Annotated in this window: 195 protein-coding genes, 3 pseudogenes and 1 riboswitch (2 of these 199 running past the window's edge); of the genes and pseudogenes, 107 read left to right on the forward strand and 91 right to left on the reverse strand. The window is 74.0% G+C overall.

What is annotated here, in order from left to right; translation table 11 throughout:
* The 12 genes from AC5WAM_RS36060 to AC5WAM_RS36115 all read left to right on the forward strand — a co-directional run.
* On the forward strand, positions 1-1,824 hold the 3' portion of the coding sequence (locus tag AC5WAM_RS36060) for an amino acid adenylation domain-containing protein (RefSeq protein ID WP_495520081.1). It extends 11,889 nt beyond the left edge of the window; 1,824 of the gene's 13,713 nt are visible here — the last part of the coding sequence; the start codon falls outside the window, past its left edge; the stop codon is at positions 1,822-1,824.
* A gap of 35 nt (positions 1,825-1,859) precedes the next feature.
* Complete coding sequence (locus tag AC5WAM_RS36065) at positions 1,860-8,384, forward strand: amino acid adenylation domain-containing protein (RefSeq protein ID WP_495520082.1); 6,525 nt, start codon at positions 1,860-1,862, stop codon at positions 8,382-8,384.
* 3 nt (positions 8,385-8,387) lie between these two features.
* The gene (locus tag AC5WAM_RS36070; protein WP_495520083.1) at positions 8,388-8,609 is read left to right on the forward strand and encodes an MbtH family protein; all 222 of its coding nucleotides are present in this window, start codon (positions 8,388-8,390) and stop codon (positions 8,607-8,609) included.
* 11 nt (positions 8,610-8,620) lie between these two features.
* Positions 8,621-9,976 (forward strand): cation:proton antiporter, encoded by a 1,356-nt coding sequence (locus tag AC5WAM_RS36075; protein ID WP_495520084.1) that lies wholly within the window; start codon positions 8,621-8,623, stop codon positions 9,974-9,976.
* A 108-nt stretch (positions 9,977-10,084) separates the two neighbouring features.
* A complete protein-coding gene (locus AC5WAM_RS36080; protein ID WP_495520085.1) occupies positions 10,085-11,635 on the forward strand; it encodes a tryptophan 7-halogenase in 1,551 nt (516 codons plus the stop codon).
* A gap of 12 nt (positions 11,636-11,647) precedes the next feature.
* Complete coding sequence (locus AC5WAM_RS36085) at positions 11,648-12,826, forward strand: cytochrome P450 (protein ID WP_495520086.1); 1,179 nt, start codon at positions 11,648-11,650, stop codon at positions 12,824-12,826.
* A 25-nt stretch (positions 12,827-12,851) separates the two neighbouring features.
* The gene (locus AC5WAM_RS36090) at positions 12,852-14,096 is read left to right on the forward strand and encodes a cytochrome P450 (RefSeq protein ID WP_366794068.1); all 1,245 of its coding nucleotides are present in this window, start codon (positions 12,852-12,854) and stop codon (positions 14,094-14,096) included.
* Complete coding sequence (locus AC5WAM_RS36095; RefSeq protein WP_495520087.1) at positions 14,093-14,425, forward strand: ferredoxin; 333 nt, start codon at positions 14,093-14,095, stop codon at positions 14,423-14,425. The genes AC5WAM_RS36090 and AC5WAM_RS36095 overlap by 4 nt, the downstream gene beginning before the upstream one ends.
* Positions 14,425-14,682: an acyl carrier protein gene (locus AC5WAM_RS36100; protein ID WP_495520088.1), complete on the forward strand. Its 258-nt coding sequence runs from the start codon at positions 14,425-14,427 to the stop codon at positions 14,680-14,682. Before AC5WAM_RS36095 ends, AC5WAM_RS36100 begins: the two co-directional genes overlap by 1 nt.
* Before the next feature lie 9 nt (positions 14,683-14,691).
* Positions 14,692-16,050 carry an AMP-binding protein gene (locus tag AC5WAM_RS36105; protein ID WP_495520089.1) on the forward strand — a complete coding sequence of 453 codons (1,359 nt, stop codon included), beginning with the start codon at positions 14,692-14,694 and terminating at the stop codon, positions 16,048-16,050.
* A gap of 7 nt (positions 16,051-16,057) precedes the next feature.
* The gene (locus AC5WAM_RS36110; RefSeq protein WP_495520090.1) at positions 16,058-17,005 is read left to right on the forward strand and encodes a phosphosulfolactate synthase; all 948 of its coding nucleotides are present in this window, start codon (positions 16,058-16,060) and stop codon (positions 17,003-17,005) included.
* On the forward strand, positions 17,002-17,406 hold the full coding sequence (locus AC5WAM_RS36115; protein ID WP_366794073.1) for a VOC family protein: 405 nt from the start codon (positions 17,002-17,004) through the stop codon (positions 17,404-17,406). Before AC5WAM_RS36110 ends, AC5WAM_RS36115 begins: the two co-directional genes overlap by 4 nt.
* Before the next feature lie 15 nt (positions 17,407-17,421).
* Here the strand turns inward: AC5WAM_RS36115 and AC5WAM_RS36120 are convergent, their stop codons facing one another.
* On the reverse strand, positions 17,422-18,486 hold the full coding sequence (locus AC5WAM_RS36120; protein WP_495523719.1) for an alpha-hydroxy acid oxidase: 1,065 nt from the start codon (positions 18,484-18,486) through the stop codon (positions 17,422-17,424).
* A 73-nt stretch (positions 18,487-18,559) separates the two neighbouring features.
* The gene (hppD, locus tag AC5WAM_RS36125) at positions 18,560-19,675 is read right to left on the reverse strand and encodes a 4-hydroxyphenylpyruvate dioxygenase (RefSeq protein WP_495520091.1); all 1,116 of its coding nucleotides are present in this window, start codon (positions 19,673-19,675) and stop codon (positions 18,560-18,562) included.
* A gap of 191 nt (positions 19,676-19,866) precedes the next feature.
* On the opposite strand from hppD, the gene AC5WAM_RS36130 reads away from it, so the two are divergent.
* The 7 genes from AC5WAM_RS36130 (at position 19,867) to AC5WAM_RS36160 (ending at position 27,032) form a co-directional block, all read left to right on the forward strand.
* Positions 19,867-21,213, forward strand: coding sequence for an aminotransferase-like domain-containing protein (locus AC5WAM_RS36130; RefSeq protein WP_495520092.1), 1,347 nt, complete (start codon positions 19,867-19,869; stop codon positions 21,211-21,213).
* Positions 21,210-22,091 (forward strand): prephenate dehydrogenase, encoded by an 882-nt coding sequence (locus AC5WAM_RS36135; RefSeq protein ID WP_366794076.1) that lies wholly within the window; start codon positions 21,210-21,212, stop codon positions 22,089-22,091. The genes AC5WAM_RS36130 and AC5WAM_RS36135 overlap by 4 nt, the downstream gene beginning before the upstream one ends.
* Positions 22,092-22,225: 134 nt before the next feature.
* Positions 22,226-22,834, forward strand: a complete 609-nt coding sequence (locus AC5WAM_RS36140; protein ID WP_366794077.1) for a hypothetical protein — start codon at positions 22,226-22,228, stop codon at positions 22,832-22,834.
* Positions 22,831-24,417, forward strand: a complete 1,587-nt coding sequence (locus AC5WAM_RS36145; protein ID WP_495520093.1) for a peptidoglycan-binding protein — start codon at positions 22,831-22,833, stop codon at positions 24,415-24,417. The genes AC5WAM_RS36140 and AC5WAM_RS36145 overlap by 4 nt, the downstream gene beginning before the upstream one ends.
* A complete protein-coding gene (locus tag AC5WAM_RS36150) occupies positions 24,414-25,169 on the forward strand; it encodes an ABC transporter ATP-binding protein (protein WP_495520094.1) in 756 nt (251 codons plus the stop codon). The genes AC5WAM_RS36145 and AC5WAM_RS36150 overlap by 4 nt, the downstream gene beginning before the upstream one ends.
* Entirely contained in the window at positions 25,166-26,434 is a 1,269-nt protein-coding gene (locus AC5WAM_RS36155) for an ABC transporter permease (RefSeq protein ID WP_495520095.1), read from the forward strand. The genes AC5WAM_RS36150 and AC5WAM_RS36155 overlap by 4 nt, the downstream gene beginning before the upstream one ends.
* A 103-nt stretch (positions 26,435-26,537) precedes the next feature.
* Positions 26,538-27,032, forward strand: coding sequence for a PPOX class F420-dependent oxidoreductase (locus AC5WAM_RS36160; RefSeq protein WP_495520096.1), 495 nt, complete (start codon positions 26,538-26,540; stop codon positions 27,030-27,032).
* A gap of 36 nt (positions 27,033-27,068) precedes the next feature.
* Here the strand turns inward: AC5WAM_RS36160 and AC5WAM_RS36165 are convergent, their stop codons facing one another.
* A complete protein-coding gene (locus tag AC5WAM_RS36165) occupies positions 27,069-28,094 on the reverse strand; it encodes a LacI family DNA-binding transcriptional regulator (RefSeq protein WP_495520097.1) in 1,026 nt (341 codons plus the stop codon).
* A gap of 342 nt (positions 28,095-28,436) precedes the next feature.
* Here AC5WAM_RS36165 and AC5WAM_RS36170 point away from each other — a divergent pair, with 342 nt between their 5' ends.
* The 7 genes and pseudogenes from AC5WAM_RS36170 to pulA all read left to right on the forward strand — a co-directional run bounded on the left by AC5WAM_RS36170 (position 28,437) and on the right by pulA (position 38,536).
* Positions 28,437-29,708, forward strand: a complete 1,272-nt coding sequence (locus AC5WAM_RS36170; RefSeq protein ID WP_495520098.1) for an extracellular solute-binding protein — start codon at positions 28,437-28,439, stop codon at positions 29,706-29,708.
* Positions 29,709-29,710: 2 nt separating this feature from the next.
* Positions 29,711-30,721 (forward strand): carbohydrate ABC transporter permease, encoded by a 1,011-nt coding sequence (locus tag AC5WAM_RS36175; protein ID WP_495520099.1) that lies wholly within the window; start codon positions 29,711-29,713, stop codon positions 30,719-30,721.
* Positions 30,722-30,723: 2 nt separating this feature from the next.
* Entirely contained in the window at positions 30,724-31,572 is an 849-nt protein-coding gene (locus tag AC5WAM_RS36180) for a sugar ABC transporter permease (RefSeq protein WP_495520100.1), read from the forward strand.
* A 35-nt stretch (positions 31,573-31,607) separates the two neighbouring features.
* Positions 31,608-33,263 carry a glycoside hydrolase family 13 protein gene (locus AC5WAM_RS36185; protein WP_495520101.1) on the forward strand — a complete coding sequence of 552 codons (1,656 nt, stop codon included), beginning with the start codon at positions 31,608-31,610 and terminating at the stop codon, positions 33,261-33,263.
* A complete protein-coding gene (locus AC5WAM_RS36190; protein WP_495520102.1) occupies positions 33,251-34,333 on the forward strand; it encodes a LacI family DNA-binding transcriptional regulator in 1,083 nt (360 codons plus the stop codon). Before AC5WAM_RS36185 ends, AC5WAM_RS36190 begins: the two co-directional genes overlap by 13 nt.
* A 127-nt stretch (positions 34,334-34,460) precedes the next feature.
* A pseudogene (locus AC5WAM_RS36195) lies at positions 34,461-35,861 on the forward strand (alpha-amylase); the annotation flags it as partial.
* Complete coding sequence (gene pulA / locus AC5WAM_RS36200; protein ID WP_495520103.1) at positions 35,858-38,536, forward strand: pullulanase-type alpha-1,6-glucosidase; 2,679 nt, start codon at positions 35,858-35,860, stop codon at positions 38,534-38,536. The pseudogene AC5WAM_RS36195 and the gene pulA, both read left to right, overlap by 4 nt.
* A gap of 28 nt (positions 38,537-38,564) precedes the next feature.
* Here pulA and AC5WAM_RS36205 read toward each other — a convergent pair whose 3' ends face one another.
* The 4 genes from AC5WAM_RS36205 to AC5WAM_RS36220 form a co-directional block, all read right to left on the reverse strand.
* Positions 38,565-39,476: a dihydrodipicolinate synthase family protein gene (locus AC5WAM_RS36205; RefSeq protein ID WP_495520104.1), complete on the reverse strand. Its 912-nt coding sequence runs from the start codon at positions 39,474-39,476 to the stop codon at positions 38,565-38,567.
* A gap of 61 nt (positions 39,477-39,537) precedes the next feature.
* Positions 39,538-40,857, reverse strand: a complete 1,320-nt coding sequence (locus AC5WAM_RS36210) for an aminotransferase class I/II-fold pyridoxal phosphate-dependent enzyme (protein WP_495520105.1) — start codon at positions 40,855-40,857, stop codon at positions 39,538-39,540.
* An 87-nt stretch (positions 40,858-40,944) separates the two neighbouring features.
* Complete coding sequence (locus AC5WAM_RS36215; protein WP_495520106.1) at positions 40,945-42,402, reverse strand: flavin-containing monooxygenase; 1,458 nt, start codon at positions 42,400-42,402, stop codon at positions 40,945-40,947.
* Positions 42,403-42,547: 145 nt separating this feature from the next.
* Positions 42,548-43,144: a TetR/AcrR family transcriptional regulator gene (locus AC5WAM_RS36220; protein WP_495520107.1), complete on the reverse strand. Its 597-nt coding sequence runs from the start codon at positions 43,142-43,144 to the stop codon at positions 42,548-42,550.
* Positions 43,145-43,648: 504 nt separating this feature from the next.
* On the opposite strand from AC5WAM_RS36220, the gene AC5WAM_RS36225 reads away from it, so the two are divergent.
* The 3 genes from AC5WAM_RS36225 to AC5WAM_RS36235 all read left to right on the forward strand — a co-directional run bounded on the left by AC5WAM_RS36225 (position 43,649) and on the right by AC5WAM_RS36235 (position 46,378).
* The gene (locus AC5WAM_RS36225; protein ID WP_366795476.1) at positions 43,649-44,068 is read left to right on the forward strand and encodes a nuclear transport factor 2 family protein; all 420 of its coding nucleotides are present in this window, start codon (positions 43,649-43,651) and stop codon (positions 44,066-44,068) included.
* A 117-nt stretch (positions 44,069-44,185) separates the two neighbouring features.
* On the forward strand, positions 44,186-45,559 hold the full coding sequence (locus AC5WAM_RS36230; protein ID WP_495520108.1) for a rhodanese-like domain-containing protein: 1,374 nt from the start codon (positions 44,186-44,188) through the stop codon (positions 45,557-45,559).
* 18 nt (positions 45,560-45,577) lie between these two features.
* Positions 45,578-46,378, forward strand: coding sequence for a sulfite exporter TauE/SafE family protein (locus AC5WAM_RS36235; protein WP_495520109.1), 801 nt, complete (start codon positions 45,578-45,580; stop codon positions 46,376-46,378).
* A gap of 43 nt (positions 46,379-46,421) precedes the next feature.
* On the opposite strand, the gene AC5WAM_RS36240 is transcribed toward AC5WAM_RS36235, so the two are convergent.
* From AC5WAM_RS36240 to AC5WAM_RS36255, 4 genes are all read right to left on the reverse strand, one after another.
* On the reverse strand, positions 46,422-46,703 hold the full coding sequence (locus AC5WAM_RS36240; RefSeq protein ID WP_138958199.1) for a metal-sensitive transcriptional regulator: 282 nt from the start codon (positions 46,701-46,703) through the stop codon (positions 46,422-46,424).
* Positions 46,704-46,791: 88 nt separating this feature from the next.
* The gene (locus AC5WAM_RS36245) at positions 46,792-47,241 is read right to left on the reverse strand and encodes a protein-tyrosine phosphatase family protein (protein ID WP_366795473.1); all 450 of its coding nucleotides are present in this window, start codon (positions 47,239-47,241) and stop codon (positions 46,792-46,794) included.
* A 450-nt stretch (positions 47,242-47,691) separates the two neighbouring features.
* The gene (locus tag AC5WAM_RS36250; protein ID WP_495520110.1) at positions 47,692-52,110 is read right to left on the reverse strand and encodes a hypothetical protein; all 4,419 of its coding nucleotides are present in this window, start codon (positions 52,108-52,110) and stop codon (positions 47,692-47,694) included.
* A gap of 34 nt (positions 52,111-52,144) precedes the next feature.
* Positions 52,145-52,483 (reverse strand): CU044_2847 family protein, encoded by a 339-nt coding sequence (locus tag AC5WAM_RS36255; RefSeq protein ID WP_366795471.1) that lies wholly within the window; start codon positions 52,481-52,483, stop codon positions 52,145-52,147.
* 150 nt (positions 52,484-52,633) lie between these two features.
* Between AC5WAM_RS36255 and AC5WAM_RS36260 the strand changes: the two genes are divergently transcribed.
* Positions 52,634-53,473, forward strand: coding sequence for a serine peptidase (locus AC5WAM_RS36260; RefSeq protein ID WP_495520111.1), 840 nt, complete (start codon positions 52,634-52,636; stop codon positions 53,471-53,473).
* 54 nt (positions 53,474-53,527) lie between these two features.
* Here AC5WAM_RS36260 and AC5WAM_RS36265 read toward each other — a convergent pair whose 3' ends face one another.
* Entirely contained in the window at positions 53,528-53,968 is a 441-nt protein-coding gene (locus tag AC5WAM_RS36265) for a MarR family winged helix-turn-helix transcriptional regulator (RefSeq protein ID WP_495520112.1), read from the reverse strand.
* 112 nt (positions 53,969-54,080) lie between these two features.
* Between AC5WAM_RS36265 and AC5WAM_RS36270 the strand changes: the two genes are divergently transcribed.
* A complete protein-coding gene (locus AC5WAM_RS36270) occupies positions 54,081-55,565 on the forward strand; it encodes an MFS transporter (RefSeq protein WP_495520113.1) in 1,485 nt (494 codons plus the stop codon).
* A gap of 35 nt (positions 55,566-55,600) precedes the next feature.
* On the opposite strand, the gene AC5WAM_RS36275 is transcribed toward AC5WAM_RS36270, so the two are convergent.
* Positions 55,601-56,404 (reverse strand): thioesterase II family protein, encoded by an 804-nt coding sequence (locus AC5WAM_RS36275; RefSeq protein ID WP_366795466.1) that lies wholly within the window; start codon positions 56,402-56,404, stop codon positions 55,601-55,603.
* Between the two features lie 238 nt (positions 56,405-56,642).
* The gene (locus tag AC5WAM_RS36280) at positions 56,643-57,170 is read right to left on the reverse strand and encodes a PadR family transcriptional regulator (protein WP_495520114.1); all 528 of its coding nucleotides are present in this window, start codon (positions 57,168-57,170) and stop codon (positions 56,643-56,645) included.
* A gap of 357 nt (positions 57,171-57,527) precedes the next feature.
* On the opposite strand from AC5WAM_RS36280, the gene AC5WAM_RS36285 reads away from it, so the two are divergent.
* Positions 57,528-58,331, forward strand: coding sequence for a hypothetical protein (locus AC5WAM_RS36285; RefSeq protein WP_495520115.1), 804 nt, complete (start codon positions 57,528-57,530; stop codon positions 58,329-58,331).
* On the opposite strand, the gene AC5WAM_RS36290 is transcribed toward AC5WAM_RS36285, so the two are convergent.
* From AC5WAM_RS36290 to AC5WAM_RS36320, 7 genes are all read right to left on the reverse strand, one after another.
* The gene (locus AC5WAM_RS36290; protein ID WP_366795464.1) at positions 58,319-59,335 is read right to left on the reverse strand and encodes a DUF5954 family protein; all 1,017 of its coding nucleotides are present in this window, start codon (positions 59,333-59,335) and stop codon (positions 58,319-58,321) included. The two genes, AC5WAM_RS36285 and AC5WAM_RS36290, sit on opposite strands and share 13 nt — an antisense overlap.
* A 211-nt stretch (positions 59,336-59,546) precedes the next feature.
* The gene (locus AC5WAM_RS36295) at positions 59,547-61,475 is read right to left on the reverse strand and encodes a protein-arginine deiminase family protein (protein WP_495520116.1); all 1,929 of its coding nucleotides are present in this window, start codon (positions 61,473-61,475) and stop codon (positions 59,547-59,549) included.
* A gap of 206 nt (positions 61,476-61,681) precedes the next feature.
* Complete coding sequence (locus AC5WAM_RS36300) at positions 61,682-62,446, reverse strand: class I SAM-dependent methyltransferase (protein WP_495520117.1); 765 nt, start codon at positions 62,444-62,446, stop codon at positions 61,682-61,684.
* Positions 62,447-62,616: 170 nt separating this feature from the next.
* Complete coding sequence (locus AC5WAM_RS36305) at positions 62,617-63,912, reverse strand: cation:proton antiporter (RefSeq protein WP_495520118.1); 1,296 nt, start codon at positions 63,910-63,912, stop codon at positions 62,617-62,619.
* 96 nt (positions 63,913-64,008) lie between these two features.
* The gene (locus AC5WAM_RS36310; RefSeq protein WP_495520119.1) at positions 64,009-65,427 is read right to left on the reverse strand and encodes a cytochrome P450; all 1,419 of its coding nucleotides are present in this window, start codon (positions 65,425-65,427) and stop codon (positions 64,009-64,011) included.
* Positions 65,424-66,533, reverse strand: a complete 1,110-nt coding sequence (locus tag AC5WAM_RS36315; protein WP_495520120.1) for an alpha-hydroxy acid oxidase — start codon at positions 66,531-66,533, stop codon at positions 65,424-65,426. The genes AC5WAM_RS36310 and AC5WAM_RS36315 overlap by 4 nt, the downstream gene beginning before the upstream one ends.
* Entirely contained in the window at positions 66,533-68,140 is a 1,608-nt protein-coding gene (locus AC5WAM_RS36320; protein ID WP_495520121.1) for an NAD(P)-binding domain-containing protein, read from the reverse strand. Before AC5WAM_RS36320 ends, AC5WAM_RS36315 begins: the two co-directional genes overlap by 1 nt.
* A gap of 277 nt (positions 68,141-68,417) precedes the next feature.
* On the opposite strand from AC5WAM_RS36320, the gene AC5WAM_RS36325 reads away from it, so the two are divergent.
* The gene (locus AC5WAM_RS36325) at positions 68,418-69,995 is read left to right on the forward strand and encodes a class I adenylate-forming enzyme family protein (RefSeq protein ID WP_495520122.1); all 1,578 of its coding nucleotides are present in this window, start codon (positions 68,418-68,420) and stop codon (positions 69,993-69,995) included.
* Here AC5WAM_RS36325 and AC5WAM_RS36330 read toward each other — a convergent pair.
* Positions 69,988-70,983 (reverse strand): GlxA family transcriptional regulator, encoded by a 996-nt coding sequence (locus AC5WAM_RS36330; protein WP_495523720.1) that lies wholly within the window; start codon positions 70,981-70,983, stop codon positions 69,988-69,990. The genes AC5WAM_RS36325 and AC5WAM_RS36330 overlap by 8 nt on opposite strands.
* A 200-nt stretch (positions 70,984-71,183) precedes the next feature.
* Between AC5WAM_RS36330 and AC5WAM_RS36335 the strand changes: the two genes are divergently transcribed.
* The 3 genes from AC5WAM_RS36335 to AC5WAM_RS36345 all read left to right on the forward strand — a co-directional run bounded on the left by AC5WAM_RS36335 (position 71,184) and on the right by AC5WAM_RS36345 (position 75,334).
* Entirely contained in the window at positions 71,184-72,062 is an 879-nt protein-coding gene (locus tag AC5WAM_RS36335) for an NAD(P)-dependent oxidoreductase (RefSeq protein WP_495520123.1), read from the forward strand.
* 516 nt (positions 72,063-72,578) lie between these two features.
* Positions 72,579-74,801 carry an MMPL family transporter gene (locus tag AC5WAM_RS36340; protein WP_366795454.1) on the forward strand — a complete coding sequence of 741 codons (2,223 nt, stop codon included), beginning with the start codon at positions 72,579-72,581 and terminating at the stop codon, positions 74,799-74,801.
* Between the two features lie 182 nt (positions 74,802-74,983).
* Positions 74,984-75,334, forward strand: coding sequence for a hypothetical protein (locus tag AC5WAM_RS36345; protein ID WP_495520124.1), 351 nt, complete (start codon positions 74,984-74,986; stop codon positions 75,332-75,334).
* Positions 75,335-75,350: 16 nt separating this feature from the next.
* Here AC5WAM_RS36345 and AC5WAM_RS36350 read toward each other — a convergent pair whose 3' ends face one another.
* The gene (locus tag AC5WAM_RS36350; protein WP_495520125.1) at positions 75,351-76,085 is read right to left on the reverse strand and encodes a class I SAM-dependent methyltransferase; all 735 of its coding nucleotides are present in this window, start codon (positions 76,083-76,085) and stop codon (positions 75,351-75,353) included.
* Positions 76,086-76,447: 362 nt separating this feature from the next.
* Between AC5WAM_RS36350 and AC5WAM_RS36355 the strand changes: the two genes are divergently transcribed.
* The 3 genes from AC5WAM_RS36355 to AC5WAM_RS36365 all read left to right on the forward strand — a co-directional run bounded on the left by AC5WAM_RS36355 (position 76,448) and on the right by AC5WAM_RS36365 (position 80,545).
* A complete protein-coding gene (locus tag AC5WAM_RS36355) occupies positions 76,448-78,673 on the forward strand; it encodes a PEP/pyruvate-binding domain-containing protein (protein ID WP_495520126.1) in 2,226 nt (741 codons plus the stop codon).
* Positions 78,670-79,578 (forward strand): hypothetical protein, encoded by a 909-nt coding sequence (locus AC5WAM_RS36360; RefSeq protein ID WP_495520127.1) that lies wholly within the window; start codon positions 78,670-78,672, stop codon positions 79,576-79,578. The genes AC5WAM_RS36355 and AC5WAM_RS36360 overlap by 4 nt, the downstream gene beginning before the upstream one ends.
* 205 nt (positions 79,579-79,783) lie before the next feature.
* Complete coding sequence (locus AC5WAM_RS36365) at positions 79,784-80,545, forward strand: fused DSP-PTPase phosphatase/NAD kinase-like protein (RefSeq protein WP_495520128.1); 762 nt, start codon at positions 79,784-79,786, stop codon at positions 80,543-80,545.
* A 7-nt stretch (positions 80,546-80,552) separates the two neighbouring features.
* Here the strand turns inward: AC5WAM_RS36365 and AC5WAM_RS36370 are convergent, their stop codons facing one another.
* Positions 80,553-81,791, reverse strand: a complete 1,239-nt coding sequence (locus tag AC5WAM_RS36370) for a tyrosine-protein phosphatase (protein WP_495520129.1) — start codon at positions 81,789-81,791, stop codon at positions 80,553-80,555.
* Between the two features lie 167 nt (positions 81,792-81,958).
* Complete coding sequence (locus AC5WAM_RS36375; RefSeq protein ID WP_495520130.1) at positions 81,959-82,756, reverse strand: arylamine N-acetyltransferase family protein; 798 nt, start codon at positions 82,754-82,756, stop codon at positions 81,959-81,961.
* 356 nt (positions 82,757-83,112) lie between these two features.
* Here AC5WAM_RS36375 and AC5WAM_RS36380 point away from each other — a divergent pair, with 356 nt between their 5' ends.
* Both AC5WAM_RS36380 and AC5WAM_RS36385 read left to right on the forward strand, forming a co-directional pair.
* Positions 83,113-84,285 (forward strand): epoxide hydrolase family protein, encoded by a 1,173-nt coding sequence (locus tag AC5WAM_RS36380; RefSeq protein ID WP_495520131.1) that lies wholly within the window; start codon positions 83,113-83,115, stop codon positions 84,283-84,285.
* 157 nt (positions 84,286-84,442) lie between these two features.
* Complete coding sequence (locus AC5WAM_RS36385) at positions 84,443-85,567, forward strand: hypothetical protein (protein ID WP_495523721.1); 1,125 nt, start codon at positions 84,443-84,445, stop codon at positions 85,565-85,567.
* Between the two features lie 40 nt (positions 85,568-85,607).
* Here the strand turns inward: AC5WAM_RS36385 and AC5WAM_RS36390 are convergent, their stop codons facing one another.
* A complete protein-coding gene (locus tag AC5WAM_RS36390; RefSeq protein WP_366796230.1) occupies positions 85,608-86,162 on the reverse strand; it encodes a TetR/AcrR family transcriptional regulator in 555 nt (184 codons plus the stop codon).
* Positions 86,163-86,263: 101 nt separating this feature from the next.
* Between AC5WAM_RS36390 and AC5WAM_RS36395 the strand changes: the two genes are divergently transcribed.
* The 3 genes from AC5WAM_RS36395 to AC5WAM_RS36405 all read left to right on the forward strand — a co-directional run bounded on the left by AC5WAM_RS36395 (position 86,264) and on the right by AC5WAM_RS36405 (position 88,520).
* On the forward strand, positions 86,264-86,722 hold the full coding sequence (locus tag AC5WAM_RS36395) for a nuclear transport factor 2 family protein (RefSeq protein WP_495520132.1): 459 nt from the start codon (positions 86,264-86,266) through the stop codon (positions 86,720-86,722).
* A gap of 263 nt (positions 86,723-86,985) precedes the next feature.
* Positions 86,986-87,906 (forward strand): ABC transporter substrate-binding protein, encoded by a 921-nt coding sequence (locus tag AC5WAM_RS36400; protein ID WP_495520133.1) that lies wholly within the window; start codon positions 86,986-86,988, stop codon positions 87,904-87,906.
* Positions 87,900-88,520: a LacI family DNA-binding transcriptional regulator gene (locus tag AC5WAM_RS36405; RefSeq protein ID WP_495520134.1), complete on the forward strand. Its 621-nt coding sequence runs from the start codon at positions 87,900-87,902 to the stop codon at positions 88,518-88,520. The genes AC5WAM_RS36400 and AC5WAM_RS36405 overlap by 7 nt, the downstream gene beginning before the upstream one ends.
* Here AC5WAM_RS36405 and AC5WAM_RS36410 read toward each other — a convergent pair.
* The 4 genes from AC5WAM_RS36410 to AC5WAM_RS36425 form a co-directional block, all read right to left on the reverse strand.
* The gene (locus AC5WAM_RS36410) at positions 88,430-89,419 is read right to left on the reverse strand and encodes an ABC transporter substrate-binding protein (RefSeq protein WP_495520135.1); all 990 of its coding nucleotides are present in this window, start codon (positions 89,417-89,419) and stop codon (positions 88,430-88,432) included. The two genes, AC5WAM_RS36405 and AC5WAM_RS36410, sit on opposite strands and share 91 nt — an antisense overlap.
* 86 nt (positions 89,420-89,505) lie before the next feature.
* Positions 89,506-90,276, reverse strand: coding sequence for an amino acid ABC transporter ATP-binding protein (locus AC5WAM_RS36415; RefSeq protein ID WP_275940268.1), 771 nt, complete (start codon positions 90,274-90,276; stop codon positions 89,506-89,508).
* The gene (locus tag AC5WAM_RS36420; protein ID WP_495520136.1) at positions 90,273-91,262 is read right to left on the reverse strand and encodes an amino acid ABC transporter permease; all 990 of its coding nucleotides are present in this window, start codon (positions 91,260-91,262) and stop codon (positions 90,273-90,275) included. The genes AC5WAM_RS36415 and AC5WAM_RS36420 overlap by 4 nt, the downstream gene beginning before the upstream one ends.
* Positions 91,259-92,410: an LLM class flavin-dependent oxidoreductase gene (locus AC5WAM_RS36425; RefSeq protein ID WP_495520137.1), complete on the reverse strand. Its 1,152-nt coding sequence runs from the start codon at positions 92,408-92,410 to the stop codon at positions 91,259-91,261. Before AC5WAM_RS36425 ends, AC5WAM_RS36420 begins: the two co-directional genes overlap by 4 nt.
* 432 nt (positions 92,411-92,842) lie before the next feature.
* On the opposite strand from AC5WAM_RS36425, the gene AC5WAM_RS36430 reads away from it, so the two are divergent.
* The 3 genes from AC5WAM_RS36430 to AC5WAM_RS36440 all read left to right on the forward strand — a co-directional run bounded on the left by AC5WAM_RS36430 (position 92,843) and on the right by AC5WAM_RS36440 (position 95,008).
* Positions 92,843-93,835 carry a GlxA family transcriptional regulator gene (locus AC5WAM_RS36430; protein ID WP_366796237.1) on the forward strand — a complete coding sequence of 331 codons (993 nt, stop codon included), beginning with the start codon at positions 92,843-92,845 and terminating at the stop codon, positions 93,833-93,835.
* A 97-nt stretch (positions 93,836-93,932) separates the two neighbouring features.
* Positions 93,933-94,556 carry a cysteine hydrolase family protein gene (locus tag AC5WAM_RS36435; protein WP_495520138.1) on the forward strand — a complete coding sequence of 208 codons (624 nt, stop codon included), beginning with the start codon at positions 93,933-93,935 and terminating at the stop codon, positions 94,554-94,556.
* A gap of 146 nt (positions 94,557-94,702) precedes the next feature.
* The gene (locus tag AC5WAM_RS36440; RefSeq protein ID WP_495520139.1) at positions 94,703-95,008 is read left to right on the forward strand and encodes a hypothetical protein; all 306 of its coding nucleotides are present in this window, start codon (positions 94,703-94,705) and stop codon (positions 95,006-95,008) included.
* Positions 95,009-95,028: 20 nt separating this feature from the next.
* Here the strand turns inward: AC5WAM_RS36440 and AC5WAM_RS36445 are convergent, their stop codons facing one another.
* On the reverse strand, positions 95,029-96,435 hold the full coding sequence (locus AC5WAM_RS36445) for an SLC13 family permease (RefSeq protein WP_495520140.1): 1,407 nt from the start codon (positions 96,433-96,435) through the stop codon (positions 95,029-95,031).
* Between the two features lie 299 nt (positions 96,436-96,734).
* Positions 96,735-97,493, reverse strand: a complete 759-nt coding sequence (locus AC5WAM_RS36450) for an IclR family transcriptional regulator (RefSeq protein WP_495520141.1) — start codon at positions 97,491-97,493, stop codon at positions 96,735-96,737.
* A 201-nt stretch (positions 97,494-97,694) separates the two neighbouring features.
* Here AC5WAM_RS36450 and AC5WAM_RS36455 point away from each other — a divergent pair, with 201 nt between their 5' ends.
* Together AC5WAM_RS36455 and AC5WAM_RS36460 are read left to right on the forward strand one after the other, a co-directional pair.
* The gene (locus AC5WAM_RS36455; protein WP_495520142.1) at positions 97,695-98,861 is read left to right on the forward strand and encodes a pyridoxal-phosphate-dependent aminotransferase family protein; all 1,167 of its coding nucleotides are present in this window, start codon (positions 97,695-97,697) and stop codon (positions 98,859-98,861) included.
* Positions 98,862-98,948: 87 nt separating this feature from the next.
* A complete protein-coding gene (locus tag AC5WAM_RS36460; RefSeq protein ID WP_495520143.1) occupies positions 98,949-101,870 on the forward strand; it encodes an FAD-binding and (Fe-S)-binding domain-containing protein in 2,922 nt (973 codons plus the stop codon).
* A gap of 18 nt (positions 101,871-101,888) precedes the next feature.
* On the opposite strand, the gene AC5WAM_RS36465 is transcribed toward AC5WAM_RS36460, so the two are convergent.
* From AC5WAM_RS36465 to AC5WAM_RS36480, 4 genes are all read right to left on the reverse strand, one after another.
* Positions 101,889-103,067, reverse strand: coding sequence for a trypsin-like serine protease (locus AC5WAM_RS36465; protein ID WP_495520144.1), 1,179 nt, complete (start codon positions 103,065-103,067; stop codon positions 101,889-101,891).
* Between the two features lie 134 nt (positions 103,068-103,201).
* Positions 103,202-104,080 carry a bifunctional 5,10-methylenetetrahydrofolate dehydrogenase/5,10-methenyltetrahydrofolate cyclohydrolase gene (locus tag AC5WAM_RS36470; protein ID WP_495520145.1) on the reverse strand — a complete coding sequence of 293 codons (879 nt, stop codon included), beginning with the start codon at positions 104,078-104,080 and terminating at the stop codon, positions 103,202-103,204.
* A 21-nt stretch (positions 104,081-104,101) separates the two neighbouring features.
* Positions 104,102-104,188: riboswitch (ZMP/ZTP riboswitch) on the reverse strand.
* A 76-nt stretch (positions 104,189-104,264) separates the two neighbouring features.
* On the reverse strand, positions 104,265-104,861 hold the full coding sequence (locus AC5WAM_RS36475; protein WP_495523722.1) for a TetR/AcrR family transcriptional regulator: 597 nt from the start codon (positions 104,859-104,861) through the stop codon (positions 104,265-104,267).
* 117 nt (positions 104,862-104,978) lie between these two features.
* On the reverse strand, positions 104,979-106,823 hold the full coding sequence (locus AC5WAM_RS36480) for a trypsin-like serine peptidase (RefSeq protein WP_495520146.1): 1,845 nt from the start codon (positions 106,821-106,823) through the stop codon (positions 104,979-104,981).
* 175 nt (positions 106,824-106,998) lie between these two features.
* On the opposite strand from AC5WAM_RS36480, the gene AC5WAM_RS36485 reads away from it, so the two are divergent.
* Positions 106,999-107,517 (forward strand): hypothetical protein, encoded by a 519-nt coding sequence (locus AC5WAM_RS36485; protein WP_495520147.1) that lies wholly within the window; start codon positions 106,999-107,001, stop codon positions 107,515-107,517.
* Between the two features lie 44 nt (positions 107,518-107,561).
* Here the strand turns inward: AC5WAM_RS36485 and AC5WAM_RS36490 are convergent, their stop codons facing one another.
* Positions 107,562-107,990, reverse strand: coding sequence for a nuclear transport factor 2 family protein (locus tag AC5WAM_RS36490; RefSeq protein WP_495520148.1), 429 nt, complete (start codon positions 107,988-107,990; stop codon positions 107,562-107,564).
* Positions 107,991-108,263: 273 nt separating this feature from the next.
* Here AC5WAM_RS36490 and AC5WAM_RS36495 point away from each other — a divergent pair, with 273 nt between their 5' ends.
* The 8 genes from AC5WAM_RS36495 to AC5WAM_RS36530 all read left to right on the forward strand — a co-directional run bounded on the left by AC5WAM_RS36495 (position 108,264) and on the right by AC5WAM_RS36530 (position 119,583).
* Positions 108,264-109,160, forward strand: a complete 897-nt coding sequence (locus AC5WAM_RS36495) for an alpha/beta hydrolase (RefSeq protein WP_495520149.1) — start codon at positions 108,264-108,266, stop codon at positions 109,158-109,160.
* A 150-nt stretch (positions 109,161-109,310) separates the two neighbouring features.
* The gene (locus AC5WAM_RS36500; protein ID WP_495520150.1) at positions 109,311-110,561 is read left to right on the forward strand and encodes an MFS transporter; all 1,251 of its coding nucleotides are present in this window, start codon (positions 109,311-109,313) and stop codon (positions 110,559-110,561) included.
* 1,158 nt (positions 110,562-111,719) lie between these two features.
* Entirely contained in the window at positions 111,720-111,986 is a 267-nt protein-coding gene (locus AC5WAM_RS36505; protein WP_495520151.1) for an acyl carrier protein, read from the forward strand.
* Positions 111,983-113,209 (forward strand): beta-ketoacyl-[acyl-carrier-protein] synthase family protein, encoded by a 1,227-nt coding sequence (locus tag AC5WAM_RS36510; protein ID WP_495520152.1) that lies wholly within the window; start codon positions 111,983-111,985, stop codon positions 113,207-113,209. The genes AC5WAM_RS36505 and AC5WAM_RS36510 overlap by 4 nt, the downstream gene beginning before the upstream one ends.
* On the forward strand, positions 113,206-115,320 hold the full coding sequence (locus AC5WAM_RS36515; protein ID WP_495520153.1) for an MMPL family transporter: 2,115 nt from the start codon (positions 113,206-113,208) through the stop codon (positions 115,318-115,320). Before AC5WAM_RS36510 ends, AC5WAM_RS36515 begins: the two co-directional genes overlap by 4 nt.
* Before the next feature lie 600 nt (positions 115,321-115,920).
* Positions 115,921-117,018 carry a polyprenyl synthetase family protein gene (locus AC5WAM_RS36520; RefSeq protein ID WP_495523723.1) on the forward strand — a complete coding sequence of 366 codons (1,098 nt, stop codon included), beginning with the start codon at positions 115,921-115,923 and terminating at the stop codon, positions 117,016-117,018.
* A 136-nt stretch (positions 117,019-117,154) separates the two neighbouring features.
* On the forward strand, positions 117,155-118,186 hold the full coding sequence (locus AC5WAM_RS36525; RefSeq protein WP_495520154.1) for a terpene synthase family protein: 1,032 nt from the start codon (positions 117,155-117,157) through the stop codon (positions 118,184-118,186).
* Positions 118,187-118,248: 62 nt separating this feature from the next.
* Positions 118,249-119,583, forward strand: a complete 1,335-nt coding sequence (locus AC5WAM_RS36530; protein WP_495520155.1) for a cytochrome P450 — start codon at positions 118,249-118,251, stop codon at positions 119,581-119,583.
* Between the two features lie 43 nt (positions 119,584-119,626).
* Here AC5WAM_RS36530 and AC5WAM_RS36535 read toward each other — a convergent pair whose 3' ends face one another.
* The 4 genes from AC5WAM_RS36535 to AC5WAM_RS36550 all read right to left on the reverse strand — a co-directional run bounded on the left by AC5WAM_RS36535 (position 119,627) and on the right by AC5WAM_RS36550 (position 124,194).
* Positions 119,627-120,322, reverse strand: coding sequence for a hypothetical protein (locus AC5WAM_RS36535; protein ID WP_495520156.1), 696 nt, complete (start codon positions 120,320-120,322; stop codon positions 119,627-119,629).
* A complete protein-coding gene (locus tag AC5WAM_RS36540; protein ID WP_495520157.1) occupies positions 120,220-120,891 on the reverse strand; it encodes a winged helix-turn-helix domain-containing protein in 672 nt (223 codons plus the stop codon). The genes AC5WAM_RS36535 and AC5WAM_RS36540 overlap by 103 nt, the downstream gene beginning before the upstream one ends.
* Before the next feature lie 711 nt (positions 120,892-121,602).
* The gene (locus AC5WAM_RS36545) at positions 121,603-122,487 is read right to left on the reverse strand and encodes a glycoside hydrolase family 16 protein (RefSeq protein ID WP_495520158.1); all 885 of its coding nucleotides are present in this window, start codon (positions 122,485-122,487) and stop codon (positions 121,603-121,605) included.
* 201 nt (positions 122,488-122,688) lie between these two features.
* Complete coding sequence (locus tag AC5WAM_RS36550) at positions 122,689-124,194, reverse strand: esterase (RefSeq protein WP_495520159.1); 1,506 nt, start codon at positions 124,192-124,194, stop codon at positions 122,689-122,691.
* A 279-nt stretch (positions 124,195-124,473) separates the two neighbouring features.
* On the opposite strand from AC5WAM_RS36550, the gene prcB reads away from it, so the two are divergent.
* A complete protein-coding gene (gene prcB, locus AC5WAM_RS36555; RefSeq protein WP_495520160.1) occupies positions 124,474-125,319 on the forward strand; it encodes a proteasome subunit beta in 846 nt (281 codons plus the stop codon).
* Between the two features lie 169 nt (positions 125,320-125,488).
* Positions 125,489-126,136 carry a dihydrofolate reductase family protein gene (locus AC5WAM_RS36560; RefSeq protein WP_366795803.1) on the forward strand — a complete coding sequence of 216 codons (648 nt, stop codon included), beginning with the start codon at positions 125,489-125,491 and terminating at the stop codon, positions 126,134-126,136.
* A gap of 96 nt (positions 126,137-126,232) precedes the next feature.
* Here the strand turns inward: AC5WAM_RS36560 and AC5WAM_RS36565 are convergent, their stop codons facing one another.
* A complete protein-coding gene (locus tag AC5WAM_RS36565; RefSeq protein ID WP_366795802.1) occupies positions 126,233-126,589 on the reverse strand; it encodes a MerR family transcriptional regulator in 357 nt (118 codons plus the stop codon).
* A 165-nt stretch (positions 126,590-126,754) separates the two neighbouring features.
* Between AC5WAM_RS36565 and AC5WAM_RS36570 the strand changes: the two genes are divergently transcribed.
* On the forward strand, positions 126,755-127,597 hold the full coding sequence (locus AC5WAM_RS36570) for a thioesterase II family protein (RefSeq protein WP_366795801.1): 843 nt from the start codon (positions 126,755-126,757) through the stop codon (positions 127,595-127,597).
* Between the two features lie 6 nt (positions 127,598-127,603).
* Here the strand turns inward: AC5WAM_RS36570 and AC5WAM_RS36575 are convergent, their stop codons facing one another.
* Positions 127,604-128,626 (reverse strand): proline racemase family protein, encoded by a 1,023-nt coding sequence (locus AC5WAM_RS36575; RefSeq protein WP_366795800.1) that lies wholly within the window; start codon positions 128,624-128,626, stop codon positions 127,604-127,606.
* A gap of 239 nt (positions 128,627-128,865) precedes the next feature.
* On the opposite strand from AC5WAM_RS36575, the gene AC5WAM_RS36580 reads away from it, so the two are divergent.
* The 4 genes from AC5WAM_RS36580 to AC5WAM_RS36595 all read left to right on the forward strand — a co-directional run bounded on the left by AC5WAM_RS36580 (position 128,866) and on the right by AC5WAM_RS36595 (position 137,759).
* A complete protein-coding gene (locus tag AC5WAM_RS36580; RefSeq protein ID WP_495520161.1) occupies positions 128,866-131,583 on the forward strand; it encodes a discoidin domain-containing protein in 2,718 nt (905 codons plus the stop codon).
* Positions 131,584-131,797: 214 nt separating this feature from the next.
* Complete coding sequence (locus AC5WAM_RS36585) at positions 131,798-133,474, forward strand: DUF11 domain-containing protein (protein WP_495520162.1); 1,677 nt, start codon at positions 131,798-131,800, stop codon at positions 133,472-133,474.
* Positions 133,471-135,555 carry a hypothetical protein gene (locus AC5WAM_RS36590; RefSeq protein ID WP_495520163.1) on the forward strand — a complete coding sequence of 695 codons (2,085 nt, stop codon included), beginning with the start codon at positions 133,471-133,473 and terminating at the stop codon, positions 135,553-135,555. The genes AC5WAM_RS36585 and AC5WAM_RS36590 overlap by 4 nt, the downstream gene beginning before the upstream one ends.
* Before the next feature lie 86 nt (positions 135,556-135,641).
* Positions 135,642-137,759 carry a COG1361 S-layer family protein gene (locus tag AC5WAM_RS36595; RefSeq protein ID WP_495520164.1) on the forward strand — a complete coding sequence of 706 codons (2,118 nt, stop codon included), beginning with the start codon at positions 135,642-135,644 and terminating at the stop codon, positions 137,757-137,759.
* Between the two features lie 83 nt (positions 137,760-137,842).
* Here AC5WAM_RS36595 and AC5WAM_RS36600 read toward each other — a convergent pair whose 3' ends face one another.
* Both AC5WAM_RS36600 and AC5WAM_RS36605 read right to left on the reverse strand, forming a co-directional pair.
* Positions 137,843-139,123, reverse strand: a complete 1,281-nt coding sequence (locus AC5WAM_RS36600; protein WP_495520165.1) for a CynX/NimT family MFS transporter — start codon at positions 139,121-139,123, stop codon at positions 137,843-137,845.
* Positions 139,124-139,146: 23 nt separating this feature from the next.
* Positions 139,147-139,896, reverse strand: coding sequence for a FadR/GntR family transcriptional regulator (locus AC5WAM_RS36605; RefSeq protein ID WP_495520166.1), 750 nt, complete (start codon positions 139,894-139,896; stop codon positions 139,147-139,149).
* Positions 139,897-140,215: 319 nt separating this feature from the next.
* On the opposite strand from AC5WAM_RS36605, the gene AC5WAM_RS36610 reads away from it, so the two are divergent.
* Positions 140,216-140,635 (forward strand): helix-turn-helix domain-containing protein, encoded by a 420-nt coding sequence (locus tag AC5WAM_RS36610; protein ID WP_495520167.1) that lies wholly within the window; start codon positions 140,216-140,218, stop codon positions 140,633-140,635.
* A complete protein-coding gene (locus AC5WAM_RS36615) occupies positions 140,550-140,747 on the forward strand; it encodes a hypothetical protein (protein ID WP_495523788.1) in 198 nt (65 codons plus the stop codon). Before AC5WAM_RS36610 ends, AC5WAM_RS36615 begins: the two co-directional genes overlap by 86 nt.
* Here the strand turns inward: AC5WAM_RS36615 and AC5WAM_RS36620 are convergent.
* Both AC5WAM_RS36620 and AC5WAM_RS36625 read right to left on the reverse strand, forming a co-directional pair.
* Positions 140,728-141,858, reverse strand: a complete 1,131-nt coding sequence (locus tag AC5WAM_RS36620) for an FAD-dependent oxidoreductase (protein ID WP_495520168.1) — start codon at positions 141,856-141,858, stop codon at positions 140,728-140,730. The genes AC5WAM_RS36615 and AC5WAM_RS36620 overlap by 20 nt on opposite strands.
* A gap of 131 nt (positions 141,859-141,989) precedes the next feature.
* Positions 141,990-143,384, reverse strand: coding sequence for an amino acid permease (locus tag AC5WAM_RS36625; RefSeq protein ID WP_495520169.1), 1,395 nt, complete (start codon positions 143,382-143,384; stop codon positions 141,990-141,992).
* Between the two features lie 121 nt (positions 143,385-143,505).
* On the opposite strand from AC5WAM_RS36625, the gene AC5WAM_RS36630 reads away from it, so the two are divergent.
* The 5 genes from AC5WAM_RS36630 (at position 143,506) to AC5WAM_RS36650 (ending at position 147,338) form a co-directional block, all read left to right on the forward strand.
* Positions 143,506-143,838, forward strand: a complete 333-nt coding sequence (locus AC5WAM_RS36630; RefSeq protein ID WP_495520170.1) for a hypothetical protein — start codon at positions 143,506-143,508, stop codon at positions 143,836-143,838.
* Between the two features lie 236 nt (positions 143,839-144,074).
* Entirely contained in the window at positions 144,075-144,737 is a 663-nt protein-coding gene (locus AC5WAM_RS36635) for a hypothetical protein (protein ID WP_495520171.1), read from the forward strand.
* Positions 144,738-144,942: 205 nt separating this feature from the next.
* The gene (locus AC5WAM_RS36640; protein ID WP_495520172.1) at positions 144,943-145,587 is read left to right on the forward strand and encodes a CatB-related O-acetyltransferase; all 645 of its coding nucleotides are present in this window, start codon (positions 144,943-144,945) and stop codon (positions 145,585-145,587) included.
* A 78-nt stretch (positions 145,588-145,665) separates the two neighbouring features.
* Positions 145,666-146,376, forward strand: coding sequence for a helix-turn-helix transcriptional regulator (locus tag AC5WAM_RS36645; RefSeq protein WP_495520173.1), 711 nt, complete (start codon positions 145,666-145,668; stop codon positions 146,374-146,376).
* Positions 146,373-147,338 (forward strand): threo-3-hydroxy-L-aspartate ammonia-lyase, encoded by a 966-nt coding sequence (locus tag AC5WAM_RS36650; protein ID WP_495520174.1) that lies wholly within the window; start codon positions 146,373-146,375, stop codon positions 147,336-147,338. Before AC5WAM_RS36645 ends, AC5WAM_RS36650 begins: the two co-directional genes overlap by 4 nt.
* On the opposite strand, the gene AC5WAM_RS36655 is transcribed toward AC5WAM_RS36650, so the two are convergent.
* Positions 147,335-148,336 carry an ArsR/SmtB family transcription factor gene (locus AC5WAM_RS36655; RefSeq protein ID WP_366794937.1) on the reverse strand — a complete coding sequence of 334 codons (1,002 nt, stop codon included), beginning with the start codon at positions 148,334-148,336 and terminating at the stop codon, positions 147,335-147,337. The genes AC5WAM_RS36650 and AC5WAM_RS36655 overlap by 4 nt on opposite strands.
* Positions 148,337-148,391: 55 nt before the next feature.
* Here AC5WAM_RS36655 and AC5WAM_RS36660 point away from each other — a divergent pair, with 55 nt between their 5' ends.
* Positions 148,392-149,690 (forward strand): MFS transporter, encoded by a 1,299-nt coding sequence (locus AC5WAM_RS36660; RefSeq protein WP_495520175.1) that lies wholly within the window; start codon positions 148,392-148,394, stop codon positions 149,688-149,690.
* A gap of 36 nt (positions 149,691-149,726) precedes the next feature.
* On the opposite strand, the gene AC5WAM_RS36665 is transcribed toward AC5WAM_RS36660, so the two are convergent.
* Together AC5WAM_RS36665 and AC5WAM_RS36670 are read right to left on the reverse strand one after the other, a co-directional pair.
* The gene (locus AC5WAM_RS36665) at positions 149,727-150,077 is read right to left on the reverse strand and encodes a hypothetical protein (protein WP_495520176.1); all 351 of its coding nucleotides are present in this window, start codon (positions 150,075-150,077) and stop codon (positions 149,727-149,729) included.
* A gap of 4 nt (positions 150,078-150,081) precedes the next feature.
* The gene (locus AC5WAM_RS36670) at positions 150,082-151,344 is read right to left on the reverse strand and encodes an MFS transporter (RefSeq protein ID WP_495520177.1); all 1,263 of its coding nucleotides are present in this window, start codon (positions 151,342-151,344) and stop codon (positions 150,082-150,084) included.
* Positions 151,345-151,447: 103 nt separating this feature from the next.
* On the opposite strand from AC5WAM_RS36670, the gene AC5WAM_RS36675 reads away from it, so the two are divergent.
* Positions 151,448-152,050 carry a CGNR zinc finger domain-containing protein gene (locus tag AC5WAM_RS36675; protein WP_495520178.1) on the forward strand — a complete coding sequence of 201 codons (603 nt, stop codon included), beginning with the start codon at positions 151,448-151,450 and terminating at the stop codon, positions 152,048-152,050.
* On the opposite strand, the gene AC5WAM_RS36680 is transcribed toward AC5WAM_RS36675, so the two are convergent.
* The 3 genes from AC5WAM_RS36680 to AC5WAM_RS36690 all read right to left on the reverse strand — a co-directional run bounded on the left by AC5WAM_RS36680 (position 152,025) and on the right by AC5WAM_RS36690 (position 153,978).
* On the reverse strand, positions 152,025-152,693 hold the full coding sequence (locus AC5WAM_RS36680; RefSeq protein ID WP_495520179.1) for a DsbA family protein: 669 nt from the start codon (positions 152,691-152,693) through the stop codon (positions 152,025-152,027). The two genes, AC5WAM_RS36675 and AC5WAM_RS36680, sit on opposite strands and share 26 nt — an antisense overlap.
* A 52-nt stretch (positions 152,694-152,745) precedes the next feature.
* The gene (locus AC5WAM_RS36685) at positions 152,746-153,393 is read right to left on the reverse strand and encodes a thioredoxin-like domain-containing protein (RefSeq protein WP_495520180.1); all 648 of its coding nucleotides are present in this window, start codon (positions 153,391-153,393) and stop codon (positions 152,746-152,748) included.
* A gap of 144 nt (positions 153,394-153,537) precedes the next feature.
* Positions 153,538-153,978, reverse strand: coding sequence for a hypothetical protein (locus AC5WAM_RS36690; protein WP_495520181.1), 441 nt, complete (start codon positions 153,976-153,978; stop codon positions 153,538-153,540).
* A 152-nt stretch (positions 153,979-154,130) separates the two neighbouring features.
* Here AC5WAM_RS36690 and AC5WAM_RS36695 point away from each other — a divergent pair, with 152 nt between their 5' ends.
* The 5 genes from AC5WAM_RS36695 to AC5WAM_RS36715 all read left to right on the forward strand — a co-directional run bounded on the left by AC5WAM_RS36695 (position 154,131) and on the right by AC5WAM_RS36715 (position 159,632).
* On the forward strand, positions 154,131-154,616 hold the full coding sequence (locus AC5WAM_RS36695) for a flavodoxin family protein (RefSeq protein WP_495523724.1): 486 nt from the start codon (positions 154,131-154,133) through the stop codon (positions 154,614-154,616).
* A 187-nt stretch (positions 154,617-154,803) separates the two neighbouring features.
* Positions 154,804-156,132 carry a hemolysin family protein gene (locus tag AC5WAM_RS36700; RefSeq protein ID WP_495520182.1) on the forward strand — a complete coding sequence of 443 codons (1,329 nt, stop codon included), beginning with the start codon at positions 154,804-154,806 and terminating at the stop codon, positions 156,130-156,132.
* On the forward strand, positions 156,129-157,160 hold the full coding sequence (locus tag AC5WAM_RS36705) for a hemolysin family protein (protein WP_495520183.1): 1,032 nt from the start codon (positions 156,129-156,131) through the stop codon (positions 157,158-157,160). The genes AC5WAM_RS36700 and AC5WAM_RS36705 overlap by 4 nt, the downstream gene beginning before the upstream one ends.
* A gap of 136 nt (positions 157,161-157,296) precedes the next feature.
* On the forward strand, positions 157,297-158,442 hold the full coding sequence (locus tag AC5WAM_RS36710; protein ID WP_495520184.1) for an acyltransferase family protein: 1,146 nt from the start codon (positions 157,297-157,299) through the stop codon (positions 158,440-158,442).
* 77 nt (positions 158,443-158,519) lie between these two features.
* On the forward strand, positions 158,520-159,632 hold the full coding sequence (locus AC5WAM_RS36715) for an ABC transporter substrate-binding protein (RefSeq protein ID WP_495520185.1): 1,113 nt from the start codon (positions 158,520-158,522) through the stop codon (positions 159,630-159,632).
* Between the two features lie 45 nt (positions 159,633-159,677).
* On the opposite strand, the gene AC5WAM_RS36720 is transcribed toward AC5WAM_RS36715, so the two are convergent.
* The 3 genes from AC5WAM_RS36720 to AC5WAM_RS36730 form a co-directional block, all read right to left on the reverse strand.
* Positions 159,678-160,181: a dihydrofolate reductase gene (locus AC5WAM_RS36720; protein WP_495523725.1), complete on the reverse strand. Its 504-nt coding sequence runs from the start codon at positions 160,179-160,181 to the stop codon at positions 159,678-159,680.
* Between the two features lie 17 nt (positions 160,182-160,198).
* Entirely contained in the window at positions 160,199-160,996 is a 798-nt protein-coding gene (locus tag AC5WAM_RS36725) for a thymidylate synthase (protein WP_366794949.1), read from the reverse strand.
* 192 nt (positions 160,997-161,188) lie between these two features.
* Entirely contained in the window at positions 161,189-162,640 is a 1,452-nt protein-coding gene (locus tag AC5WAM_RS36730; RefSeq protein WP_495520186.1) for a glycoside hydrolase family 16 protein, read from the reverse strand.
* A 307-nt stretch (positions 162,641-162,947) separates the two neighbouring features.
* Here AC5WAM_RS36730 and AC5WAM_RS36735 point away from each other — a divergent pair, with 307 nt between their 5' ends.
* Positions 162,948-163,229, forward strand: a complete 282-nt coding sequence (locus tag AC5WAM_RS36735) for a peptidylprolyl isomerase (RefSeq protein WP_242714899.1) — start codon at positions 162,948-162,950, stop codon at positions 163,227-163,229.
* A gap of 158 nt (positions 163,230-163,387) precedes the next feature.
* Here the strand turns inward: AC5WAM_RS36735 and AC5WAM_RS36740 are convergent, their stop codons facing one another.
* Positions 163,388-164,482 (reverse strand): sensor histidine kinase, encoded by a 1,095-nt coding sequence (locus AC5WAM_RS36740; RefSeq protein ID WP_366794977.1) that lies wholly within the window; start codon positions 164,480-164,482, stop codon positions 163,388-163,390.
* A gap of 10 nt (positions 164,483-164,492) precedes the next feature.
* Positions 164,493-165,188, reverse strand: coding sequence for a response regulator transcription factor (locus tag AC5WAM_RS36745; RefSeq protein ID WP_366794951.1), 696 nt, complete (start codon positions 165,186-165,188; stop codon positions 164,493-164,495).
* A gap of 86 nt (positions 165,189-165,274) precedes the next feature.
* On the opposite strand from AC5WAM_RS36745, the gene AC5WAM_RS36750 reads away from it, so the two are divergent.
* Together AC5WAM_RS36750 and AC5WAM_RS36755 are read left to right on the forward strand one after the other, a co-directional pair.
* A complete protein-coding gene (locus AC5WAM_RS36750) occupies positions 165,275-165,907 on the forward strand; it encodes a M15 family metallopeptidase (RefSeq protein WP_495520187.1) in 633 nt (210 codons plus the stop codon).
* A 23-nt stretch (positions 165,908-165,930) separates the two neighbouring features.
* A complete protein-coding gene (locus AC5WAM_RS36755; protein ID WP_495520188.1) occupies positions 165,931-167,097 on the forward strand; it encodes an endonuclease/exonuclease/phosphatase family protein in 1,167 nt (388 codons plus the stop codon).
* A gap of 65 nt (positions 167,098-167,162) precedes the next feature.
* Here the strand turns inward: AC5WAM_RS36755 and AC5WAM_RS36760 are convergent, their stop codons facing one another.
* The gene (locus AC5WAM_RS36760; RefSeq protein WP_366794954.1) at positions 167,163-167,567 is read right to left on the reverse strand and encodes an FKBP-type peptidyl-prolyl cis-trans isomerase; all 405 of its coding nucleotides are present in this window, start codon (positions 167,565-167,567) and stop codon (positions 167,163-167,165) included.
* Positions 167,568-167,839: 272 nt separating this feature from the next.
* On the opposite strand from AC5WAM_RS36760, the gene AC5WAM_RS36765 reads away from it, so the two are divergent.
* Positions 167,840-168,874, forward strand: a complete 1,035-nt coding sequence (locus AC5WAM_RS36765; RefSeq protein WP_495520189.1) for a WD40 repeat domain-containing protein — start codon at positions 167,840-167,842, stop codon at positions 168,872-168,874.
* Positions 168,875-168,953: 79 nt separating this feature from the next.
* Here the strand turns inward: AC5WAM_RS36765 and AC5WAM_RS36770 are convergent, their stop codons facing one another.
* On the reverse strand, positions 168,954-169,823 hold the full coding sequence (locus AC5WAM_RS36770; RefSeq protein WP_495523726.1) for a class I SAM-dependent methyltransferase: 870 nt from the start codon (positions 169,821-169,823) through the stop codon (positions 168,954-168,956).
* Between the two features lie 93 nt (positions 169,824-169,916).
* A pseudogene (gene sigJ, locus AC5WAM_RS36775) lies at positions 169,917-170,855 on the reverse strand (RNA polymerase sigma factor SigJ); the annotation flags it as partial.
* Positions 170,856-171,010: 155 nt separating this feature from the next.
* On the opposite strand from sigJ, the gene AC5WAM_RS36780 reads away from it, so the two are divergent.
* Complete coding sequence (locus AC5WAM_RS36780) at positions 171,011-171,640, forward strand: LUD domain-containing protein (protein WP_495520190.1); 630 nt, start codon at positions 171,011-171,013, stop codon at positions 171,638-171,640.
* Between the two features lie 160 nt (positions 171,641-171,800).
* Positions 171,801-172,961: an FAD-dependent oxidoreductase gene (locus AC5WAM_RS36785; protein WP_495520191.1), complete on the forward strand. Its 1,161-nt coding sequence runs from the start codon at positions 171,801-171,803 to the stop codon at positions 172,959-172,961.
* Between the two features lie 338 nt (positions 172,962-173,299).
* Here AC5WAM_RS36785 and AC5WAM_RS36790 read toward each other — a convergent pair whose 3' ends face one another.
* The 8 genes from AC5WAM_RS36790 to AC5WAM_RS36825 all read right to left on the reverse strand — a co-directional run bounded on the left by AC5WAM_RS36790 (position 173,300) and on the right by AC5WAM_RS36825 (position 181,087).
* Entirely contained in the window at positions 173,300-173,653 is a 354-nt protein-coding gene (locus AC5WAM_RS36790) for a VOC family protein (RefSeq protein WP_366794959.1), read from the reverse strand.
* Positions 173,654-173,745: 92 nt separating this feature from the next.
* A complete protein-coding gene (locus AC5WAM_RS36795; RefSeq protein ID WP_366794960.1) occupies positions 173,746-174,468 on the reverse strand; it encodes a GntR family transcriptional regulator in 723 nt (240 codons plus the stop codon).
* Between the two features lie 143 nt (positions 174,469-174,611).
* On the reverse strand, positions 174,612-175,994 hold the full coding sequence (locus tag AC5WAM_RS36800) for an aldehyde dehydrogenase family protein (protein ID WP_495520192.1): 1,383 nt from the start codon (positions 175,992-175,994) through the stop codon (positions 174,612-174,614).
* Complete coding sequence (locus AC5WAM_RS36805) at positions 175,991-176,995, reverse strand: proline racemase family protein (RefSeq protein WP_495520193.1); 1,005 nt, start codon at positions 176,993-176,995, stop codon at positions 175,991-175,993. The genes AC5WAM_RS36800 and AC5WAM_RS36805 overlap by 4 nt, the downstream gene beginning before the upstream one ends.
* 18 nt (positions 176,996-177,013) lie before the next feature.
* Positions 177,014-177,937, reverse strand: coding sequence for a dihydrodipicolinate synthase family protein (locus AC5WAM_RS36810; protein WP_366794963.1), 924 nt, complete (start codon positions 177,935-177,937; stop codon positions 177,014-177,016).
* A gap of 151 nt (positions 177,938-178,088) precedes the next feature.
* Entirely contained in the window at positions 178,089-179,612 is a 1,524-nt protein-coding gene (locus AC5WAM_RS36815) for an FAD-dependent oxidoreductase (RefSeq protein WP_495520194.1), read from the reverse strand.
* On the reverse strand, positions 179,593-179,913 hold the full coding sequence (locus AC5WAM_RS36820) for a (2Fe-2S)-binding protein (RefSeq protein WP_495520195.1): 321 nt from the start codon (positions 179,911-179,913) through the stop codon (positions 179,593-179,595). Before AC5WAM_RS36820 ends, AC5WAM_RS36815 begins: the two co-directional genes overlap by 20 nt.
* Positions 179,903-181,087: an NAD(P)/FAD-dependent oxidoreductase gene (locus AC5WAM_RS36825; RefSeq protein ID WP_495520196.1), complete on the reverse strand. Its 1,185-nt coding sequence runs from the start codon at positions 181,085-181,087 to the stop codon at positions 179,903-179,905. The genes AC5WAM_RS36820 and AC5WAM_RS36825 overlap by 11 nt, the downstream gene beginning before the upstream one ends.
* A gap of 172 nt (positions 181,088-181,259) precedes the next feature.
* On the opposite strand from AC5WAM_RS36825, the gene AC5WAM_RS36830 reads away from it, so the two are divergent.
* Both AC5WAM_RS36830 and AC5WAM_RS36835 read left to right on the forward strand, forming a co-directional pair.
* Positions 181,260-181,661, forward strand: a complete 402-nt coding sequence (locus AC5WAM_RS36830; RefSeq protein WP_495520197.1) for a VOC family protein — start codon at positions 181,260-181,262, stop codon at positions 181,659-181,661.
* Positions 181,662-181,702: 41 nt separating this feature from the next.
* Complete coding sequence (locus AC5WAM_RS36835; protein ID WP_495520198.1) at positions 181,703-182,362, forward strand: class I SAM-dependent methyltransferase; 660 nt, start codon at positions 181,703-181,705, stop codon at positions 182,360-182,362.
* Between the two features lie 17 nt (positions 182,363-182,379).
* Here AC5WAM_RS36835 and AC5WAM_RS36840 read toward each other — a convergent pair whose 3' ends face one another.
* Positions 182,380-183,783, reverse strand: a complete 1,404-nt coding sequence (locus AC5WAM_RS36840; RefSeq protein WP_495520199.1) for an aminopeptidase P family protein — start codon at positions 183,781-183,783, stop codon at positions 182,380-182,382.
* Positions 183,784-184,139: 356 nt separating this feature from the next.
* Here AC5WAM_RS36840 and AC5WAM_RS36845 point away from each other — a divergent pair, with 356 nt between their 5' ends.
* A complete protein-coding gene (locus AC5WAM_RS36845; RefSeq protein WP_495520200.1) occupies positions 184,140-186,464 on the forward strand; it encodes a collagenase in 2,325 nt (774 codons plus the stop codon).
* Here the strand turns inward: AC5WAM_RS36845 and AC5WAM_RS36850 are convergent.
* The gene (locus tag AC5WAM_RS36850; protein ID WP_495523727.1) at positions 186,434-187,051 is read right to left on the reverse strand and encodes a histone deacetylase; all 618 of its coding nucleotides are present in this window, start codon (positions 187,049-187,051) and stop codon (positions 186,434-186,436) included. The genes AC5WAM_RS36845 and AC5WAM_RS36850 overlap by 31 nt on opposite strands.
* Before the next feature lie 232 nt (positions 187,052-187,283).
* Between AC5WAM_RS36850 and AC5WAM_RS36855 the strand changes: the two genes are divergently transcribed.
* Entirely contained in the window at positions 187,284-187,832 is a 549-nt protein-coding gene (locus tag AC5WAM_RS36855) for a hypothetical protein (RefSeq protein WP_495520201.1), read from the forward strand.
* On the opposite strand, the gene AC5WAM_RS36860 is transcribed toward AC5WAM_RS36855, so the two are convergent.
* On the reverse strand, positions 187,829-190,342 hold the full coding sequence (locus tag AC5WAM_RS36860) for a hypothetical protein (protein ID WP_495520202.1): 2,514 nt from the start codon (positions 190,340-190,342) through the stop codon (positions 187,829-187,831). The genes AC5WAM_RS36855 and AC5WAM_RS36860 overlap by 4 nt on opposite strands.
* Before the next feature lie 328 nt (positions 190,343-190,670).
* On the opposite strand from AC5WAM_RS36860, the gene AC5WAM_RS36865 reads away from it, so the two are divergent.
* Both AC5WAM_RS36865 and AC5WAM_RS36870 read left to right on the forward strand, forming a co-directional pair.
* A complete protein-coding gene (locus AC5WAM_RS36865) occupies positions 190,671-192,596 on the forward strand; it encodes a sensor histidine kinase (RefSeq protein WP_495520203.1) in 1,926 nt (641 codons plus the stop codon).
* A 206-nt stretch (positions 192,597-192,802) separates the two neighbouring features.
* Complete coding sequence (locus AC5WAM_RS36870) at positions 192,803-193,327, forward strand: VOC family protein (RefSeq protein WP_495520204.1); 525 nt, start codon at positions 192,803-192,805, stop codon at positions 193,325-193,327.
* 36 nt (positions 193,328-193,363) lie between these two features.
* Here AC5WAM_RS36870 and AC5WAM_RS36875 read toward each other — a convergent pair whose 3' ends face one another.
* Positions 193,364-193,948 carry a TetR/AcrR family transcriptional regulator gene (locus tag AC5WAM_RS36875; RefSeq protein ID WP_366792761.1) on the reverse strand — a complete coding sequence of 195 codons (585 nt, stop codon included), beginning with the start codon at positions 193,946-193,948 and terminating at the stop codon, positions 193,364-193,366.
* Positions 193,949-194,056: 108 nt separating this feature from the next.
* Between AC5WAM_RS36875 and AC5WAM_RS36880 the strand changes: the two genes are divergently transcribed.
* On the forward strand, positions 194,057-194,902 hold the full coding sequence (locus AC5WAM_RS36880; protein ID WP_495520205.1) for a class I SAM-dependent methyltransferase: 846 nt from the start codon (positions 194,057-194,059) through the stop codon (positions 194,900-194,902).
* On the opposite strand, the gene AC5WAM_RS36885 is transcribed toward AC5WAM_RS36880, so the two are convergent.
* The 5 genes from AC5WAM_RS36885 to AC5WAM_RS36905 all read right to left on the reverse strand — a co-directional run bounded on the left by AC5WAM_RS36885 (position 194,893) and on the right by AC5WAM_RS36905 (position 199,190).
* Complete coding sequence (locus AC5WAM_RS36885) at positions 194,893-195,924, reverse strand: aldo/keto reductase (protein ID WP_495520206.1); 1,032 nt, start codon at positions 195,922-195,924, stop codon at positions 194,893-194,895. The two genes, AC5WAM_RS36880 and AC5WAM_RS36885, sit on opposite strands and share 10 nt — an antisense overlap.
* 8 nt (positions 195,925-195,932) lie before the next feature.
* Positions 195,933-196,409: a MerR family transcriptional regulator gene (locus AC5WAM_RS36890; protein ID WP_495520207.1), complete on the reverse strand. Its 477-nt coding sequence runs from the start codon at positions 196,407-196,409 to the stop codon at positions 195,933-195,935.
* 66 nt (positions 196,410-196,475) lie between these two features.
* A complete protein-coding gene (locus AC5WAM_RS36895) occupies positions 196,476-197,147 on the reverse strand; it encodes a response regulator (RefSeq protein WP_495520208.1) in 672 nt (223 codons plus the stop codon).
* Positions 197,144-198,442 carry a sensor histidine kinase gene (locus AC5WAM_RS36900; protein ID WP_495520209.1) on the reverse strand — a complete coding sequence of 433 codons (1,299 nt, stop codon included), beginning with the start codon at positions 198,440-198,442 and terminating at the stop codon, positions 197,144-197,146. Before AC5WAM_RS36900 ends, AC5WAM_RS36895 begins: the two co-directional genes overlap by 4 nt.
* Positions 198,443-198,599: 157 nt before the next feature.
* Complete coding sequence (locus tag AC5WAM_RS36905) at positions 198,600-199,190, reverse strand: TetR/AcrR family transcriptional regulator (protein ID WP_495520210.1); 591 nt, start codon at positions 199,188-199,190, stop codon at positions 198,600-198,602.
* A gap of 50 nt (positions 199,191-199,240) precedes the next feature.
* On the opposite strand from AC5WAM_RS36905, the gene AC5WAM_RS36910 reads away from it, so the two are divergent.
* The 5 genes and pseudogenes from AC5WAM_RS36910 (at position 199,241) to AC5WAM_RS36930 (ending at position 202,855) form a co-directional block, all read left to right on the forward strand.
* Positions 199,241-199,792 carry a GNAT family N-acetyltransferase gene (locus tag AC5WAM_RS36910; protein WP_366792768.1) on the forward strand — a complete coding sequence of 184 codons (552 nt, stop codon included), beginning with the start codon at positions 199,241-199,243 and terminating at the stop codon, positions 199,790-199,792.
* 274 nt (positions 199,793-200,066) lie between these two features.
* Positions 200,067-200,234, forward strand: a pseudogene (locus AC5WAM_RS36915) (STAS domain-containing protein); the annotation flags it as partial.
* Between the two features lie 82 nt (positions 200,235-200,316).
* The gene (locus tag AC5WAM_RS36920; protein WP_495520211.1) at positions 200,317-200,790 is read left to right on the forward strand and encodes a GAF domain-containing protein; all 474 of its coding nucleotides are present in this window, start codon (positions 200,317-200,319) and stop codon (positions 200,788-200,790) included.
* A gap of 162 nt (positions 200,791-200,952) precedes the next feature.
* Positions 200,953-202,056 carry a methyltransferase gene (locus tag AC5WAM_RS36925; protein WP_495520212.1) on the forward strand — a complete coding sequence of 368 codons (1,104 nt, stop codon included), beginning with the start codon at positions 200,953-200,955 and terminating at the stop codon, positions 202,054-202,056.
* Positions 202,057-202,171: 115 nt separating this feature from the next.
* Positions 202,172-202,855, forward strand: a complete 684-nt coding sequence (locus AC5WAM_RS36930) for a response regulator (RefSeq protein ID WP_495520213.1) — start codon at positions 202,172-202,174, stop codon at positions 202,853-202,855.
* Position 202,856: 1 nt separating this feature from the next.
* On the opposite strand, the gene AC5WAM_RS36935 is transcribed toward AC5WAM_RS36930, so the two are convergent.
* Positions 202,857-204,005 carry an alkaline phosphatase PhoX gene (locus AC5WAM_RS36935; protein ID WP_495520214.1) on the reverse strand — a complete coding sequence of 383 codons (1,149 nt, stop codon included), beginning with the start codon at positions 204,003-204,005 and terminating at the stop codon, positions 202,857-202,859.
* A gap of 155 nt (positions 204,006-204,160) precedes the next feature.
* On the opposite strand from AC5WAM_RS36935, the gene AC5WAM_RS36940 reads away from it, so the two are divergent.
* The gene (locus AC5WAM_RS36940; RefSeq protein WP_495520215.1) at positions 204,161-204,511 is read left to right on the forward strand and encodes an MmcQ/YjbR family DNA-binding protein; all 351 of its coding nucleotides are present in this window, start codon (positions 204,161-204,163) and stop codon (positions 204,509-204,511) included.
* Positions 204,512-204,622: 111 nt separating this feature from the next.
* The gene (locus tag AC5WAM_RS36945) at positions 204,623-205,327 is read left to right on the forward strand and encodes a DUF1326 domain-containing protein (RefSeq protein ID WP_495520216.1); all 705 of its coding nucleotides are present in this window, start codon (positions 204,623-204,625) and stop codon (positions 205,325-205,327) included.
* A 64-nt stretch (positions 205,328-205,391) separates the two neighbouring features.
* Here the strand turns inward: AC5WAM_RS36945 and AC5WAM_RS36950 are convergent, their stop codons facing one another.
* Both AC5WAM_RS36950 and AC5WAM_RS36955 read right to left on the reverse strand, forming a co-directional pair.
* Positions 205,392-205,985, reverse strand: coding sequence for a YbhB/YbcL family Raf kinase inhibitor-like protein (locus AC5WAM_RS36950; protein WP_366792775.1), 594 nt, complete (start codon positions 205,983-205,985; stop codon positions 205,392-205,394).
* Positions 205,986-206,217: 232 nt separating this feature from the next.
* The gene (locus AC5WAM_RS36955) at positions 206,218-207,177 is read right to left on the reverse strand and encodes a hypothetical protein (RefSeq protein WP_366792776.1); all 960 of its coding nucleotides are present in this window, start codon (positions 207,175-207,177) and stop codon (positions 206,218-206,220) included.
* A gap of 307 nt (positions 207,178-207,484) precedes the next feature.
* On the opposite strand from AC5WAM_RS36955, the gene AC5WAM_RS36960 reads away from it, so the two are divergent.
* A complete protein-coding gene (locus AC5WAM_RS36960) occupies positions 207,485-208,030 on the forward strand; it encodes a DUF2637 domain-containing protein (RefSeq protein WP_495520217.1) in 546 nt (181 codons plus the stop codon).
* A gap of 209 nt (positions 208,031-208,239) precedes the next feature.
* On the opposite strand, the gene AC5WAM_RS36965 is transcribed toward AC5WAM_RS36960, so the two are convergent.
* From AC5WAM_RS36965 to AC5WAM_RS36980, 4 genes are read right to left on the reverse strand one after another with little or no spacing between them, the layout of a single operon-like run.
* Positions 208,240-210,618: a glycoside hydrolase family 65 protein gene (locus tag AC5WAM_RS36965; RefSeq protein ID WP_495520218.1), complete on the reverse strand. Its 2,379-nt coding sequence runs from the start codon at positions 210,616-210,618 to the stop codon at positions 208,240-208,242.
* A 2-nt stretch (positions 210,619-210,620) separates the two neighbouring features.
* The gene (locus tag AC5WAM_RS36970; RefSeq protein ID WP_495520219.1) at positions 210,621-211,355 is read right to left on the reverse strand and encodes an HAD family hydrolase; all 735 of its coding nucleotides are present in this window, start codon (positions 211,353-211,355) and stop codon (positions 210,621-210,623) included.
* Positions 211,352-212,368 (reverse strand): type I glyceraldehyde-3-phosphate dehydrogenase, encoded by a 1,017-nt coding sequence (gene gap / locus AC5WAM_RS36975; protein ID WP_495520220.1) that lies wholly within the window; start codon positions 212,366-212,368, stop codon positions 211,352-211,354. Before gap ends, AC5WAM_RS36970 begins: the two co-directional genes overlap by 4 nt.
* Positions 212,369-212,405: 37 nt before the next feature.
* Positions 212,406-214,790, reverse strand: coding sequence for a phosphoketolase family protein (locus AC5WAM_RS36980; RefSeq protein ID WP_495520221.1), 2,385 nt, complete (start codon positions 214,788-214,790; stop codon positions 212,406-212,408).
* Between the two features lie 35 nt (positions 214,791-214,825).
* Between AC5WAM_RS36980 and ppk2 the strand changes: the two genes are divergently transcribed.
* On the forward strand, positions 214,826-215,626 hold the full coding sequence (gene ppk2, locus AC5WAM_RS36985) for a polyphosphate kinase 2 (RefSeq protein WP_495520222.1): 801 nt from the start codon (positions 214,826-214,828) through the stop codon (positions 215,624-215,626).
* A 14-nt stretch (positions 215,627-215,640) separates the two neighbouring features.
* Here the strand turns inward: ppk2 and AC5WAM_RS36990 are convergent, their stop codons facing one another.
* The 3 genes from AC5WAM_RS36990 to AC5WAM_RS37000 all read right to left on the reverse strand — a co-directional run bounded on the left by AC5WAM_RS36990 (position 215,641) and on the right by AC5WAM_RS37000 (position 218,156).
* On the reverse strand, positions 215,641-216,522 hold the full coding sequence (locus AC5WAM_RS36990) for a universal stress protein (RefSeq protein ID WP_495520223.1): 882 nt from the start codon (positions 216,520-216,522) through the stop codon (positions 215,641-215,643).
* Positions 216,523-216,552: 30 nt separating this feature from the next.
* A complete protein-coding gene (locus tag AC5WAM_RS36995; RefSeq protein ID WP_495520224.1) occupies positions 216,553-217,404 on the reverse strand; it encodes a universal stress protein in 852 nt (283 codons plus the stop codon).
* A gap of 134 nt (positions 217,405-217,538) precedes the next feature.
* Positions 217,539-218,156 carry a hypothetical protein gene (locus AC5WAM_RS37000; RefSeq protein ID WP_495520225.1) on the reverse strand — a complete coding sequence of 206 codons (618 nt, stop codon included), beginning with the start codon at positions 218,154-218,156 and terminating at the stop codon, positions 217,539-217,541.
* 228 nt (positions 218,157-218,384) lie between these two features.
* On the opposite strand from AC5WAM_RS37000, the gene AC5WAM_RS37005 reads away from it, so the two are divergent.
* Together AC5WAM_RS37005 and AC5WAM_RS37010 are read left to right on the forward strand one after the other, a co-directional pair.
* Positions 218,385-218,513, forward strand: a complete 129-nt coding sequence (locus AC5WAM_RS37005; RefSeq protein WP_495520226.1) for a hypothetical protein — start codon at positions 218,385-218,387, stop codon at positions 218,511-218,513.
* A 5-nt stretch (positions 218,514-218,518) separates the two neighbouring features.
* The gene (locus AC5WAM_RS37010) at positions 218,519-218,956 is read left to right on the forward strand and encodes a hypothetical protein (RefSeq protein WP_495520227.1); all 438 of its coding nucleotides are present in this window, start codon (positions 218,519-218,521) and stop codon (positions 218,954-218,956) included.
* On the opposite strand, the gene AC5WAM_RS37015 is transcribed toward AC5WAM_RS37010, so the two are convergent.
* Positions 218,898-219,788, reverse strand: a complete 891-nt coding sequence (locus tag AC5WAM_RS37015; RefSeq protein ID WP_495520228.1) for a universal stress protein — start codon at positions 219,786-219,788, stop codon at positions 218,898-218,900. The two genes, AC5WAM_RS37010 and AC5WAM_RS37015, sit on opposite strands and share 59 nt — an antisense overlap.
* Before the next feature lie 267 nt (positions 219,789-220,055).
* Between AC5WAM_RS37015 and AC5WAM_RS37020 the strand changes: the two genes are divergently transcribed.
* The 3 genes from AC5WAM_RS37020 to AC5WAM_RS37030 all read left to right on the forward strand — a co-directional run bounded on the left by AC5WAM_RS37020 (position 220,056) and on the right by AC5WAM_RS37030 (position 222,471).
* Positions 220,056-220,520 (forward strand): Crp/Fnr family transcriptional regulator, encoded by a 465-nt coding sequence (locus AC5WAM_RS37020; protein WP_495520229.1) that lies wholly within the window; start codon positions 220,056-220,058, stop codon positions 220,518-220,520.
* Between the two features lie 101 nt (positions 220,521-220,621).
* A complete protein-coding gene (locus AC5WAM_RS37025) occupies positions 220,622-221,323 on the forward strand; it encodes a response regulator (RefSeq protein WP_495520230.1) in 702 nt (233 codons plus the stop codon).
* A 155-nt stretch (positions 221,324-221,478) separates the two neighbouring features.
* Positions 221,479-222,471, forward strand: a complete 993-nt coding sequence (locus tag AC5WAM_RS37030; protein ID WP_495520231.1) for an Acg family FMN-binding oxidoreductase — start codon at positions 221,479-221,481, stop codon at positions 222,469-222,471.
* Here the strand turns inward: AC5WAM_RS37030 and AC5WAM_RS37035 are convergent.
* Positions 222,457-224,199: a sensor histidine kinase gene (locus tag AC5WAM_RS37035; RefSeq protein ID WP_495520232.1), complete on the reverse strand. Its 1,743-nt coding sequence runs from the start codon at positions 224,197-224,199 to the stop codon at positions 222,457-222,459. The genes AC5WAM_RS37030 and AC5WAM_RS37035 overlap by 15 nt on opposite strands.
* A 291-nt stretch (positions 224,200-224,490) precedes the next feature.
* Here AC5WAM_RS37035 and AC5WAM_RS37040 point away from each other — a divergent pair, with 291 nt between their 5' ends.
* On the forward strand, positions 224,491-225,372 hold the full coding sequence (locus AC5WAM_RS37040) for a universal stress protein (RefSeq protein WP_495520233.1): 882 nt from the start codon (positions 224,491-224,493) through the stop codon (positions 225,370-225,372).
* A 131-nt stretch (positions 225,373-225,503) separates the two neighbouring features.
* On the opposite strand, the gene AC5WAM_RS37045 is transcribed toward AC5WAM_RS37040, so the two are convergent.
* Positions 225,504-225,773, reverse strand: partial view of a LysM peptidoglycan-binding domain-containing protein gene (locus AC5WAM_RS37045; protein ID WP_495520234.1) — the 3' portion only. Its footprint extends 222 nt past the window's final position; 270 of the gene's 492 nt are visible here — the last part of the coding sequence; its start codon lies beyond the right edge, outside the window — the gene reads right to left on this strand; it ends in the stop codon at positions 225,504-225,506.

The following is a 225,773-nucleotide window of genomic DNA, read 5'->3' on the forward strand; positions in this document are numbered from 1 at the left end:
ATGCTGCCTGCCGCCTACGTGCCGCTCGCCGAACTGCCGCTCACCGCGAACGGCAAGCTCGACCGGGCCGCGCTGCCCGCCCCCGACCTCGCGGGCCCGGCCACGGGACGCGCGCCCCGCACCCCCGCCGAGACCGTCCTGTGCGCCCTGTACGCCGACGTCCTCGGCCTGCAACGGGTCGGCGCGGACGACAGCTTCTTCGCCCTCGGCGGCGACTCGATCTCCTCGATGCAGCTGGCGTCCCGCGCCCGGCGCGCCGGACTCGTGCTCACCCCGCGCCAGGTCTTCGAGGAGAAGACGCCCGAACGCCTCGCCGCCGTGGCCGGGACCACCGCGCCCGAAGGGCCCGACGCCGAGGACGTCGCCGTCGGCGAGGTGCCCTGGACACCGGTGGCACGGGAGCTGGGGGAGCACGCCCTGCGCCCGGGGTTCGCACAGTGGGCCGCCGTCGCCGCCCCGCCGGGGCTCGGCGGGGACGTCCTGGCCGCCGGGGTCGCCGCGCTCCTGCGCACCCACCACATGCTGCGGGCCCGCGTGGCCGAAGGGCCCCGGCTCGTCGTCGGCGCCGCCGACACGGTGACCGCCGACGACCTGGTACGCCGTGTCGACGCGCGGGCCGCCGCCACCGGTGACCTCGACGAACTCGCCGGACGCGCCGCACGCGACGCCGTCGGGCGCCTCGACCCGGCGGCGGGCACCCTGCTCCAGGCGGTGTGGCTGGACGCCGGGCCCGAACGGACCGGCCGGGTCGTCCTCGCAGTGCACCACCTCGCTGTGGACGGCGTGTCCTGGCGGATCCTCCTGCCGGACCTCGCCCAGGCCTGCCGGGCCGCGGCGGCCGGAGCCGAACCCGCGCTCGACCCGCCCGGCACCTCCTTCCGGCGCTGGGCGCACCTCCTCGCCGAACGCGCCGCCGCACCGGACCGCGTCGCCGAACTGGCCGGGTGGGCCGCGCTCCTGGACACCGACGAGCCGCTCCTGGGAGAGCGCGCCCTGGACCCGGCCCGGGACACCGCCGCGACCGTGCGCCGCACCACGTGGACCGTGCCCGCCGCGCAGGCGGCCACTCTCGCGGGCACCACGCCCGCGCTGTTCCACTGCGGGGTGCACGAGGTGCTGCTCGCCACCCTCGCGGGCGCCGTCGCCCGGACCCGGCCGCACGCCGCCGCCCTCCTTCTCGACGTCGAGGGCCACGGCCGCGAGCCCCTCGACGGCGTCGACCTGTCCCGCACCGTCGGCTGGTTCACCAGCGCCCATCCCGTACGCCTCGACGTGCGCGGCGTCGACCTGGACGACGCGCGGGCCGGAGGCCCGGCGAGCGGCGCCCTCCTGAAAGAGGTCAAGGAGCAGGCGCGGGCCGTCCCCGGCGACGGCCTCGGCCACGGACTGCTGCGCCACCTCAACCCCGCGACGGCGGACGCCCTCGCCGCCCTGCCGCGCCCGCAGATCGGCTTCAACTACCTCGGGCGCTTCCCGGCAGGGCCCCACAAGGGCCCGCCCGCGCCCTGGCAGCCGACCGGGAACATCGGCGGCGGCGCCGACCCGGACATGCCGTCCACCCACGCCCTGGAGGCGGGCGCGGTCATCGTGGACACTGCTGACGGACCCGAACTCACCCTGTCCCTCAGCTGGCCGCGCGGCGCGCTCGCCGAAGCCACCGGACAGCGGATCGGCCAGGCCTGGCTCGACCTGCTCGCGGGCCTCGCCACCCACACCACCGCCCCCGCCGCCGGGGGCCACACCCCGTCCGACTTCCCCCTCCTGGACCTCGCGCAGCACCAGATCGAGGAACTCGAAGCCGGGCTCACCGACGACCAGCCCTGACCCGCGCCGCCCACGCCGTGCCGAGGAGAGAAGCGATGACCCGATCCCCAGTCGAGGACGTGTGGCCGCTGTCGCCGCTGCAGGAAGGCCTGCTGTTCCACGCCGCCTTCGACGACCAGGGACCCGACGTCTACACCGTGCAGTCCGCGCTCGCGCTCGAAGGCCCCCTGGACGAGGCCCGGCTCAAGGCGACCTGGGCCGCGCTCCTCGACCGGCACGCCGCGCTGCGCGCCTGCTTCCGCCAGGTCAGCGGCGCCCGCAGGGTGCAGGTCATCGCCCGCCACGTCACCCTGCCCTGGCGCACGGAAGACCTGTCCCGCCTCCCCGGGGCCGAGGCCCGCGCCGCCCTGGAACGCCTCGCGGAACAGGAGCGCGCCGAGCGCTTCGACCTGGCCAAGGCCCCGCTGCTGCGCGTGCTCCTCGTCCGCCTCGCCGCGCACCGGCACCGCCTGGTGCTCACCAGCCACCACATCCTCATGGACGGCTGGTCCGCGCCCGTGCTCGTCGCGGAGCTCACCGCCGCCTACGCGCACGGCGGCGACACCGCGCGCCTGCCCCGCACCACCTCCTACCGCGACTACCTGCTGTGGCTCGGCAAACAGGACAAGGAGGCCGCCCGGGCCGCCTGGCGCGCGGAGTTCGACGGCGCCGCCGAGCCGACCCTGGTCGCCCCCGCCGTCCCGGAGCGCCCGCCCGCCTTCCCCGGCCACGTCGGCGGCGACCTGCCGCCCGCGCTCGGCCGGGGCCTCACCGAGCTGGCCCGCACCCACGGCCTGACCGTCAACACCGTGGCGCAGGGCGCCTGGGCCCTGGTCCTCGCCCGCCTCGCCGGGCGCACGGACGTGGTGTTCGGCGCGACCGTGGCGGGCCGCCCCGCCGAACTGCCCGGCGTGGAGTCGATGGTGGGCCTGCTCATCAACACCCTGCCGGTACGCGTGCCCCTGGACGGCGCGCAGCCCGCCGTCGAGATGCTGCGACGCCTCCAGGAGCGCCAGAGCGCCCTCCTGGCCCACCAGCACCTGGGCCTCCTCGACATCAAGGAACTCGCCGGCTCTGGCGCGGTGTTCGACACGCTCATGGTGTACGAGAGCTTCCCCCGGCCGCCCGCGGGACGGGCCCCGGACCCCGGCGCCCTGACGATCCGCCCGCACGGCTTCGCCCGGGAGGCCGCCCACTACCCGCTCACCCTCGTCGTCGCCCCCGGCGAACGCACCCACCTCAAGCTGGAGTACCGCACCGACCTGTTCGACCGCGCCACCGCCGAGGCCGCGCACGCGGGCCTGGTCCGCGCCCTGGAGCAGCTCGTCGCCACACCCGGCGCCCCCGTGGGGAGCCTGCGCGTCACCGCCCCCGGGCGGCCCGCCGGATGCGTGACGCCCGGCCCGGTCCCCGGCCGCCCGGTGCCCGCGCTGATCGCCGCGCGGGCCGCGGCGTCCCCGCGCGCCGTGGCCCTCCTGGACGGCGAACGCACCTGGTCGTACGGGGAGGTGCGGGACGCGGCGGGCCGCCTCGCGGCCCACCTCGCCACGGCGGGCGTGGCCCGCGGCGACCGCGTGGCCGTCGTGCTCGACCGGTCGGCGGACGTCGTCGTGGCCCTCCTCGCCGTCTGGCGCGCCGGAGCGGCCTACGTACCCGTCGATCCGGGGCACCCGGTGGAGCGGATCGCGACGGTCCTCGCCGACAGCGGCACCCGCGCGGTGGTGTGCGGCCGGGGCACGCGGGCTTCCGTGCCGCCCGGTTCCCGGCCCCTCGTGGTCCTCGACGACCCTGAGGTCGTCCAGCGCCTCGCCGCGTACGACGGCGGCCCCGCCGTGCCCGTGACAGCGGGCGAGACGGCGTACGTGATGTACACCTCCGGCTCCACCGGCGCCCCCAAAGGCGTCGCCGTCCCGCACGGCGCCGTGGCCGCCCTCGTCGGCGAGCCCGGCTGGCGCGTCGGCCCCGACGACACGGTGCTGCTGCACGCCCCGCACGCCTTCGACGCGTTCCTCTTCGAGGCGTGGGTCCCGCTGGCCGCGGGCGGACGCGTCCTCGTCGCCGGGCCCGGAGTCGTCGACGCCCAGGAGATCCGCCGGTACACCGCGCGCGGCGTGACGACGCTGCACCTGACCGCGGGCACGTTCCGGGTGCTCGCGAGCGAGACCCCCGCCTGCTTCACCGGCCTCAGGGAGGTCCTGACCGGCGGGGACGTGGTGCCCGCCGAGGCCGTGGCGCGGGTGCGCGCGGCCTGCCCGGACGTCGCCGTGCGGCACATGTACGGGCCGACGGAGACCACCCTGTGCTTCACCTGGCACCCCGTCGGGCCCGGCGACGAGCACCTCGCCGTGCTGCCCGTCGGCCGCCCCCTGCCCGGCCGGCAGGCGTACGTCCTGGACGCCTTCCTCCAGCCTGTGCCGCCCGGCGCGACCGGCGAGCTGTACCTGGCGGGCCCTTCGCTGGCCCACGGCTACTGGCGGGCGCAGGGCCCGACCGCCGAGCGCTTCGTGGCCTGCCCGTTCCCGCCCGGCGCCCCCGGCACGCGCATGTACCGCACCGGCGACCTGGCCCGCCTCACCGCCGACGGCGAGCTGGTGTTCGTGGGCCGCGCCGACGCACAGGTGAAGATCCGCGGGTTCCGCGTGGAGCTCGGCGAGGTCGAGGCGGCCCTCGCCGCGCACCCCGACGTCGCCCAGGCGGTGGCCGTCGCCCGCGACGACGGGCCCGGCGGGCGCCGCCTCGTCGGCTACGTCGTCCCGTCCGCCGCCGCGGGCGTCGACCCGCAGGACGTCCGCGAGCACGCCGCCAAGCGCCTGCCCCCGTACATGGTCCCGGCGGCCGTGCTCACCCTCGGCGCCCTGCCCGTGACCCGCAACGGCAAGGTCGACCACGCGGCCCTGCCCGCCCCCGACTTCGCCGAACGCGTCACCGGCGGCAGGCCCCGCACCGCAGCCGAGGAGACGCTGTGCCGCCTCTTCGCCGAGGTGCTCGACCTCGAACGGGTCGGCGCCGACAACAACTTCTTCGACCTCGGCGGGGACTCGGGCCTCGCCATGCGCCTCGCCGGGCGCATCCGCGAGGAGTTCGACGCGGAGCTGCCCATCCGCCAGTTCTTCGGCGCCCCCACCCCCGCCGAGGTCGCCCGGCTCCTGGCCACCAAGGCGCGCCCCGTGCTCGCGCCCGCCCCCGACCGGGGCGACGCCCCCGTCACCGCGGGCCAGTTGAGGACCTGGCTCCTCGCGCGCCTCGACGAAGAGTCGGGCCTCGACCGCGTCCCGGTGGCGCTGCGGCTCAGCGGCGACCTCGACCAGGAGGCGCTGCGCTCGGCCCTCGCGGACGTCGCGGCCCGCCACGACGTCCTGCGGACGCTCTTCCCGGGCGTCCAGGGCGGGGAGCTGCGCCAACAGGTCCAGCGGGCGGACGAGGAGCCCCGGCCCGGCACCGCCGAGCCGCCGTTCCTGACCGTCGCACCCGCCGACGAGGCCGGGCTGCCCGAGCTGATCGCCGAGCACGTCCGGCGACCGTTCGACCTGGCCCGGCAGACGCCGTGGACGCGGCACCTGTTCACGCTCTCCGCCACCGAGCACGTCCTGCTCCTCGTGCTGCACCGCATCGCGGCGGACGACGCGTCCGTGGAGGTGCTCCTGCGCGACCTCGCCACCGCCTACGGCGCGCGCCGCGAGGGCCGCGTCCCCGAACGCGCCCCGCTGCCCGTGCAGTTCACGGACTACGCCCGCTGGGAGCGGGAGCTGCTCGACGGCGAGAGCCGCCGCGACAGCCTCGTCAACGACCAGCTCGCCCACTGGCGGGCCGCCCTCGCGGGCACCGGCGCGGAACTGGTGCTGCCCGCCGACCGCCCCCGGCCCCCGGTCGCCTCCCACCGCGCGGGCACCGTCCCGCTCCGCCTGGACCCCGAGGCGCACGCCCGCGTCGCCGACGTGGCCGAGGAGGCCGGGACGACGGTGTTCACCGTGGTGCACGCGGCCCTCGCCCTGCTGTTGTCCCGGCTCGGCGCGGGCGACGACATCACCGTCGGCACGCTCGTGCCGCGCCGCGACGACCCGGGCCTCGAAGGCGTCGTGGGCCCCTTCGCGGGCCCCCTCGCCCTGCGCACCGACGTGTCCGGCGACCCCACCTTCGGCGAACTCGTGGGCCGGGCGCGGGAGACGTACCAGGAAGCGGCCGTACACCGCGACGTGCCCTTCGAGCGGCTCGTCGACGCCCTCGACACCCCGCCCTCCCTGGCCCGCCACCCGGTCTTCCAGGTCCTCCTCGACGTCCGCGACAGCATCGCCGACGCGTGGGACCTCTGGGAGCTGCCGGGCGTGCGCTCCACCCGCCTGGACACCGGGGCGCCGGCCACCGAGCTCGACCTGTCCGTCGAGCTCACCGAGCGGTATCTGTCCGACGGCGACTTCGGCGGCCTCGAAGGGCACCTCCGCTACGCCGCCGAGCTGTTCGACGAGGCCACCGCCGACGCGTTCGCCCGCCGCCTCGTCCGCGTCCTGCACCAGGCCGTCGCCGACCCCGAGGTGCGTCTCGGCGCGGTCGACGTCTTCGTGGACGAGGCCGAACGCGCGCGGGCGGACGCCCTCGCCGACGGCACCGGGGAAGCCCCGCGCGGCGGCACCGTCCCCCGCCTCTTCGCCGAGCGCGCGGCGTCCGACCCCGGCGCCGTCGCCGTCGTCGACCAGCGCGTCCCCGGCATGTACGAGGCGTCCATGACGTACGGGACGCTGGACGCGGCGGCCGGCGACCTCGCCCGGCGCCTCACCGCCCTCGGCGCCGGACCGGAGGCCGTGGTCGTCGTGGCGGTACCGCCCACGCTGATGCTGGTCGTCGCGCTGCTCGGCGTCCTGAAGGCGGGCGCCGCCTGCCGCTTCGCCGACCCGGCACGGCCCGTGGAAGGCGGCGGAGGCCCCCGCCCCGCCGCGCTCGTGCACGACGCGGCCGCCGCCGCGCCCGTGGTGGACGGGGTACCGCTCCTCGCCCTCGACGACCCGGCGGCGGGCGCGACGGAAGCAGGGGCCGGGCCAGGGCGAGCGGCGGCCTCCGGGCCCGGGGACGCGGTCGGGGACGGAGCGGCTGGCAGTGCCCCTGGGGACGCGGTCGGGGACGGGGCGGCTGGCTGCGCCCCTGGGGACGCGCCCGGAGACGCAGCGGCTGACAGCGCCCGCACGGCACCCCCCAACGCCCCTGGCCCCGCACGCCCCTTGCACCCTGACCACCCCTTGCACCCCGACCACCCCGCCCTCGAAGCCGGTGCCACCGTCCTCACCCACCGCGCCCTCACCGCCCGCGGGCCGCACCTCCCGGGCCCCGGCGACCCCGTACAGCTGGACAGCGCGGCCCCGCCCGCGGAGCTCGCGGTGGAGCTGCTCACCGCGCTCTGCGCGGGCGCCGAGGTGCGCCTCGGGGCGGCCCGGGCCCCCGCCGCCGACGGCCACGGCACGCCGGAGACCGGCGGCACCTGGCTGCGGCTCGCGAGCGCCGCCGACACCCAGGAGGCGACGGCCGCCACCGGCCACCCCGTCGCCCCCGCCCGCGCCCGGGTCCTGGACGACTTCCTGCGGCCCGTACCCCCGGGAGCCACCGGCGACCTGTACGTCGCCGGCCCCGTGCTCGCCCGCGGCTACGCGGACCGGCCCGGTGCCACCGGCGAGCGGTTCGTCGCCGACCCCCACGGTGCCCCGGGCACGCGGATGTTCCGCACCGGCGACCGCGCGCGGTGGACCGCCACCGGCGAACTGGCGCTGCGCCGCGCCGCCGAGACCGCCGGACGGCGCCGCCCGGGGCAGGGCCGCGGCGACCTCGACGTGCTGCTCCCGCTGCGCCCCGAAGGCAGCCGCCCGCCGCTGTTCTGCCTGCACCCCGGCATGGGCCTGAGCTGGGGCTACGCGGCGCTCCTGCCGTACCTCCCCGCCGACGTGCCGCTCTACGGGATCCAGGCCCGGGGCCTCGCCCGCCCCGAGCGGCTGCCCGGCAGCATCGAGGAGATGGCCGCCGACTACGCGGAGGAGATCCGCACGGTCCAGCCCACCGGCCCCTACCACCTCCTCGGCTGGTCCGTCGGCGGCACCCTCGCCCAGGCCGTCGCCACCCGCCTCGAAGAGCTCGGCGAAGAGGTCGCGCTGCTCGCCCTGCTCGACGCCTACCCCCACAGCTCCGCCCGGTCGCGGCTGCGCGGCGAGGACGACCGGGCCGACGACGCGGACTCCGACGGCTACGCCCTGCTCAAGCGGGACGAGGGCGGCATCGCCGACCTCTACCGCTCGACCGGCCTGGGCGCGCAGTCCCTCGCCAACCTGGAGAAGGTGCTGCGCAACATGGCCGCCTTCACCCCCACCCACACGCCCCGCCCCTTCGGCGGCGATCTGCTCCTCTTCGTCGCGACCGAGGACCGCCCGGACGACCTGCCGGCCGCCGCCGCGGCGGACAGCTGGCGGCCGTACGTCCACGGCGCCGTACGGCCGTACGACATTTCCGCCGGCCACTACGACATGCTCAAACCCGGTCCCCTGTCCCACGTGGGACGCGTCGTCACCGAAACACTCCGAACCCGCGGGAATTCCCGAAAGGACTGAACCATGACCAATCCCTTCGACAATGAGAACGGCAGCTTCCTCGTCCTGGTCAACGAAGAGGGCCAGCATTCGCTGTGGCCGGTATTCGCGGAGATTCCCGACGGCTGGACCACCGCGCACGGTGCGGCGGGCCGCGCGGAATGCCTCGCGTACATCGAGGAGAACTGGACGGACATGCGTCCCAAGAGCCTCGTGGCGGACATGGACGGGACCGCGGCACCCTAGCGGCCACGGCGATGAACACGGAATCCATCGCGACCGTCGCCATCGGTGACGTCGCCCTCATCGTCGTCGCGTCCCGGGTGCTCGGCGCGCTCGCCCGCCGCTGCGGCCAGCCCGCCGTGATCGGGCAGATCGCGGCGGGCATCGCGCTCGGGCCGACGCTCCTCGGACGGCTGCCGGGCGACCTGACGGGCCGTCTCTTCCCGTCGGAGGTCCTGCCGTTCCTCACCGTGCTCTCCCAGATCGCCATCGTGATCTTCATGTTCGTGGTGGGCTACGAGATGGACGCGCGGCAGCTGCGGCAGGGCGGCAGAGCCGCGGCGACCGTGGCCCTGTGCGCGTTCCTCGTGCCCGCGGGCATCGGCGCGGGCACCGCAGGGACGTTCCCCGAAGTGTTCGACGCGGTCCGCCCCGATGGCGTGGACGGCCGGTCGTTCTGGCTGTTCATGGCGGTCGCGCTGTCCGTCACCGCGTTGCCGGTGCTCGCCGCCGTCGTCCGCGAGCGCGGCCTCGCGGGCACCGCGCCGGGCACCGTCGCGACCACCGCGGCCGGGCTCATGGACGTCGTGGCCTGGCTGGTGCTCGCCGCCGCGCTCGCGGGCACCGGACACGCCGCCGCGCGCTCCTGGCAGCTGTCGCTCGCGCTGCTCTCGGTGTTCGTCGCGTTCCTGTTCCTGGTCGTACGGCCACTGCTCACGCGGTGGCTCCAACGATCGGGGGCGCTCCGCGCCCACCAGCTCACGCTCGCCCTCGGCCTGGCCCTCGGCAGCGCCTGGGTGACCGCCGAACTGGGCCTGCACGCCGTGTTCGGCGGCCTGCTCGCGGGCATCGCCATGCCCCGCCGGGACGGGGTGCCGGACGCCGACGTGCTGCGGCCGATGGAGGAGAGCGCGGGGCTGCTCCTGCCGCTGTTCTTCGTGACCACGGGCCTGTCCTTCGACATCGGCGCCCTCGGCGCGGACGGGGTCGTCCTGCTGCTCCTCGTCCTGGCGGTCGCCACCCTCGGCAAGCTCCTGCCCGGCTACGGCGCGGCCCGCCTCGCGGGCCTCGACCGGCACGACGCGGCGCTCGTCGCCGCCCTCGTGAACACCCGGGGCCTGACCGAGCTGATCGTCCTGAACGTCGCCCTCGACGCCGGGATCATCGGCGAGGAACTCTTCACCGTCCTCGTCCTCATGGCCCTGGTGACGACGTTCATGACCGGCCCGCTGATCTCGCTCATCAGCAGGGAGGGGCGCGTCGCGCGCCGGTTCCGGAAAACACCCCGGGCACCGCACCGGGCCGCCGGTGACATTTCCCGGGGCGCGGCTCCGGAGAATTCCCAAGTTGAAACAGACAGTGCCGACTTGAACGACCTTGGACGCGCTTGACGCGCACCCGCGGTCATTACCAGACTCGACCGAGCGCACAGGAATCCCGGGCCCGGGAAGGAATTCCGGCCACCGGGAAAACGTCGGAAAGCCCGAATGGGGAGGGAGATGACGTTGCCGGATTCCGAGGAATTCGACGTGGTGGTCGTCGGCGGGGGTCCCGCAGGATCGACCCTGGCCGCGCTGGTGGCGATGCGGGGGCACCGCGTCCTGGTCCTGGAGAAGGAGCACTTCCCCCGCCACCAGATCGGCGAGTCCCTGCTGCCCTCCACGGTGCACGGCGTGTGCCGCCTCACCGGCGTCGCCGACGAACTCGCCAGGGCGGGCTTCCCGCGCAAGCGCGGCGGCACCTTCCGCTGGGGCGCCAACCCCGACCCGTGGACCTTCTCCTTCGCGGTCTCGCCCCGCATGTCGGGCCCCACGTCGTACGCGTACCAGGTCGAGCGGTCCAAGTTCGACGACATCCTCCTCAAGAACGCCCGTCGCGTCGGCGCCGACGTCCGCGAGGGCTGCGCCGTCCTCGACGTCGTCGCCGACGACGAGCGGGTGCGCGGCGTGCGCTACACCGACGCCGACGGCCACGAACGCCGGGCGCTCGCCGCCTTCGTCGTCGACGCCTCCGGCAACAAGAGCCGGATCCACCAGCGCGTGGGCGGCACCCGCGCGTACTCGGAGTTCTTCCGCAGCCTCGCCCTGTACGGCTACTTCGAAGGCGGCAAGCGGCTGCCCGAACCCAACTCCGGCAACATCCTGTCCGTCGCCTTCGAGAGCGGCTGGTTCTGGTACATCCCGCTCAGCGACACCCTCACCAGCGTCGGCGCCGTCGTCCGCCGCGAGCTCGCCGACAAGATCCGCGGCGACCGGCACCAGGCGCTCCGGGCGCTCATCGCCGAGTGCCCGCTGATCAGCGAGTACCTGGCCGACGCCCACCGGGTGACGACCGGACCGTACGGCGAACTGCGCGTCCGCAAGGACTACTCGTACCACCACACGACGTTCTCGCGGCCCGGCATGGTCCTCGTCGGCGACGCCGCCTGCTTCGTCGACCCAGTGTTCTCCTCCGGCGTCCACCTCGCCACCTACAGCGCGCTGCTCGCCGCCCGCTCGATCAACAGCGTGCTCGCCGGGACCGTCGACGAGCCGCGCGCCCTCAGGGAGTTCGAGGTCCGCTACCGCCGCGAGTACGGCGTCTTCTACGAGTTCCTGCTCTCCTTCTACGAGATGCACCACGACGAGGACTCCTACTTCTGGCGGGCCAAGAAGGTCACCAAGGCCGACCGGCCCGAACTGCAGTCGTTCGTCGAGCTGATCGGCGGTGTGTCCTCCGGCGAGCAGGTCCTCACCGACGCCGACGTCGTCGCCAAGCGCTTCCGGGCCGGGTCCGCGGAGTTCTCCGACGCCGTGGACGAGGTCGCGGGCAGCGCCGACGGCAGCATGGTGCCGCTGTTCAAGTCCTCCGTGGTGCGCGAGGTGATGCAGGAGGGCGGCCAGGTCCAGATGCGCGCCCTGCTCGGCGAGGACGCCGAACCGGAGGCGCCGCTGTTCGGCGACGGCCTGGTGCCCTCGGCGGACGGCATGCTCTGGTGCGAGCCGCCCGGCGCGGGCACCGCGGGCAGGGCGACGGACGGCGCACCCGTGCCGGACCGCGCGGGCGAGTGAGGTGACCCCTCCATGGCACGCCCGACCGACCTCGCCCCGCACAACCGGCGCGACCGGCTCGACCCGCTGCCGGACCTGACCCGGCTCGCCGCCGAGGCCCCGCTGACCCGCGCCGACCTCACCGACGATCCGGCGGCGGGCCCCGGCTGGCTGGTCACCGGGTCCGACGAGGTGCGGTCCGTCCTCGGCGACACCGACCGGTTCAGCACCCGCGTCGCCGCCCCGGGCGGACCGCGCGGACGCCCCGCCCAGGTGGGCAACCTCGTCCAGTACGACCCGCCGGACCACACCCGGCTGCGCCGGCTGCTCGCCCCGGAGTTCACCGTCCGGCGCATGAGCGGCCTGGAGCCCGCCGTCGAACGCGTCGTCGCGGACAGCCTGGACGCCCTGGAGAAGACCGGGGCACCGGCCGACTTCATGCGGCACGTCGCCTGGACCGTGCCCGGTCTCGTCATGTGCGAGCTGTTCGGCGTGGAGCGCGACGACCGGGCCGAACTCGCGCGGCTGCTCAAGATCGGCCGCCCCGCGTTCCGGGGGCGCGGCGCCCAGGTCACCGCGGGCGGCGCGTACATGGCGTACATGGGGCGGCTCGTGGCCCGCAAGCGCCGCGAGCCCACCGACGACCTGCTCGGCCGGGTGGTGCGCGAACACGGCGACGACGTCAGCGACGAGGAGCTGGTGGGCCTCAGCGCGTTCGTCATGGGCTCCGGCGTGGAGAACGTGGCGGCCATGCTGGGCCTCGGCCTCCTGGCCCTCCTCGACCACCCCGACCAGCTCGAACTCCTGCGCGGGCGGCCGGAGTCGACCGACCGCGCGGTGGAGGAGCTCATCCGCTACCTCTCGGTCATCCCGACCGCGTCGCCGCGCACCGCGCGCGTGGACGTGCCCCTGGGCGGCCAGGTCATCAAGGCCGGTGACCGCGTGGCCTGTTCGCTGATCGCGGCCAACCGCGCCACGCCCGAGGGCACCCCGGACCGCCTCGACCTCACCCGTGAGCCGGGCCCCCACGTGGCCCTCGGCCACGGCGTCCACTACTGCGTCGGCGCGTCCCTGGTCCGCATGGAGCTGCGCGCCGCCTACCCGGCGGTCCTGCGCCGCTTCCCCGGCCTGCGACTCGCCGTCGACCCCGCCGAGATCCGCTTCCGGCGGCAGGCCCCGTACGGCGTGGAGACACTGCCGATCAGCTGGTAGACCGCCGAATTCCCGGGAGGGAGCCATGTCCGAGGCAGCCACGTCCAGCGGCGTCGCCACGGTCGTCCACACCCGCCGCGACCGCTTCGACCCGGCCGGCGAACTGCGCGCCCTCGCCGCGCGCACCCCCGTGAGCAGGATCGACGTCGGCCCCGGCACCGACGGGCGGCCCGTCTGGCTGGTCACAGGACACGCCGAGGTGCGCCAGGTCCTCGGCGACCACCTGCGGTTCTCCACCCGCCGCCGCTTCGGCTCCCGGACCGCGTCGGGCCGTGAACTCGGCGTCCGGCCCGACGCGATGATCGGCCAGCTCATGGACTACGACCCGCCGGAACACACCCGCCTGCGGCAGATCCTCACCCCGGAGTTCACCCTCCGCCGCATCCGCAGGCTCCGGCCCCGCATCGACGCCGTCATCGACGAGCGCCTGGCCGCGCTGCGCCGCGCCGGGCCGCCCGCCGACCTGGTCGACGGCTTCGCGCTGCCGGTGCCCGGCGCGGTCCTGTGCGAGCTGATCGGCGTACCGCGCGACGACCGCGCCGAGTTCCTGCGCCTGTGCCACGGCTTCCTCGCCGGTGGCGCGGCCCGCGGACGACGGGCCGCCACGGGCGAACTCCTGTCCCGCTACGTCGCCGCCATGGTGGACCGGCAGCGCCGCGCCCCCGACGACGGCTTCCTCGGCACGCTGGTGACCGACCACGGCGCCGACGTCACCGACAAGGAACTGCGGGGCGTGTGCGTCCTCCTCGTGCTGGCCAGCCTGGACAACCTGTCGGGCATGCTGGGCCTCGGCACCCTGCTGCTCCTGGAACACCCCGGACAGCTGGCCCGGCTCGCCGCCGCCCACGACGACCGCGACGCCGTCGGCCGCGCCGTCGACGAACTGCTCCGCTACCTCGCGGTGCCGCACGCCCCCACCCCGCGCGTCGCGCTGACCGACGTCACCGTCGGCGAGCAGCTCGTGCGGGCGGGGGAGTACGTCATCTGCTCCCTGCCGCTGGCCAACCGCGACCCCGCGCTGCTCGCCGAGCCCGACCGCTTCGACATCGCGCGGGAGCCCGCCGCGCACGTCACCTTCGGGCACGGCATCCACCACTGCCTGGGCGCCGCCCTCGCCCGGATGCTGCTCGGCGCCGCCTATCCTGCGCTGCCGCGCGGCCTGCCCGGGCTGCGGCTCGAAGGCGCCGGGGACGCCGTCCGGTTCCGCGTCCACGCGCTGGCCCACGGCCTCGACCACCTGCCGGTGACCTGGCAGGAGCCTGCCCGGTGACCGGGAAGGAGAGCGCGACGACCGGGGAGGGGAGCGGCATGACCCGGGAGGAGAGCGCGACGATCAGGGAAGGGAGTGGCGTGACCCGGAAGGAGAGCGTCGTGCGCGTCCGCGTCGACCGCGCCCGGTGCGCGTCGTCCGGCCTCTGCCTGGCCCAGGTGCCCGAGGTCTTCGACCAGTCGGACACCGACGGCCGGGTCCTGCTGCTCGACCCGGACCCCGGCCCCGGCCTCACTGCCCGGGTGCGGGCCGCGCTCGCCCGCTGCCCGTCCGGCGCGATCACCCTGCGCGGCCCCGGAGGGCCGGGCCACGACCTGGAGGAGACCTGATGGAAGCGACCCGCACGACGACCGCGACGGAAGTCCGGGACGTCATCGCCCCGCTGTGGTGCGAGGCCCTGAACGTGCCCGAAGTCGCCGACGGCGACGACTTCTTCGCGCTCGGCGGCCACTCGCTCGCCGCCCTGCACGTGATGGGCGCCGTCGAGCAGACCTACCAGGTGGAGCTGGACGGGATGCGCGACCTCTGGGAGAACCCGACGTTCGGCGCGTTCGTCGCGGTGGTCGCCGCGCTCGTCGCCGCCTAGGCCGTGGCCGTGGAGTCCGCTCCGGTCCTGCTGCCCGCACTCCAGGAGGGCCGCGCCCGCCTCGACGTGGCCGGGCGCGCCCTGGCCGGTGACGAACTCGCCGGGGCCGTCGGCGCGGTCGCCCGGTCGGTGGCCGGGGCCCGCCGCGTCGCCGTCGTCGCCCGCCCGAGCGTGGACACCCTCGTGGCCGTCGCCGGGGTCCTCGCCGCCGGGGGCGCGGCGGTCCCGCTGCACCCGGCGGCCGCCCCGCGCGAGCGCGCGCACGTGCTGCGCGACGCCGACGTCGACCTCGTCCTGGACGACGACCGGCTCGCCGCCCTCACCCCGCGCGCCGCGCACACCGCGCCCCCGCCCGGGCCGCCCCCGGACGAGACGCCCGCGCTGATCCTGTACACGTCCGGTTCCACCGGGCAGCCCAAGGGCGCCGTGATCCCGCGCCGCGCCCTCGCCGCGGGCCTGGACGCGCTCGCCGCGCTGTGGCGGTGGACCCCGGACGACGTCCTGGCGCACGCCCTGCCGCTGTCCCACGTCCACGGCCTCGTCTTCGGCGGGCTCGGACCGCTGCGGATCGGCTCGCCGCTCGTGCACACCGGCCCCTACCTCACGCCCGTGCCGGGCGCCTCCCTCTACTTCGGCGTCCCCGCCCTGTGGGGCTCCCTGGGCGCGGCCGACCTGCGGGCCCTCGGCGGCGCCCGGCTCCTGGTGTCCGGCGCGGACCGGCTGACCGGCGCGGTGGCCGAGCGCGTCCGGCGCCTCACCGGCCACCGCCTCCTCAACCGGTACGCGATGACGGAGACCCTCGTCGTCACCTCGCCGCGCCCGGCGGACCTCGGCGCGGACGTGGCGGCGGGCTCGGTGGGGCGCCCGGTGCCCGGCGCGCGGGTGCGGCTCGACCCCGCCGACGGCGAGGTCATGGTGCGCGGCACCGGCCTGTTCTCCGGCTACGTGGGGCGCGGCCCCGCCGTGGACGGCGACGGCTGGTTCCGCACCGGCGACCTCGGCGCGTGGCTGCCGGACGGGTCCCTCGGGCTGCTCGGCCGCAAGGACACCGACCTGATCAAGAGCGGTGGCTACCGCGTCGGCGCGGGCGAGGTCGAGGACGCGCTCCTCGCCCACCCGGACGTCACCGAGGCGGCCGTCGTGGGCCTGCCCGACGACCGGCTCGGGCAGCGCGTCGCGGCCTGGATCGTCGCCGCGGGGCCGGACCGCGCGGCCCTCGCGTCCTTCCTGGCCGCCCGCCTCGCCCCGTACAAGCTGCCGCAGGAGATCCACGTCGTCGACGCCCTGCCGCGCACCGCCCTCGGCAAGGTGCACAAGCGCGCACTCGTGACCGACCGCGCCAGAAGCCCGCAAGGACAAGGGAGTTGAGAAACCCGTGCCCCAGACCTCCGTGCCCCAGACCTCCGTGCCGCAGACCTCCGTGCCGCAGACCTCCGTGCCCCACACGTCCGCTCCCCGGAGCCGCGCTCCCCAGGATTCCGCCCCGCCCGGCGCGCCCCGCCCCCTGGACCTGCCCGTGCGCGAACCCAAGCCGCGCACCCGGGGGCAGACGATGGTCATCGACGGTGGCGCGCCCGTCCGCTGGTTCGAGGACGTCGTGGAGAGCTCGGGGGAGTTCATCGACCTGGTCAAGTTCGGCTGGGGCACCGCGCTCGTCACCTCCGGCATCAAGACCAAGACGGAGGTGCTGCGCCAGCACCGCATCCCGTACATGTTCGGCGGGACGCTCTTCGAGGCGTACGTGCGCAAGGGCCGCTTCGACGACTACCGGGCGCTGTGCCGGGAGCACGGCTGCGGGCGCGTGGAGGTGTCCAACGGCACCATCGACCTGGCCCCGCGGCGCAAGGCGCGCTACATCGCCCGGCTCGCCGCGGACTTCGAGGTCGTCTCCGAGGTCGGCTTCAAGGACCCGCGCCGCTCGGAGACGTATCCGCCGAGCCAGTGGATCGCCGACATCCGGCGCGATCTGGACGCCGGGGCGCGCGCGGTGATCCTGGAGGCGCGCGAGAGCGGCACCAGCGGCATCTGCCGGCCCGACGGCGAGGTGCGCTTCGGCCTCATCGAGGACGTCCTCGACGCCGGTCCGCACCCGGACCTGCTGATCTTCGAGGCGCCCACGAAGGGGCTCCAGACGTACTTCATCCAGCGCGTCGGCCGCCGGGTGAACCTCGGCAACGTGGCCCTCGACGACGTCATCGCCCTGGAGACGCTCCGCCTCGGCCTGCGCGCCGACACGCTCCTCGACGACCCCGCGGGCCCGGCGGAGCCCGAGCGTCCCACCGGCTCCGCCGAGCCCCTCGCCGACTCCCGGGAGAATCCGTGAGGAACTCCGCCGACGCCTTCCACATCGCCGTTCCGGCCCGCGACCTGGACGCCGCCGCGCACTTCTACAACAAGCTCCTGGGCTGCCCGCTGGCCCGCCGCTATCCGGACCGCGTCACGTTCGACTTCTTCGGCGACCAACTCGTCTGCCATTACGCGCCGGACGAGCCGGAGCGGTCCCGGCTCTCGCTCTATCCCCGGCATTTCGGCGTGACGTTCCGCTCCCGTACGGATTTCGACGCGCTGCTCAGAATCGTCGACCTGCGCAAGGTGCCGGTATTCCAGGAGCCGCGGTCGCGATTCGACGGAACGGTCGAGGAACACCGCACCTTCGTGCTCGTCGACCCGACCGGAAATCTCCTCGAATTCAAGCATTACGTTGATCCGCGGATGATGTACTGACCGCTGGGCGGCGGCTCAGGGCAGCCGCGTGACGTCCAGTTCCCGGGCCGCGTCCACCCCCGCGCAGCCCGCGAGGCCGAGGGCGTCGCCGAGCTCGGCCGCCAGCAGCTCCAGGACCCGCCCGACCCCGGCCTCCCCGGCCGCCGCGAGCCCCCACAGGGGCGGCCTGCCCACCAGGACCCCGGCGGCGCCCAGGGCGAGGGCCTTGACCACGTCCACGCCGCCGCGGACCCCGCCGTCGAGCAGCACCTCGCAGCCGCCGCCCGCCGCCGCGACGGCCGCGGCCACGCCGGGCAGCGCCGCGACGCCGGGCAGCGCGCCGTCGAGCTGGCGCCCGCCGTGGTTGGACACCACCACCGCGTCCACGCCGAGCTCCACCGCGCGCGCCGCGTCGGCCGGGGCGAGCACGCCCTTGAGGATCAGCGGAAGGTGCGTCGAGGACCGCAGTTCGGCCACGTCCGACCACGTCAGGGCCGCAGAGAACGCGGCGGCCGTGTGCGCGGCCACCGCCGAGCCGCGCCCCGGCGCCCGGTGCGCCGCCGAGCGGGCCCCCGCGTCCAGGTGCACGGCGCGCACGTGCCCGGGCAGCGCGAAGCCGCCCCGGGCGTCCCGCGCCCTGCGCCCCATCCACGGCACGTCCACGGTGAGCATCAGCGCCGCGCAGCCCGCGTCCCGGGCCCGGCGCGCGAGATCGAGGGTGCGCCCCGGCTCCCGCAGCCAGTACAGCTGGAACCACACGGTGCCGCCGACCGCCGTGACCTCCTCCACGGGCACGCTGCTGAGGGTCGCGACCGTGAACGGCACGCCCGCAGCCGCGGCCGCCCGCGCGGCGGCCAGCTCCCCCTCGGGGTGCAGCAGCCGCTGGTAGGCGACCGGCGCGACGGCCACGGGAAGCCGCGCCGGACGCCCGAGCAGCGTCGTGTCCGTCGTGCACGCCGAGACGTCCCGCAGCACCCGGGGCGTGACGTAGAGGCGGTCGAACGCCTCCCGGTTGGCCGCGAGCGACCGCTCGCGGCCGCTGCCGCCCGCGACGAAGTCCCGGACGCCGCGCGGCAGCACGGCCGCGGCGGCCCGCTCCATGTCGTCGAGGTCGTACGCGTCCCGCGGGTCGTAACCGGCCGCCGCGCCGCTCGACGCGTCCGCTCCCGTGTCGTCAGCCTTCGGCACGGCGCCCTGTCCGCTCCAGCTCCACGGCCTCGTACAGCGCCTTGATGTTGGCGCTGCCGAAGGTCCGCGCGCCCTGGCGCTCGATGACCTCGTAGAAGAGGGTGCCGCGCGGGTGCGCGGACGCGGTGAAGATCTGGAAGAGCTGGCCCCCGTGGTCCTCGTCCACGAGCAGGTGCGTGGAGCGCAGCTCGTCGAGGGCGTGCGTCCGCAGGCCGATCCGCTCGCCGAGCAGGTCGTAGTACGTGCCCGGGGTCTTGAGGAACGTCACGCCGCGCCCGCAGAGCGCGCGCACCGAGCGGACGGCGTCGGCGCTGGAGAACGCCAGGTGCTGCACGCCCGGCCCGTGGTGGCTCTTGAGGAACTCGTCGATCTGCCCCGGCTGCGCCCGCGGGTCGGGCTCGATGAGCGTCAGCGTGACCGCTCCGGTGACCGCGCTCTGCACCACCTTGGACTCCATCGCCTGGGCGCCGACGACGATGCGCTCCTGGAAGACCTCCCGGAACCCGAGGGCACGCCGGTAGAACAGCGCCGTCGCCTCCAGGTCGCCCGCCTCCAGGCACACCGCGATGTGGTCGACCTCCACGAGCCCGGCCCCGTCGGCGCGCCCGTCGCCGGCCCCGGGCACCGGCACGAACCCGGGCGGGAGGCCGGGGCCCGCGCCGGGCGTCCGCTCCACCAGCGTGTGCGTCACGTCGCCGAAGCCGCTGACGGCGGCCGTGAGCAGCGGCCCCCCGCCCGGGTGCCGCGTGGGCCTGCGCACCGGACGCGCCCCGCCCGCCACCGCCCGGGCGAACGCGGCGGACACGTCGGCGGTGCGCAGCGCGATGTCCGCGACGCCGTCGCCGTGCGTGCTGACGTACGCGGACGCGGGGTGCCGCCCGGACGTCGCCGACGTCAGGACGAGCGTCGTGCGGCCCTGGCGCAGGGCGACGCCGCGGTGGTCGGGGCCGCCTCCGGTGCCGACGACCGTGAAGGCGTAGCGGTCGACCCAGTCGCGCACCGCGGCGTCCAGGTCCTCGACGTACAACTCGACGTGGTCGACGGCCAGATCCGAGACCCCGGGGAGGTCACTTGCCGTGGCCTGTGCGGGTAAATCCGTCATGACGCTCCTCGCACTTCCTTTTTCGTGGTGTGTCTTTACCGCCGGGCGGCGAGGCCGAATACTTCTGATGCGGCCCCGATCGTACGGTCGTCCGCCGGATTGCCGCACCTGTCAAAGTGATACGGGCAGAAAGCGGGCCGCGCACCGCTCCGCCCTGTTGACCGCACCGTCGTCGTTTAAGGACTCAGGTGATGGAAATCCTGGAATCGGAAATCGTCCGCGCCGAGTTGGACGCGGCCACCCTGCACGCCTCGCTCGGCGATACGTCGATGGAATCCATGAACCTGCTGAACGAGATCGCGGGCACGTACCCGGACGCGATCTCCTTCGCGGCGGGCCGCCCCTACGAGGGCTTCTACGACGTGGCGCTGATCCACGAGTACCTGCGGGCGTTCTGCGCGCACCTGCGCGGCGACCTCGGCATGAGCGAGGCCGCCGTGGCCCGCGCCCTCTTCCAGTACGGCGACACCAAGGGCATCATCGCCGGCCTGGTCGCGCGCAGCCTCGCCGTGGACGAGGGCATCGACGCCGACCCGGAGTCGGTCGTCGTCACCGTCGGCTGCCAGGAGGCGATGTTCCTGGTCCTGCGCGTCCTGCGCGCCGGTGACCGGGACGCGCTCCTCGCGCCCAGCCCCACCTACGTCGGCCTGACCGGCGCCGCGCTCCTCGCCGACCTGCCGGTGCTTCCCGTGCGCACGGGGGAGCGGGGCATCGACCTCGACGACCTGGCGGACCAGCTGCACCGGGCGCGCGCCGCGGGCCGGCGCGTGCGCGCCTGCTACGTCACGCCCGACTTCGCCAACCCCGTGGGCGTCAGCATGCCGGTCGCCGAGCGGCGGCGGCTCCTCGACCTCGCCGCGGCCGAGGACCTGCTGCTCCTGGAGGACAACGCGTACGGAGTCCTGAACAGCGCCGCCGAGCGGCCGCCCACCCTGAAGGCCCTCGACACGCGGCAACGCGTCGTCTACCTGGGCTCGTTCGCCAAGACCGGCATGCCCGGCGCCCGCGTGGGCTACGCGGTCGCGGACCAGCGGGTGACCGGGGCGGGCGGCGCCGGCACCCTGCTCGCCGACGAACTCTCCAAGATCAAGAGCATGCTGACCGTCAACACCCCGCCGATCGTCCAGGCGGTCATCGGCGGCAAGCTGCTCACCCACGGCTGCAGCATGGCCGCCGCCAACCGCCGGGAGACGGAGGTCTACCGGCAGAACCTCCAGCAGGTGCTCGACGGCCTCGACCGGCGCCTGGGAGACCGCGCGGGCGTCAGCTGGAACACACCCACGGGCGGCTTCTTCATCGTCGTCACCGTGCCCTTCACCGTCGACGACGCCCTGCTCGCCCACGCGGCCCGCCGCCACGGAGTGCTCTTCACCCCCATGCACCACTTCTACGGCTCCACCGCGGGCCACCGCCAACTGCGGCTCTCCATCAGCACGCTCACGCCCGAACGGATCGAGCAGGGCCTGGACCGGCTCGCCGCGCTCGTCGACGAACGCCTCGCCGGGGCGGACCCCGCGGACGCCGGAGGCACCCCGTGAGGATCCGTACGCTCGCCGTCGTCGGCACCGGCCTCATCGGCACGTCCGTGGCGCTCGCCGCCAGCGGGCGGGGCGTGCGCGTCTACCTCGCGGACCGCGACGAGTCAGCCGTCCGCACCGCCGCCGTCCTCGGCGCGGGCCGTCCCGGACCGCCGCCGCACCCCGTGGACCTGGCGGTCCTCGCCGTACCGCCCAGCCAGATCGCCCCCGTCCTGGCCCGCGAGCAGGCGCGCGGCCTCGCCCTCAGCTACACGGACGTGGCGAGCGTCAAGGTCCGCCCGCAGCGCGAGATCCTGGACAGCGCCCCCGACCCCGCCGCGTACGTCGGCGGGCACCCCATGGCGGGCCGGGAGCGCTCGGGGCCGCTCGCCGCCCGGGCGGAGCTCTTCCACGGCCGCCCCTGGGTGCTCACCCCGACCCGGCTCACCACCAAGCCCGCCTTCGACCGGGCACTCGGCCTGATCACGCTGTGCGGGGCGGTGCCGCGCGTGATGCGGGCCCGCGCGCACGACGACGCGGTCGCCCTCACCTCGCACGCGCCGCACCTCCTCGCGAGCCTGATGGCGGCGCGGCTGAGCGAGGGCCCGGCGGCGGCCCGGCTCGCGGGCCAGGGCCTGCGCGACGTCACCCGCATCGCGCGCGGCGACTCCCGGCTGTGGGGCGACATCGTGGAGTCCAACGCGGCGGCGGTCGCCGGTGTCCTCACCCGCCTCCAGGAGGAGCTGGCCGCCGTGCTCGCCGCCCTCTCCGACCTCGCAGAGCCGAACGGCGGCCTGGCACCGGAGGCACGCGGCAAGAGCAGACACACCCTGGTGGACCTCCTGGAGCGGGGCATCGCCGGGGTGGGGGAGCTGGGGGACGAACGGGCGGTGCCCTAGGACGGCTCCACCGCGGCCCCGGCGCGGCTCCGGCGCGACCCCGGCCGTCGGTACGGCTCTCGTGCGCCCGAGTCTGTATGCGCGCGGGTGGTTGTGCCCGCCGTGTGACCGGCGCCCGCGTACACCTGGTCCGCATGTCCACCACACGCAAACGAACCGGCACGTCCACACTCCACGGGCGGACCCGCTCCACCGTGCTCGCGGTCGCGGCGCTGCTCGCCGGGGCCCTGCTCGCGGGCTGCTCCGACGACGGCGGCCCCTCGTCGGACGAGGCGAAGGGCTCCGCCACCCCCGACCCCTCGCCCACCAGCCCCTTCGACCGGGCCCTCGCCTTCTCCAAGTGCATGCGCGAGAACGGCGTGGCCAAGTTCCCCGACCCGCAACAGGGCGGCAGCGGCGGCCTCCAGCTCACGCCGGGCCAGGGCGTCGACCCCAACTCGGCGGAGTTCCAGAAGGCCATGGAGGCCTGCCGGGACAAGATGCCCCAGGGTGAACTCGGCGGGGGCGGCGGGGGCGGCGGCGGTGAGCCGCTGGACTCGGGCAAGGTCGCCGCCTGGGCCAAGTGCATGCGCAAGAACGGGCTGCCCAACCTGCCCGACCCCGAGATCAACGGCGGCTCGATGAGCATCGACTTCGCGTCCAGCGGCATCAACCCCGGGGGCGACGCGTTCCAGAAGGCCCGGGTGGCCTGCCAGGACAAGTGGCCCGGCGGCGGCCTCACCGGCACGGGCGGCGGCCAGTGACCGCACCCGACGAGACCCGCGAGCGGGCCCACGGCAGGGAGCTCGACGCCCGTGCCACGGAGCTCGATGCCCACGGCACGCAGGCCGATGCCCGTGCCCCGGAGCTCGATGCCCACGGCACGCAGGCCGATGCCCGCGCCACGGAGCTCGATGCCCGCGCCACGGAGGCCGACGCCCGTGCCCCGGAGGCCGACCTCCCCGACACGGAGGCCGACGCCCCCGACACCGCCGCGGCTCCGGCGGCCCCCGGCCCGGCCCGCGCCCTGGAACTGCGCAAGCCCGGCGAGGTGACCCCGCCCGGCACCAAGGACGTGGCGCCCCGCGCCGCCCGGGACCTCGACGCCCCGGCGCCCGAGGGGGCCACCGCCCCGGAAGCGGCCACCACCGAGCCGGACGGCCTCGCCGAGCGGGACGACGGCGACGGCGGCGGCGATGACGACGGCGGCCCCGGCGCGCCCGCGAGCCACCGCAGGCGCCGCCGCCCGCTGCGCACCGCCGTGCTCGTGGCCGTCGCGGTCGCCGTCGTCGGCGGCGCGGGGGCCGCCGCCACCGGCGTCCTCGGCGGCGACGGCGACGGCTCCGACACGGCCGCGCCCGACGCGCCCCCGCGGACCACCAAGGTGCAGCGCACCACCCTGACCCGCACCGAGACCGTGAACGGCAACCTGGGCTACGGCGACACGACAGCCGTGGCGGCCCCGGCGGGAGGGCGGGGCAGCGGCGGCGTCGTCACCTGGGTGCCCGAGGACGGCGACGTCCTCAAGCGCGGCGACACCGTGTACCGCGTCGCCGAGCGCGAAGTGCCGCTCCTGTACGGCTCGATCCCCTTCTACCGGACCCTGAACACCGGCAGCGAGGGCGCGGACGTCCGCATCCTGGAGCGCAACCTGGCCGCGCTCGGCTACACCGGCTTCACGGTCGACGACACGTACACCTCCGGCACCGCGGCGGCCGTCCGCGACTGGCAGGACGACCTGGGCCGCGAGGAGACCGGCGCCGTGCAGCCCGCGGACGCCGTGGTCGCCCCCGGGGCGCGCCGCGTCGCCGACGTCCGGGCCGCGCCCGGCGCGCCCCTCGGCGGCACCGTCCTGAGCTGGACCGGCACCGAACGGGCCGTCACCGTCGACCTGGACGCGCAGTTCGAGGACCTGGTGCGCAAGGGCACCAAGGCCACCGTCACGCTGCCCGACGACTCGACCGTCCGGGCCGAGGTCACCGACGTCGGCACCCCCACCACCGCGCGGGACGGCGGCGGTGGCGACGGCGGCGGTTCGGGCGGCGGCTCCGGCGACGACAAGGCCACGCTGCCCGTCGAGTTGAAGGTCCCCGCACAGCGCGGCCTCGGCCGCTACCAGGCCGCGTCCGTCGACGTCTCCCTGAAGGCGGAGACCCGCAAGAACGTCCTCGTCGTGCCCGTGAACGCCCTCGTGGCCCAGCGGGGCGGCGGCTACGCCGTGGACGTCGTGGAGCCCGGCGGCGACGTGCGGCGGGTACCGGTCAAGCCCGGCATGTTCGCCGACAGCATGGTGGAGGTCTCCGGCAAGGGCCTCACCGCGGGCACGGTCGTGGGGGTGCCGAAGTGAGCGCGCACGGCCGCCCGGTGCTCGAACTGACCGGGGTCTCCAAGACGTACGGGGACGTCCGCGCCCTCACCGGGGCCGACCTGGTGGTCCGGCGCGGCGAACTGCTCGCCGTCGTCGGCCCGTCCGGCTCCGGCAAGTCCACGATGCTCAACATCATGGGCACCCTCGACCGCCCCACCACCGGCACCGTCCGCGTCGACGGGCACGCCGTGGACCGGCTCAGCGACCGGGAGCTGTCCGCGCTCCGCGCCCAGGCGATCGGCTTCGTCTTCCAGCAGTTCCACCTCGCCCCCGGCGTGCCCGTCCTGGACTCCGTCGCCGACGGCCTGCTCTACGGCGGCCGCTCCCGCGCCGAGCGGCGCCGGCTCGCCGAGCGCGCGCTGCGCCGGGTCGGGCTCGGCCACCGCCTCCACCACGAGCCGCACCAGCTCTCCGGCGGCGAGAAACAACGCGTGGCGCTCGCTCGCGCGGTGCTCGGCGACCCGCCGCTGCTGCTCGCCGACGAGCCCACCGGCGCGCTCGACTCCCGCTCCGGCGCGGTGGTCATCGGCCTGCTGCACGAGCTGCACCGGGCCGGGACCACGGTCGTCGTCATCACCCACGACCGGGACATCGCGGGCTCCCTGCCGCGCGAGGTGCGCATCAAGGACGGCCGCATCGAGCACGACTCGGCCGCCGGGGCGGCGCCGGACCGCGCACCGGCCGCACCGGTCCTGGCCGGTGCGTCCCCGCGTGAGGGGGCCCCGCGATGAGCACGACGCACGCCGTCACCGGGGCCGCGCAGGAACGGCGGCCCGCTCCCCAGGAGCCGCACCCGGCGCCGCCCCGCCCCCGGCCCGCCCGGCTCCGCCCCGCCGACGTGCTGCGGGTCGGCGGCTCCGGCCTGCGCTCGCGGCCGCTCAGGGTGTTCCTCTCCGCGCTCGGCATCGCCATCGGCATCGCCGCCATGGTCAGCGTCGTCGGCATCTCCACGTCGAGCACCGAGGACCTCGACCGCCGCCTGGCCGCGCTCGGCACCAATCTGCTCACGGTCTCGCCGGGCCAGTCCTTCGCGGGCGGCGCCGCCCATCTGCCCGACGAGGCCGTGGGGATGATCGGGAACATCGACGGCGTCGCCTCGGTCTCGGCCGTGGGCAAGACCGACGCCAAGGTCTTCCGCAACGACCGCGTCCCCAAGGAGGAGACGGGCGGCCTCACCGTGTACGCGGCCCGCGCGGACCTGCCGGGCACCGCGGGCGCGAAGCTCGTCGACGGGCGCTGGCTGAACGCCGCCAACGCACGCTACCCGGCGGTGGTCCTCGGCCCCAAGGCCGCCGAACAGCTCGGCGTCTTCCGGGCCGGATCCGACACCAAGGTGTGGCTCGGGGGGCAGTGGTTCACCGTCGTCGGCCTGCTCGCTCCCAATGAGCTGGTGCCCGACCTGGACTCCGCAGCGCTCGTCGGCTGGCCGGTCGCCGAGCGGGAGCTGGACTTCGACGGGCATCCGACCACCGTCTACACCCGGGCCGAGGACGCGGCCGTCACCGACGTGCAGGCCCTCCTCGGCGCCACCGCCAACCCGGAGAACCCCAGCGAGACCAACGTCTCCCGGCCCTCCGACGCCCTGGAGGCCAAGCAGGCCACCGACGACGCGCTCAGCGGGCTGCTGCTCGGCCTCGGCGCGGTCGCGCTGCTCGTCGGCGGCGTCGGCGTCGCCAACACCATGGTCATCTCCGTCCTGGAGCGCCGCTCCGAGATCGGCCTGCGCCGCTCCCTGGGCGCGACCCGCGGCCAGGTCCGTACGCAGTTCCTCTGCGAGGCCCTGCTCCTGTCCGCCCTCGGCGGTCTCGGCGGCGTCCTCCTCGGCATCGCCGTCACCTCCGGGTACGCCGCCTACCAGGGCTGGCCGTCGGTGGTGCCGGTGTGGGCCATGGCAGGCGGCGTCGGCGCGACCCTCCTCATCGGCGGCCTCGCCGGGTTCTATCCCGCGGTGCGCGCCGCCCGGCTCCCGCCCACCGAGGCCCTCGCCACCACGTGAGCCCCCGGGCTGCGGTGCCCTCGCCCCGTCCACCTCCCCCGCGGGCGGCGAGGGCACCGCTCCGCGTCCCCTGGACAGCGGCCCGCTGCCCTACGCTCGCCGCATGGCAGAGCACTTGGCGACAACCGGCGACGACGCCCTGTACGAGCTGCTCGGGCGCGGGCGCATCGGCACGCTCGTGACCCTCAAGCGCGACGGCCGCCCCCAGCTGTCGAACGTCGGCTACGCCTACGACCCCGAGGCGCGGCTCATCCGCCTCATGGTCACCTACGACCGCGCCAAGACGCGCAACCTGCGCCGCGATCCGCGCGCGAGCTTCTTCGTGACCAGCCCCAACGGCTACGCGTACATGGTCGCCGAGGGCACGGCCGAGCTGACGCCCGTCACCACGGACCCGCACGACGCGGTGGCCGACGAACTCACCCTGGTCTTCCGGGGCTTCCAGGGCGAGCACCCCGACTGGGAGCGCTTCCGCTCGGTGATGGTCGCCGAACGCCGCCTGGTGGTCCGGCTGCCGGTCACGAAGGTGTACGGGGCGGCGGGCCGCCGTCTTGCCGGGCCGCCGCCGGACCAGCGCGCGGTCGGTGCCCGGCCGTGAGCGCGGGGCGTCCGAGGTCCGCCCCGGCCCCGCAGGTCAGGACCGGTCGCGCCCCGACGCCGTGGAGCCGCGCACCACGAGCTCCGGCATGAAGACGAACTCGCTGTGCGGCGCGGGCGTGCCGCCGACCTCCTCCAGGAGGGTGCGCACCGCCGCTTGGCCCATGGCCTGCACGGGCTGGCGGACCGTGGTCAGCGGCGGGTCGGTGAAGGCGATGAGCGGGGAGTCGTCGAAGCCGACCACCGAGATGTCGCGGGGCACGTCGAGGCCCTGCTGCCGGGCGGCGCGGATCGCGCCGAGCGCCATCATGTCGCTGGCGCAGACGATGCCCGTGCAGCCGCGCGCGATCAGCGCGGCCGCCGCGGCCTGACCGCCCTCCAGGGTGTAGAGGGAGTGCTCGACGAGGGCGTCGGACTGCTCGGCGGTGAGGCCGAAGCGCTCGTGCGTGCCGAGGCGGAAGCCTTCGATCTTGCGGACCACGGGCACGAACCGCCGGGGGCCGACCGCGAGGCCGACGCGGGTGTGGCCGAGCGAGGCCAGGTGCCGCACGGCGAGCTGCGCCGCCGCCCGGTCGTCCGTCGACACGAAGGGCGCGTCGACCTCGGGGGAGAAGCCGTTGACCAGGACGTGCGGGACGCCCTTGGCGGCCAGCGCCGCGTACCGCCGCGTGTCCGCGGTGGTGTCGGCGTGCAGCCCGGAGACGAAGATGATCCCGGCGACGCCGCGGTCCACCAGCATCTCGGTCAGCTCGTCCTCCGTGGAGCCGCCCGGGGTCTGGGTGGCGAGCACCGGTGTGTAGCCCTGGCGGGTCAGGGCCTGCCCGATGACCTGGGCGAGCGCGGGGAAGATCGGGTTGTCGAGCTCGGGCGTGATCAGGCCGACCAGGCCCGCGCTGCCGCGGCGGCGCAGCCGTACGGGCCGTTCGTAGCCGAGCACGTCGAGGGCGGCGAGGACGGCTTCGCGGGTGGCCGTGGCGACGCCGGGCTTGCCGTTGAGCACACGGCTGACGGTGGCTTCGCTGACCCCCGCCTGAGCTGCGATGTCGACGAGCCGCGCGGTCATGCACGGGACTGTACCCGCAGGGGCGCTCCTTGCCCACAGCTTGCGCAAGCTTGCGGAAGCCACAGAAACCACTGCAAGCGCGCCAAGTGGAGAAGCCGCAGGAGGCACTGGCGTGCCTCCGTGCCCGGACCGCAACCCGCAGGACACGCGGCGGTAACGATCGTCATCTCTTGCAGAAATTCCCCGCAAGGTCTTTCGGTGCGTTTTCAAGCCTGTTACGTTCCTGCCAACCCGGCGCCGCGTCGAGTGCGGCCAGCAGGAGGCTCCCCTTTCGCCTCCCCTCGTTCCGGGTCACCCCCGGGATCACCCCGGGTCATTCCGGGTCCAGTTGAAGGAGTTCACATGCGGCGTGGCATAGCGGCCACCGCGGTGGTCGCCGCCCTGACGATGACAGCGGCGGCGTGCGGCGGCGACGACGGCGACGGCGGGAAGAAGAGCGGCGGCAAGCTGTCCGGCACCGTCACGTTCTGGGACACCTCGAACGACGCCGAGAAGGCCACGTACGAGAAGCTCGCCAAGGGCTTCGAGGACCTGCACCCGGGCGTCGAGGTCAACTACGTGAACGTCCCGTTCGGCGAGGCCAACGCCAAGTTCAAGAACGCCGCGGGCGGCAACTCCGGCGCCCCCGACGTGATGCGCACCGAGGTCGCCTGGGTCGCCGACTTCGCCAACCTCGGCTACCTGGCCCCGCTGGAGGGCACCGCCGCGCTCGACAAGCCCGAGGACTACCTGCCGCAGGCCGCCGCGAGCACCAAGTTCAAGGGCAAGACCTACGCGGCCCCGCAGACCATCGACACCCTCGCGCTCTTCTACAACAAGAAGATGCTCAAGGCCGCGGGCGTCGAGGTCCCCAAGACCTTCGACGACGTGAAGTCCGCCGCCAAGAAGATCAAGTCGAAGTCCGGCAAGACCGGTCTCTACCTGCGCGGCGACGACCCGTACTTCTACCTGCCCTACCTGTACGGCGAGGGCGGTGACCTCCTGGACACCAAGAAGAAGGAGATCACCGTCGACGACGCCGAGGGCGCCAAGGCCTTCGAGGTCATGAAGGACCTGGTCGACTCCAAGGCCGCCGTGACCGACGCCAGCGACGGCTACAACAACCAGCTCAACGCCTTCAAGGACGGCGACGTCGCCATGGCCCTCGACGGCCCCTGGTCCATCGAGGGCGCCCTCCAGGGCAAGCAGTTCAAGGGCGACAAGACCAACCTCGGCGTCGCCCCCGTGCCCGGCGGCAGCGCGCGCCAGGCCTCGCCGCAGGGCGGCTGGAACCTCGCCGCCTACGCGGGCTCCAAGAACCTGGACGCCTCCTACGAGTTCATCAAGTACATGAGCTCCGCGAAGGTGCAGCAGCAGACCACCGAGAAGCTCAGCCTGCTGCCGACGCGCACCTCCGTGTACGACGTCAAGTCCGTCAAGGACAACCAGATGGTGCAGTTCTTCAAGCCCGCCGTCGACAAGTCCGTCCAGCGCCCCTGGATCCCCGAGGCCAACTCGCTGTTCGAGCCGATCCGCCTGCAGATGCAGAAGGTGCTCAGCGGCAAGACCTCGCCCGAAGACGGCGCCAAGGGCATCGGCGACGCCTACCGCAAGCTCCTCAAGGACTACAAGTAGCGATGGCTGTTGAGAGCGGCCCCCGGGCCGCCCCGGCCGCGGACGCCCGGCGCGTCCGCGGCCGGGGCCCCCGCGCGGGGAAGAGCCCCGGACGCCTGCGCAGGGCGCTGAGCACGTACTGGTACGCCTGGGCCATGGTCGCCCCCGTGGTGATCGTCATCGGCGTCATCGTCGGCTACCCCCTGGTGCGCGGCATCTACCTGTCGACGACGAACGCCAACGAGGCGAACGTCGAGCGCACCATCGGCGTCAACCACATCCCGGCGACCTACGAGTCCGTCGGCCTGGACAACTACAAGGCGATCCTGGACGACGGCGTCTTCTGGGACCGGCTGACCTGGACCGTGGTGTGGACGGTGTCCTGCGTCGCCCTGTCGTTCGCGATCGGCCTGGTCCTCGCGAACATGCTCAACCGCAAGCTCAAGGGCCGCTCCTTCTACCGGATGGCGCTGATCCTGCCCTGGGCGGTGCCGGCCTTCGTCTCCGTCTTCACCTGGCGGCTGCTCTTCAACGAGAAGAAGGGCCTGCTCAACGCGATCCTCAAGGGCGGCGGTCTCGACGCGGTCCCCTGGCTGAACGACCCCACCTGGGCGAAGCTCTCGGTGATCGCCGTGAACGTCTGGCTCGGCGTGCCGTTCATGCTCGTCGCCATGCTCGGCGGACTCCAGTCCATCCCCGGCGAGCTGTACGAGGCCGCCGAGATGGACGGCGCGAGCGCCTGGCAGCGCTTCCGCCACATCACCCTGCCCGGCCTGCGGTCCGTCGCCACCACCGTGGTCCTCATCAGCGCCATCTGGACCTTCAACATGTTCCCGGTGATCTTCCTGCTCACCCGGGGCGGACCGGGGGACGCCACCGAGATCCTGGTGACGTACGCCTACCGCCTGTCGTTCGTCGTCAGCCCGCGCGACTTCGCCGGGTCCGCGGCCTGGGGCGTGCTCATCCTGCTGCTCCTCTCGCTCTTCGCGGTGGTCTACCGCCGCGCGCTCCGCAAGCAAGGAGAGGTGTGGTGACCATGAGCAACAACAAGCCGCGGCCGCGCGGCGAACGCGGACCGCTCGCCTCCGTCGCCCTGCACGTCACCCTGCTGATCGCCAGCGCCATCGCGGTGCTCCCGCCGCTGTGGCTGCTCGTCACCTCGTTCAAACCGGAGAGCGAGGCGTTCTCGACCGCCCTGGTCAAGGACTTCACCTTCGGCAACTACGACCACGTCCTGAACGAGACCAAGTTCCTGGACTGGGTCGGCAACTCGCTGTTCGTCGTCGGCCTGACCACGGTCATCGGCGTGTTCATCGCCGCGACCACCGGGTACGCGGTCAGCCGGTTCAAGTTCCCCGGCATGCGGCCCCTGATGTGGCTGCTGCTCATCACCCAGATGTTCCCGGTCGCGGTGCTCATCGTGCCGCTGTACAACCTGCTCGCGCGCCTGGAGCTGCTCAACCAGCCCATGGGCCTGGTCCTCACGTACCTGACCATCGCGGTGCCGTTCAGCGCCTGGATGATGAAGGGGTACTTCGACACCATCCCGGTGGAGATCGACGAGGCGGGACGCGTCGACGGGCTCAACCCGTTCGGCACCTTCTGGCGGCTGATCCTGCCGCTCGCCAAGCCCGGCCTGGCCGTCACCGGCTTCTACAGCTTCATCACGGGGTGGGCCGAGGTCGCCTACGCCTCCGCGTTCATGACGGGCGAGGAGAACCTCACCCTCGCGGGCGGCCTGCAGACCTTCGTCAACCAGTACACCAGCGACTGGGGTTCGCTGACGGCCGCCGCCGTGATCGTGGCCGTGCCCGCCGCGGTGATCTTCGGCCTCGTCCAGCGGCACCTCGTCTCCGGGCTCACGGCCGGCGCGACGAAGTCCTGACACCCCAGCACCCGCCACCACTCCTCAGGGAAGACATGACCGAGCATCTCGCTGCCCCCGCCGCCGACCACACCTCCGGTACGCGTACGGACTGGTGGCGCGAAGCGGTGATCTACCAGGTCTATCCGCGCAGCTTCGCCGACGCCGACGGCGACGGCATGGGCGACCTCAGGGGCGTCCGCGGCCGCCTGCCGTATCTGAAGGACCTCGGTGTCGACGCCGTCTGGCTCAGCCCGTTCTACGCCTCGCCGCAGGCCGACGCGGGCTACGACGTCGCCGACTACCGGGCCGTCGACCCCATGTTCGGCACCCTGGACGACGCCGACGCCCTGATCCGCGAGGCGCACGACCTGGAGCTGCGCGTCATCGTCGACCTGGTGCCGAACCACTCCTCCGACCGGCACGACTGGTTCCGGCGCGCCCTCGCGGAGGGGCCCGGCTCCCCGCTCAGGGACCGCTACCACTTCCGGGAGGGCAAGGGCGCCGACGGCGAACTGCCGCCCAACGACTGGGAGTCCATCTTCGGCGGGCCCGCCTGGACCCGCACCGAGGACGGCGCGTGGTACCTCCACCTGTTCGCCCCCGAGCAGCCCGACTTCAACTGGGAGCACCCGGCCGTCCGCGACGAGTTCCGCTCCATCCTGCGCTTCTGGCTCGACAAGGGCGTCGACGGCTTCCGCGTCGACGTCGCCCACGGCCTGGTCAAGGCCGCGGGCCTGCCCGACATCGGCCACCACGACCAGCTCAAGCTCCTCGGCAACGACAGCATGCCGTTCTTCGACCAGGACGGCGTCCACGCGATCTACCGCAGCTGGCGGCAGGTCCTCGCCGAGTACGCGGACGACAAGGTCCTGGTCGCCGAGGCCTGGACCCCCACCGTCGAGCGCACCGCCCTGTACGTGCGGCCCGACGAGATGCACCAGGCCTTCAACTTCCAGTACCTGGGCACCCATTGGGACGCCGTCGAGCTGCGGGCGGTCATCGACTCCTCGCTCGCCGCGATGCGGCCCGTCGGCGCCCCGGCCACCTGGGTCCTGTCCAACCACGACGTCACCCGGCACGCCACGCGGTTCGCCAATCCGCCGGGCCTCGGCACCCAGCTGCGCACCCCCGGCGACCGCGCGCTCGGCCTGCGCCGGGCCCGTGCCGCCACCCTCCTGATGCTGGCCCTGCCCGGCTCCGCCTACCTCTACCAGGGCGAGGAGCTCGGCCTGCCCGACGTCACCGACCTGCCCGACGAGGCGCGCCAGGACCCGTCGTTCCACCGCGCCCAGGGCCAGGACGGCTTCCGCGACGGCTGCCGGGTGCCCCTGCCGTGGACCAAGGACGGCTCGTCGTACGGCTTCGGCGCGGGCGGCAGCTGGCTGCCGCAGCCCGCGGGCTGGGGCGAGCTGAGCGTCCAGGCGCAGACCGGCGACCCGGCGTCGACCCTGGAGCTGTACCGCGAGGCCCTGCGGGTGCGCCGCGCCCGTCCCGAACTCGGCGCGGGCGACGCCCTCCAGTGGCTGGACGCGCCCGCGGGCGTGCTCGCCTTCCGCCGCGAGGGGTTCGTGTGCACCGCCAACACCACGGGCACCGCCGTACGCCTGCCCGCGCCCGGCCGGGCGCTCCTGGCCAGCGCGGACGTGGAAGCGGCGGCCGACGACGTGGTCGAGCTGCCCGCCGACACCACCGTCTGGTGGGCGGTGTGACGACGTCGCCGCCGCGGGGCGCCGACCGGGGTCCACGGGACGTGGACCGCGGCGCCCCGCGGCTCGCGGACATCGCCGCGCAGGCCGAGGTCAGCGAGGCCACGGCGAGCCGCGTGCTCAACGGCAAGGCGGGCGTCGCCGCGGCGACCCGGCGGCGGGTGCTCGCCGCCCTCGACGTGCTCGGCTACGAGCGCCCGGTGCGCCTCAAGCGGCGCAGCGCGGGCCTGGTGGGCCTGGTCATCCCCGAGCTGACCAACCCGATCTTCCCGGCGTTCGCGCAGGTCGTCGAGCAGGTCCTCGCCGGGCACGGCTACACCCCCATGCTCTGCACCCAGCTGCCGGGCGGGGCCACCGAGGACGAGCTGGTCGAGCAGCTGGAGGCGCGGGGCGTCAGCGGCATCGTCTTCCTGTCCGGGCTGCACGCCGACACCACGGCCGACCCGGGGCGCTATCTGGAACTGGCGGGCCGGGGCGTGCCGTTCGTGCTCATCAACGGCTACAACCCGCACGTCCCCGTCTCCTTCGTCTCGCCCGACGACCGGGCCGCCGTACGGATGGCCGTGCGCCATCTGGCGGAGCTGGGCCACGAGCGCGTCGGCCTCGCCATCGGCCCGAGCCGCTACGTGCCCTCGCGCCGCAAGGCGGAGGGCTTCACCGCGGCCCTGCACGAGCACTTCGGCCTGGCGCAGGGGGAGGCCGAACTGCTCGTGCGGAACACCCTGTTCACCGTCGAGGGCGGCCACGCGGCGGCCAGCGCGCTCCTGGACGCGGGCTGCACGGCGGTGGTGTGCGGCAGCGACATGATGGCGCTCGGCGCGGTGCGGGCCGCCCGTCAGCGCGGCCTCGCGGTGCCCGGTGACGTGTCGGTGGTCGGCTTCGACGACTCGCCGCTCATCGCCTTCACGGATCCGCCGCTGACCACGGTGCGCCAGCCGGTGCAGGCGATGGCGTCGGCGGCCGTCGGCGCCCTCCTGGAGGAGATCGAGGGAAACCCCGTGCAGCGCACGGAGTTCGTCTTTCAGCCCGAGCTGGTCGTGCGCGGCTCCACGGCGGCCGCGCCCCGCGCCTGAGCTGTTTCCGCCCGGTGACGGGAGTGTGTCCGAAGGGTTGACCGGGGTTGTTGAGCGCCGTACGGTCACGGCGCAAACGGTGTTGCAAGTTTTCTGCAACAACCTTCAACCCCCCCCAGGAGGCCCCGTGACATCCCCGAGCAGCGGCGCGCGCCGCGGACGGCCACGCACCGCGACCCTGGCGCTCCTCGCGGCCCTCGGCGGCGTCGCGAGCGCCGCCCCGCAGGCGCAGGCCGCCCCGCCCGGCGGCAAGGACGTCACCGCGGTGCTCTTCGAGTGGAAGTTCGATGCGGTCGCCAGGGAGTGCACCGGCCGCCTGGGCCCCGACGGCTACGGCTTCGTCCAGGTGTCGCCGCCGCAGGAGCACATCCAGGGCCCGCAGTGGTGGACCTCCTACCAGCCCGTCAGCTACCGGATCGGCGGGCGCCTCGGCGACCGCGCCGCCTTCAAGAAGATGGTCGACACCTGTCACGGCGCTGGCGTCAAGGTCGTCGTGGACACCGTCATCAACCACATGGCGGCGGGGAACGGCACCGGCACCGGCGGCTCGTCGTACACGAAGTACGACTACCCGGGCGTCTACTCGCGCCCCGACTTCGACAACTGCACCGCGCAGATCACCAACTACCAGGACCGCTTCAACGTCCAGGAGTGCGAGCTCGTCGGCCTCGCCGACCTGGACACCGGCGAGGAGCACGTGCGCGGCCGCATCGCCGCGTACCTGAACGACCTGCTCTCCCTGGGCGTCGACGGCTTCCGCGTGGACGCGGCCAAGCACATGGCCGCCGCCGACCTGAAGGACATCAAGGCGCGGCTGAGCGACCCGAACGCGTACTGGAAGCAGGAGGCCATCCACGGCGCGGGCGAGGCCGTCGCGCCGGACGAGTACCTGGGCAACGGCGACGTCCAGGAGTTCCGCTACGCCCGTGACCTCAAGCGCGTGTTCCAGAACGAGAAGCTCGCCTACCTGAAGAACTACGGCGAGGGCTGGGCCTACCTGCCCTCCGGCAAGGCGGCCGTGTTCGTCGCCAACCACGACACCGAGCGCGGCGGCGACACGCTCACCTACAAGGACGGCGCCGACCACACCCTGGCGCACGTGTTCATGCTCGCGTGGCCCTACGGATCGCCGGACGTGCACTCCGGCTACGAGTTCACCGACCGCGACGCGGGTCCGCCGAACGGCGGCCGGGTGAGCGCCTGTTACCGCGACGGCTGGAAGTGCCAGCACGCCTGGCCCGAGGTCCGCAGCATGGTCAAGCTCCGCAACACCGCCCGGGGCGCGGGCGTGACGCACTGGTGGGACAACGGCAACGACGCCATCGCCTTCGGCCGCGGCGACAAGGCGTACGTCGTCGTCAACCACGAAGGGGCGGAGCTGAACCGCACCTTCCAGAGCTCGCTGCCCGCGGGCGGCTACTGCGACGTGCAGAGCGGCCGGTCCGTCACCGTCGACGGCTCGGGCCGGTTCACGGCCGCCGTCGCGCCGCACACCGCCCTCGCCCTGCACACGGGGGCGAGGAAGTGCTGACCTCCCGCTCCTCGCTGACGGCGGCCGTGGCCCTCGCCCTGCTCGCCGCCGCCGTGCCCCCGTCCTCCGGCGCGACGGCGGCGCCCGGCGGGACGGACCTCGACCTCACGACGTCGAAGGCACAGTGGATAGACCGTTCTACCCTCGCGTGGGACACAGTCGGCCGGGACGCCGAGGTCCGGTACGCCCGCGACGGCGGCCTGACCACGGACGGCGACGACGTGCGCGGCGAGGCCCGACGGATCCGCCTCGCCCGCGTCCCCGGCGGCCTCACCGCCGCCCAGCGGGCCGCGTACCCGCACCTGAGGGACTACGCGGCCTTCCGCGTCGACCCGCGTGACCGGGGCCGCGTGCGCACGGCCCTCACCGGGCAGCTCGCCGCCGTCGTGCGCGACGCCGACGGCACCGCGCGCGCCGCGACGGGCGTACAGATCCAGGGCGTCCTCGACGACCTCTACAGCCGCGCGGCCACCGGGGCCGACCTCGGCCCGGTCTTCAGGGGCGGCCGCCCCCGGCTGGCCGTGTGGGCGCCCACCGCCCAGGACGTCCGCCTCGACATCGGCGGCCGCAGCGTCCCGATGCGCCGCGACGCGGCCTCCGGCGTGTGGTCGGCCGCCGGTCCGAAGAGCTGGACGGGCAAGCCCTACCGGTACGCCGTGAAGGTCTGGGCGCCCAGCGTGCGCGCGGTGGTCACGAACAAGGTCACCGACCCGTACGCGACCGCCCTCACCGCCGACTCCCGGCAGTCCCTGGCCGTCGACCTGAACGACCCGAAGCTCGCCCCCGCGGGCTGGAAGACCTTGCGCAAGCCTGCCGCCGTCCCGCTGCGCTCCGCGCGCGTCCAGGAGCTGCACGTGCGGGACTTCTCCGTCGCCGACCGCACGGCCAAGTACCCCGGGCAGTACCGGGCGTTCACCGACACGCGCTCCGCCGGGATGCGGCACCTGCGGAAGCTGGCCCGCGCCGGGACGTCGTACGTGCATCTGCTGCCCGTCTTCGACTTCGGCACCGTCCCCGAGCGCCGCGGGGACCAGGCGGCCCCCGGCTGCGACCTGCCCGCCGCCGCGCCCGACTCCGGGACCCAGCAGGCCTGCGTCGCGCGGACCGCCGCCAAGGACGCCTACAACTGGGGCTACGACCCGCTGCACTACACGGTGCCCGAGGGGAGCTACGCGAGCGACCCCGACGGCACCCGGCGCACGGTCGAGTTCCGCGAGATGGTCCAGGGCCTCAACCGCGCGGGCCTGCGCACGGTGCTGGACGTGGTCTACAACCACACCGTGGCCAGCGGCCAGGCCGACCGGTCCGTGCTCGACAGGATCGTGCCCGGCTACTATCAGCGGCTGCTGGCCGACGGCTCCGTCGCCACGTCCACGTGCTGCGCCGACACCGCGCCCGAGAACGCCATGATGGGCAAGCTCGTCGTCGACTCCGTCGTCACCTGGGCCCGCGCGTACAAGGTCGACGGCTTCCGCTTCGACCTCATGGGCCACCACCCCAAGGCCAACATCCTCGCCGTCCGCAAGGCCCTGGACGCCCTGACACCGGCGAAGGACGGCGTCGACGGCAAGAAGGTCATCCTGTACGGGGAGGGCTGGAACTTCGGCGAGGTCGCCGACGACGCCCGCTTCGTGCAGGCCACGCAGAAGAACATGGCGGGCACGGGCGTCGCGACGTTCTCCGACCGGGCCCGCGACGCCGTCCGCGGCGGCGGTCCCTTCGACGCGGACCCGCGCGTGCAGGGCTTCGCGAGCGGCCTGTACACCGACCCGAACTCCTCGCCCGCGGGCGGCGACCGCGCCGCGCAGAAGGCCCGCCTCCTGCACTACCAGGACCTCATCAAGGTCGGCCTCACCGGCAATCTGGCGGCGTACTCCTTCACCGACTCCTCGGGCCGCCCGGTCAAGGGCGCGGACGTCGACTACAACGGCGCCCCCGCGGGCTACGCGGCCGCTCCCGGTGACGCCCTCGCCTACGCCGACGCCCACGACAACGAGACGCTGTACGACGCCCTCGCCTTCAAGCTCCCGCCGTCCACGCCCGCCGCAGCCCGGGCCCGCGCCCAGGTCCTCGCGATGGCCACGGCCACCCTGGCGCAGGGCCCGGAGCTGTCCCAGGCGGGCAGCGACCTGCTGCGGTCCAAGTCCCTCGACCGCAACTCCTACGACAGCGGCGACTGGTTCAACGCCATCCACTGGGACTGCCGCGACGGCAACGGCTTCGGCCGCGGCCTGCCCCAGGCCGCCGACAACAAGGACAAGTGGCCCCATGCGAAGCCGCTCCTCGCCGACCGGGCCCTGACACCCGGCTGCGCGGAGATCACCGGCGCCTCGGCCGCCTACCGCGACCTGCTGCGGCTGCGCGCCACGGAGCCCGTGTTCTCCCTCGCGACGAGCGAACAGGTCCAGTCCGAGCTGGCCTTCCCGCTGTCCGGCACGGCGGACGAGACACCCGGGGTGATCACCATGCGCCTCGGCGACCTGGTGGTGGTCTTCAACGCGACCCCGCAGGAGCAGACGCAGCGCCTCACCGGACTCACGGGCACGCCCTACGCCCTGCACCCCGTACAGGCGCGCGGCGCGGACGCGGTGGTCAAGTCGGCCTCGTACGCGCGGGATACGGGCACCTTCCGCGTACCGGCCCGCACGGTCGCCGTCTTCCGGCGCGGCTGAGGCGCGTCGGCCGCCCCGGAAGCCCGCGTCACACGCCCTGCCCGGCGGCGGAGGTGAGGCCCAGACCGTCGAGGACGGCGACCAGGCGGTCGCGGTCCTCGGCGGCGAGGCCGCGCAGCGGCCGGGGCAGGTTCGGCTCCGGCGCGAGACCCAGATGGGCGGCCGCGGCCGACATGACGCGCAGGCCGCCGTGGCGCCGGAACAGTTCCCACAGCGGTTCGAGGCGCTCGGAGCGGGCCGCGGCCCCGGCCGCGTCCCCGGTCCGGGCCGCCCGGGTGAGGGCGAGGGCGACGTCGGGGAAGAGCCCGCCGAGGACCGAGTACCACACGTCGCACCCCGCGGTCAGACCGGTGGCCGCCGACCAGTCGCCGCTCACCCCGAGCGACACGGAGTCCGGGACGAGTGCCCGCAGCGCGGCGACGCGCTCCCGGGCCGCGGCCGGATCGCCGGGCACCGGCGGGATCTTGATCGCGGCGACGTTCGGCAACCGCGCGACGCGGCCGTGGAGTTCGTCGCTGAAGTCCACGTGCGTGGTGCGCGGGTTGTCGTACACGCACAGTGGCACGGACAGCTCGCGCGTCACGTCCTCGTAGAGCCCGAACACCTCGTCGTCGCCGAGCGGCTGATACGTCATCGGGGCGAGCAGGACCGCCGCCGCGCCCGCCTTCTGCGCGTCCTCGGCGAGCGCCAGGACCTGCGTGGTGCGCAGGGCGCCGATCCCGACGAGGACCGGGGTGTCCCCGGCCGCATCGACGGCGACGCGCGCGGCGCGGGCGCGCTCCTCGCGGGACAGATAGGCGTAGCCGCCGGTGGAGCCGAGCGCGCCGATCGAATCCACGCCCGAGGCGGCGAGGCGCGCGACGAGCCGGGCGTAGGCCCGCTCGTCGATGCCCGACTCGTCGGTCGGGGTCAGGGGGAAGGCGCTGAGGCCGGTGAACATGACGGGACGTCCCTTCTGCGGAAGGTGGGCGCAAGCGGAGGGCGTGCGGGCCCGGGGCGGTTCACGCGGCGTGCGGACGGTCGAGGACGGCGGCCAGATCGGCGGCGAACCGCCGGGCGAGCGCCCTGGTGAGCGTGGCGGTCGTGACGCGCAGCGCCTGCCGGCCGGCGGGACCCGCGGCGAAGAGGTCGCCGGGGCGCACCGCCCAGCCGCGGCGCGCGAGGGCCTCGACGACGGGCCGGGCCCGCTGGTTCAGGTCCACCCAGACGTTCAGGCCGTCGGGCCGCTGGGAGCCGGGGACGCCGATGCCGTGCGCGGCCAGCTCCCCGACCAGGAGCGCCGAGCGCGCGGCGTAGGAGCGGCGCGCCCGGTCGTGCAGGGCCCGCACCTCCGGGTCGCGCAGGAGTTCGCGGGCGGTGTGCTGGAGCAGCAGGCTCACCCACATCGTGCCCGCGCTCAGCCGGGCCTCCAGGCGCCGGGCGGTCTCCCGGTCGGTGGCGACGAGGGCCAGGCGCAGGTCAGGGCCGAGGAACTTGGACACCGAGCGCACCAGCCCCCAGGTGGCGGTCCCCGTCGGCGTGACGCGGCGGTACGGCACGGCGGAGACGGCCGAGAAGTGGTCGTCCTCGACCACCAGGACCCCCGGGTGCGCGGCCAGGACGGCGCGCAGCTCGGCGGCCCGCCCCGTGGTCAGGCTCGCTCCGGTCGGGTTGTGGGCGCGCGGCGTGCACACCACCGCGCGCGCCCCCGACTCCAGGGCGGCGCGCAGCGCCTGCGGGCGCATCCCGGCGTGGTCGACCGCGACCGGGGCGGTGCGGTAGCCGTTCAGGCGCAGCGTGCCGATGCTCGCGAGGAAGCACGGGTCCTCGACGGCCACGGCGTCGCCGCGCGTGAGGTGGGCGGTGAGGAGGCGCTCCGTGGCGTCCGCCGCGCCGTTGGTCACCAGGACCCGGAACGGGCGGTCCGGCAGGTCCTCGGCGAAGTGCGCGGTCGCCCAGTCCAGGAGGCCGGGGTCGACGGCGGGCGCGCCGTACAGCTGCGGCCGGTAGCCGCCGCGCCCGGCCGCCGCGAGGGTGTCGGGCAGCAGCAGGGGATCGGGGTTGCCGCTGGCGAGGTCGGTGAGGCCGCCGCCGAACCCGGCTCCCTCGCGGGCGAGTTGGGGCGTCCCCGCGACCACGGTCCCGCCGCGCCCGTGGGTCTCGGCCACTCCGGCGACCACCAGCTGGCGGTACGCCGCCGCCACCGTGTTCCGGTTCACGCCGAGGTCGGCCGCCAGCGCCCGCACCGGCGGCAGCGGATCCGCGGGCGCCAGCTCTCCCGCGGTGATCAGGTCCCGCACGCTGTCCGCGATCTCCACGGCCGTCGCCCCGCGGATCGCCACGCCCACCACCTCCACGGCTCGGCCAGGATTCGTCCTGTGTCAAACATAGGATTGTCCTATGCCAAACGCAATGGGTGGTCGGGCCCGTCACTCCTTCGTCACCGGGCGTGCGGCTGCCCGTCCGGGGCGGCGGGTGAGGGCGCGGTAACGGGCGGCGCGGTACGGCCAGTTGTTGGTGATCCTCCCGGTCGCGGTCTTGTACCAGCTGTCGCAGCCCGCCTGCCACACGGTCTCGCCCAGGGCCTCCTGGACGCGGTCCTGGAAGGCGGCGAAGGCCTCCGGGGGCACCTCCCACGCGTTCCGGCCCTCGCGGTCGAGCGTGGCCAGGCAGTCGAGGACGTAGCGGACCTGGGCCTCGATCATGAGGACCACGGAGTTGTTGCCGAGGTTGGTGTTCGGTCCGTAGAGGAGGAAGAGGTTGGGGAAGCCGGGCACGGTCATGCCGAGGAAGGCGGCCGCCCCGTCCGCCCAGGCCTCCTCGCGAAGGAGCCGGCCGTCCCGCCCGGTGACGGTCACGGCGGCGAGGAACTCGGTGGCGGTGAACCCCGTGCCGTAGATGAGGGTGTCGAGGGCGTGCTCGGTGCCGTCGGCGGTCACGACGCCGCGCGGGGTGATCCGGGTGACCCTCTCGGTGATCAGCTCGACGTTGTCCCGCCCGAGCGCCGGAAGGTAGTCGTCCGAGATGAGGACGCGCTTGCAGCCGAGGGGGAAGTCCGGGGTGAGCTTGGCCCGCAGCACCGGATCCGGCACCTGGGTGCGCAGTTGGCGGCGGCAGAGGTACTCGACGGCCTTGCCGAGCCGCCCGCCGCGCACGGCCGAGTACAGCACGGTGTCGCAGAAGGCGAACCAGCCGCCGCGGAAGGCGAGACGGCCGGGCGCCGTGCGGAACAGGGCCCGGTGGACGGGCCCGTAGCGGTAGTCCCACTTGGGCATGACCCAGTTCGCCGAGCGCTGGAACACCCGCAGGGTGCGCGCCTGCCGCGCGACGCGCGGCACGAACTGCACCGCGCTCGGGCCGGTCCCGATCACCCCCACGGCCTGGCCGGTCAGGTCGTGCCGGTGGTTCCAGCGGGCCGAGTGGAACGCGGTGCCCGCGAAGTCCCCGCGGCCGGGAACGTCGGGGAACCGGGGCCTGTTCAGCTGGCCGACGGCCGTCACCAGGACCCGGGCGCGATGGACGCGGCCCGCGGCGGTGCGCAGCTCCCAGCACCGGTGTGTCTCGTCGTACGAGGCCGCGACGATCTCCGTGCCGAAGCGGATCCGCGGGCGCAGGCCGTGGGCGTCGGCGCAGTCGCGCAGATAGCGCAGCAGCTCCGGTTGCCGGGGGTAGGCGCGGCTCCAGTCCGCACGGGGCGCGAAGGAGTACGAGTACAGCTGTGAGGGGATGTCGCAGCCCGCGCCCGGGTAGGTGTTGTCCCGCCACACCCCGCCGAGGTCGTCGGCCTTCTCGTACACGGTGAACGGGGCGACACCGGCCCGGGTCAGGCGCATGGCCATGCACAGGCCGGCGAACCCGGCGCCGATGACGGCGACGTGATCTGTCATGCCCCTTCCTTAGCAGCCGAACGGGCGCCATGGCAGGGGGAGTTGGCATCCTCCGGCCCGGACGGGACCCGGACGGGACCCGGGCAGGCGCCGGACAGGCCCCGGCAGGCTCCGGGGACGGGCCTCGGCAGGCCTCGGACAGGTCCTAGGCGGGCTCCGTGGCGCCGAGGACCCGGAGAACCGTCGTGCGCAGCGCGGCCCCGGCGGCGGCGCCCGGCACGCGCCCGGCGGCGACCTCCTCACCGGCGGCGTGCCCGAGGGCGACCGTCATGGCCACCAGCCAGCGCGGCGCGAGGCCGGGGGTGAACTCGCCCGCCTGCTGGCCCCGTTCGACCAGCCGGACGAGCCGTTCGGTGACGGGCTCGTGGCGCGCGTCGTCGCGCTCCGCCGAACCGGCGGCCGACGGCGCCTGAAGCAGCCACGCGTTGTTCTCGAACGACGCCCAGGAGGCGTCGAGGAACCTCAACAGCGCCTGCACGGCGGGCCCTTCGTCGAGTGCGGCGGCGTCCAGGGCGGCGACCGCGTCCTCGGTGATCCGGTCGACAGCGGCCGCGAGGAGGTCGTCGCGGGAGGAGAAGTGGGCGTAGACGGTCTGCCGGGTCACGCCCGCCGCCTCGGCGACGGCCGCCATGCCCGCGTCCGGCCGCTGCCGCAGCAGCCGCACCGCCGCGTCCAGGACAGCGGCTCTGCTGCGCTCGGCGTCGGCGCGGCGGCGCCGGGGCGGTTCCGCGGAAGGCGTCATCTCTTACACCCTTGTCCAAGTTGTCGAGGAGTCATATCTTACAGAGGTGTCAGAAATCGTAGCCCGGCACCCCAGCCAACGGGCACCCGCCCAGCGGCCGTCCGGCATCCGCCGAGCGGCCGTCCGGCACCCGTCCAGCAGTCGCCGGGCATCCGTCCAGCAGTCGCCGGGTATCCGCCGAGCGGTCGTCCGGCATCCGTCCAGCGGTCGTCCGGCATCCGCCGAGCAGTCGTCCGGCACCCGCCCTGCGGTCGTCCGGCATCCGCCGAGCGGTCGTCCGGCATCCGTCCAGCGGTCGTCCGGCATCCGCCGAGCAGTCGCCCGGCACCCGCCCTGCGGTCGTCCGGCATCCGCCGAGCAGTCGTCCGGCACCCGTCCAGCAGTCGCCGGGCACCCGCCGAGCAGTCGTCCGGCACCCGTCCAGCAGTCGTCCGGCATCCACCCAGCGGCCGCCCGGCACCCGCCGAGCGGCCGCCCGGCATCCGTCCAGCGGACAGGAGCGTCATGAAGCCACTCACCGACACCACCCCCGAACGGTTCATCGCGGACTTCTTCACCTCCCTCACCGAGTCCACGGTCCGCGGCGACGCGCCGGAGTCCGTCATGGAGCGCCACTACACGCCGGACGTCGTGCAGATCAGCGACGGGGTGCCGATCGACCACGACCGCCTCCTCGCCCATCTGCGCCCCGTGCGCAAGAACGTGGTCGGCTGGCGGTTCGACGTGCACGAGGCCGTCGCGGACGGCGGCCGGATCGCCGCCCGCCTCACGATGCACGCCCGGACCCGCAAGGGCGGCCCCACCGTCACCGAGGTGCACCTCTTCGGCGAGTTCACCGAGGACGGCCGTTTACGCAGATCGCACCAGCTCACCCGGTCCCTGCCCGCGCCAGGGGCCGACGGGGCCCCGGCCGCGGGGGCGTGAGCGCGGGGCGCGCGCCCGCGCGGGGGTAAGAACCGCGCCAACCTGTGCGGCGGCCGGAATCGAAAATACCCCCCTGGGTACTCGCCCGGTACCGCCGCCGCATGGGGAGGAGCCGCCGTGTTCGCCGTCGACACCCTGGAGTTTCCGAGCCTGGGCAACCACAGCTATCTGGCGGCGGGCCCCCGCTCGGCCGTCGCGATCGACCCGCCGCGCGACGTCGATCAGGTCATCGCGGCGGCCGCCCGCCGGGGCGTGCGGATCGCGTACGTCGCGGAGACCCACGTTCACAACGACTACCTCAGCGGCGGCCTGGAGCTCGCCCGCCTCACCGGTGCCCGCTACCTGGTCCCGGCCGGGGCCGCCGTGTCCTTCCCGCACACCCCCGTCGCGGACGGCGACGCGGTCACCGTCGACGAGGACCTGGCGCTGCGGGCCCTCGCCACTCCCGGCCACACCCCGCACCACACGGCATACGTCCTGACCGAGGGCGGCCGCGCGGTCGCGGCGTTCACCGGCGGCTCGCTCCTGATCGGCGCGGTGGGGCGGCCCGACCTCGTCGAGCCACGGCTCACCGAGCGCCTGGCCCGCGCCCAGCACGCGTCCGCGCACCGGCTGGCGGACGCGCTCGACGACGCGGTGCGCCTCCTGCCCACCCACGGCTTCGGCAGCTTCTGCGCGTCCGGCCGAGCGCCGGGCCAGGAGACCACCGTCGGCGCCGAACGGGCGGGCAACGCCGCCCTGACCAAGGACGTGGACGCGTTCGTCGCCGAGCTGCTTGCCGGGCTCGACGACGTGCCCGCGTACTACGCGCACATGGGCCCGGTCAACGCCGCGGGGCCCGCCCCCGTCGACCTCACCCCGCCGGAACCCGCGACCGCCGAGAGCATCGCCGCGCGCCTCGCCGCGGGGGAGTGGGTGGTGGACCTGCGCCACCGCGTGGCCTACGCCGCCGGGCACGTGCCGGGGTCCGTCAACTTCGAGGCCGAAGGCAACCTCGCCACCTATCTGGCCTGGCTGCTGCCCTGGCGCAGACCCGTCACACTGCTCGCCGCCTCGGCCGGTCAACTCGCCCACGCCCAGCGGGAGCTGGTCCGCGTCGGCATCGACCGCCCGGCCGCCGCCGCTACCGGCGATCCCCGCTCCTGGGTGGGCCCCGGCGGCCGCCTCGCGGCGGGCGGCTGCGCCACTTTCGCCGACCTCGCCAGGGCCCGTGCCGGGCGCGGCGACGTCGTGGTGCTCGACGTGCGCCGCGCCACCGAGCGCCGCGCCGGCCGGGTCGAGGCCTCCGTGCACATCCCCGTCCACGAACTGCGCGACCGCGTCCGCGAGGTGCCGGACGGCGTGGTCTGGGTGCACTGCGCCAGCGGTACGCGCGCGACGATCGGGGCCTCGCTCCTCGACGCGGCCGGGCGGGACGTGGTCGTCGTCGACGACAGCTTCGCCGCCGCGGAGCAGGCGGGCCTCGTCCCCCTCCGGCCCTCCTCCCCCTGACCCGGCCCGGAACCGTCGATGAGTGCGCTCGTGCTCGCCCTGACCGCCGGAGCCGTGGTCGGCCTCGCGCTCGGCGCGCTGGGCGGCGGGGGCAGTGTCCTCGCGGTCCCCGCGCTGATCTATCCGCTCGGCTTCACCCCGGCCGCCGCGACCACCGCGAGCCTCCTGATCGTCGCCGTCACCTCGCTGAGCGCCCTGTACGCCCATGCCCGCGCGGGCCACGTCCGCTGGCGCGCGGGGGGCCTGTTCGCCGGAGCGGGCATCCCGCCCGCCGCCGCGGCGGGCGCGGCGGCGGGGCGGCTGCCGCAGCCGGTGCTCACCGGCGCGTTCGCCGCCGTGGCGGGTCTCGCCGCGCTGCGCATGCTGAGGCCGGGGCCGACGGGGCCGACGGGGCCGACGGGGCCGACGGGGCCGACGGGGCCGACGGGGGCGCGCGGGGCGGGCGCGGTGCGGCCCGGCCGGGCGGCGGGCACCGGGGCCGCGCTCGGCGCGCTGACCGGGCTCCTGGGGGTGGGCGGCGGGTTCCTCGTCGTGCCCGCCCTGGTCACCGTGCTCGCCTTCGAGATGCGGGCCGCGACCGGAACCAGCCTGCTCGTCATCGCGGCCAACTCCCTCGCCTCGCTGGCCATGCGGGGCAGCACCACGGCGGGCCTCGACTGGTCGGTGATCGCGCCGTTCACCGGTGCCGCCGTCCTCGGTGCCTGGGACGGCAAGCGCCTCGCGGCCCGCCTCTCCGGGCCCCGGCTGCGGCAGGCCTTCGCCTGCGTGCTGCTCGCGGTGGCGGCCGGGATGCTCGTCGACGTCGCCGTACGACGATGAGCGCCGCACGGAGCGCGCGGTGGCGCTGGGAACGCGCGCGCCCTCAGGCCAGGGACAGGAACAGCTTCTCCAGCCGGGCCCGCATCCGGTCCCTGTCGCCGCCCTCGGCGAGGTCCTCGTCAGCGAGGCAGTGCTGGAGCCCCGTCGCGATGATGGCGAACCCGGCCTTGTCCAACGCGCGCGAAGCGGCGGCGAGTTGGGTGACCACCTCCTCGCAGTCGCGCCCCTCCTCGATCATTCTGATCACTCCGGCGATCTGCCCCTGCGCCCGGCGCAGCCGGTTGACCACGGTCTTCAGCTCATCGGCCGCCAGCTCCAGATCCATGGGCCACTCCTTCGGCATACCCCTGCGGGAATCCTACGGAAGTGACGTACGGGCACGGCGAGTTCGCGGCGGCCCGCCCGCCGCACGCCTAGGCGGCGGTGCCGGACCCGGCGGCGAAGGCGCGGACGAAGCGGCGCTGCCAGGGGGTCTCGACCGCGCGGCGGTGATAGCCCGCGCGGACGTATCCGACGGCCTCGTCGCCGGGGACGCCGTCGAGCACGGCCAGGCACGCGAGCGCCGTGCCGGTCCGGCCGACACCTCCGCCGCACGCGACCTCGACGCGCTCCGTCGCGGCCCGCGCCCAGGCCTCGCCGAGCAGCCGCCGCGCCTCCGCGCGATCCGACGGCAGCCGGAAGTCAGGCCAGCGCAGCCAGCGTGCGTCCCACTCCACAGGGGGTGCGGGCCTGCCGAGGAGGTACACGGCGAACATCGGCCCGGGCCCCTCGGGCAGCGGCCTTCGCAGACCGCGCCCGCGCACCAGACGGCCCGAGGGCAGCTTCAGCACCCCCGGAGCCGTGTCGTCCCACCTCTCGATCACACGGCCACCGTATCCGCCCCGCGCGGAGCAAGTGTCCACTGTGAGCTAGCCGATAATCATCAGGTTCTAACGGAATCTTGACTTCAGGAGGGCATAGTGCAAGGCATGACATCCATGGTTCCAGTCTGTCCGTACTGCGGGCGGGTCGAGTGCATATGCCCGGCGGTGGGCGCGAGCCCCGCCTCGGCGCCCGCGGTGAGCGTGACCGCGTATCTCCCGGCGGCCGAGACGCCCGGCGCTGTGCGCGGGGGGAGGGCGACGGCCGCGCCGTCGTCATAGCGGGAGGCCCGAGGCGAGCCGGATGCCGTCGGCGCGCTCGCCTCGGTGCGGGACGAGCGGTGCCCGGGCACCGGGTTGACCACCTCTGCGGCCCGCGGGGCCCGGTGAGGACGGCGGCCGGCACGGAGAGGGGGCGAAGTCGTGCGCTCGCCGCGGGCGCGCCACGGGGGCTCAGCGGGGTGCCTCGCGGAGCAGGAGGACGTCCCGGCCCATGCCGATCAGCAGCCCCCTGCCCGGCGCCCAGGCCAACGCCTCGCCGGGCTCGGGAAGTTCGAGCAGGGCCAGGGGACGGCGGCCGTGCAGGTCCCAGGCACGCACGGTGGCGTCGGCCCCCAGGGTGAACGCGGCCGGGATCCCCTGGCAGCGCCCCACCGCGACGCCGATGACGGCGGCAGTGTGCCCTGCGAGGGGCGGGCCGAGCGGACTTCCGTCGGTGCTGTCCCAGAGGCGGATCGCGTGGTCGCTGCCGACGGTGACGGCGACAGGACCGGCCACGGAGGGGCGCAGCGCCACGGAGCGGACGGACCCCTCCTGGCGGATGACGCGCCGGGCGAAGAGCCCTTCGGAGGTCAGGCGCCAGAGCCTGACGGTCCTGTCGTCGCCGCAGGAGACCACGGTCGCGGAGCCGTCCGCGGCCGGGGCGACGGCGACGCCGGTGACCGGCGCGTCGTGCGCGGACACGTGTCGGCCGAGCAGGCTTTGGCCCCTCAAGTCCCAGACGGCGATGCTGCGGTCGACCCCGCCGGTGACGGCGACGGGCCCGCCGTCGACGCGGCCGACGGCCAGCGCGTCGACGCGGCCGGTGTGCCCGGTCAGCGGCGGCACGACCTCTTCCCCGCCCGCGTCCGTGACCCGTACGGCCCGGTCCGTGCCCACGCTGACGAGGACCGTACGCCGGGACGTCCGGGCGAACGCCACACCGGTGACGATGCCGTGGCCGGTGTCGAGTCGGCGCAGGACGCGGCCGCCGGTGAGGTCGCGCAGACAGATCTCGCTGTCGGCCGCGACGGCGGTCACGCGCAGACCGCCGACGGTGCCGCAGGCCAGGGCGGTGACCAGGCCGGGATGGCCGTGTTCGGGCGGTGACGTGGGGGAGTCCGGGTACCAGCGCCGGATGGTGGTGTCCTGACTGCCGGTCAGCACCACGCGCCGCCCGTCCACCACGCTCGTCGCCAGGGCGGTGACGGCCCGCGCATGGCCGCCGACGACGCGCTCCGCGCCGTCGGGCAGCGTCCGCAGGGCGAGGCTCTCCGCCCGGGGCGTGACGACCACGGCCGGGTCGCGGTGGGCGGCGGGCAGCAGGCCCACCGGCCCCGTGGTCGCGGGGAGCACGGTCGGCGGGCCCGCGGCGAGGACCGGGCCGTCCCCGGGGGCGGCCCCCGCGCTGTCGAGGGCGACGTCCCAGAGGCAGGCACGGCCGGGTCCCGCCGCGAGCACCAGCGCACGGCCCCGGCCGCACGGCGCGGCGGCCAGGTGCTCGATCCGCGCGGGGGCGTCCGGGAGCGGGGCGCCCAGCGCGGCGCGCCGCCGCAGGCTCCACAGCCGTACCGCCCCGTCGCCGTCGGCGGTGACGGCGAGCGGCCCGCCGGGATCGTCGAGCACCGCGAGGGCACGGACCGGCGAGGTGCCGGTGGTGACGACCGGGCCGACGGGCCGTCCGTGGCGGGGATCCCACAGCCGCAGGGTGCCGTCGGTGGCGGCGGACAGGACGAGCGCGGCCCCGTCGACCGCGACGAAGGCCACGCCGGTCACCGACCCCCGGTGTCCCCGCAGCGCGGGGCCGTGCGGGCGCTGCCCCTCCAGGTCCCACAGGCGGACGGTGGCGTCGCCCGCTCCGGTCAGGGCGTAGGTCCGGGGACCGAGCCGCCCCAGGGCGACTGCGCGCACCGGACGGGTGTGGCCCGTCAGGGCCGGGCCGAGGGACTGCCCCGTCCACAGGTCCCACAGCCGCAGTGCGGCGCCGTCCGTGCTGAGCGCCACCGGGCGCCCGGCGAACTCGCCGACGGCCAGCGCGGTGACGGTCCGCTGCGTGGTCACGACCGTGCCGGACACCGGGCGGCCCAGCCGTCCGGAGAACCAGGAGGGCGTCCACGCGGCGGGCGCGGCCCCGGGGGAGTGCGTGAGGCGCCGCACGAGCCCGGCGTTCTGCGAGCGGGCCGCGTCGACGGCCATGACGGAGCGCCGCGCCGCGGGGTCCGCGTGGCGGTGCCGGTCGGCCGACATGCCGTACACGCCCGCCAGTTCGCGTGCCTCCGCGCTCTCGGCGGCGTCGAGGTGCCGGACCAGGCCTGCCGGATCGGCGTGCGCGAGGAAGCCGGGGTCCGCGAGGAGCGTGTCGCGCAGCCCCGCGGCGGCGGCGTGCTCGATCAGGTGCCGCAGGTGGTAGGGCAGCGCGAGGGCCCAGTCCACGGCGTCGGACCCGGCGGGCCGCAGCGGCGCGAGCAGGGCAAGGTGGACGGCGCGGGCCGGCACCGGCGCCGCCTTGAGGTGGTCGACCAGCTCCTGGTGGAAGAGGCGGTACAGGGTCGTGCCGTCGGTGTCCACCGAACGCCTCAGGTAGAACGCGAGGTCGGTGAGGACCTGCGAGACGGTCGCCCGGTCCGTCCCGGCGGCGGGCGCGCCGTCCATCAGCGGCGCGAGCGCGAGGACCAGCTCGGCGGGCAGGCCCGGATGCCCGGCGTGGGACAGGGCCGTGAGCACGGGCCGGGCCCAGGCGTCGCCCAACTGCCGCAAGTGCAGGGCGAGTACGTCGGGCACGTCCCGCGGCACCTCCGCCACTACCCGGTCGACCGCGCCGGGGCCCACGGGCTCGCGGGCCGTGAGCAGATGCTGGAGGTACAGGCTCGCCAGGAGGTACGCCCCCGGCGCGCCGCCCCGCGCCGGGCCGGGGGCGCGGGCGTCGGGCACCAGGGCCCCGGCGATCCGCAGGCTGAGTTCGTCCCGGAGGCCCGCCTGGGCGGCGGTGTCGTACGCGGGATCCCGTTCCAGGTGGCGCAGGAGGTAGCGGGTCACGTCGGCGCGCAGCGCGGCGGGGGACACGGCGTCGAGGTCGAGGACTCCGCCGTGCCGGTGGGCCTCGGCGAGCAGCGGGGCCGCCTCGGACACGTCCCGGGTGCCCACCAGGAGGCGGCACACGGGCCGCCCGCCGCGCCGCCGCCCCCGGTCGACGCTGCGGGCCCGGGCCAGCGGCAGGAGCAACAGGGCCACGGTGTCCGGCACGTGGGCGGCCTCGTCGAGGGCGTCGACCACGATCACGGCGGGCGCCCCGCCCTGCGACACCCGCTGCCGCAGCGCGCCCACCACGTCGGACGCGGTCCACGCCCCGCCCCCGGCGCCGAGCCCCAACTGCCCCGCCAGGGAGGCGGCGAGCTCGGCGGGGCCCCGGCCGCGCGCGTGCACGGCGGCGAATGAGGTCGCGCGTCCGGGCAGCCGCAGGTCCGGCGGCAGCCGGTCGACGAGCAGCGGGCGCAGGTCCGGGTGGGCGGCGCACACCAGCATGCCGAGGAGGGCCGACTTCCCCGATCCGGGGCCGCCGGTGACCACGCGCAGGACGACGTCGTCGTCCGTGCCGCCGTCCACCCAGGGCGTGAGCAGCGCCAACTCGTCCTGGCGGCCGGTGAACAGACACACCGACCGCTCGGCCACCCGGTGCGCGCCGAAGGCGCGCCCCAGGTAGTGCTGGGCGTCGAGCACGGGGTCGAGCTCGGCGAGGAAGCCGCGCAGGGAGTCCTCGGTGTGCAGGCGGAGGCGGGCCAGCGGCGTCGAGCGGTAGCGGGGGTTGCGGAAGAGCCGCAGGGCGGGCTCCTCGCCCAGGGCGAGCGGCGTGGAGTCCAGGTGCTGCGGCCTGCCGTCCTCCGCGCGCCACAGGGCGTCGAGGGTCCTGCGTATCTCCCGCGCGATCAGCGAGACGGGGACGAACTCGACCCCGGGGTCGGCTCCCAGGCCGTCGGCCCGGATGCGCCGCAGGACCTCGGCGACGGCCTGGCTGAACCGGCCCTGGTAGGCCTTCTCGTCCGCCGCCGACGCGGCGAGCACCCAGGCCTTGCGGCGCTCGGCGCGCAGCCGCGTCCGCCACGCGACCCACTGCCAGTCCACGGCCGAACCGGCGTGGCAGACGTCGAGGAGCAGCAGGACGCAGGGCTGGTCGGGGCGGCGCTCGACCGCGCGCAGCCAGGCCTCGACGTCGAGTCCGTCGTACGGGCCGCTGTCGGTCATGGCGAGGTGGAGGCCGCCCTGGTCGTCGGTGTGGCCGTGGGTGAGCACGTGGACGACCAGGGCGCCTGCGACGGGCGTGGCGCGCAGGGCCTCGTCGAGGGCGCCCTGGGTCTCGGCGAGGGCCGGGTCGGTGAGGACGCCGTCGCCGTGCAGGCGGTGTCCGAGCGCGGACAGCGCGGCGGCGACGGCACCGCTGCGGCGGTGGGCGAAGCGCAGCGGGCGGAAGCCCGGCGGGGCCTCCTCGTCGGCGGGGGCGGCCGCCGGGGTCGTGAAGGCGCCCACGGAGATGACGAGGGAGCGCTCGGCGGGGCTTCCGTCGGCAGGGCCCGCGTCCGGTCCGTGCGGCGGCGGGGGCGGCTCGGTCGGGTCGGTCATGTCTCGCTCGGGTCGGCTGCCGGGCGGCCCGCGGTCAGACGAGGGGCTCGCCGGGCGGCTCGGTCCCCCAGGTGAGGGTGACCTGGAAGTGGCTCTCGCCCACGTTGCTGGAGATCAGGGCTCCCGCTTCCGCGTTGAGCCGGACGCCGAAGGCCACTTCGACGCCGTCCGGCCGGGGCCGGATGTCCCGCAGGGGGCGGACCATCGCGTTCGCGACCTCGCGGATCTGCTCCATGGCCTGGTCCAGACTGCCGGCGGCCTCGATGTAGCCGTGGTGGGAGCGGGCCACCGGGCGCGCGCCGTACTCCTGGTCCTCGACCTCCACGCTCGCGATCCCGCCGCTGGCCAGCGGGAACCGGACCACCTCGCGCATCGTTCTCCTTCTGGCCCAAGAGTCGGCTTCGGCCCCGGCGAATCGGGGTCGGCCACTATTGTGCAGGAAGCTCAACGGGCCGGTGGGCAAAGGGAGATCGCCCGCCCACGGCGCGGTGAGGGCCGGGGCGGGGGCGAGCAGGGGGGTGCCGTGCGGATCGTCGGCGTACACGGTGTGGGGAACTACCAGCCGGGACAGTCCGCGAAGGACGCGTCGGCGCGGCTGACCGGGATCTGGCGACGCCATCTGGCCCGCGGCCCGGGCGCCGCCCTCATGACGGCGGCGGACCTGACCGTCGCCTATTACGCGGACCACGTCCAGGACGAGGGCGCCCAGGGCGAGGACGTGGACCTGGACGACCTGCCGGACGACGCGGAGCCCCTGGTCCGGCTCTGGCTGGGGGAGCTGGGCCTCCCGGAGGAGGATGACCAGGGGCCGGGCACCTGGCCCCTGCGGCAGGCCCTCGGCTGGCTGGCTGCGCGGCGGCGGCTGTCGCCGGAGCTCGTCGAGCGGTTCGTGGCGCGCTTCTTCGGCGAGGTGGCCGCGTATCTGCGGAGCGGTTCCCCAGCCAGGGACGACGCGCGGAACGCGGTGGCGGAGGTGATCGCCCGCGAGCGCCCCCACGTGGTCATCGCGCACTCGCTCGGTTCCGTCGTCGCCTACGAAGCGCTGTGGGCGCGGCGCGAGCACGAGGTGGACCTCTTCCTCACGCTGGGCTCGCCCCTCGCCCTGCCGCACGCCGTCTTCCCGCGCCTCGCTCCCGCACCGGCCGACGACCTCGGCGCGCGCCCGCCGTCGGTGCGCCGCTGGGTCAACGTCGCCGATCTCGGCGACCTGGTCGCCCTGCCGGTCCGGGGCGTCTCCCGCTCCTTTCGCGGGGTGGACGCCGACACCCACGAGACCATCCACGCCTTCGACTTCCACCTGGCGGCGAACTACCTGGCCAGCGCGGCCGTGGCGGAGACGCTGACCCGGTGGGACGCCCCGTAGGGGCGCGGGGAGCGGCGTGACCGCTCACGCCGGGACCACGGCTGCCCGCAGGCCCTAGGACGCGTCGCCAGGACCGGCGACGAAGACGCGGCTCAGGAGGTCGTGCAGGGCGGTGCGCTCCCCGTCGTCGAGGGTGTCCAGGCCCGCGAGCGTGGTGCGCATGTTCGCGCGGATCGCGTCGATGACGCGCTCGCCCTCGGCGGTGAGGACGACGTTCTTGACGCGCCGGTCGCCGGGGCTGGGCTCGCGGCGCACCAGGTCGCGCTTCTCCAGGCGGTCGACGATCCCCGTCATGTTCGAGGCGTCGCAGGCCAGGGTCCCGGCGAGTACGCGCATCGCGGCCGGGCCGCGGCGCAGCACGCTCAGGGTCTTGCCCTGGCTGGCCGTGAGGTTCTCGCGGGCGGCCGCGGCCGTGAAGTCGCCGTAGTAGGCGCCGAGCGAGACCGAGAGCAGCTCCATCAGCTGGCCGGTGCCGACGCGTGGAGTTTCTGGCATGGGCCCATCTTACGCCCTAAAACTTGACCATCTCAAACAATGGCCCCTACAGTGATGCAGTTGCTTGAGGTTCTCAAGTTTCTAGGTTCTTAAGCAGTTGGGAAGAGATTCCGTGTCTCACGCACCTCACACGGGGACGTCACGCCCCTCGGGGCAGACCTCGATCGTCCTGGTCCTCGGGCTCGCCGCCATGGTCGTATCGATGATGCAGACCCTGGTCGTCCCGATCCTGTCGATCATCCAGAACGATCTCGGCGCCTCCACGGCCAACGTCAGCTGGGTGACCACGGCCACGCTTCTGTCCGCCGCCGTCTTCACCCCGCTCCTCGGCCGCTTCGGCGACCAGCACGGCAAGAAGCCCACGCTCGTCGGCGTGCTCCTCGTGATGATCGCGGGCTCGGTGCTCGCCGCCACCACGACCTCGCTGACCTGGCTGATCGTCGGCCGCGTCCTCCAGGGAGCGGCCACGGCGATCTTCCCGCTGGCCCTGTCCGTGCTGCGTGAGGAGATCAGGCCGGAGAAGCTGCACGGGGCGATGGCCCTGGTCAGCGGCACCCTCGCGTTCGGCAGCGGTCTCGCCCTCGTCGGCGCGGGGCTCCTCACCCAGGGGGACGACCCCGACTACCACCGGGTCTTCTGGCTCGCGGTCGTCCTCGCCGTGGTCGCCCTCGTCGGCGTGATCTTCGTCGTGCCCGCCTCCCGCGCCACGACGGGCGGCAGGACCGACTGGCTGGGCGCGCTCACCCTGGCGCTGCTCCTCGTCCTGCTGCTCCTGCCGATCTCGCAGGGCCACGAGTGGGGCTGGACGTCGGGCCGTACGCTCGGCTCCTTCGCCGGGGCGGCCGTGATGGCGGGAGTGTGGGTCCTCACCGAGAACCGGGTCAAGGAGCCGATGGTGGACATGAAGATGTTCACGCACCGCCCCGTGCTCTTCACCAACCTGGCGGGCCTGCTGCTCGGCTTCGCGATGTTCGCCCAGTTCATCGGCGTCTCGTACCTCGTGCAGATGCCCGAGGACGTGGCGGGTTACGGCTTCGGCGCCTCCGTGCTCGGCGCCTCCGTCGTCTATCTGCTGCCGACCACCCTCGTCTCCCTGGTCGGCGCCCAGTTCGGCGGCGTCCTGGTGCGCCGGATCGGGGCGCGCGTCACGCTCGCCGTCGGCGCGGCCTTCGGCGTGCTCGGCTTCGCCTGGCTGACCCTGGCCCACGACACCAGCGCCTCCGTGATCGGCGCGGGCATGGTCGTCGGCCTGGCGATCAGCTTCGGCTACGCCTCCATGCCCGCGCTCATCGTCGCGAGCGTTCCGGCCCACCAGACCGGCATCGCCAACGGCATCAACTCCATCTCCCGCTCGGTGGGCAGTGCCATCGCGAGCGCGATGATCACCACCCTCCTCGCGTCGAAGACCATCGAGCTGCCCGCCGGGATGCCCGCGCTGCCCGAGGAGAGCCAGTTCACCCTGAGCTTCGCCATCGCGGGCGGGGCGTTCCTCCTGGTGGTGGCGGTCGCCCTGATCGGCCTGCGGACGGCGCACGCGCCGCGTGGCCAGGCGGTCACGAAGGCGGCGGAGCCGGAGCCGGAGCGCGCCGCGGTCTGAACGGTCTCCCGCTCCTCGCCGTGTCCGGCGCCCGCTCAGCCCGCGCCGTGCCCGGCGCCCGAGCGGGCGCCGAACATCTCGGCGACGATGCGGGCGGCGTGGTCCGCGAGGTAGAAGTGGTCACCGGGGAACACCCGGGTGAAGAAGTCGCCGCCGAGGCTCGCCTCGCGCCACGCCTCCGCGTCCTGCGTGGTCACCTCCGCGTCCTGGTCGCCGGTGAACACCCCGATCGGGCAGCGGAGCCGGGCGCCGAGGTCCGGGCGGTAGGTCTCGATGAGGCGGTAGTCGGCGCGGACCGCGGGCAGCACCATCTCGCGCAGCTCCGGCTCGTCCAGGAGGCGGGGGTCGGTGCCGCCCAGCTCCTTCATCTTCCCGACGAACTGCTCCTCGGGCAGCAGGTGCACCGTGCCGCGGCGCTTGCGGCTCGGGCCCTCGTGCCCGGAGACGAAGAGCCGCCGCGGCACGGGCCCCGTCCCGGCCTCCAGGCGCAGCGCGGTCTCCCAGGCGAGCGCGGCGCCCATGCTGTGCCCGAAGAGGATCAGCTCGCGGTCGGCGCGTATGCCGGTGCGCAGCACCTCCGCGACGGCGTTGGCCAGGTCGGTCATCGTGGCTATCGGCCGCTCCCCGAGCCGGTCCTGACGGCCCGGGTACTGCAACGCGACCAACTCCACGTGCTGCGGCACCAACTGGGCCCAGGGCGTGAAGAAGGACGCGGTTCCGCCCGCGTGCGGGAAGCACACCAGAGTGGTCCGCGCGCCGGGGCGCGGCTGCGGGCGCCGCAGCCAGCGGGCCGCGGTGTCCTCGGCGCGGGTGGTCGTCGTCCTCGGTTCGATGGTCATCAGCACTCCGTCAGGGCGGGAAGTCGGTCGGGCCGCGGTTCTCGTGGTCGCCCGCGTGACGCAACCAGAACCGGGGCGGACGCCGCAACCTCGATGTGCGCCGCACGTCGGACCGGGTTCCCTACCCGGCCGGGCCGCCGGATATCCGCGGCGGTCTGTCCGGTTGCCCGGACGGCCCGCCGGGGCTGGTGGGTCCGGTGCGGCCGGTGACACGTCCGGGCCGCCAGGGCCGCCCGGGTCAGGCGTCGGGCTCGCCGTCCAGGACCGCCCGCAGCCAGGCGACCTCCGCGCGGTGGGCGGCCCGCGCGGTGCGGAGCATGCCGCGGCGGTAGGGGTCCTCGACCTCCTCGGCGCGCAGCGGGCGGTTGCCGTCGTAGAAGAAGCTCGCGGGGGTCTCCAGGAACTCCAGGCGCCGCAGCAGCACCGCGTGCTGCTGCGCGGTGTCGGGCAGCAGCGAGAGGAACGCCAGGACGGTGAAGAACCGCGTGGAGTCGGTGATCTCGTGCGGCGCGGGGTCGCGCAGCCACTCGAGGAGCCGCTCGCGCCCGGCCTCGTTGAGCGTCAGCACCTGCCGCCTGGTGGCCGCCGCGCCCGGCTCGCTGTGCCGCCCGAGCAGCCCGCGCCCGACCAGCCGGTTGATCGCCGGATACAGACTCCCGTCACTCACCGGCCGCGTGTACCCGGAGAGCTGCTCGACCCGCCGCCGCAGCTCATAACCGTGCAACGGACCTTCGGCGAGGCTTCCCAGGATGGCTAGCTCCAACACGGGGTCATGGTGGCACAGCGGCGGGGTGCACCTCGAATCGAGGGAGTGTGCCGGGGTGTGCGTAGCTCCTGGGAGAAAACCGGCATCTCGATGTCCAGGTCGTGCCACATTGGTGCCCTTCGCGCCGCTCGGCGACGGCGATGCGCAAAGTCGTCGCGCGCCAAGGGGAGACGCGGCCCTGGAGCGGCCTGTGTGCGGGGATGCGGCCGGAGCGGTGGGGCGGGAGCGGAGGATCAACAGTTCGACTTGGGAACTGGGAAGGTGATGAGGGACAGAAACGGCTCGCATCGTCCGCGAGGGCGCCCGGTACGCGCTTCGCACTCGCCCTTCCTGCGCCGCCATGCGTGGCACGTCCTCTTGGTTTCCCTGCTGATGTTGGTCCTGCCCGTCTCGCTTGTGTTCACCACGGCACCGCCCGACCCACGGGGAGGCCCTCTCCCGCGTCCGGGTACTTGGCAGAGCGCCTCGCCGGATCCGCAGCGCGACTACGTCTCGACGCTGAAGCGCGCCCGCACGTCTCTCTTCAAGGGGGACCTCGAACTCAAGGCGCGGGGACTGCGCGTGGGCGAGGCGGGGAAGCTCGTCGTGGTCGTTTCGGGCAGTTGGCGAGGGTCTCCGAACGCCAGGCCTGACCGCACGGTCGACGTCGGGGCACGGGTGGGGGTCAGGATCGACTGCCACGACCTCGGAGACTCCCGCGAGGCTCATTCGTCAACAGTCCAGAACGTGCTGACGACCGGTGACCGGGCCAGGTGGGAATGGTCGGTGAGGCCGGACGTGGCAGGCACGGCACGGGTCGCCTTTACCGCGACTGCGTACTACCTCGACTCGGACAACGCTCTCGCGGAGTCCGTGCGTCAGTTCCAGCTCGACGTCGCACCGGGGAAGGGTTCCAGTGACCTGCTCGCGGACATCTGGGGATGGGTGACGTTCTTCTGGGACTCGGCCGTCCACATCGCCGCCGGCCTGGGCACGATCGTCGCGCTGTTCGTGGGGCACTTGGCGTGGAAGGCCGCTCGGCGTGACCGTGCCGCCACCAGAGCCGCCGAGGACGGCACCGGTGGCTGCGAGGAGCCGCCCAGCCGTCGGCCGGACGGGGAGCCGGACGGCACGGGCACCCCGGCGACCGGTGCGTCCGCGGCCGCGCCTCACTCGTCGTAGTGGATGGCCCCGTTCTCGTCCATCGTCGGGTGCAGCTTCATCGGGTCCGTCGTTTCCACGTCGGAGGGGCGGGCGGGCTCGGGGCCGTCGGGGCCGACGCGGACCATGCGTTCCACGCGGCAGATGCGGAAGCACTGGTCGCGGACGACCACCTCGTTGGCGCGGCCCGCCGACTTGAAGCGTTCGGCGGCGTGGGCGAACGCGGCGCGGCCGGCGTCGTCGAGGTCGTACAGGAGCGGCCAGAACTCGGTGAGGCCGTGGACGAGCAGGCGGCGGGCGTCGTGCGGGGTCGGCATGAGGGCGCCGCGCGGTCGCCAGCGTTCGCCGCGGCGCTCCGCGACCCCGAAGCTGACGGGCAGGAGGACCACCTCCGGGTAGTCCCGTACGGCCCGCCGTGCCTCCTCGCGGATCGCCGGGGGACAGTCGTCGCCCGCGTACGTGAAGCCGCGCAGCGCGAGCCGCAGCGCGCCCGCCATGACGCCGCTGTCGCGGCCGGGGGCGAGGGCGAAGCCCGCGTCGTGGGAGGGCGGTGAGGGCCGCTGGTCCCAGGAGGGGACGGTGGGTTCCGGATCGGTGGGGCGCGGCGGTTCGAGGCCGTCGTCACCGGCGCGCGCGAACTCCTCGCCGCGCACGACGCGGTAGCGGGTGCCGAGGACGGTGACCTCGTTCACCCGCTCCCGCTCCAGGCGGGCCACGGCGGCGAGCAGGGCCCGGCGCTCGGCGCGGCCGTCCGCGTCGTCCTTGGCTCTGAACCACAGCAGGGAGTTGAGGCCGTCGCGGGCCTGCTGCGGCGTGCCGTCCATCACGTCGTTGAGGAGCCGCCAGTCCGTCTCGTCGCCCGGCTCGCGCGCGGCGAGCCCGAACACCGGGCCGCGCACCGCGAGATGGGGATAGAGGTACGAGGCGTCCAGGGCGTCGGCCTCGCTGACCCACGCGGCCGGGTCGTCGCGGCGTACCAACTCGGAGTGGAGCGCGTCGATCTGCCGCTTCCAGTCGTCAGACATGGCGGCCATTGTTCCGGGACGGGGCCCCTCGGGGCGGCGGTGTCACGCGAGAGCATGATGAATCCGTCGATCGCTTGGCAGCGGGGCGGCTGTGCCCTTATAGGGGCTCTGTCGGAGACCCGCAGGAGCGCCGTGAGGAGTCACGGAGGGGTGTCGTGGGGAGTCACGGAGGGGTGTCGTGGGCGGTCCGGGGGAGTCGGTGCGCGCCGTGTCAGGGCGCGATCTCGCGCAGCGCGTTGGTCGCGCAGTGCACCTCGCCCAGGCTCAGATGCGCCCAGGAGAAGTTCTCCACCCAGCGCACCCGCACGCCGTTGGCCGTCAGGGCGCGTGCGGCCGCGTCCCGGAACAGGTCGCGCCCGCGCACCCTCGGCCCGTGCGGGGCCGGAGCCGCGTAGTCGCGGGCGGTCAGGGACAGGCCGTTGGCGAGCGCGGGGGAGAAGGCGATGTGGCGGCGCGGCCCGCCGGGACCGGCGTCGACCCGGGCGTACAGCACGGGGAGGCGGACGAGTTCGTCCGCGCGCAGGCCGGTCTCGCGCAGGAGCGCCTTCAGCTGCCCTTCGATGTGCCGGGCCGCGTCCGCGTTGTCGCCCTCGGCGGCCTCGTACCGCAGGAACGCGTCGACGGTCGGCTTGTCCGGCGCGACCGTGTCCGCGAACAGGCGGTGCCCGCCCGCACCGGCACGCCGCGCCTCGCGCAGCAGCCCGAGCGCGAGGCGCGGGTCGGACACCGCGAGCGTCCAGCCGCGCGCGTTGTCGGCCCGGACGACGTGCACGGTCTCGTCGGCGTGCCCGGCGACCAGCCAGGACGTGTCGAGGACGACGGGTTCCTGCTGTCGCTGGGCGCGGAGCATGCGCGTGAACGACGGGTCGGGGTGGCGCCGCGCGGTCGCCCCGTACACGATCCGGCCCCGCGGGTGCCCCGGGTACGGCGGCAGGGCCTCGATGTTGCCGGTGAAGTTGAGGAGTTCGTCGACGCCGGGGCCGCGCCGGGTCGTGTACTGCTGCACGACCCCGACGCCCGGGCCGCGCAGGTCGCGGAAGAGCAGCCGCCCCGCCCGGCGCAGGCTCTCCCGGCGGCCGTCGGCGGACTTCCAGTGGTTGGGGGAGCGCAGCAGGACGCGCAGCGTGTGCGGGGCGCCGCCGGGCGTCGGTTTGCTGACGTAGCCGGGCTCGACGACGTCCTGGCGCCAGATGTCCCGCCACCACCGCGACGAGCCCGCCTGGAAGCGCAGTTCACGGTCGGGCAGGCCCGCGGCGCGGGTCGCCGCGCGCAGCGAGTCGGCGAACTCCCGCCACTGCCCCGGCGGCCGCGTGTGCACCGGCACCTCGGCGGGCTGCCCGCTGTCCGGGGCGCCGGGGCCGGGCGCGGCGGCGAAGACGTGCCGGGCGCGCTGGAGGTCGTGCTGGAGCAGCACCGGCGTCATGCGCAGGGTCAGCGTGGCGCGCCGGGGCGCCGCGCCCGCCGTGGCGAGGGTGAGATCGACGTCGCCGTCCCACCGCCGGGTGTCGCGCACGATGTCGCGCCCCTCCACGGCGAGCCGCGCCCCCTGCCGCAACTCCCCTGCCGTGAGGCGCCCTTCGCTGCCGAGCGGGACGTACCGGCCGCCCCGCGCCACGAAGATCCGTACGTACGGGTGCTGCGCCGCGGGCACGGTCACGCGGCCGCCCGCGTCCCCGTCGGCCCGGGTCGGCCGCACCCGCACGGGGGTCAAGTCCTTCAGGTCCTCGGGGCCGTTGACGACCTCGTCGGCCGCGTCGTGGCACGCGGCGAGCCGCCGGTCCACGGCCACGTCGAGGCGGTCGAGGTCGCCCGGGCGCAGTCGGCAGCGGCGCGTGTCGTCGTCGAGGTTGGGCAGCAGGGCCGTGCCCTCGGGCGCGTCGAGAGCCGGGCCGTGCGGGGTCGCGTCCTGCGTCGCGGCCCCCGCAGGCCCCGCGGCCCCCGTCGTGGCCCCCGCGGCGCCCGGGCTGAGCAGGGCCGCCACGAGCACCGTGCACCCCGCCGCGCCGAACGCCGCGCCGAACCCCGTCCGGCGGCGCGGGACGAGTGGACCGAGCGGGCCGTGCGGGTCGTGCCGCTCGGCCCCCGGCCCGGACGGCCGCGTACCGCCGCCCCGGGCACCCCCTGTCGCGCAGCCGTCCATCGCGGGCCCCTTCCGTCGCCCGCCGCCGAGCGGAGGCGGGATCGCGTCACTGGTCGCCCTCCACTCTTCCGGCCCGGTCGGCCCGGTGCGTCGTGCGCCCGGGTGACGTGGGCGTGCATCCTTCGGCGCAGCCCCGGGTGGAGTTCCTCCACCCACGGAAGCGGGGCCCCGCACCGAAGGGTGCAGGGCCCCGCGCGGCCGGGCCGTCAGGCGATCCGCCAGGCGTCCCTGCGGAACAGGCCCGCCCACAGGAAGGGCTCGCCGAAGTGCGGCGACCCGGGCGGCTCGTCGCGCATCCGGCGCAGCTCGACCTCCGTCAGGTCGGCGAAGATCCAGCGCAGCGACTCGGCCGAGTACGCGAGGCCGCCCTGCAGCCGCGCCTGGCGGTAGAAGTCGGCGTCGGACAGCTCCGAGCCCATGCCGCCCGCCGCGAAGCAGGTCAGGGCCAGATGGCCGCCGGGCGCGAGCACCCGGTCGAGCAGCGCGAGATAGCTGACGCGCCGGTGCGGCGGCAGATGGTGGAAGCAGCCCGAGTCGACGACCAGGTCGTACGGTCCGCGCAGGACGTCCGGGCCGAGCGCGAAGGCGTCGCCGTGGTGGAAGCGCACGTCGGCCCCGGCCTCGCGGGCCCGCTCCCCGGCCCAGGCGAGCGCGGCCGGTGACAGGTCGACGGCGTCCACCGTGAAGCCGCGCGCGGCCAGGTGCAGCGCGTTGCGCCCCGGGCCGCAGCCGAGGTCGAGGGCGCGGCCGGGCCGGATGAGCCCGGAGTCGAGGTGCGCGGCCAGGTGTGCGTCGGGCTTGTCCACGAAGAACGGCACCGGCTTGGACCGGTCGGTGTAGAACTCGTCCCACCAGTCGGCCGCGCCCGCCGTCCAGCGGTCGGCCTCCGGCGCGAACAGGCCGTCCATGAGCTCCAGTACGTCCTCGACACTGCGGAGGTGCCGCTCGGTTGCGCGTGCGTCCCGGTCCATCCGATCCCCTTTCGCGATGTCCCTGGACCGTACCGTCGGGCGCTACGAAATCCCAGGTCAGGCGGCATGTGGCGAACGCGCGTACGGGCCTGTGCGGGGCGTGGGCGGACCGGGTGACCGGGGCTGCGCGGTCCGCCCCGTACGCCCGGGGGAACCCCCGCACAGGGCCGTCACGGGCCTGTTTCGGCCGCCTTCGGAGCCAGTTCCTGAAGAGGTTCGCGGGTGTCGGCCGCGGAGGGCCGCGGCGTGCGGTCGCGGCGGTCCCAGAGGCTCAGGACGGGGGTGGCCATCAGCGTCGTGACGAGCGCGACGACCACGAGCATCGAGAACATCCGCTGCGTCACGATGCCCGCGGAGAGCCCGACGTTGATGGCGATGAGCTGCATCAGGCCGCGCGCGTTCATCAGCGTGCCCACGCGCAGCGCGACCCCGCGCTCCTCGCCGACGGCCCGCGCGGCCAGCCAGCACGCGCCGAACTTGCCAAGGACGGCGGCGGCCACGCACGCGGCCGTGACCAGCAGCAGAGCGGGCCCGGTGAGCAGGCCGAAGTCGGTGTTGAGGCCCGAGTACGTGAAGAACAGCGGCAGGAAGACGATCTGGCCCGCGGGCGCGAGGGAGCCGACCGCGCGGTCCACCGCGGCACAGCGCGGGAAGACCACGCCGAGGCTGAACGCCCCGAAGACGGCGTACAGACCGATGGTGTCCGTGTACCAGGCGGCGAGGAACAGCGTGAGGACGACGAGCAGCAGCGCCCGCTCGGGGGCGAGCCGCTCCAGGCGGCGCGCGATCGGCTCCCGGGCGCGCAACACCAGCGCGAGCATCAGGAACAGGCCGAGCGTCCCGGCCACCGCCTTGGCGAACGGCCCCGCGCTGCCCTGCGACAGGCTCAGGACACCGGCGAGCAGCACCCACGCGACGGCGTCGTCGACGGCGCCCGCGGCCAGCGAGATGGAGCCGAACCTGGAACCCGTCAGGCCGCGTTCGGTGATGATCCGGGCCAGCATCGGGAACGCCGTGATGGCCAGGGCGACGCCCACGAACAGACAGGAGACCGGCACCGGGGCGTCGCCGGGCAGGACGTCGACGGAGCGGTGCACGGCCCACGCCAGGCCGGAGCCGAGCGCGAGCGGTACGACCATGCCCGCGGCCGAGATCACCCCGGCCGCCCGGGCCACCGGCCGCAGCCGGTCGGCGCGCAGCTCGTACCCGGCCTGGAACATGAAGACGACCAGGCCGATCTGCCCGGCCACGAAGAGCACCGGGCGCAGCGCGTCGGGGAACAGCTCCTCCTCGACGCCGGGCGCGACGAGGCCGAGCAGGGACGGGCCGAGCAGCACCCCGGCGACCATCTCGCCGACGACGGGCGGCTGCCCCAGGCCGCGCAGCGCGAACGCGGTGATCCGGCAGGTCACGAGGATCACCACGACGGCGAGGAAGAAGGCGGGGCCGAGCTCGGTGGTGGACATGGTCCGCACCCTTCGCATCGGGACGGCTGGGGACGGTGGGCCCGTCCGGGCCTGGAGCGGGCCCCGGGCGGGCGCCAAGGGGGCTTCGGTCGGGCCTCAGTCGGACAGGTGGGGACACCCGGGAGAGTCCGTGCCGGGGTGCGCGGCCAGCGGCCGCCCCTCGGTGTCATGGGTCGCGAAGTACCGCGCGGCGAGCCGGTGGCGGCGGGCGTCGAGCACCATCCAGGTGCCGAGGACGAGCTGTGCCGGGGCCCGCCCCACGTCCTCGAAGCGGTCCCTGACCCGCAGGAACGCGCGGGTGCCGCGCGCCCACGGCCGGGGCAGCGGCCGCCCGCGCCGCACCAGGAGACAGGGTGCCCGGTGGGGGATGGACCGGGTGTGCGAGACCGCCGAGTCGAGCGCGTAGCGGCGCAGCACCTCGCGCGCGGCCGCGCGCATCACGACGGGCGCGAGCCGCCAGGCCGGGCACGGCCGGTTGGCGGCGACGCCGAAGGGGATGTGGTGGGCGTCCCTGGCCGTGCGCGTCTCCCAGCGGTGCGGCGCGAAGACCTCCGGGTCGGCGTACCCGGTGGCGTGGTAGGCGGGGTAGCTGAAGCAGAGCACCGATCCGGCGGGCAGCGTGGGGCCCGTGCCGAGCGTGATGTCGGCCGTGGTGATGCGGTGGGCGACCCCGAAGAGGGGATAGAGCCGGAACGTCTCGTCGATGACGTGGTCCAGATAGCGGTCGTCGTCCGGTGTGCGCGCCACGCGGTCCTGTACGTCGTGGTGTTCGGCGAGGGCGAGCAGCAGATGGGCCATCGCCTCGGAGAGCTGCACCACGGCCGTGTTGAAGAACGTGCCCTGGAGGTAGTACGCCCGCTCGCGCGTGGTCAGGGAGCGCGGCAGCGCGTGCGGCACGGCTCCCGCGGCGACGCGGCGCGCCAGGTACCGGGTGAGGCGGTGCCTGCGCCGCATGTGGCGCGGGCGGGTGCACTTGAGCGCGCTCACCACGTCGTCGGCGTGGTCGGTGATCAGGCGGCGCACCCCGGGCGGGCACGGCTCGTGGAAGACGCGCTCGTGGAAGAACTCCGCCCACACGGGCATCATCAGGTCGCGCAGCCGCACGAGGGTGGCCCGGCCCGTCCCCAGTTCGTCGAGGACGGCCGCGGTGCAGCGGGCCGCGGCGCGCGAGAGGTCGGCGGCGGGCCCGGCGAGGATCGCCAGGGTGGTGCGGGCCACCTCGTCGTAGCGCGGTCCGGCCTCCAGGTGCTCCTGGTGGACGTCGGCGCCGGGCGCGAGCCAGTACCAGAACAGGTCGGACAGGGCGGCTCCCCGGCTGCGGCCGCCCGCCGCCGGATGCCCGTACAGCTCCTCGAACCGGTCGGGCCCCACCTGCTCGCCCGGGACCGGGACGCCCTCGCCCCCGCCGAGCCGCGCGAAGATCCGCATCCGCAGCGCGACGACCGCGGACGGCAGCCAGTACGGCGACGACAGCGCGGCGAGCCCGGCGGCGGCCGCCCCGGCACGGAGCCTCATCGCCCCTGCCCCGCCCGCTCGTCGGGCCCCGCCGACGGCGGCCACGCCCTGGTGACGACCATGTCGGCGGTCAGGTCGGCAGGACCGCGCCCGCCGCACAGGGCGAGGACGTGGTCGAAGTCCGCGCGCAGCAGTTCGATGACGTCCCGCACGCCCGCCTCGCCGTCCGCCGCGAGGCCCCACAGCACGGGCCTGCCCACCCCGACCGCCGTGGCGCCGAGCGCGAGCGCGGCCGCGACGTCGGCTCCGCAGCGGACCCCGCCGTCGAGCAGCACGGGCACGTGCCCCGCGACCGCCGCGGCGACCCGAGGCAGCGCGCGGACGGCTCCCGGCGCCGCGTCGAGCTGGCGGCCGCCGTGGTTGGACACCCAGACCGCGTCCACGCCCTCGTCGACGGCGGTGCGCGCGTCCCACGGGTGCAGCACTCCCTTGAGGACCACGGGCAGGTGCGTGAGGTCGCGCAGCCGGCGCAGGTGCCGCCAGGTGAACTCCGGGGACATGGCGATGGGCAGGGTGCCGCCCGGCGGGGTGCCCGGCAGGTCGCGCAGGTTCTCGGGCGCGAGGTCCGGCGGCAGGTCGTGGAAGCCGTTGCGCTCGTCGCGGGTGCGGCGGCCGAAGACCGGGGTGTCCACGGTGACCACGAGGGCCGTGCAGCCCGCCTTCTCGGCGCGGCGCACGAGGGCGGTCGTGACGTCGTCGTCCGGGTGGAAGGAGACCTGGAACCACACGGCGGCGTCCGCGCGCACGGCCCGCGCCGCGGCCACCACGTCGGCGACGGCCACCGTGGCCGCCATGCTGGTCACCAGGACGGTTCCGGCCCGCGCGGCGGCGCGGGCGGTGGCGCGTTCGCCGTCGGGGTGGGCCAGGCGGTGGAAGGCGGTGGGGGAGACGAGGACCGGCAGCGAGGCCCGGTCGCCGAGCAGCGCGACCCCGGTGTCCCGCCGGTCGTTGCCGCGCAGGACCCGGGGCAGCAGGGCCAGTTCGGCGAAGGCGCGTTCGTTGTCGGCGAGGGCGGTCTCGGCGCCGCTGCCCCCGGCGTAGTAGTCGTAGTGGACGGGGTCGAGCGCGGCGCGGGCGCGGTCGTGGAGCTCTTCGATGCGGGACATCAGGCGCGGCCCGCGCTCTCCCGCGCGAGGTGTTCGCGCAGGAAGGCCAGGAGCGGGGCGCGGTGGACCTCCTCGCTGTCCCACTCGTTCTCCAGGTTCTCGGTGAGGTGGTGCTCGGCGCGGAGCTCACCGGCGTGGAAGGCACGGACGACGGGGTGCAGATAGCGGCCGTCGAGTCCGCTGGTGTCGCGCTGCCCGACCCGACCGGTCCCGATGTCGAACGGGTCGACGCGGTCGTGGTCGGCGCCGTATTCGAGGGTCACGGCGTAGTACTCCCGCACCTCGCCGAAGTGCCCCTGCGCGACCGCGCGGTGGAGGTGGTCGAGCGGTACTTCCTCGCAGTAGCGCACCCCGCCGTCGGCGCCGACGAGCAGCGCGTCGGCCAGGAAGCCGAACTGCTGCCACAGCGCGGAGGTGCGGTTGACGCGCGCGAGCACGGCGTCCGCGGCCGCCGCCGCGGTGGCCGGAAGCTCTCTGCCCGGCCAGGGGACGCCGTGGTAGCGGCGTTCCAGGATGCGGTGCAGCGCCCGGACGCCGTAGCGGAATCCGTGGATGAATCCGCTGGTCGATTTCTTGAAGTCCCGTACCTGGGTGAGCGTGCCCGCGAAGAACAGGTCCGGCACGTCGACGGATTCCCATGCGTCGGTCTGTGCCGGAAAGCGGTCGTTGACGGTAAGGCGCGGGCGGCATTCCGGGGCGAAGAGGGACGCGTCGAAGCGGAATCCGGTGGCGAGAATGACGCGGTCGTACGGTATCTCCTTGACCACTTCGTCGACCCGGGCGAAGCTCACCGCGGCCACATACGTGCCGTCGGGCTGCTTGCGCAGAGACAGGACCCGGCCGTCGAGGAGCGCGTTCTGCGATTTGAGCTGGTAGGTGTCCAGGAAATTGTTGTTCACCGCGCGCAGATGTCCCACGAAGTGCGTCTGCCACGCCATGCGCAGCGAACCGGGCCCGGCGAGATGGATGACCGCGGCCGTCTCGATCAGGTTGTCCGCCGTCTCGAAGCCGGAATTGCCGCGCCCGATGATCAGCACCCGCTTGCCCGTGAAGTCCTCCGGGTCGACCGACACCTCGTCGTACCGCTCGGCGGTCTCGACGCCCTCGATGTCCCGCGGGACGTAGGGCCGGCTCACGCCGGTGGCCACGATCAGGCGCCGGGCGCGCAGGACGCCGCCGTCGGCGGTGCGGACGGTGAAGTCGCCGGTCCCCGCGGGCGGTCCCGGCCTGCTGATCTCGGTGACGCGGGTGGAGTAGCGGACGTTCAGGCGGTGCGTCGCGGCGAAGTCGGCCAGGTAGCGGACCATGTCGTCGGCGGCCGGGAAGTAGCGCGGGGTGCACGCGGTGAACAGCGGGGCGCCCTCGTCCGTCAGGAGCGAGTTCCAGTCGGTGCGCAGGCGCAGCTCGGGGTCGTCCCAGCCGGTGTGCACCTTGTTGATCGAAATGAGTTTCCGGTGGCGCGGGAAACGCGTGAAGAACGTTCCCGGAGCCGTTCCGGACTCGACGATGAGATAGCTGTGGCCGGAGCGGTCAAGGAAATATCCGGCCTGGAGACCCGCGGGTCCCGCGCCGACTATCAAGTAGTCAATCAAGCCACCGTGAGTCACGCCTTGCTCCCGTCTCCGGTGAGCGTCGCCGACGTCTCCGGTGAGAGGCTTCAACGAGCGGATACATCACGGTAGTTGACACTTCAAGTGGGCCGCCAGATCGCCTCGGTGTGGCGTGCGTCACAGGGAATGGGGGCTTGTGGGGAGAGGGCCGAGCGATACCGTGAGCCTGGCCGGTCGGCCCCCGGGCGAAAATCGGCCAGAGATCGTACGCCGCTTTCCAGTTCTGTACCCTCATTCCCGCTGCCGCTGTTTCATCCTCCGAAACGGATGCCCCGTGGAAAACGGACGCAAAGCGAGCAATTCGCCGGAAGCCGCCTTCCCGCAGGCCCTGATCGACGCGTTCCGCCGCCATCCCGCCTCCGTGGCCTTCGAGCACCGCTCCCGCGCCGTCACGCGCGGCGAGGTGCTCGCGCTCGTCACGCGGTGCGCGGCCGGGCTGCGCGCGGCGGGACTCGGCCCGGGAAGCGCCGTCGCCCTCGCCACGGAGGTCACCCCCGAGGGCTTCGCCGTGCAGATCGCGGCCCATCTGCTGGGCTGTCGGGTGACCGGCCTGCGACCGGGCCTGACGCCGTCCCAGCTCGCCCACGTCCTCGCCGCCGACGTCGACGTGGTCGTCACCGACGCCGCCCCGCCGCCGCCCGAACTGCTCCGCGCCGCCGGTGACCTCCCCGTCCTGCGGCTCGACAGCGACCTGCTCGCGGCGCATCCGCACGCCGGCCCGCTGCCCGGCGACGGCCTTCTCGCGCGCGGCCGCCCGGACGACGCCGCGCTGGTGCACCTCACCAGCGGCAGCACGGGCCACCCCAAGGGCTGTGTCCTCGACTACCGCGCGCTCACCGCGTACTGGTCCTGGCAGTCCGCCCACGGGGACGAGCGGATCGCGCGCCTCGCGGCCGGATACCGGCGCTTCCTGCTGTTCGGCACCCTCACCAGCGCCGTCATGTTCGAGCACCTGGGCCTGTGCCTCCTCGGCGGCGGCACCGCCGTGATCCCCGCGCCCCCGCTGGACTTCCCCCGGCTCGTCGAGCGCCTGCGGATCACCGCCCTGCTGATGACCGTGCCCCGGCTGCACCACGTGCTCGACGCGCTGCGCACCGGGCCCGGCCGTGCCACCGACCTCAGCGGCCTGCGGGTCCTGATCGTGGCCGGTTCCCCGCTCGCCCCGCACACGCTCGCCGAGGCCGTGCGCCGCATCGGCCCCGCCGTGCACCAGGCGTACGGCCAGACCGAGACGGGCATGCTCACGCTCCTGACGCCCGACGACCTCGCGCACGGGCCCGAGGGGGCCGCCACCTCCGTCGGCCGCCCCTGGGCGCGCACCGAGCTGAGCGTGCGCGACGCCGAGGGCCTCCCGGTCCCGGCCGGGGCCACCGGCGAGATCTGGGCGCGCACGCCCTGCGCCATGACCGGCTACTGGCGCGACGAGGCGGAGAGCGCCCAGGCGCTGCGCGACGGCTGGGTGCGCACCCGCGACGTGGGGCGCCTGGACGCGCAGGGCTTCCTCCACCTCACGGGCCGCAGCCGTGACATCGTCATCGTCAACGCGGTCGTGCACTACTGCGGCGCCCTCGAACGGGCCGTCGCCGCCCACCCCGACGTCGACCGGGCCTACGTGGTGGCCGCTCCGGACCGGCACACGGGCGAGGCCGCCCACGCCTTCGTCGTCGCGGCGCCGGGCCGCACGCCCGTCCTCGACACCGTGCGGGAGCACGTGGAGGCAGAACTCGGCGTCGCGGGCCTTCCGTCCACGCTGACCGTCCTCACCGACGTGCCCGTGGCGCCGAGCGGCAAGCCGGACAAGGGGGCGCTGCTGGCCCGGGTCCGCGCGCGGGCCCCGGGAGCGGTCACCTAGCCAGCGGCTCCGGCGCCCGGCCCGTCTGCGAGAACGCGCGGCGGTAGTCGCCGGGCGGCACCCCCACGTGCTTGAGGAAGTGGTGGCGCAGGTTGTTCGCCGTGCCGAGGCCGCTGAGTTCGCCGACCTTCTCGACCGGCAGGTCCGTCGCCTCCAGGAGGCTCTGCGCCGGAGCCAGGCGCTGGTTCAGGAGCCACTGGAGCGGCGTCGTGCCGGTGGCCGCCTGGAGCCGCCGGTAGAACGTGCGCGGGCTCATCGCCGCGCGGCGCGCCAAGTCGTCGACGGTCAGCGGCTCGTCGAGGCGCCCGCGCGCCCACTCCAGGACGGGGCTCAGGCTCGCGTCGTCGGCCGCGGGCACCGACAGGTCGATGAACTGCGCCTGCCCGCCCGGCCGGTGCGCGGGCACCACCATGCGCCGCGCGAGCTGGTTGGCGACGTGCGCGCCCAGGTCGCGGCGGACCAGGTGCAGGCACAGGTCGAGCCCCGCCGTCAGGCCCGCGCTGGTGAGCACGTCCCCCTCGTCGACGTACAGGACCGAGTCGTCGACCTCGACCTTCGGGTAGCGCGCCGCCAGCTGGCCGGTGTGCTGCCAGTGCGCCGTGGCGCGGCGGCCGTCGAGCAGCCCCGCCTCGGCGAGCGCGAAGGCGCCGTTGCACAGCGACACCATCCGCGCGCCCGCCGCGTGGGCGCGGCGCAACGCGTCGACCAGGCCGTCCGGCAGGGGCGCGCCCTCCTCGACGCAGGCGTCCGGCACCGAAGGCACGATCACGGTGTCCGCGTCGACCAGGTCGTCGAGGCCGTACGGCGTGCGCACCGAGACGCCGAAGGGGTGCGCGGCGGCGTCCCGCGCGCCGGAGCCCGTGCCGCACAGCCTCAGGTCGTACCAGTGCTCGGAGAGGTCCGGCTGGGGCTTGCCGAACACCGTGCACGGGATGCTCAGTTCGTACAGGTCCCAGGAGGGGACCCCGATCTCCTCGGTCACGACCACCGCGACGGAACCAGCGCTCATGCGGCGAGCGTACGGCCGCTTCGCAGAGTGGCAGGAATTTGGTGACCGACGTCACCGCTGTCACTGTCCCGCTCCCCGGCCCGCTGCGAGTGTTCTCGTACCGGATCACCACGGACACCGCCGCGGGCGGTCGTCCGGACACGACCGCGTCCGGTGGACGCGCAAGGAGCAAGCACGCAATGAACGCTGAACGCCGCACCCCCGTCACCGTCATCGGCCTGGGCAACATGGGCGCCGCCCTCGCCGCCGCCCTCCTGGAGCGCGGCCACGAGACCACGGTGTGGAACCGCACGCCGGCGAAGGCGGAGGCGCTCGCCGGGCGCGGCGCCCGGGTCGCGGCGACCCCCACGGAGGCCGTGGCGGCGAGCGAGCTGGTGATCGCCTGCGTCCTCGACTACGACGCGCTGCACGCGGTTGTCGACCCGGCCGCGGCCACGCTCGCGGGCCGCACGCTCGTCAACCTCACCACCGGCTCGCCCGAGCAGGCCCGGGAGTTCGCCGCCTGGGCCGCCGAGCGCGGCGTCGCCTACCTGGACGGCGCGGTCATGACCACCCCGCCCGGCGTCGGCAGCCCCGAGATGATGTTCCTCTACAGCGGCCCGCGGACCGCCTTCGACGCCCACAGGCCCGCCCTCGAAGCGCTCGGCGACCCGCTGTTCCTCGGCGAGGACGCGGGCTTCGCCCCGCTGTACGACGTGGCGCTGCTCGGTCTGATGTGGGCGGCCTTCGGCGGCTGGCTGCACGGGACCGCGCTCGTGGGTGCCGACGGGGCGAGGGCGACGGAGTTCGCGCCGCTCGCGCTGCGCTGGCTCGGCGGTGCCGTGAGCGGCTTCATCACCCGGTACGCGGCCCAGGTGGAGGAGGGCGGCTACCCGGGTGACGACGCCACCGTCGACGTGCAGATCGCGGCGATCGACCACCTCGTCCACGCGGCGGCCGACCGCGGCGTCGACAGCTCCCTGCCCGAGCTCCTGAAGGCCTTCATGGAGCGGGCGCACGCCGCGGGGCACGGCGGGGACAGCTTCGCCAGCGTCATCGAGGTCCTGCGCAAGGCCTGACGGCGCCCCGGGGCCGACCCTTAGGGGGTCCTGAGGCTGGCGGGCGGTCCCGCCGCGGACCACCCGCCACCCCCGTGGAACACGCCAGCGCGCCGCGTCGTTGGAGGGGGTGGGAACGTGTCGCTGCGGCGCACGTCATGCGGCGCCGACCGGGCGCCCCCGGCGTGTCGGCGCAGGTGCCTCCTGGTGCCTGTGGTGTCCGAAACGGCACCTGTCGAAAAGATCGGGTATTGCCCATAAATGCCCGATATCGAGAGCGGGTTGTTGGCCAAGAGACGCAGGTCACACCCCTGGTACATGAGATCTACATGTAGTCGGCGCATCTCCTACCCGAGGATGAGTCGGCCGACTTCCGACTACGACGGACGTGGGCGCGGACTCCGGCCCGCAGTCTGACTTCCGCGCGCTCCGGTGCCGTCACGATGGAGAGGATCCTGCCGACCCACCCTGTCGCGCGGCGCCCCGCCGCCGACGGGTCGGTCCTGCCTGCCAATCCCGACGGGAGTCTCGTTCGCCGTGGCTACGTTCCTCTACAAACTGGGCCGTCTCGCCTTCAGACGGCGCTGGTGGATGGCGCTCATATGGGTGCTGCTCTTCATCGGCGCGGGCGTCGCAGCGTCCTCGGCTCCCAAGGCTCCTGCCGACGTCTTCTCCATGCCCGGCACGGAGTCGCAGAAGGCCTTCGACCTGCTCGACGAGAAGTTCCCCGAGACGAGCGCCGACGGCGCCACGGCCCGTGTGGTGCTCCGCGCCCCCAAGGGCGAGAAGATCACCGACGCCGCGAACAAGGCGAAGGTCAACAAGGCCGTCGACCGGCTGAGCAAGGGCGCGCAGGTCTCGAAGGTCGACGACCCGTTCAAGACGGGCGCGGTCAGCAAGGACTCGACCACCGTCTACGCGACCGTGTCGTACAAGGTCCCCGGGCCCGAGCTGACCGACAAGGTCAAGGACAAGCTCACCGACACGCTCAAGGACACCCGCAAGGACGGCCTGACCGTCGAGGCGGGCGGTGACGCGGTCCCGACCGAGCAGGAGCTGGGCGGCAGCGCCGAGCTCATCGGCATCGGCATCTCCGCGGTGGTGCTGCTCATCACCTTCGGCTCGCTGATCGCCGCGGGCATGCCCATCCTGACCGCGCTCATCGGCGTCGGCATCGGCATCTCCGGCATCACCGCGCTCGCCAGCACCCTTGAGCTGTCCAGCACCACCTCGACGCTCGCCACGATGATCGGCCTCGCGGTCGGCATCGACTACGCCCTGTTCATCGTCTCGCGCTACCGCGCCGAGCGGGCGGAGGGCCGCACCCCCGAGGACGCCGCGGGCCGCGCCGTCGGCACCGCGGGCTCCGCGGTGGTGTTCGCGGGCCTCACCGTCATCGTCGCCCTCTCCGGCCTCGCCGTGGTGAACATCCCGCTGCTCACCAAGATGGGCCTCGCCGCGGCCGGCACGGTCGTGATCGCCGTTCTGATCGCGCTGACCCTCATCCCGGCGCTGCTCGGCATCGCGCCCCGCAGGACGCTGCGCCGCAAGGACCGCAAGAAGCCCGTCGGCGTTCCCTTCACCGACCCCCACGCCAAGCCGAAGCTCGGCACGCGCTGGGCCCGGTTCGTGCTGCGCCGCCCGCTGATCGTCCTGCTCGTCGCCATCGCCGGTCTCGGCGCGGTGGCCGCCCCGGCCGCCAACCTGCAGCTCGGCCTGCCCGACGAGGGCACGTACGCGCCGGACACCACGCAGCGCAAGGCCTACGACATGCTGTCGGACTCCTTCGGCAAGGGCTTCAACGGCCCGCTGACGATCGTCGTCGACAAGGACAAGGGCGCCGGTGCCGCGGCGAAGGACGTCGGCGAGGAGCTCAAGAAGGTCAAGGGCATCGTGTCCGTCAGCCCGGCGTCGCCGAACAAGGCGGACGACCTGGCGATCCTGTCCGCGACGCCGAAGTCCGGCCCGAGTGACCACGACACCGAGACGCTGGTCAAGAAGATCCGCTCCGACATCGGCACGATCGAGGCCAAGACCGGCGCCGAGGTCCTGATCACCGGCCAGACGGCCTCGGTCATCGACTTCTCGCAGACCCTCGACGACGCACTGATCCCGTATCTGGCCCTGGTCGTCGGCCTGGCCTTCCTGCTCCTGATGCTGGTGTTCCGCTCGATCCTGGTTCCGCTGAAGGCGGCGCTCGGCTTCCTGCTCTCGGTGCTCGCGGCGCTCGGCGCGGTCGTGGCGGTCTTCCAGGAGGGCCACCTCGCGAACGTGTTCGGCGTCGACCAGCCCGGCCCGATCATGAGCATGATGCCGATCTTCATGATCGGTGTGGTGTTCGGTCTGGCGATGGACTACGAGGTGTTCCTCGTGACGCGCATGCGTGAGGCGTACGTCCACGGATCGCGTCCGGGCGAGGCCATCGTGACCGGCTTCACCCACGGCGGGCGCGTCGTCGCCGCGGCCGCGGTCATCATGATCAGCGTCTTCTCCGGCTTCATCCTGGAGGACGACGACATCATCAAGACCATGGGCTTCGGCCTCGCCGCCGCCGTCCTGTTCGACGCCTTCGTCGTCCGCATGGCGATCGTCCCGGCGGTGCTCGCCCTGCTCGGCAAGTCCGCCTGGTGGCTGCCGGGCTGGCTGAACAAGATCCTGCCGAACGTCGACGTGGAGGGCGAGAAGCTCTACAAGCAGCTCGGCGACAACGGCGGCGCCCCCTACTCCGACCCGGAGCGGGAACTGCAGCCGACGCGCTGACGCCCCACGTGCGGTCCGCGCGGACCGCACACAGTGCACGGCCCGGTGGCCCGGTGACCTCGACGGTCACCGGGCCACCGGCCTTTTCCCCGGCCGCGCCGCCCGACCGGCGCGTCCGAGTTGCCGGGCCGCGCGGGCCGTTGTCCGCTGGGATGCCGGGGGAGCGACGACGAGGAGTGCCCATGCCGCCCGAGCCCGACCCGGTCACCGAGACCTTCGCCTTCACCTGCGGGGACTGCGGGGAGACCTGGGAGTCCACCTTCCGGGTCGTGTTCCCCGACCCCGCCGCCTCCGCCGACCCCGCGGGGCCGGCCGTTCAGGAGTACGTCGACGAGGACGGCAACGCCCTGCGCTCGCCCCTGGCGGCGGCGGTGTGCCCCAAGTGCGGCGGGCGGACCGTGCACGTGATGGCGCCCGGGTTCGCCGACCGGGCGCACGCGGCCGAGCACCCGCCGCGCCCGCACCACGAGCACTCCCTGCACCTGCCGCACCGGCACCGCGCGGCCGGGCCGCCGCCCGACGGCGGGGCCTGAGCCGCCGGGCCCTGCCTCAGGCCTTGCGCGCGTCCAGGACCGCCGCGTGCGGGGTCGTGAGGTAGCGGGCCCAGAAGTCGTCCGAGGGGCCGGGCACGGCGTCCTCGGACACCTGGTGCGCACGCCACCGGGGCGCGCCGAAGCCCGCGTCGCGCAGCGCGCCCTCCAGGGCCGCGGCGGTCCAGTAGCGGGCGGTGAACCGCGCGCTGTGCTCGCCCACGGTGAACCCGAAGTCCACCGGGGCGCCGTCCTCGCGGGCGCTGACGTCAAGACGGAAGCCGTAGCGGGCGTAGTGGTCCGGGTCCGGGTGGACGTCCGGGTGGATGGGCAGCGTCACGAAGCGCCCGCCGGGCCGCAGCGCCGCCGCCACCGCCCGGCACATCGCGACGAGCCCGTCGTACGTCTCGGCGTGCGGCAGCACGTACACGCCGAGCACGGTGTCGAAGGCGCCGTGCAGCCGCTCGGGGAGTTCCCCCGCGACGTACTCGACGCCGAGGGGCTCGTCCTCCTCCCGGCGGCGGCAGTGCTCGACCATGCCCTCGGACGCGTCGAGACCGACGGTCCGCCGGGCGCCGCGGCGCGCGAGCAGCCGGGTGTAGACCCCGCTGCCGCAGCCGAAGTCGAGTATGTCCTGGCTCCCGACGTCGCCGAGGTGACCGAGCACGGTGGGGAACTCCAGGCCCTGTCTGAAGGCCATGCCCGAGGACTCCTCGTAGACCTGCCCGAGCTCGTCGAACTGACTGCCTGTCACGTCTTCGCCCCTCTGCGTCTGCTGACAGCGTGCGGCGGACGCGGGGCGAAGGGCCGTGCCCCTGCGCCGCACATCCCCGAGAAGAAGCCTTAGCACACGCCGTACGGCCGCCGGACCGCCGCCTTCCGCGCCACCTCCGCCGACGACGGGCCCGGCCGAATTCGGGTGGGCTTGTACTCAACTTCATGGCGCAGCCACGCGTCCGTGCTAAGGGCTGGATGATTTTCCGGCCCGGCTTCGTGGCCTGGCGTTTCGCCCGCGTGGCGCGGCGGGCGCGCAGGGCCTCACCTCGGAGGGAACGGCGCCGGGAACGGAATGTGCGGGCGGGACGGGGGCGCGCGGTCGGGCGAAGGAGGCAGGCCATGATCGGGGTGGAGACGGACCGGCTGGTGGTGGTGGGGCTGGAGGCGCGGCGCGCCCGCGACCCGCGCCTCGCGGGGGCGAAGGCGGCCCATCTGGCGCGGGCGGCGGCCGTGGGCCTTCCGGTGCTGCCGGGGTTCGTGCTGGTGCCCGCGGGCGCCGAGGACAGCGCGCGTGCCGCGCCCACCGCGGGCCCCGCTGACGCCGCGGGCGCCGTGACGTCCCCTGCGGGCATCGCCGATGCCGCGGGCGCCGGGGGAGCCGTATCCCGTCGCGAGCCTCCTCATGGTGAGCGGGAACTGCGGCGTGCCTGGCGGGAGTTGAGCGGTGACGGAGCGCGGCCCCTCGTCGTGCGCTCCTCCTCCGCGTGGGAGGACGCCGCCGACTCGTCGCTCGCGGGGCTCTTCGAGACCGTGCTCGACGTGCGCGGATGGAGCGACTTCACCACCGCCGTGCGGCGGGTGCTGCGCTCGGCGGCGCGCACGCCCACGGGCGCCGCACCCGGCGCCGCCACCTCGCACGGGGGGATGGCGGTGCTCGTGCAGCCGATGGTGCGCGCCACCGTGGGCGGCGTGATGTTCGGGGCCGACCCGATGGCGGGCCGCCGCGACCGGGTCGTCATCAGCGCCGTCGACGGCGGCCCCGACCGCCTGGTGAACGGCAGCGTCCAGGGCGTGCGCTACCACCTGACCCGGCACGGCCGCCAGGTCCACACCGAGCCCGGCGAACCCCGCGACGCGCGCCTGCTCACGCGCGGCCGGCAGCTGCGCCTGCTGCGTCTGGCCCGGGACGCGCAGCGGGAGTTCGGCGGCCCGCAGGACATCGAGTTCGCCTTCGACGCCGAGGACCGGCTGTGGCTGTTCCAGACCCGCCCCATCACCGCGATGCCCCCGCGCCCCGCCCGCCGCGCCCGGCTGCTCGGTCCTGGTCCGGTCGCCGAGACCTTCCCCGGGGTCCTGCAACCCCTGGAGGAGGACCTGTGGCTGGTGCCCATGGCGCACGGGCTCTCGGTCGCCCTGGACATCGCGGGCGCGGCGCCCCGCCGCCGGCTGCGCAGGCTGCCGCCCGTGACCACCGTCGAGGGCCGCGCGGCGGCCGACCTCCGGCTGCTCGGCGCCGCCCCGCCCACCCACCGCCTGCTCGGCTTCCTCAACCCGGCGCCCGCCGCCCGCCGGACCACCGCCGCCTGGCGGATGGGCCGGGTGCGCACGACGCTCCCCGCGCTCGCCCTCGACCTCACGGCCGACGTCGACCGGTACCTGAGCGAACTGCCCGCCCCCGCACAGATGTTGAGCGGGCGGCTGCTCGCGGCCGTCTCCTGGGGGCGTACGGTCCTCTCCGCGCTGCACGCCCAGGAGTCCCTGGCCGGGGCGGTGCTCGGGCAGGGTTCGGGCGCCACGGCCGTGGGCGAGGCGCTCGCCGTCCTCGCCGAGGCGCGCGCGGACGAACCCGACGACGCCCGGCTCATCGCCCGCCACCCGGTCCTCCTCTCCCTGCTGCCGCCCGCGCTCGGCCCGCGCCCGCCGCTGCCCGGGCGCCCCGCCCTGACCGGCGTGCCGCGCGGCACGGCCGTGCTGCCCACCCGCGAGGGGCTGCGGCTCCGCGTGCGCTGGGTGCAGGAGATGCAGACCAGCATGGTGCGCGAGCTGGCCCGCAGGCTGACCGCCGTGGAACTCCTCGACGACCCGGACCGCGTCGCCCTGCTGCGCTGGGCCGAACTGACCGCCGCGGGCGACGGCAAGGGCCTCCCCGCCGATCTGCGCGAGCGCCTGCCGAGGCCGCAGCGCTCGGAGCTGCCCGCCGCGTTCCGGCTCGCCGACGGCCTGCCGGTGGCCGAGCCGGGCAGGCGCCGCGCGGCCACCGACGGGCAGGGCGCGGGCGGCGGCTTCGGCTCCGGCACGGCCTGGCACGGCGGCGGCGAACGCCCCCGGTTCGCGGTCCTCGTCGTCCGCGCCCTCGACCCGGCGCTCGCCCCGCTCCTGCCCGGGCTCACCGGGCTCGTCGCGGAGACCGGCAGCGTGCTCTCCCACCTCGCCGTGCTCGCCCGCGAGTACCAGGTGCCGACGGCCGTCGGCGTCCCCGACGCCCTGGAACGCTTCCCCGACGGGACCCGGCTGACGGTGGACGGCGGCACGGGTGCCGTGGAAGTGGTGCGCATGTCCGCCGTCGGCGCACCCCCGGCCGTGCCCCCGGACGGCGCCGACCGCAGGAAGGGCATGGCGTCATGAAGTACGTGAGCTATCTCCTCGGCGGCCTCAGCGCCGCCGCGGCCGCCACCTACAGCGTCGTCTACCTGATCCGCTGGGAGTGGCAGCGCGCCCTCATCTGCGGGGTGCTCCTGCTGGTCATCGAGGGACTCCTGGTGGGCACGGTGCTCCTGAGCCGTCTGGGCCGCCTGGAGCGGCAGTTGGCCGACTCCGGGCGGCGCACCGACGAGGTGTGGCGGCGCCTTGAGGAGTCCCGGTCCGAGGACGGCGTCCGGTTCCGCTGGCTGGAGCAGGGCGCCGCGGACGGCACCCACCGCACGTACGTCTTCGTGCCGGTCCTGATGGCGGCCGGGGCGCTGCTCTCGGGCGTCGCCTGGGTCGTGCAGCGGATCTCGGCGGCCACCGTCCGGCCCGGCGCCGAGCGCAGGCTCGCCGGACGCCTCGCGCACCTGACCGCGCCCGGTGACGAACGCGGCGGCCGCATCCCGGAGTTGGAGGACCGCGAGGCCGTGCCCCGGCCGCGCGCCCTGCGCACCGCCGTGGTGAGCGGCGTCGCCGTGGCCGCCGTCCTGCTGCTCGCGCTGCTCGTGGACACCCTCTCCGACGCCACCCAGACCCGCCCCGGCAAGGCCACGGGCGCGGCCGCGACCACCGTGGTGTACGAGGTGCGGGTGCGCGGCAGCGACAGCGCGTCGGCCCGTGCGCTGGCCGCCCGGGAGCTCTGGGAGAGCTGTCGCAGGTCCACCGCCGCCCTGAACGTCCACGCGCCGCTGACCCGTCTGGACGGCGACGTGTGGGCCGGGGTGATCCGCCCCGCCCTCTCCGAGCACGACGTGCTGCGGCTGCGCGGCTGCCTCGACGACGCGACGGCCCACCGCACGAGCGCGCGGGTCCTGGGCGAGAGCCAGGTGCGGCAGGTCCACTGAGCCCCGGGGCAACTGAGTTGATGCGTGGGAGAGTTGAGGCATCCGAAGTGGCGCGTGGGGTGGGCGGACCGGGTCGCCGGGCCGCTCGGGCGCCGGTAGCCTGGACGAGGCTTGTGCCTCCCTCCCGTGCAGTCCGCTCCCGTGCAGTCCGCTCCCGTGCAGTCCGGTGTGCGCGACGCGTACGCCCTCTGGTGGTGACCGCTTGGTGTCCTGTACCTCCTCCGTCCGTGCCGCGTCCGCCCGTGCCGTCGCCCGCGTCGCCGCAGCCACCGCCACCGCGAGCGCCGCGTGCGCGCAGGCGGGCCGCAAGCTCAGGGCGAGACGGCCGACGCCCCGGCGCGCGCTGAAGCTGATCGGCCTGTGCGCGCTCGGCTACACGGTCTTCTGGGGCGCCACGTCGCTCGGCGTGCTCGCCGTCTCGGCCTGGGCGGGCGAACACGTCCGCGCCGACCGGGAGATGACCGGCGTCCGCCACTTCCAGCGGGTCGACGACCGGCTGTGGCGCGGCTCCGCGCCCACCGAGGCCGGGTACCGCGCGCTCGCGGCCCACGGCATCCGCACCGTCGTGGACCTGCGGGCCGAGGACCTGAGCGCGACGGAGCTCGCGCGCCCCGGGCGCGCGGGGCTGGCCGTCGTACGGCTGCCCGTGCGCGACGGGCAGACGCCCGACGGCGGGCAGGTCGACCGGTTCCTGCGCGTCGTCGCCGAGGCGAAGGGCCCGGTCTTCGTGCACTGCGGCGCGGGCGTCGGCCGCACCGGCTCGATGGCCGCCGCCTATCTGGTCCGCACGGGCCAGGCCACGCCCGGCCAGGCGGCCCTACGCACCGTCGCGGTCGGCCCGCCGTCCCTGGAGCAGATCTACTACGTGCTCAGCGCCGACCGGGACGCCAGCCGCCAGCCGCCGGAGGTGGTCTCCCTGATCAGCCGCCTGGCCGACGCGCCGCGCCGCATCAAGGCCTCGCTGTAGCCGCGGACTACAGCCGCCTCTCCATGAGCGTGACGGCGTACCGGCCCGCGACCCCGCCGTCCTTCGACGCCAGCTCGCCCACCTCCCGGTAGCCCGCCGCCGCGTAGTACTCCCGCAGCCGCGGGTTGTTGGAGCGGCAGTCGAGGCGGCTCAGACCGCGCCCGGCGGCGCGGATGCGCCGCTCGGCGTGCGCGAGCAGAAGGAGCCCGGTGCCCGGGGGCGCGGTGCGCCGGTCGGTCATCAGGCGGTGCACATAGCCCGCGGTCGGCGGCTGCGGGCCCCAGGGGGCGGGGTCGTCCCACCACAGTTCGAACGCCCCGGCGACGGGCCCCTCGGGCCCCAGGGTCGCGAGCCACACCTCGCTGTCCGCGAGGCGGGCGCGGAAGTGGTCCTCGCCCAGCTCCCCGGGCTTCCACTGGGCGATGCCCCGGCCGATCTGCCAGCGCGCGGCCTGGTCGCGCAGCCGCACGAGCTCGGCGAGGTCGGCCGGTCCGGCCTGCCGGAAGGTGAGCTCGGGCCCCTCCAGGAGGGCGGCGCGCAACGCGGCCGCCAACTCCTCGTCGACGTCCAGGAGCCGGGCGGCGTAGGCGCGCAGGGAGCCGTACCGCTCGGCGATCCGGGCGAGGAAGAGGCGCATCACCTCCGCGGGCGCCCGGCCGTAGTCGGGCCAGGTCAGCTCGCGGTCCGGGTGCGCGGCGCGCCAGTCGGCGACGAGCCGGTCGGTGGCGAGCCCGGTGAGGGTGAAGTCCTCGACCACGGCGGCCTCGGGCACGCCGAGGAGCGTCAGGACGAGGGCGGCGAGCAGCCCCGTGCGGTCCTTGCCGGACGCGCAGTGGAACACCAGGGGCCCCGAACCGTCCTCGGCGATCAGCTCCAGGGCCCGGCGCAGCTCCTTGACGCCGTCCTCGGCGACCTCCACGTACCGGTCGGCGAGATAGGGTGCGGCGGCCACGTCGGGGCCCAACGCGGCCTGGTCGTAGGGGCGGTGTTCGATGCTCAGGTTGTGGTAGGCGAAGGACGCGTGGTCCGGCACCCGGCCCTTCGCCTCGATCTCCCAGGGGTAGCGCAGATCGATGACCGTGCGGACACCCAGGCCGAGGAAGCGCTCCCAGTCGGCGTCCCGCAGCTTGCTCAGCGAGTCCGACCGGTACACCGTCCCCCACCGCACCGTACGGCCGTCCTCAGTGACGTAGCCCCCCAGGTCACGGAAGTTGTGCAGCCGGTCGAAAGGTATGTGTCTCTTCACAGTGCGGCAGCCTACGTCCGGGCGCGGCGCGCACGCCGCGACGAACGTCACCGCGCGCGGCGGGTGCCGCACGGGGCCGGGAAACCTGGACAAAGGAGCGCGCGTGCTGCATGGTGTCCGCCCCTGTCTGTCATGTCGCAAGGACACCGCCGCCCGCGGCGCGGAGGCTACCGGCCCCCGACCCGGACCGGCTCCGCGAGCCGGGGCACCTCGTCGAGCACGATGCCGAAGCGGGTGGCGTACGCCTCCAGGACCTCGGCGTCCGTGGAGAGTTCGGTGATCTGCGGCTCGCCGTCGAGCGGGGTGACGGTGAGCTTGCTGCCGCTGAGCGTGGTCCGGCCGGTGTCGGTGAGGATCGAGCACACCAGGGACCGGGTGAAGTGGGACTTCGGTGAGGTGCGGTGGTACCAGGCGCCGCCGGTGAAGTCGGCGAGCGCGCGCGGCCGCGGGTCGAGCAGGTACTGCGGCTCGCCGCCCATCAGGACGCGCAGGTCGCCCGCGGGCGTCTCGGCGACGCGGAAGGTGCCGGCGGGGTCGCTCTGGTCGCCGCGCTCGGCGGCGGCGAGCGGGTGGTGGCTGTGCTTGCCGAAGCCCACGTCGGCCAGCCAGTCGCCGCCGTCGGCGGTGCGCACGCGCAGCGCCATGTGGTCGTACGGGATGCCGAGGCGGTCCCCTTGGTAGACGCTGGCCTGGAGCATGTCGACCTCGAAGCCGAGGGCGGTGAGGAGGGCGGCGAAGGCCCCGTTGAGTTCGTAGCAGAACCCGCCGCGGCGGCCGTCGACGACCTTCGCGACGAGGTCCTCCTCGACGAGGTCGACCTCCACGCCCGCGTGGATGGCGAGGTTCTCGAAGGGCACGGTGCGCAGGTGCGCCAGGTGCAGGTCGCGCAGGGCCGCCGAGGTGGGGGCGGCGGGGCGCTCCGCGCCGATGCGGAGCAGATAGGCGTCGGTCCGTGAGGTGTCCATGGGCCAAGTCTCACGGGGCGTGACCGCCCGGGCCACCGGCCGCGGGACAGACCCGGGCCGTTCCTTTCGTCCTAGGTCTCCGGCGCCGCGAGTCCTAGGTCCGCGGACCCTGTGGCGATGATCGGTTCGTGGGTATAGTCGGCCGGGTCATGCGGCCCTCAGCACCGCGTGCGGACCGACGAAGGAGGTGAGCCCGTTGCGCGACCTGACCACTGACCGCACCGTCCGGGCCCTCCCGACCGCCGTCCGCGCCTGACCGTCAGACCGCCCGTTCCGTCTGACCGGTTCCCCGCACGGCCGCCGCGCAGGAGCGCCCGCTCGCCCGAGCACCCGCAGCACTCCTGAGCGAAGGAACCATGACCTCCACCGCACGCACCACCCCCACCCCCTTCCGCGTCGACGTGCCCGACGACGTCCTCGCCGACCTGCGCGCACGCCTGGCCCGCACCCGCTTCACCCCCGCGTCCGGCGCGACGCCCTGGGCGGCCGGAGCCGACCCGGCGCAGCTGCGTGACCTCGTCGCGTACTGGGCCGACGGCTTCGACTGGCGCGCGGCCGAAGCCGCGCTCAACGACTTCCCGCACTACACCGCCGAGGTCGCGGGCGCCCGCCTGCACTTCCTCCACGTGCGCGGGCGGCGCCCCGAGGGCGCGTCCGCGCCGCTGCCGCTGGTGCTGAGCCACGGCTGGCCGAGCAGTTTCGTGGAGATGCTCCGCGTCGCCCGGCGCCTCACCGACCCGGCCGCGTACGGCGGCGACCCCGCCGACGCCTTCGACGTCGTGATCCCCTCGCTGCCCGGCTTCCTGTACTCGGAGCCGCCCCGCGGGCCGTTCACGCGCCGGGGCGTCGCCGAGACGTGGCACTCCCTGATGACCGGGACGCTGGGCTACGAGCGGTACGGGGCCTTCGGCGGCGACATCGGCGGCGGCGTCACCCAGTGGCTCGGCGCGCTGTACCCGGACCACGTCGCCGGGGTGCACGTCACCTCCGCCGTGGTGAGCGCCGACTTCGAGAAGCACCCGCCGACCGCCGAGGAGCAGACGTACCTCGACGCGCTCGCCGCGTACGACCGCACCGACGGCGGCTACAGCGAGATCATGTGCACCCGGCCGGACACGGTCGCCGCCGCCCTGATCGACTCGCCCTCCGGGCTGCTCGCCTGGATCGTCGACAAGTACCGCGACTGGAGCGACTGCGACGGCGACGTCGCGCGGCGCTGGGACCGGGACACGCTCCTGACGGTGGCCACCCTGTACTGGGCGACGGCCAGCATCGGCACCTCGTTCCAGCAGTACTACGACTACCACCTGAACGAGATCCTGCCGCCCGTCACCGTGCCCGCGGCCGTCACGCTCAGCCACGAGCCGGCGTACGCGAACTATCCGCGGAGCCTCGCCGAGCGCGTCTTCGCCGACCTGCGGCACTGGCGCGAGCCACGGCGCGGCGGCCACTTCATGTCCCATGAGGAGCCGGACCAGGTGGCCTTGGAACTGCGCGCGTTCTTCGGCCCGCTGAGGCCGGGGGCCTGACGCGGCGGGCGCGGCCCGCCGGACCCCGGCGGGCCGCGCCGACGCGCCGCGGGGGCGGCACGGGCGGATGAGGAAAGCCGGAGCAACGGGGCGATATAGGCTGTACGTTCTGTTTCTTATCGCTCACGACGCACTCGGAGAGTTATCTGTGACCGCAGTGATCGCCCCGTCCGCCCCGGCTGACCCGTCGGCCGGTCCCGCCCCGGCCACCGACGCGCCCCTGGACGTACGCGATGACGTGCAGGAGACCGCGCCGACCGCACCGGAGGCCGGACAGGACGGCGCGTACGAGGCCGCACGCGAGCTCGTCGCGCGCGACGCCCGTGAGTTCGGTGTGTACGCGCGCACCGGAGGCTGGACGTTCGGCCTGAAGGTGGCGCGCAGCGTGCGGCCCGGCGGGCAGTCGGCGGCGGAGACGCCGAAGGCGTCCGCGAAGGAGTTCGGCGAGCTCGCCGGGTGCTCCGCCGAGCGCGTCATGCGCTTCTACAAGGCCTGGGACCGGGCCGCCGACGACGGGCTGGTGCCGCACTTCGAGGAGCTGGCGCCGGGCCAGGAGGTCGAGCTGCCGGACGCCGACGTCTGGCTCACCTACTACGTGCCGCGCTCCAGCGCGTCCTCCGCGCGCGGCACCGCGATCATGGCAGCCGCCGAGGCCGAGGGCATCCGCCCGACCAAGGCCCTGGAGGTCGCCGAGAACCCCACGGCGCTGCGCGCCGCGATCCTCGCCGACCCGTCCACCGCGCAGGCCGCCCGGCACGCGCTGCTGGACCGGATCAAGGAGGACCCGGTCCTCCAGGTCGACCTGGCCCGTGACATCGCCCGCACCGACGACCTGAAGAAGGCCGTCGCGGGCGAGGCCAGGGCCGCCGACCGCATCGAGTACGTCCGCAAGATCGCCGAGGAGGGCCAGGTCAGGACCCCCGCGGGACAGACCATCGACGCTCCGGCCGAGCTGCGCGAGGAAGCCGAGCGGCATCTGTCCCTGATCGACGAGCTGGAGCCCGAGGAGGCCGGGGAGTGGGCCTCGGAGGCCTACGACACGGTGAAGACCCTCGTGGCCGAGACCGTCGAGGCGGACCCGGAGCTGCGCGTCCAGGAGCGGCGGACGAAGTTCTACAGCAGCCTCCAGAAGGCGACGAAGGTCTTCGAGGAGCTGACCCTCGACGACGCCGCCGACTTCGGCGACATCTACGAGGACGACATGGTCCAGCGCCTCGAAGAGCTCCAGGAGGCCATCGGCACCTGCCTGACGGCGCTGCGCAAGGCCTCGCAGACGGGCTGACGCACCACCTGACGGGGCCCGGCGGGGCCGGGCCCCGTGCTCACCGCGCGGCCGCGATCAGCGCCTTCGTCGCGCGGGCCGCGTGCGCGGCGGGACCGGGGGCGCGGTCGATCCCCGCGCTCACCATCGCGCCCTCGGCCAGCAGGAACAGCTGCTCGGCCAGCTCGCCGGGCAGCCCCGCGGCCGCCACGAGCGCGGCCAGATACTCCTTGAACGCCCCCTTGTGCAGGCGCACTTGGCGGGCCACCGGCTCGGACGTCGCGCCGAGCTCCCCGTACGAGTTGATCCAGGCGCAGCCGCGGAAGCCGGGCTCGGCGAACCACTCGCCCAGCCAGTCGAACACCGCGAGCAGCCGCCGCTCGGGATCCTCGTGCCGCTCCACGTGCGCGGCGAGCTGCCGGCGCCAGCGCGCGTCCCGTCGCTCCAGATAGGCCTCGACGAGCCGCTCCTTCGAGGGGAAGAGCTGGTAGAGGCGCTTCAGCGAGACGCCCGAAGCGGAGCGGATGTCGTCCATGCCGACGGTCTGCACGCCGCGCCGATAGAAGAGTTCCTCGGCCGCGTCCAGCGCCTTTTCCCTGGCGACGGTGGTGTCCATTGGCCAAAGACTACCGCTGAGAACCATCGTTCTCTATGCTGGTGCGCGTCGCCGGAGAACGAGCGTTCTCCAAGGGGTGGCGACGACGAGAGGAGCCCGCCATGACGGCACGTCCGCCGTTCCCGCCGTTCGACGAGGCCACGGCCCGGCAGAAGGTCCAGGCCGCCGAGGACGCGTGGAACACCCGCGATCCCGAGCGCGTCGCGCTCGCCTACACCGAGGACTCGGTCTGGCGCAACCGCGACCGGTTCGTCACCGGCCGCGCCGAGATCGTGGAGTTCCTGCGCGACAAGTGGTCCAGGGAGCGGGAGTACGCGCTGCGCAAGGAGCTGTGGGACTTCCACGGCAACCGCATCGCGGTGCGCTTCCAGTACGAGTCCCAGGACGCGAGCGGACAGTGGTGGCGCGCCTACGGCAACGAGCTGTGGGAGTTCACCGAGGAAGGCCTCATGGCACGCCGCGAGGCCAGCATCAACGACGTGCCGATCACCGCGGCGGAGCGCCGCATCTTCGGCCCCCGGAGCGAGGCGGAGCGCGGCGCCCCGCTCCCCGTCCGGTAGTGCGGGAACCGGGCCGGGCGCCGGGCCCGGCGCTCACCCGGTGCCCGCGCCGAGCGGCCCGGCGCCCCGGCGCGGCGGCGGTACCGGAGAGGAGCGGAAGGGGGACGACCAGACTTCCTCCCCCGACGGCAATCGATTGCGGGCCACTTGGGGCTCTGCGCGCATCCGCCCCTTGTCGCGGGCGAGCCGGACTCCCCACAATCGGTTGCGCACGGCAGGCCCACGGCGTTTCCGTGAACTCTCCCGAGCCCAGGAGCGCGCCCATGCGCCACCGCTCACTGACCGTCGGCGTGTTCAGCCCGTCCGTCCTGCTGCGCGTGGCGCGGGCGTCCGGGCTGTTCGACCAGCACGGTCTGACCGTCACCGAAGTGCCGTGCGCCTCCTCGCCCGCGCAGTTCCGCGACCTGTTCGACGGCGCGGTCGACGCCGCGTTCACCAGCCCCGACAACGTCATCGCGTACCGCTTCGTGTCCGACAACCCGCTCGGGCACACCGGCGACGCCCGCATCCTCGCCGCCCTGGACCGGGGCCTCGGCCTCGGCGTGTACGCCGCGCCCGGCGTCAAGGGGCCCGACGAACTGCGCGGCGCCGCGGTCGGCGTGGACGTGCCGGACTCCGGATTCGCCTTCGGCCTGTACGCCGTCCTGGAGTCGCTCGGCCTCAAGGCGCCCAGCGGGGGCCCCGGCGACTACGAGGCCGTCCCCCTCGGCTCGACGCCCCGCCGCCTGGCCGCGCTGCTCGACGGCCGGTGCGCGGCCACCCTCCTCGGCGCGGGCAGCGACCTGCGCGCGGAGGCCGCGGGGGCGGTGCGCCTCGCCGGGCTCACCGAGGTGTGCGGGCCCTACCTGGGCACCGTGCTGACTGCCGTGGGGCCGCGCCGCGCGCAGGCCGCGCACGCGCTGAGCTCGGCGCTCGCGCAGACGTCCCGGCTCATCGTCTCCGGCGTGCTCGACCGCCTCGTCCTGGAGCAGACGCGCGCCGCCCTCGCCCTGCCCGACGACCTCGCCGCCCGGTACGCGGCGCGCCTGCGGGACCCCGCCGACGGACTCGTCCCCGACGGCGCCGCCGACCGCGCGGCCCTGGACACCGTGCTCGGCCTGCGCCTGCGCTACCGACCCGGCGACCCGGCCCCGGCCACCGCGCTCGACCCCGCCCGCGGCCTGCTCGACCCGCAGGCGTGCTGAGACCGCGCCCGGTCCGCCTGCGCGACGTGGCCGACACCGCGGGCGCGCACCCGGCCACCGCGTCCCGTGCCCTCAACCCCGCGACCCGCGCCCGGGCCACCGCGGCCACCGCCCGCCGCGTGCTGCGCGCCGCCGAGGACCTCGGCCACCGCCCCGACCCGATCGCCCGCAGCCTGAAGACCGCGCGCTCGCACACCGTGGGCCTGGTCGTCCCCGACCTCACCCACCCCTGCTGCCCGCCCCTCGTGCGCGGCATCGAGAGCGTCCTGGAACCGGCGGGCCACCACGCCTGGATCGTCGACACCCCCCACGACCCGCGGCGCGAACGCGCCCAGGTCGACTCGCTGCGCTCCCGGCAGGCCGACGGGCTCGTCGTCGCCACCGCGCCGCGCGAGCACCCGCGGCCGCGCGCCCTGCACGCCGTCCGCGACCTCGGGCTCGCCGAGGCCGCGCGCATGCTCCTCGACTGCGTGGCGGGCCCGCCGGTCCCTCCCCCCTCCAGGGACCGGCGGCGGCCCCGGCCTCACGCGCCCTTGGGCAGCCCCTGCGGATTGACCTCCGAGGTGCGCACGGCCTCGTCCGCGAGCCCCCAGTGGGCGAGGACCTTGCCGTAGGAGCCGTCCTCGATGAGGTGCTGGAGCGCCTTGTGGAGCGCCTCGACGAGGCCGTTGTCCTTCTTCGTGGTGGCGGCGATCTTGCCTTGGAGGTGGTCGCCCGCGCCCGAGAAGGTGCCGATGACCTCGGACTTGCCGGTGCTCGACGCGTGGTAGGCGGCGACCGGGTTGGGGCCGAGGTAGGCGTCGATGCGGCCGGAGCCGAGCGCCAGGTAGTAGTCGCTGGTGTTCTGGAAGTACTTGATCTCGGTGGCCTTCCGGCCCGCCTTCACGTTCTGCCTGCTCCAGTCGACGAGCAGCTTCTCCTGGTTGGTGCCGGACGAGACCCCGATGACGCGGCCCGCCACGTCCTTCGGCCCCTTGACCTTCCAGCCGCGCCCCTTCCTGGCCTCGAAGGCGATGGTGTCCAGGCGGTAGGTGGCGAAGTCGTACTTCTCCTTGCGCTCCTCGGTGACGGTGATGTTGCTGAAGCCGACGTCGTACTTGCCGCTGTCCAGGCCGACGAAGATGTTCGCCCAGTCGACCGCGTGCGAGCGCACCTTCAGGCCGAGCACGTCGGCGACCAGGTGGGCGATGTCGGTCTCCACGCCGATGACGGTCTTGTCGTCGGTGGCGTAGAACGTCAGCGGCGGTACGGAGCCCGCGGACGCGACCACGTCGAGCGTGCCGCGGGAGCGGACGCGGTCGGGCACGAGGCGGGCGATCGCGTCCACCTTCCGCGCTCTGAGGCGCTTCTGATCGGGACTCAGGTCGATCTTCGCGCCCTTGGCGCCGGGCCGTGCGCGGGCGGCCGGGCCCGTCTCGTCGTCGGCGGAGGCGCCGCAGGCGGCGGTGGTCAGGGCGAGGGCGGAGGCGAGCGCGAAGGCGAGCGTGGCGCGGCGGCTGACGGGCGCGGGCATGGTGGTGCTCCTCGGGGCGATGCGGGGAGGGGGCCAGGGGGACGGAGAGGACGGAGGGCCGGAGGCCGGGGCGGGGTGCGCGGGGGTCACAGGACCTTGGAGAGGAACGCCTTGGTGCGCTCGTGCCGCGGGTGGTCGAGGACGTCCCGGGGCGGGCCCTGCTCGACGACCACGCCGTCGTCCATGAAGACCACGGTGTCGGCGACCTCGCGGGCGAAGCCGATCTCGTGCGTGACGACGATCATCGTCGTACCGGCCCGGGCCACGTCCTTGATGACGTCCAGGACCTCCCCGACGAGCTCCGGGTCGAGCGCGGACGTCGGCTCGTCGAAGAGCAGCACCTGCGGGTCGAGGGCGAGCGCGCGGGCGATCGCCACGCGCTGCTGCTGACCGCCCGACAGCTGCCGGGGGTAGGCGTCGGCCCGGTCGCCGAGCCCCACCCGGTCGAGCAGCGCCCGCGCCCGGTCCTTCGCCTCCGCGCTCGGGCGGCGCAGCGCCGAGACGGGCGCCTCGGTGATGTTCTCCAGGACGGTCAGGTGCGGGAAGAGGTTGAAGTTCTGGAAGACGAAGCCGATCCGGGTGCGCTGGCGCAGGATCTCCCGCTCCTTGAGCTCGTACAGCTTGTCGCCGCGCCGCCGGTAGCCGATCAGCTCGCCGTCGATGCTGACCGAGCCCCGGCTGAGCTTCTCCAGGTGGTTGATGGCGCGCAGGAGCGTGGACTTGCCGGAGCCGGAGGGGCCGATGACCACGGTGACCTCACCGGCGCGCACCTGGAGGTCGATGCCGCGCAGCACCTCGTGCGCGCCGAAGCTCTTGTGGACGCCGCGGACGTCGACCATCACGGGGGCGGTGCTCATCGCTTCTCCCGAAGGGGGGTGAGGGGGTGAGAGGACGACGTGAGAGTGCGGGCGAAGGCGCGGGCGCGCTGGAGCGGCGTCGGCGGGGGAGTGCGGTCCGCGCCGCGCGCGAAGTGCCGCTCCACGTAGTACTGGACGATCGACAGGAGCGTGGTCAGGACGATGTACCAGACCGTGGCGACCATGAGCAGCGGCACCACCCGGCCGTTGCGGCCGTAGATCACCTGCACCTGGTAGAAGAGCTCGCCGATCGCCATCACCGAGACGATGGACGTGCCCTTGAACAGCGAGACGATCTCGTTGGCGGCGTTCGGCAGCACCGAGCGCATCGCCTGCGGAAGGACGATCCGGCGCAGCTGCCGCAGCCGGGGGATGCCGAGCGCGGCCGCCGCCTCCAACTGGCCCGGCTCGACGGCGAGGAAGCCGCCGCGCAGGATCTCGGCGGCGTACGCGGCCTGGTGCAGCGCGAGCCCGATGACGGCGGCGGACATCGCCCCGACCAGGTGCATCGTGCCGAAGCTCCACACGACGGGCCCGAAGGGGATGCCGATCCCCAACTCCTCGTACAGATACGCCAGGTTGAACCAGAACAGCAGCTGCACGATCAGCGGGATGGAGCGGAACGCCCAGACGTACAGCCAGGCCACGCCGGAGAGCAGCGGGCTGCTGGAGAGGCGCATCAGGGCGACGACCAGACCGAGCGCGAAGCCGAGCGCCGTGCCGTACACGGTCAGTTGCAGGGTCACCCAGACCGCGCGGAGCACGCTGTCGGCGGTCAGGTAGCGGAAGAAGACCTCCCACTCCCAGGCGGGGTTGGTGAGGAGCCCGTGGGCGAACTGGACGGCCAGGACCAGGACGGCGGCCCCGGCGGCCCAGCGCCAGTAGTGCCGGGCCGGGACGACCTTCGGCTCGGCGGGGGCCGGGGGTCCGGCGCCGTCGGCCGGGAGCGCGGGGGCCGCCGCCGAGGGCGGCGCGGCGGAGGTCATCCCGCCACCGCCAGGCGGCTCAGGGTGTGCTCCAGCGTCTGCGGCCCGCGCGCGGCGCCCTCGCGGTCGCGCTTGGCGACCTCCTCGCGGACGATCGGGATGACGTACCGGCCGAAGTCGACGGCGTCGTCGAGCAGGTCGTAGCCGCGCGCGGACAGGATGTCCACGCCGAGGTCGTAGTAGTCGAGCAGGGCCTGGGCGACGGTCTCCGGGGTGCCGACCAGGGCGTTGGAGTTACCCGCGCCCCCGGTGGCGGCCGCGGTCGGCGTCCACAGGGCGCGGTCGAAGCGCTCGCCCTGCTCGGCGATGGCGACGAGCCGCTGCGAGCCGGTGTTCTCCGGCGCGTCGAAGGAGCGGCGCCGCGTCAGGGTCTGCCCGCCCGCGCGGCGCTCCCGGATCGCGCCCACCGTGCGGTGCGCCTTCTCCCAGGCCAGTTCCTCGGTCGGCGCGATGATGGGCCGGAACGCCACCTGGATGCGCGGCACGTCGGCGCGCCCGGCCGCGCGTGCGGCCCGGGTGACCTCCTCGATCTGCTGGGCGGTCTCGGCCAGCGGCTCGCCCCAGAGGCAGTAGATGTCGGCCTCGGCCCCGCCCGCGGCGTACGCGGCGGGCGACGAACCGCCGAACGAGACGCCCGGGTGCGGCTGTTGCACCGGGAAGACGTCGCTGACGAAGTCCTGGAAGCGGTAGTGCGCGCCCTCGTGGTCGAAGGCCTCGTGCCGCGTCCACACCTTCTTGACGATCTCGATGTACTCGCGGGTGCGGGCGTAGCGCTCGTCCTTGCTCAGCGTGTCGCCCTCCCGGCGCTGCTCGTGGTCGTTGCCCCCGGTGATGAAGTGGACGGTCAGACGCCCGTCGCTGACCTGGTCGAGCGTCGCGAACGTCCGTGCCGCGTACGTCGGGTACGACACGTTCGGCCGGTGCGCGAGCAGGATCTGCAGCGACTCGACCTTCGCCGCGAGGTAACCGGCGGTGGCCGCGGGGATCGGCGATCCGGAGCCGTAGGCGAAGAGCACCCGGTCCCAGCCGTGGTCCTCGTGGGCCCGGGCGAGCCGCAGCGTGTACTGCTTGTCGAAGGCGGCACCGGAGCGGGGCCGGGTCTCCGAGCCGTCGTTGGTCGCGGCGATACCGAGGAACTCCACGGGCATGGCGAGCCTTTCGTACGTGGGATGAGCAGAAGGAGCCCGTCCGGCGCTTGAGGACAAGGCCCGAAGGGCCGGTCAACGCCCGACGAGGGTCAGGGGGAAACATGCGTCAGGCGACCGATGCAGCCCGTCCGGCGCTTGAGGACGAGGCCCGAAGGGCCGATTACCCGCGCAGGGCGCCCACGCCGGGACACGCGGTGGAACACACCCGACAGAGGTCGATGTGCTCGCGTGAGACCAGCGGCTGCGAGGACGGCATACGAACAGTTGAGCACCGGACTTTCGGCGTCGTCAACGGGCACCGGGACGCTGTCGGAGCGCCGCCACACGCTGTTCACACGGGCGTAGCGCCGGGACGGGCCCCCTCGGCCGGGTGTCCGGATGTGACAGGGAATCGTCATTGCGGTCATCGGGGGAGCGGGTGAGCATGGGGACATGCCCCTTCCCCACCGGGTCGTCATCGCGGTCTTCCCCGATGTCGACCTCCTCGACGTCACCGGCCCGGCCGAGGTGTTCGCGCTGGCCAACCGGGAGACGGCGGGCCGCGCCGGATACGAGGTCCGCCTCGCCGGACCGACCGCCGGAGCGGTCCGGACGTCGGCCGGGGTGCGGCTGCTCACCGACGTGGCCTTCGACGACGTCGGCGACCGGGTGGACACGCTGCTGGTGCCGGGCGCGGTCGACATGACCGACGACGGCCCCGTGGCCCGCATCGACACCACCGTCGTGGAGTGGGTGAGGACCACCGCTCCGCACGCCCGGCGGGTGGCGTCCGTCTGCGTGGGCGCCCATCTGCTGGCCGCCGCGGGGCTCCTGGACGGTCTGACGGCGACCACCCACTGGTCGACCGCCGCCCAGCTCGCGGCCGACCACCCGGACGTCACGGTCGACCCGGACCCCATCTTCGTCCGGGCCGACCGCGGCCGGCTGTGGACCGGGGCGGGCATCAGTGCCTGCCTGGACCTGGCGCTCGCCCTGGTCGCCGAGGACCAGGGCGAGCAGACCGCCCTCGCGGTGGCCCGCCAGCTCGTGGTCTACCTCAAACGGCAGGGCGGCCAGAGCCAGTTCTCCGTGCCGCTGCGCCGCTCCGGCACCAGCCGCAGGGACATCGACGAGCTGCGGCTGTGGATCGCCGACCACCTCGACGAGGACCTGTCAGCGGGGGCCCTGGCCGCTCGGATGTGCCTGAGCGAGCGGCACTTCGCCCGCGTCTTCGCCCAGGAGACGGGCACCAGCCCCGCCGCCTACGTCGAGGGCGTCCGCATCGAGGTCGCCCGGCGGCTCCTCGAAACGACGGACTGCCCGCTCGACCGGGTCGCGGCGGCCGCGGGGCTCGGCTCGGTCGAGACCCTGCACCGGGCCTTCCGGCGGCAGCTGGCCACCACCCCGGCGGCCTACCGCCGCCGCTTCCGTACCAGGACCGCCTGACCCCTTCCTTCCCTCCTCTCCATCGGCACGGACGCCGGGCCGCGGCCGCGGCCTGCCCTGCCCTGCCCTGCCCGAAAACCCGAAGAAAGGCTCCCTCATGAGCACCAGTCACCCCGCCATGACCCTGCGCGACGTGATCGGCCTGGACAACCAGCCGCCCCGCCTTGCCGACTCCGCCCTGATAATGATCGACTTCCAGAACACCTACCGCACCGGCGTCATGGCCCTGGACGGCGCCGAGAAGGCCCTCGCGGCGGGCGCGCGGCTCCTGGAGCGCGCCCGCGCCGCGGGCATCCCGGTCGTGCACATCGTCAACGACGGCGGTGAGGGCACTCCGTACGACATCCGCGCCCACATCGGGTCGATCAGCGACGAGGTCGCCCCCGTGGCCGGGGAGCCCGTCGTGGTCAAGCAGGTCCCCAACGCCTTCCACGCCACCGACCTGGAGCAGGTCCTGCGCGCCGCGGGCGTCGAGCCGGGCGAGGGCCGCGACCTCGTGCTGGCCGGGTTCATGACCCACATGTGCGTCACGTTCACCGCCCAGGGCGCCTTCACCCTCGGCTACCGGCCCACCGTCGTCGCCGAGGCGACCGCCACCCGGGCGCTCGCCGCCCCGGACGGCACGGTCCTGCCCGCCGCCGCCCTTCAGGACGCCGCCCTGACCACCGTCACCGATCTGTTCGGCGTCGTCGTGCCCACCGTGGAGGACCTCCGCGACTGAGCCCGCCGCCCTGCACCGGGCGGCGTTCCGGCCCCGGTTCGCCGGATGTGTTCCTCCGGCGGCCCGGGGCCGCTCCGCGGGGGTACGGGCCCCTCGGCGTGCGGGCCGGTGCTCATCGCGGCAGCCCGTCGAGGATCAGCCCCGGCGTGAAGTCGAAGCGGTCGTGGCCGGTGCCCGAGGCCAGGGCGCTCGCGTGGTGCGCGGTGTGCACCGCCGTGGTCGGGCTGCTCGTGCTGGTGTGGACCACGGCGTACCGGGGCTCCGGCGTGACCCTCTGGAGGCTGGCCCTGTCCTTGTTTCTGACGGGCTTCGGCTCCGGCCTGGTGTTCGTGCCGGTCTTCGGCTTCGTCCTCGGCGAGGCCGCCGCCGGGGCCACCGCCGAGGAGGCCGCCGAGGAGGCCGGAACCGGCGCCGGGATGCTGCCCAAGAAGGCCCCGCAGGCGCACGGTTGACCACGAGGCGCTGCCTTCCTTCAGACCTGCCCGGGGATCACGAACAGCGCCCACGTCGCGAGCGGGGCGACGAGCGTCATCGACATGCCCCAGCGCATCAGGGCGCCGAAGATCTGGGAGCGCTGTTCCTCGGGGGCGTTGGCGGTGACCAGGGCCCCGCTGGTGGAGAGCGGGGAGGAGTCGACCACCGAGGAGGAGATGGCCAGGGCGATGATGAGGCCGATGGCGCTGACCTGACCGTCCATCAGGAAGGGGACGGCGAGGGGGATGAGGGCGCCGAGGATGCCGGTGGTGGAGGCGAAGGCGGAGACCACGGCGCCGACGACGCAGATCAGCAGGGCGCCCAGGAGCGGAGAGTCGATCCTGGCGACGCTGTCGCCGAGCCACTCGATGGTGCCCATGCGCTCCATGACGCCGACGAAGGTGACGACGCCGCAGACGAGGAGCACGGTGGACCAGGCGCAGCGGTCGACGGCCCCCTTGGCGGCGTCGGGGTCGACCAGGGTGAGGACGACCACGACGGTCAGGGCCATGAGCCCGACGTTCCACTCCCAGAAGAGCGCGCCCGCGACCATGCCGAGCAGCCCGAGCAGGGTCAGGGAGCGGGAGACGTCGAGGCCGGGCGCCACGACCGGCTTCGCGAGTGCGACGGTCGCGGTGACGGTGCCGCCCGCGGGCGCCGTGCCCGGGGGCGTCGCGCCGACGGGGCCCGGCGAGGCGCCCCCGGACTCGGCGGGCCCGGCGGGACCGGCGGCGATGTCGGGTCCGACGGATCCGGCCGTCGCGGCGCCGTCCGCCGCCCCGGTGTCCCGCGCGCGCCGCCCGAGCAGCTGCCGCCCGCCGAACATGAAGTACGCGACGACGCTGAGCGCCACGCTGAACAGGAACGTCATGGCGAACAGGAGCGCGGGACTGCTCGGCAGGTGGTTGCGCTCGACCACGCCGTTGGTGATGGAGCCGTAGACGCTGGCGGGCGAGAAGCCGCCCGCGCAGCCCCCGTTGGCCACGAGCAGGCCCATGAGCAGCGGGCGGATGCCGTAGCGGGCGCACAGGCTCATGCCGATGGGGGCGATGACGCCGACCGCAGCGGGCACCACGGCGCCGACCGCGGTGAGCGCGGCGGTGATGAGGAACATGACCCAGGGGATGAGGGCGATGCGGCCGCCCACGGCCTTGGTCGCGGCGTGGACGAGCCATTCGATGGTGCCGTTGTTCTTGGCGATGGCGAACAGGAAGGTGACGCCCACGAGGACGACGAAGAGGTCCCCGGGGAAGCCCCCGAAGACAGCGTCGGCGTTCTCGTCGGCGACGGTGGAGCCGACGGCGAACGCCGCGACGAGCGCGAGCGCTCCCATGTGGACGGAGGTGAAGGTGGCGACGGCGAAGACGAGCACCAATGCGCCGATCGCGATGAGATGGTCTGTCATGACACGTCCTCGCCTTCGGACTGCGGCCGAGTAGCGGATGGAGGGTCACGTGCGTGGACGTGCGGATGCGACTCCGGGGCGTCGTGGGGCGGAGAGGGGTGGTCTTGAGTGTCGTAGGGCGTGTGAGATGACGGGCACACCGGGCCTGAGTATCCGCAGCACGGACTCTGAGTTCCGCTATGCGGAACTCGCAGGGCGACGTTGGCGAGTATGTGACGGGTGTCACGGCCCGTCAAGGGGGTGCGCGGACATCGCTTTCGCGGCGCTCGGACGGTGCGGACCCGCCGTCTCCGCGGCCCTCAGGCGGTGCGGGGCTCCTCGTATCCGAGTGCCGCGCTGATCTCGCGGGCCGCGGCCCGCACGTGCACGCCCAGGTCCTCGAGGCGCTTTCGGTCGCAGCGGCTGGCGGGCAGATTGATGCTCATGCTGGCCACGGGCGTGCCGTCCGGGCCGAGGATCGCCGCGGCCACCGCCGCGACGTCGGTGCGCCACTCGCCCTCGTTGAGCGCGTAGCCGCGGGCGTGGATCGCGGCCAGTTCGGCGCGCAGCGCGTCCGGGTCGTCGATCGTGGCCTCGGTGAACCGGGTCAGGCCGTCCGCGACGTACCGGTCGACGGCCTCGGGGGAGCGGGCCGCGAGGATGGCCTTGCCGTTGGCGGAGGCGTGGCCCGACAGGTGCTGGCCGAGCGGGAGCACGATCCGCACCGGCTGGGCCGTCTCCAGGCGCTCGACCAGGACGACCCGGTCGCCCTCCGGCACCGCCAGGTGCACGGTCTCGTCGACCGTGCGGCGCAGCTCCTCCATCACCGGCACCGCCACGTCCCGCAGCCCCAGCTCGCCCGTGGCCTGCCGCCCGACGAGCAGCGCCTTCGTGGTGAGGGTCCAGCGGGTGGGCGGGGTGCCCGTCTGTCTGATCCAGCCCGCGGTGCGCAGCGTGCCGAGCGCGCGCTGCACGGTGCTCTTCGGCAGCTCCATGGCCCGCGCGAGCTCGGCGACCCCGACGGGCTGGCGCGTCGCCAACTCCTCAAGTACGCGCAGGGTGTTGAGGACGTTCTGCATGGGTTCCCCCGAAGGTCTGGTGTCGGTGCGCCCGGTGGGCTCCGTGTCGGCCCGCTCCCAGGGTGGCGCATGGACCGGCCTCAACGGCGGCGTGCGGCAGCACCGTTGACCGTCGTCAGCCGTCGCCCCTATGCTCCACCGTGCCGCATCACGATACGCTGTGCCGCTTCACGGCACAAGTGTGGAGGGGAGATTCGCGCGATGACCGTCAGGACCGGCCGTCACTTCCTGCAGATTCCCGGACCCACCAACGTTCCCGACCGCGTTCTGCGCGCCATGGCCGCGCCCACCCTCGACCACCGGGGCCCCGAGTTCGCCGAGCTCACCCACCGGGTGCTCGACGGCCTCAAGCCCGTGTTCGACACGACGTCCCCGGTGGTCGTCTACCCCTCGTCGGGCACCGGCGCCTGGGAGGCGGCCCTGGTCAACACGCTCAGCCCCGGCGACCGCGTGCTGTGCTTCGAGACCGGCCACTTCGCCACCCTGTGGCGGGACATGGCCGAATCCCTCGGCCTGGAGGTGGAGTTCGTGCCCGGCGACTGGCGGCACGGCGCCTCGCCCGAGGCCGCCGCCGACCTCCTCGCCGCCGACCCGGCCCACCGGATCAAGGCCGTCTGCGTGGTGCACAACGAAACCTCGACCGGCGTCACGAGCCGCGTGCCGGAGATCCGTGCCGCCCTGGACGCCACCGGGCACCCCGCCCTGCTCCTGGTCGACACCGTCTCCTCGCTCGCCTCGATCGAGTACCACCACGAGGCGTGGGGCGTCGACGTGACCGTCACCGGCTCGCAGAAGGGCCTCATGCTGCCGCCCGGCCTCGGCTTCAACGCGGTCAGCCCCAAGGCGATCGAGGCGTCCCGCACCGCCCGGCTGCCCAGGTCGTACTGGGACTGGGCGCCGGTCCTCGGCGCGAACGCCGCCGGGTTCTTCCCGTACACGCCCGCCACCAACCTCCTCTACGGCCTGGAGGAAGCTCTGCGCATGCTCGCGGAGGAGGGCATCGAGCAGGTCTGGGCCCGACACGCCCGGCACGCCGCCGCCACCCGGGCCGCCGTGCGCGGCTGGGGACTCGACGTGCTGTGCGCCGACGACCGGGAGCACTCCGGCTCGCTGACCGCCGTGCTCCTGCCGGACGGCCAGGACGCCGACGCCGTACGGAAGATCGTCCTGGAGCGGTTCGACATGTCGCTCGGCACGGGCCTCGGGCGGCTCGCGGGCAAGGTCTTCCGCATCGGCCACCTCGGTCACTTCAACGACCTCACCCTCGCCGGGACCCTCGCCGGAGTGCAGATGGGCCTGGAGCTCGCCGGGATCCCGGTCGGCTCCGAAGGGCTCGCCGCGGGGCTCGACCACCTCCGCACGGCCTGACCCCCGGGCGCGGGTCCGCCGCACCGGCGGACCCGCGCCGTCCCCCTCGCACGTCCCCGTACTCCCTTCGCCCCCGGAGCGTGTCGTATGACGTCCAGCATCGAGAGCACGGAGGCCGAGCGTGACGAGCTCGGCGGCGAACTCGCCCGGCGGCTCAGCGCCGACCTCGACGGCGAGGTCCGCTTCGACTCCGTGAGCCGCCATCTGTTCGCCCGTGACGCCAGCATGTACGCCATCACCCCGCTCGGCGTCGTCTTCCCCCGGCACGCCGACGACGTGCGGGCCGCCGTCGCCGCGGCCGTCGAGCACGGCGTGTCCGTCGTGCCGCGCGGCGCGGGGACGAGCCTCGCCGGGCAGACCACCGGGCCCGGCATCGTCCTCGACCTCTCCCGCCACATGCGCCGCATCGTCGCGCTCGAACCGGAGGGCCGCACCGCCCTCGTCGAACCGGGCGTCGTCCAGGACCAGTTGAACCGCGCCGCCGCCCCGCACGGCCTGATGTTCGGCCCCGACACCTCCACCAGCAACCGCGCCACCGTCGGCGGCATGATCGGCAACAACTCGGCGGGCAGCGGCTCCCTGCGCTACGGCATGACCATCGACCACGTGCGCGCCCTGGACGTGGTGCTCTCCGACGCGACGAGCACGCACCTGGCGCCGCTCACCGCCGCGGAACACGCGAGCCGCGCCGGGCTCGACACCCTGGACGGCCGCATCCACCGCGAACTGCCCCGGCTCGTCGCCGCCCACGCCGACGCCATCGCCGACGGCTTCCCGCAGCACTGGCGGCGCGCGGGCGGCTACCGCCTGGACCGGCTGGCCCGCGAGGACACACCCTTCGACCTGGCGAAGTTCGTCGTCGGCTCCGAAGGCACCCTGGCCGTCACCACCCGGGCGCTCGTGGACCTCGTACCGAAACCGGCGCACACGGTCTTCGCCGTCGGCCACTTCACCTCGGTCGCCGGGGCCATCGAGGCCACCCAGGACGCGCTCGCCTGCGACCCCGCGGCCGTCGAGCTGATGGACCGCACGATCCTCGACCTGTCCCGGCAGAAGATCGAGTACGCCTCCCTCTCCACGGTCCTCGAAGGCGATCCGGACGCGCTGCTCTTCGTGTCGTTCACCGGTGACGACGAGCGCGAACTGCGCGGCAGCCTGGACCGGTTGACGGCCCTGTGGAAGCGGCACGGCCACGGCTACCACACCCTCAGGGCCGTCGCCGCCGCCGACCGGACGGCTCTGATGAAGGTCCGCAAGTCCAGCCTCGGACTGCTCATGGCCGCGAGCGAGGGCACCAAGCGGCCCCTGGCGTTCATCGAGGACACCGCCGTCGACCCCGTCCACCTGCCCGCGTACACCGCCCGGCTGAAGAAGGTCCTCGACCGGCACGGCCTCACCGCGGGCTTCTACGGCCACTGCTCGGTGGGCTGTCTGCACATCCGCCCGTTCCTCGACGTCACCGACCCCCAGCAGCGCAGGACCATGCGCGAGGTCGCCGAGGAGATCAAGGACCTCGTCACCGAGTACGGCGGCGTCAACTCCAGCGAGCACGGCGACGGCCTGGCCCGCAGCGAGTTCAACCGCGAGCTGTTCGGCGACGCGCTGTACGAGGCCATGCGGCAGGTCAAGGGCCTCTTCGACCCGGACGACCGGCTCAACCCCGGCAAGATCGTCGATGCCCCCGCCATGACCGAGCACCTGCGCGACGCGGCGCTGCCGCCCGCGCCCGGCCTGCGCACCCGGCTCGACTTCGAGGTGGCGGGCGGGATGCGCGCGGCCGCCGACCGCTGCATGAACATCGGCCTGTGCCGCAAGTCCGGCACCGGCGCCATGTGCCCCTCCTACATGGCCACGCGCAACGAGGAGGACTCCACCCGGGGCCGCGCGGGCGCCCTCGTCCAGGCCCTCTCGGCACCCGACCCGCACGCCGCGCTCGGCGACGAGCGGCTGCACGAGGTCCTCGACCTCTGCCTGATGTGCAAGGCGTGCAAGAGCGAGTGCCCCCTCGGCGTGGACATGGCCTCACTGAAGGCGGAGGCCCTCGCCCACCGCCACGACGAGCACGGGATCCCGCTGCGCTCCCGGGTCTTCGGGGCGATCCGCACCCTCAACCGCCTCGGCTCGGCCACCGCCCCGCTCTCCAACCTGCCCGGCCGCTTCCCGCTCCTGCGCCGCCTGCTCGACCGCACCCTCGGCATCACCCGCCACCGCCCGCTGCCGCGCTACGCCCGCCGCAACCTCGTGCGCTGGTTCGGCCGCCGCACGCCCGCCGCGACGGCCACCCGGGGCACGGTCGTACTGCTCGCCGACTCCTTCACCACGTACACCGAGCCGGAGATCGGCCAGGCGGCCGTGGAGCTCCTCGAACACGCCGGGTGGAACGTGCACCTGGAGAGCGGCGGCTGCTGCGGCCGGGCCAGCCTGTCCAAGGGCCTCCTGGACGACGCCGGCGACAAGGCCTTCCAGCTGGTCCACCGCCTCACCGAGACCACCCCGGCCGATGCTCCCATCACCGGCTGCGAACCGTCCTGCCTGATGACCCTGCGCGACGAGCACAAGGCGCTGCTGCCCCGCGACTCGGCCCGCGAGGCGGTCACGGCCCGGGTCAAGCAGCTGGAGGAGCTCCTCGGCGAGGCCGTCGACGACGGCCGCCTCACGCTGCGCCCCGACTCCTGGCTGAGCGGGCGCACCCTCCTCTTCCACGGCCACTGCCACCAGAAGGCGGAGGTCGGCACGGCGGCCACCGTGGCGCTGCTGCGCCGCATCCCCGGAGTGGAGGTCACCGAACTGGACGCGGGCTGCTGCGGCATGGCCGGCTCCTTCGGCTTCGAGTCCGAGCACTACGACCTCTCGATGACCGTGGGGGCCGACCGTCTCTTCCCCGCCGTGCGGGCCGCGTCCGCCGACACCGTCGTGGTCGCCACGGGCGCCTCCTGCCGTCAGCAGATCTTCCACGGCACGCAGCGCACCGCGTGGCACCCGGTGCAGCTGCTGCGCGAGGCGCTGTGAACGCCCCGGCCGCCGGGCCTACTTGTCGATCCACACCCCGAAGTCGCGCGAGGCCGTCTCGAAGTCCTGGAAGGCCATCCTCGACCCCAGCGAGCGGGTGGCCGTGCCCTTGGCGATCGCGCCTCCGTTGGCGGCCCCCGAGTAGACCGGGCCGCCGCTGTCACCGCCGCGCAGGGACGTCCGGCCGTCCATCTGCTCGGCCTCCACCAGGTCCTCGGAGTCGTTGTAGAAGTACAGCACCTTCAGGTTGCAGACCGGGCCGCCGGTCTCCGCGGCGCTGGTGGCACCGGACTGGCACAGGTACTCGCCGGTGTACACCCGGTCCCAGCCCTCGACCCGCACGCCCCGCTCGTCGTCGGGGCCGCCGGTGTACATGAAGTTGTCCACGTCGGACGTCGGGATCAGCATGATGTCGTGCGGGTCGTGGGCCGGGCCCGGGGTGCCGATGTACTGGTCGGCGCCGTTGGTGTACCGGTCGCCGGCCTTGCCGCAGTGCTCGGCCGTGAGGACGAACTGCGCGCCGGTGTTGTTGCGCACGCCGAATCCCGCTGTGCAGTTCGCACGGCCGTTGTTCTTGAGCAGCGCGCCGCCCGACCACGGGGAGGAGTCGTTGGTGCGGCTGCGCTCCTTCATCTTCCCCTCGCGGACGGTGCGCACCGGCACCCCCAGGTCCTCCTCGAGGGCGGCGGCCCCGCGCGGTGCGGCGGCCGCCCCGCGGCCCGGGTCGGCGGCGACGACGAGGCCGCTGCCGTCCGTCGGGATCTTCACGGTGTGGCCGAGCGACGGCTCGACCCGCAGCCGCTCCTGGAGCCGGGCCGAAGCGGTCTTGAGCTCCTTGAGCGAGTACGGGGCCGCCACGATCCGCACCCGTGCCGTGCCGCGCGCCTCGGCGACGGCCTCGCGCATCCGCGCGGGCAGCGCGCCCTTCCAGTACAGGGCGACGCGCTCCCGCTCCAGGGCGATGCCGGTGAACCCCTCGTACCGCCCGCGGTCCCGCGCCGCGCTGATGACGTCGGCCGCCGCGACGAGCGGCCGTTGCTCGGCCATCTTGCGTGCGGCGTCCCGGCCCACGACCTCCGAGACGGCCACCGTCCTTCGGCCGTCCTCGTCGGCGCTCGCCCCCTGCCCCGCCGTACCGAGCAACGCCATGCTGAACACTGCCGAGCCCGTGGCGAGGAGAGCCTTCTTGCGACGCATCGAACCCCCTGGTGACCCTGCGGCGACGGGCTGTCACCGCAACTGCCGGGAAAGTAGGGGGAGTTGGTCAACAGCGGGTCAACACCCGTTGAAAGCGCCAGATGGAGGTGCGGACGCGGGGCGCGGCGCGGTCGTCACCGTGCGGCGCGTGCCCCCAGCTGCCGCTCCGCGGCGGCCACCGTCTGCTCCAGGAGCACCGCGATCGTCATGGGGCCCACGCCGCCCGGGACCGGTGTGATGAGGCGGGCCCTGCTCAGGGCGCCGTCGAAGTCGACGTCGCCCACGTTGCCCGCGTTGTACCCGGCGTCGATGACGACCGCGCCCGGCTTGATGTCCTCGCCGCGGATCAGCTCGGGCCTGCCCACGGCCGCCACGACGACGTCCGCCTCGCGCAGGTGCGCGGAGAGCTCCGCGGTGCGCGAGTGGCAGTAGGTGACGGTCGCGTCCCGGGCGAGGAGCAGCATGCCCACGGGCTTGCCGAGGATCGCGCTGCGGCCCACGACGACGGCCCGCTTCCCGGCGAGGTCGACGTCGTACGCGTCGAGGAGCCGCATGATCCCGCCCGGGGTGCAGGACACGAAGCCGGGCCGCCCGAAGCTCATCGCGGCGAACGAGCTGAGCGTGACGCCGTCGACGTCCTTGTGCGGCGCGATCGCCTCGAAGGCCGCGCGTTCGTCGATGTGGTCCCCGACGGGGTGCTGGAGCAGGATGCCGTGCACGGTCGGGTCCTCGGAGAGGGCGCCGAGGGTGGCGACGAGCTCCTCGGTCGTGGTCGCGGCGGGCAGCGCGACGTGCCGCGAGACGATGCCCGCCTTCGCGCAGCGGTTCCGCTTCATCCGTACGTAGGTGACCGACGCGGGGTCCTCGCCCACGAGCACGGTCGCGAGACAGGGCGCGGCGCCCGTGCGCCGGGTCAGCTCGGCGGCGCGGGCCGCGGTCTCCTCGCCCACGCGGCGGGCGAGGGAGGTGCCGTCCATGAGCTGGGCAGGGACCGTCGAAGTGGTCGGGGACATGGCCGCCTCCAGGCGTGGTTGACCAGTCGCCCAGGCGCACGGCATCGACATCTGCGTCAGGCCGCTCCCCGGTGGTGCTCCACCTCAGCGCCAGTCACGGCCCGCCCCCACTGTAGTCGAGGGCGTGTCGGACCTTGACAGCGCGGTCACCGGCAGGGAGGGACGCGCGGCCCGGCCCCGTCGGCTACGGCGTGTCCGGGGCGGGCTCCGGCAGGAGCTCCCGCAGCAGCTCCTCGAACTCGTCGGCCGTCGGGGGCTTGTCCGCGAGCAGGCCCTGGAGGAGCAGCCCGTCGTAGGCGTGGGTGAAGAGCTTCACGCGCAGCGGCTCGTGCGTGAAGCGGCGGGCGAACGCGGCGAGCGCCTCGTGCCAGCGCCGGGTCGCCGCCCGCTGCTCCGGGCGGCGCGCCGCGAGCAGGCACAGCTCGAACTCCGCGAGCAGGTGCCCGGGCGGGCTGAGGAGCTGCGCCATGAGCTCCGCGAGTGCCCGGAGCGTGGCACCGCCGGGCGCCTCCACGAGGGCCTCGATGCGCGCGGAGTCCTCCTCCATGCACTGGGTGAGCGCCGCGGTGAGGAGGGCGTCGATGCTGCTGAAGTAGTACGTCGTGGCGGTCGTGGGCAGCTCCGCCTCGCGGGCCACCGTGCGGTGGGTGACGCCCGCGGCGCCGTCGCGCGCGATGACGCGCACGGTGGCTTCGATGAGGGCCCGGCGCCGCCGCTCGCCCTTGGCGCGGCGGCCGTCGGTGACGGGCGGCGTGGTCGGCCCGGTGGTCGGCTCGTTCAGGGTGGCTCTCCCGCGTTCGTGCGCGCGGACCTCTGCTGCCGCGTACGTGCGCCGTTCCCGCCGACGTTACCCGGTCCGCGCACGGGGGCGCGGCCGGTCGCGGTGGCGGCGCGGGTGTCAGGCCGTCTTCGGCGGTACGAGGTTCCGCTCGGTGCCCAGCCTGGTCGTGGTGTCGGCGTAGAGGCTGACCTCGCCGTCGCTCCAGCGGACGACGATGTCGTCGGGGCGGCCGCCCGCGGTGTAGCCGCCGGCCGTGGCCACCGTGGCGTGCTTCCACAGCGCGCTGGGCCCGCCGAGCTGCGTCTTCCTGCCCAGGCCGCCCGTGCCCACGTCCTGGTGCAGGGTGAGCTTGCCGTCGGACCAGCGCACGACGACGTCCCAGCGGTTACCGCCGGTGAAGTCGCCGCCGACGAGGAGGGCGGCGCGCTTCCAGGTGGCGTTGGGCTTCTGGAGCCTGGTCTCCTTCGTGAAGCCGTCGCCCGCCTCGCGGTAGAGGGTGAGTTCGCCGTCGCTCCAGCGGACGACCAGGTCGTCCGCGCGGTCGTTGCCGCTGAAGCGGCCCGCGGTGATCCGGGTGGCGTGCTTCCAGGTGGACCCGGCCTTGGCGAGCCGGACCTCCCGGCCGAAGCCCGCGGTGGAGACGTCGGGGTACAGCGTGACCTCGCCGTCGGACCAGCGCACGATCAGGTCGGAGCGGCTGCCGCCGGCGAAGTCGCCGCCGGTGATCGCGGCGGCGTGCTTCCAGGTGCCGTTGGGCGCCTGGAGGCGCCGCTGGGCGCGGAAGCCGCCCTCGCCGTCGCCGGTGTGCAGGGTGACCTCGCCGCTGGCCCACACGGCGAGCAGGTCGGCCTTTCCGTCACCGGTGTAGTCGCCCGCGGCCAGCTGCTTGGCGTGCTGCCAGGTCTCGCCGATGCCGAGCGCGTAGGGCAGCGGCGGGCGCTCGACCTTGGCGACGTCGGCGACGGCGTCGTCGTAGAGCTTGAACACCTCGTCGTCGTAGAACGGCGCGTACGAGACGGCACTGGTGGACCCGCCGCCGCCCGCGCCGCCGAGGTTCCCGACGACCTGGCCGCGCTGGGTCCGCTCGTCGAAGTTCATCAGCCACGGGCTGCCGGAGGTGCCGCCGTGGAAACCGGCGCACTTCATCCGCAGCTGCTTGTAGCCGGGCAGCCGGTCCGTCGTCGTGCGGCACTTGACGGCCCGGTCCTTGGGGTCGTACTTCGCCTTCGGATAGCCGATGACGGTGACCGGGACGCGGTAACCGGGCGTCCGCGTCAGGGTGTTGGCGCCGGTGCGCCGCTCGATGGGGCGGCCGTCCCGGTCGGGCTTGAGCGTGGCGAAGCCGAAGTCGAGGTTGGAGCCGGGGCCCGTGTCGGTGTGCCGGGGGTCCTTGAAGAACCGGTCGACGGCCCAGATGCCGTAGGGCTGGCGGGCCGCGGGCTTGCCCGTGCGGTACTGGGGCACGAAGGCGTGCTTCTTGCCGGGGCCGCAGTGCCCGGCAGTGAGGATCAGATTGCCCTTGGGGCTGTGCACGACGCTGGCCGTGCAGCTGTGCGCCTTCATGCCGCTGCCGACGTAGTACAGCACGCCGATGGTCTTGGCGCCCTTGTAGGCCGTGGCGGCGGGGACGGTGGCCGCCGCGCGCACGCGCGGGGCCTTGGCGGTGCTCGCCGTGGTGCCCGGCCGGGCGTTTCCGGGCGCGGGGCCCTGGGCGGTCGGCGCCGGAGTCGCCGACTCCATGCGCCCGGCGGTCCAGAAGTCCGCGGCGTCCTCAGCCGTCCAGCCGGCGCCGCTCTTCGGGGGAGCGGACGCGCTGACGCCGCCAGGCGTCCCGTCCGGTCCCGGCCGGGGGTCTCCCGGCCCGGCTATGGATTCCTGCGCCGACGCGGTGGTCGCCAGAGCGGCGATAAGGACGCCGCCCGTCCCCACGGCGACGGACCGGGACCAACGGGAAATGCGCACGGCTCCCCTTCAGTTGCGTACTGGCGGAAGAACTCGGTGTTCGTCCGTGATGGCATGCCGAAGGGCGAGCGGTGATAGTCCGTGCACTGCTCGCGAATCCCCCCGGTAAGATCGCTGATAACGGATCCCGCCACCAGAATCGACCCTGGTCATCCGAACCCGAGGACTGCATCTTATGTCACGTGTACGCGCCGCTTTTGTGGGGGCTTTGCTGCTCGGGGCCGCGTCGGTGGCCGGGCCGAGCGCGTTCGCGGACGCAGGTGGCAGTGGTGAGTTGACGGTCACGCCGGGTGCCGCGCGGCCCGGTGAGCGCGTCGCGTTGTCCTTGGTGAATCCGGAACTCGACGAGGGCGCGACCCTGCGTTCCGAAGTGTTCCTCAAGCCCGTGGAGTTGAAGTCCACGGGGAAGGTTTCGTTCGCCACGCACGCGCTGATCCGTTGCGATGCGGAGCCCGGTACGTATGCGATCCATTTCGCCGAGCCGGTGCATCCCGGTGAGAGCACCCGGGCGGGCGAAGTGACCGTCGAAAAGGGCGGGCCCGTTGACGGCCCGCAGTGCGCCACGAAAGCCGAAGGCGACGGCGGAGGCGATGACGGTGGAAAGGGCGTGCCGATCCTCCCCGTCGCCGGGGGAGCGGTCGCCGTGGTGGCCCTCGGCGCCGCCCTCGTCGTGCTGCGCAGGCGCCGCTCCTAGGCGACCGCGCGGCACGACGGGGGCGGCCCCGATCGGCGCCCGCCCTACAGGTTGTCTCCCCAGCCGCCCTGGATCATGGTCTGGAACGCCCAGGTCCCGTCCCGCTTGAGCAGGATGTCGGCGTAGCGGAGCTGCTGGGTGTGGCCGTCCGCCGTCATCGTCGAGTCCGTGAAGACCACGGCCATCGACGCGGAGAGGAACACCGGGGTCCGGGTGGACTCGAAGGCGATGTCCTGGCTGCCGTCGCCCATGACCTGCGTCATGGTGGCGACGAACTGCTGCCGGTCCCACTGCGCCGACCGGCCGTCCCCCTGGGAGTCGTCGCTCACCAGGTTGAGCGGGAACACCGCCATGTCGGCCATGCGCTCCACGTCACGCTTGCCGCTCGCCGCGTCGTACGCGGCGAACCAGGCGTCCAGGCTCGCGCGGTCCTCGGCGGTCGGGGTGTATCCGGTGTCGGGCAGATGAGTCATGCGGGCTCCCTTGCTGATGAGGCTCTGGCGCATCCACGTAGTCAAACTTGACCACGCGGGGAAAGGTATACCGTGAAGGCGCACTAGTCAAACTTGAATAATGAAATCCGTGGGTGTCAAGTCCGCCCGGCCGTGCGAGGGGCCCTGCGCCGGACCCCGCCGTGTGCCGCGCCCCTCCCGGTCGGGGTGGGCGCCGATCGGCGCGTGGAACGGGGGAGTTGCCCGACGGTTGGCGGCTGCTCCCCGATGGCCGCGGCCGTGAGGATGGCCGTCATGGATTCCGAACTCGAAGCATTCATCCCGCTGATCCCCCGGGCCGACCTGTCCGACCCCGTCACCGCCCGCAAGAACCTCGCCGAGCTGTCCGCCTCCGTACCGGCGCCGGACACCTCGGGCATGGAGGTGGAGGACCGCACGGTGCCCGGCGACCCGGCGGTGCCCGTGCGGATCTACCGTCCGCGCGGCGCGCGGGGCGCCGTCGTCTGGATGCACGGCGGCGGCTGGGTCATGGGCGACGTGGACACCGAGCACCCATGGGCCTCCCGCATCGCGGAGAGCTCCGGCGAGGTCGTGATCTCGGTGGGCTACCGGCTGGCCCCCGAGCATCCGTACCCCGCCGCACTAGACGACGCGTACACGGTGTTTGCCTGGGCGGTCGAGCACGCGGCCGAGTGGGGCGTCGACCCGGAGCGGGTCGCGGTCGGCGGCCACAGCGCCGGGGCCGGGCTGGCCGCGGCCGTGGCGCTGCGGGCGCGCGACCGGCAGGGCCCGCCCATCCGCTTCCAGCTCCTCAACCAGCCGGGGCTCGACGACCGCCAGGACACCTGGTCGGCACGGCAGTTCACGGACACGCCCTGGATGACCCGCGACAAGATCACCGCAGCCTGGCGGCACTACTTGGGCGGGGCGCCGGCCACGCCGTACGCCGCGCCCTCGCGCGCCGACGACCTCTCCGGGCTGCCGCCCGCCTACCTCGCCACCGCCGAGTTCTGCCCGAACCGCGACGAGGGCATCGCGTACGCGCTGCGCCTGCTCCGGGCGGGCGTCCCGGTCGAACTGCACCAATGGGCCGGTACGTTCCACGGCTCGCAGGCGCTCCTGAGCGCCGACGTGTCCCGGCGCCAGAACGCCGAACTCGGCGCGGCCCTGCGCCGCGGCCTGGCCGGCTGAGGCGGCCCGCGGCGCGCGCGCCGCTGCCGCCCGGCGAAGGGCGTGATAGAAAGTGGAACGATAGTCCCGATTGTTGCTCGTGTGAGGTGTGCGCGCCGGGTGCCGCGCACGCCCCGCGGGCCGAGGGCCAATTCCACGACAGGACACGCAATGCCCCACGCGTACCGCGAGATCTTCTCCGCCCCGGGCACGAAGGCGTTCAGCTCCGCCGGGCTCCTCGCCCGGCTCCCGCTGCCTCTGACCCATATGGGCATCCTCACGATGCTGTCCGAAACGACCGGTGAGTACGCCCTGTCCGGCCTGGTCGCGGGCGCCTTCACCCTCTCCATGGCCTTCCTCGGGCCGCAGGTGTCCAGGGCGGTGGACCGGCGCGGCCAGAGCCGGGTGCTGCCCGTCGCCACCGGCGTCAGCGTGCTCGGGCTCGCGGGCCTGCTGCTGTGCGCCACCGCCGACGCGCCCGGCTGGACGCTGTTCCTCTTCGCCCTGCTCTCCGGCCTGATGCCGAGCATGAGCGCGATGGTCAGGGCCCGCTGGACCGAGATCTACCGGGGCACGCCCCGGCTGACCACCGCGTACTCCCTGGAGTCCGTCGTCGACGAGCTGACGTACGTCATCGGTCCGGCGCTCGCCGTGGTGCTCTCCACGGCGCTGTTCCCGCAGGCCGCACCCCTGGCGGCGGGGCTGCTCCTGATCGTCGGGGTCGCGCTGTTCGTCCCGCAGAAGGGCACCGAGCCGCCGGTCGAGCCGCGCACCGCCGACAGCGGCGGCGCCTCGGCGCTCTCCTCCCCACCGGTGCTCGTCCTCGCCCTCGTCCTGCTCTGCGGGGGCGCGATCCCCGGCATGGTCGACACGATGGGCCTCGCGTTCGCCGAGGACGCGGGCAACAAGTCGCTCGCCGGGCTGGTCTTCGCCGTGTACGCGATCGGCTCCGGCATCTCCGGGCTGCTCTTCGGCGCCCGCCGCCGCAGCGCGCCGCTGCCGCGCCTGCTCCTGACCGGCGTGACCGGAACGGCCCTGACGACCCTGCCGTTCCTGCTCGTCGACGGCGTCGCCGGAATGGTCGGTGTGGTGTTCCTCGCCGGGGTCTTCTTCGCGCCCACCATGGTCGTGGTCATGGGCATCGTGGAGCGCACGACCCCGGAGCACAAGCTCACGGAGGCCATGACCTGGATGATCGCGGGCCTCCAGAGCGGCGTCGCCATCGGCGCGGCCGTCACCGGCGTCGTCCACGACCACCTCGGCGCCACGGCCGGAGTCTCGGTGGCGGTCGTCGCGGGCGCCCTGGCGCTGCTGCTCACCCTGTGCGGCTTGCCGATGCTGCGGACACGGCTCGTTCCTGCGGAGCGCGGGGCCGCGGCGGCGGGCGGGCCCGAGCGGGGCGAGTCCGCGCTCTGCCACTGAACGAAGGGTGGCCGGTCGCTCCCCGGCGGTGACCGGCCGCTCCCCGGCGGCGACCGGCCGCCCGGATCAGTGCTGCTGCGCCTTCGCCGGGATGGCCTCGCTCGGGCGGACAATGACAAGGAGGAGCCAAGGGAGGGAAGGGGCCGCCCAGTTGGGCCACCTCGTCGCGTCGCAGGCATCCCCCCCGTGCCCCGGCACAGCGGCCGCCGCCGAGCCGGCCGCGGGGGACGGCTGCGGCTCGACGGCGGCGGTGGGCCGGGGGCCCGGACGGGGTCGTCGTCACGGAGCCCGGCCCGTGGAGGATGGTCAGTTGACCCGCGCGCGGACATCGCTTTCCCCGAACCGGAAAGCCACGGCCGTCCCTATGTCCGTGACCCCTGGTTTCTACCAGCCCGCCTCGGGGGCGCGCGGGCCCGTTCAGGCGTTGATCGTGTCCGTATTTCTCTCATTGGGCGGGCCATTGCCGCAGGACCAGCTGACTTGCGTATCCGTATGCGGCATGGCGATGTCCGTTTCCTGCCCGGACCGTTCGCCGCGGCCCCGGACTGTTCGCCGCGGCACCGGCCCGATTGGTGCGGCACCTCCGCGGGCCCCGGCTGCGGCGACGGATTCTCAGGAGCGGACCGGCCGGACGGCCTCACGACTTGCCGACGGCCTCACGACCTGCCGACGGTCTCGCGACCTGCCGAACCGCCTGGCGACCCGGCGGAGACCCCGCGTGAATTCCAGATTTCAGGCCGACGGCTTCAGGTGCGTTTCGTGCGTCCTCCCAATGGTGGAATCCGCGTGCCGGTCGTGCCATTTTCGCTCCCACCGTGGTCAAACTGGGCGAGGAATCCGGTTTCGACATGAAGTGATGGGAAAACAAAATGCTTTGCTGCCCATCCGGTTCCCTCTCACGTGCCACGGGGCGTTCCCGGTGCCCGGGATCGCCACTGTGAGCCTCGCCGCCTCCTTCAGGCGGCCTGAGGGAACGAGACACCGGGCATGCGAAGGCAGCGATCGAGCTCACCGGAGTCACTGCCGCGGCCGGGCATGTGCGTTCCCGGGCTTGTTCTCCCTGCTCGTACGGCGGGCGTGCGGGGGCACCCCGCACATCGGCGACGACCCGAGACACCCCAGACAACCCTGCCCCCACCGACGCGAAGGAGAACAACGATGGAGCCCGTCTACGACGTGATGGTCCGCCTGCTCACCGAGCATTTCGGCGTGCCGGAGGACCAGATCCGCCCCGACGCCACCTTCGAGGCGCTGGAGTTCGACTCGCTCGCCCGCCTCGAGCTGGGCATGGTGCTCGCGGACACCTTCGGCGTGAGCCTGCCCGAGGACCAGGTGGACATGACGCTCGCCGAGGCGGCCGAGCACCTGACGGCGGCCGTCGGCGCGGCGGAAGCGGCCGAGTCGCTGCAGAAGGCGGTTCGGTGACAGCGCGGGACATGGCCGTCACGGGGCTCGGCCTCGTCACCCCCGCGGGGGTGGGTGTCGAGCGGTCCTGGGCGGGGATCTGCGCGGGCGACGGCCTCGCGGCGCGCGACGAGGTCCTCACCGGTCTCCCCGTCGACTTCTCCTGCCGGGTGCCGGACTTCGACGCCGCCGCCCTGCTCGGCCCGCGGCTCACCTGGCGCATCGACCGGTTCACCCAGCTCGCCATGGTGGCCGCACGCCAGGCGGTGGCGGACGCCGCACTGGACCCCGAGGCGTGGGACGGGCCGCGGGTCGCCGTCGTCCTCGGCGTGGCCGCCGCCGGGGGCGACACCTGGGCGGATGCCTACCGCAGTCTCGCCGAGGGCCGCGTCGACGCCATCTCGCCCCTCACCCTGCCCCGTTCGCTGCCCAACATGGTCGCCGGCGAGGTCTCGATCGACCTGCGCGCGACCGGGCCCTGCCTCACCACGTCGACGGCGTGCGCCTCCGGGGCCACCGCTCTGGGCATCGCCCGCGACCTGCTGCGCGCCGGGTCCTGCGACATCGCGATCGCGGGTGGCACCGACTGCGCCCGGGTGCCGATGGGCTCGGCCGCCTTCTACCGGCTCGGCGCCCTCTCCCAGCGCCGCGACGACCCGGCCGCCGCGTCCCGCCCCTTCGACGTGGACCGGGACGGCTTCGTGCTCAGCGAGGGCGCCGGGGTCGTCGTCCTGGAGCGCCCCGAGCACGCCCGCGCCCGCGGCGCCCGCATCCGCGGCTACCTCGCCGGTTACGGGGCCTCCGCCGACGGCTTCCACGCCACCAGCCCCCGGCCGGACGGCGACGGCGCACGGCGGGCCGTCGAAGCGGCACTCGCCGACGCCGGTGCCGAACCGGCGGACGTCCACCACGTCAACGCCCACGGCACCTCGACCCCGCAGGGCGACCGCATCGAAGCGAACCTGCTCGGCACCCTCTTCGGCTCGGGCACACCCCCGGTGACCTCCGTGAAGGGAACCATCGGCCACACGCTGGGCGCCGCCGGGGCGGTGGAGGCCGCGGTGACGGTGCTCTCCCTGGAGCGGCAGCTCGTCCCGCCCACCGCCAACCTCAATCAGCTCGACGAGGGCCTGGCCATCGACGTCGTCACCAAGGCGCCCCGGGCCCACCGGATGACGGGCGCCCTCAGCAACGCCTTCGGGTTCGGCGGCCAGAACGCGGTGCTCTTCTTCCGGGCCGCATGACGCGAGTGACCGCCCGCCCGCGTCTCCAGGCAGCCCGGCCCCGTCTCGTGCTGCTGCTCGCCGCCCTGGTGGCCGCCCTCTGCGCGGTCGCGGGCGCGGGCACGCACGAGCGGCTCGCCAACGGGGGCTACACGGCGAAGGGCACGGAGGCGGACCGGGCGGCCGCGACACTGGCCCGCGCGGGCGCGGCCCCGCCGGACCTGGTGCTCCTTGCCCGGTCCGCCACCGGGGTGGACGCGGCAGCCGCCCGGCGGGCGGGCCTTGCCCTCACGCGGGAGCTGGCCGCGGCCGACGGGGTGGCCTCGACGCGCTCGTACTGGATGACGCCCGACGCGCCGCTGCGCTCCGAGGACGGACGGGCCGCCCTGGTCACCGCCGACCTCGCGGGCGCCGACCGGGACGCGACCGCCACGGCCCGCGAGCTGGTCCCGAAGCTGACGGGCCGGCGCGGGCCCCTCGACGTCTCCGCGACCGGCGGCTCCTGGGTGAGCGTGCAGGCCGCGGAGGCGAGCGCACGGGACCTCGTCACCGCCGAGTTGATCGCGGCGCCCCTCACCCTGCTGCTCCTCGTGGTGGCGCTGCGCTCGCTGCTCGCCGCGCTGGTGCCCGTCGTGATCGGCGTGCTCGCGGTCGCGGGCACGACGGCGCTGCTGCGGGCGCTGACGTACGCCATGCCGGTGTCGGTCTTCGCGATGAACCTCACCACGGCGCTCGGCTTCGGCCTCGCCGTGGACTACGGACTCTTCCTCATCACCCGGTTCCGCGAGGAGCTGGGCCACAGTCACGACGTGCCCGACGCGGTGGCGCGCACGGTGCGCACCACCGGACGCACGGTGGCGGTCTCGGCCTGCACGGTGGCCCTCGCGATGGCGGCGCTGCTCGTGCTGCCGCTGCCGTTCCTGCGCTCCATGGCCTGCGCGGGCATGGCGGTGGCACTCCTCGCGGCAGCCGCGGCCATGGCCGTCGTACCGCCGCTGCTGCTCCTGCTCGGTGAGCGCATCGGCCGCACCGGGCGCCCCGACAGCCCGCTGTGGCGGCGGGCCGCGAAGGTGATCACCCGGCGGCCCGCGCTGTACGGGATCGGCTGCGCCGTGGCCCTGGTGCTGTGCGCGATGCCGTTCGGGCACGTCCGGTTCGGGCTCGTCGACGAGCGGACGCTGCCGGCGAGCGCCGAGGCCCATGCGACGGGCGAGGAGATCCGAGCACGCTTCGCCGCGCCCGCCGAACGTACCCTCACGGTGGTGCTGCCCAAGGGCGCGGACGCCAGGACGTACCGGCAGCGGGTGGCCGCCCTGGACGACGTGGCGGCGGTCCGCCCCGCGGCCGTGCCCGGACTCGGCCCGGTGCTGACCGTCGTCAGCGCCGCGGAGCCCCAATCGACCGCCGCCCAGCGGCTTGTGGCCGACCTCCGTTCGGCGTCCCCCGAGGGCGCCCAGGTGGCGGGCCGCGCGGCGATGCTCGCCGACACCAAGGCGGCGGTGGCCGAGCGGCTGCCCCTGGCCGGAGGCATGCTGGCGGTCACCACGTGGGCGATGCTCTTCCTGCTGACCCGCAGCGTGCTGCTGCCCTTCAAGGCGCTGCTCGTGGGCGCGTTGAGCCTGACGGCGAGCTTCGGTCTGGTGGTGCACATCTTCCAGGACGGCCATCTGCGGGGTGCGCTCGGGGAGTTCGCCGTCACGGGCGCGCTGGATCTGACGCTGCCCCTGCTCATGGCGGCCGTCGCCTTCGGACTCGCGATCGACTACGAGATCTTCCTGCTCTCCCGGGTGCGCGAACAGCGGCTGCGGGGCTTGGACAACCGGGACGCCGTGGTGGAGGGCGTGGCCCGCACCGGGCGGCTCGTCACCACGGCCGCCCTCGCGGTGGCCCTGGTCACGGGGTTGCTCGCCACGTCCGGACTGACGGTCCTGAAGCTCCTCGGCACCGGGCTCGCCGTCGCCGTGCTCCTTGATGCCACCGTGGTACGGGGGATCCTGGTACCGGCCTTCCTCACCCTGGCGGGCCGCGCCAACTGGTGGGCGCCCGCGTGGCTGTCGCGGGGAGGCCAGGTCAGAGGCGTCCTCCGTTTCGGTCGCGTCGTACGCGGTGGCGATGTCGGGGCGGTTCCGTAGCGGCGCGGCATGGCGGGCCTCGCGGCCACGGCGGGTTGCAGGCTTGGCGCCGGGTCCCGGCACAGCGCGTACGGCAACCGCACGGTCACCGACGCCGCCCGCCTGGGCGTGCCGTGGGCGGCGTGCCGGAGGCGGCCGGAGTGCCGGCGCGGTGCGATGCGCGTGTCGGTGTGCGGTGGTGGGCGGGGTGTGACAGGCGCACGACATATTCCTCGGTCGTGTGCACTGCTTCGTGGTGATTCGTGCGCCCCGGTTCGGCGGGGAGTGCCGTGCCGGGCCGGGGGAAGGCCGTGGAGGGTGCGCGTAAGGGGTTGTTCCCGTTCGGCGGTCCGGCGGATACGGCCGGAGGCGGTGACCGGCGTGACGGCAGAGGCGGCGAACCTCTTGAGGTTGGCCACCGGGCCGGAGCGCGCGGGCGCTGATGCCGGAGCCGCCGCTACCGCCGACCGGAGAGACCCCGATCGGTCCGGTGGCGAACGCACCAGCTCTTCGACCGCAGCCGGGTAACACAGCACATCCCCTGACGCCGGGTCGTCGAGACGCTCCTCGACGAGGCCGTGCGCCGACCGAACCAGTCGACCCCGTGCAGGCAGGTGACACATCGTGACGGCTCCTTCGCTGGCGTCCGACTCCATCGACCTCGCCGCCGCGCACCGTCATATCGACAGCGTGCTGGGCGACTTCCTGGAGGCCAAGACCCGCTTCGCCGTGGCCCACGGCCTGCCCGAGGCCGTCCCGCGGGCACTGCGGGGCTTCCTGGACGCGGGCGGGAAACGGCTGCGCCCCCTGCTGTGCGTCATCGGCTGGCACGCGGCGGGCGGCGGCGAGGCCGGCGCGGCCCCCGTGATCCGGACGGCGGCGGCACTGGAGCTCTTCCACGCCTTCGCCCTCGTCCACGACGACGTCATGGACGACAGCCCCACCCGCCGCGGCCGCCCCACCGTCCACCGGGCCTTCGCTGAAGGCCACCCCGCGCCGCGCCAACACGCCTGTACGGCGGAGAAGTTCGGCCAGAACGCCGCCATCCTCCTGGGGGATCTGGCCCTGGTCTGGGCCGACGAGCTGATCCACACCGCGGGCCTCACCAAGGAGCAGCTCACCCGTGTCCTCCCGCTCGTCGACGCCATGCGCAGCGAGGTCATGTACGGCCAGTACCTCGACGTCAGCGCCAGCGGCAGGCCCACCACGGATGTCGCGTACGCCCTGCGCACCATCCGCTACAAAACCGCCAAGTACACCGTCGAACGGCCCCTGCACATCGGCGCCGCCCTCGCGGGAGGCGACGACCGGCTGCTGGGCGTGCTCAGCCGGTTCGCCCTGCCCCTGGGAGAGGCCTTCCAGCTCCGCGACGACCTCCTCGGCGTCTTCGGCGACCCGTGCGTCACCGGGAAGTCCCATCTGGACGACCTCCGCGAAGGCAAACACACCGTGCTCGTCGCCCTCGCCCTGCGCGATGCCGCGCCCCACCACGCCGAGCGCTTGCGCCACCTGCTCGGACGGGACGACCTCGGCGAGGCCGAAGCCGCTCTGATCCGTTCCATCCTCACGGTGACCGGGGCCCGCACCCACGTCGAGGGCATGATCGCCCGGCGCCACGACCAGTGCACACGACTCCTCGCCCGCCCCGGCCTCCTCCCGGCCGAGGTCGCCGCAGCCCTGCGCCACCTCGCGGACACCGCCACCCGGAGGACCTCGTGAACCCCCGACACGACGCGCGGCCGCGGCCGGCCGCCCCCGTCGGACATGCGCAAACAGTGCCCCGCCGCCGGTCCTCGCACTTCGGCGTGCGACCAGTGCGGCGGTTTCGGCAGGGCCCCACAGTGAGGAGCGTTTCATGCCCTTCGTCCCCGACTTCACGACGCCCTTCCGCTACCGCTTGAATCCGTGCCTGGCGGAGGTCATTCCGCGGGCCAGGCGGTGGATGCGGGCGTCCGACCTGGTCGACGACGCGCACATGCTCGAATACGAGATGGCCAGGATCCCGGAGCTCATGGCTGCCGCCTACCCCAGGGCCTCCGCGGACGACCTGCTCCTGTCCTGCGACCTCATGGGCGTCATGTTCACGCTGGAGGACGAGGACTGCGGCAGCAACCCCCGGCACACCGTGGCAGGCATCGCCGCCCGCTGCAAGGCGATGATCCAGGTCATGGACGGAGCGGCCCCGGGGACCGACGACCCGGTCGTCCTTGCCTTCGAGCACGCCTGGCTCCGGTTGCGCGAAGGGATGTCCGACGCCTGGATCGCACGGCACCGCGGCAACTGGAAGGACTTCCTGGACAACCACTACGCCTGGGAGCCGGTCGTAGTGGAGGAGCGCGGCATGCCCACCCTGGAGGACTACCTCGGGGAACGGGCGTACTCCAGTGGGATGTACGTGCTCTACGACTGGTCGGAACGCTTCAGCGCGGACCGGGCCGAAATTCCGCAAGCGGCACTCGACGACCCGCGGCTGGCCACTCTGCACCGGGACTGCATCCACACCGTCATCGCCATCAACGACCCCCATTCGCTCGAGCGTGAGATGAGGCGCAACGATCCCGTGCCCAACCTGGTGAAGGTGCTCATGCATCATGAGCACCTCACGGTCGAGCAGTCGGTCGAGCGGGCCAAGAAGATGCTGGCCGACGCCATCGAGGAATACCTGGAGGTGGAATTCGACTACCTCGCCCACTGGTGGCGGTCGGACTTGTCGCCCCGCCAGATGGGCGCGGTGGAGCAGCGCCTTCGCGACCTGCGGAACTGGACGAGCTCGAACTGCCACTGGCACTACATCGTGCCGCGGTACGACCACGTGGCCCGCGACCCCGAACGCGACCGGCCGGGCCTGCCCACCCGGCACCCAGGACTCCTGGGGGAGGGAGCCTAGTGCCCGCAGCACCGCTCTCCGGGGAAGGCAGCCCTGACCACAGGGACAAAGTGCCCGGTCTGATGGCCGTGGGTGCGGCGCCGGGGCGGCTGCCGGTGCTGGGGCACCTGGTGCCCTTGGCGCGGCGGCCGCTGGAGTTCCTGCGGTCCCTGCCCGCTCACGGGGACCTGGTGGCCATCGGATTCGGCCCCCGCACCGCGTACGTGGTGTGCCATCCCGCCCTCGTCGACGCGGTGCTGCGGAACTCACGCGTCTTCGACAAAGGCGGGCCCTTCTGGAAGCAGGCCCGGGCCGTGGTGGGCGAGGGAGTGGGAACCTGCCCGCATGAGCCGCACCGGCGGCAACGCCGCCTGACACAGCCCGCGTTCCATCCGCAGCGGATGAACGAGTACGCCGCGATGATGGCAGAGGAGACGTCCACGGCCCTGCGGACGTGGCGGGAGGGGCAGCTGCTCGACGTGCTCGCCGCCATGAACACGGTCACCGCCCGGGTCACCGTACGGTGTCTGTTCGCCGCCGACCTCAGCCCCGAGGAGGCCGGTGCCACCGGGCGAGCCTTGGGTGACGCACTCGAGGGGATGTTCTGGCGCATGCTCACCCCGCCGGGCCTGCGGTGGGTGCCCACCCCGACCAACCGTCGCTTCCGCACCGCGATCGACCACTTGGACCAGGTGGTGTACCGGCTCATCGCCACCCACCGGCGCGACGGCGGCGACAACGGCGGCATGCTGGCGGTGCTGGTCGGCTCTCGCGACGACAACGGCGACGCCCTCGAGGACCGGGAGATCCGCGACCAGCTCCTCAACTTCACGGTCGCGGGCACGGAGAGCACCGCCGCCCTCGTGGGCTGGGCGCTGCATCTGCTGGCCGGTCACCCCGAGGTGCGGCAGCGGCTGCACACCGAGGTCGACACGGTGCTGGCCGGACGCGAGCCCACCCACGACGACCTCCCCCGGCTTCCCTTCACCGACAAGGTCCTCACCGAGACACTGCGCCTGTATCCACCGGCCTGGATGACCAGTCGCACGGTCACCGAGGACACCCGGCTGGCCGGGCACTTCCTGCCGGCCGGCACGACGGTGTTCTACAGCCCGTACCTGATCCACTACCGGCCCGACCTCTACCCCGATCCCGAACGGTTCGACCCCGACCGGTGGTCACCCGGCCGGGCGACCGCCCCGGCCGGTGGCTCGTACGTCCCCTTCGGAGCCGGGGCCCGTAAGTGCATGGGCGACACGTTCGGCATGCAGGAGGGCATCCTCACCCTGGCCGCGATCGCCGGCCGGTGGCGCCTCGACCTCCCGCCCGGCAGCACGGTCCGGCCCCAGCCCCGCGCCACCCTGCGGCCCCACCCGCTGCGCATGATCCTCCACCGGCGCCATCCCGGCCAGGAATGACGTTCCCCGGTCAGCCGGGGAGTCGGCAGCCGTGGCCGCCCGGTCAACTCGCCTCCTGGCGCAGGGCATAGGCCAGGCCGTCGCTGTCGCTGTCCGCCAGGCCCTGGCGGAAGGCCGCCTCGTACGCGGCGTCCCCGGCGCGGGCGCGTGCGCTGCGTTCGCAGGCCTCGCGGGCGGCGAGGAGTTCGGGGATGCCCAGCTGGGCGCGGCCGATGGTGTTCCAGGTCTGCTGGCCGATGCCGAGGAGCCGGGCCGCGCGTTCGCCTTCGCCGGTGGTGGCGGCCAGGCAGGCCAGCAGGTCGATGGCGGTGCCGATGCCGATGCTGTCGTGGAGCAGGGCCTTGCCCTCCAGGGCGGTGCGGGCGTGCGCGGCGGCCTCGTCCAGTCGGCCCAGGCCGTACGCCGCTTGGCCGTGGACGTAGTCGGCGAAGGCCCGGGCCCACCGCTCACCGCGCTCGTCGCACGCCGCGCGCAGGGCGTCCGCCACCGCGCAGGCCCGCGCGAACTCACCGAGGTTGGTGTGGGCGAACACGCGCAGCGCCCAGGCCAGGAAGCGCGCCCCGGTGTATCCGCCGTCGTGGTCCTGGGTGTGGGGCGCGGCATCGAAGACGGTGGTGGCCTCGGCGGGCCGTCCGGTCAGCGCCAGGCGCCCGCCCTCGAGGTGCGCGGCCGCGCACAGCATGCCCGCGTCACCGGCCGCCTCGGCGCGGGCCCGGAACACCGCTGCCAGCCGGGCCACCGCGTCGCAGTCTCCCTGCCCCAGCGCGACCGCGCCGCAGGCCCACACCGCCTTGCTCCGCACCGGGCCCGGTCGAGGTAGTGACGGCCCTCGCGCAGGAAGCCGCAGCCGAGCCAGAAGAACCACAGCGCCCCGGCCAGCTCCAGCGCGGTCCGCGGGTCCTCCCCCTCACCCAGGCAGAAGTCGAGGGCCGCGCGGAAGTTGGCGTACTCGGCGGACGCCCGCTCGTACCAGGCGGCCTGGTCGGGGCCCATCCAGGCGGCGTCCGCTGCGAGGGCCAGGGCCCGGTAGTGGATCCGGTGGCGGCAGCGCAGCTCCGCCTCCTCGCCCAGACCGCGCAGCCAGCCCGCGCCGTACTCGCGCAGCGTGTCCAGCATCCGGTAGCGCAGCCCGCCCCCGGCGGCGGGCTGCGGGACGAGGACCGACTTGTCCACCAGGGCGGCCAGCAGGCCGGGAACATGCTCGGCGGCCAGACGCGTGTCGGTGCACACCTGCCCTGCCGCCGCCGCGTCGAAGGTCCCGGCGAACACCGAGACCCGCGCCCACAGCAGCCGTTCGGCCGGGTGCACAGCTGATGGCTCCAGCCGATCGCGGTCCGCAGCGCCTGGTGCCAGGGGGGATCGGCCTCGTACACCACCTCGTCGGTGTCCCCGAGAACGGCGAACCGGTCGTCCAGGGCATGGGTGAGCTCCTCGACGGACATCTCGCCCAGACGTGCCGCGGCCGGCTCGATGGCCGACGGCAGGCCCTCCAGGCGTCGGGCCAGGCCGATGAACCCGCTCCGCTCGGTGTCGGAGCAGGCGAGGCCGGGGATCCGGGCGGCGGCACGCTCGGCCAGCAGCACCACCGCGTCCGCCCGCGCCGCCGCGGGATCGCCGGGCCCGGGGACCGGCAGCGGCTCCACCGTGAACACCTTCCCGCCCGGGGCGCCCAGCAGCCGACGGCTGGTGGCCAGGACCCGCACGGCGGGGAGCGGCCCGCACCAGCGCCTGCACGGCCAGCGAACAGCCCTCTGTCAGGTGCTCGCAGGTGTCCCAGGGCCAGCAGCACCTCCCGGCCCGCCAGGTACTCGGCCAGGACGTCGATCACCGGGCGGGTGCTCTGGTCCACCAGCGGCAGCGCCTCGGCGATCGCGAACGGCAGCGACTTGCCCTCGCCCAACGCCGACAGCAAACGCTGGAAGTGGACCACAGCAGTGCGGGAAATGAACACCCCGTGCGTGTCCCGCACGGCGACCGGCTGGTACGAGGAGCCACGTCGGCCGGCCGCCTCGGCCCGGATCAGCCCCCCGTGACGCGGACGTAGTCGACGGTCAGCTTCTGTGGGAAGACGGTGCTGCCGTTCGGGTCGCCCGGCCAGTAGCCGCCGACGGCGAGGTTGAGGATGAGGAAGAACGGCTTGTTGAACGCCCACTGCCTGCCGCCGAGGTCGGCCGGGGTGCGGGTCTGGTAGACCCGGCCGTCGACGGACCAGGTGACCTTGTTCGGCGACCAGTCCACGGCGAAGGTGTGGAACTTGTCCGCGAACGCCTCGCCGCCGGGCAGGGTGTACGCCGCTCCGATGCCGCCGGAGCCGGAGTAGCCGGGGCCGTGCAGCGTGCCGTGCACCGTGCCGGGCTCGAAGCCGACGTTCTCCATGATGTCGATCTCGCCGCAGTTCGGCCAGCCCACGCTGCCGATGTCGGTGCCGAGCATCCAGAACGCGGGCCACATGCCCTGGCCCCGGGGCACCTTCATCCGGGCCTCGACGTGCCCGTAGGCCTGGGTGAACCTCCCGGCCGTGTTCAGGCGCGCGGAGGTGTACTCGCACCGGCCGTACCAGCACTGGTAGTTGGCCGGGTTCTCCTTGCGCGCGGTGATGACCAGGTTGCCCTGGCCGTCCAGGGCCGCGTTCTTGGCGCCCGAGGTGTAGTACTGCCGCTCGTGGTTGTTGACGTTGTCGCCGGTCTCCAGCTGCCACTTGCCGCCGTCGACCGCCGCGCCCGCGGGCCCGTTGAAGTCGTCGGTGAACGCGAGGGCCGCGGCGGGGCGCGGCGCGGGCGGCGCCGACGCGGCGGCGGGGCTCACGGCGAGGGCGCAGCAGGCCGCGGCGAGCGCGCCGAGCGCGGCGCGACGGCGGCGAGGGCGAGGGTGGGGGAGGGGGCGAGGGAGGGGGAGCACTGTCATCACATCGCTTCGCGTGGGGGTGTGTGCATGACAATCAAGCGTCGGGAAGTGAACGCTGAGAGCGCTCACAACCCTGCGGTGCCTCTACGTGGTTTAGGACATACGGAATGGGGCGTCAAGCAGTTGGCGCGGACCAACTGCCCGACGACCCCCCGCCCCTGGCGCCAGGCCCGTCCCACCGCCCGTCGCCGCAGCGGCGCGCTACTCGTCGATCGCCGTGCCGAACGCGGCCCCGTCGACGGGCACGCCCAGCGACTTCACGCCGAACGTCCAGGACCCGGAGGCGGTGACGCCGCCCCGCGCGGCCGGGAGGAACCACGCGACACCGTCACCGGCGTTCTCGCCCGGCGCCGAGGCGATCAGATCGAAGCGGCGGTCGCGGTTCGGGTCGGCGAGCCGCACCTGCGCGCCCCACTTGTCGCCCTTCTCGGCCACCCCGGGAACGCCCTGGCTGTTCTGCGTCCAGGAGGCGATGCCGCGCGTGGTCAGGCCCCCGCGCGCGCCGCGGAGCAGCCATACCGCGCCCGCGTCCGCGACCCGCCCGACGTCCTCGCCGGGTGCGCCGATCGCGACGTCCGCGTAGCCGTCGTGGTTCGTGTCGTCCACGGACAGGTCGGCGCCCCAGCGGTCGCCCTTCTCCACGACGCCGGGTACGCCCGCGGTGCCCTGGCTCCACCACTTCACCGCCGACGAGGGGCCGTTCGGGCTGCCGTAGCGGATACCGACCAGGCCGCCGGTCAGCGTCTCGCCGCCGTCGTCGGGGGAGTCGGGCTCGCCGGTCACCAGGTCGTCGAAGCCGTCGCCGTCGATGTCCCCGGTCGCGGCGACGGGCCCGCCGCGCAGCTCGCGCTGCTTGGTGAGGCCCTCGGCGCCGCCGGCGTAGTACGTCGACCAGCCGTGTCCGGGTTCGGCGCCCGTCGTCACGCCGGACACCACGAGGTCGGCGAAGCCGTTGTCGTCGTAGTCCCCGGTGGTCAGCGACTTGGGCAGCACGACGCGGCGCGCGGCGGCCCGCGCCCCCTCGCCGCCCGCGACCGGCCCGGCGAGGCGCTGGGAGGACTGCCGCTGGAACGCCCGGCCCCCGGGTATGTGCGGCTGGTCGCCGTAGGTGTAGGTGTCCAGTTCGTCGCGGTCGGTCACGGCGAGGACGTCGCCCTCGGTCGCGCCGCTGAACCGGGCCGCGGCGACCCCGGTGCCGAACCGCTCGCCCGCGCGCGGCTCCTCGGCCTCGATCCAGTCGCTCAGGCCGGGCCTGAGGCCCTGCTTGGTGCCCCAGAAGATCGTCACGCGGCCCGCGTCGCGCTGTCCGTCGACGTCCTCGCCGGGCGCGGCGACCACGGCGTCGTCGTAGCCGTCGGAGTTCAGGTCGCCGCTCGCGACGGTGGTGCCGAAGCCGTCGCCCGCCTCGGGGGTGCCGTCACCGCCGGTGGAGGCTTCGCTGAGCCGGGCCACGCGCGTGGTGCCGATGCCCTGCCGAGAGCCGTACTGCACGGTGACGAGCCCGGCGCCCTCGTGGCCGTCCACGGTCGCGCCGGGCGCGCCGACCAGCAGGTCCTCGTAACCGTCGCCGTTGTAGTCGCTGTTGCGGTCGTTGGCGTGCGTGCTGCCCGGCGTGCCCGCGAGCGCGGCGGGGGCGGCGGCCACACCCGCCCCGGTGAACAGCAGGAAGGAGGCCGCGGTGAGCGCGGCCGAACGGTTCTTGCGCAAGAAAGGCTCCCGTTGAGGAAAGGTGGGGGAAGGGCTGTCCGGGCGGCACGGGGGTGGTCCGGACAAGCCCGTTCCGTTCCTCCGGCGCCCTCTTCGACCAAGGATGGAGTCCGAGGGTTGTACGGGGCACGTGTTTCGCCCGCGCGTCGCGGGCCGGGCCGGGAGCGGACCAACTCGGCCAACTCGTCCCCGGGGTTACCCGATTGGGGTCGCGGGTAGGGTGCGCCCGACGATCCGTCGGCGAGCACGGATCGGCCGGCGAGCCTGGGAGGGACGCGCATGAACACCGGTCCGCACGGCACGGGTGGTCTGCCGCCCGCCTTCCTGGCCCCCGAGACCTCCTCCTTCGTGGACTTCCTCGCGGCGCACGCCCCCGACCTGCTGCCCGCCCGCCGCGCCCTGCCCGCCCCGCACGACGGCTTCGAGGCGCCGCACGGCACCACCATCGTCGCGGCCGCGTACGCGGACGGCGTCCTGGTCGCGGGCGACCGCCGGGTCACGCGGGGCAACGTCATCGCGCACCGCGAGTACGACAAGGTCTTCCCCGCCGACGGGCACTCGGCGATCGCCATCGCGGGCACCGCGGGCATCGCCGTCGAACTGGTCAAGCTCTTCCAGCTCGAACTGGAGCACCACGAGAAGATCGAGGGCACCGCCCTGTCCCTGCTCGGCAAGGCGAACCGCCTCACCACCCTGGTCCGCGGCAATCTCGGCATGGCGCTGCGGGGCCTCGCCGTCGTCCCGCTGTTCGCCGGGTACGACCTGGACAGGGGCGTGGGCCGCGTCTTCTCGTACGACGTCACGGGCGGACGCAGCGAGGAGCGGGACATCGCCGCCACCGGCTCGGGCTCGGTCTACGCCCGCGGCTCGCTGAAGAAGCTCTACCGCCCCGGGATGGCCGAGTCCGACATCGTCCTGGCCGCCGTGCAGGCGCTGTACGACGCGGCGGACGAGGACTCGGCCACGGGCGGGCCCGACCTCACCCGCAAGCTCTTCCCGCGCGTGTGCCTGGTCACCGAGGACGGCTACCGCCAGTTGGCGCAGGACGAGGTCGCCGAGGTCGCCAGGGCCGTGGTGGACCGGCGCCTGGAAGCGCCGAACGGGCCCCGCGCGCCCGTGCTCTGAGCCGTACCGCCGGTGGCCCGCTCACCGGGGCCCGGGCAGGTGGACGAGCCCCTGCCGGTGCCGCGGCTGTGCGCCGCGTTGGTGCACCGGGGTCAATCCGCCCGGCCGCGGCCGATGAGTTCTGCCGGGCCGGGGAGTCTCTCTTGTGTCGACAACATTGGAGGGACCCATGGGTCAGCTGTTGAGAGTGCAGAACTTCAACGTCTCGCGGGACGGATTCGGTGCGGGGGAGAACCAGAGCCTGGAGCGGCCGTTCGGTGACGCCGACCCCGGGAAGATGTTCGCCTGGGCCGGTGCCACGGCGAGCTGGCCGATGCGCACCGAACCCGGCGGGAGCCGCGGCCTCGACGACTACTTGACGCGGGACTACGCGCGCAACATCGGCGCCGAGATCATGGGCCGCAACAAGTTCGGGCCCCAGCGCGGGCCCTGGGAGAACCTCGACTGGCGCGGCTGGTGGGGCGACGAACCCCCCTTCCGCACGCCGGTGTTCGTCATGACGCACCACCCGCGCCCTTCGTTCACCCTCTCCGACACCACGTTCCACTTCGTCGACGACGACCCGGCCGCCGTCCTGGAGCGGGCGAAGGAGGCGGCGGACGGCAAGGACGTGCGGCTCGGCGGCGGGGCCGCCACCATCCGGGAGTTCCTCGACGCGGACCTCGTCGACACCCTGCACGTGGCGGTCTCACCGACGGAGCTGGGGGCCGGGTCACGGCTCTGGAAGTCGCCCGACGAGCTGCTCGACCGGTACCACCTCGACGTCGTGCCCAGCCCGAGCGGCGCCGTGACGCACCACCTGTTCTGGCGCAGGTGACACGGAGTCCCTCGGGGCGGTGTCCCCGGCGCCCGCCGGGGGCGCCGGGACCCGGGGGCGGGGACGCCGAGGGTGCCGGGGGTGCCGTGCGGGGGCTCAGCCGGACGCCGCCTCGATGACCTCGTCCAGGACGTCGCGGGACCGCACCAGGTCGCCGATCATGCGGTTGATGCGGTCCCGCTCCGCGCTGAGCTGACTCACCAGGAACGGCGTGGCCGTCTCGGAGGGGCCCCCGTCCTTGTCCCGGATGCACGGCAGCAGGTGCACGATCTTCGAGCTGCACAAGCCCGCGGCGAACAGCTCCTGGATGCGGATGACCCGGTCGACCGCGCTGTCGGCGTACTCGCGGTGGCCGCCGGGCGTGCGCTCGGCGGCGAGCAGCCCCTGGTTCTCGTAGTAGCGCAGGGAGCGTTCGCTCACCCCGGTGCGCCGGGACAGTTCGCCGATCCGCATCGTCCACCTCGCTCGCCGTCACCGGTTCGCACCGTCGCGCGAACCTGACATGGATGACAAGTTCCATCCTACGGGGTGCGGTCACCGCTAGCGTGGGCGGCGACTGCGCCGCGACGCCGTCGGACGTCGCGGCCTCCCTCCCACGGAGGCGGTGAGCAGGACGACATGGACGAACCCACCGGCACCGACCGGCGCCACGCGAACCGGCGCCCTCCGGACCGGCACCGGCCGCACGACGACGGCGGTCCGGCCGCCCGGCGCTGGGTCACCGGCCGTCTGGCCGCGGGCGACCCCCAGGTGCGGCTGCTGTGCTTCCCGCAGGCGGGCGGCGCGGCCGGGGCCTTCTCGGTGTGGCGCCCGCACCTGCCCGCGGGCCTGGAACTGGCACCGGTCGAGCTGCCGGGGCGCGGCACCCGCAGCGCCGAGCCGCTCCCCGACGACCTGGGCGCGCTTCTCGGCGCGCTCCTGGAGGCGCTCGCCGACGAGTTCAAGGAGCCGTACGCGCTCTTCGGGCACAGCTTCGGCGGCCTCGTCGCCTATGAACTCGCCCTGCGGATCGGCCGGTACGGGATCGCGCCGCCGCGTGCCGTCCTGGTCTCCGGGGCCCGTGCGCCGCACGCCACGGCGCGGGCCGAGCCCGTCCACGAGCGTGACGACGCGGGCCTCCTGGAGTGGCTGCGCGGCACCGGCGGCATGCCCGCGAGCCTGCTGCGGCAGACCGGCTACGTCCGCTCCGTGCTGGCCGCCGTCCGCGCGGACCTCACCCTGGGCGTGACCCACCAGCGGGCCGAGCCGGTGCCGCTGGCCTGCCCGCTGCACGTCTTCGGCGGCACCGCCGACCCCCTCGTACCGCCCGGCGAACTCCAGGACTGGCAGGCGTACGCGACCTCCGCCGTCCCCGTCACGCTCTACCCCGGCGGCCATTTCTACCTGTACGCGGAGCCCGCCCGGCTCCTCGCCGACATCGCCGCGGTCACGGGGGCCGGGCGGGCCGGGTCCAGCCGCTGACGGGGGCTACGGCAGGAACCCTTCCGGCAGTTCGTCGTGCGGGTCGAGGACGAAGCGGTGCTCGCCGGTGCGGAAGGCCCGGCCGGTGGTCTCCGTGACCGTGCCCCGGTCCGTACGGGACACCGCGCGGCCGGTGAAGACGGTGCCCGCGATGGACTCGTGGCGCAGCACCTCGTCCGGGGCGAGCAGACCGTCCTCGGCGAGCAGGGCGAGCCGCGCCGACGTGCCCGAGCCGCACGGGGAGCGGTCGAACTGCCCGTCGGCGAAGACCGTGACGTTGCGCTGGGCGGGACCCTCGGGGCGGCGGGGCAGCTCCTCGTGGAGGATGACGCCGTACACGCCGGACAGGTCCGGGCGGACGGGGTCGAGGCTGCCGGGGTGCCCGGCGAGGGCGGACCGGATCTCCTGTCCCGCCGCGACGAGGCGGGGCAGCGCCGCGCGGTCCACGGTGAGCCCGAGCGCGGCGGCGGGCACGGAGGCGTAACAGGCCCCGGCGTGCGCGAGGTCGACGTCGACGGGGCCCGCGCCGGTGGCGACGCGCACACCGCGCGCGGTGACGCGGGCGGGCACGTTGCGGAAGGTGACTCCCGTCGTGCGGCCGCCCTCACGGTGCACGGTGGCGGTGACGCGCCCGGACGGCACGTCGACGCGGACCTGCACGGAGCCGTCGGCGGGCGCGGCCACGATCCCCTCGTCGACGGCCCAGGCGCCGAGCGCCATCGTGCCGTGGCCGCAGGCGGTGGAGTACCCGTCCTTGTGCCAGAACAGGACGCCGAAATGGGCGCCCTCGTCGTCGGCGGGCACCACGAAGCAGCCGTACATGCCGGAGTGCCCGCGCGGCTCGCGGACCAGCAGCCGGCGGACGTCGTCGAGCGGGCCGCGGCGCGGCGCGGTGGGGGCGCCGCCCGCGCCGACCGCGGTGGCGAAGCGTTCGGCGACGGTGTCGCCGGGGATCGGGGGAAGCCCCTCGCGCACGATGCGGAAGGGCTCTCCGGCGGCGTGGTAGTCGATGGTGCGCACGTCGGTCACAGGTGAACTCCGGGCGTCGGCAAGGGCGTCGGGAGATCCGGGCCCGGGGCAGGCTACCCGCCGCGGGCCCGAGGCTGAACGTGTGCGGCGGGGGAGCCGTCCGTGCGCCGCGGAGGGCCGGATGGCTCAATCTCTGCCTCTTGCCTTAAGAACTTGATTGATGATGCGCGGATATTGACGTGCCTCGTTCACAAAATTTATGGTCCGTGGACCCTCACAGATCACCAAGACGGAGAACAATGACGTACTCCCTGGTCACGCGGCCCCGCGCCGCCCGTCTGTCCGCGGCGGCACTCGCCGGAGTGCTCCTCGCCGCCGCCCCGCCCACCGCAGGCGCCCAGCAGGAGCGGCAGGACACAGCCGCCGCCACGCCCGCCAACTGCCGTACGGGCGGGGGCTGGTCCCTCGACAGCACCCGCATCGACCCCAAGGACTCCCACCACGCCTTCGTCGGCAACGGCTACCTGGGACAGCGCGTCGCGCCCAACGGCGCCGGATACACCGCGTCCGGGGCCAAGACCGGCTGGCCGCTGTACACCCCGCGCTACGACGGCTCCTTCGTGTCCGGCCTGTACGCCCACAACCCGCGCACCGCGGGCGACCGGCAGGCCGTCGCCGCCCTGCCCACCTGGACCCCGCTGACCGTCACCACCGGCGGGGAGCGCGGCGAGACCTTCAACTCTTCGACGCCGCCCGGCCGCGTCTCCGCCTACCGCCAGCGCCTCCTGATGCACTGCGGCCTCGTGCGGACCACCCTCACCTGGACCGCCGCCGACGGCCGCAGGACCGACCTCGTCTACGAGGTGGTCGCCGACCGCGCCGACCCGCACGTCGGCGCCGTACGCCTGCGGATGCGGCCGCACTGGAGCGGCGAGGCGACCGTCACCGACCTGGTCGACGGCCGGGGCGCGCGCCGGGTGCGGCAGACCGGCGGCGGCGACCGGCACGGCCGCCCGGGACCTGCCATGGACGTCACCTTCCGCACGGACGGCACCGGGGTCGACGGCGCCGTCGCCTCCACCCTGCGCGCCGGGCACGGCGTGCGGGGCGCCAAGGAGCACCGGGCGTCCGGCGCCCGCGGACTGACGGCGCGGCAGGGCCTCACCCTGCCGGTGCGCCGCGGCCGGACCTACGAACTCACCAAGTACGTGGGCGTCGACACCGCCCTCACCTCGCGCGCCCCGCGCACGGCCGCCACCGCCGCGGCCCGCCGCGCCGCCGGGAGGGGCTGGGACGCCCTGCTGCGCGCCCACACCGCCGCCTGGGCCCGCCTGTGGCGCAGCGACATCGAGGTGCCGGGGCGCCGCGACTGGCAGACCTGGGTGCGCTCCGCCCAGTACGGGCTGCTCTCCAGCACCCGCGAAGGCGCCGCGAACAGCATCGCCCCGGCGGGCCTGACCAGCGACAACTACGCGGGCCTCATCTTCTGGGACGCCGAGACCTGGATGTACCCGGGGCTGCTCACCACCCGGCCCGAGCTGGCGAAGTCCGTGGTCGACTACCGCTACCGCACCCGCGCGGCCGCCCGCGACAACGCCCGCGCCTTCGGCTACAAGGGGCTCTTCTACCCCTGGAACAGCGGCAGTTCGGGCGACCTGGCCAAGGAGTGCCACAGCGTCGACCCGCCGCACTGCCGCACGCAGATCCACCTCCAGTCCGACGTCTCCCTGGCGACCTGGCAGTACTACCTGGCCACCAAGGACACCGCCTGGCTGCGCGAGCGCGGCTGGCCGGTCCTGAAGGGCATCGCCGAGTTCTGGGCGGGCCGCGTCAGCCGCAACGCCGACGGCAGCTACTCGATCAAGGACACCGCGGGCCCCGACGAGTACAGCAACGGCGTCGACGACGCGGTGTTCACCAACGCGGGCGCCGTCACCGCCCTGCGCCACGCCACGCGCGCGGCCGCGCTCCTCGGCGAGCGGGCCCCCGCCGCCTGGACCCGGATCGCCGACAGGATCCGCATCCCCTACGACGCCGGGCGCAAGGTCTTCGAGCAGTACGACGGCTACCGGGGCAGCAAGATCAAGCAGGCCGACACGGTGCTCCTGATGTATCCGCTGGAGTGGCGGATGCCCGCGGGCGCGGCGGCCGCCACGCTCGACTACTACGCGCGGCGCACCGACCCCGACGGCCCCGCCATGACGGACTCGGTGCACGCCGTCGACGCCGCCGGGATCGGCGGTCCTGGCTGCTCCACGTACACGTACATGGAGCGCTCCATCAGGCCCTTCGTGCGCGGCCCGTTCGCGCAGTTCTCCGAGGCGCGCGGGGACAAGGCCGGTGCCGAGGACCCGCTGTCGGGCTCGCCCGCGCACGACTTCCTCACCGGCAAGGGCGGCTTCCTGCAGACCTTCACCCAGGGCCTGACCGGCCTGCGGATGCGCGAGGACCGGCTCCGCCTCGACCCGACGCTGCCCCCGCAGTTCGGCGAGGGCGTCACGCTGCGCGGTCTGACCTGGCAGGGCCGTACGTTCGACATCGAGCTCGGTGCCCACCGCACGACGGTGCGGCTCACCGGAGGGAAGGCGATGACGCTCGACACGCCGCAGGGCCGGCAGGTCCTCAGCGCGGGTGCCCCGGCCGTCCTCAAGACGCGCCGCCCCGACCTCGCGCCCACCGACAACGCGGCCCGGTGCGCCGCCGCGAAGGCGTCGTCGGAGGAGCCCGGCATGTACGCGGGGGCCGCGGTGGACGGCGACGCGGCCACGGCCTGGGTCCCGGACGCGGCCACCGGCGCCCTCACGGCGGACCTCGGCGAGCCCGTCCGGGTCGGCGGCGCCACCCCGACGTGGACCGGCGTCGAGCCGGTGTCGTACGAGGTGGAGGTCTCCCTCGACGGGCGGCACTGGTACCGGACCGGCGACTCCCCGCGGCTCGCCCGCTACGTCCGGGTGACGGTGCACGGCGAGCCGGGGGCCAAGGAGCGCCCGGGCATCGCGGAGCTGACTGTGCGTTAGCCGCTGCCGACTCCCGCCACGACGCGACCCCGGGCCCACGGTCCGGGGTCGCGTCGCGTCGTGGGTCTCCTCGCTGGGCTGTTCGGTGTCCCCTTCTCACTCGTTCGACCCCCTTGATCATCTCAAAGCGCGAAAAGTCGGATAAACAGATCTTGCGTTTCGGTCGGACCGGAACGGTGCCGCCACTCCGTGCCCGATGTGAAGGGGTCTCCCGATGCGACACAACCTCAGACGGCGCGCGGCTGCCCGCCGTTGGCCGCGCGGCGCGGTGGCGCTCGCGGCCGGTGCGGCGGCCCTGGTCGCACCGCCCGCGGCGGCGGTCACGGCGGCCGCCCTCGCCGCGGCACCGGCGCCCTCGGCCGCGGAGTCGGCGGCACCTGGCTCGGCGTCAGATCCGGGGGCAGGCCCGCAGACAGCGCCGGAGGCCGGCCCGGCCTCGGGCCCGGCGGCAGGTCCGGCCTCGGGCTCCCAGGCAGGCCCGCAGGCCGGTCCGCAGGACGGCCCGCAGGCAGGTGGCCCGGACGCCGCGGAGGTGCCGCCTTCGGAAGCCGCGCCCCCGCCCTCCGGTGACGCGGCGTCACCCCGCGCGGCGGCGTCGCCGTCGGGCTCCGTGCCCGCGTCCGCCTCGCCGTCCCCGGCCGCGTCGGCTTCCCCCTCGGGCACGCCCGCCGGTACGCCGGTGCCCTCGGCCTCCGCGCCCGGCCGGGACGCGCCGCCGCAGGGCCCGCAGGCCGCGCGCCGCGAGACGCCGTCGGCACGGCCGTCCGCCGCCGCGCCGCAGGCCGCCTCGTCCGGTGCCCCCGCGCGAAAGGGCCCGGCCGCGCACGCTCCGCGCGAGGAGCCTGCGCACGCCCCGCGCGAAGAGGCGCAGACCACGCCTGCCGGTCCCCGCGCCTCTGCCCCGCCGCCGCCCGCCGGGGCCCGCGAGCGCCGGGGCCGCCCGGCCGCCGCCCGGGCCGACCTGGAGGTCCGGTCGCACCCCGCAGGGTCTTTGCGGCGCGCCGCGGCCCCGGGGCCCGACGGGGTGTACGACTACCGCATCACCGCCGTCAACCACGGCCCCTCGCAGGCCGTCGGCGTCACGGTCAGGGACCGGCTTCCCGACGCCCTCGTCTTCGTCTCGTCGGCGGACGGCTGCACCGCGAGCGGACGGACCGTCACCTGCGGCCCGCTGCCCGAGCTGGCCGTCGGCGCGTCCCACACCTGGATCGTGACCGTACGCCTCGCCGACGACTACGAGGGCGACGGCCGGGACATCGTGAACCTGGCCGAGGTGTCCTCGCAGACCCGCGACCCCGACGCGAGCAACAACACCAGCTCCGTGACCGGCCTGCCCGTCCCGCCGGACTGGGGCCGCGCCGACCTCTCCCTGACCAAGACGGCCGTGCTGCCCGGCGGCCGCGACTGGGTCCGGCCCGGCGAGACCTTCACGTACCGGATCACCGTGCACAACAACGGTCCCGGCACGGCGCGCGGACTGCGGGTGACCGACCCGCTGCCGAAGGGCCTGCACTTCGTCGGCTCCCCGGACGGCTGCGCCCCGGACGACGGCGGGCGCCTGATCGTCTGCCCCGGCCCCGACCGCCTCGCCTCGGGCACCTCGGTCTCGTACGCGCTCACCGTCCGCGTGGCGACGGCGCAGAACCGCCACTTCGGCAGGATCGAGAACGTCGCCACGGTGACCTCCACGACGAAGGACCCGGACCCGAGCGACAACCAGAACCCGCCGTACACGGTGTACGTCAAGACCGGCGACCACGGCGAACTGCCGGACACCGGCGGTGACGTGCCCGCCTGGCTCGGCTGGACCGCGGGCGCGGCCGTGGCCTGCGGCGGCCTCCTGGTGGCGGCCGTACGACGCCGCGAGGCGGGGCGGGGGCCGCGGCGATGACGACCTCCCGGCACCCCGCGGGCCCCCGTCGGCTCGCCGCCCTGCTGCTCGCGCTCGGCGTCCTGGTCTGCGGGCTGCTCGCCTCCACGGCGGCCTCGCACGCGCGGGCGGAGCTGGCCTTCCCCGTCCACGAGAGCTTCGACAACGGAAACGACCTGGGCACCGCCACGGGCAGCGCCTCCTACTCGGACGGCTGGCTGCGCCTGACGCCCGCCCAGGCGAACAGGGCCGGGTCGTGGCAGATGAAGGACTCGTTCCCCACGAGCCTCGGCATCGTCGCGGAGTTCACGTACGCCACCTACGGCGGCAGCACCTTCGCCGGCAAGCGGGGTGACGGCCTGGCGTTCTTCCTCGCCGACGGCTCGGCGGCGACCGGGACCGGCGCCACCGGCGGCGCCCTCGGCTACGCCTGCGCGGGCAGCTCGTTCGGCTGCACCAGCAGTGGCGTGCCCGGCGCGTTCCTGGGCGTCGGCATCGACGAGTTCGGCAACTTCTCGGCCAACTCGACCGGGGCGAGCGGACCCGGCACTCAGGCCAACAAGGTCGTGCTGCGCGGTGGCGGCAACGGCACCTCCGGCTATCGCTTCGGCACCTCCGCCAGCGGCCCCGGCGGCACCGTCGAGACGGGCAGCCGCACCAACTTCCGCACCGTGCGCGTCACCGTGCAGCCCAGCGGCGGCAAGCTCCTCGTCTCGGTCTGGTCCGACTCCGGGCCCGGCACCGCCTTCACCAAGCTGATCAGCGACTTCGACGTGTCGACCGTGAGCGGCCAGCCGTCGCTGCCGTCCACCCTGCGCGTCGGCTTCTCCGCGGGCACCGGCGGTGCCACGAACAACCACGAGATCGGCGACCTCAAGATCAACGTCCCGACGGACCTCAGCATCACCAAGACGGGCAAGCCCGCCACCGTCACGGCCGGGAGCAGACCGGTCACGTACACGGTGAGGGTGACCAACAGCGACGCCAACGCGGTCACCGGCGCGGCCGTCAAGGACGCGGCTCCCGGCCTCACCGGCGTGACCTGGACGTGCACCGCCAGTTCCGGCAGCGCGTGCGGCGCGGCGTCGGGCAGCGGTCCCCTCGACACCACCGCCGACCTGGCCCGCAGCGGCACCGTGACCTACACCGTCACCGGCACCGCCCCCGTGCAGGCGACGACCCTGACCAACACGGCGACGGTCATCGCCCCGGGCAACCGGACCGACACCAACCCCGACGACAACACCGCCACCGCCTCCACCACCGTGACCGCGAGCGCCGACGCGGCGGTCAGCAAGGCGGGCGTGGGGCAGGGCCCGGTGCGCCCCGGTGAGGAGTTCGAGTACCGGATCACGGTCCGCGACCAGGGTCCGTCCGACACCACCGACGTGAAGGTCACCGACACCCTGCCGACCGGCCTGACCTTCGTGTCGTCCGGCGACGGCTGCACGGCCTCCGGGCAGACCGTCACCTGTCCCACCGTCGCGAAGCTGCCCGCGGGGGCGCTGGTGTCCTGGACGTTCCGCGTCAAGCTCGACGCCGCGTACCAGGGCGACGGCTCCGACCTCGGGAACACCGCGAAGGTCACGCACGGCGTCACCGACCCCGACCTCACCAACAACACCTCCACCGCCGCCCTGCCCCCGGGCGGGGTGCGGGCCCCCGCGGCCGACCTCGCGACCGCCAAGAAGACGACGACCACCGCGCAGGTGGCCCCGGGCGAGGAGTACGCGTACACGGTGACGGTCACCAACAAGGGCCCGTCGGTGGCCCGGGCCGTGCAGGTCACCGACCCCCTGCCGACCTCGCTCACCTTCGTGTCGTCCGCCGACGCCTGCAAGCTGACGGACCGCACGGTCACCTGCGGGCCGGTCGCGACCCTGGCGCCGGGAGCCGCCACGTCGTGGACGTTCCGGGTGCGGCTCAACGCGGACTACAGCGGCGACGGCACGGACGTCCTCAACGTGGCCACGGCCGCCGCCGACACCGCCGACCCGGACCTCACCAACAACAGCGGCAGCGCCACCGTGCCCGGCGGCAAGGTCAAGCCGCCGACCGCCGACCTCGAATTCGGCAAGAAGGCCGAGAACACCCCCGCCTGACCGGGTCCCGCCACGGTGGCGGTCCACCCCCTCGCACGTCCGTACAGCGGTGTACGTGACCGGAGCACGAACGGAACCGATGTGAGATGAGTACGACACGACATCGCCGACGCGCCTTCGTGGGCGCCGCGGTCGCCGCGCTGATCTGCGTGCTGCCGCAGTGGTCCGGCCAGGGCCCGGCCCGGGCGGCAGCGCCGTCCGGATCGGGGGCGAGGGTGACCACGCACCTGAGCCGCGCCCTGCCCGCGGCGGGCAAGGCGGACACCCCGCCCGGCGGACTGGTCACGTACACCCTGACGGCGAAGAACAACGGGCCCTCGGTGGCCCGCAACGTGACCGCGACGGACACGCTGCCCGAAGGCATGTCGTTCGTGTCCTCGGCCGACGGCTGCACCGCCAGCGGCCGCACGGTGACGTGCGGCCCCGAGCCGCAGCTCGGCGTGGGCCAGACCAAGAAGTGGAGGTTCATCGCCCAGCTCAGCTCCTCCTACCAGGGCGACGGCTCGGACCTCGGCAACAGCGCGTCGGGCACGTCGGACGCCACCGACCCCGACCCCGACAACAACAAGCCCGACCCGGTCACGCCGCCGGGACCCTTCACGCCCGAGTCGGACATCTCGACCGTGAAGACGGCCCTCGGCAACGGGCCGATCGTGCCCGGCCAGGAGTACGAGTACGAGATCGAGGCCTCCAACGCCGGGCTCTCGGACGCCCGCAACGTGCGCGCCACGGACACGCTGCCCGACGGCGTCTCGTTCGTGTCGTCGGCCGACCCCTGCACGGCGTCCGGACAGACCGTGAGTTGCGGCCCGCACGCCAAGCTCACCCCCGGCGCCTCCGTGAAGTGGACGTTCAAGGTCAAGCTGAGCGCCGCCTACCAGGGTGACGGCTCCGACCTGCGCAACACCGCGACGTCGACGTCCGACTCCAAGGACCCCGACCTCAGCAACAACACCAGCGAGGCGGTGCTCCCGCCGGGCGGCGTCACCGAGCCCCAGGCCGACCTCTGGGCGGGCAAGGCGCCCACGACCACCACGCCCATCGCGCCGGGCGAGACCTTCGAGTACGCGGTGACCGTCACCAACGACGGACCCTCCCGGGCGCTCAACGCGAAGGCGACCGACACCCTGCCCGCGCGCCTCGCCTTCGTGGGCTCGGCGGACGGCTGCACCGCCTCCGGCCAGACCGTCACCTGCGGGCCGCAGGCCGTCCTGGAACCGGGCGCGTCCAAGACGTGGAAGTTCACCGTCCGGCTCGACTCCGAGTACACCGGTGACGGCAGCGACATCCGCAACACCGCGACCGTCTCCTCGGACACCGCCGACCCCGTCCCGGGCAACAACAGCGCGGAGGCCGGGGTGCCCGGCAGCAAGGTCAACAAGCCCACGGCCGACCTGGCCGTGACCAAGACCGCCGTCGGCGACACCGCGCCGCGCCCCGGCGAGACCTTCGACTACAAGATCACCGTCACCAACAAGGGCCCGTCGGCCGACGCCTACAACGTCAAGCTCACCGACGACCTGCCCGTGGGCCTGTCGTACGTCTCCTCCTCGCCCACCGGGTGCACGGTCTCCGGGCAGGTGGTCAACTGCCGGCGGACGACCCCGCTCAAGGTCGGCGAGACCGTGGAGTACACGCTGACGGTGAAGGTGGACCCCGCCTACCAGGGCGACGGCAGCGACATCAAGAACACCGCTCACGTCACCGCCGACAACATCGACCCGGCGAGCGAGAACGACACCGACACCGCGGGACCGCCCGACGGCGAGATCGCGGCCCCCGCCGCCGACCTGGCGATCGTGAAGAAGCCCGCCACCGACAAGCCCGTCGCCCCCGGCGAGACCTTCGACTACACGCTGACGGTCACCAACAAGGGCCCGTCCCAGGCCGAACAGGTCCAGGTGTCCGACGTCCTGCCGACGGCGTTGAGCTTCGTCTCCTCGGACGACCCGTGCACCGCGGGCCGCACGGTCACCTGCGGCCCCCTCGCGACCCTGGCCCCCGGGGCCTCGGTCAGCTGGGTGATCAAGGTGAAGCTCGCCGCCACCTACACCGGTGACGGCGACGACCTCGACAACACGGCCACCGTGTCGTCGGCGACCAAGGACCCGGTCACCGACAACAACTCCAGCACCACGGGCCCGCCCGGAGGCAAGGTCACCAAGCCGACGGCCGACCTGGAGGTGACCAAGCAGATTCCCTGACGCCTCCCGGCGTCGCGGCGAATCCCTGAGAACCCCTGTGGGGCGGGCCGTTCGGGCCCGCCCCACAGGGGTGTCCGCACGCGCTACGCGGTCCCGCGCACGTGCCGGTCGCGGGCCGCGCCGACGCCCACCACGACCTGGGGGACCAGCAGCACCAGGAGCACCGCCACGGGAATCGTCCAGTCGTGGGACGCGTCGTGGACGGCGCCCAGGATGGCGGGCCCCGTGGCGGCGAGGACGTAGCCGAAGCACTGCGCCATGCTGGACAGCTGCGCGACGTGCCGGGCGTCCGGCGCCCGCTGCACGATGAACAGCAGCGCGAGGCTGATCGCCGCGCCCTGGCCGAGCCCGAGCAGGCTCATCCACACATAGGCGCCGCCGACCGGGGCGGCGAGCAGCCCGGCGTACCCGGCCGCGCACAGGAGCGCGCCGAGCGTCGAGAGCAGCGCGGAGCTCAGCCGCCTGCCGACGATCACCGGGGTCACGAACGAGCCCGTGATGCCGAGCAGCGCCGAGAACGACAGCATCCACCCCGCGTCGCCCGCGCTCATCCCCGAGTCCTGGAGCAGCGTCGGCAGCCAGGCCGCGGCGGCGTAGTAGTTCAGCGATTGCAGCCCCATGTACGCGGTGACCTGCCAGGCCAGGGGCGAGCGCCACAGGCCGCGCACCGGGTGCGCCGCCTGCCGGGCCGCCGCCGCGGCGACGCGGGTGCGCGAGCGCACCTGCGGCAGCCACACCACGAGGGCGAGCAGCGCGAGCGCGCCCCAGCACGCCAGCGTGGTCCGCCAGTCCATGCCCGAGGCGTCCCGCACCGGCAGCGTGACACCGGCCGCGAGCGCGGCACCGCCGAACAGCGACATCGAGTACAGGCCCGTCATCAGGCCCGCGCGGCCCGGGAAGTCCCGCTTGATCAGGCCGGGCAGGAGCACGTTGGCGACGGCGATGCCCGCGCCGATGACGACCGTGCCGGCGAACAGGGCGATGACCGAGTCCACCATCCGCAGCGCGGTGCCCGCGCAGATCAGCGCCATGGTGCCGAGCAGCGCGCGCTCCATGCCGAAGCGGCGGCCGAGGCCGGGCGCGACCGGCGCGAGCAGGCCGAAGCACAGCAGGGGCAGGGCCGTGAGCAGGCTGGTGGCCGTGGCCGACATGCCGCTGTCGTCGCGGATGACGTCCGCGAGGGGGGAGACGGCGACGAGCGCGGGGCGCAGGTTCAGGGCGAGCAGGACGACGCCGAGACCGAGGTACAGCGCGCGGCGCCCGGTGACCCCGGGCGGGCTCGGCGGGGCCTGGTCGGGCGCCGTGTCGGTGGTGTCGTCGTCCCGCGCCACGGTGGCCGTGGCGGCGGGCGCTTCCCTGCGCATGCCGTGTCTCCTGGGGTGGGGTGTCAGTGGGTGGGTGCGGCGGCGGCCGCACCGTCGGTGGTGTCGCTGCCGTGGTCGTCCAGCGGCTGCTCGCGCAGCGCGGCCATGCCCTCGGCGAGATGGGCGAGCACGGCGGACTCGGCCGCGGCGGGGTCCCGCGCCTCGATGGCGTCGAGGATCGCCCGGTGGGCCCCGATCTGGTGGCGTACGGAGTCGGGGACCGGGGCGCCGACCACCGACTGGAGGGTGGAGCGCATCCCGTCGCTGAGGTGCCCGTACAGATCGGCGAGGACGCTGTTGTGGGCGGCGGCCGCCACCGTGCGGTGGAAGGTCATGTCCGCGTCGATGAACGCCTCGATGTCCCCGGCCTCCCAGGCCCGGCCGCGCTCGGCGAGGGCCGTCCGCAGCGCGTCGAGGTCCTCCGGGGTGCGGCGCTCGGCCGCGTACCGGGCGGCGTCCCGCTCCAGCGAGGCCCGCACCTCGTACGCCTCCAGGACACCCGCCCTGCGCAGCCGCCGCTGCACGGCGGCGCCGAGGTCGCTGCTCGCGCGCACATAGGTGCCGTCGCCCTGGCGGGGTTCGAGCATCCCGGTGTGCACCAGGGCGCGGACGGCCTCCCGCACGGTGTTGCGGCCGACGGAGAGCTGCTCCACGAGCTGCGGCTCGGCCGGGATCTTCGCCCCGACCGGCCACTCGCCGTCGGCGATGAGGCTCTCCATCTGGGCGATGACGAGATCGACGAGGTTGGTCCGTGCGGTGGTGCGCAGCGGCATCGGTCGGGGCCTCTCTGCCGAACGGTTCGGGACGTACGTCTTCTCTGGGTGTTCTCTGGATGCCCAAACATGGGAACATCCGATGTTTGTGGTGTCAAGCGGCCGGGCCCGCCCCCGAGAGGCACACCGCGAGCAGCGCGGTGGCCAGGGTGAGCGTCGTGCCGAAGGCGGCGTCCGCGCGCGGCGGGGCGGCGGGCCCGGAAGCGCCGGGCGGATGTCCGACGGGAAGGAAGATGTCCGAAGTTCCGTACGAGGACGTCCGGTTGGACCAAGATGAACGGGTCCGAACGACGAGGGGGCGCTGTCCGAGGAGGGGCCGGTGGGGGCGAGCGAGGACGGGGCGGACGCGCTGGCGGACCTGAAGGGGCGGCTGCGGAACCTGCGCGCGCGGCGGCGCCTCTCCATGATCACGCTGTCCCGGCGGGCCGGGCTCGGGCGCACGACCGTGAGCCAGGCCCTGAACGGGACGGGGGTGCCGAGCGACGCGACGGTGGCGGCCCTCGCCGCCGCGCTCGGCGCCGACCCGGAGGAACTGCTACGGCTCCGGGACCGGGCGGTGCCGCCTCCCGCGGGCGAACCTGTCCACCTTGAACCTGTGCAACGCCGTCGGAGGAATGTACCTGGTGGCGCCACTCCACCAGGTGGATCGCCTCATGCTGCAAACCGAATCCGGACTGGCCCTGCTCGCGCAGCTTCCGCCGTCACCGCAGATCCGGAGCCTGATGCTGAACGGTGCTGAGGGCGTCGACGACCTCGCGTGCGTACGCACGGCTCTGCCCCACCTGACAACGCTGGAAATCCACTGCTGGGACAAGTGCCGACAAGCCGAACTCAGCGCCCGTGTGCGGTGATCAGCTGGAGCATGGCCTGGGCCGCTCCGTTCTCGGAGCCGATCTCGTGGTCCTCCATGCCGTCAAGGGGAGTGGGCTCGGCGCTCCGGGTGAACATGTCCGGTTCGTACGCGCTGAGCGCGGCCTCGATGTCGTCGGGGTGTGCGGCGATGGCCCGGCCGAGTTCGGCGCCGTCGAGCATGGCGAGGTTGGCGCCCTCGCCGTTGGGGGCCGCGAGGTGGGCGGCGTCGCCGAGCAGGGTCACCCCGGGCACCCGGTCCCAGCGGTGCCCGTGCGGCAGGGCGTAGAGGGGGCGCAGGACCGGCGCGACGTCGCTGGCGGTGATGAGCGCGGTCAGCTCAGGCGCCCAGCCGTCGAACTCCCGCGCGATCCGTGCGGCGGCCCCGGCGGCGTCGGTGAAGTCGATGGCGGCGAACCACTCCTGCGGCTCGGAAAGGCCCGCGTAGGCGTGGAGCGTGCCGCCCCTCTCCCGGTGCGCGAAGATCTCCCTGCCCGGCGCGGGCGCGATCATCGAGCCGCCGCCGACGGCCTTCGCGGTGGCGGGGTGGCGGTGGTCGGCGTCGAAGAGATAGGTCTCGACCACCGACTTGCCGGTGTAGGCGGGGACGGCGGCGGTGAGCAGCGGCCGCACCCGTGACCACGCGCCGTCCGCGCCGACCAGGAGGCGGGTGACGAGGGTGCCGCCGTCGGCGAACGTCACCTCGTGGCGCCCCTCGCCGAGGGCGCGGGCGCCGCTGACCTTGTGCCCCCACCGGACGGTGCCGGCCGGGAGCGAGTCGAGCAGGACCTGCCGCAGCTCGCCGCGCTGCACCTCGGGGCGGCCGCCCGTGCCGTCGTCGGCGACTTCGCCCTGGACGGTTCCGTCGGGGCTGAGGATCCGCATGGCCTGGCGGCCCTCCAGGACGATGTCTCGGAACTCCTCCATCAAGCCGGCCGCGGTGAGGGCTATTTGGCCGTTGTAGTCGTGGATGTCGAGCAGTCCGCCCTGCGCGCGGGCGGCGGGGGAGGGCTCCGCCTCGTGGACGGTGGCCGGGATGCCGTGGAGGTGCAGGACGCGGGCCAGGGTGAGTCCGCCGAGTCCGGCACCGATGATCGTGACGTGCGGGGGCATGCGGGCTCCTCGGGGTCGGCGCCGCCCGGTGATCTCCGGTGCGGCCGTCCCCACAAGGTGCCGGACCCCGCCGACGGGCCGCCGACAGCGCGCCTACAGGCCCCGACAGGGGGTCTACAGCCGCCGCGGCTCTACTCCTGCCCGCGTCGCCGCCTCACCTCGTACGCCCCGAGCACGATCGCCACCGTCAGCAGGCTCAGCCAGAACTGCGTACGGCTGTCGGGCAGGAAGGCCATCGCGAGGATGACCGCGCCCATGGCGGCGATCGTGAGGCGGCTCAGCCAGGGGAAGCCCCACATGCGGAGGGTGAGCCGGTCGGGGGACTCGCGCTCCAGGGCGCGTCGCATGCGCAGCTGGGCGACGGCGATCGCCAGGTAGACGAAGAGGGCGATGGCCCCGTACGAGTCGATGAGGAACTGGAAGACGACGTCGGGGGAGATCCACGCCGCGATGACCGAGGCGTAGCCGACGGACGTGCCCGCGAGGATCGCGCGGCGGGGCACGCCGCCCCGGCTGAGCCTGGTGAAGCCGCGCGGCGCGTCACCGCCGCGGGTGAGCGCGAAGAGCATCCGGGACGAGGTGTAGAGCGCGGAGTTGAGGCAGGACAGGACCGCCACCAGGACGACCGCGTTCATGACGGTCGCCGCCGCGGGCACGTCCAGGCGCTCCAGGACGGCCGCGTAGGGGCTGACCTCGACGGCGTCGTCGGTCCAGGGGACCACCGCGACGACCACGAGGATGGACAGGACGTAGAACGCGACGACCCGCAGCACGATCGACCGGATCGCCGCGGCGACGGCGCGCTCGGGCTCGGTGGACTCCGCCGCCGCGATGGTCACGATCTCCGCGCCGGTGAAGAACCCGACGCACGGCACGACCGCGGCGAGCACCGCCCCCGCACCCTCGGGTGCGAAGCCGCCGTGCGCGGTGAGGTGGCCGAGGCCGCCGGACGCCTCGGGCCAGAGCCCGAGGACGTACAGCGCGCCCAGGAACAGGAACACGACGATGGCGAGCACTTTCACGGACGAGAACCAGTACTCGAACTCGCCGAAGGAGCGCGCGGACACCATGTTCGTCGCCGTGAGCAGGGCCATCAGGACGAGGCTGATGGCCCACAGCGGTGCTTGCGGCAGCCACAGCTGGATGATCCGCCCGCCCGCCACCGCCTCCACGGCGACGACGATCACGAAGAAGTACCAGTACAGCCAGCCGACGGCGAACCCGGCGCGGGCACCGAGCGTCTCGCGCACGTGGGCGTAGAAGGAGCCGAGCGCGGGCCGCGCCACCGTCATCTCCGCGAGCATCCGCATGATGAGCACGGTCAGGACACCGGCGGCCAGGAAGGAGAGGACGGCCGCGGGCCCGGTCTGCCGCACGACCACGCCGCTGCCCACGAAGAGCCCGGCGCCGATCACCCCGCCCAGCGCGATCAGGTTCATGTGCCGCCGCTGGAGGCCCTTCGCCAGGCCGCCCTCGCCGGACGTGGGGGCGGGCGGGGCCGAGGTGTTCCGCGTGTCCGTACTCACGTCAGGCGACGCTAGGCGGCCAACTCTGCGGGGGTGTTGCCGCGGTGTTGCGGGTGCGTGGAGGCGGCGGCCCCGAGGGCCCGGGACCCGCGGTCCACGGCGGGTGCGGGACCCTGGACGGATGCTGACTCCGGAGGAAGTACGGGACCTGCTGGTCCCGCTGGTCGTGGGGAAGTGGGACGAGGGCGGACGCGTCGTCCTGGAGGTCACGGACCTCGAAGTCGTCGTGAGCGGGCGGAAGTTCGACGTCTACCTGGACGTCGTCGCCCCCGACGGGCGCTGGTCGGTCCGCTCCGAGCGCGACAGCGGCGACATCAACGTCTTCAACGGCACCCCGCCCGAGCGGCTGGTGACGTGGATGGCACAGTCGCTGCGGATCGAACTCTCCGAGTGGTGGCACACCAAGGCGAGGGAGGCGTACGCGAGGAAGCAGGGGGTGCGCCTCGACGGCTGAGGACGGCCCCGGCGGCGCGGGGAGCGGGCCGATGGCATGCCGTGAAGTGATCTATGGGGCACCGTTACATGATCTTCGGATAGCCGTAATGGCGGGTGAACTAGGTTGATTCCGTACTCGCCGGACAGCACGGACGGCGGGGACAAAACGGGACCGCACCGCGCGGCGCCGCCCGAGGGCGCAGCCGTGCCGTGCACGCGAACAGATCCATGACCGTGAAGGGGAACACCGTCGTTATGCGCACCACCACTCACCGCCGCAGCGCCCTCCGTACCGCCGCCGTCTCGGTTCTCGCCGGTACGGCCCTCCTGGCCCCGGCCGCGGCCGCGCTGGCGAGCACCCCCGCCCCCGAGCGGCCCGCCGCGGTGCGGACCGCCGCCGCCAAGCCCGTGAAGATCGACATCGGCGCCGGTGTCACCCTCACCGTCAAGGGCGGCAAGCCGTACTACCACGGCAAGGCCCTCAAGCCGGGCCAGACCGTCGACGACGGCATCTACCTGCACCTGAGCGCCGACGGCAAGCGCCTGTACAGCAAGACGCAGGGCGGCGGCACCCCGTACGCCATCTGGGACGTCAAGACCGGCAAGAGCCTCGGCACCCAGAAGACCAGCCCCACCGCCAAGGCGAAGGCCGCGCTGACCGCCAAGCCGTCCACGACCTCCGTGAAGGCCTGGCAGGAGCTGCGCGTCAACGGCAAGGCCACCGGCATCAAGGCGGGCGCCAAGGTCGACCTGCAGCAGAAGCAGCGCGGCACCTGGAAGACGCTGCCCGCGTCCACCACCGTCAACAAGTCCGGCGCGTACTCCCTGCGCGTCAAGCTCGGCCTCAAGGGCAAGAACGAGCTGCGCACCAAGAGCGGCGCCACCCTGTCGCCCGTCTTCACCGTGACGGTGCGCTGACCCCTGACCCCTCCCGGCGCCCCTTCGCGCACCTGACCCGGGCCCCCGGCACGTCCCACAGCGGACGTGCCGGGGGCCCGGGCGCGTCCACGGCCGGTGGTTCCCCCGGCGCGTAAACCCCGTGCCGCGAGCCGGTCGATCCAGGGACCATGAGGCGGGCGCACCCGCGCCCGAGGCCCGTACCGCACACCGGAAAGGCGCCACCATGCCCCTCGTTCCCGCCGACCCCACCGTCCTGCACCCGATGCCCGGGCAGCCCCGCGTGGTGCTCCTCAAACCGCTGATCACCTCGCCGCTGATCGAGGTCGGCGAGTTCTCGTACTACGACGACCCCGACGACGCGACGGCCTTCGAGACGCGCAACGTGCTCTACCACTACGGGCCCGAGAAGCTCGTCATCGGCAAGTTCTGCGCCCTCGGCGAAGGCACGCGGTTCATCATGAACGGCGCCAACCACCGCATGGACGGCCCGTCCACGTTCCCCTTCCCCATCATGGGAGGCTCCTGGGCCGACCACTTCGACCTCATCAGCGGGCTGCCCGGCCGCGGCGACACCGTCGTCGGCAACGACGTGTGGTTCGGCTACCGGACCCTGGTCATGCCGGGCGTCCGCATCGGCCACGGCGCGGTCATCGCCTCCGGCTCCGTCGTCGTCGACGACGTCCCCGACTACGGCATCGTCGGTGGCAACCCCGCCCGGCTGCTGCGCCGCCGCTTCAGCGACGAGGACATCGCGCGGCTCCTCGAACTGGCCTGGTGGGACTGGCCGCCCGAGCACCTCACGCGCCACGTCGCCGCGGTGATGTCGGGCAGCGTCGCCGACCTGGAGGCGGCGGCGCCCACGGCCTAGCCCGCCAACAGCTCTGGACTTTCTGTCCAATCGGTGTACGTTGTGTCCAGAGCTGTTGCGGCAGGGGAGGGCCACCACATGAGCGCCGAGAGCGCCGACGACGTACGGAACGCCGAGCGCGACGCGATCATCGCCGCGCTCGCACCGGTGGTCGAGGGGCTCGTCGCCACCTTCGGCTCCCTGTGCGAAGCGGTCGTCCACGACTACCGGCGGCCGGAGAGGTCCGTCGTGGCGATCGCCGGAGCCGTCACGGGCCGCAGCGTCGGCGGCTCGATGAGCGAGATCGGCATGGGCATGCTGGCCCGCGGCGACGACGCGGCCGACGAGCTGAACTATCTGACCCGCACCCGGGACGGCACGCTGGTCAAGTCGTCGACGATGCTGCTGCGCGACAGCGGCGGCTCGGTGTTCGGCGCGCTGTGCGTCAACCTCGACATCACCGCGGTCCAGCAGGCGAGCGCCCTCATCGGCGAACTCGCGGGCGTGACCCCCCGCTCGGAGGTGCCGACCACGACGTTCGGCGACGACGTCGGGTCCGTCGTCACCTCCATCGTCGACAGCCACCAGCTCCAGCTCAGCCGCCCGTGGAGCGAGCTCGGCCGCGACGCGCGCGTGGAGCTCTTCCGCGGCCTCGACGAGCACGGCGTCTTCGCCGTGCGGGGCGCCGTCCCGCAGGTCGCCGCCCGCCTCGGCATCTCCCGCGCCTCCGCCTACAGCTATCTCGCCAAGTCCCGCGCCCAGGGCGCACCGCAGCCCGGGCCCCACACCCCACCAGGAGCACCCGCATGACGAGCACCCCCCTGGTCACCCTCGACGACGTGCGCGACGCCGCCGCCCGGCTCAAGGGCGTCGCCCACCGCACGCCCGTCCTCCGCTCCCGCACCCTGGACGCCCGCTTGGGCGCCGAGGTCTTCCTCAAGTGCGAGAACTTCCAGCGGATCGGCGCCTTCAAGTTCCGCGGCGCCTACAACGCGGTGGCCCGGCTCACCCCCGAGCAACTGGCCAAGGGCATCGCCTCGTTCTCCTCCGGCAACCACGCCCAGGCCATCGCGCTCGCGGCCCGCGAGCGCGGCAGCACCGCCGTGATCCTCATGCCGGAGGACACCCCGCTCTCCAAGCGCCGGGCCGCCGAGGGGTACGGCGCCGAGATCGTCACGTACGACCGCTACTCCGGCGACCGCACCGCGATCGGCAGGCAGCTGGCCGAGGAGCGCGACCTCACCCTGGTCCCGCCGTACGACCACCCGGACGTCATCGCGGGCCAGGGCACCGCCGCACTCGAACTCATCGAGGAGGTCGGGACGTTGGACGCCTTGGTCAGCCCGGTGGGCGGCGGCGGTCTGATCGCGGGCAGCGCCACGGCCGTGAAGGGCCTCAACGAGCGGATCCGTGTGATCGGAGTGGAGCCGGAGGCGGGCGACGACACCAAGCGGTCCCTCGAGGCCGGTCACCGCGTCTCCGTCCCGGTCCCGCGCACCATCGCCGACGGCCAGGCCATCGAGACCCCCGGCGAGCTGACCTTCCCCATCAACCAGCGCCTGGTGGACGAGGTCGTGCTCGTCTCCGACGACGAGATCCGCGACGCGATGCGGTTCGCCTTCGAGCGCCTCAAGATCGTGATCGAGCCCAGCGGGGCGACCGGCATCGCGGCCCTCCTGGCGGGCCGCCTCCCCCAGGTCCCGCCGCGCGTCGGCGTCCTCATTTCCGGCGGCAACGTCAGCACCGAGCGCTTCGCGGAGCTCTGCGGCTAGCCGGCTGAGGCGGCGGCACCCGCGACCGCCGCCACCAGCGTCTCGCCCGCCCGGGTGCGTGCGTACAGGACCTGGCGGCCCGCCCGGTGGGCGCTCACCAGGCCCGCCGTGCGCAGGAGCGTGAGGTGCTGGGAGACGCCGCCGGGGGTGAGGCCGGTGCGGCGGGCGAGGGCGGTGGTCGACGCCGGGGCGGTCAGCTCGGCCAGGAGGCTCGCGCGGGAGCGGCCCAGCACGCCCGCGAGGGCTTCGGACGCCGGTACCGGGCGGGACTCCCAGAGCGTGCCCACGCCCCGCGGCGGATAGCGCAGCGAGGGCTGCCACGGCTCGTTGAGGATCGAGAAGACGCGCGGCCACACGAAGGCCGACGGCACGAGCAGCAGGCCCCGGCCGTCCAGCGGGCGCGTGCCGCGTGCGGTCCTGTGCTCCAGCTGGAGCGTGCCGCCCGCCCAGGTGACCTGCGGATCGAGGTCGGCGAACAGGTGCTGCGCGCCGCCCTCCACCAACCGGCCCGCCCGATAGCGGATGTCGCCCTCCAGGAGGGTGAGGATCCGCGACCAGTACGGGGCCAGGGCCAGCTCCCAGTACGCCTCGATCACCTCCGCGAGGCGGCCGAGCACGGCGGCCGGATCCGCGCGCAGCGCCGCCATCCGCGCGGGCGGCACATCGGCCTTCGTCCACAGCAGCGCCGGGGGAGTGGCCCGTACCGTCGCCAGCTCCACCGCGAGGGACGGCAGCGGCGTCGTGGGCGGCGGGCAGAGGAATCCGGGGACGTGGCCCGCCCACGGCGAGCGCGTCGGGACGGGCACGAGGTCGAAGAGCGGCGACAGATCGACGTCCGCGGCGGCGAGGCGCGGCCGCACCTGCTCCACCCACGCGCGGTGCAGGCCCTGTTCGTCCGCGCCCTTCAGCACCCGCACGCTCGCCACCACCTCCCACAGCGGGGACAGCGCGAAACGCGTACGGACCACGTCCTCCATGCCGAACTCGATCTCGAACATTCAGCCCAGACTAAATCAATGGGCGGGGCCCCGAAGATCGCGCACCGTGTCGCGCATGACCCCAGCCTCCGGCTCCCCTTGGGGCGTACGGGACTTCCGTACGCTCTTCGCGGCGAGCGCCCTCAGCCACCTCGGCACCAACGTCGGCTACGTGGCGATCCCCCTGCTCGCCGTCACCGTCCTCGACGCGGGGCCCGGCCAGGCGGGCGTCCTCGCCGCGCTGTCCACCGCCGCTTTCCTGCTCATCGGGCTGCCCGCCGGGGCGTGGGTGGACCGGCTCCCGCCGCGCCGCGTCCTGGTGGCCGCCGACGCCGCCCGCGCCGTGCTGCTCGCCTCCGTCCCCGTCGCCTGGTGGCTCGACGCGCTGTCCCTGTCGCAGCTGTACGCCGTCGTGCTCCTCAACGGCTGCGCCACCGTGTTCTTCGACGTGGGCTCGCAGAGCGTGCTGCCCGAACTGGTCGGCCGCGACCGCCTCGTCCCGGCGAACACCGCCGTGGTGAGCCTCATGGCGGGCGCCAACATCGCGGGCCGGGGCGCGGGCGGCTTCCTGGTGCAGCTCGCCACCGCCCCGCTGGCGGTCGCGGGCGGCGCGGTCGCCTACCTCGCCTCCGCCGCGGGCCTCACCGGCATCGGCCGACGGCGGCGGGCCCCGGCACCCACGGCCGCCCGGCGGCGCCTGCGGGCCGAGATCGGGGAAGGCCTGCGCCACGTCCTCGGCAACCGCGAGCTGCGCGCCCTCGCCCTCACCGGCGCGCTCGGCAACCTCGGCTCGCACCTGGTCAACGTCATGCTGCCCGTCCTCTTCACCCGCGAACTCGGCCTGCCCGCCGGGGCGCTCGGCCTCTACTGGGCGATCGGCGGCCTGGGCCTGCTGCTCGGCGCCGCCTGCGCCCGCCGCCTGGCGGCCCGGCTCGGGTACGGCCGCGCCCTGGCGCGCACCGGGCTGTGGTGTGCGCCCGCCGGGCTCACCGTGGGCCTGGTGGGCGACGGGCCCTGGTTCTGGGTGGCGTGCGCCGGCTGGCTGACGGTCACCGCGAAGACGGGCCTCGACAACGTCCTGGGCGTCACGCTCCGCCAGCACCTCACGCCGGACCCGCTCCTCGGCCGCATGAACGCCACCTTCCGCTTCCTGCTCACCGGGGCGCTCGCCGTCGGCGCGGCCCTCGCCGGGGCCATCGGCGAACTCGCGGGCGTGCGGGTGGCGGTGTGGACGGGCGCGGTGTGCTTGGCGTGCGCGTTCCTGCCGGTCTGCAGCTCACCCCTGCGCACCCTGCGAGAACTCCCCAAGGCACCGGCCCCGCCCCGGCCTTCGGCACCGACAGAGGCCTCGCCCGCCCCCGGCAACCGGCCCTGACGGCGGCCGCTCCTCACCTCGGGGGCACGGGCGCGCTCACAGCCAGCGCCGCGCCGCCTCGACCGTGTCGCCGCCGTTGCTGTTGAACGCGATGGCGGCCTGCGGCGCATGACGGCGGGTCAGGTTCACGATCTGCTCGAAGAGCGGAAGCAACTGCTCGGTCTTGCGGATCCCGCCGCCGACGACCACGACGTCCCACGGCCGCGCGGTCAGGGACGCCACCAGGGTGGGCTCGGCCGACTGGTCGTGCACGACCACCGTCATGGCCGCCTCGATGTCCAGCTCGGCGAACCGGTTCAGCTGCGCGTCGAGCACCGCGTGCACGGCTGCCGCGTCGACGCCGGGAATCGCCTGGGGGTCGTAGCCGACCACGAGTACGCAAGACATGTGATCAATCTACCGAGCCGGTCAGGACGTGATCCGTCGGGTGGCCGACCGGACCCCCGCCGCCCGGTGCGCTCGGGGACGGCGCCCGCCGGGCCCACCGCACGGCGAGCGGCGCCGCGAGGCCCGTCACGGCGAACAGCGCGCCCAGCACGTACCAGCCGGGGCGGCCCCACGTGATGCACAGGGAGATGAGCAGGGTCGGTCCGAGGGCTTCGGCGAGGCCCGCGCCCAGGCCGAAGACGCCGAGGTACTGGCCGGTGGCGTGGGGCGGGGCGAGGGCGAAGGACACCTCGAACCCGGCTGCCGCGTGCCACAGTTCGCCGACGGCGTGCACCACCACGGCGGTCACGAGCAACGCCACGGCGGCCCGGGCGGGCACCCCCGAGGACAGCGAGATCAAGGAGCAGGAGCCCAGGAAGGCCACGCCGGAGCGGCGGTAGGCGCGCCCGCCCGCGCCGGGGGAGTCGACGCCGCGGCTGGCGCGCACCTGGAACGCGACGACGATGAGGGTGTTGACGAGCATGGTGACCGACACCAGCGAGAGCGGCGCCGCGGTGGCCTCGGCCAGCCAGAGCGGCAGGGCCACGGTGAGCACTTTGAACTGGATGGCCATGACGCCGTCGAGGGCGGTCAGGACGAGGTAGGGCCGGTCGCGCAGGGCCGCCCCGCGCGGCCCTGGCGCGGCGGGTGCGGGCGCGACCGGCGGCAGCGGGAGCAGGACCGCGGCGGAGGCGGCGAACGCGAGCGCGTTGCCGACGACGAGGAGGTGGTAGGCGGTGAGCGTGCCCACCTGGACGGCCACGCCCGCGAGCAGCGCGCCGAGGGAGATGCCCACGTTCGTCACGGCCCGCAGATAGGCGCGGAACTCCTGCGGCCGGTCCCCGCCGTAGTGGCGGACGAGCGGGCTGCGCGCCGCCACCCCCGCGGCCTTGGCGCCGGTGGCCGTGCACACTGCGAGGACGAACGGCCAGAAGCTGTCGGCGAGGACGAAACCCGCCGTGGCCAGCGCCTGCACGACGAGCGTGCCGACGTACACGCCGCGCGCCCCGCGGCGGTCCGCGAGGTGGCCGACGGCGACGCCCGCGGCCAGTGAGACGAGCCCGGCGATGCCGAGGCCGAGCCCCACCTGGCCCGTCGGCAGGGCCACCGCCTGGGTGAAGTACAGCACTCCCGCGGTCAAGTACAGCCCGCTGCCGAGGGTGTTGACGAAGTTGGACAGGGCCAGGACCCGCTGCGGTCCGGCGGCGGGCAGCACCTTGGTGAGCATGCCGGGGGTCACCTCGCTCCCGGGCGGCCGAGCGGCGGCCGTGCCGCGGCCCCGCGGCGTTCTTTCTTGCGCTGCATGACGACCACGGTGCTGTAATAGCCTTATGCAGCTCAACCCTTACGGTATGGACGCGGTGAAGCTGGCGGCGGACCTCGCGAACCGGCGCCCGGCCGACGCCGATGAGCTCGCGGCCCGCTGCCGCGCCGCCGGACTCCTTCTGGAACACCCCGCCGTGCCCGAGGACGTGGACCGCGTACGGGTCGCGCTCGACGCCTGGGAGCGGGTCGTCGACGCCGCCGACGAGCGCGAACGCGCCGCCCGGCTCAACGAGATGCTGGCGGCGAGCACCGCCCACCCGCGCCTGACCGACCACGCGGGTGACGGCTGGCACCTGCACTACCGCGACGACACCCGGTCGCTCGGCTCGCTGCTGTACGCGCTGTTCTCCGTCGGCACGGCGCTGCACCTCGTGGGCCGCGGTATGCACCGCCTCCGGCGCTGCGCCGTCACCGAGTGCACCACGATCTTCGCCGACACCTCCCGCACCGGGCGGCAGCGCTACTGCTCCCACCCGTGCGCCAACCGGGACGCGGTGCGCCGCCACCGCGCCCGGGCCGCGCGCGGACGTCCGGCCGGTGCGCGGGGCGGGGCACCGGCGCCGCTCGCCGCTGACGGGCCGGTCAGTCGGCGAGCCGCTCCTCGATGAGCGCCTTGAAGTCCGCGTACGAGGCGGGCGTCGGGATCACCGCGCCGTCGACGACGAACGTCGGGGTGCCGCGCGCGCCGAGGCCGAGCCCGTCGCGCTGGTCGGCCTGGACGCGCCCCGCCGTGTCCGGATCGGCGAGCGCCGCGTCGAACTTGCCCATGTCCAGGCCGAGCTGCTCGGCGTAGCCGCGGAACACGTCCTGCTTCCAGTCCTGCGACTCGCCCCACTCCTTCTGGGTGGTGAAGAGCTTGCTGTACATCTCCTCGAACTTGCCCTGCCGTGCGGCGGCCTCAGCGGCGCGGGCGGCCAGCTCGCCGTTGCGGTGGCCGGGCATGGGGAAGTAGCGGGCGACGAAGGTGACCCGGTCGCCGTACTCCTCGCGGAGCTTCTCCACGACCGGGTACATCGCGCCGCACCCCTCGCACTCGAAGTCGAGGAACTCGACGACGGTCAGCTCGCTCTTCTTCGGGTCGGTCAGACGGTGGCTGTCCGCGCGCACGGGCTGTGCGTCCGCGGCGGGCTGGACATCCGTGCCGCCCCCTCCGCGGTCGTCGGGGGAGACCAGCAGGGCGGTGCCGAGGACCGCGGCGAGGACGGCCGCGATCACGGCGGTGACGATCAGGTTGCGCTTGAGCTTGTTCATGGTTCCTTGGTGCGGGGAGTGCGTCGGGTGGTCACGCGGGCGGGAGGCGTCCTCACGCCGCCTTGCCGCCGGTGCAGGCGGCACCCGGCTCCGGGGTCTGCGCGCCCTGCACGTACGTGTCGAAGAACGCGCTCACCCGTGGATCGGAGGCGGACGTCACGTTCAGCTGCTTGCCCCACGCGGACAGGGTCAGGGGCGCGGACTGGTCGGCGTACGGACTCATCAACGAGTACGGGGTCTTCTCCACCCTGGCCTTGAGGGCGCGCACGTCGGAGGCGGCGGCCTTGTCGCTGTAGGTGACCCAGACCGCGCCGTGCTCCAGGGAGTGCACCGCGTTGGTCTCGTCGATCTCCTTGTCGTACAGGTCGCCGTCGCAGTTCATCCAGACGGGGTTGTGGTCACCGCCCGTCGCCGGGGACGACTTGTAGGCGACGGGTGTGGTGACGTGGTTGCGGCCCAGGTCCTCGAAGGACCTCACCCCCTTGATCGGGGCGGCCGCCGCGCGGTCCCGCTGCTCGTCCCGCGTCGCGGAGCGGTCCACGAGGTACCAGCTGCCCGCGGTCACCCCGATGACGACGACACCGCTGCACGCCCAGGTGGCGATGCGGTGGCGGCGCCGGCGCGCCTCCTCGGCGCGGCGCAGCTCCTCGATCTTCGCGCGGCGGTCGGCGCGCTTCTGCTTGGCTCCTGCGGAACCCATGGCATGTCCTTGTCCCCGCCGCACGAAGGCGTGCGGCAGTGCGTTGCGACTGGTCGGCGGCCTGCGCGCCGACGGTCGTGGCGGCAGGGGGAAGCGGCGGGCACGGCCGTACGGCGACGGGCGCCGGGCCGTACGGGGCCGCTCCTAGGTCCGCTGGACCTGCAACTGATGGATGCCGGGGGCGGGGGCGGGATCGGCCGGTGCCCCGCGCGCGGCCGTGGACTCCGCCGCCGCCCAGGGGGCCGCGGTCACGTCCGCCGACAGCGGCACCGGCACCGGCGCGGGGGAGCTGGTGGCGACGGTGGCCCGGGAGACCGGGCGGCAGTGCGCGTCGCCGGGTCCGTGCTCCGTGTCCGGGCAAGCATGTCCGCGTCCGGATAGAACGTTCGTACTGGTCGCGAGAGAGGTCGTCCCGCTCGCCTGGGGCGCGGCAGAGACGACCGGCGCGGGCGCCGGCCCGTTCGAGGCGTGGCCGCACACCGGGAGCATCCACACCAGCACGGCGAACAGGGCCGCGCAGCGCAGCGCGAGCAACGGCGCGACGCGTCCCGCCGCGCTCCTGGTGCCCTGCCGCCGCTTGCTCATCGCGGAGATCGTAGCCAAGGCACTCCCGGGCCCGGGAGAGGGGCCGTGCTAGCGCGGCCGGTGACGCAGGTCACAGGTGGCTGGTGTCACGCTCGCGGCCCGGGCCGTGTCCCATGGGCGCCCGCAACGAGAGGAGCATCGCCGTGAAGGCCATGATCGTTTGTGTGTCCGTGTCGCACGGCAATACGAGGAAGGTCGCCGACGTCATGGGGCGCGCCCTGGGCGCCCCCGTCGTCGCCCCCGAAGAGGTCGACGCCGCGGAACTGGCCACGTGCGACCTCGTGGGCTTCGGCTCGGGGGTCTACTCGATGGCCCTCCATCCACGGCTGCGTGAGCTGGCCGCGTCCCTCCCGCCCGGGGAGCGCCGCAGCGCGTTCGTGTTCGCCACCAGCGGGCTTCCCGAGGCGCCGTTCCGGCCCTTCACCCGGCCCCTCGTGCGGCTCCTGGAGCGGCGGGACTTCGACGTGGTCGGCACCTTCTCCTGCCGGGCCTGGGACACCTGGGGCCTCTTCAAGCCCGTCGGCGGCATCCGGAAGGGACGGCCCGACGCGGCCGACCTGGAAGCGGCGCGCGCGTTCGCCACGGGCCTGCCGGCGCGGATGGGCGAGACGTCGGCGCGGGGCCCGCGGAAGGCGTAGCCCCTGTCGCGGACTTTGCCGTTCCTTTACAGTGGCGGGAGAAGCGAGCGCCGCGCCGGCGCTCGCCGACCTTGATCTGCCTCCACGTCACCAGAAGGAGCCACGGACCCGCGATGGGTGAGCCTCCCAGTACCAGCCGTGCCATTCCCCGCCCGCAGCCAGAGGCCGAGGGATCGGGGGTGGCACGGTGACCGAGGTCCTGCTGCTGCTCCTGGCCCTGCTCCTCACGCTCGCCTGTGCCGTGTTCGTGGCCGCCGAGTTCTCGCTGACCACCGTCGAGCGCGGCGACCTGGAACAGGCCGCCGCGGCCGGGGAGCGGGGCGCGCGGGGCGCCCTGAAGGCGGCACGGAGCCTGACCTTCCAGCTCTCCGGCGCCCAGCTCGGCATCACCGTCACCTCCCTGGTGATCGGCATGCTCGCCGAGCCGTCCCTCGCCGCGCTGCTGCGCGGACCGCTCGAGGGAGCGGGCCTCGGCGGGGCCGCCCCGGCCGTGGCGACCGTCCTCGGGGTCGTGCTGTCCACCGTGGTCCTGATGGTCATCGGCGAGCTCGTGCCGAAGAACTGGGCGATCTCGCGGCCGCTGGCCGTCGCCAAGGTGGTGGCCGATCCGCAGCGCGGCTTCACCGCGGCGTTCGGGCCCTTCATCCGGCATCTGAACGACACCGCGAACCGGTTCGTCCGCCGCGTCGGCCTGGAGCCCGCCGAGGAGCTGGCCTCCGCCCGCACCCCGGACGAACTCGTCGCCCTGGCCCGGCACTCGGCCGCCGAGGGCGCCATCGAGCCCGACTCCGCCGAACTGTTCGTCCGCACCCTGCACCTGAGCGAGCTGACCGCCGAGAACGTGATGACCCCGCGCGTGGACGTCCGCGCCCTGGAGGTCCACGCCACCGCGCAGGACGCGGCGAACCTCACCCACGCCACCGGCCTGTCCCGCTTCCCCGTCTACCGCGACAGCCTCGACGAGGTCGTCGGCAGCGTCCACATCCGCGACGTCCTCGCCCTCGACCCGGACGAGCGGCGGCTCACCCCGGTCACCGACCTGGCGACCGAGCCGCTCCTGGTGCCCGACAGCCTGCCCGCCGACCGGCTCCTGGAGCGCCTGCGGGCGACCCGGACCATGGCCGTCGTCATCGACGAGTACGGCGGCACCGCCGGGGTCGCCACCGTCGAGGACATCGTCGAGGAGGTCGTGGGCGAGGTCCGCGACGAGCACGATCCCGTGGAGGTCCCCGACCTGGTGCCCGCGGCGCCCGACCGGGACGGCCGGGCCGCGTGGGAGGCCGACGGCGGCGTCCGCATCGACCAGCTCGACGCCATCGGCCTGCCCGCGCCCGACGGCCCGTACGAGACCCTCGCGGGACTGATCGCGACCCGCCTCGCCCGCATCCCCGCCCAGGAGGACGGCGTCGACGTCGACGGGTGGCGGCTCACCGTCCTCGCGGTCGACCACCACCGCGCCGACCGCGTCCTCATCCTCGCGCCCGCCGCGCACAAGGTCATGGAGGACGCCCGATGACCACCGTGCAGCTCCTCATCGGCGCCCTGACCCTGCTGACCAACGCCTTCTTCGTCGGCGCCGAGTTCGCCCTGATCTCCGTGCGCCGCAGCCAGATCGAGCCCCGCGCCCAGGAGGGCAACCGCCGGGCCCGCGCCACGCTGTGGGGCATCGAGCACATCTCCGCGCTGATGGCCACCGCCCAGCTCGGCATCACCGTCTCCTCCCTGGTGCTCGGCGCCGTCGCCGAACCCGCCATCGCCCATCTCCTGGAGCCCGCCTTCGAGGCGGCCCGCGTCCCCGGCGCGCTCGTCCACCCCATCGCCTTCGTCATCGCCCTGACCGTGGCGACGTATCTGCACATGCTGATCGGCGAGATGGTCCCCAAGAACATCGCGCTCGCCGCGCCCGTCCCGACCGCACTGCTCCTCGGCCCGCCCCTGGTCGCGCTCACCCGCGCCCTGCGCCCCCTGGTCTTCGGCATCAACGCGTTCGCCAACGGCCTGCTGAAGCTCCTGCGGGTGGAGCCGAAGGACGAGGTCGAGGCCGTCTTCACCGACGACCAACTCGCCCGCATGGTCTTGGACTCCAGCCAGGCGGGCCTCCTCTCGGCCGCCGACGGCGAACGGCTGCGGGACGCCCTGGGGCTGGGCACGCGCCCGGTCGGCGAGATCCTCGTCCCGGTCGCGCGCATGCGCACCGTCGACGACACCGTCACCCCGGCCCGCCTCCAACGGGTGGCCGCCGAGGCCGGCTTCTCCCGCTTCCCGGTCACCGGCGCGGGCGGCGCCCTGCTCGGCTATCTGCACATCAAGGACACCCTCGGCACCGCCGACCGCGACCGGCCCTTCGCCCGGGGCGCACTGCACCCGCTGACGCGGGTCAGCATCGACACCCCGCTCGACGACACCCTCACCGCGCTGCGCGCCATGGACAGCCATCTGGCCGCCGTCACCGGCGACAAGGGCACCGTCATCGGATTCGTCACGATGGAGGACGTCCTGTCCGAACTCGTCGGCCCGGATCCCGTGGTCCCTGCCGACGTGTGAGCGGTGGGTCACACGTGCGAGGGTTGAACGGGCCACAACGGGAGTGGGAAGGTGCTGGGGATGTCCAGCGCCTCCCCCACCCCCACAGTTGACGTAGGACGCGCGTGCAGTCTCCCGGGTTCCCTCGGGAGGGCCCGTGACTGACACGCTGCGTCTGCCCCGCGTCCCGGAACGCACGCGTACGCCGGACCGCCCCACCCCGCCGCAACCCCAGGTCAGACCGGCGGCCGTCCCCAAGCGGGACTCCTTCTTCGACAACGCCAAGTACCTGGCGATCGTCCTGGTGGCGATGGGCCACGCCTGGGAGCCGCTGCGTGACGACAGCCGCGCCGCGGCGGCGCTCTACATCACCGTCTACGCCTTCCACATGCCCGCGTTCATCGTCATCTCCGGCTACTTCTCCCGGAGTTTCGACGCGAGCCCGGGCCGCCTGCGCCGCCTGGTGACGGGCATCGCCGTCCCGTACGTCCTCTTCGAGGCGGCGTACACGCTGTTCAAGCGCTGGGCGGACGACGACCCGACGTACCCCGTCAGCCTGCTCGACCCCTGGTACCTGACGTGGTTCCTGGCCGCCCTGTTCATCTGGCGCCTGACCACCCCGGTGTGGAAGATCGTGCGCTGGCCCGTCCCGCTCGCGCTCGCCATCGCGGTGCTCGCCTCCGCGTCGCCCGAGATCGGCGACGACCTGGACCTCCAACGGGTCCTGCAGTTCCTGCCGTTCTTCGTCCTCGGCCTGTGCCTGAAGCCGGAGCACTTCCGCATCGTGCGCCGCCGCGAGGCCCGCGTCCTGGCCGTCCCCGTCTTCGCCGCGGCCCTGCTGTTCGCCTACTGGGCGGCGCCGCGCATGAACGCGGCCTGGTTCTACCGCCGCGACAGCGCCCAGGAACTGGCCGCCCCCGGCTGGGCCGGCGGCGTCATGACCCTGGCGATGTTCGGCTGCTCCCTGCTCCTGGTCGCCTGCTTCTTCGCCTGGGTGCCGGGCCGCAGGCTGTGGTTCACCGCGCTCGGCGCGGGCACCCTGTACGGCTACCTCCTGCACGGCTTCCTCGCCAAGGGCTCCCGGTTCTGGGACTGGTACGACCACGACTGGATCCATCGGCCGCTCGGCGCGGTCGCCGTCACCCTGTTCGCCGCCACCGTCGTCACCCTGCTGTGCACCCCGCCCGTGCAGCGCCTGTTCCGCTTCGCGATGGAACCGAAGATGGCGTGGGCCTTCAAGGAGACCCGGCGCGGCAAGGGCCGCCACGCGGGCCCCGCCAGAAGGGCCCGGCAGCCCGGCTGACGGAAAACCGGTTGCCCCCGGGCGGCGGCGGTGGATCAATGTCCGGCAGCCACCGTCACACGGGGAGACACCGACGCATGAGTACGCCACCATCAGCCCCTGGAGCGGGCCGCGCTGACGGCCCGTCCGTCCGGATCGGCGCCCTCGCTCCGCTCACCCGGCCCGGCTGGGCCGAGGCGGGCCGCCATCTGCTCGCCGGACTGGAACTCGCCGTCCGCGACGTCAACGAGGCCGACGGGATCGGCGGACGGCCGCTGGAGCTGGTGGTCCGGGACACCGCCGCCGATCCCCAGCGGGCCGCGGCGGCCGTGGACGAGCTGGCCGGTCTGGGCGTGGCCGCCGTGGCGGGGGAGTACCACAGCGTCGTCGCCCGCTCCGCCGCCGCCCGGGCCGACGCCCTCGGCCTGCCGTTCCTCTGCTCGTCGGCGGTGCTCGACGCGCTCATCGACCAGCCGACCGACTGGGTCGCGCGCATCGCCCCGGCGCAGTCCCACGGCTGGCGGACCTACGCGGACTTCCTCCTCGCCGCGGGCCACCGCCGCATCGCCGTGGCGGTGCGGGCGAACGTCTACTGGGCCTCCGGGATCCGCGTCCTGCGGGACCACCTCGCTCCGCGCGGCGGCACCGTCATCGAGCTCGACATGGGCGCGCTCACCCCCGAAGCGGTGTGCGACGCGCTCGTGGACCAGCGCGCGACGGCGCTGCTGCTCCTCGTCAGCCACCCGGAGCCCGCCGTGCCGCTCGTACGGTCCGTACGCCGCGACCGGCGCCTCGCCGAGATCCTGATCGGCGCCCCGGCGGGCCAGCCCGAGCTCCCCGAATGGGGGTCCCTGCTGGGCGCCGACGGCACCGGGATCCCGTTCCTGCGGTATCTGCCCGACAGCCTCGGCCCCCTCGGTGGCCGCGTCGAGAAGGCCCTGCGCGAGCAGCTGGGCGTGACGCCCTCCTTCGTCGGCTTCGAGGGCTACGACACGATCGCCGTCCTCGCCGACGTGCTGCGCTCGCACGGCACGGACCGGGCGAGCGTCGCCGCGTCCTGGCCGCACGTCGACGTCGAAGGCACCCGCGGGCGCATCCGCTTCTCCCGCACGCCGGGCATCGGCGTCTGGCAGTGGTCCTGGCCACCGGTCCGCGTCGTCGACCGTGACCCGGCGTCCGTGGACCGCTTCCGGATCCGGCACCGCGGGTGAGCGCGCGGGAGCTCCGGGGGCGGGCTCCGCGCGGTGAGCGGGCTGTTACCGAGCGTAGGTGCGGATGCGGTAGCGCAGGCCCGTCGTGGAGGTCTGCCAGCCCTTGTCCTCGGTGACGCTCCACGTCGGACCCGGGGCCGGGGCGTAGGTGTCGCCGGCCACCGTCGTGTCGACCTCCGTCACCGAGAGCGTCGTGGCGGATTCCAGGGCCGCCCGGTAGATCTCCCCGCCGCCGATGACCCATGCCGCAGTGGGGGCCACGGAGTCCAGCGGCTCGGCCGCGCGCTCCAGGGCCTCGGCGACGGACCCGGCGCGGTCCGCGCCCTCGGCGGCCCAGTGCGGATCGCGCGTCACCACGACGTTGCGCCTGCCGGGCAGCGGGCGGAAGCGCGGCGGCAGCGAGTCCCACGTCTTGCGGCCCATCACCACGGGATGACCGAGCGTGGTGGCCTTGAAGTGCGCCATGTCCTCGGGCAGGCGCCACGGAATGGCGTTGTCCGCGCCGATCACGCCCTCGCGGCTCTGGGCCCAGATCAGCCCGACGCGCATGCCGCCCGCTCCGACGCTCATACGGCGACCGGAGCCTTGATGGCCGGGTGGTGCTGGTAGTCGAGCACCTCCACGTCGGCGTAGGCGTAGTCGAAGAGCGAGTCGGCCTGCCGCAGCCGCAGCCGGGGGAACGCGAACGGGGTGCGCGAGAGCTGCTCGGTCACCTGCTCCACGTGGTTGTCGTAGATGTGGCAGTCGCCGCCGGTCCAGATGAAGTCACCCGGTTCGAGGCCGACCTGCTGCGCCACCATGTGCGTGAGCAGGGCGTAGCTGGCGATGTTGAACGGGACGCCGAGGAACAGGTCCGCGCTGCGCTGGTACAGCTGGCAGGAGAGCTTGCCGTCGGCGACGTAGAACTGGAAGAAGGCGTGGCACGGGGCGAGGGCCATCTTGTCGAGCTCCGCCACGTTCCACGCGGAGACGATCATCCGGCGGGAGTCCGGGTCCCGGCGCAGCGTGTCGAGGACCTCGCTGATCTGGTCGATGTGCCTGCCGTCCGGCGTGGGCCAGGAGCGCCACTGGACGCCGTACACCGGGCCGAGCTCGCCGTTCGGACCGGCCCACTCGTCCCAGATCGTGACCTTGTGATCCTGCAGCCAGCCGACGTTCGAGTCGCCGCGCAGGAACCACAGCAGCTCGTACACGATGGAGCGCAGGTGCACCTTCTTGGTGGTGACCAGCGGGAACCCCTGCGAGAGGTCGTAGCGCAGTTGGTGCCCGAAGACACTTCGGGTGCCCGTGCCCGTCCGGTCGGCCTTCGCCGTCCCGGAGGTGAGCACTAGCCGCAACAGGTCTTCGTACTGGGTGTCCGCCACAGCCGAGAAGTCTACTGGCCTGCGGGGCGAGCTCGACGACCACGCCCCGGGGGCGCCGCCCCGCGTCGGCGACGGCCCGTCGGAGGGCTTCTCCCGCAGGCCCTCGGGTCAGGGGTCGCAGATCGACTTCCCCTGCTGGTCCGGCTGCCCGCTCGGGGAGTGGATCACGGGTGGGCGCGGGCCGCCCCGGTCTCATGCGAAGGGGATCCGTACGACGGACTGGTTGCCGGTGCCCAGGGTGCTCGGGCCGTTGCCGATCGCGTTCCAGACCTCGACCCGCACGGTGCCGCCGCGCATCGGGCCGTGCTCGCCCGTGGTGGCTTTCAGGCCCTGGCCCTCGGTGTAGTGCTCGTAGCCCGGCACCGGGTCCGTGGCGAAGTAGCGGTAGGTCTCCGTGCGGTCCCAGGAGCCGTCGCCCGTGCGGTCGTAGCTCACCCGGACCTGCTGGCCGTTGGCCACCGTGGAGCCCGCGTCGACGAGCAGGTCGAACCGGGTCGGGCCGCCGTCGTAGGTGCCGTTCACGCCGGTCGCCGTGAACGTCTGCGGGGCGTGCGGGGTGCCGTCGTGGTTGGCGCCGCCCGCCGTCGCGAGGGTCGCGGCGGAGGCGGTGCCGGTGGCCTCGCCGAGCGTGCCGCCGGGGCGCAGGTGCAGCGTGGACGGCGTGCCGGGGTCGCCGCCTCCGGTGCCGCGCGTCCACACCGCCACGTAGTCCACGAGCATGGACCGGCCCGGCACCGTCGCCGCGACCGGGGTGGCGCGGCCCGCGACGCCGTCGGGGAAGCCGCCGCCCATCGCGACGTTGAGCAGGATGAAGTACCCGGCGTGGCCGGTCATGTCGCTCCACGCCCCGGCGCCCACGCGGTTCTGGTCGACGCTGTGGAACAGCTGTCCGTCGACGTACCAGCGCAGCACGTTCGGGCTCGCGGAGCGGTCCCACTCGAAGCGGTACGTGTGGAACGCGGACTGGCAGGAGGTGCCCGGGCAGGCGCGGCTCGCGCCGATGCCGTTGGTCTCGCCGCAGGGGCCGCCCGGGTTCACGCCGCAGTGCAGGACGCCCCACACGGAGTCGATCCCGTTCACGTTCTCCATCACGTCGAACTCGCCGATGGACGGCCAGTTCCAGTAGTTGCCCCGGTAGGGCGCGCCGAGCGCCCAGAAGGCGGGCCAGTAGCCGAGGGCCTGCTCGCCGGTGACGTTCGGCATGCGGATGCGGCTCTCGATGGCGAGCGTGCCGCCCGCCGGGGCCTTGAAGTCGGCGCGCCGCGTCTCGACGCGGCCGGACGTCCAGGCGCCCGCGCCGTCGCGCAGCGGGGTGATGCGGAGGTTGCCGCCGCCGTCGAGGGCCAGGTTGTCGGGGGACGAGGTGTAGTTCTGGACCTCGCCGGTGCCCCAGTTCGCCGGGCCGCCGGGGTAGTTGCGGCCGGTGTCGATCTGCCAGTTCGCGGCGGAGGGCAGCGACCGCGCGGGCCCTTCGAAGTCGTCGCTCCACTGGAGGGTCCAGCCCGGGGCCGGGGGCACGTCGGCGCCCGCCGTGCCGGGGGCGAGCAGCGGGGCGCTCAGCGCGAGGGCGGCGAGCCCGGTGAGCAGGGCGGTGCGGAGCGGGGTGCGCGGGAGGCAGCGGAAGGGGGCGCGTCTTGCTCGCATGGGGCACCTCGGGGGTGGAGTGCGGCCGGTTCTGAGAGCGCTCTCAGATTTGTTTAGTTGTGGGCATGCCGTGCGTCAATGGGGTGCGTGCGTCAACTTCCCGAAGGCGTACGGAAGTCGGAGTGCGGGTGGCTGTGCGCGGACATCGAGAAGGGGGTGTTCTCCCGCCCCTGGCGGTGAAGGTGTGACGGTTCCATAACCGTAGTCGTTAGTGTTTTGGTGCGGGGGTGGATTCCCGCGAAGTGCCCCTGGGGTGCCGGACACGTACCCTGGGCGGCGTTGACGTGTACTTGAGAGGATGAAACACATGGCTAGGGCTACCGCGCGGCACATCTTGGTCAAGACCGAGGCCGAGGCCTTGCAGCTGAAGGAGCAGATCGCGGGCGGTGCGGACTTCGCCGAGCTGGCGAAGAAGCACTCCTCGTGCCCCTCGTCGCGCGACGGCGGGAACCTCGGCTCGTTCGGCCCGGGCCAGATGGTGCCCGAGTTCGACCAGGTCGTCTTCTCGGCCCCGGTCGGCGAGGTCCAGGGTCCGGTGAAGACCCAGTTCGGCATGCACCTCGTCGAGGTCACGAGCCGCCAGGACTGAAGCGGTGGACCGGGCCGCGCCGTCGCGGCGCGGCCCGGTCGGCAGGCCCCCTCGTCGAGGGGGCCTGCGCCGTTTCCGGACGCCTCGGGCTGCTCCCGGGCGGGACGCGGCGCGCGCGACGCGCGCGGTCCGGGCCCGGCGGCGAACCCGGCGACTGCTCACCCGCCGGTCTGTGCCGTCGTCGCGGGCAGTTCCACGGTGACGCGGATGCCGCCGCCAGGGCGCGGGGCGAGGGTGAGCGCGCCGTCGTGGGCGTGCGCGATGGTCTTGACGATCGCCAGGCCGAGGCCGACGCCCGCGTGGTCGGTGTGGACGCGCTCGGTGCCGCGCTGGAACGGTTCGGTGAGGGTCGAGGCCAGCTCCGGGGTGACCGGCTCGCCGGTGTTCTCGACGGTGAGGGTGACCGTCTCGGGGCGGACGGCGGTGCGGACCCGGACGGTGCCCCTCTCGGGCAGGTTGTGGACGATCGCGTTGTGCACGAGGTTCGTGGCCAGCTGGAGCAGGAGCACGGGTGAGCCGACGGTGGGGGCGATGTCCCCCTCGGTCTCCAGGGTGACTCGGTGCTTCTCCGCGAGGGGGAGCAGCGTTTCGGTGGCTTCCTCCGCCACCAGGGACAGGTCGACGCGTTGCCGGGCGAAGGACCGCTGCTCGATCTGGCTGATCATGAGCAGTGCTTCGGTGAGGTCGATCGCCCGGGTGTTCACGGCGTGCAGGCGGTCGATGAGTTCGCCGGTGTCGCGGTCCGGGTCGGCGCGGGCCACTTCGAGGAGCGCCTTGGAGATCGCCAGCGGCGTGCGCAACTCGTGCGAGGCGTTGGCCGCGAACCTCCGCTGCTCGGCGACGTGGGCTTCGAGTCGTACGAGCATCGTGTCGAAGGCGTCGGCGAGTTCGCGGAACTCGTCGTTGCGGCCCGGCAGCCGGACGCGGTGCGAGAGCGATCCGCTCGTGGCCATGCGGGCGGCCTCCGTGACGCGGGTCAGGGGCGCGAGCATGCGACCGGCGAGGAACCACCCGCCGACGAGGCCGAACACCAGCAGGAACGCCAGTACGGCGGCCGCCCTCGGAGCGAAGACCTCCAGCAGGGCGGACCGGACGGGGAAGACACCGCCCTCGGGCCTGTCGTCGGGGTCGTAGAGCTTCGCGCGGTTGGGAACGTACCTCAGGAGGAACACCCACACCGCCGCCATCAGCAGGGCGCCGGCCAGCATGAGGAACCCGGCGTAGCTGAGGGTGAGCTTGACGCGCACGCTCACACCGGGCCGCCTATCCACGGTCCCGCTCCTCGCGCCGGATGCCGGGTGCGGCGTCGATGCGGTAGCCGACGCCCGGCACGGTGGCGATGATCCAGGGTTCGCCGAGCCGCTTGCGCAGCGCCGAGACGGTGATGCGCACGGCGTTGGTGAACGGGTCGGCGTGCGCGTCCCACGCCCGCTCCAGGAGCTGCTCGGCGCTGACGACACCGCCTTCGGCGGCGACGAGGACGTCCAGGACGGCGAACTGCTTCCTGGTCAGCGCGACGAAGCGGCCGTCGCGGTAGACCTCCCTGCGGAACGGGTCGAGGCGCAGTCCCGCGATCTCCCGCACGGGCGGCCTGCTGTGGGCGCGTCTGCGGTCGAGCGCCCGCAACCTGAGGGCCAGCTCCCGTAACGCGAAGGGCTTCGTGAGGTAGTCGTCGGCGCCGAGTTCGAAGCCGGAGGCCTTGTCGTCGAGCCGGTCGGCCGCGGTGAGCATGAGGATCGGCATCCCGCTGCCGGAGGCGACGATGCGCCGGGCGACCTCGTCGCCGGACGGCCCGGGGATGTCGCGGTCGAGGACGGCGATGTCGTAGGCGTTGACGCTCAGCAGTTCCAGGGCGGTGTCGCCGTCCCCCGCGATGTCGGCCGCGATCGCCTCCAGACGCAGGCCGTCACGGATGGCTTCCGCCAGATAGGGCTCGTCTTCGACGATCAGCACACGCATGCGTCCACGCTACGAGCCGGCGCATGTCGTCGGCGTATCGAAATCCGCATACGGGCCCACAACACCGCACTGCCTTGACTGACGGCATGAATCGGACAACACCCACCGCACGAACACCGAGCCGCCGCACGCCCCTTCTCGCCGTCGCGGGCCTGGCCGTCGTCATCACAGCGATCACCGTGATCCTCTCCTCCTGGTTGCCCGAGTCCTCGACGGCGTCGAACGCGACGGCGCACGTCTCCCGCCCGGGGCACCACGGCGCGCCCGGCACGGCCGACGGCGTCGTCCCCGACGGCGTGACGGTCTTCGACGAGGCGACTCCGGCCGTGACCCGCCTCGATCCGGAGCTGCTCAAGGCGCTGCGCCGGGCCGCGACGGCCGCCGCGGACAACGGGGTCGTGTTCCACGTCAACAGCGGCTGGCGCTCCCCGGCGTACCAGAACCGGCTCCTCCGCGAGGCGGTCGCCGAGTACGGGTCCGAGAAGGAGGCCGCCCGCTGGGTGGCCACGCCGGAGACGTCCCCGCACGTGTCGGGCGACGCGGTCGACATCGGGGGCTCCGCCGCGACGGCGTGGCTGTCCGAGCACGGCGCCGAACACGGGCTGTGCCAGATCTACGAGAACGAACCCTGGCACTACGAACTGCGCCCCGAAGCCACCGATCACGGCTGCCCGCGCAGGTACGCCGACCCCACCCAGGACCCGAGGACGCGGCAGTGACCGGTACGGAACGAGGACTGACGATGGCGCAGACGCAGACGGCGGGCCCTGCGGAGGCGGCGGGCCCGACGGACAGGGAGGCCGCGGCGGACCCGACGGACATGGAGGTCGCGGCGGGCGCGGCGGATGCGGTCGGGGCCGGTCAAGGAGGCCGCGGCCGTCGCCGTGCCCCCGGCCCGGGCGCCCTGCACGCGCGCATCCGCCGCACGCTCCGCATCGCCCTGCGCCCGGACCCCTGGAAACGCGGCCTCGTGCTCGCGGCGTCGGCCCTGCTGCTCGGCCTGCTCATGCTGCTGCACGCGCGGATCACCGACCAGGGCGGGATCGGCAGCCTGGTGGAGACCTTCCTGCCGTGGTTCGGCCTGTTCGTCCCGGTGCTCCTCGCCGGGGCGCTGTGGCGGCGCTCCGCCTCTGCGGTGGTGGCCCTCGTGCTGCCGGTCGCGGTGTGGCTGAACCTCTTCGGCGGGCTGCTCGTCGACAAGTCCCGCCCCGGCGGCGACCTCACCCTGGCCACCCACAACGTCGGTGCCGACAACCCCGACCCGGCGGGCGCCGCCCGCGACCTGGCCGCCTCCGGCGCGGACGTGCTGGCCCTCGAGGAGATCACCCCGCAGGCGAAGCCGGTGTACGAGAAGGAACTGGCCGAGGCGTACCCGCACCACACAGTGCGGGGCACGGTCGGCCTGTGGAGCAGGCTGCCGCTGTCGGACACCCGGCCGGTCGACATCCAGCAGGACGTCGGGCCGCTGGCGGACACCAAGCCGGTCACGGCGGTGGCGGCCGACGGCCGGGCGCTGCGCGCCACGGTGGCCACGGACCAGGGGCCCCTCGCCGTGTACGTGGCCCACCTGGGGTCCGTACGCGTGTACTCGGGCGGCTTCACGACGGGCAGCCGGGACCGCAACGCGCGGGCGCTCGGCGCGGCCGTCGCCGCCGAGCCGAACAAGCGGATGGTGCTGCTCGGCGACCTGAACGGCACCGTGGACGACCGCGCGCTCGACGGCGTCACCTCGCGGCTGCGCTCGGCCCAGGACGCGGCGGGCGACGGCTTCGGCTTCACCTGGCCGACGGAGTTCCCGCTGGCGCGCATCGACCACGTCCTGGTCCGCGGCGTCACGCCGGTCAGCGCCTGGGTGCTGCCCGCCACCGGCAGCGACCACCGGCCGGTGGCGGCGGCCATCAGCTGGTGAACACGGCGGGAGCGACGGCGAAGGCCCGAGGCATTCGGCCCGCCCGACGAGCCGGACGAAACCGCCTAGGCGTGCTGCCACCCGGCGGTGCTGGAGTACGAGTCCAGCAGGTCCACCACGAAGACCAGGGTCGAGCCTGCCGGGATCAACGACGAGGGCGACTGATTGCCGTAGCCGAGACGCGGGGGAACGATGATCTCGCGCCGGCCGCCGACCCTCATCCCCCTCACCCCCCGGTCCCAGCCCTTGATGACCCTGCCGCTGCCCAGGGCGAACTTGAACGGCTGGCCCCGGTCCCAGGAGGCGTCGAACTCCTTCCCGGACGCGAAGGTCACCCCGACGTAGTGGACCCTGACCACCATGCCCGGCTTCACCTCGGGGCCTTCCCCGACGACCAGGTCCCGGACGGTCAGCTCGGTGGGAGCGTCCCCCTCCGGAACGTGGACCTCAGGTTTCGTCCGTTCACTCATGGCAGCCTCATCACTCTCTGTCGATAACTCTGCACCGGCCGGCCGGGCACGTGGGCGCCCCGTGCGGCAGATGTGGTCACGCTACCGAGCATGCCGATTCCCCCTATGACCGAAACGACTCCTCTCACATGTCATGTGACGCATGGAACGCATTGACCCCTCGGCGTTGTCGCGGTTGCATGCTGGGGGCCCTCCGGTGGGGAGCCGGGGGCGAGACCTTCCTGACTGGGGGAAAAATGAGGGGAAGCACGGACCGGAGCACCATCAGACGCGTGCGGGGCGTGTTAGGCGCGGCCCTCGTGGCGTGCGCGCTCACCACGGCTCTGCCCACAGCCGCCTCGGCCGAGTCCACCGGCGTCGCGCGGGGGAGCGGAGCCGGTGTCCAGAGGATCAGTGTCGCGGCCGACGGCACGCAGTTCGACGTCGATTCCACCGGGGGCGCGATCACGACCGACGGGCGCCGCACCGTCTTCTCGTCGGCTGACAGGGTGTACCTGCGCGACGAGCCCTCGGGGCAGCTCAAGCAGGTGGGCAGCTACCCGATCGCCTCCCCCGCGCTCAGCGGTGACGGGGAGTACGCCGCGTATGGGGTGCGGTTGTTCAGGGACACCAAGATCAAGCTGGCGCAGTGGACCGCGGGCAGTTCGATCGGCCTCGACTGCGATGCCCTCAACTGCAGTCAGCCGTCGGTGAGCGGGGACGGCCGCTACGTCGCCAACGTCGCCACCATCGGCAGGCCCTCGTCCAGCCAGCGCATCGACGTATGGGACTGGCACGCGCGCACCAAGCAGGAACTCGCCTGGTTCGCCCACACCGCGCCGTCCCGGCCGTCCATCAGTGGTGACGGCCGCTACGTCGCCTACCAGGACGGCGAGGCCAAGGACGTCTTCCTGTGGGACCGGGACTACGGCTCCACCTCCGGCCCGATCGAGGGCCCCGTCAAGGAAGCGACCATCGTCCAGCTCAGCGAGGACGGCAGCAAGGTCGTCTACCTCTCGGGCTCCGACACCTACGTCCACGACGTGGGCTCGGGCACCGCCCGACGCGTGCCGGACGTCAAGGGCCTGGCCATCGACCCCACCGGCACCTACCTGCTGTACGCCCCGAACGACCCGACCGGACCGTCGCTCGTGCTGCGCGACCTGCGCACGGGCACCGACGAGGTCGTCGCCGACCGGCCCGCCACGGCCGGGGTCGACGCGGTCAGTGCCGGTGGGCGCGACGTGGTCTTCCAGTCCACGGCCGACGACCTCGTGCCCGGTGACACCAACGGCAAGTCGGACGTGTTCGTCCGTCGCTTCTCCTGATCACTCCCGCTGTCGCGCTCTGCGGCTGCCGCGCCGCCCTCGTGCCCGGGTGAGAGCGGTGCGGCAGCCGCGTGCGCGTTCAGGCCGCGGCGCGGAAGACGTACGCCGTCATCGGGGCGGTGACCGGCCCCGGGCCGAGGCGGGCCGTCATCTCCTCGATGACCGTCGCCCGGACGGCCGGGCCGCCACCGCGCTCCTCGACGGCAGCGCGCACCGGCGTCCCGGTGAGGTACCCGGTGGCCAGGTCGGCGGTCGACGCGGCCCGGCCCCGAAGCGTCAGCTCCTGCTCGTCCTCGACGGTGAACCCGGCGGCCGCCAGATCGGCGGCCACGGCGGCGGGGTCGGCGTAGCCGTGCGGAACCGTCGGGAAGAACCGCGGTGGGTCGGCCGGAAAGGCCCGCTCGAGTCCGGCCTGTAGCGCGACTTCGAAGGCGTGCGTGCGGAGCGGGCCCCAGGTGTTGAACAGGAACCGGCCGCCTGGGGCCAGGACCCGCCGGACCTCGGTGAACGCCGCGACGTGGTCGGCGAAGAACATCACGCCGAACTGGCAGACCACCAGGTCGAAGCCCCCGTCCGGGAACGGCAGCCGCTGCGCGTCGGCCTGCCGCCACACCGCGCCCGGGGCCCGTGCCGACCCGAAAGCCACCATGGCCTCGTTGAGGTCGGTGGCCGTCACTGCGGCCGACGGCAGTGCCGCGAGCAGATGCGAGGTCAACACACCCGTCCCGGCGGCCAGTTCCAGAACGCGCCGCGGGCGAAGAGCCGCCGCCCTCACGGTCAGGTCCTCGGCGAAGGGCCGGAAGACCACCGGCACAAGGTACTGCTCATAGGCCGCCGACATGGACTCGGACCACCGCCGACCTGCATTGATTCCCGTCACCCTCCTGACGGTAGCGCGGCGCCCGGACCCCTGGTGGACATCGCCCGCCTGTTGCTTCTCGTGTCTCATGACTTCGCCCCGAGGCCGGTGCGGCCGGACCGGCGACCGGCCTCGGAGGCGATGCGATGGCGGGGGAGCCTCAGCTCGTCGTCCAGTGGCGGAGCTTGTCCAGTGACGGAGCTTCTCGGGATTGCGTACGACCCAGATGTGCTTGATCCGGTCGCCCGTCACCTCGAAGGCGAACACCGTCACGATGGCGCCGTCCTGCTCGGCCACCACGCCGGGTCGGCCGTTGACCGTACGTTCCAGGAACGTCATGGTGTCGGGTCTTCGGCGGGCGATCTCGGCCCAGGCGCGCGCGATCCGCTCACCGCCTTCGAGGGGACGCAGGAAGGTGGTGGCCAGGCCGCCACCGTCGGCGACGGCTGTGGCGTCGGGGTCGAGCAGACCGATCAGGGCGTCGATGTCCTTGGCCTCCCAGGCCCGCTTGAAGTCCCTGACGACGACCGCCTGTTGGACTGCCGACGTCGCGGTGGCGGCAGGGCGCGCGGTCCGGATGCGGCGGCGGGCGGAAGAGGCCAGCTGGCGGCATGCGGCGGGCGTGCGCCCGACGATCTCGGCCACTTCCGCGAAGGAGTGGCAGAAGACGTCGTGCAGGATGAACGCGACGCGTTCGGCCGGGGTCATCGATTCCAGCACGACCAGGAAGGCCAGGTCGACCGACTCGTCCAGGGTGATCCGGTCGGCCGGGTCGACAGCCGCGCCGCTCGGCCGTCCGCTGATCCACTCCGTGTGCCCCGGCAGCGGTTCGGGGATCCAATCGCCCACGTAGGTCTCGCGCCTGGCCCGTGCCGAGCCGAGCAGGTTGAGGCAGATCCGGCTGGCGACCGTCGTCATCCAGGCGCCGGGGGCCTCGATGGCGTCCTGCTGGTTCCGGGGCATGGCGTACCAGCGGGTGTAGGTCTCCTGGACGGCGTCCTCGGCCTCGGCCAGGGAACCCAGCATCCGGTAGGCGAGGTTGATCAGGCGGCGCCGCTCGCTCATGACCGCGGCCGGGGCCGGATCGGCTCGGTCGCATCCGGGGCCGGATCGGTTGCTCATGGTGTCGAGACTCTCCTTGGTCGCGTCTGCTCCTACGGGTTCGACAGCGCAGCTCGTTGGAATGTCAGGCCCGTCGCACCGGCCTGACATTCCAGAGGGCTGCCCTGTCGAACCTCCTGAGACGAACAGACCTTCCAGCGAACAGGAAGCCCCTCATGACCACCTCGATGCCGACGTCCCCGTTCACCGACCCGGCGCCCGCCCCACGCCTGGAGCGGGCCGCCGCCGCGCTTGCCGCACACGGTTTCACCGTCGAGATCCTCGACGGGGCCGCCGACGCGCGGACCCGCGTCACGTGCCTGATACCGGAGGGCGCCAGCGTCCTCACCGGGGCCAGCGAGACCCTCCGCCTGTCCGGCATCGCCGACGACATCAACGGCAGCGGGCGCTTCGACGCCGTCAAGCCACGCGTCCTGGCCATGGACCGGGCCACTGACGGAGACGAGATCCGACGGCTGACGGCCACCCCCGACGTCATCGTGGGCAGCGTCCACGCGGTCACCGAAACCGGCTCCCTCGTGATGGCCTCGGGCAGCGGAACCCAGTTGCCCGGCAACGCCGGTGGCGCCGCCCGGGCGATCTGGGTGGTCGGGGCGCAGAAGGTGGTCCCCGACCTGGACACCGCCCTGCGACGCGTCGAAGACCACTGCCTCCCCCTGGAGAGCGCCCGCACCCAGGAAGCCTACGGGTGGCCCAGCACGGTCAACCGGCTTCTCGTCCTCAACGCGGAACACGTCTCAGGGCGTGGCACCGTCCTGCTGCTCCGCGAAGCCATCGGGTTCTGAACCCGATGCCGCGCTGTCAGATACGAGTCCCCAGGGAAGGACACGACGGAGCGGTGGAGGAGCAGTCGGACCCGGCATCAACCGTGCGGGCATCCGGACGTGCCGCGCCGCCCACCACCCCCTCGTGGTCCAACTCCTCGACACCGTACGGTGGATCACCATGAGACCCCGCATCGCCGTGATCGGCGGCGGCCCCGCCGGGCTGTCCTGCGCCCGTGTGCTGCACCGTCATGGCCACCCCGTCACCGTCCTCGAACGCGACTCCGCCCGCGACGCCCGTCCCCCGGGCGGCACGCTGGACCTGCACGAGGGGCTCGGCCAGGTGGCGCTGGAGAAGGCGGGGGTGCTGGCGGAGTTCCGGGCGCTGTCCCGGCCGGAGGGGCAGGCCATGCGCATTCTGGGCGTGGACGGGACCGTCCTGCGCGACTGGCGGCCTCGGCCGGACGACCGGGCCAACCCGGAGATCGACCGCGGGCAACTCCGCGATCTGCTGCTCGGGCCGTTGGACGTCCAGTGGGGGCGCGCCGTGACGGAGGTGGTGCCGCAGGGCGCAGACGGCGTGCGGGTCCATTGCGCGGACGGGCGACAGGAGACGTACGACCTCGTGATCGGCGCGGACGGCGCCTGGTCCCGGGTCCGGCCCGCGGTCTCCTCCGCGGTTCCGGAGTACACCGGCGTCACCCTGGTCGAGACCTCCCTGGACGACGTCGACGCCCGCCACCCCGACCTCGCCCGGCTGATCGGCGACGGTTCCGTGGCCGTGTACGGCGTGAACCGCGCGATCGTCGCCCAGCGCAACAGCGGTGGCCACGTCAAGGTGTACGCCCAGTTCCGCGTGGAGGCGGAGTGGCACGCGGTCCCGGGCCGACCCGCGGGGCCGGACCGGGGCGCGCGCCTGGACGGTGCCGACGCCGAGGCCGTACGGGCTAGCCTGCTGGCTCAGTTCGACGGCTGGGCCGCTCCCGTCCTCGACCTCCTCCGCCGCGGCGCGGCCTTCGTCCACCGCCCCCTCCACGCCCTGCCCGTGGCCCACACCTGGCCCCACGTCGTGGGGGTGACGCTCCTGGGCGACGCCGCCCACCTGATGCCCCCGCTGGGAGCGGGCGCGAACCTCGCGATGCTGGATGGCGCCGAACTCGCCGAGTCGATCGTCGCGGCCACCGGCCCCGAAGACCTGGACGAGGCCGTCCGGGCCTTCGAGGAGCGGATGTGGGAACGGGGCGGCAGATGGGCGAGCATGACGAAGGCCGGTCTGGAGCGCCTCGTGAGCCCGGACCCCTCCGCGGCCCTCGCCCTCTTCGACGAGGTCCAGCCTTCCTGACCGCACGGCCCGTTCCGCGAGGTCGGCTAGGTCCACCGAGTCGGGGGCGAAGGGGGCGTGGTCCGCGAAGGCGAGGTCGAGCAGGGCCCGTACGACGCTGATGTTGCGCTCGTCGGTCTCAGGACACCGCGGAGGGGATCATCGAGGCGTTCCGGAAGCTGGCGCACGACGACGGCAAGAGCGTGATCCCGGTGACGCATGCACGCGAGGTCGCCGACGCCTCCGACGAGGTGATCCGCCTTGAACGCGGCAAGCTCATGACCGTGTGACGGGGGCAGCGCGAGGAAGGGCCACCGCGGTGCGTCGGCCGGCCGGGAGGGCCGCGCATGCGGCTGCCGCTACCGGGGCCCGGCGCTGACGAAGCAGAACTCGTTGCCCTCCGGGTCGAGCATGACCTGGAACGACCCCTGGTCGTCGGTGACCGGCTCACCGGCCCGGACCGCGCCCAGGCGCACCGCTTCGGCGGTGGCGGCCTCGATGTCGTCGACCGCGACGTCGAGGTGGAGCCGGTTCTTCACGGCCTTGCCCTCGGGCACCGGCTGGAAGGCGAGCCGGGGGAGTCCGGGCAGCTCGACGTGTGACCAGCCGCGGGCACGGTCGACCGGATCACCACCGAGGACCCGGGCCCAGAACGTGACCAGGGCCTTCGGCTCCCGGCAGTCCACGACGATCTGTTGCAGGTGCGCGCGCATGCCCGGGAGCCTACGACGGTCCTGGTGCCGTCGGCTTCGCGTGGGGGTGCTCCGGTGGGCGAGGACAGCGGGATCCTGCCCGGGAGCACGTCTCAGCCGGAGCCGAGGCGGACACCGAGGCCGGCGCGGGTGGGCTTCTGTTCCTTGTCCGGGGCGCCTTCGGCCCACAGGGAGCGGACGTGGCTGAGGTGGCGGGTCATGCACTTCTCGGCGGCCTTCGCGTCACCGGCCACCATCAGGTCGAGGAGTTCGATGTGCTCCTGGGCGGAGGGGAGGAGCTGGTCGTTCTCGTCCAGGGCGGTGAGGCCGTAGAGGCGGGAGCGCTTGCGGAGGTCGCCGACGGTCTCGACGAGGCGGTCGTTGCCGCCGAGGGCGAGCAGCGACAGGTGGAACTGACGGTCGGCCTCCAGATAGCCGATGAGGTCGTGCTCGCGGGCGGCGCGGACGATCTCCTGCGCGACCGGGCGCAGCGCCTCCAGGTCCTCGCGGGCGGCGGAGCGGGTGATCCGGCCGACCATGGGGACCTCGATGAGGGCGCGGATCTCCGAGTACTGGTCCAGATCGCGTTCGTTGACCTCGGTGATCCGGAAGCCCTTGTTGCGGACCGGCTCGACCAGGCCCTCGCGGGCCAGGTCGAGCATCGCCTCGCGCACGGGCGTCGCGGAGATGCCGAAGTCCTCCGCGAGGCCCGGCGCCGAGTACACCTCGCCGGGGCGCAGTTCACCGGAGATCAGTGCCGCGCGCAGGGCGTGGGCCACTTGGTCGCGCAGGCGCTCCCTGGTGGTGATGAGGTTGCGCTGCTTGAGGTGGCCCATGGTCGTGGTGTCCCTTCGTGACCGTCGCTCGCACCGTGCCCGCGCGCTGTCGTCGCCCGCGCGGTGCCCGCGCGCCTTCGCGCCCGCACCGCGCCACGCGCCTCCGGCCGAGTGGATCACCAGCGTACAATGTCACGTTGTTTTCACGGGGACAGTGCGGGAGCCAAGGTGTACGTGCGGCTGGACGTATAGAACTCAAGCGCCGCGCGCCCCTGTTCGCGCGGGCCGTGGCTGGAGGCCTTGGTGCCGCCGAACGGCAGGTGGAAGTCGACGCCGGTGGACGGGGCGTTGACGCGGATCATGCCGGTGTCGAGGTGGTCGATGCCGTGCAGGGCGGTGTCGAGCGACGCGGTGTGCACGGACGTGACCAGGCCGTAGGGGGTGGCGTTGGCGATGCGGACCGCGTGGTCCAGGTCGTCGGCGGCGAGCAGCACGGCCAGCGGCCCGAAGACCTCCTCGCGCAGCAGCCGGTGGCCCGGCGGCACGTCCGTGACGAGGGCGGGGGCCGCGTACCAGCCGTCGCCCCGCGGGGCGCGGGCCCCGGCGAGTTCGGGCAGCCCCCGGCTGCTGTCGGCCACCTCGTCGCGGGCCCCCTCGGAGATGAGCGGGCCGCAGGCGGTGGCCGCCTCCGCGGGGTCGCCCACGGTCACGGCACGCAGCCGCTCGGCCAGGGCCTCGCGCAGCGGGGCGAGGGCGGCGCCCACCGCGATGACGCGGCTGGTCGCGGTGCACTTCTGGCCCGCGTACCCGGCGATCGCGGCGGCGAGGTGGGCGGCGGCGGTGGCGATGTCCGCGTCCGGCAGGACGATCGCCGCGTTCAGGCCGCCCATCTCCGCCTGGACGGGGACGCCGCGTGCGGCGGCGCGGGCCACGACGGCCTGACCGACGACGGTGGAGCCCGTGAAGGAGATGACGTCGGCCGCCGACACGACCGCGTTGCCCTCGCTGGCCCCGCCGGGGAGCACCGTGAACACGCCGTCGGGGAGGGCCCGTTGGACGATCTCGGCGAGGCGCAGGGCGCACGCGGTGGCTTCCGGCGCGGGCTTGAGGACGACGGCGTTGCCGGTGGCGAGGGCCGGGGCCGCCTTCCAGCTGGGGATGGCGAAGGGGAAGTTCCAGGGCGTGACGAGACCGGCGACGCCGTGCGGGCGGCGGCGCGTGAGCAGCAGCCCGGCGCCGCTGCCCGGTTCGTGCACGGAGCCCTCGGCCGCGTACGGGGCCTCGGCGTAGTAGCGCCAGATCGCGGCGGTGCGCGCCACCTCCGCACGGGCCTCCGTCAGGGGCTTGCCCACTTCGCGCACCGCGAGCGCGGCCAGCTCGTCCGCGGCCGCCTCGACGGCCGAGGCGATGGCGCCGAGCGCGCCCGCGCGGGCCGCCGCACCGCCCAGGCGCCAGCCGGGCTGTGCGACGCGGGCCCGCTCGACGGTGTCGACGGCGGCGAACGCGCCGGGTGCGGCGGTGCGCACCACCACGTCGGAGGGGTCGGCCGGGTTGCGCGAGACAACCGGGGTCAGGGCGGTGATCACAGGAGGAACCCCCCGGGGAACGGGTCGTCGGGGTCGAGGAAGTACTGGGCGGTGCCGGTGATCCAGGCGCGCCCGGTGATGCGCGGCACGACGGCGGGCACCCCGCCGACCTCCGTCTCGGCGACGAGCCTGCCGGTGAACTCCGTACCGATGAAGGACTCGTTGACGAAGTCGCGCTCCAGCGGCAGGGCGCCGCGGGCGTGCAGCTGCGCCATCCGCGCGGAGGTTCCCGTGCCGCACGGGGAGCGGTCGAACCAGCCCGGGTGGATGGCCATGGCGTGCCGCGAGCGGTGCGCGTCGGAGCCGGGAGCGGCCAGGTAGACGTGCTTCACGCCCGCGATCTCCGGCTGGACCGGGTGGACGGGCCGCTCGTCGGACGCGTTGATCGCGGCCATGACCGCCGTGCCCGCGGCGAGCAGGTCGTCCTTGCGGGCCCGGTCGAACGGCAGCCCGAGGGCGTCGAGTTCCACGAACGCGTAGAAGTTCCCGCCGAACGCGAGGTCGTACGTCACCGTGCCGTACCCCGCCACCTCCACCTTGCGGTCGAGGCCGACGCAGAACGCGGGCACGTTGGTGAGCGTGACCGACGTCGCCGCTCCGTCCTCGACCCGTACGTCGACGTCGACCAGGCCCGCCGGGGTGTCGAGCCGCACCGTGGTGACGGGCTCGGTGACCGGGACCATGCCGGTCTCGACGAGGACGGTGGCCACGCCGATGGTGCCGTGCCCGCACATGGGGAGCAGCCCCGACACCTCGATGTAGAGCACGCCGTAGTCGGCGTCGGGCCGGGTGGGCGGCTGGAGGATCGCGCCGCTCATCGCGGCGTGCCCGCGCGGCTCGTACATCAGGAGCGTGCGCAGATGGTCCAGGTGCTCGATGAAGTGGAGTCTGCGCTCGGCCATGGTGGCGCCGGGGATCACCCCGACGCCCCCGGTGATCACGCGCGTGGGCATGCCCTCGGTGTGCGAGTCCACGGCGTGGAAGACGTGACGCGTACGCATGGAAGTCCCCCCTCCGGGTCAGTGGTGGCCGTCGGCGACGGCCTTCTCGGTGGCGGCGCGCACCTGGGCCCCCGCCGCGTCGGACAGCGGGGTGCGCGGCGGCCGGGTGGGGCCGCCGCGCCGCCCGACGATGTCCATGGACGCCTTGATGGCCTGCACGAACCCGGTCTTGGAGTCCCAGCGCAGCAATGGGTGCAGGGACCGGTAGAGCGGCAGCGCGGCCTGAAGGTCACCGGCGGTCGCGGCGCGGTACAGCGCGGCGCAGGAGGCGGGGAAGGCGTTGGGATAGCCCGCGACCCAGCCGACGGCACCGGCGACGGCGAGTTCGAGCAGGACGTCGTCGGCGCCGATCAACAGATCCAGGTCCGGCGCGAGTTCGGCGATCTCGTACGCCCTGCGCACATCGCCGCTGAACTCCTTGACGGCCACCACGTGACCCGCGCCGTGCAGCTGGGCGAGCAGGGCCGGGGTCAGGTCGACCTTGGTGTCCAGGGGGTTGTTGTAGGCCACGACGGGCAGCTGGGCCCGGGCCACCTCGGCGTAGTGGTCGAGCACCGCGCGCTCGTCGGCGCGGTAGGCGTTGGGCGGCAGCAACAGCACGCTGCCGCAGCCCTGTTCGCCCGCCTGCTCGGCCCAGCGGCGCGCCTCGGCGCTGCCGTACGCGGCGACGCCGGGCATCACCCGGGCCCCGTCGCCTGCGGCCTCCACGGCGGTGCGCACGACGCGGGCGCGCTCGTCGGCGGTGAGGGTCTGGTACTCGCCGAGCGAGCCGTTCGGCACGACACCGTCGCAGCCGTTGTCCAGGAGCCACCGGACGTGTTCGGCGTAGGCGTCGTGGTCGACGGAGAGGTCGTCGCGCAGCGGCAGCGCGGTGGCGACCATGATGCCGCGCCACGGCCGCTCCGGGGTCCAGGAGGCGGCGGGGGAGGGGGAGGTGGCCATGAAGGGAGCCCTTCTGTGATGTGTGACATTTTATTGAGCGGGGCGTGGTGCCTGCGGGGCCGACGAGCGGCCGGTGCGGGGTGGTCGGGTGCGGGGTGGTCCGGCGCGGGGCGGTCGGGTGCGGGGCGGCCCGGTGTGCAGAGGGGTGGTGCTATCCGTCGGCCGTCGGGGCCTCCTCGTCCCCCTCCACCGCGGCGAGCGCCCCCAACGGCACCGGCACCGACAGCGGTCTGCGCTCCGGTGGCGGCGACTGCGGCGCCCCGGCCGCGCCCGCGGCGAGGCAGGCCACGGCCGGGCCGCACATGCGGCCCTGGCACCAGCCCATCCCGGCGCGGGTGAGGAGCTTGACGGTGCGGGTGTCCCGGGCGCCGTAGTCGTCGATCGCCTCGCGGACGCTGCCCGCGGTGACCTCCTCGCAGCGGCAGACCTCCGTCGCGTCGTCGAGCCACCGCCTCCAGCCCTCGCCCGGGGCGTGGACGCGCGCCATCACCTCCGCGAAGGCGCGCAGCCGGTGCCGGCGCCGCCGCAGCTCGCGCACGCGCGCGCCGTCGAGCAGGGCGGGCCGCCCCAGGGTGCGCGCTGCGATGGCGAGGCCCGCCAACTCGCCCTCGGTGAGGGCCAGCGGGGCGCCGCCGACGCCGCCCGCCTCGCCCGCCGCGTAGACGCCGGGCACCGAGGTGCTCTGGAGGGCGTTGAGGGCGAGCGCGTGCGTCCCGTCCGCTCCGCGCCGGGTGGCGCAGCCGAGCCCGGTGGCCAGTTCGAGCTGGGGGACCAGGCCGTGGCCGATCGCGAGCGCGTCGCAGGCGATGCGGCGGCCGGTCCCCGGCACGGGCCGCCAATCGCGGTCCAGCCGCGAGACCGTGACGGCCTCCACGCGGTCGGTGCCGTGCGCGCGGGTCACCGCGCTGCGGACGAGCGGCCGCACCCGGTGCCGCAGCAGCGCCGCGCCATGGGCCGCGCCCTCCAGGAGCTTGTGCGGATGGGCCAGCAGGGTGCGCGGCTCACGGGCGTACGCGAGGTAGCCCGACGCCTCCACCACGGCGGGCACCCGGGCCCCCGCCGAGGCGAGCGACGCGGCCACGGCCAGCAGCAGCGGCCCGCTGCCCGCCACCACGACCCGGCCGCCCGGGAGGACGAGCCCGGACTTCAGCATCGCCTGGGCGCCTCCGGCGGCCACGACGCCCGGCAGTGTCCAGCCGGGGAAGGGGAGGTGGCGCTCGTACGTACCGGTCGCGAGCAGCACCGCACGGGCCCGTACGCGCACAGGACGCTGCCCGTCCCCGTCTCCGCTTCCGTCCGGACCGGTGACGGCGTGCACGGCCCACAGGTCCTCACCACCCTCGGCGGCCCCGCCGTCCTCGCGTACGACGGTCCACACGTGGTGGCGCGTCAGCCGGGTGACCGTGCCGGAGTCCAGGCGGTGGCGCAGGTCGGCGAAGGCCGCCCAGTCGTGGTGCAGGGCCTCGGGGCGGGTGGCGCCCAGGGCCGGGTCGGGGTGGCGGTAGTACTGGCCGCCGGGCTGCGCCGAGGAGTCCAACAGGGCGACGGACAGGCCGAGTTCGGCGGCGGTCACCGCGCCCGCGAGGCCCGCGGGACCGGCGCCGACGACGGCGAGGTCGTACGGCCCCTCATGGGCCCGGCGTTCCGGGGCCGTCTCAGACGCCGAGTCCCGCATGGCCGTGTCCCTCCTGCGTGGTGACCGCGTCGCCGGGCCGCGCCGGGACCAGACAAGCCCGCCGGTTCGGGCGGGAGTTGATGGTGGCCAGGCAGTCGTGGCACTGGCCGATGCCGCAGAACGCGCCGCGCGGCCGGCCGCCGACCCGGGTCGTGCGCCAGGCCAGGACGCCCGCCGCCCAGAGCGCGGCGGCCACGGACTGGCCGGGCAGCGCCCGGACGGGGCGCCCGTCGAAGCTGATCTCGAACGCGGCGTCGGGGGCGGCCCCGACGAGGTCGATGGGGGTGCGGTCACGCGCCATGCCCCGGCTCCTTTCTGGGGTCGGTGCCCTCGTCGAACCGCTCGGGCCTGAACGGCTTGACGTCGAGGGGGAGTACGCCGCCGCCGAGCAGCGCGGCGACGATGCGGCCCGTCGCCGGAGCGAGGCCGATCCCGGCGCCCTCGTGCCCGCAGGCGTGCAGCAGGCCGGGGGCGCGCGGGTCGGGGCCGATGGCGGGCAGGTGGTCGGGGAGGTAGGGCCGGAACCCGGCGTACGTCCGCATGGCCCGCACCGTGGCGAGCACCGGGAAGAGCCGGACGGCCTGCGCGGCGAGGCGCCGCAGCGCCGCCACCGACAGGGAGCGGTCGAAGCCGACGCGCTCCCGGCTCGCGCCGATCAGGACGGGTCCCGCCGGGGTGCCTTCGACGACGGCGGAGGTCTGGAGCGCCGCCGAGCCGCTGGCGACGTCGGCCACGTAGTCCGCCGCGTACACCTTGCGCCGGACCACGCGGGGCAGCGGCTCGGTGACCAGGACGAAACCGCGCCGGGGCAGCACGGGCAGGGGCGCTCCCGCGAGCCGGGCCACCTCGCCGCCCCAGGTCCCCGCCGCGTTGACGACGTGCGGTGCGTGGACCTCGCCCGCGGGCGTCCGCACCCCGCGCACCCGCCCGCCGGAGCCGGTGAGGACGCCGGTGACCTCCTCGCCGAGCCGCAGCCGCACCCGCTCGCCGCCCGCGCGCAGCAGCTGGGCGGCGGCGAGTGCGGGCTGCACCTGCGCGTCCTGCGGATAGTGGAAGGCGCCCGCGAGGCCGGGCGCCAGATGCGGCTCCAGGTCGCGGAGCCGGTCGCCCGGCACCTCGTCGGCGGCGACGCCGGAACGGGCCTGCCGTGCGGCGAACTCCCTGAGGGAGGCCAGGCCGTGGGCGTCGGCCGCGACGACGAGGCCGCCCTTGGTCTCGTACTCGATGCGCGGCGGCAGGGCGTCGGCCAGCTCGCGCCACAGCCGCGTGGAGAGCAGGGCCAGATCGAGTTCCGGGCCGGGCTCCTTGTCCGAGACCAGGAGGTTCCCCTCGCCCGCACCCGTCGTCCCGCCCGCGACGGGGCCGCGGTCGATCACGGTGACGTGGAGTCCGGCGCGGGCCGCGTAGTAGGCGCAGGCGGCGCCGACGACCCCCGCCCCGATGACGATGACGTCCGTGGAGTTCCTCGTGGGCACGTCAGTAATATTTCACATTGCACCGAGCTTGCCAAGGGATCCCGCGCGCGGCACCAACTCCTCCCGGCCCGGGCGCCGTTCGGCGGGCCGTGCCGCCCGGAGCGCAGGCGGTCCCGGCTCCGTGGGACGGGCGGCATACGCTGAGCCCTCGTCGGCACTACCCGGGAGAGACATGACAAGTAGGTTCACGGAGTTGGTCGTTGACTGCCAGGACCCCGAGCGGCTCGCCGCCTTCTGGTGCGCGGTCCTGGACTTCAAGGTGATCGACCGGGGCGAGGGCAGGGTCGAGATCGGCTCCTGGGTGCCGACGGCCGAGGACGTCCGGGCCCGCCAGATGCCACCCACCCTGCAGTTCATCCGCGTGCCCGAGGGCAAGACCGTGAAGAACCGGCTCCACCTCGACGTCAGCCCGATCGACCGCGACACGGAGGACGAGGTGGCCAGACTCCTCGCCCTCGGCGCCACCAGGGCGGACGTGGGCCAGGGCCCGGACCGGAACTGGGTGGTCATGGCCGACCCCGAGGGCAACGAGTTCGACGTGCTCCGCACCCTGGCACCGCGGTACCAGGCCTAGGGGCGGCGGAGCGGGCGGGCGCTGCTGGCTACCGTGGCCCCATGGCGCTCCTCGCTCACCTCCACCGTTTCAACCAGCGGCACCCCTGGAGCCACAACGACCACTACGGCCGCTGGATCGCGGGCCGGGTGGCCGCCTCCGGGGCCCGTCACGTCCTGGACGTCGGGTGCGGCACGGGGAACCTCGCCGCGTTGCTGCGCCGTCGGGCCGTCACCGTCACCGGGCTCGAACCCGACCCCGGAACGGCCCGCGTCGCAGCGGAGCGCTTCGCCGGCGATCCCGTGGTCACCGTCGTCGAGGCCGGCTTCGACGGGCGGGACCCGCGGCGGCGTTACGACGCCGTCACCCTGGTCGCCGTCCTGCACCACCTGCCGTTGACGCCCACCCTGCGCGAGCTCCGCCGGTGCCTCGCTCCGGGCGGGCGCCTGGTGATCCTCGGCTGCTACCGGGAGTCCGGGCCCGTCGACCGGCTCGCCGCCCTGCCCGCCGCGCTCCTGAACCCGGTCCTGGGGCTGATCAGGCATCCGGCCCGCGCCGACGCGCCGCCCCCGCACATGACGGCGCCGACCGCCGACCCGCGGGAGACCCTGGCCGACATCCGGGCCGCGGCCGCGCGGGAACTGCCCGGCGCCCGCATCCGCCGCCGCTTGTTCTGGCGCTACAGCCTGGTCTACGACGCCCCCGCCGGGAGCCCCGGCTAGCGGGCCGGGCGCCCCGCTCAGCCCTCCATGAGGCCGCCCATCCACTCCTCCACCCCGTCCGGCGTGCGCGGCAGGCTCCCGGACATGAGGCGGGCCCCCTCGGCCGTGATGACCAGGTCGTCCTCGATGCGGACGCCGATGCCGCGCAGTTCGGGCGGCAGCGTCTCGTCGTCCGGCTGGAGGTAGAGGCCGGGTTCGACGGTCAGGACCTGGCCTTCCTCCAGGACCCCGTCCAGATAGACCTCGGTCCGCGCCTGCGCGCAGTCGTGCAGGTCGATCCCGAGCATGTGGCCGCTGCTGCACAGGGTGTAGCGGCGGTGGAAGTCGCCCTCCGGGCTCTTGAGGACGCCCCACTCCGCGAGGCCCTCCGCGATCACGCGCATCGCGGCCCGGTGGAAGTCGCGGAAGCGCGCGCCCGGCCGCAGCGCGGCGATGCCCGCGTCCTGCGCGGCGAGCACGAGCTCGTACACCTGCCGCTGGACGGGGGAGAAGCGTCCCGAGAGCGGCAGGGTGCGGGTGATGTCGGCGGTGTACAGGGTGTCGGTCTCCACGCCCGCGTCCAGGAGGAGCAACTCCCGCGCGTCCAGGGGTCCGTCGTTGCGGATCCAGTGCAGGACGCAGGCGTGGGCGCCGGAGGCGGCGATGGTCTCGTAGCCGGTGCCGTTGCCCTCCGCGCGGGCGCGCAGGCCGAAGACGCCCTCGATCCAGCGCTCGCCGCGCGGATGGGTGAGGGCGCGCGGCAGGGCGCGCACCACGTCCTCGAAGCCCGCCGCGGTGTGGTCCACGGCCTGCTGGAGCTGGGCCACCTCCCAGGCGTCCTTGACGAGCCGCAGCTCGCTCAGGGCGGCGGCGAGTTCGCCGTCCGTCGGCGCGTGGCGCCCCGGCGGGAGCGCGCCGAGGTCGTCCAGGCGGGCGCAGCGGATGCCGGTCATCCGCTCGGCCTCCTCCAGGTCGGGGCGGCGGCCGACCCAGAACTCGCCGTAGCGCCGGTCCCGGTAGAAGCCGCCGTCGGCGCGCGGCGAGCGGGGCCGCACGTACAGGACCGCCTCGTGCCGGTGCGGCCCGTCGGGCTCCAGGACCAGGACGTGCCCCGCCTGCTCCTCGCCGGTCAGGCCGGTGAGCCACGCGTACGCGCTGTGCGGCCGGAAGCGGTGGTCGCAGTCGTTGGAGCGCACCCGCAACTCCCCGGCGGGGATGACGAGTCGCTCCCCGGGGAAGCGGGCGCCCAGGCGCGCCCGGCGGCCCGGGGTGACGTCGGCGGCCGTCAGCCGGAGGTCGCCGGGGAGCGGGCTCGGCGCCCAGCCACCCGCCATGAACCGCTCGAACTCCGGGGAGACGGGCAGGTCATGGCTGACCGTACCCGGGGCGCGGGCGGTGTCGGCCGGCGACGGGGCGGGGGTGTCGGTGGTGGTATCGGGCATGGGTGGTCCTCCTCGGTTCGCCGGGTGCCCCGGCCGACCGTCCGGTGCGCCTGTACGGGCCGGTCGGCCGGGACTCCCGTCCGGGCCGGTCGCTCGGGGTGCCTGTACGGGCCGGTCGGCCGGGGCGCGGCGGATGGTTCGGTCCGGACGCGGTGGGTGGTCCGGCTGGGACACAGCTGGATAACGGAGCGCCTGACCCCTTGTCAGTGCAATTTCACATTACTACGTTACGCGTCACATGGCGTCGGGTCGCCTGACGGGCCCTCGTCGCCAAGTGCCGTGACAAGGCGGGCAGTCGGGCGCCCATCGCCCCTGCCTCGTGTGCTTTCCCATGACCCCCACCCTGGGAGCCCTCTGTGTTTCCTTCGAGAACCCTGTGCAGATCCCTGCTCACCGCCGCGACGGCGGTGACCCTCTGTGTGACCGCGGCCCCGCTCGGACAGGCGGACACCCCGTCCGCGTCGGCCGACGCGATACGGCAGGCCGCCGCGCGACCGGGACCCGCCGCGCCCGAACCGCACGACCGGGCGGACCGCCTGGCCAAGGCGCCCAGGCCCGAGGCCCGGCGGCTCCCGGCGCCCGGCGGCCTCACCGACGGCCGCGTCCCCGGCCCCCGTACGCCGAAGCCCAAGCAACGGACCGCGGCCGCCGGGTGCACGCTCGACGACCTGACCCGGCTGTCCCCGGAGGGGCTTGCCGACTTCCTCGCCGACCGGGCCGTCACCGCCGGCGGCTGTCTGCGCTCGCTGATCTGGACCTGGGACCGGCGCCTCGCGCCGGTGATGTCCGACGCGCACGTGCAGGCCGTGTCGCGGCGCATCGGCGCGCTCGCCGCGAGCCACGACGGCAGGAACACCAGCCACCTCCTTGAGATGTTCACCTATCTGCACGCCGTCGCGTACCACGACTTCTCCCGCGACGAGATCGACGTCACCGACCCGCCGACGGTCGCGGCCATGCGGGCGGCCGTCGACGCCTTCGGCTCCGCCGCCCGCACCTTCGACGCGACGGGTACGAACGCCGAGACGCTCCGCGAGGCCCTGTACGCGGCGAGCGCGCCGGGTCTGCGCCAACACCAACTGCCCCTGGTCAAGCGGGTCGTGAAGACCATGGACGCCGACCGGCCCGACACCTACAAGGACCGCTCCTGGGGCGGGTCGGCCCTCGCCGCGCTGTCCCTGAACTACCTGGGCGTCTACCCCGGCAACAGGGACACCGCCTTCCACTCGGCCGTCGCCGCCGACCCCTCCTACCGCGCCGCCTTCAAGGCGTTCGCGGGCTACGGGCACCTGAAGGGCACGGACAACGCGTGGGCGGCGCGCGACGCCCTCCTGGAGTACGGCCGCATGGGCCAGATCGAGGCGCTGCGCACCGAGATCGTCTCGGGGCTCGGCGGGCTCCTCGACGTCACCGCCCGGACCTTCGGCAACCTCAGCGCGCCGTGGGCGAAGGTCGCCACCTGGCTGGTGGAGTTCGAGGCCTGCGCCCCGTACAAGGTGTGCCGCGAGGACATCGAGAAGAAGCTGTTCCCGCAGACGTACAGCTACGGCAAGCAGGGCACCGACGGGATCGTGGTGCGCCACGCCCTCGACCGCCCCACCGTCGACCAGCTGTACTACGCGAGCCAGCAGGTCAAGGCGCAGTTCCACCGCGTGGTCGGCACCCAGGAGCCGCTGAAGGGCGACACCAACTCCAGCCTGCGCGTGGTCCTTTACTCCTCGCGCGCCGAGTACGAGAACTTCCAGCCGCTCCTGACCGGCCTGAGCACTGACAACGGCGGCATGTACATCGAGAAGGGCGCCACCTTCTACACCTACCAGCGCCGCGTCCCGCAGGACTCCTCACTCACCCTCGAAGAGCTGTTCCGGCACGAGTACACGCACTACCTCAACGGCCGCTGGGCGGTGCCCGGTTCCTTCGGCGAGGGCCCGTGGTACCAGGGCGACCGGACCACGGCGATGGACGAGGGCACCGCGGAGTTCTTCGACGGTTCCACCCGCGACGACGGCATCAAGGTCCGCAAGTCCCTGGTCAAGGGCATCATCGCCGACACCGCGGGCGGCGGCCCGCGGATGACCGTCAACCAGCTCCTGCACGCCACCTACGACGGCGACGGCTTCCGCTTCTACAACTACGCGGGCACGTTCTTCGAGTACCTGTGGGCCGAGCACCCCGCCGAGCTCCAGGAGATGTACCGCCTGCTGCGCAAGGACGACCCGACGGGCTTCGACGCCTGGCGCGACCGGGTCGGCAGGGACACGCACCTGCAGTCCGAGTACGACGCCTTCCTCGACGAACAGATCGCCAAGGTCGACGACCTGTTCGTGCCCGCCACCACGTACGTGCCGGTGGGCGAGTTGCGCGCCACCACGGCGGCCCAGGTCCGCGACTCCATCAGGGCGACGACCGGCAACACCCCGGAGTGCGCCGCCGGCGGCTCGCAGGACCGCCCGCGCTTCGCCTGCACGGGACGGATCACGGCCCGCCTCACCGACTCCCAGGACGAGGACCTGGTCTACAAGGACATGTCCGAGACGGTCGACTACTTCATCCTCGACCGGGCCAAGGGCGGTGAGAACAACCTCACCGACATGAACTGCTCGTTCGGTGCCGTGGACGTCTGGACCGACGGGCGGGCCGGCACCTCGGACTACCGCTGCGAGGGCCCGCTGCGCGGCTGACCCACAGGTCGGGGCGCGAGCAGCCGCGCGACCCGCTCGGCCGTCCAGTGACCCAGGGCGCCCGGGCGGGCCGCGAGGTAGGCGGAGACGGCGGCCTCACCCCAGGCCGCCGTCTCCATCAGGCCCGCGCCCAGGTGCCGCAGATAGGCGCCCGCCGGCGGGTTGAGGGGCACGTCCGCGAGGTGCCAGGGCGCCGTGAAGGTGAGCAGCGGCAGGCCGTCGAGCAGTCCCGGGCACACCAGCGTCTCGTAGCGCCCGGCGCCGAGGCGGGCGCGGCCGTCCCGGACCACCGCCGTCAGATCGAGGTCCGTGCCCGGGGCGCGGTACATCTCCTGCGCGGCGATGTCGGAGAACTGCCCGCGGGTCATCAGGTGCGCCCGCGCGTACAGGACGCCGTCGGCGGCCGGGTCGTAGAAGGCCCGCCCGCCCGTCCACAGCACCGACTCCGTCGCGAAGTACAGGGCGCCCGGCAGCTCCACGGCGCGCGAGACCTCGGGCGGCCGCCGGTCGCGGCAGCCCGGGTGGTCCCGGGACGAGCCGGGGGGCCTGCCGCCCGCGATGTACGCCATCAGGCGGTCGAGGTGCATGTTCGAGCCGTAGGAGACGTACCAGACGCGCTCCCGGCCCGGGTCGGGGCTCGGCACATGAGGCTCCGTGTGCGGTGTGGTGCTTGTCACCCAGTATGAGCCGTCATCCAGCGAAAGTGTTCGAAAAGAAGATCGACGTCTCCCTATACTTCGCTTTGTTCGAAGGGTGGGGGGCTTCGCCTTCGTGACGTCCCTCAGCCCTGCCCTTTTCGCGCAAGAATGAGGACTCCGCATGTCGCGCAAGAGCCTGCTCACTGCCGGTCTGCTCGCCACCGCTCTCACCGCCGCCCTGGCGCCGACCGCGCAGGCGGCCTCGGGCACCATCACGCGCGCCGAGTACGACAAGGTGAAGCTCGGCGCGTCCGTCGCCAAGCTGACCTCGGTCGCGGGCAGCGGCGCCTGCAAGAAGACCGCGAGCGACAGCTTCCCTGGCTACTCCAGCAAGACGTACACCTGTAAGGGCAACAAGCGCGACAGCGAGGCGCAGTTCTTCTTCGGCAACGGCAAGCTGGAGCTGAAGTCGCAGAACGGCCTGGACGGCAAGACGTCCAACGGCAAGATGACGAAGGCCAAGTACAAGAAGATCACCAAGGGCAAGACCGTCGCCCAGATGCACACCATCGCGGGCAAGGGCGTCTGCGTGCGCACCGCCGACTCCGAGGCCAAGGGTGCGAAGTCGGCGATCTACGTGTGCGAGCAGAACGGCTCGTCGTACGGCGTCGCGTCGTTCTCCATCGGCAACGGCAAGGTGGACGGCCGCAGCCAGTTCGGCCTGCGCTAGTCACCGCCTCGGGGCCGCCGTTGGACGAGCGACACCGACGGCGGCACCGGCTCGTCGCCGAGGCGGGCCTCGAAGGCCAGCGGGTGGTCCGCTCCGGCGGTCACCCGCTCGCCCGCCGTCACCGTGAAGGGCACCCGTACGCGCCCGTGCGCGGGCACCCGGACCTCCGTCACGCGGCGGGGCGTCACCGACCAGCCCGCGGGCGGGTGCGCGGTGAGCGTGACGGTCCGCGCGGTGGGGTTGAAGTTGTAGACGGCGAGGTGCATGCGGGTCGTCGTGCCCAGGCGGTAGCCCAGGGGCGGTTCGGCGTCGCCGTCGGCCTTGTCCGGCGCCGCGTCGGCCGCCGCGAAGCGCTGGTCGAGGACGATGTGCTCGGCCGGGGACAGCGGGCGCGTCCGGGTGCGGCCGTCGCCCGCGGGCGGCCTGGGGCGCCGGGTCGGCGGAGCCTCGGTCACCAGGTAGAGCGGGTCGCGGCCCGCCTTCACGCGGACCGTCCCCCGCCGGGACCGGGGCGGTGTTCCCCGGGCCGCGCCCATGATGTCGTACACGCGCGTCGGCCCGTCGGGCACCGGGACGTCCACGGACCTCGGCCGGGGCGCGCACACCACCGTCACCGTGCGGCCCGCGCCGTCCGCGAAGACGAAACCGGCCGCGCGCGGCAGCAACTCCTGGATCGATCCCGCGTAGTTGGCCTCCCCGAGGAGCGCGGTGAGCGCCGCGTACGCGCTGAACGCGGGCAGCGGCTGGAAGTCCCGGCTGAGCAGCGCGAACGAGACGCCGTCGTCCGTGCACGGCGGCCCGCAGAACCAGAACTGCCGGTCCGTGCCCGCGGCCAGGCTCTCCACCGTCGAAAGCACCAGATAGCGGGCCTGGGTGCGCTGCGTGGCGTACGCGGGGTCGCCGCCCGGTACGGCGGGCAGGAAGGCGCCGCACTCCGTCATCCACATCGCCACCTCGCGGCCCGGCGCCCCGAACCGCTTCCGCAGCTCCTGCTGCTCCTCCGGCGCCGACGACGGCTCGGGGTCGGTGTCGTCGAGCGGCGGATAGCCGTGGAAGCTCCACACGTCGGCGTACCGCACCACGTCGTTGCGCAGCATCAGCTCCTGGAAGAGGCCCTCCTGCGCGATGCCGGGGAGCACCACCGGGGGCGCGTCCGGCTGGTCCGCGCTGCCGAGCGCCGCCGCCTTGACGTACGCGGCGTGCTGGTCGCCGGTGCTCGCGGTGGCGTCCACGTCGGGCTCGTTCGACAGCTGGAGCGCGTCGGCCGGTGGGCGCCCGCCCCGCCCCGCGAGGTGAGCGGTGTAGCGGTAGGCGTCGCGCAGGTCGGCGGGGAGCGGCACGGAGGTCTGGGTCAACGCCCAGTCGGGGGGCGGTGAGACGACTTCGACGACCTTCAGGCCGCGGTCGTGGAACGCCGCGCGGGCGGTGTCGAAGGGCTCTGCGGCGAACGGGCCGCGCGGGGTGCGCCGTGCGGCGGGCCAGGAGCCGCCGTCGCGGACGTGCCCGACGCCCATGGCCGCGAGGGCCGACGCGAGCGCGGGCAGCCGCGCGGGCGGCACCAGGGCGTAGGTGGCGACGTTGACGCCGAAGCGGTTCGCCGGGCCCCGCACCGCACGCCGCTCCGGCAAGCGCGCGAAGCGCCCGGTGACGGTGGCCTTCGGGGCCGATGCGAGGGCCGCCACGGCACGGTAGGCGCCGGGCGGCAGCGCGGGCAGGGGGAGCACGGCCCCGGTGGCGCCCGCCGGGACGCGCAGACGGCCGGAGGCCACCTTCTTGGAGGCGTGGTCGAGCAGGCGGTACGTGACGCTCAGCGCTTGTGGCGCCGCCGCGTTGAGCTCGAAGGCCAGGGCCGCGTGCCGCTCGTCGCGGTAGTGGCCGAGGTTGTCCGCCGGATCTCCCGCGCGGTCCCGCACGCGCACGGCGCGCAGGCCGAGGGGGACCGGGGTGAGGGTGAACTCGTCCAGGAGGAAGCGGTATCCGGTGTACGCGTCCAGGACGGTCGGCCCCTCGACGGTGAAGGTGAGGGTGTTGGCGCCCCGGCGCAGCACGACGTCGCCCAGCGTGACCCGGGACAGCGCGCCCCAGGCCTTCGGGGACTCGTACCAGTGGGGCTGGGAGTGCGCGAGGGGCAGCGGCGCGGTGCCGTTGACGGCCAGCCGGACGTACGAGCCGGGCTGCTCGGCGTGCGGCTGCTCCACGGGGACGGAGGCCACTGCCGTGAGGCGGTACGGCCCGGCGGCCGGGACGTCCACGGTGTACGTGGCGTACCAACCGCCGCGCGCGGGCGGCGCGTCGGCCGTGTCCAGGGCCAGGTAGGCGCCGCCCGACGCTCTCGGGTCGCGGGCGACGGGCAGGGAGGTGCGGGTGGCGGACTCGCCCCGGACGGTGATCGCCCCGCTCCCGGGCCCGCCCTGCGGCGAGGTGGTCGCGCGGCTCACGGCGGACGTGGCGGCCAGGCCGAGCCCGGCGGTGATCCCCGCCGTGACGGCGGTACGTCGGTCGATGCTCATGGCCCCAGCACATCGCGACCGGCGCGGGTCCGCGTCCTGCCCGGGCAGGGGCCCGGCACCGGCCTGTTGGCGGGTGCCTCCTCCACCCGTGGGTGGAGAAGTACGCCGGTAGGGTCACGGTGCGGGCCGGGGCCGCAGGCTGGGGGAGGACTGGATGAGGGCACGGCTGCGCCCCTTCGTCACGGCACGGCAGGGGCACACGCCCCGAAGCCACAGCGCCCTGAGGGGACAGCACCCCGAGGGGACAGGGCCCCAAAGAGGCGCGGGGAACCGCGCGGCCAGCCACGACGAGGCCCGCAGACGCCGCACGCGGCACCCATGGCACGGCGTGGCACCGGACGGCCTCGGGGCGCTGCCGCGCAGGCGGGCGGAGAGCGTCGCCGCGGTGCTGCCCGTGCTGCTCCTCGCCGGACACGTGACCGTGGTCGTCATCGGCCCGGGCCATGCCGAGCCCTGGCAGAAGGGCCTGGGGATCCTCGCGGTGCTCGCGTCGGCGGCAGCCCTGGTGGGGCGGGCGGTGGCCCCGGTGCCGGTGTTCTGCGCGGCGCTCGCGGCCGACGCGGGCACCCGGGCGCTGCTGCCGGAGGTCGCGCTGACGCCCGCGCTGCCCGTCGCCGTCTGGGTCGCGCTGTTCTCCCTGTCCGTGCGCCGCCGCGCGCGCCTCGCGCTGCCCGGCGCGGCGCTCGCCACCGCCTCGACTCCCCTGCCCGGGGCGGGCGGTGACGGGCCGGGCCCGCTCCTCGACGACCTGCTCGCGGGCGCCCTGCTGCACCTGGTCATCGTGGTGTGCGGGCGGCTGCGCGCCCACCGCGCGGACCGCAGGGCCCGCCTCCTCGCCCGCCTCGCCGACGTGGACGGCGAACGCCGGGCCGCCGCCGACGCCGAGCGCGAACGGCTCGCCCGCGACCTGCACGACACCGCGGGGCACCACCTCACCGCCATCGCCGTCCAAGGAGCGGCCGCGCTGCGGCTCGCGGAGAGCCGCCCCGAACTGGCCGACGCGGCCCTCGCCCACGGCGCCGCGGTGGGCCGTGACGTCCTGGCCGCCCTCGCCGGACTGGTCGCGGTGGTCGCCGACGAGCCGGGCGAGGGGCCCCTGCACGACATCCTGCCGCCCTTGTGCGCAGGCCTGGAGCGCCGCGGTGTGCCCGTCGCCCTCGACGTCCGCGGCCGCCCCCGGCCCCTGCCGCCCGCCGTCCGCGCCACCGCGTACCGCGTCGTCCAGGAGTCCCTGACCAACGCCATGCGGTACGCCGCGGGGGCGCCGGTCGCCGTCCGCGTCGGGTACGCCCTCGGCGAGCTGACGGTCACCGTGACGAACGAACCCGCCCGGGAGCGCGAGCCGTTGGGCGGCGGTCTCGGCACCGGCCGGGGGCTCGCCCACCTGAAGGCGCGGGCCGCGTCCGTCGGCGGACGGCTCGCGGCGGGCCCGTCGCAGCGCGGCGGCTGGACCGTCGCCGCGACCCTGCCGACGCGGACGCCCCGCACCTGGTGGCCGCGAGCGGTGGACGTGGCGCTGTTCACCGGCTGCACGGCGGCGCCGCTGCTCGCCGCCGTACCGCCGAGCGGCGGTGAACTGTGCGGCCTCACCGCCCTGTTGACCGCCCACGCGGCCCCCTTGCTGCTGCGCCGCCGGGCCCCCGCGACGGCCCTCGCGGTGCCGCTCGCCGTGTCCCTGGCCTGGGCGGCGGCCACGGTCGCGGGCGTGCTGCCGTTCGCCTGGCTCGCTGCCCTCACCTGCGCGTGGGCGGTGGAACTGGCCGCGCTGCACGCGGTGGGCGCCTACGGGCCCGCCCGCGCGACCTGGCCCGCGCCGGTCGCGGTCGGCGCCGTCGGCGGGGCGGTGCTCGGGCTCGCGGTGCTGAGCGACCCGGCCGAGTCGGCGGGCCCCGGCACCGCGGCGCTCCTCGCGGGCCTCGGCCTGGTGGCCGTGCCGTGGCTGCTGCCCGTCTGGGCGCTCGGCCTGCTGACCCGCGCCCGCCGGGGCGACGGCGGGCGCTGGGAGCGACGCGTGCTCGACGCGGTGGCCGCGCGCGTCGGCGACGCGGTGACCGGCGAGCGCCGCCGCGTCGCGACGGGCCTGCACGGCACGGTCGTCGCCCACACGGCAGGCCTCGTCCGCTGCGCCGAGGAGGGCCTGGCCGCGACCGGCGACCGCCGCGCGGCACTGGCGGAGATGACGGAAGCGGCCCGCGCGGCACTCGCCGGACTCCGGGACCTGCTGGACGCGATGGACGCCGCCCGCCTCCCCTGAGCGGGGCGGGCCTGGGCACGACCGCGGCGGCTTCGGCGGGAAGCGCGGCTTCCGCGTCTATCCGCCCCGCCGGAACGGACGGACGACCTGACGGCGCGTCCTCTGGGCCAGGAACGGTCCTATACGGGTTCTACTGTCGGTCCTGGAGCAAGCGGGGCACGGTCGAACGCCGTGGCCCGGCAGGCCGCTACGGAAGGACGAGACCGATGCACCGCACCGCGCCCGAGGGATACACCAGTGTCGCGCCCTGGGTGGTCACCGACGACACCGGAGCACTCCTCGACTTCGTCGCCGCCGCGTTCGACGGTGAGGAGCTCGCCAGGGTGCCGGTCGAGGACGGCACCGTCGGGCACGGCGAGATCCGGGTCGGCGACACGGTCGTGCTGGCCTTCGACCGGCGGCCCGACTGGCCGGTGATGCCCTCGCTCCTGCGGGTCTACGTCCCCGACGCGGACGCCGCGGTGGCCGCCGCCGTCGCCCACGGCGCGCGGGTCGTCACCGAGGTCTCCGACAGCGCCTGGGGCGACCGGGGCGGCAGGGTGCGCGACCCGTTCGGCAACATCTGGTGGGTGGTCAGCCGCCAGGAGGAGGTCGCACCGGACGAGGCCTGGCGGCGCATGTCCGAGCCGCGGTACGCCGAGGCGATGCGGGTCGCGCAGCAGACCCTGGACGCCGAACTCAGCGGCCGCGAGACGGGCCTGGCGAGCCCGCCGCTGTGCCCGAACGACTGAGCCCGCCCCGCCGTCGCGCCTGCGTCGGGCCCGGCCTCAGGCCCCGCCGACCAGCGCGCGGATGAGCCGCTGCACCTCACCCCGCGGATCCGCCGCGTCCCTCCACCCCGTCATCAGCAGATGATGCAGCGTTCCGACCAGGGCGAGGGCGACGGATGCCGTGTCCAACTCCCGTGGTACGCGTTCCAGGCGCTGCTCCTCGCGCAGATAGGAGCCGATCGACTCCTGCACCGCGCCGAAGCCGGGTGCACCCGCCTGCCAGGCTTCGCGGATGCGCAGGGTGGCGGCCGGGCGGGTCACGGCCAGCTCCACGACACCGGGGTCCAGGGAGAGGACCGCCGCGGCCACGGCGGCGAGGTGCTCGGCCACGGTGGCTGTGCCCGCCCGCTTCGGCAGGTCCTTCGCCCGCGCCGCGACGCGGGCGAAGCGGTCCAGACAGAGTTCGGCGACGAACTGGTCGAGGCCCGCGAAGTGCGTGTGCAGCACCCCCTTGGCGCAGCCCGCCTCCTCCGTGACGGCCCGGCCGGTCAGGGCGCCGGCGCCGTCCCGCGCGAGCACGCGCTCGGCGGCGTCGAACAGCCGCTCTCGCAGATCGGGAATCGCAACTCCGCGCGGTGACATCAAGTCCCTCCCAGGGCACGGTGATTGCCAGTATGGGCGTGCGCCCATACTATTTGGGCACTCGCCCATTCTAGGGTGCCCGGCTCCCATCGCTGGAGGTCATCCCGTATGCACGGCATCGCCAACACCGCCCAGGCGCAGGCATGGAACGGCTATGAGGGCGCCCACTGGGCCGCCCACCAGGACCGCTGGAACGCCGTCAACGGCGGGTTCGACCAGCCGCTGCTCGACGCCGCCGCCCTGCGCGCCGGTGACTCGGTCCTGGACGTCGGCTGCGGGGCCGGAGCCACCACTCGCCTCGCCGCCCGGGCCGTTGCCCCCGGCCGCGTGCTCGGCCTCGACCTCTCCGCGCCCATGCTGGAGCGCGCCCGGGAGCGGGCGGCGGACGAGGGCGTCGCCAACGTCTCCTTCGCGCACGGCGACGCCCAGGTCCATCCCCTCGCGCCCGCCACCTTCGACGTGGCGATCAGCCGCTTCGGCGTCATGTTCTTCACCGACCCCGTCGCCGCGTTCGCCAACGTCGCCCGCGCCCTGCGGCCCGGCGGCCGGATCGTCTTCCTCACCGCCGCAGAGCCGGAGAACACCGAGTGGCTGCGGGCCTTCGGCGCACTCGACGGCGTCCTGCCGATGCGGGGGTTCGGCGCGCCCGGTGGCAGCGGCATGTTCTCGCTGGCCGCCACCGACACCGCCACCGGGCTGCTCACGGCGGCCGGATTCCGCGACGTACGGGCCGAACGCGTCCAGGCGTACGGGACCTGGGGCCGCGATGCCGAGGACGCGGCCCGCTTCATGCTCGACTCCGGCCCCGGCCGGCACCTTCTCGAACAGGTCGGCGCCGACGCGCGGGAGCTCGCCCGCACCCGCCTCACCGAGCGGCTGAGGCGGCACGAGACCGGGGACGGCCTGCGGCTGCTCGGCGTCGGGCGGCTCCTGACGGCCCGCTGTCAGCCCTGAGTCTCCCGCGCGGCGGAGGTGAGGGACATGTCGGGGTAGCGGTCGCCCGCGACCCGGCCCGCGATCGGCTCCAGGGCCGCGAGCTCCGGTGCGGTCAGCGTGATCCTGGTGGCCGCCGCGTTCTCCAGGAGGCGGCCGCGCTTGCGGGTGCCGGGGATCGGGACCACCGCGAGGCCGTGCGTCCGGGCCCGCTGCTGCACCCAGGCCAGGGCGATCTGCGCCGGGGTGGCGCCGCGGTCGGCCGCGATGGCGCGCAGGGGCGTCAGGAGGGCGGCGTTCGCCACGGCGTTGTCGCCGCTCAGCCGCGGCATCGACTGGCGGAAGTCGTCGCTCGACAGCTCGGCGCTCGCGTCGGTGAAGGCGCCGGTGAGGAAGCCGCGTCCGAGCGGCGAGTACGGCACGAAGGCGACCCCGAGATCGGCGGCCGCGCCCACCACGCTGTACTCGACGTCCCGGCTGAAGAGCGACCACTCCGACTGCACCGCGGCGATGGGGTGCACGGCGTACGCCTCGCGCAGCTCGGCCCCGGTGACCTCGCTCAGGCCCAGGTGTTTGACCTTGCCCTCCCGCACCAGTTCGGCCATCGCGCCGACGGACTCGGCGAGCGGGACCCCGGGGTCCCTGCGGTGCATGTAGTACAGGTCGATGACCTCGACGCCCAGGCGGCGCAGGCTTCCCTCGACGGCCCGGCGCACGTACGCGGGATCGTTGCGGACGACCCGGTGGCCGGGGTCGTCGGCGCGGGTCTCGATGCCGAACTTGGTGGCCAGGGTGATGTCGTCGCGGTGCGCGGCGACGAACGGCGCGAGGAACTCCTCGTTGGCGCCGGTGCCGTACATGTCGGCGGTGTCGATGAGGGTGACGCCCGCCTCGACGGTCGCCTCCAGGGTGTCGCGGGCCGCCGCGTCGTCGGTCTGTCCGTAGGCGGCGCTGATGCCCATGGCGCCGAAGCCCTGGACGCCGACGAGCGGTCCCTCGGCGCCGAGGCGGACCGTGGGGATCGGTTCGATGGAGGTGTTCATGAGGGCGTTCAGGCCCCTTCCGGCGCACGGTGGGCGCCCGCGTAGAAGGTGATTTTGGCGTCGAGGACGGCGAGGGCGTCGCGCAGCTCCGTGATGCGCGCGACGACGTCGTGCCGGGTCCGCTCCAGGACCTCCCGCCGCTCCGCGTGGGTGACCTCGCCCCTGCGGACCAGGTCCGCGAAGTGGACCATGGCGGCGACCGGCATCCCGGTCAGACGCAGCTTGCCCACGAAGTCGAGCCAGTCCAGGTCCCTGTTGCTGAAGCGGCGCTGCCCGGTGTGGGACCGCTCCACGTGCGGCATCAGACCGATCTGCTCGTACCAGCGCAGGGTGTGGGCCCGCAGCCCGGTGAACGCCGCGACCTCGCTGATCGTGTAGCGGTCCTGGCCGTCGGGGCGCGGATGCCGCAGTGTCGGGGACACGCAGATGTCCGGGCGCGGGTCCGGGCGCGGGGCTGTCAAGGAGGCGTTGTCGGTCACCGTCATGCCGATCACGCTAAAGCGTTCGAGTGCACTTGAAGCAAGTGCTTTGCGCGGGCGGGCGGCCCGGCGTCAGGCCGTGGCGCCCGGTGTGACGAGGCCCGACTCGTAGGCGAAGACGGCGGCCTGGGTGCGGTCGCGCAGGGCCAGCTTGTGCAGGATCCGGCCGACGTGCGTCTTGACGGTCTCCTCGGCGACGGTGAGGGCCGTGGCGATCTCCGCGTTGGACAGGCCCTGGGCGACCTGGACGAGGACCTCGGTCTCGCGCGCGGTGAGCCGGTCGACGACCACGCCGGTGGGCGGCTTCGCCGCCGGGCCGATGCGGGCGAACTCGGTGATGAGCCGCTTGGTGAGCTCCGGTGAGAGCAGCGCGTCGCCCCGGGCCACCACCCTGATCCCGTCGGCGAGCTGGACGCCGGAGGCCTCCTTGAGCAGGAAGCCGCTCGCCCCGGCGCGCAGCGCCTCGTACACGTACTCGTCGAGGTTGAAGGTGGTCAGGGCCAGGACCTTCGTCGGGGACGCGGGCTCCGCGGTGATGCGGCGGGTCGCCTCGATGCCGTCGAGGCCGGGCATGCGGATGTCCATGACGACGACGTCGGGCCGCAGTTCGGCGGCGCGGGCCACGGCCGCGGCGCCGTCCTCGGCCGTGGCGACGACGTCGAGGTCGGGTTGGGCGCCGAGCAGGACGGAGAGGGCCTCGCGCACCATGGCCTGGTCGTCGGCGATCAGCACGCGGATCGTCATGCGGGGGAGTCCTTGTCCGTGGTGGGGGCCTGGCCGGGCGGCTCGCGCGGGGTGCGGCGCGCCGGGAGGACGGCGGTGACCTCCCAGCCCCCGCCCGGCAGCGGGCCCGCGGCGAGGTCGCCCTCCAGCATGGCAGCACGCTCGCGCATCCCGGTGAGGCCGTGGCCGCCGCCGGGCGTGGGCGCGGCGGCCACGGCGGCGGGCCCGTTGGTGACGCACAGCCGCAACGCGGTCGGCGCGTAGACGAGTTCGACGGCCGCCTCGGCGCCGGGGGCGTGGCGCAGGGTGTTGCTCAGCGCCTCCTGGACGATGCGGTACGCCGACAGCTCCACCCCCGGCGGCAGCGGCCTGCGGTCGCCGTCGACGCGCACGGCCACGGGCAGCCCCGCGGCGCGCACGTGCGCCAGCAGGGTGTCGAGCGCGGCGAGCGAGGGCTGCGGGGCGGTGGCGGCCGTGCTCGCGCCGGGAGCGTCGGCGCGCAGCAGACCCAGCAGGTGCCGCAGTTCGGCGAGGCCCTCCAGGGCGTTGGCGCGGATGGCGGCGAACTCGGCGGCGAGCTCCGGCGGCGGGTCGGGGACGCGGTAGGGCGCCGCGTCGGCCTGGATGGAGATGAGCGACATGTGATGGGCGACGACGTCGTGCAGCTCGCGGGCGATGCGGGTGCGCTCCTCAAGGACGGTGCGCACGGCGCGCTCCTGCGCGGTGGCGGCGATCTGTGCGGTGAGCCGGGCGCGGTCCTCCCTGCGCCCCCGGGCCACCCCGCCGACCAGCACCGCAAAGGTGAACAGGACGAGGCCGACGAGCACCAGGTTCCAGGAGCCGACGGCGCCCCCGGCCGCTTTCAGCGCCACCCCTGCCGCGCCGCTCAGGCCCGCCGCCCCGGCCGCCGACGCGGGTGGCACGCGCAGCGCGAGCAGGAGGAGCACGCCCGCCTGTACGGTCCAGGTCCACAGCGCGTTGGCGGGCGTGGGCGGATGCGCGAGGGGGATGACGACGAAGAAGGCGCTCGACAGCCACCAGGCGGGCACGGGGCGGCGCAGCGCCACCGGCCAGCAGGCCGCGTGCCCGGTGGCCAGGAGCCGGGCCGGCAGGTCCGCGCCGGTCGCCGCCACCGCCGCTGCCGCGAGGACGACCAGGACGTGCGGGAGCCGGCGCAGCCACCGCAGGCCGCGCGGCCACGACCAGGGCGGCAGCGGCATGGCCCGGGTGGTCGCCAGGTCGGCGCGCAGCCTGCGGAGGGCGGCCCTGCCCCGTGCCGGGGCGGGGTTCGTGGGCGGGGGGTGGTGGCTGGTCATGCCGGGCGTCCTCGGTGGTCACCGTGCGGGAGGGAGGGCGTGAGCACGGCTGTCGGCGTACCCGGAAGCGAGGCTAGGGGGCCGGGGCCCGGGGCGGCGTCCCGCCCCGGGGTGAGATCGTCCGTGGCTCTCCGGAGGGAGGGCCCCCGGGGTGGCGTCAAGGCGTCGCGGTGAGCCCGGCGAGGTAGTCGTCCAGGAGCTCGACCTGGTGCTGCGGCGAGAACGCCGCCGGGGCGAAGAGGGCCTGCACCACCAGGCCGAGCACGAAGGACTGCGCGGCGGCGGCGATGCGGGCGGGGTCTCCGGCGGGCAGCTCGCCCAGCTCCTGTGCCGTGGCGACCAGGTCGCGCAGCTTGTCGCGGCTGCGCGCGTACTTGCGGGCGTACTCGTCGCTCAGGCCGGGGTCGGCGAGCGCGGTGTCCCAGGAGGAGACCCAGATGCGGTTGCTGTCGGTGGCCTCGGCGGTCAGCGGCAGCACGTCGAGCAGCGCGGCGCGCACGGCCGGCAGGCCCGTCCCCCCGGCGCGCCGGGGACGGGTCGCGGTGCGCCGGTCGAGCAGGTCCAGGGCGTGCGCGACCAAGTCGCGCTTGGCCGGGAAGTAGTGGGTGAGCAGGCCGGTGGTCGCGCCGAGCTCGGTGGCGACGGCGCGCAGGGTCAGGCCGCCGAAGCCGTGCGCGGCGAGGACCCGCCAGACGGCCTCGGACACCTCGCGGCGGCGGGCTTCGTGATCTCCCTTGGTGCGTGGCATGCTGCTACCGTACATAGTCATAACGCTTGTTGTGTGAATGTGAGGTCTCCATGTTCGCCCTCCCGCTGCGGGACGACGCCCGCCTGAGCCCGCTCGAGCCGTGGCACGCCGAGGAGTTCGCCGCCCATCTGGACCGGGCCCGCGAGCACATCCGGCCCTGGGTCGGGGCGGCCTTCGTCACCGACGACCTCGACGGCGCCCGGGCCACGCTCGGCCGGTACGCCGAGCGGCAGGCCGCGGACGGGGCCCGGCTGTACGGCATCTGGCGCGACGGCACGCTGGTCGGCGGCGTGATGTTCGTGAGCTTCGACGCCGCGTCGGGCACGTGCGAGGTCGGCTGCTGGCTGGAGCCCGCGGCCGAGGGGCACGGCCTGATCACCCGGGCCTGCGAGGTGCTGCTCGACTGGGCGTTCACCGTCCGGGGCGTGCACCGCGCGGAGTGGGTCTGCCGCGCGGACAACGAGCGCAGCGCCGCGGTGGCCAAGCGCCTCGGCATGACCCTGGAGGGCGTGCGCCGCGCGTCGTGGCCGTACGAAGGCGTGCGGTACGACGCCCAGCAGTGGTCCGTCCTCGCCCCGGAGTGGCGCACCCGCGGCGTGTGACCCGGCCTCCTCCCCGAGGGCTGTCAGAAACACTCCATTCCGGTCAGGGAAGCGTGTCCGGACGATCGACCTTGTCCGTATCGATGATGGTTCGGGCAAGGGTCGGTGGAGGGTGCGAGGCGCGCGGGCTACCGGCTCTAGCGTGGACGGTTCCAGCACGGACGGCTCATGAGGGTCGGCGGCAGGGGGGCGGGGTGAGGCCGTGGAGTGGTCCCCGGCGTCGGACGGCCTGCGGCTCGCGGTCGCCCGCGCCGACGGCCGCGTCGTCATCCGCGTGGCCGGCGAGCTGGACGTCTCCTCGGCCACGGTGCTCGCCCGCACCCTCGCCCGCGCACGCGAGCAGCGCGACCTGGTCGCGCTCGACCTGAGCCGGGTCACGTTCTGCGGCGCCGCCGGTGTCGACCTCCTCCTGGACGCCCACCACCAGGCCGCCGCCGAGGGCGGGGCCCTGACCGTCACGCGGGCCCACAGCGCGGTGCTGCGCCCGCTGGAGATGTGCGGGGGGGGGCGACGGGGCGCGGCTCGTGCACGACGCGCGCACGGCGCCGCTGGCGCCCCACGAGTACCGGCGGCGCCGCTCGCTCCTTTCGGAGGCGCTCTCGGTGGCCCTGCGGATCACCGGCGCTCCGATGGGCAACGCCCAGCTCTTCGACCCCGCGGTCGGAGCGCTGCGCATCGTCGCGCACCACGGGTTCCAGCAGCCGTTCCTGAGCTTCTTCGAGACGGTCGACGACCGCGAGACCGCGTGCGGCGTGGCCGCCCTGGACCACAAGCCGGTCTTCGTCGCGGACGTGGTGAACTCCCCGGTCTTCCTCGGCACTCCGGCCCTCGACGTGCTGCGGGACGCCGACGTCGGCGCGGTCGCGTCGGTGCCGATCCTGTCCCGCGCCGGTGCGCTGGTCGGCGTCGTGTCCGTCCACTTCCCGGGGTCCCTGGGGTGGCGGGACGGCCGGCGCCGGGCCCTGGAGGGGCTGGCCCGCGCCTCCTGTCTGATCTGAGGGAGCGGCGCTCGGGCGGTCGCGGAGCGCGGCAACGACCGGGCGGCGGCGCCCGGTTGGCCGGTTCTCGACACTCACTCCACCCTTCAAGTTAGGGTTACCTAAGTTGCATGGTCGTCCGTGCGGCGAGGCACGCGCGACCCGACCGGAAGGGGAGTGACGGTGGCGGACACGAACGGTGAGACCCGGGCGGAGACGGACAGTAAGGCCCGGGCGGAGACGGACGGTGAGGCCCCGGCGGCGCGTGCCGAGGACCGCGGGCGCGTGGTCGACATCCTCCTGGGCGGCTTGGCGGCCCAGACCCTGCGGGCGGCCGTCCGGCTGCGCGTGGTCGAGATCATCGGCGCCAAGGAGCGGCACGCCGCCGAAGTGGCCGCGGAGGCCGGGACGCAGCCGCAGGCCACTGCCCGGCTGCTGCGCGCTCTCGCGGGCCTCGGCATCCTCCAGGAACGCGCCCCGGGCTCCTACGCGGTGACCTCCGCGGGAGCCCTCCTCGATCCGACGCGCCCCGACTCGCTCGCGGCACTCGTCGGCATGTTCGCCGAACCGGCGATGCTGCGCGCCTGGGAGCACCTGGACGAGGGCGTACGGACCGGCGACACCACCTTCGCCTCGGTCTTCGGCACGGACTTCTTCCCCTACCTCAAGGAGCACCCGGAGCTGTCCGTGCTGTTCAACACGGCGATGAGCCAGTCCACTTCGCTCACCGCAGCCCAGCTCCCGCACGCCTACGACTTCGGCCGCTTCACCACGGTCGCCGACATCGGCGGCGGCGACGGCACCCTGCTGTCCCCGGTGCTGCGCGCGCACCCGGCGCTCTCCGGCATCCTCTGCGACACCGAGGAGGGCCTGGCACAGGCGCCCCCGACGCTGCGGCGGCACGAGGTGGAGGACCGCTGTTCCCTGGTGGTCGGGGACTTCTTCCGAGCGGTCCCCGAGGGCGCCGACCTCTATCTGCTCAAGAGCATCCTGCACGACTGGAACGACGACCAGGCCGTCACCATCCTCGGCCACTGCCGTGCGGTGCTTCCGCCCGGCGGGCGCGTGCTGATCGTGGAACACCTGCTGCCCGACGCCGTCGCTCCCGAGAGCACCCCTCTCTATCTGACCGACCTCAACATGCTCCTGAACGTGGGCGGAAGGGAACGCACCCGTGAGGAGTTCGCTGAGCTCTGCGACCGGGCGGGGCTCACCCTGACCTCGGTGACCGGGCTCGGCGAGGGGAACGCGTTCTGCCTCATCGAGGCGGCGGCAGCCGAGGGCTGACCGGGCGCGGAGTCCCGCGCGAGCGGCCGCGGGGCAGCCGCCCCGGGCCCGGCGCGCGTACGCTTCCCGGCATACGGACGCGAGCGGGGCGGGAACACGTCGGGGAGGGCGGGCCATGGCGGTGCGGGTGGTCGTCGTGGACGACCAGGCGGTGGTGCGCGCGGGCTTCGCCGCCGTCATCGACGCCGAGCCGGACCTGACGGTGACCGGCCAGGCCGCCGACGGCGCACAGGCCCTCGAACTGGCCCGCGCCCAACGCCCCGACGTGGCCCTGATGGACATCAGGATGCCGGGCATGGACGGCCTCACGGCCACGCGCCTGCTGACCGCCCTCGACCCGCCGGTACGGGTCCTGGTCCTCACCACGTTCCGCCGCGACGAGTACGTGTTCGCCGCCCTGCGCGGCGGCGCCTCCGGCTTCCTGCTCAAGGACTGCGAACCGCAGGACCTGGTCGACGCCATCCGCACCGTCGCCTCCGGTGAGGCACTGCTCGCCCCGGCCGTCACCCGTCGGCTCATCGACGCCTTCGCGGGCGGCGCGGTCCTCGCGCGCCCGCGGCCCGACGGCCGTCTCGACGCCCTCACCGCGCGCGAGACGGACGTCCTGCGCGCGGTGGCCGCGGGCCTGAGCAACCCGGAGATCGCCCAGGCCCTCGGCATCGGCAGGTCCACGGTGAAGACCCACGTCAACGCGATCCTGGCCAAGCTGTCGCTGCGCGACCGGGCGCAGGCCATCATCCTCGCGTACGAGGTCGGCCTGGTGAGCCCGGGCGCGGACGGCGCGGCGAACGGGGCCTAGGTCACAGGCTGTTGCGGAAGGGCCCGGTCACCTCGTAGGTGATGCCGCCGCTGCTGGCGCCGGACGTGCCGCGCTGCGAGGAGAAGTACAGGCGGTTGCCCGCGGGGTTGAACGCGGGCCCGGTGATCTCGGACGAGGACTGGCCGGTGATCCGCAGGAACGGGGCGACGACGTCGGAGGGCGTGATGATGCAGATCTCCATGTTGCCGCCGTCCTCGGCCACGTAGAGGTCGCCGACCGCGGCGGCGGTGACGTTGTCCACGCCGGTCAGCGGGGCGCCGCCGACGTTGTCGTCGTACACGACGGCGAGGGTGTTGTTCGCCGCGTGGTAGGCCCAGACGCGGTTGTCCCCCTTGGTGGTGAAGTAGCAGATGTCGGCGCGGTAGTGGCAGCCCTCGCCGCCGTTGAAGACCTTGGCGCCGGACACCTGGTAGCGCGTGGCGGTGGGGCTGCCGTCCGGGTCGGGCACGGTGGCCCAGGACAGCGTCCCGCCGGCCTCCTTGAGCACCTGGAGGGAGCCGGACGACAGATCGCCCCAGGTGGCGGGCACGAACCGGTAGAAGCGGCCGTCGGTCTTGTCCTCGGTCAGATAGATCACCTTGCGCACCGGGTCGGCGGCCGCCGCCTCGTGGTTGAAGCGGCCCATCGCCGCCCGCTGCACCGCCGGGTTCACGCCCCACGGGTCGGTCTCGTGGACGTGGCCGGTGTCGGTCTCCTCGCACGACAGCCAGGTGTTCCACGGGGTGGCGCCGCCCGCACAGTTGCGCTGCGTGCCGGACAGGACGGAGTAGGCGCCGGTGATCTGGGCGGCGCTGTTGAACTTCACCGCGCTCGCGCCGCCCTGGCCGCCGCTGAGCTCGGCGTTGGACACATAGATCCAGCCCGTGCCGTCGGCGAAGCAGGCGCCGCCGTCGGGCGCTCCGTGCCAGGTGTAGCCGGTGCCGGACACCTGCTGGGAGGAGCGGGCGATGACCCTGCTGGTGAAGCCCGCGGGAAGCCTGATGCCGTTGGCGTCGGCCGCCTGGAGGGCTCCGTAGGGGCTGGGCCCCGGCAGGGCGGGATACGCGGCGGCCTGGCGCCACAGCGAACCGGAGAAAGCTGTTGCTCCTGCGCTCAGAACGGCGGCGCGCAGCACGGTACGGCGTTCCATGTCGACTCCTTCGTCGCACGGGGGACGGGAACGCCGTGGACAGTAGGGCCGCCGCGCCGGGGCGGTAAGTCACCGGAGGATGAACTGTTTTCAGCCACTGGGCGAATGGCGATCACGTGATGCGGAAGCGCCGCGCCCGCCCTAGGGTCGACCTCATGGTGACCGCCGATGACGTACGCGCCCTCGCGCTCGCCCTGCCCGGTGCGGAGGAGAAGGCGGCCTGGGGTCGGCCGACCTTCCGGGTGGGCGGAAAGGTCTTCGCCGCGCTCGCGGACGACGACGCGTCGATGGGCGTCAGGTGCCCGCGCGAGGAGCGGGACGAACTGATCGCGGCCGAGCCGGAGAAGTTCTTCCTCAGGGCCGGACACGACGACCGCTACGACTGGCTGCGAGTGCACCTGAGCGCCCTGGCGGACACGGCGGAGCTGCGGGACATCCTCGCGGACGCCTGGCGGCAGCGGGCGCCGCGGCGCCTCGCCGAGGCACACCCCGACCCCTGGGCATAGATACCCCTGGGGGGTACTTGACGGGCGCGAACCTCGCCCCGTAGCGTCCTCCTCATCGACGACGGATACCCCCGCCGGGTATCCGTCCACGTCCCTTCAGGAGGCCCCACCATGTGCACCACGTCCGCGACTTCGTCGAGCGCTTCCGCCACGCCCACCGTCGTCCGCGCCGGTGGCGACGGTTCGCTGCCCGACTGGCACCTGCGGGGCGAGTGGTTCGACGTCTGTAGCTGCTCCCTGCCCTGCCCCTGCACCTTCGCGCAGGCCCCGACCCACGGGGACTGCCTGTTCACGCTCGTCTGGCAGATCCACGAAGGGCACTTCGGGGACGTGCGCCTGGACGGCCTGGGCGTCGTCGCGCTCGGCGAGTTCACCGGCAACATGTGGGTCGGCGACCCGAACGCCACGATGAAGGTGATGCTCTACCTAGACGCCAAGGGCGACCAGGCCCAGCGGGACGCGCTCCAGCAGATCTTCGCCGGGCACGTCGGGGGCTGGCCGGGCGAGTTCGGCTCCCTCATCAGCGAACTGCGCGACGTCCAGTACGCCCCCGTCCGCTTCGACGCGGCCGAGGACCTCTCGTACTGGCGGGCCGCCGTCGGCGACAAGGTCGCGGTCGGGGCGGTGGCCCTGACCGGCCCGACCGCCGACCCCGACCGCCGCGTCCAGCTCGTCAACGCGCCGGGCGCCGAGGTGGGGCCCGGCCAGATCGCCACCTGGGGCGTCGTCGAGAGCGACCACGCGGAAGGCTTCGACTTCTCCCACGCGTACCGGGGCGGATCGAGCAAGCACTTCCCCTTCGACTGGCGCCCCTGACCGGCCCCGGGCTCCCGGTCGGCCATCGACCGCCGGCCGGGCCGCCCGCGGCGCGGTGCGAAGGCTAGGACTCGCCGGTGATCCTGGCCGAGCCGATCGACGCCGCGGCGATCTCCCTGGCGGCGGTCCGGGTCGACGAGTTCGCGTTCAGGTTGGTCAGCGACGCCTGGTTGAGCGCGTGGACGACGAACTCGTAGGTGTTCACCGTCGAGGGCGAGCAGGGTCCCTGGTAGCCGTAGAGGCTGGCGCTGCCGCGGTAGTAGACCTGCCTGGCTCCCGCCGGGGTGGAGGGCTGGTACTTGTGGTCGACGTTCTGGGGGAGCGAAGCCGTGTTCGCCGGGATGTCGTAGATGACCCAGTGGATGAGGTTGGCGTTGTCGAGGTCGCGCATGACGATCGCGTAGCTCTTCGCGGCGGCCGGGGCGCCGGACCAGGCCAGGGGAGGCGATTCGTTTCTCTTGGCGGGGTCGCTGCCGCCGCCGCTGGTGCACTCGTGGACCTTGGGGATGACGCCGCCGTCGGCGAACGCGCTGCTGGAGAGGGCGAACGCGCTCCGGGGCGCCGACGGCGCCGAGGGGCTCGACGAGGCGGTGGCGGGCGAGAGGCCGACGGCTCCGGTGACGAGCAGAGCGCAGAGCGCGATGCGTGCACTTCTCACTGGAGGCTCCCGAGGAGGTGGGGGGACACTGGGGTTCCGTGGCGTGAGAGCGGTGTTCGTGCGGTGGGGCCAGCGTAGGCATCGCAGTTTCCGATGTCATGTCACTCATCGACCGGATCGCGGTACTTTTCTCGTCCTCGGCGAGCGCGGGGGCGAACCGCCAGCGCTGACGGCGAGCCCGGCATCGGGCCCGAAGTGCCACGGGGAGGCCCGGCCTCCCCGTGGCCCGTGCTCAGGCGGTGCAGTGCTTCTGCGCGTCGACGCGCACCTTGCGGCCGGTGAACTCCTCCAGGACGGCGATGTTCTCCGGCGCGTAGTTCGCCGCCGTGATCTTGTCGGCGTCCCGGCTGCCGAGCTTGCCGGTGTAGGGCGCGGACTTCTCCAGCCAGTACGCGGTGCGCAGGAACTGGGTCAGGACCAGGTCGCGCAGCTTGGGCTCGGCCTTGATCCTGGCCCAGTAGTCGGGGTGCTTGTCCTTGGCGACGCGCAAGTAGAGCAGCAGGTAGCGCAGGTTGGTGGCGGCGATGTCCCGGGCGTTGCTGGCGCCGACGCCCTTGATGTACTCCTGGACCACCGTCACCGCGGGCAGTCCGGTCAGGCCCGCGTTCTGCTCCGCAAGGACTCCCTGGAGGCGGTACTCGCCCTGCGTCCTGTCCCGCAGGTAGATGTCGTCCATGGAGGAGCTGAGGCTGTCCTTGATCAGGGGCAGGATCTCCTTGCGGGGGAAGCCGCCGAGCACGGGGACCGTCAGCGCCTGCTGACCGGCGTTGATCCAGGCCGCGATGTGGACGTCCCACTTGGTCCGGGACGGGTCGAGGTCCCACATGTGGGTCTCCTCGTGGATCGCCACCATCATCGACTCGGTGAATCCCTCGAAGCTCTGCTTGTTCACGAACTGGTCCCAGTACTTGTCCTTGGCCTGGGCGATCGCCAGGGCCTCACCGCTGGGCCAGCGCCGCTTGTACATGGTCTGGAGGGTGCGCATCCAGTTCGAGGAGTTGAAGGACGCCTTGAGGTCGCTCACGTCGGCGTTCGGCTGCGACGGTTCGTCGTAGCAGTAGGGTGCGGCGGCGCCACTCCGTGGGGCGCCGGGGGCGGCGGCCGCGGTGGGGCCGGAGGTGGCCAGGGTCCCGGCGCCGAGGGCCAGGACGACGGATGCGGTCAGCAGACGGGGGAGTTGTCTACGGCTCACGAGGACCTCGTCTCGAAGCGGTTGTGGGGGGATCGTGCGGACGGGCGCCCGCACCGCCCGTCACTCATCGAAGCTACTGACCCGGGCACCCCGTGCCTACTAACACGTCGTCATAACATCCGGGTGATGGCTCCTGCGTCTGGCTGCCCCTCCTGACACTGCTGGGAGGGGCGTGCCTGCGCTCCCGCCCTTGCCCTTCCGTGCGGCGATCTTGACGGTGGAGTCGAAGTGAGGCGGCTCGGCGAGAGAGCGGAGCAGCACACGTTCCGGGGCGGGTTCGCGCTGGACGTGTGGGTGCGCCGTCTGTGTGCGTTGGTGGTGGCGGGAGTCGCGGCTTACGCGTCGTACGTGGCGGGAGTTCGCTTTGCAGGGTGGGGCGGACAAGACGAGCGCCGCCTTGTGGCCACTGTCGGTCGACGGGCTTCTCCTGCTGTTGACCGTTGGTCTGCTGACGTCGTCCGGTCGCTGCGTTACGCGGCGGCGAGCGGTGATGTGGCTGGCCGCCTTTCGCGCTGCTGTTGTCCGTGGAACTCCTGGCACACGGTCCCAGCGGCAGGGTGGAAGACGCAGTGGACGCGTCCGAGGTGGCAGAGGAAGACGGTGTTGGAAGTGGGAAGCCGTGCGCGATCCGCTGGTCGGGCAGGCGCTGTGCCTGGACATGCGGAGCTGGCAGTCGCGCAAACGCCCCGTCTCGGCGGACTCATTGCGTAAGGAACTGCGGATCGGCGCGGTCCGGTCGCTGTACGGACTCGGGGGAGGGGCGTCAACGGCCTCGGCGGTGCCCTACGGCTGCTTGCTGAGGCGGCATAGTGCGTGCTGGCACCTTTTGCGTCTGCTGGTGGTACGGCCGTGATGCGGGTGCCGGCCTGGGCAGACGGTGGTGCTTTGGGGGCAGGGGAGGCTGTTGGGCCGTGAATGCTCCGGGTCTCGGGGCGGACTCAGACGGTGAGAACGCCAACGTGCCCGTTAATGGTGGCGGGCGTTGATCACATCCCCGCCGGATGGTTCCTGCTCACCGGATCTTGGCGTGCACGGAGCCAAGAAGGAGGGGGGCGAGAACCGCTACTCCAGCAGCGTCAGCGTGCATTCTTCCCCGGGGGACAGCGTCACTGTGCGGTCTGCCAGGGCGACAGCGATCGGGGACTGATCGGAGTTGGGCAGGGCCACACGGACCTCGCCGGGGCGCATGAGCAGTTGCATGCCCCAGTGGCCCCGGTAGCGGATGGAGAAGCCGTACTCCTGGAGCTCGGGCAAGGGCACGGGGTCGAGACGCAGCGCGCCGCCCCGCGGTTCGAGACCGGTGAGGCCGCGCTGGACGAGGTCGAGGGTGCCTGCCATGGCGCCGAGGTGGATGCCCTCGCCGGTGGTGCCGCCCTGGACGTCGGCGATGTCCCCGGCCAGGGCGTCCTGGACGAACTCCCAGGCCTGTGAGCGTCGGGAGCGGGCCAGGACCCAACCATGGACGAGGCTGCTGAGGGTGGAGCCGTGGCTGGTGCGCTGGAGGTAGTGGTCGACGGTGCGCTGCCAGGTCGTCTCGTCGAGTTCGTATCCCAGCCGCCGGAACAGGGATCGGAGTTCGACCGGACCGAAGAGGTAGCCGAGCATCAGGACGTCGGCCTGCTTGGAGGCCTGGTAGCGATTGACCGTGTCGCCCTCGGCCTCCAGGATCCGGTCCAGGCGGCGGATGTCGCCGTAGCGGTCGCGGTACGCCTGCCAGTCAAGCTCCGCGAGGTCGCCGTAGCCGTGGAACTGGCTGACGACTCCGGCGTGGAAGGGCACGTACAGCCCGTGGGAGACGGACTCCCAGAGGTCGAGCTCGGCAGTCGTCACGTCGGCGCGTTCGAAGAGGTCCTGGCGGCGGGGTTCGGGCAGGCCGCGCAGCACGCCGAGCGTCCGGGCCAGGACCCAGGCCGCGGTGAGGTTCGTGTACGCGTTGTCGTCCAGGCCCGGCCGGGAAGCGTCGGGGTAGGCGTCGTGGTACTCGTCCGGGCCCATCACCCCTCGGATGCGGTAGCGGCCGAAGGCCTCGTCGTACTCGGCCCTGCCTGCCCAGAAGCGGGAGATCTGCGTGAGCATCTCGGCGCCCTTGGTTCGCAGGAACTCGTCGTCGCCGGTGGCCTCGCAGTAGCGCAGCACGTTGTACGCGATCGCCGAGCCCACGTGGTGCTGGAGGCGGGAGTGGTCGGGCAGCCAGCGTCCGGAGCGCGGATTCAGATGGAGGCGCTGAGTTTCCTCGCGGCCGTCGCTGCCGCTCTGCCAGGGGTACATCGCCCCCGTGTGCCCGGCGTCGGCGGCCGCGGAGCAGGCCTGCTCCAGACGGCGGTGGCGGTAGGCGAGCAGCGCCCGGGAGACCTCGGGGAAGTGCAGGTTCAAGTAGGGCAGGACGAACAGCTCGTCCCAGAAGACGTGGCCGCGGTAGGCCTCGCCGTGCAGGCCGCGGGCGGGGACGCCGACGTCCAGGTCAGCGGTGTGGGGGGAGAGGGTCTGGAGCACGTGGAAGAGGTGGAGTCGCAAGGCCGTGCCGGCGGTGCCCGGCACGTCCAGCTCGGCATTGCGCCACAGCTGTTGCCACGCGGTGCGGTGGGTGGACAGAAGGGACTCGACATCGAGGGCGCGGTGGACGCGGTCGAGGGCGGCGTGCAGTGGATCGCTGATCGCCGGGTCCCGGGAGGAGTGCAGGGCGATGGTCTTGTCGATCGTCGCCGTGCGGCCGTCCGCCACGGGGACGAGCAGCAGGCGAGCGACGTGAGCGTCTGCCCGCACGCTGCGGTCCGCCTCGACGTCAGTGTCCACGAGGGTCCGGGCGGCGAGGCCGATGCGGATGTCGGAGGTGGTCGTCCGGCAGCGCATCCAGATGTCGCCGTGGGGCGAGGCACCGGCGTGGACGTGCGTGAGGTGCCTGCCGTCGAGCGAGCGATAGCGGTCCACGCCGGTGTTCAGGACCGTCCCGTCGAGGGCCGACTCGACCTCCACCTCGCCGGACCACCCCTCGGGCGTCACCTCGGTGCGCAGCAGGGCGAGGTGGGGGTCGCCCATGTGCACGGCCCGGAGCTGTCGCACGGTCAGGCGCCTGCCGTCCTCGTCCGAGTAGCTCGTGACGCGCCCCAGCGTCCCGGAACGCAGGTCGAGCCACTGGCGGTGGCCGTGGATCTTGTGGGTGTCCGGAGTGAGCCAGCTGCCGTTCCGCGTCCGGACGCGCAGCGGCAGCCAGTTGGGGAGGTTGACCATGTCCTCGTTCTCGACGTGGCGTCCGGCCACGTCCGAGGTGAGCCGGTTGTAGCACCCGGCCAGGTACGTGCCCGGGTAGTGGACGGAGTCGGCAGTGCACTCGGGGAGCGCGCCGCGGCTCGCGAAGCGGCCGTTGCCGAGGGTGCACAGGGACTCGCGCAGGCGCTCCCGCTCCGGTTCGTAGCCCTCGTACTCCCAGGTCCAGTCGCGCATCCTCAGTCCTCCGATCCGAGTAGCTCCGCTAGGTCGTCCACCACCAGGTCCGCTCCGTGCGTGAGCAGTGCGGCCCGAGTGCCGGGGGTGCGTGAGCGATCCACCCCGATGACGACGCCGAAGCAGCCGTGCTTCCCCGCCTCGACACCGGCGAGGGCGTCCTCGATGACTGCCGCGCGTGCGGCTGGGACGCCCAGGCGGCGGACCGCCTCCAGGAACAAGGCGGGCGAGGGCTTGCCGGGCAGATGCAGGCGGGCGGCCTCGGCGCCGTCGACGAGAACGCGGAAGTAGTCACGCACACCGGCCTGGTCGAGCAGTTCACCCGCGTGGCGCGAGGCCGAGGCGGCGGCCAGGGAGATTCCGGCGGCGCGCAGGACGCCGAGGAGGCGCACCGTTCCGGGATAAGCGTCGATGCCGTGCTCGCGCAGCCGGGCCGTGAACAACGACTCCTTGTGGGCGGCGACCTCCGCGACCTCGGCGGCCGTCGGGCGCAGCCCCCGGGACTCCAGGAAGGCACGTGCCCCGTCGAGGCGTGACTTGCCGTCGACGTAGTGCAGGTAGTCGTCCTTCGCGTCGAAGGTGCGGTGCAGGCCGGGAAGGGGATCGAAGGCCTGCTTCCACGCGGCTGCGTGCACTGCCGCGGAATCGGTGATCACGCCGTCGGTGTCCAGTACCACGGCTGTCGTGCCCCGCAGCGCGCGGGGCACGACAGCCGTGCCGTGTCGGCGGGCGTTCATCGGGCGCGGGCCGCCAGCGCGGTGAGGTCCAGGAGCCGGTGGGTGTAGCCCCACTCGTTGTCGTACCAGCCGAAGACCTTGGCCAGGGTGCCGTTGACCTGGGTCAGGGCGGGGTCGAAGACGCAGGAAGAGGGGTCGCCGATGACGTCGCGGGAGACGATGGGGGCCTTCGACACGCGCAGGATGCCGTTCAGCGGGCCGTCGGCGGCCGCGGTGAAGGCCGCGTTGATCTCCTCGGCGGTCGTCTCGCGGGCCAGTACGACGGCGAGGTCGGTGAGCGAGCCGTCCTCGACGGGAACGCGGACTGCGATGCCGTCCAGGGCGCCTGCCAGTTCGGGGACCACGAGACCCACGGCGCGGGCCGCCCCGGTGCTGGTCGGGATGATGCTCAGGGCCGCCGAGCGGGCCCGGCGCAGGTCCTTGTGCGGGCCGTCGAGCAGGGCCTGGTCGTTGGTGTAGCCGTGGATGGTGGTCATGACGCCGCGCTCGATGCCGAAGCGCTCGTGGAGCACCTTCACCATCGGCGCAACGCAGTTGGTGGTGCAGGACGCCGCCGAGACGATCCGGTCGCGTTGCCGGTCGTAGGCGTCGTCGTTGACACCGAGCACGACGGTGGCGTCCGCGTCCTTGCCGGGCGCGGACAGCAGCACCGTGTGGGCGCCCGCCTTCAGGTGCAGCTCGGCGGAGGCGCGGTCCCGGAAGCGGCCGGTGGACTCGATGACGATGTCGGCGCCGTGGTCGGCCCAGCGCAGGGCGGCCGGATCGCGTTCGGCGGTGACGGCGAGGCGGCGGCCGTCCACGGTGATCGAGGTGTCGTCGTACGAGACCTCGCGGCCGATGCGCCCGAACGTCGAGTCGTACTCCAGCAGGTGCGCGAGGGTGGCGGGCGGGGCGATGTCGTTGATCGCGACGACCTCGATGTCCTGCGTGCCCGCTTCGGCGCGATCGAGGGCCGCGCGCAGATAGGTGCGGCCGATGCGGCCGAAGCCGTTGATTCCGACGCGTACGGTCATGGTGGGGCTCCTTTGTGGCTCGGGCTGGTCAGCGGCTTCAGTCGGTCCACGTCCACTCGGCGACCTCCGGCAGGTCGGTGCCGTGCTCGCGGATCCAGGCGTGGTGGCGGGTGCGGGCGTCGGCCATCTTCTGGCGCAGCTCGGCGGCGCGGGCGCCGCAGCCGGGGACGCGGTCGATGACGTCCATGACGAGCCGGTAGCGGTCCATGTCGTTGCGCACGACCATGTCGAAGGGCGTGGTCGTGGTGCCCATCTCCTTGTAACCGCGCACGTGCAGGTGGGGATGGCCGGTGCGGCGGTAGGCGAGGCGGTGGATGAGCCACGGGTAGCCGTGGTAGGCGAAGATGACCGGCTTGTCGGTGGTGAAGAGGCCGTCGTACTCGAAGTCGCTCATCCCGTGCGGGTGTTCCTCGCGGGGGAGGAGCCGGGCGATGTCGACGACGTTCACGACGCGGACGGCCAGCTCCGGCAGGTGGTGGCGCAGCAGCGCGGAGGCGGCCAGGATCTCCTGGGTGGGTACGTCACCGGCGCACGCGAGGACTACGTCGGGCTCGCGTCCGTCGATGGCTGAGCCCGCCCAGTCCCAGATCCCGGCCCCGCGGGCGCAGTGGGCACGCGCCTGGTCCATGGACAGCCAGTCGAAGCAGGGCTGTTTGCCCGCGACGATGACGTTCACGTAGTCCCTGCTGAGCAGGGCGTGTTCGGCGACGGACAGCAGGGTGTTGGCGTCCGGCGGCAGATAGACGCGCACGACCTCGGGGCTCTTGTTGAGGACGTGGTCGACGAAGCCGGGGTCCTGGTGCGAGAAGCCGTTGTGGTCCTGGCGCCAGACGTGCGAGGTGAGCAGGTAGTTGAGGGAGGGGACGGGGGCGCGCCAGGGCAGGCCGCGTGAGGTCTTGAGCCATTTGACGTGCTGGTTGACCATGGAGTCGACGATGTGCACGAACGCCTCGTAGCAGGAGAACAGGCCGTGGCGGCCGGTGAGGAGGTAGCCCTCCAGCCAGCCCTGGCAGACGTGTTCGGACAGGATTTCCATCACCCTGCCGTGCGGGTCCAGGTGCTCGTCCACGTCGAGGGTCTCTGCCTGCCAGGCCTTGCCGCTGGCGTTGAACACGGCCCCCAGCCGGTTGGAGGCCGTCTCGTCGGGGCCGACGATGCGGAAGTCACGGCGCTCCGAGGTGTCGTTCATGACTTGTTCCAGGAGGTCACCGAGGACACGGGTGGGTTCGTGCAGGCCGGCGCCCGGTTTGTCCACGGGCACGGCGAAGCGGTCGAGGTCCGGGATCGGCAGCTCGCGGACGAGGAGCCCGCCGTTGGCGTGGGGGCTCGCGCCGAGGCGGCGGGTGCCTTCGGGGACGCAGGCAAGGACCTGCGCGGTGGGGCGCCCTTCGGTGTCGAAGAGCTCTTCGGGCCGGTAGGAGCGCAGCCAGGCCTCCAGCTGCCGCAGGTGGGCGGGGTTGTCGCGGACACCGGCGAGCGGCACCTGGTGGGAGCGCCAGGTGCCCTCGACGGGGTGGCCGTCGACTTCGGCCGGTCCGGTCCAGCCCTTGGGGGTGCGCAGCACGATCATGGGCCAGGCGGGCCGCTCGGTGGTGCCCTCGTCGCGGGCTGCTTGCTGGATGTGGGTGATGCGGTCGACGGCCCGGTCCAGGGCGGCGGCCAGGTCGCGGTGCACGGCGCTGGGGTCGTCGCCGCTGACGTGGATCGGCTCGTGGCCGTATCCGCGCAGCAGGGAGTCGAGTTCGGGCTCGGGGATGCGGGCCAGCACGGTCGGGTTGGCGATCTTGTAGCCGTTGAGGTGCAGGACGGGCAGGACCGCGCCGTCGTGGACGGGGTCGAGGAACTTCGTGGAGTGCCAGGAGGTGGCGAGGGGTCCGGTCTCGGCCTCGCCGTCGCCGATGACGCAGGCCACCAGGAGGTGGGGGTTGTCGAAGGCGGCGCCGTAGGCGTGCGCGAGCGAGTAGCCGAGTTCGCCGCCCTCGTGGATGGAGCCGGGTGTCTCGGGGGCGACGTGGCTGGGCACGCCGCCGGGGAAGGAGAACTGCCGGAACAGCCGTGCCATGCCGGTGGCGTCGCGCGTGACGTCGGGGTAGACGTCGCTGTAGCTGCCGTCCAGCCAGGAGTTGGCGAGCACGGCGGGGCCGCCGTGGCCGGGTCCCCACACGCACAGCGCGTCCAGGCCGCGTTCGCGCACGATCCGGTTGAGGTGGGTGTGGACGAGGTTGAGCCCGGGTGAGGTGCCCCAGTGGCCCAGCAGGCGGGGCTTGATGTGCTCGGGCCTGAGCGGCTCGGTCAGCAGCGGATTGGCCAGCAGATAGATCTGGCCCGCCGCGAGGTAGTTCGCGGCCCGCCAATGCGCGTCCAGGGTGCGCAGTTCGTCGTCGGTCAGTACGGTGCTGTTCTGGTGTTCGGCCGAAGGCATGAGGACTCCGTGAGTCGTCGGACGGAGGGAACGGCATGGCCGGCAAGGCGACGTCGTTGCCGCGAGGGGTGTACGAACGGGAGCTGCTGCGCCTGCAGACGGAGCTGGTGAAGCTCCAGGAGTGGGTGCGGGCCGAAGGCGCCCGGCTCGTCGTGGTCTTCGAGGGCCGGGACGCCGCGGGCAAGGGCGGCACCATCAAGCGCATCGCGGAACATCTGAACCCGCGGGTCGCGCGCATCGTGGCGCTGCCCAAGCCCACCGAGCGCGAGCGCACCCAGTGGTACTTCCAGCGGTACGTCGTGCACTTGCCCGCCGCCGGTGAGATCGTGCTGTTCGACCGGAGCTGGTACAACCGGGCCGGTGTGGAGCACGTGATGGGCTTCTGCACGAAGGAGGAGCACCAGCTTTTCCTGCGCCAGTGCCCGGTCTTCGAACGGATGCTGGTGGAGGACGGCGTCCTGCTGCGCAAGTACTGGTTCTCGGTGAGCGACGCGGTGCAGCAGGAGCGGTTCCGGCGGCGCCTCGAGGATCCGACGCGGCGCTGGAAGCTGTCGCCGATGGACCTGGAGTCCATCACGCGCTGGGAGGCGTACTCGCGGGCCAAGGACGAGATGATGGTGCACACGGACGTCGCGGAGGCCCCGTGGTTCGTCGTCGAGAGCGACGACAAGCGCCGGGCCCGCCTGAACACGATCGCCCACCTGCTGGGTTCGATTCCGTACTACGAGGTGCCGCCACCGTTCCTCGAACTGCCGCCCCGGCCCGCGTCGACCGGCTATGTGCGCCCGCCGCGCGATCTGCAGACGTACGTGCCGGACCACGCGGCGACGCTCTGAGACCCGCACGGCGCTCACGTCGGTTGCGGTACGACGGCGACGGGGCAGGCGGAGTGGTGCAGGAGCATGTGCGCGGCACGTCCTAGCTGGAGCCCGTACGGCCCGTGCCGCCGCTGGGCGCCGACGACGAGCAGGTCGGCACGGGCCGAGGCGTCGAGCAGCATCAGGTGCGCGGAGCCCTCGACGACGTGCTCGATCACCGCGACCGAGGGATGGTCGGCCACCACGTCGTGCAGCGCCGTGGCGAGGGCGTCCGCCGCGCGCTGCTCGTGCTTGGTGGCTGGCTCCCCGGGCTTGTGGGTGGGGAAGTCGCTCTCGTAGAGGGGACGCCGCCAGACGTGCACGGCCTCCAGGACGACGCGCCGCCGCTCGGCTTCGTCGAAGGCGAACCGGACGGCCGCCGCGGAGTGCGGCCGCTCCCCGACGCCGACCACGACCCGCTGCCGCCTTCCGGCCCTGGCCTGGTTGTCGTGGCTGCCGCGCAGCACGACCACCGGGCAGTCGGAACGGGCGGCGACGCCGAGGCTGACCGAGCCGAGCAGCAGCTCCGCGATGCGACTGCGGCCGCGCGAGGCCAGCACCACGGCGAGGGCGTTGCGCCCCTCGCGCAACAGGGCGGGCACCGGGTCGTCCCTCACGACCTGGAGGGAGAGCCTGAGGTCCTCGACGCGCCGGTGCGCCCGCCGCGCGGCGGTGTCGACGATGGTGTCGGCCAGCTCCTCGGCCGACGGCTTGCCGAGTACGTCCGCGAGTGGGGTGACGCCCTCGTCCTCCTGCGACGCGGCGTGCACGAGGCGCAGCGGAGCCCCGCGCAGGGCGGCCTCGTCGGCGGCCCAGTCGACGGCACGCAGGCTGTGTTCGGACCCGTCGACGCCCACGACGAGGGGAAGTTCCATCTCCCTCACCTCTCCTCAAGATCCTCAGACTCAGTGGTGCGGGACGACCGCGACGGGTGACGTCGCGTGCTGGAGCACGGAGTGGGTGACCGGCCCCGTGCGGGGGCCGACCGGGCTGCGCGGGATCCGACGGCCGACCACGAGGAGGGAGGCGTCCTGGGAGGCAGCGGCCAGGTGTTCGGCCGCGCCGCTGGAACGGACCTCGTCGACGATAGCCACTTGAGGGAAAGCGCGGGCCCACGGGCGCAGCATCCCGGCCAGGTCGACCTCCGGCCGCCGGGCCGGATCCACGTGCACGACGCGCAGCGAGGTCGAGCGGCTCGCGGCCGCCTCGAAGGCGAACGCGACGACCGCGTCGTGCGGGTTCGCGGTGTCCAGACCGAGGACGACGGGCCGGTACGGGGCGGCCGCGGACGGGATGCCCGCGGGGTCCATCAGATGCTCGTCGGCGGCCTGCTCCCCGGCGCGCACCAGGACCACGGGCTGTCCGGAGTGCGCCACGGCCGCGAGGGCCACGGAGCCCACCAGGAACCCGGCGAGCCCCCCGAGGCCCCGTGAGCCGAGGACCAGCAGCGCCTCGTCGTCGCGTGCCTGCCGCGGCAACAGGTCCCCGGGCCTGCCGGAGAGCCGGCGTACGCCGACCTTGAGGCCGGGGTGCCGCAGCCGCACCCCCTCCGCGTACTCGCGGGGAATGCGGTCGATCCAGTGCTGCCGGGTCTCCGCACCAAGGAGTGGAGCTTGCTCGACGGGCTCCGGAACGGGCTCCAGGACGCTGACGAGCGTGAGCGGCAGATCGCGCAGCTTGGCTTCCCTCGCCGCCCACTCCACGGCGGCCTGACTTTCGGGTGAGCCGTCGAGGCCCACGATGACGGCTCGGGGCATGTCCTCCACCTCCTGGTGCGGGTTGTCGTATCAGCGTCGCGCTCGGCGCGCCCACGGGACAGGGGCCGCAGGACCTGGGGGAGGGCCGACAGGCCCTGCCGCGTCCCGGCCGTCCGCCCGGCTGCCGGACGGGCTCACCGCAGCCAGCTGTGGCGGCGCACGAACGACAGCCCGGCCCAGCGGCCACCCGCGCCGAGGACGTCACCGGCGCACGTGAGGGCGAGCGCGATCAGGGCGACGGCGTAGACGACGTGGTAGTCCACGACGGGGTTCGCGGACAGGCTCATGGAACCGTCGGAGAGGTGCTTGGCGGGAGGCCACTCGGCCATCCACATCAGGATCATCATCACCGTCCCGGCGGCGGCCGCGAGGCGCAGTCCGACACCGGCGACCAGGGCCGCGCCGATGCCGAGGAGCCCGGCCATGAACAGCCAGTCCGCCCAGGCGTCACCCGCCCAGGAGTGGAAGGTCGACTCCAACGGCCCGGCCGCCACCCGGCTGAGGAAGCCCTCGGTGGGCGAACCACCGTCGACCCAACCCTTTCCGGACGCGGTGGAGTAACCGAATCCGAAGGTCTTGTCGAGGAAGGCCCACAGGAAGACCGCTCCCATGGACAGGCGCAGTGAGGCGAGTGCGTAGGCGCGTGCGGAGCCCGCGAGCGCGACCGTCGACGCCGCGCGGGCCGTGGAGCGACGCCGGAACGAGGGCAGATGGATCGCCGGGCCCCGGTGTGCGTGGTGGTGGGTGCTCATGACTGTGCTCCTTTCGACGATGTCTTCGCCGGACACGGTTCACTCTGGTCACGCGCACCGCGCCGCGCCGCATGCCGAACGTCCGGGACACCGGGGCCGGAAGGTCCTCGTGCGAAGGCCGGTCGGACCGGGCGGCGGTCGTCCCGAGGAGATCCATGCGCCGACGACGAACGGGGAGCCGTCCCGGCGCCGCGGCTCCAGGGTGGGGCCGCGGACCGGGGGACGCTCGTGGGGACGGGGCTCGGCGCAGTCGTCGGCGTGGGCTCGACGCTGATCGCCGACGGGATCCGCTGGAGGCGCGAGGAGGACGCCCCGAGGCAGGACGCGCGGCGCCAGCTCCACAGCGAGTACCTGTGACGGCCTTGACCCGGACCAGGAGCCAGCTCAAGGAGGTGCGCTCGGCCGGGCCCGCCCTGGACGAGCGGGCCCGGCGGGCCGGCGAGGTCGTCCGGCAGGGCGGTGCCTACGAACTGCGCCACCAGGTGGCCGTCTTGGCCTCCGCCGCCGTCGTGGGGCCGTCCGACGACGCCCTGAGGAAGCTGCGCGACGTACGGGACCTGATCCATGTTGGCGCCACGGAGGACACGCTCCGGGACGAGTTCAGCGCCCTGATCACCACGATCAAGACACTGCGGGACGCCGTGCGAGCGGACCTCGGGACGGACGAGAGAGCCTGCGGCGCGCAGTGGGTCGCGATGCCCGGGGCGAGCTCGCCGCGCCTGCTGCCGCGGCCGGCAGCCGTCACCCGTGCGGCACGACGGCCACCGGGCAGGTGGCGTGGTGCAGCAGGGCGTGGGTGACCGGGCCCAGGTGACCGGTGGACGCCTTGCGCCCCACGACGACGAGGGAGGCCGTCCGCGCCGCGTGGACCAGGGCACCGGTGGCCCTTTCCTCGGAGACGGCCTCGGTCACGGACACCTCGGGGAACTTCGCGCACCACGGCCGCAACGCGGCGACCACAGCGTGTTCCCGGGCCGCGAGCAGCTCCGGCCCCGGGAACGGCTCCCCTGCGGCCGTGCGCGGCGGCGCCGGCGGGAAGGCGTGGACGACCCGCAGCGGCGCGCCGTACTCCCGCGCCATGACGAAGGCGAACTCGATGAGCGCGTCACAGGGGTGCTCGGTGTCGAGGCCGAGCACGACGTCGCGGTAGGGGGTCTCGGGCAGTTCGTCCGGCGAGATGCCGTGCAGGGCGGGCAGGTGCTCGGCGGCGGAGGTCTCGCCCGCCCGTACGAGCACCACCGGGCACGGGGAGTGGGCGACGACCCGCTGGGACACCGCCCCGACCACGAATCCGACGACACGGCCGAGTCCGCGCGACCCGAGGACGAGCAGCTCCGAGGACTCGGCCGCCGAGACCAGGGCGCTGACCGGAGCGCCGGACACCAGGCGCTCGTCGATCCGCAGCCCTGAGTGGGCGGCGCGGACGCCGTCCACCGCCTCGCTGAGGACCTGCTCGGCGCCCGCCCGCTCCGTGCTGTCGGCGGGGACGGACGAGGCCGGATGCGGATGCCACGTCCACGCGTGCACCAGGCGCAGCGGGGTGCCCCGGCGCAGAGCCTCCCGGGCTGCCCACCGAGCGGCCGCCAGGCTCTCCGCGGAACCGTCGACACCCGCCGTGACGTACCGTTCCATGCTGCGTACCTCCCGCGTCCGTGGCCGCGTCCGTGGTCGGCACGGCCCTCAGGACCGACCGTCGCGCCGGTACGTCGAGGTGGGAAGGGCCCGGACCGTCCCGGCCGCGAGTCGTTCGGCCCCCGGACGGACCGCGATGGGCCCAGTGTGCCTGACGGTGTCCATGGGAGCCGGGTGAGGGGTGTGAGGGCCGAGTGGCCCCTGGCACCGCGCGGAGTCTCGGATCATGCTGGAAGGAGAGTCCACCTGCCCGCCTTGGAGGACGTCATGAACGCTCCGTCCACTTCCAGTGCCCTGCGGTCCCTGCCCCACGAGCACCGCGAGCGACTGATGGCCGTCGCCCGCGAGGTCTCGTTCCCCCAGGAGACGCGGCTCTTCTCGGAGGGCGGGCCTGCCGATCACTTCTGGGTCGTGCGCACCGGTTCGATCGCCCTCGACATGAAGGTGCCCGGACGCCGGGCGGCCGTCATCGAGACGCTCGGACACGACGAACTGGTGGGCTGGTCCTGGCTGTTCGGGCCGCCCGTGTGGCACCTGGGCGCCGAGACGGCGTCGCCGGTGCGCGCCTACGAGTTCGACGCCGGGGCCGTACGGGCCATGGGCCAGGACGACCCCGCGTTCGGCCTGACGATCGCCCACTGGGTGGGGGGCACCCTCGCCCACCGCCTGCGCTCGGCACGCACCCGACTGCTGGACCTGTACGCACCGTACGGCAGTGGCAGCACGCTGTGACCTCGCGTCCTCCGGTGCCGCGCGACGGAGTGCGGCGATCGCTCGCACGGGCGGCCCGAAGCCTGTCACTACCACCGGTACGCAGCGGGAACAGTCTCCACATGAGCGATACACACACCTTCACGGAGCAGCACCCGATCCGCGTCTTCCTGCTGGACGACCACGAAGTCGTACGGCGCGGCCTGGCCGACCTGCTGAGCGCCGAACCGGACATCACGGTGGTCGGCGACGCCGACAGCGCCGAACGCGCGCTGACGCGCGGCCCCGCACTGCGGCCGGACGTCGCGGTCCTCGACGTACGCCTGGCCGACGGGGACGGCATCACCGTCTGCCGGGAGCTGCGCGACCAGCTGCCGGACTTGGCCGTCCTGATGTTGACCTCGTTCGACGACGAGGAAGCGCTGCTCGACGCGATCATGGCCGGAGCGGCGGGCTACGTACTCAAACAGATCAAGGGATCCGACCTGGTCTCGGCGGTGCGCACCGTCGCCTCCGGCCAGTCCCTGCTCGACCCGGCGACGACCGCGCGGCTGATGCGCTCGCTGCGTACGGGGCCCGCCGAGACGCCTGCCGTCGCACCCGAGCTGGCGGGCCTGTCGGAGCGCGAGCGGGACATCCTCGCACTGATCGGCGACGGCCTCACCAACCGCGAGATCGGCAAGAGGCTCTACCTCTCGGAGAAGACGGTCAAGAACCACATCTCCCGGCTGCTGTCGAAGCTCGGCGTCCAGCGCCGCGTGCAGGCGGCGGTCATGGCCGCACAGCTGTCCACCGCCGAGCGGGACGACGACGTCGCCCGGTGACGCGTACGCGGGCCGCTCGGCCGCGGCGAGAGACCGTATGGCCCCTCCCCGAGGGAACGCGGGCACCCCAGGCTGGTCGACAGGAACACCACAGGGTGCAACAGCCGCGGAACGGTCCTGCAGCCCCCACGGCGCCGGGCGGGGAGGAGTACGCGATGAGTTCCACGACGCTCGACGCAGCCACGTTGGAGAAGCTGGTGTCGGCGGCCGTCGCCGCTCCGTCCGTCCACAACACGCAGCCGTGGCGCTTCCGGCTCGACCCGGACACTGTCACGCTGGAGATCCACGCCGCCGCGGAGCGCGGTCTTCGCCACATCGACCCGGCCGGGCGGGCCCTGCACGTCTCGGTCGGCTGCGCGGTCCTCAACCTGCGGATCGCGGTGGCCCATTTCGGCTGGGAGCCGGTGACCCGGCTGCTGCCCCGCCCTGGCGTGCCAGGGCTGCTCGCCGCGATCCGGTTCGGCGGCAGCGCGCGGCCGAACGCAGCGCGCCTGTACGACGCCCTGTGGCGTCGGCACAGCAGTCGTTTCCCCTTCTCGGAGCGGCCGTTGCCCGTCGGCGTCCGTGCCGAGCTCTCGGAGGCCGCCCTGGCCGAAGGCGCGTGGCTGACCTTCCCGTCTCCCGTCGAGAGCCGACGCCTGCTGCTGCTCACCAAGGAGGGAGAGAGCCGCAACAACTCCTGCGCGGACAGGGCCACGGAGAGCCGCCACTGGGTGCGCGAGCCGGATCGCACGGGCCTCGGCATGCCCGTGCGGACGCTGGGGCCGCAGGACTTCCGGGAGCAGCTGCCCATGCGGGACTTCGGTGCCCACCTGCACCCCGGTGGACTGCCCGCGCAGACCTTCGAACGGCACCCGACGCTCGCGCTGCTGTCCACGGCACACGACCGCCGCACCGACTGGCTGCGGGCCGGGCAGGCCCTGGAGCGCGTTCTCCTGGTGGCAACCGCCCACGGCTTGCGGGCATCGCTGCTGCACCAGGCTCTGGAATGGCCGGACCTGCGCGAGCAGCTCGCACCACCGGCCGGCTCCCGGCACGGCCACGCGCAGATGTTGATCCGCATGGGGTACGGCCCGACGGGGCCGTCCACACCGCGCCGCAGCGCACGGCGGACGCTCATCGGTGACGACGGTTCAGCTCTCCCGTGAAGCCGTCGGCACCTGCCACTGAAGCTGTGTGCCGCTCCCGTGCGGCCCCCGGCGCAGCGCGAGCGCTCCGCCGAGGGCGCGGGCGCGCTCGGCCAGGTTCCGCAGTCCGCTGTGCTCGACCCCCTCGGGGATGCCCCGGCCGTCGTCCGTCACGGCCAGCGTCAACTCGCCGTCGGCGCAGCGCAGATACACGTCGACCGAGCGCGTGTGCGCGTGCCGGGCGGCGTTGCTCAGGGCCTCGCCGAGAACAGCGAGCACGTGGTCCGCGACGTCGGCCGGGACGTCGGTGTCCACGAGTCCCTCGACCCGCAGCGCGGGCGTGAAGCCGAAGGACGCGGCGGAGTCGGCCACCACCCGCGACACCCGCCCCCGCAGCCCCTCGCTCCCCTCACCGCCGCCGTGCGTGCGCAGGCCGAAGATGGTCGACCGGATGATCTTGATGGTGTCGTCGAGGTCGTCGACCGCTCGGGACAGCCGCTCGATGGCTTCGGAGTGATCCACGAAGCGCTGGGTGCTCTGGAGGGTCATCCCGACGGCGAAGAGCCGCTGGATGGCCAGGTCGTGCAGGTCGCGTGCGATCCGGTCACGGTCCTGGAGCAGGGCGACCTGCTCCGCGTCGCGCCGCCGGTCGGCGAGCTCCAGAGCCAGCGCGGCCTGGCCCGCGAAACCCAGCAGCGGCCCCGCGTCAGCGTCGGAGAACGGCGTACGGCCTTCCAGGCGCCCCAGCACCAGCACGCCCCGGGCCTTTCCGCTGACGCCCAGGGGCACCGCGACCACGGGCCCGAGCCCGGCCCACTGCGAGCCGTTCCCGCCGACGCGGGAGTCGCGGGTGATGTCGGCGCTGACCACGGGATCGGTGGCATCGAGAGCGGCTCCGACCAGGCCCTCGTGAGCCGGGAGCACCACCCCTCTGCGGTGCTCGGCATCCACCCCGACCGCGAGCAGCGGCCGCATCTCCTCCGACTTGGCGACGTACTCCGCGACCATCCCGACGTCGGCCGAGACGATCTCCCGGGCCTGCTCGACGATCAGCTCGAGCACGTCGGCGCTCGGCGCCCCCGACAGCAGGCTGCTCGTGACCTCGGCGCTGGCCCGCATCCAGCGCTCGCGCAGCCGCGTCTCCTCGTACAGGCGGGCGTTCTCGATGGCGACGCCGGCCGCGACGGCGAGCGTGGACAGCACGGATTCGTCCTCGGCGTCGAACTCCTCGGCGCCGCGCTTCTCGGTGAGGTAGAGATTGCCGAACACCTTGTCCCGCACCCGGATGGGCACGCCGAGGAACGAGTGCATCGGCGGGTGTCCCGGGGGGAACCCGTACGACGACGGATGCTCCGAGAGCTCCGGCATCCGCAGCGGCACCGGGTGCCGGATCAGCTCACCGAGGATGCCGTGGCCGCTGGGCAGATCCCCGATCCGGCGCCGCTCCTCCTCGTCGATGCCCACGGTCAGGAACTGGGACAGGGTGCGGTCGTCGCCGATCACTCCCAGGGCCCCGTACTCGGCGTCCACGAGGACCACGGCGGCCTCGACGATGCGCCGCAGCACGTGCGGCAGGTCCAGCTCCCGGCCGACGGAAAGCACCGCCTCCAGCAGGCTGTGCACGCGGTCCCGTGTGCCCCGCGCGGCGTCGATGCGCGTCTGGAGTTCGTCGAGCAGCTCGTCGAGGCGCAGCGTGGGCAGATGACGCTCGGAACCATCGGTCCGGTCGTCGGTCCCGTCCTCGGTCATCGCTTCCTCCACCTGGCTCGCACGGGCTCGGTGTGGTCCGGTGGCACTACTTCTCACCGTAGCGGCAAGGAGGCGGCGCCGGGTGTGATCGGCCGCGGTGGCGTTCGCCGACCCGCCGAACAGGGCGAGCAGGGACGTACGGACCCAGGGGCGGTCCCTCGGCCTCTGCCGGTCGCCGTTCGCGGGTGCGACGGTGGGAGAAGAACGTGTGCGAACCGAAGCACGTGCTGAACCGAGCGGAGCGCATCGCTCGGCGGGACGGACACATCGGGACGGACAGGGCGGAGCGTCATGCCGCGTCCGGTGATCGCAGGAGTCGACGAGTCCCACGAGAGCCGCGCCGCTGCTCTGTGGGCGGCCCGCGAGGCGTCGCACCGCCGGGCTCCGTTGCGGTTGTTGCACGCGTGCGCGTGGCACCCGTCGGGGGCGTCGGAGAACGCTTCGCGGCGGCTGTTGGCGCGGCGTGTCCTGCGCGAGACGGAGGCGCACGTACGGGCCGTGTGCCCCGGTGTGCACCTCGTCGCTGAACAAACTGAAGGGCCCGCGTCCAGGGCGCTGCTGGATGCTGCCGAGGAGGCGGACGTACTGGTGCTGGGCTCCCGCGTTCTGAGCGCCCTCACCGGATTCGTCCTGGGGTCCGTCGCCCAGACCGTGGTGGCCCGGGCCGCGCGCCCCGTCGTCCTCGTCCGAGCCGGGCGCGGGATCGGTGGCACCCGCAGCGCGGGTCCGCCCCACGCCGCCGACTGTGACGTCGTGCTGGGGCTGGACCTGAACGACCCCTGCGACGAGGTGATCGACTTCGCCTTCGACACAGCGCGGCTGCGGGATGCCCGGCTTCGGGTCGTGTCCGCGTGGAGCGCGCCATCGCGGCTCACCCTCGGTCCGGGGGAGGCGGGTCTCATCGACGGGCCCCGGCTCGCGGAGGAGTGGCACGGCTTCCAGAGTGCCGTGCTGCTCACCTGGCGGGACAAGTACCCCGCCGTCGCGGTGAGCGGCGACGTCGTCGAGGGCAGGGCCTCGTCGGCGCTGGTACGGGCCACTGCTGGAGCCTCCCTGCTCGTGGTGGGGCGGCGCACGCGTGAGGAGCCGCACATGGGCACGCGCACCGGATCCGTCACACACGCGGTCAGCCACCACGTCCGCTGCCCCGTGGCCGTCGTCCCCCACCACTGAAGACTCTCAGCGCGGCATCGAGCGGGGCGACAGGCGCGAGGGGCATGGTTCGGAGGCGATGGGGCACGGGCCGTGCGGTCGCGTGGGACCGGTTTCGGCCGCCGCCGTGACGACGGCGGCCGAGGGACGGCTCAGGTACCCATCGGGATGCGGAGCAGCTGCCCCGGCATGATCTTGTCGGGGTCGGTGATCTGGTCCGGGTTGGCGCGCATGATGCGCTGGTGGAGAGTGGCGTCCCCGTAGTACGTCTTGGCCAGGCCGGAAAGAGTGTCCCCCTTGACGACCTTGTGCTCGCGGTAGCCGTAGTAGCCCGGCACGATGCGCGGCCCGTGGAGCACGGGCACGGTCACGACGTTGATCTCCTTGCCGTCCTTGGGGCTCTTCTCGAAGACCTGGACGAG

The organism is Streptomyces sp. JLYT201 (genome assembly GCF_059448825.1).

Excerpts from the sequence above, each read along its gene's own strand:
- AC5WAM_RS36065 (WP_495520082.1), top strand. The coding sequence starts at position 1,860 with ATGACCCGATCCCCAGTCGAGGACGTGTGGCCGCTGTCGCCGCTGCAG.
- AC5WAM_RS36070 (WP_495520083.1), top strand. The coding sequence starts at position 8,388 with ATGACCAATCCCTTCGACAATGAGAACGGCAGCTTCCTCGTCCTGGTC.
- AC5WAM_RS36075 (WP_495520084.1), top strand. The coding sequence starts at position 8,621 with ATGAACACGGAATCCATCGCGACCGTCGCCATCGGTGACGTCGCCCTC.
- AC5WAM_RS36080 (WP_495520085.1), top strand. The coding sequence starts at position 10,085 with ATGACGTTGCCGGATTCCGAGGAATTCGACGTGGTGGTCGTCGGCGGG.
- AC5WAM_RS36085 (WP_495520086.1), top strand. The coding sequence starts at position 11,648 with ATGGCACGCCCGACCGACCTCGCCCCGCACAACCGGCGCGACCGGCTC.
- AC5WAM_RS36090 (WP_366794068.1), top strand. The coding sequence starts at position 12,852 with ATGTCCGAGGCAGCCACGTCCAGCGGCGTCGCCACGGTCGTCCACACC.
- AC5WAM_RS36100 (WP_495520088.1), top strand. The coding sequence starts at position 14,425 with ATGGAAGCGACCCGCACGACGACCGCGACGGAAGTCCGGGACGTCATC.
- AC5WAM_RS36120 (WP_495523719.1), bottom strand. The coding sequence starts at position 18,486 with ATGGAGCGGGCCGCCGCGGCCGTGCTGCCGCGCGGCGTCCGGGACTTC.
- hppD (WP_495520091.1), bottom strand. The coding sequence starts at position 19,675 with ATGACGGATTTACCCGCACAGGCCACGGCAAGTGACCTCCCCGGGGTC.
- AC5WAM_RS36130 (WP_495520092.1), top strand. The coding sequence starts at position 19,867 with ATGGAAATCCTGGAATCGGAAATCGTCCGCGCCGAGTTGGACGCGGCC.
- AC5WAM_RS36140 (WP_366794077.1), top strand. The coding sequence starts at position 22,226 with ATGTCCACCACACGCAAACGAACCGGCACGTCCACACTCCACGGGCGG.
- AC5WAM_RS36155 (WP_495520095.1), top strand. The coding sequence starts at position 25,166 with ATGAGCACGACGCACGCCGTCACCGGGGCCGCGCAGGAACGGCGGCCC.
- AC5WAM_RS36160 (WP_495520096.1), top strand. The coding sequence starts at position 26,538 with ATGGCAGAGCACTTGGCGACAACCGGCGACGACGCCCTGTACGAGCTG.
- AC5WAM_RS36165 (WP_495520097.1), bottom strand. The coding sequence starts at position 28,094 with ATGACCGCGCGGCTCGTCGACATCGCAGCTCAGGCGGGGGTCAGCGAA.
- AC5WAM_RS36170 (WP_495520098.1), top strand. The coding sequence starts at position 28,437 with ATGCGGCGTGGCATAGCGGCCACCGCGGTGGTCGCCGCCCTGACGATG.
- AC5WAM_RS36175 (WP_495520099.1), top strand. The coding sequence starts at position 29,711 with ATGGCTGTTGAGAGCGGCCCCCGGGCCGCCCCGGCCGCGGACGCCCGG.
- AC5WAM_RS36180 (WP_495520100.1), top strand. The coding sequence starts at position 30,724 with ATGAGCAACAACAAGCCGCGGCCGCGCGGCGAACGCGGACCGCTCGCC.
- AC5WAM_RS36185 (WP_495520101.1), top strand. The coding sequence starts at position 31,608 with ATGACCGAGCATCTCGCTGCCCCCGCCGCCGACCACACCTCCGGTACG.
- AC5WAM_RS36205 (WP_495520104.1), bottom strand. The coding sequence starts at position 39,476 with ATGTTCACCGGCCTCAGCGCCTTCCCCCTGACCCCGACCGACGAGTCG.
- AC5WAM_RS36215 (WP_495520106.1), bottom strand. The coding sequence starts at position 42,402 with ATGACAGATCACGTCGCCGTCATCGGCGCCGGGTTCGCCGGCCTGTGC.
- AC5WAM_RS36220 (WP_495520107.1), bottom strand. The coding sequence starts at position 43,144 with ATGACGCCTTCCGCGGAACCGCCCCGGCGCCGCCGCGCCGACGCCGAG.
- AC5WAM_RS36225 (WP_366795476.1), top strand. The coding sequence starts at position 43,649 with ATGAAGCCACTCACCGACACCACCCCCGAACGGTTCATCGCGGACTTC.
- AC5WAM_RS36235 (WP_495520109.1), top strand. The coding sequence starts at position 45,578 with ATGAGTGCGCTCGTGCTCGCCCTGACCGCCGGAGCCGTGGTCGGCCTC.
- AC5WAM_RS36240 (WP_138958199.1), bottom strand. The coding sequence starts at position 46,703 with ATGGATCTGGAGCTGGCGGCCGATGAGCTGAAGACCGTGGTCAACCGG.
- AC5WAM_RS36250 (WP_495520110.1), bottom strand. The coding sequence starts at position 52,110 with ATGACCGACCCGACCGAGCCGCCCCCGCCGCCGCACGGACCGGACGCG.
- AC5WAM_RS36255 (WP_366795471.1), bottom strand. The coding sequence starts at position 52,483 with ATGCGCGAGGTGGTCCGGTTCCCGCTGGCCAGCGGCGGGATCGCGAGC.
- AC5WAM_RS36265 (WP_495520112.1), bottom strand. The coding sequence starts at position 53,968 with ATGCCAGAAACTCCACGCGTCGGCACCGGCCAGCTGATGGAGCTGCTC.
- AC5WAM_RS36275 (WP_366795466.1), bottom strand. The coding sequence starts at position 56,404 with ATGACCATCGAACCGAGGACGACGACCACCCGCGCCGAGGACACCGCG.
- AC5WAM_RS36290 (WP_366795464.1), bottom strand. The coding sequence starts at position 59,335 with ATGTCTGACGACTGGAAGCGGCAGATCGACGCGCTCCACTCCGAGTTG.
- AC5WAM_RS36295 (WP_495520116.1), bottom strand. The coding sequence starts at position 61,475 with ATGGACGGCTGCGCGACAGGGGGTGCCCGGGGCGGCGGTACGCGGCCG.
- AC5WAM_RS36300 (WP_495520117.1), bottom strand. The coding sequence starts at position 62,446 with ATGGACCGGGACGCACGCGCAACCGAGCGGCACCTCCGCAGTGTCGAG.
- AC5WAM_RS36305 (WP_495520118.1), bottom strand. The coding sequence starts at position 63,912 with ATGTCCACCACCGAGCTCGGCCCCGCCTTCTTCCTCGCCGTCGTGGTG.
- AC5WAM_RS36310 (WP_495520119.1), bottom strand. The coding sequence starts at position 65,427 with ATGAGGCTCCGTGCCGGGGCGGCCGCCGCCGGGCTCGCCGCGCTGTCG.
- AC5WAM_RS36315 (WP_495520120.1), bottom strand. The coding sequence starts at position 66,533 with ATGTCCCGCATCGAAGAGCTCCACGACCGCGCCCGCGCCGCGCTCGAC.
- AC5WAM_RS36335 (WP_495520123.1), top strand. The coding sequence starts at position 71,184 with ATGAACGCTGAACGCCGCACCCCCGTCACCGTCATCGGCCTGGGCAAC.
- AC5WAM_RS36345 (WP_495520124.1), top strand. The coding sequence starts at position 74,984 with ATGCCGCCCGAGCCCGACCCGGTCACCGAGACCTTCGCCTTCACCTGC.
- AC5WAM_RS36355 (WP_495520126.1), top strand. The coding sequence starts at position 76,448 with ATGATCGGGGTGGAGACGGACCGGCTGGTGGTGGTGGGGCTGGAGGCG.
- AC5WAM_RS36360 (WP_495520127.1), top strand. The coding sequence starts at position 78,670 with ATGAAGTACGTGAGCTATCTCCTCGGCGGCCTCAGCGCCGCCGCGGCC.
- AC5WAM_RS36375 (WP_495520130.1), bottom strand. The coding sequence starts at position 82,756 with ATGGACACCTCACGGACCGACGCCTATCTGCTCCGCATCGGCGCGGAG.
- AC5WAM_RS36380 (WP_495520131.1), top strand. The coding sequence starts at position 83,113 with ATGACCTCCACCGCACGCACCACCCCCACCCCCTTCCGCGTCGACGTG.
- AC5WAM_RS36390 (WP_366796230.1), bottom strand. The coding sequence starts at position 86,162 with ATGGACACCACCGTCGCCAGGGAAAAGGCGCTGGACGCGGCCGAGGAA.
- AC5WAM_RS36395 (WP_495520132.1), top strand. The coding sequence starts at position 86,264 with ATGACGGCACGTCCGCCGTTCCCGCCGTTCGACGAGGCCACGGCCCGG.
- AC5WAM_RS36400 (WP_495520133.1), top strand. The coding sequence starts at position 86,986 with ATGCGCCACCGCTCACTGACCGTCGGCGTGTTCAGCCCGTCCGTCCTG.
- AC5WAM_RS36410 (WP_495520135.1), bottom strand. The coding sequence starts at position 89,419 with ATGCCCGCGCCCGTCAGCCGCCGCGCCACGCTCGCCTTCGCGCTCGCC.
- AC5WAM_RS36415 (WP_275940268.1), bottom strand. The coding sequence starts at position 90,276 with ATGAGCACCGCCCCCGTGATGGTCGACGTCCGCGGCGTCCACAAGAGC.
- AC5WAM_RS36420 (WP_495520136.1), bottom strand. The coding sequence starts at position 91,262 with ATGACCTCCGCCGCGCCGCCCTCGGCGGCGGCCCCCGCGCTCCCGGCC.
- AC5WAM_RS36425 (WP_495520137.1), bottom strand. The coding sequence starts at position 92,410 with ATGCCCGTGGAGTTCCTCGGTATCGCCGCGACCAACGACGGCTCGGAG.
- AC5WAM_RS36430 (WP_366796237.1), top strand. The coding sequence starts at position 92,843 with ATGCCCCTTCCCCACCGGGTCGTCATCGCGGTCTTCCCCGATGTCGAC.
- AC5WAM_RS36435 (WP_495520138.1), top strand. The coding sequence starts at position 93,933 with ATGAGCACCAGTCACCCCGCCATGACCCTGCGCGACGTGATCGGCCTG.
- AC5WAM_RS36445 (WP_495520140.1), bottom strand. The coding sequence starts at position 96,435 with ATGACAGACCATCTCATCGCGATCGGCGCATTGGTGCTCGTCTTCGCC.
- AC5WAM_RS36450 (WP_495520141.1), bottom strand. The coding sequence starts at position 97,493 with ATGCAGAACGTCCTCAACACCCTGCGCGTACTTGAGGAGTTGGCGACG.
- AC5WAM_RS36455 (WP_495520142.1), top strand. The coding sequence starts at position 97,695 with ATGACCGTCAGGACCGGCCGTCACTTCCTGCAGATTCCCGGACCCACC.
- AC5WAM_RS36460 (WP_495520143.1), top strand. The coding sequence starts at position 98,949 with ATGACGTCCAGCATCGAGAGCACGGAGGCCGAGCGTGACGAGCTCGGC.
- AC5WAM_RS36465 (WP_495520144.1), bottom strand. The coding sequence starts at position 103,067 with ATGCGTCGCAAGAAGGCTCTCCTCGCCACGGGCTCGGCAGTGTTCAGC.
- AC5WAM_RS36470 (WP_495520145.1), bottom strand. The coding sequence starts at position 104,080 with ATGTCCCCGACCACTTCGACGGTCCCTGCCCAGCTCATGGACGGCACC.
- AC5WAM_RS36485 (WP_495520147.1), top strand. The coding sequence starts at position 106,999 with ATGTCACGTGTACGCGCCGCTTTTGTGGGGGCTTTGCTGCTCGGGGCC.
- AC5WAM_RS36490 (WP_495520148.1), bottom strand. The coding sequence starts at position 107,990 with ATGACTCATCTGCCCGACACCGGATACACCCCGACCGCCGAGGACCGC.
- AC5WAM_RS36495 (WP_495520149.1), top strand. The coding sequence starts at position 108,264 with ATGGATTCCGAACTCGAAGCATTCATCCCGCTGATCCCCCGGGCCGAC.
- AC5WAM_RS36500 (WP_495520150.1), top strand. The coding sequence starts at position 109,311 with ATGCCCCACGCGTACCGCGAGATCTTCTCCGCCCCGGGCACGAAGGCG.
- AC5WAM_RS36505 (WP_495520151.1), top strand. The coding sequence starts at position 111,720 with ATGGAGCCCGTCTACGACGTGATGGTCCGCCTGCTCACCGAGCATTTC.
- AC5WAM_RS36515 (WP_495520153.1), top strand. The coding sequence starts at position 113,206 with ATGACGCGAGTGACCGCCCGCCCGCGTCTCCAGGCAGCCCGGCCCCGT.
- AC5WAM_RS36525 (WP_495520154.1), top strand. The coding sequence starts at position 117,155 with ATGCCCTTCGTCCCCGACTTCACGACGCCCTTCCGCTACCGCTTGAAT.
- AC5WAM_RS36530 (WP_495520155.1), top strand. The coding sequence starts at position 118,249 with ATGGCCGTGGGTGCGGCGCCGGGGCGGCTGCCGGTGCTGGGGCACCTG.
- AC5WAM_RS36545 (WP_495520158.1), bottom strand. The coding sequence starts at position 122,487 with ATGACAGTGCTCCCCCTCCCTCGCCCCCTCCCCCACCCTCGCCCTCGC.
- prcB (WP_495520160.1), top strand. The coding sequence starts at position 124,474 with ATGAACACCGGTCCGCACGGCACGGGTGGTCTGCCGCCCGCCTTCCTG.
- AC5WAM_RS36560 (WP_366795803.1), top strand. The coding sequence starts at position 125,489 with ATGGGTCAGCTGTTGAGAGTGCAGAACTTCAACGTCTCGCGGGACGGA.
- AC5WAM_RS36565 (WP_366795802.1), bottom strand. The coding sequence starts at position 126,589 with ATGCGGATCGGCGAACTGTCCCGGCGCACCGGGGTGAGCGAACGCTCC.
- AC5WAM_RS36570 (WP_366795801.1), top strand. The coding sequence starts at position 126,755 with ATGGACGAACCCACCGGCACCGACCGGCGCCACGCGAACCGGCGCCCT.
- AC5WAM_RS36580 (WP_495520161.1), top strand. The coding sequence starts at position 128,866 with ATGACGTACTCCCTGGTCACGCGGCCCCGCGCCGCCCGTCTGTCCGCG.
- AC5WAM_RS36585 (WP_495520162.1), top strand. The coding sequence starts at position 131,798 with ATGCGACACAACCTCAGACGGCGCGCGGCTGCCCGCCGTTGGCCGCGC.
- AC5WAM_RS36590 (WP_495520163.1), top strand. The coding sequence starts at position 133,471 with ATGACGACCTCCCGGCACCCCGCGGGCCCCCGTCGGCTCGCCGCCCTG.
- AC5WAM_RS36595 (WP_495520164.1), top strand. The coding sequence starts at position 135,642 with ATGAGTACGACACGACATCGCCGACGCGCCTTCGTGGGCGCCGCGGTC.
- AC5WAM_RS36600 (WP_495520165.1), bottom strand. The coding sequence starts at position 139,123 with ATGCGCAGGGAAGCGCCCGCCGCCACGGCCACCGTGGCGCGGGACGAC.
- AC5WAM_RS36605 (WP_495520166.1), bottom strand. The coding sequence starts at position 139,896 with ATGCCGCTGCGCACCACCGCACGGACCAACCTCGTCGATCTCGTCATC.
- AC5WAM_RS36615 (WP_495523788.1), top strand. The coding sequence starts at position 140,550 with ATGCTGCAAACCGAATCCGGACTGGCCCTGCTCGCGCAGCTTCCGCCG.
- AC5WAM_RS36620 (WP_495520168.1), bottom strand. The coding sequence starts at position 141,858 with ATGCCCCCGCACGTCACGATCATCGGTGCCGGACTCGGCGGACTCACC.
- AC5WAM_RS36630 (WP_495520170.1), top strand. The coding sequence starts at position 143,506 with ATGCTGACTCCGGAGGAAGTACGGGACCTGCTGGTCCCGCTGGTCGTG.
- AC5WAM_RS36635 (WP_495520171.1), top strand. The coding sequence starts at position 144,075 with ATGCGCACCACCACTCACCGCCGCAGCGCCCTCCGTACCGCCGCCGTC.
- AC5WAM_RS36640 (WP_495520172.1), top strand. The coding sequence starts at position 144,943 with ATGCCCCTCGTTCCCGCCGACCCCACCGTCCTGCACCCGATGCCCGGG.
- AC5WAM_RS36645 (WP_495520173.1), top strand. The coding sequence starts at position 145,666 with ATGAGCGCCGAGAGCGCCGACGACGTACGGAACGCCGAGCGCGACGCG.
- AC5WAM_RS36650 (WP_495520174.1), top strand. The coding sequence starts at position 146,373 with ATGACGAGCACCCCCCTGGTCACCCTCGACGACGTGCGCGACGCCGCC.
- AC5WAM_RS36655 (WP_366794937.1), bottom strand. The coding sequence starts at position 148,336 with ATGTTCGAGATCGAGTTCGGCATGGAGGACGTGGTCCGTACGCGTTTC.
- AC5WAM_RS36660 (WP_495520175.1), top strand. The coding sequence starts at position 148,392 with ATGACCCCAGCCTCCGGCTCCCCTTGGGGCGTACGGGACTTCCGTACG.
- AC5WAM_RS36665 (WP_495520176.1), bottom strand. The coding sequence starts at position 150,077 with ATGTCTTGCGTACTCGTGGTCGGCTACGACCCCCAGGCGATTCCCGGC.
- AC5WAM_RS36670 (WP_495520177.1), bottom strand. The coding sequence starts at position 151,344 with ATGCTCACCAAGGTGCTGCCCGCCGCCGGACCGCAGCGGGTCCTGGCC.
- AC5WAM_RS36675 (WP_495520178.1), top strand. The coding sequence starts at position 151,448 with ATGCAGCTCAACCCTTACGGTATGGACGCGGTGAAGCTGGCGGCGGAC.
- AC5WAM_RS36680 (WP_495520179.1), bottom strand. The coding sequence starts at position 152,693 with ATGAACAAGCTCAAGCGCAACCTGATCGTCACCGCCGTGATCGCGGCC.
- AC5WAM_RS36685 (WP_495520180.1), bottom strand. The coding sequence starts at position 153,393 with ATGGGTTCCGCAGGAGCCAAGCAGAAGCGCGCCGACCGCCGCGCGAAG.
- AC5WAM_RS36690 (WP_495520181.1), bottom strand. The coding sequence starts at position 153,978 with ATGAGCAAGCGGCGGCAGGGCACCAGGAGCGCGGCGGGACGCGTCGCG.
- AC5WAM_RS36695 (WP_495523724.1), top strand. The coding sequence starts at position 154,131 with ATGATCGTTTGTGTGTCCGTGTCGCACGGCAATACGAGGAAGGTCGCC.
- AC5WAM_RS36705 (WP_495520183.1), top strand. The coding sequence starts at position 156,129 with ATGACCACCGTGCAGCTCCTCATCGGCGCCCTGACCCTGCTGACCAAC.
- AC5WAM_RS36715 (WP_495520185.1), top strand. The coding sequence starts at position 158,520 with ATGAGTACGCCACCATCAGCCCCTGGAGCGGGCCGCGCTGACGGCCCG.
- AC5WAM_RS36720 (WP_495523725.1), bottom strand. The coding sequence starts at position 160,181 with ATGCGCGTCGGGCTGATCTGGGCCCAGAGCCGCGAGGGCGTGATCGGC.
- AC5WAM_RS36730 (WP_495520186.1), bottom strand. The coding sequence starts at position 162,640 with ATGCGAGCAAGACGCGCCCCCTTCCGCTGCCTCCCGCGCACCCCGCTC.
- AC5WAM_RS36735 (WP_242714899.1), top strand. The coding sequence starts at position 162,948 with ATGGCTAGGGCTACCGCGCGGCACATCTTGGTCAAGACCGAGGCCGAG.
- AC5WAM_RS36745 (WP_366794951.1), bottom strand. The coding sequence starts at position 165,188 with ATGCGTGTGCTGATCGTCGAAGACGAGCCCTATCTGGCGGAAGCCATC.
- AC5WAM_RS36750 (WP_495520187.1), top strand. The coding sequence starts at position 165,275 with ATGAATCGGACAACACCCACCGCACGAACACCGAGCCGCCGCACGCCC.
- AC5WAM_RS36755 (WP_495520188.1), top strand. The coding sequence starts at position 165,931 with ATGGCGCAGACGCAGACGGCGGGCCCTGCGGAGGCGGCGGGCCCGACG.
- AC5WAM_RS36760 (WP_366794954.1), bottom strand. The coding sequence starts at position 167,567 with ATGAGTGAACGGACGAAACCTGAGGTCCACGTTCCGGAGGGGGACGCT.
- AC5WAM_RS36770 (WP_495523726.1), bottom strand. The coding sequence starts at position 169,823 with ATGAGACACGAGAAGCAACAGGCGGGCGATGTCCACCAGGGGTCCGGG.
- AC5WAM_RS36780 (WP_495520190.1), top strand. The coding sequence starts at position 171,011 with ATGACCACCTCGATGCCGACGTCCCCGTTCACCGACCCGGCGCCCGCC.
- AC5WAM_RS36785 (WP_495520191.1), top strand. The coding sequence starts at position 171,801 with ATGAGACCCCGCATCGCCGTGATCGGCGGCGGCCCCGCCGGGCTGTCC.
- AC5WAM_RS36790 (WP_366794959.1), bottom strand. The coding sequence starts at position 173,653 with ATGCGCGCGCACCTGCAACAGATCGTCGTGGACTGCCGGGAGCCGAAG.
- AC5WAM_RS36795 (WP_366794960.1), bottom strand. The coding sequence starts at position 174,468 with ATGGGCCACCTCAAGCAGCGCAACCTCATCACCACCAGGGAGCGCCTG.
- AC5WAM_RS36805 (WP_495520193.1), bottom strand. The coding sequence starts at position 176,995 with ATGCGTACGCGTCACGTCTTCCACGCCGTGGACTCGCACACCGAGGGC.
- AC5WAM_RS36810 (WP_366794963.1), bottom strand. The coding sequence starts at position 177,937 with ATGGCCACCTCCCCCTCCCCCGCCGCCTCCTGGACCCCGGAGCGGCCG.
- AC5WAM_RS36815 (WP_495520194.1), bottom strand. The coding sequence starts at position 179,612 with ATGCGGGACTCGGCGTCTGAGACGGCCCCGGAACGCCGGGCCCATGAG.
- AC5WAM_RS36820 (WP_495520195.1), bottom strand. The coding sequence starts at position 179,913 with ATGGCGCGTGACCGCACCCCCATCGACCTCGTCGGGGCCGCCCCCGAC.
- AC5WAM_RS36830 (WP_495520197.1), top strand. The coding sequence starts at position 181,260 with ATGACAAGTAGGTTCACGGAGTTGGTCGTTGACTGCCAGGACCCCGAG.
- AC5WAM_RS36835 (WP_495520198.1), top strand. The coding sequence starts at position 181,703 with ATGGCGCTCCTCGCTCACCTCCACCGTTTCAACCAGCGGCACCCCTGG.
- AC5WAM_RS36840 (WP_495520199.1), bottom strand. The coding sequence starts at position 183,783 with ATGCCCGATACCACCACCGACACCCCCGCCCCGTCGCCGGCCGACACC.
- AC5WAM_RS36850 (WP_495523727.1), bottom strand. The coding sequence starts at position 187,051 with ATGCACCTCGACCGCCTGATGGCGTACATCGCGGGCGGCAGGCCCCCC.
- AC5WAM_RS36855 (WP_495520201.1), top strand. The coding sequence starts at position 187,284 with ATGTCGCGCAAGAGCCTGCTCACTGCCGGTCTGCTCGCCACCGCTCTC.
- AC5WAM_RS36860 (WP_495520202.1), bottom strand. The coding sequence starts at position 190,342 with ATGAGCATCGACCGACGTACCGCCGTCACGGCGGGGATCACCGCCGGG.
- AC5WAM_RS36870 (WP_495520204.1), top strand. The coding sequence starts at position 192,803 with ATGCACCGCACCGCGCCCGAGGGATACACCAGTGTCGCGCCCTGGGTG.
- AC5WAM_RS36875 (WP_366792761.1), bottom strand. The coding sequence starts at position 193,948 with ATGTCACCGCGCGGAGTTGCGATTCCCGATCTGCGAGAGCGGCTGTTC.
- AC5WAM_RS36880 (WP_495520205.1), top strand. The coding sequence starts at position 194,057 with ATGCACGGCATCGCCAACACCGCCCAGGCGCAGGCATGGAACGGCTAT.
- AC5WAM_RS36885 (WP_495520206.1), bottom strand. The coding sequence starts at position 195,924 with ATGAACACCTCCATCGAACCGATCCCCACGGTCCGCCTCGGCGCCGAG.
- AC5WAM_RS36890 (WP_495520207.1), bottom strand. The coding sequence starts at position 196,409 with ATGACGGTGACCGACAACGCCTCCTTGACAGCCCCGCGCCCGGACCCG.
- AC5WAM_RS36895 (WP_495520208.1), bottom strand. The coding sequence starts at position 197,147 with ATGACGATCCGCGTGCTGATCGCCGACGACCAGGCCATGGTGCGCGAG.
- AC5WAM_RS36900 (WP_495520209.1), bottom strand. The coding sequence starts at position 198,442 with ATGACCAGCCACCACCCCCCGCCCACGAACCCCGCCCCGGCACGGGGC.
- AC5WAM_RS36905 (WP_495520210.1), bottom strand. The coding sequence starts at position 199,190 with ATGCCACGCACCAAGGGAGATCACGAAGCCCGCCGCCGCGAGGTGTCC.
- AC5WAM_RS36910 (WP_366792768.1), top strand. The coding sequence starts at position 199,241 with ATGTTCGCCCTCCCGCTGCGGGACGACGCCCGCCTGAGCCCGCTCGAG.
- AC5WAM_RS36930 (WP_495520213.1), top strand. The coding sequence starts at position 202,172 with ATGGCGGTGCGGGTGGTCGTCGTGGACGACCAGGCGGTGGTGCGCGCG.
- AC5WAM_RS36935 (WP_495520214.1), bottom strand. The coding sequence starts at position 204,005 with ATGGAACGCCGTACCGTGCTGCGCGCCGCCGTTCTGAGCGCAGGAGCA.
- AC5WAM_RS36940 (WP_495520215.1), top strand. The coding sequence starts at position 204,161 with ATGGTGACCGCCGATGACGTACGCGCCCTCGCGCTCGCCCTGCCCGGT.
- AC5WAM_RS36945 (WP_495520216.1), top strand. The coding sequence starts at position 204,623 with ATGTGCACCACGTCCGCGACTTCGTCGAGCGCTTCCGCCACGCCCACC.
- AC5WAM_RS36965 (WP_495520218.1), bottom strand. The coding sequence starts at position 210,618 with ATGCGCGACTGGACCTGGGAGTACGAGGGCTACGAACCGGAGCGGGAG.
- AC5WAM_RS36970 (WP_495520219.1), bottom strand. The coding sequence starts at position 211,355 with ATGAACGCCCGCCGACACGGCACGGCTGTCGTGCCCCGCGCGCTGCGG.
- gap (WP_495520220.1), bottom strand. The coding sequence starts at position 212,368 with ATGACCGTACGCGTCGGAATCAACGGCTTCGGCCGCATCGGCCGCACC.
- AC5WAM_RS36980 (WP_495520221.1), bottom strand. The coding sequence starts at position 214,790 with ATGCCTTCGGCCGAACACCAGAACAGCACCGTACTGACCGACGACGAA.
- ppk2 (WP_495520222.1), top strand. The coding sequence starts at position 214,826 with ATGGCCGGCAAGGCGACGTCGTTGCCGCGAGGGGTGTACGAACGGGAG.
- AC5WAM_RS36990 (WP_495520223.1), bottom strand. The coding sequence starts at position 216,522 with ATGGAACTTCCCCTCGTCGTGGGCGTCGACGGGTCCGAACACAGCCTG.
- AC5WAM_RS36995 (WP_495520224.1), bottom strand. The coding sequence starts at position 217,404 with ATGCCCCGAGCCGTCATCGTGGGCCTCGACGGCTCACCCGAAAGTCAG.
- AC5WAM_RS37000 (WP_495520225.1), bottom strand. The coding sequence starts at position 218,156 with ATGAGCACCCACCACCACGCACACCGGGGCCCGGCGATCCATCTGCCC.
- AC5WAM_RS37015 (WP_495520228.1), bottom strand. The coding sequence starts at position 219,788 with ATGGAACGGTACGTCACGGCGGGTGTCGACGGTTCCGCGGAGAGCCTG.
- AC5WAM_RS37020 (WP_495520229.1), top strand. The coding sequence starts at position 220,056 with ATGAACGCTCCGTCCACTTCCAGTGCCCTGCGGTCCCTGCCCCACGAG.
- AC5WAM_RS37025 (WP_495520230.1), top strand. The coding sequence starts at position 220,622 with ATGAGCGATACACACACCTTCACGGAGCAGCACCCGATCCGCGTCTTC.
- AC5WAM_RS37030 (WP_495520231.1), top strand. The coding sequence starts at position 221,479 with ATGAGTTCCACGACGCTCGACGCAGCCACGTTGGAGAAGCTGGTGTCG.
- AC5WAM_RS37035 (WP_495520232.1), bottom strand. The coding sequence starts at position 224,199 with ATGACCGAGGACGGGACCGACGACCGGACCGATGGTTCCGAGCGTCAT.
- AC5WAM_RS37040 (WP_495520233.1), top strand. The coding sequence starts at position 224,491 with ATGCCGCGTCCGGTGATCGCAGGAGTCGACGAGTCCCACGAGAGCCGC.